General features: G+C 53.8%; 228 protein-coding genes, 4 tRNA genes and 1 riboswitch (2 of these 233 cut by a window edge). Of the genes, 154 read left to right on the forward strand and 78 right to left on the reverse strand.

Annotation, left to right across the window (positions count from 1 at the left end):
- The 6 genes from EQM14_RS16520 to EQM14_RS05745 all read left to right on the forward strand — a co-directional run.
- A protein-coding gene (locus tag EQM14_RS16520; RefSeq protein WP_205703206.1) for a hypothetical protein crosses the window boundary here: on the forward strand, positions 1–305 show its 3' portion. It extends 247 nt beyond the left edge of the window; only the last 305 of its 552 coding nucleotides appear in the window; the start codon falls outside the window, past its left edge; the stop codon is at positions 303–305.
- Positions 306–646: 341 nt separating this feature from the next.
- Positions 647–1,855 (forward strand): ABC transporter substrate-binding protein, encoded by a 1,209-nt coding sequence (locus tag EQM14_RS05725; RefSeq protein WP_128742053.1) that lies wholly within the window; start codon positions 647–649, stop codon positions 1,853–1,855.
- A 116-nt stretch (positions 1,856–1,971) separates the two neighbouring features.
- Complete coding sequence (locus EQM14_RS05730; RefSeq protein ID WP_128744243.1) at positions 1,972–2,847, forward strand: branched-chain amino acid ABC transporter permease; 876 nt, start codon at positions 1,972–1,974, stop codon at positions 2,845–2,847.
- Positions 2,848–3,816 carry a branched-chain amino acid ABC transporter permease gene (locus EQM14_RS05735; protein ID WP_442861478.1) on the forward strand — a complete coding sequence of 323 codons (969 nt, stop codon included), beginning with the start codon at positions 2,848–2,850 and terminating at the stop codon, positions 3,814–3,816.
- Entirely contained in the window at positions 3,803–4,576 is a 774-nt protein-coding gene (locus EQM14_RS05740; RefSeq protein ID WP_128742055.1) for an ABC transporter ATP-binding protein, read from the forward strand. The genes EQM14_RS05735 and EQM14_RS05740 overlap by 14 nt, the downstream gene beginning before the upstream one ends.
- A complete protein-coding gene (locus tag EQM14_RS05745; RefSeq protein ID WP_128742056.1) occupies positions 4,569–5,273 on the forward strand; it encodes an ABC transporter ATP-binding protein in 705 nt (234 codons plus the stop codon). The genes EQM14_RS05740 and EQM14_RS05745 overlap by 8 nt, the downstream gene beginning before the upstream one ends.
- A gap of 6 nt (positions 5,274–5,279) precedes the next feature.
- Here the strand turns inward: EQM14_RS05745 and EQM14_RS05750 are convergent, their stop codons facing one another.
- Together EQM14_RS05750 and EQM14_RS05755 are read right to left on the reverse strand one after the other, a co-directional pair.
- Positions 5,280–5,465 carry a hypothetical protein gene (locus tag EQM14_RS05750; RefSeq protein WP_128742057.1) on the reverse strand — a complete coding sequence of 62 codons (186 nt, stop codon included), beginning with the start codon at positions 5,463–5,465 and terminating at the stop codon, positions 5,280–5,282.
- Positions 5,466–5,552: 87 nt separating this feature from the next.
- A complete protein-coding gene (locus EQM14_RS05755; protein ID WP_128742058.1) occupies positions 5,553–5,984 on the reverse strand; it encodes a DMT family transporter in 432 nt (143 codons plus the stop codon).
- Between the two features lie 326 nt (positions 5,985–6,310).
- Here EQM14_RS05755 and EQM14_RS05760 point away from each other — a divergent pair, with 326 nt between their 5' ends.
- On the forward strand, positions 6,311–6,712 hold the full coding sequence (locus EQM14_RS05760) for a DUF2500 domain-containing protein (RefSeq protein WP_128742059.1): 402 nt from the start codon (positions 6,311–6,313) through the stop codon (positions 6,710–6,712).
- 128 nt (positions 6,713–6,840) lie between these two features.
- Here the strand turns inward: EQM14_RS05760 and EQM14_RS05765 are convergent, their stop codons facing one another.
- Both EQM14_RS05765 and EQM14_RS05770 read right to left on the reverse strand, forming a co-directional pair.
- Positions 6,841–7,956 carry a KamA family radical SAM protein gene (locus EQM14_RS05765; RefSeq protein WP_326975673.1) on the reverse strand — a complete coding sequence of 372 codons (1,116 nt, stop codon included), beginning with the start codon at positions 7,954–7,956 and terminating at the stop codon, positions 6,841–6,843.
- Positions 7,953–8,909, reverse strand: coding sequence for a D-alanine--D-alanine ligase family protein (locus EQM14_RS05770; protein ID WP_243112649.1), 957 nt, complete (start codon positions 8,907–8,909; stop codon positions 7,953–7,955). The genes EQM14_RS05765 and EQM14_RS05770 overlap by 4 nt, the downstream gene beginning before the upstream one ends.
- Positions 8,910–9,941: 1,032 nt before the next feature.
- Here EQM14_RS05770 and larA point away from each other — a divergent pair.
- The 6 genes from larA to EQM14_RS05800 all read left to right on the forward strand — a co-directional run bounded on the left by larA (position 9,942) and on the right by EQM14_RS05800 (position 16,696).
- Positions 9,942–11,216 (forward strand): nickel-dependent lactate racemase, encoded by a 1,275-nt coding sequence (gene larA / locus EQM14_RS05775; protein ID WP_128742062.1) that lies wholly within the window; start codon positions 9,942–9,944, stop codon positions 11,214–11,216.
- Between the two features lie 47 nt (positions 11,217–11,263).
- The gene (locus tag EQM14_RS05780) at positions 11,264–12,685 is read left to right on the forward strand and encodes an FAD-binding oxidoreductase (RefSeq protein ID WP_128742063.1); all 1,422 of its coding nucleotides are present in this window, start codon (positions 11,264–11,266) and stop codon (positions 12,683–12,685) included.
- A 32-nt stretch (positions 12,686–12,717) separates the two neighbouring features.
- On the forward strand, positions 12,718–13,524 hold the full coding sequence (locus EQM14_RS05785; RefSeq protein ID WP_128742064.1) for an electron transfer flavoprotein subunit beta/FixA family protein: 807 nt from the start codon (positions 12,718–12,720) through the stop codon (positions 13,522–13,524).
- A 16-nt stretch (positions 13,525–13,540) separates the two neighbouring features.
- Entirely contained in the window at positions 13,541–14,545 is a 1,005-nt protein-coding gene (locus EQM14_RS05790) for an electron transfer flavoprotein subunit alpha/FixB family protein (RefSeq protein ID WP_128742065.1), read from the forward strand.
- Positions 14,546–14,598: 53 nt separating this feature from the next.
- Positions 14,599–15,741 carry an acyl-CoA dehydrogenase gene (locus EQM14_RS05795; protein ID WP_128742066.1) on the forward strand — a complete coding sequence of 381 codons (1,143 nt, stop codon included), beginning with the start codon at positions 14,599–14,601 and terminating at the stop codon, positions 15,739–15,741.
- 256 nt (positions 15,742–15,997) lie between these two features.
- Positions 15,998–16,696 (forward strand): FadR/GntR family transcriptional regulator, encoded by a 699-nt coding sequence (locus EQM14_RS05800; protein ID WP_128742067.1) that lies wholly within the window; start codon positions 15,998–16,000, stop codon positions 16,694–16,696.
- Positions 16,697–17,344: 648 nt separating this feature from the next.
- Here the strand turns inward: EQM14_RS05800 and EQM14_RS05805 are convergent.
- Positions 17,345–17,420, reverse strand: a tRNA-Thr gene (locus EQM14_RS05805).
- Positions 17,421–17,422: 2 nt separating this feature from the next.
- Positions 17,423–17,499, reverse strand: a tRNA-Asp gene (locus EQM14_RS05810).
- 293 nt (positions 17,500–17,792) lie between these two features.
- Between EQM14_RS05810 and EQM14_RS05815 the strand changes: the two genes are divergently transcribed.
- Both EQM14_RS05815 and sigE read left to right on the forward strand, forming a co-directional pair.
- Complete coding sequence (locus tag EQM14_RS05815) at positions 17,793–18,617, forward strand: sigma-E processing peptidase SpoIIGA (protein WP_128742068.1); 825 nt, start codon at positions 17,793–17,795, stop codon at positions 18,615–18,617.
- Between the two features lie 65 nt (positions 18,618–18,682).
- Positions 18,683–19,405, forward strand: a complete 723-nt coding sequence (sigE, locus tag EQM14_RS05820) for an RNA polymerase sporulation sigma factor SigE (RefSeq protein WP_442861479.1) — start codon at positions 18,683–18,685, stop codon at positions 19,403–19,405.
- On the opposite strand, the gene EQM14_RS05825 is transcribed toward sigE, so the two are convergent.
- Positions 19,365–19,910, reverse strand: coding sequence for a DNA-deoxyinosine glycosylase (locus EQM14_RS05825; protein ID WP_128742070.1), 546 nt, complete (start codon positions 19,908–19,910; stop codon positions 19,365–19,367). The genes sigE and EQM14_RS05825 overlap by 41 nt on opposite strands.
- Positions 19,910–21,250 carry a CCA tRNA nucleotidyltransferase gene (locus tag EQM14_RS05830; protein WP_128742071.1) on the reverse strand — a complete coding sequence of 447 codons (1,341 nt, stop codon included), beginning with the start codon at positions 21,248–21,250 and terminating at the stop codon, positions 19,910–19,912. Before EQM14_RS05830 ends, EQM14_RS05825 begins: the two co-directional genes overlap by 1 nt.
- A gap of 129 nt (positions 21,251–21,379) precedes the next feature.
- On the opposite strand from EQM14_RS05830, the gene sigG reads away from it, so the two are divergent.
- The 7 genes from sigG to EQM14_RS05865 all read left to right on the forward strand — a co-directional run bounded on the left by sigG (position 21,380) and on the right by EQM14_RS05865 (position 26,661).
- Entirely contained in the window at positions 21,380–22,150 is a 771-nt protein-coding gene (sigG, locus tag EQM14_RS05835; protein WP_128742072.1) for an RNA polymerase sporulation sigma factor SigG, read from the forward strand.
- Positions 22,151–22,316: 166 nt separating this feature from the next.
- Complete coding sequence (locus tag EQM14_RS05840) at positions 22,317–22,610, forward strand: YlmC/YmxH family sporulation protein (protein WP_128742073.1); 294 nt, start codon at positions 22,317–22,319, stop codon at positions 22,608–22,610.
- 147 nt (positions 22,611–22,757) lie between these two features.
- Positions 22,758–23,501, forward strand: a complete 744-nt coding sequence (gene rpsB, locus EQM14_RS05845; RefSeq protein WP_128742074.1) for a 30S ribosomal protein S2 — start codon at positions 22,758–22,760, stop codon at positions 23,499–23,501.
- 49 nt (positions 23,502–23,550) lie between these two features.
- Positions 23,551–24,465, forward strand: a complete 915-nt coding sequence (tsf, locus tag EQM14_RS05850) for a translation elongation factor Ts (protein ID WP_128742075.1) — start codon at positions 23,551–23,553, stop codon at positions 24,463–24,465.
- 75 nt (positions 24,466–24,540) lie between these two features.
- Entirely contained in the window at positions 24,541–25,086 is a 546-nt protein-coding gene (locus EQM14_RS05855) for a M48 family metallopeptidase (RefSeq protein WP_128742076.1), read from the forward strand.
- A gap of 251 nt (positions 25,087–25,337) precedes the next feature.
- Positions 25,338–25,886 (forward strand): flavin reductase family protein, encoded by a 549-nt coding sequence (locus EQM14_RS05860; RefSeq protein ID WP_128742077.1) that lies wholly within the window; start codon positions 25,338–25,340, stop codon positions 25,884–25,886.
- A gap of 133 nt (positions 25,887–26,019) precedes the next feature.
- On the forward strand, positions 26,020–26,661 hold the full coding sequence (locus tag EQM14_RS05865) for a helix-turn-helix transcriptional regulator (RefSeq protein ID WP_128742078.1): 642 nt from the start codon (positions 26,020–26,022) through the stop codon (positions 26,659–26,661).
- Positions 26,662–26,816: 155 nt separating this feature from the next.
- Here the strand turns inward: EQM14_RS05865 and EQM14_RS05870 are convergent, their stop codons facing one another.
- Positions 26,817–27,761, reverse strand: a complete 945-nt coding sequence (locus EQM14_RS05870) for a glycosyltransferase family 2 protein (RefSeq protein WP_128742079.1) — start codon at positions 27,759–27,761, stop codon at positions 26,817–26,819.
- 271 nt (positions 27,762–28,032) lie between these two features.
- Here EQM14_RS05870 and EQM14_RS05875 point away from each other — a divergent pair, with 271 nt between their 5' ends.
- Positions 28,033–28,926, forward strand: a complete 894-nt coding sequence (locus tag EQM14_RS05875; protein ID WP_128742080.1) for an SDR family oxidoreductase — start codon at positions 28,033–28,035, stop codon at positions 28,924–28,926.
- A gap of 329 nt (positions 28,927–29,255) precedes the next feature.
- On the opposite strand, the gene EQM14_RS05880 is transcribed toward EQM14_RS05875, so the two are convergent.
- Complete coding sequence (locus tag EQM14_RS05880) at positions 29,256–29,468, reverse strand: cold-shock protein (protein WP_128742081.1); 213 nt, start codon at positions 29,466–29,468, stop codon at positions 29,256–29,258.
- Positions 29,469–29,709: 241 nt separating this feature from the next.
- Between EQM14_RS05880 and EQM14_RS05885 the strand changes: the two genes are divergently transcribed.
- Complete coding sequence (locus tag EQM14_RS05885) at positions 29,710–29,952, forward strand: hypothetical protein (RefSeq protein ID WP_128742082.1); 243 nt, start codon at positions 29,710–29,712, stop codon at positions 29,950–29,952.
- Between the two features lie 235 nt (positions 29,953–30,187).
- Here EQM14_RS05885 and EQM14_RS05890 read toward each other — a convergent pair whose 3' ends face one another.
- Both EQM14_RS05890 and EQM14_RS05895 read right to left on the reverse strand, forming a co-directional pair.
- Positions 30,188–30,382, reverse strand: a complete 195-nt coding sequence (locus tag EQM14_RS05890; protein ID WP_128742083.1) for an alpha/beta-type small acid-soluble spore protein — start codon at positions 30,380–30,382, stop codon at positions 30,188–30,190.
- 101 nt (positions 30,383–30,483) lie between these two features.
- Positions 30,484–31,023 carry a hypothetical protein gene (locus EQM14_RS05895; RefSeq protein ID WP_128742084.1) on the reverse strand — a complete coding sequence of 180 codons (540 nt, stop codon included), beginning with the start codon at positions 31,021–31,023 and terminating at the stop codon, positions 30,484–30,486.
- A 296-nt stretch (positions 31,024–31,319) separates the two neighbouring features.
- Here EQM14_RS05895 and EQM14_RS05900 point away from each other — a divergent pair, with 296 nt between their 5' ends.
- Positions 31,320–32,285 (forward strand): IS30 family transposase, encoded by a 966-nt coding sequence (locus EQM14_RS05900; RefSeq protein WP_128742085.1) that lies wholly within the window; start codon positions 31,320–31,322, stop codon positions 32,283–32,285.
- Positions 32,286–32,307: 22 nt separating this feature from the next.
- On the opposite strand, the gene EQM14_RS05905 is transcribed toward EQM14_RS05900, so the two are convergent.
- Together EQM14_RS05905 and EQM14_RS05910 are read right to left on the reverse strand one after the other, a co-directional pair.
- Entirely contained in the window at positions 32,308–33,084 is a 777-nt protein-coding gene (locus tag EQM14_RS05905; protein ID WP_128742086.1) for a polysaccharide deacetylase family protein, read from the reverse strand.
- 152 nt (positions 33,085–33,236) lie between these two features.
- The gene (locus tag EQM14_RS05910; RefSeq protein WP_128742087.1) at positions 33,237–33,965 is read right to left on the reverse strand and encodes an NAD-dependent protein deacylase; all 729 of its coding nucleotides are present in this window, start codon (positions 33,963–33,965) and stop codon (positions 33,237–33,239) included.
- Positions 33,966–34,655: 690 nt separating this feature from the next.
- Here EQM14_RS05910 and EQM14_RS05915 point away from each other — a divergent pair.
- The 14 genes from EQM14_RS05915 to EQM14_RS05980 all read left to right on the forward strand — a co-directional run bounded on the left by EQM14_RS05915 (position 34,656) and on the right by EQM14_RS05980 (position 46,100).
- The gene (locus EQM14_RS05915) at positions 34,656–35,288 is read left to right on the forward strand and encodes a manganese efflux pump MntP (RefSeq protein ID WP_128742088.1); all 633 of its coding nucleotides are present in this window, start codon (positions 34,656–34,658) and stop codon (positions 35,286–35,288) included.
- A gap of 247 nt (positions 35,289–35,535) precedes the next feature.
- Positions 35,536–35,997 (forward strand): MarR family winged helix-turn-helix transcriptional regulator, encoded by a 462-nt coding sequence (locus tag EQM14_RS05920; protein ID WP_164918981.1) that lies wholly within the window; start codon positions 35,536–35,538, stop codon positions 35,995–35,997.
- Positions 35,998–36,960: a beta-ketoacyl-ACP synthase III gene (locus tag EQM14_RS05925; RefSeq protein WP_128742090.1), complete on the forward strand. Its 963-nt coding sequence runs from the start codon at positions 35,998–36,000 to the stop codon at positions 36,958–36,960.
- 18 nt (positions 36,961–36,978) lie between these two features.
- On the forward strand, positions 36,979–37,200 hold the full coding sequence (locus EQM14_RS05930) for an acyl carrier protein (protein ID WP_128742091.1): 222 nt from the start codon (positions 36,979–36,981) through the stop codon (positions 37,198–37,200).
- Between the two features lie 4 nt (positions 37,201–37,204).
- Positions 37,205–38,152 carry a nitronate monooxygenase gene (locus EQM14_RS05935; RefSeq protein ID WP_128742092.1) on the forward strand — a complete coding sequence of 316 codons (948 nt, stop codon included), beginning with the start codon at positions 37,205–37,207 and terminating at the stop codon, positions 38,150–38,152.
- A complete protein-coding gene (locus EQM14_RS05940; protein ID WP_128742093.1) occupies positions 38,140–39,069 on the forward strand; it encodes an ACP S-malonyltransferase in 930 nt (309 codons plus the stop codon). The genes EQM14_RS05935 and EQM14_RS05940 overlap by 13 nt, the downstream gene beginning before the upstream one ends.
- Positions 39,056–39,796 carry a 3-oxoacyl-[acyl-carrier-protein] reductase gene (gene fabG, locus EQM14_RS05945; RefSeq protein ID WP_128742094.1) on the forward strand — a complete coding sequence of 247 codons (741 nt, stop codon included), beginning with the start codon at positions 39,056–39,058 and terminating at the stop codon, positions 39,794–39,796. Before EQM14_RS05940 ends, fabG begins: the two co-directional genes overlap by 14 nt.
- A gap of 22 nt (positions 39,797–39,818) precedes the next feature.
- Positions 39,819–40,952 carry an NAD(P)H-dependent flavin oxidoreductase gene (locus EQM14_RS05950; protein WP_128742095.1) on the forward strand — a complete coding sequence of 378 codons (1,134 nt, stop codon included), beginning with the start codon at positions 39,819–39,821 and terminating at the stop codon, positions 40,950–40,952.
- Between the two features lie 3 nt (positions 40,953–40,955).
- Positions 40,956–42,197 (forward strand): beta-ketoacyl-ACP synthase II, encoded by a 1,242-nt coding sequence (gene fabF, locus EQM14_RS05955; protein WP_128742096.1) that lies wholly within the window; start codon positions 40,956–40,958, stop codon positions 42,195–42,197.
- Positions 42,194–42,625: an acetyl-CoA carboxylase biotin carboxyl carrier protein gene (gene accB, locus EQM14_RS05960; RefSeq protein ID WP_128742097.1), complete on the forward strand. Its 432-nt coding sequence runs from the start codon at positions 42,194–42,196 to the stop codon at positions 42,623–42,625. The genes fabF and accB overlap by 4 nt, the downstream gene beginning before the upstream one ends.
- Before the next feature lie 62 nt (positions 42,626–42,687).
- Complete coding sequence (locus EQM14_RS05965; protein ID WP_128742098.1) at positions 42,688–43,134, forward strand: 3-hydroxyacyl-ACP dehydratase FabZ family protein; 447 nt, start codon at positions 42,688–42,690, stop codon at positions 43,132–43,134.
- Entirely contained in the window at positions 43,116–44,456 is a 1,341-nt protein-coding gene (gene accC / locus EQM14_RS05970) for an acetyl-CoA carboxylase biotin carboxylase subunit (protein WP_128742099.1), read from the forward strand. The genes EQM14_RS05965 and accC overlap by 19 nt, the downstream gene beginning before the upstream one ends.
- Positions 44,453–45,334 carry an acetyl-CoA carboxylase, carboxyltransferase subunit beta gene (gene accD / locus EQM14_RS05975; RefSeq protein ID WP_128742100.1) on the forward strand — a complete coding sequence of 294 codons (882 nt, stop codon included), beginning with the start codon at positions 44,453–44,455 and terminating at the stop codon, positions 45,332–45,334. The genes accC and accD overlap by 4 nt, the downstream gene beginning before the upstream one ends.
- Positions 45,321–46,100 (forward strand): acetyl-CoA carboxylase carboxyltransferase subunit alpha, encoded by a 780-nt coding sequence (locus EQM14_RS05980; protein ID WP_128742101.1) that lies wholly within the window; start codon positions 45,321–45,323, stop codon positions 46,098–46,100. Before accD ends, EQM14_RS05980 begins: the two co-directional genes overlap by 14 nt.
- Positions 46,101–46,182: 82 nt before the next feature.
- Here EQM14_RS05980 and EQM14_RS05985 read toward each other — a convergent pair whose 3' ends face one another.
- The 5 genes from EQM14_RS05985 to EQM14_RS06005 all read right to left on the reverse strand — a co-directional run bounded on the left by EQM14_RS05985 (position 46,183) and on the right by EQM14_RS06005 (position 52,020).
- Positions 46,183–47,850, reverse strand: coding sequence for a peptide ABC transporter substrate-binding protein (locus EQM14_RS05985; RefSeq protein WP_128742102.1), 1,668 nt, complete (start codon positions 47,848–47,850; stop codon positions 46,183–46,185).
- 189 nt (positions 47,851–48,039) lie between these two features.
- Complete coding sequence (locus EQM14_RS05990; RefSeq protein ID WP_128742103.1) at positions 48,040–49,026, reverse strand: ABC transporter ATP-binding protein; 987 nt, start codon at positions 49,024–49,026, stop codon at positions 48,040–48,042.
- Positions 49,019–50,032: an ABC transporter ATP-binding protein gene (locus EQM14_RS05995; RefSeq protein WP_128742104.1), complete on the reverse strand. Its 1,014-nt coding sequence runs from the start codon at positions 50,030–50,032 to the stop codon at positions 49,019–49,021. Before EQM14_RS05995 ends, EQM14_RS05990 begins: the two co-directional genes overlap by 8 nt.
- Positions 50,029–51,087 (reverse strand): ABC transporter permease, encoded by a 1,059-nt coding sequence (locus EQM14_RS06000; RefSeq protein WP_128742105.1) that lies wholly within the window; start codon positions 51,085–51,087, stop codon positions 50,029–50,031. Before EQM14_RS06000 ends, EQM14_RS05995 begins: the two co-directional genes overlap by 4 nt.
- Positions 51,088–51,102: 15 nt before the next feature.
- Positions 51,103–52,020: an ABC transporter permease gene (locus tag EQM14_RS06005; RefSeq protein ID WP_205703207.1), complete on the reverse strand. Its 918-nt coding sequence runs from the start codon at positions 52,018–52,020 to the stop codon at positions 51,103–51,105.
- A 728-nt stretch (positions 52,021–52,748) separates the two neighbouring features.
- Positions 52,749–52,847: riboswitch (TPP riboswitch) on the forward strand.
- 241 nt (positions 52,848–53,088) lie between these two features.
- Here EQM14_RS06005 and thiD point away from each other — a divergent pair.
- The 4 genes from thiD to thiE are packed head-to-tail and all read left to right on the forward strand — an operon-like array spanning position 53,089 to position 56,640.
- Positions 53,089–53,883, forward strand: coding sequence for a bifunctional hydroxymethylpyrimidine kinase/phosphomethylpyrimidine kinase (gene thiD / locus EQM14_RS06010; protein WP_128744244.1), 795 nt, complete (start codon positions 53,089–53,091; stop codon positions 53,881–53,883).
- Positions 53,880–55,193, forward strand: coding sequence for a phosphomethylpyrimidine synthase ThiC (thiC, locus tag EQM14_RS06015; RefSeq protein WP_128742107.1), 1,314 nt, complete (start codon positions 53,880–53,882; stop codon positions 55,191–55,193). Before thiD ends, thiC begins: the two co-directional genes overlap by 4 nt.
- Positions 55,194–55,205: 12 nt before the next feature.
- Positions 55,206–56,024 (forward strand): hydroxyethylthiazole kinase, encoded by an 819-nt coding sequence (thiM, locus tag EQM14_RS06020; RefSeq protein ID WP_128742108.1) that lies wholly within the window; start codon positions 55,206–55,208, stop codon positions 56,022–56,024.
- Positions 56,014–56,640 (forward strand): thiamine phosphate synthase, encoded by a 627-nt coding sequence (gene thiE, locus EQM14_RS06025; RefSeq protein WP_128742109.1) that lies wholly within the window; start codon positions 56,014–56,016, stop codon positions 56,638–56,640. Before thiM ends, thiE begins: the two co-directional genes overlap by 11 nt.
- A gap of 76 nt (positions 56,641–56,716) precedes the next feature.
- Here thiE and EQM14_RS06030 read toward each other — a convergent pair whose 3' ends face one another.
- Positions 56,717–57,487 (reverse strand): MerR family transcriptional regulator, encoded by a 771-nt coding sequence (locus EQM14_RS06030; RefSeq protein ID WP_128742110.1) that lies wholly within the window; start codon positions 57,485–57,487, stop codon positions 56,717–56,719.
- A 146-nt stretch (positions 57,488–57,633) separates the two neighbouring features.
- Positions 57,634–58,272: a hypothetical protein gene (locus EQM14_RS06035; RefSeq protein ID WP_128742111.1), complete on the reverse strand. Its 639-nt coding sequence runs from the start codon at positions 58,270–58,272 to the stop codon at positions 57,634–57,636.
- 92 nt (positions 58,273–58,364) lie between these two features.
- Here EQM14_RS06035 and EQM14_RS06040 point away from each other — a divergent pair, with 92 nt between their 5' ends.
- From EQM14_RS06040 to EQM14_RS06050, 3 genes are all read left to right on the forward strand, one after another.
- Positions 58,365–59,354 carry a 2-hydroxyacid dehydrogenase gene (locus EQM14_RS06040; protein WP_128742112.1) on the forward strand — a complete coding sequence of 330 codons (990 nt, stop codon included), beginning with the start codon at positions 58,365–58,367 and terminating at the stop codon, positions 59,352–59,354.
- A gap of 123 nt (positions 59,355–59,477) precedes the next feature.
- The gene (locus tag EQM14_RS06045; RefSeq protein ID WP_128742113.1) at positions 59,478–60,170 is read left to right on the forward strand and encodes a DUF3298 and DUF4163 domain-containing protein; all 693 of its coding nucleotides are present in this window, start codon (positions 59,478–59,480) and stop codon (positions 60,168–60,170) included.
- Between the two features lie 155 nt (positions 60,171–60,325).
- The gene (locus EQM14_RS06050; RefSeq protein WP_243112652.1) at positions 60,326–61,687 is read left to right on the forward strand and encodes an MATE family efflux transporter; all 1,362 of its coding nucleotides are present in this window, start codon (positions 60,326–60,328) and stop codon (positions 61,685–61,687) included.
- A gap of 52 nt (positions 61,688–61,739) precedes the next feature.
- Here the strand turns inward: EQM14_RS06050 and EQM14_RS16640 are convergent, their stop codons facing one another.
- A complete protein-coding gene (locus EQM14_RS16640; protein WP_243112654.1) occupies positions 61,740–61,940 on the reverse strand; it encodes a hypothetical protein in 201 nt (66 codons plus the stop codon).
- A 1,443-nt stretch (positions 61,941–63,383) separates the two neighbouring features.
- Complete coding sequence (gene rnhA, locus EQM14_RS06060) at positions 63,384–63,833, reverse strand: ribonuclease HI (protein ID WP_128742114.1); 450 nt, start codon at positions 63,831–63,833, stop codon at positions 63,384–63,386.
- Positions 63,834–64,213: 380 nt separating this feature from the next.
- On the opposite strand from rnhA, the gene EQM14_RS06065 reads away from it, so the two are divergent.
- The 13 genes from EQM14_RS06065 (at position 64,214) to EQM14_RS06125 (ending at position 81,879) form a co-directional block, all read left to right on the forward strand.
- Entirely contained in the window at positions 64,214–66,376 is a 2,163-nt protein-coding gene (locus EQM14_RS06065) for a ribonuclease J (RefSeq protein WP_442861480.1), read from the forward strand.
- A gap of 30 nt (positions 66,377–66,406) precedes the next feature.
- Entirely contained in the window at positions 66,407–68,386 is a 1,980-nt protein-coding gene (locus EQM14_RS06070; protein ID WP_128742115.1) for a DHH family phosphoesterase, read from the forward strand.
- Between the two features lie 11 nt (positions 68,387–68,397).
- Positions 68,398–68,847 carry a 50S ribosomal protein L9 gene (gene rplI / locus EQM14_RS06075; RefSeq protein WP_128742116.1) on the forward strand — a complete coding sequence of 150 codons (450 nt, stop codon included), beginning with the start codon at positions 68,398–68,400 and terminating at the stop codon, positions 68,845–68,847.
- A gap of 38 nt (positions 68,848–68,885) precedes the next feature.
- On the forward strand, positions 68,886–70,250 hold the full coding sequence (dnaB, locus tag EQM14_RS06080) for a replicative DNA helicase (RefSeq protein WP_128742117.1): 1,365 nt from the start codon (positions 68,886–68,888) through the stop codon (positions 70,248–70,250).
- Positions 70,243–71,616, forward strand: a complete 1,374-nt coding sequence (tilS, locus tag EQM14_RS06085; protein ID WP_128742118.1) for a tRNA lysidine(34) synthetase TilS — start codon at positions 70,243–70,245, stop codon at positions 71,614–71,616. The genes dnaB and tilS overlap by 8 nt, the downstream gene beginning before the upstream one ends.
- A gap of 6 nt (positions 71,617–71,622) precedes the next feature.
- Positions 71,623–72,171 carry a hypoxanthine phosphoribosyltransferase gene (gene hpt / locus EQM14_RS06090; RefSeq protein ID WP_128742119.1) on the forward strand — a complete coding sequence of 183 codons (549 nt, stop codon included), beginning with the start codon at positions 71,623–71,625 and terminating at the stop codon, positions 72,169–72,171.
- Positions 72,172–72,216: 45 nt separating this feature from the next.
- A complete protein-coding gene (gene ftsH, locus EQM14_RS06095) occupies positions 72,217–74,130 on the forward strand; it encodes an ATP-dependent zinc metalloprotease FtsH (protein ID WP_128742120.1) in 1,914 nt (637 codons plus the stop codon).
- Positions 74,131–74,223: 93 nt separating this feature from the next.
- Positions 74,224–76,203 carry a DNA gyrase/topoisomerase IV subunit B gene (locus EQM14_RS06100; protein WP_128742121.1) on the forward strand — a complete coding sequence of 660 codons (1,980 nt, stop codon included), beginning with the start codon at positions 74,224–74,226 and terminating at the stop codon, positions 76,201–76,203.
- A gap of 45 nt (positions 76,204–76,248) precedes the next feature.
- Entirely contained in the window at positions 76,249–78,480 is a 2,232-nt protein-coding gene (locus EQM14_RS06105) for a DNA gyrase/topoisomerase IV subunit A (protein WP_128742122.1), read from the forward strand.
- A 235-nt stretch (positions 78,481–78,715) separates the two neighbouring features.
- Positions 78,716–78,964, forward strand: a complete 249-nt coding sequence (gene secG / locus EQM14_RS06110) for a preprotein translocase subunit SecG (protein WP_128742123.1) — start codon at positions 78,716–78,718, stop codon at positions 78,962–78,964.
- A 174-nt stretch (positions 78,965–79,138) separates the two neighbouring features.
- Positions 79,139–81,244, forward strand: coding sequence for a ribonuclease R (rnr, locus tag EQM14_RS06115; protein ID WP_243112656.1), 2,106 nt, complete (start codon positions 79,139–79,141; stop codon positions 81,242–81,244).
- 90 nt (positions 81,245–81,334) lie between these two features.
- Positions 81,335–81,598, forward strand: coding sequence for a DUF2508 family protein (locus EQM14_RS06120; protein WP_164918982.1), 264 nt, complete (start codon positions 81,335–81,337; stop codon positions 81,596–81,598).
- A gap of 17 nt (positions 81,599–81,615) precedes the next feature.
- Positions 81,616–81,879 (forward strand): pro-sigmaK processing inhibitor BofA family protein, encoded by a 264-nt coding sequence (locus EQM14_RS06125; protein ID WP_243112658.1) that lies wholly within the window; start codon positions 81,616–81,618, stop codon positions 81,877–81,879.
- A 58-nt stretch (positions 81,880–81,937) separates the two neighbouring features.
- On the opposite strand, the gene EQM14_RS06130 is transcribed toward EQM14_RS06125, so the two are convergent.
- Positions 81,938–82,525, reverse strand: a complete 588-nt coding sequence (locus EQM14_RS06130) for a DUF4364 family protein (protein ID WP_128742125.1) — start codon at positions 82,523–82,525, stop codon at positions 81,938–81,940.
- Between the two features lie 184 nt (positions 82,526–82,709).
- Positions 82,710–83,114 carry a helix-turn-helix transcriptional regulator gene (locus tag EQM14_RS06135; protein WP_128742126.1) on the reverse strand — a complete coding sequence of 135 codons (405 nt, stop codon included), beginning with the start codon at positions 83,112–83,114 and terminating at the stop codon, positions 82,710–82,712.
- Positions 83,115–83,317: 203 nt separating this feature from the next.
- Here EQM14_RS06135 and EQM14_RS06140 point away from each other — a divergent pair.
- Positions 83,318–83,393: transfer RNA gene (locus tag EQM14_RS06140), tRNA-Thr, on the forward strand.
- A gap of 163 nt (positions 83,394–83,556) precedes the next feature.
- Here the strand turns inward: EQM14_RS06140 and nth are convergent.
- Positions 83,557–84,201, reverse strand: coding sequence for an endonuclease III (nth, locus tag EQM14_RS06145; RefSeq protein WP_128742127.1), 645 nt, complete (start codon positions 84,199–84,201; stop codon positions 83,557–83,559).
- A gap of 172 nt (positions 84,202–84,373) precedes the next feature.
- Here nth and glyA point away from each other — a divergent pair, with 172 nt between their 5' ends.
- The 4 genes from glyA (at position 84,374) to uraA (ending at position 89,039) form a co-directional block, all read left to right on the forward strand.
- On the forward strand, positions 84,374–85,627 hold the full coding sequence (glyA, locus tag EQM14_RS06150; RefSeq protein WP_128742128.1) for a serine hydroxymethyltransferase: 1,254 nt from the start codon (positions 84,374–84,376) through the stop codon (positions 85,625–85,627).
- 24 nt (positions 85,628–85,651) lie between these two features.
- Positions 85,652–86,920, forward strand: coding sequence for a replication-associated recombination protein A (locus tag EQM14_RS06155; protein WP_128742129.1), 1,269 nt, complete (start codon positions 85,652–85,654; stop codon positions 86,918–86,920).
- 65 nt (positions 86,921–86,985) lie between these two features.
- On the forward strand, positions 86,986–87,639 hold the full coding sequence (locus EQM14_RS06160; protein ID WP_205703209.1) for a flavin reductase: 654 nt from the start codon (positions 86,986–86,988) through the stop codon (positions 87,637–87,639).
- Between the two features lie 110 nt (positions 87,640–87,749).
- On the forward strand, positions 87,750–89,039 hold the full coding sequence (gene uraA, locus EQM14_RS06165) for a uracil permease (protein ID WP_128742130.1): 1,290 nt from the start codon (positions 87,750–87,752) through the stop codon (positions 89,037–89,039).
- Positions 89,040–89,042: 3 nt separating this feature from the next.
- On the opposite strand, the gene EQM14_RS06170 is transcribed toward uraA, so the two are convergent.
- Positions 89,043–89,432, reverse strand: a complete 390-nt coding sequence (locus EQM14_RS06170) for a PH domain-containing protein (protein WP_164918983.1) — start codon at positions 89,430–89,432, stop codon at positions 89,043–89,045.
- Positions 89,433–89,612: 180 nt separating this feature from the next.
- Here EQM14_RS06170 and EQM14_RS06175 point away from each other — a divergent pair, with 180 nt between their 5' ends.
- The 3 genes from EQM14_RS06175 to EQM14_RS06185 all read left to right on the forward strand — a co-directional run bounded on the left by EQM14_RS06175 (position 89,613) and on the right by EQM14_RS06185 (position 92,487).
- Positions 89,613–90,458, forward strand: coding sequence for a transketolase (locus EQM14_RS06175; RefSeq protein WP_128742132.1), 846 nt, complete (start codon positions 89,613–89,615; stop codon positions 90,456–90,458).
- Entirely contained in the window at positions 90,459–91,403 is a 945-nt protein-coding gene (locus EQM14_RS06180; protein WP_205703210.1) for a transketolase family protein, read from the forward strand.
- Between the two features lie 82 nt (positions 91,404–91,485).
- Complete coding sequence (locus EQM14_RS06185) at positions 91,486–92,487, forward strand: helix-turn-helix transcriptional regulator (RefSeq protein WP_128742133.1); 1,002 nt, start codon at positions 91,486–91,488, stop codon at positions 92,485–92,487.
- On the opposite strand, the gene EQM14_RS06190 is transcribed toward EQM14_RS06185, so the two are convergent.
- A complete protein-coding gene (locus EQM14_RS06190; protein WP_128742134.1) occupies positions 92,484–93,068 on the reverse strand; it encodes a manganese efflux pump MntP in 585 nt (194 codons plus the stop codon). The genes EQM14_RS06185 and EQM14_RS06190 overlap by 4 nt on opposite strands.
- A gap of 154 nt (positions 93,069–93,222) precedes the next feature.
- Here EQM14_RS06190 and hisH point away from each other — a divergent pair, with 154 nt between their 5' ends.
- The 8 genes from hisH to der all read left to right on the forward strand — a co-directional run bounded on the left by hisH (position 93,223) and on the right by der (position 100,058).
- Entirely contained in the window at positions 93,223–93,843 is a 621-nt protein-coding gene (hisH, locus tag EQM14_RS06195; protein WP_128742135.1) for an imidazole glycerol phosphate synthase subunit HisH, read from the forward strand.
- A gap of 5 nt (positions 93,844–93,848) precedes the next feature.
- On the forward strand, positions 93,849–94,607 hold the full coding sequence (gene hisF / locus EQM14_RS06200; RefSeq protein WP_128742136.1) for an imidazole glycerol phosphate synthase subunit HisF: 759 nt from the start codon (positions 93,849–93,851) through the stop codon (positions 94,605–94,607).
- Positions 94,608–94,708: 101 nt separating this feature from the next.
- Positions 94,709–95,857 (forward strand): D-alanyl-D-alanine carboxypeptidase family protein, encoded by a 1,149-nt coding sequence (locus EQM14_RS06205; RefSeq protein WP_128742137.1) that lies wholly within the window; start codon positions 94,709–94,711, stop codon positions 95,855–95,857.
- 99 nt (positions 95,858–95,956) lie between these two features.
- Positions 95,957–97,291 (forward strand): glucose-6-phosphate isomerase, encoded by a 1,335-nt coding sequence (locus EQM14_RS06210; RefSeq protein ID WP_128742138.1) that lies wholly within the window; start codon positions 95,957–95,959, stop codon positions 97,289–97,291.
- A 53-nt stretch (positions 97,292–97,344) separates the two neighbouring features.
- The gene (locus tag EQM14_RS06215) at positions 97,345–97,761 is read left to right on the forward strand and encodes a hypothetical protein (protein ID WP_128742139.1); all 417 of its coding nucleotides are present in this window, start codon (positions 97,345–97,347) and stop codon (positions 97,759–97,761) included.
- A 136-nt stretch (positions 97,762–97,897) separates the two neighbouring features.
- Positions 97,898–98,395, forward strand: coding sequence for a YceD family protein (locus EQM14_RS06220; RefSeq protein ID WP_128742140.1), 498 nt, complete (start codon positions 97,898–97,900; stop codon positions 98,393–98,395).
- 29 nt (positions 98,396–98,424) lie between these two features.
- Positions 98,425–98,607 carry a 50S ribosomal protein L32 gene (gene rpmF, locus EQM14_RS06225; protein WP_128742141.1) on the forward strand — a complete coding sequence of 61 codons (183 nt, stop codon included), beginning with the start codon at positions 98,425–98,427 and terminating at the stop codon, positions 98,605–98,607.
- Positions 98,608–98,738: 131 nt separating this feature from the next.
- Entirely contained in the window at positions 98,739–100,058 is a 1,320-nt protein-coding gene (gene der, locus EQM14_RS06230) for a ribosome biogenesis GTPase Der (protein WP_128742142.1), read from the forward strand.
- A gap of 81 nt (positions 100,059–100,139) precedes the next feature.
- Here the strand turns inward: der and rpmB are convergent, their stop codons facing one another.
- Positions 100,140–100,328, reverse strand: coding sequence for a 50S ribosomal protein L28 (gene rpmB / locus EQM14_RS06235; protein ID WP_066644078.1), 189 nt, complete (start codon positions 100,326–100,328; stop codon positions 100,140–100,142).
- Between the two features lie 163 nt (positions 100,329–100,491).
- Between rpmB and EQM14_RS06240 the strand changes: the two genes are divergently transcribed.
- The 25 genes from EQM14_RS06240 (at position 100,492) to EQM14_RS16315 (ending at position 122,561) form a co-directional block, all read left to right on the forward strand.
- Complete coding sequence (locus EQM14_RS06240) at positions 100,492–101,184, forward strand: site-2 protease family protein (RefSeq protein ID WP_243112661.1); 693 nt, start codon at positions 100,492–100,494, stop codon at positions 101,182–101,184.
- Between the two features lie 58 nt (positions 101,185–101,242).
- Positions 101,243–101,938 carry a segregation and condensation protein A gene (locus tag EQM14_RS06245; protein WP_243112662.1) on the forward strand — a complete coding sequence of 232 codons (696 nt, stop codon included), beginning with the start codon at positions 101,243–101,245 and terminating at the stop codon, positions 101,936–101,938.
- The gene (gene scpB, locus EQM14_RS06250) at positions 101,907–102,485 is read left to right on the forward strand and encodes an SMC-Scp complex subunit ScpB (RefSeq protein WP_128742143.1); all 579 of its coding nucleotides are present in this window, start codon (positions 101,907–101,909) and stop codon (positions 102,483–102,485) included. The genes EQM14_RS06245 and scpB overlap by 32 nt, the downstream gene beginning before the upstream one ends.
- Positions 102,482–103,123, forward strand: coding sequence for a DUF2953 domain-containing protein (locus EQM14_RS06255; RefSeq protein WP_128742144.1), 642 nt, complete (start codon positions 102,482–102,484; stop codon positions 103,121–103,123). Before scpB ends, EQM14_RS06255 begins: the two co-directional genes overlap by 4 nt.
- Before the next feature lies 1 nt (position 103,124).
- Complete coding sequence (ytfJ, locus tag EQM14_RS06260; protein ID WP_128742145.1) at positions 103,125–103,565, forward strand: GerW family sporulation protein; 441 nt, start codon at positions 103,125–103,127, stop codon at positions 103,563–103,565.
- A 47-nt stretch (positions 103,566–103,612) separates the two neighbouring features.
- On the forward strand, positions 103,613–104,764 hold the full coding sequence (locus EQM14_RS06265) for a D-alanyl-D-alanine carboxypeptidase family protein (RefSeq protein WP_326975610.1): 1,152 nt from the start codon (positions 103,613–103,615) through the stop codon (positions 104,762–104,764).
- A gap of 17 nt (positions 104,765–104,781) precedes the next feature.
- The gene (locus EQM14_RS06270; protein ID WP_128742147.1) at positions 104,782–105,576 is read left to right on the forward strand and encodes a pseudouridine synthase; all 795 of its coding nucleotides are present in this window, start codon (positions 104,782–104,784) and stop codon (positions 105,574–105,576) included.
- Between the two features lie 91 nt (positions 105,577–105,667).
- Positions 105,668–107,026, forward strand: coding sequence for a carboxyl transferase domain-containing protein (locus EQM14_RS06275; protein ID WP_243112664.1), 1,359 nt, complete (start codon positions 105,668–105,670; stop codon positions 107,024–107,026).
- Between the two features lie 25 nt (positions 107,027–107,051).
- Entirely contained in the window at positions 107,052–107,438 is a 387-nt protein-coding gene (locus EQM14_RS06280) for a biotin/lipoyl-containing protein (protein WP_128742149.1), read from the forward strand.
- Between the two features lie 14 nt (positions 107,439–107,452).
- Positions 107,453–108,853 (forward strand): oxaloacetate decarboxylase subunit alpha, encoded by a 1,401-nt coding sequence (locus tag EQM14_RS06285; protein WP_128742150.1) that lies wholly within the window; start codon positions 107,453–107,455, stop codon positions 108,851–108,853.
- 177 nt (positions 108,854–109,030) lie between these two features.
- A complete protein-coding gene (locus EQM14_RS06290) occupies positions 109,031–109,918 on the forward strand; it encodes a YicC/YloC family endoribonuclease (RefSeq protein WP_326975612.1) in 888 nt (295 codons plus the stop codon).
- A 21-nt stretch (positions 109,919–109,939) separates the two neighbouring features.
- Positions 109,940–110,215: an extracellular matrix/biofilm regulator RemA gene (gene remA / locus EQM14_RS06295; RefSeq protein ID WP_128742151.1), complete on the forward strand. Its 276-nt coding sequence runs from the start codon at positions 109,940–109,942 to the stop codon at positions 110,213–110,215.
- Positions 110,205–110,819 (forward strand): guanylate kinase, encoded by a 615-nt coding sequence (gene gmk, locus EQM14_RS06300; RefSeq protein WP_128742152.1) that lies wholly within the window; start codon positions 110,205–110,207, stop codon positions 110,817–110,819. Before remA ends, gmk begins: the two co-directional genes overlap by 11 nt.
- Positions 110,812–111,030 carry a DNA-directed RNA polymerase subunit omega gene (locus EQM14_RS06305; RefSeq protein ID WP_128742153.1) on the forward strand — a complete coding sequence of 73 codons (219 nt, stop codon included), beginning with the start codon at positions 110,812–110,814 and terminating at the stop codon, positions 111,028–111,030. Before gmk ends, EQM14_RS06305 begins: the two co-directional genes overlap by 8 nt.
- 27 nt (positions 111,031–111,057) lie before the next feature.
- Positions 111,058–113,511 carry a replication restart helicase PriA gene (priA, locus tag EQM14_RS06310; RefSeq protein ID WP_243112666.1) on the forward strand — a complete coding sequence of 818 codons (2,454 nt, stop codon included), beginning with the start codon at positions 111,058–111,060 and terminating at the stop codon, positions 113,509–113,511.
- 15 nt (positions 113,512–113,526) lie between these two features.
- Positions 113,527–114,018 (forward strand): peptide deformylase, encoded by a 492-nt coding sequence (gene def, locus EQM14_RS06315; protein WP_128742154.1) that lies wholly within the window; start codon positions 113,527–113,529, stop codon positions 114,016–114,018.
- A 2-nt stretch (positions 114,019–114,020) separates the two neighbouring features.
- Entirely contained in the window at positions 114,021–114,947 is a 927-nt protein-coding gene (fmt, locus tag EQM14_RS06320; RefSeq protein WP_128742155.1) for a methionyl-tRNA formyltransferase, read from the forward strand.
- Positions 114,948–114,962: 15 nt separating this feature from the next.
- Positions 114,963–115,670, forward strand: coding sequence for a zinc metallopeptidase (locus tag EQM14_RS06325; protein ID WP_128742156.1), 708 nt, complete (start codon positions 114,963–114,965; stop codon positions 115,668–115,670).
- The gene (gene rsmB / locus EQM14_RS06330; RefSeq protein ID WP_243112668.1) at positions 115,670–117,004 is read left to right on the forward strand and encodes a 16S rRNA (cytosine(967)-C(5))-methyltransferase RsmB; all 1,335 of its coding nucleotides are present in this window, start codon (positions 115,670–115,672) and stop codon (positions 117,002–117,004) included. Before EQM14_RS06325 ends, rsmB begins: the two co-directional genes overlap by 1 nt.
- Positions 117,005–117,013: 9 nt before the next feature.
- A complete protein-coding gene (gene rlmN, locus EQM14_RS06335; RefSeq protein ID WP_128742158.1) occupies positions 117,014–118,063 on the forward strand; it encodes a 23S rRNA (adenine(2503)-C(2))-methyltransferase RlmN in 1,050 nt (349 codons plus the stop codon).
- Entirely contained in the window at positions 118,044–118,775 is a 732-nt protein-coding gene (locus EQM14_RS06340; protein WP_243112670.1) for a Stp1/IreP family PP2C-type Ser/Thr phosphatase, read from the forward strand. Before rlmN ends, EQM14_RS06340 begins: the two co-directional genes overlap by 20 nt.
- 20 nt (positions 118,776–118,795) lie before the next feature.
- The gene (pknB, locus tag EQM14_RS06345; RefSeq protein ID WP_128742159.1) at positions 118,796–120,817 is read left to right on the forward strand and encodes a Stk1 family PASTA domain-containing Ser/Thr kinase; all 2,022 of its coding nucleotides are present in this window, start codon (positions 118,796–118,798) and stop codon (positions 120,815–120,817) included.
- Positions 120,810–121,703 carry a ribosome small subunit-dependent GTPase A gene (gene rsgA, locus EQM14_RS06350; RefSeq protein WP_243112672.1) on the forward strand — a complete coding sequence of 298 codons (894 nt, stop codon included), beginning with the start codon at positions 120,810–120,812 and terminating at the stop codon, positions 121,701–121,703. The genes pknB and rsgA overlap by 8 nt, the downstream gene beginning before the upstream one ends.
- Complete coding sequence (locus tag EQM14_RS06355; RefSeq protein ID WP_128742160.1) at positions 121,688–122,323, forward strand: thiamine diphosphokinase; 636 nt, start codon at positions 121,688–121,690, stop codon at positions 122,321–122,323. Before rsgA ends, EQM14_RS06355 begins: the two co-directional genes overlap by 16 nt.
- A gap of 76 nt (positions 122,324–122,399) precedes the next feature.
- Entirely contained in the window at positions 122,400–122,561 is a 162-nt protein-coding gene (locus EQM14_RS16315) for a hypothetical protein (RefSeq protein ID WP_164918984.1), read from the forward strand.
- A 417-nt stretch (positions 122,562–122,978) separates the two neighbouring features.
- On the opposite strand, the gene EQM14_RS06360 is transcribed toward EQM14_RS16315, so the two are convergent.
- Positions 122,979–123,194, reverse strand: a complete 216-nt coding sequence (locus EQM14_RS06360) for a hypothetical protein (protein WP_128742161.1) — start codon at positions 123,192–123,194, stop codon at positions 122,979–122,981.
- Positions 123,195–123,752: 558 nt separating this feature from the next.
- Between EQM14_RS06360 and EQM14_RS06365 the strand changes: the two genes are divergently transcribed.
- The 5 genes from EQM14_RS06365 (at position 123,753) to cphA (ending at position 129,088) form a co-directional block, all read left to right on the forward strand.
- Entirely contained in the window at positions 123,753–123,932 is a 180-nt protein-coding gene (locus EQM14_RS06365; protein ID WP_128742162.1) for a hypothetical protein, read from the forward strand.
- 88 nt (positions 123,933–124,020) lie between these two features.
- Positions 124,021–124,341 carry a FlxA-like family protein gene (locus EQM14_RS06370; RefSeq protein WP_164918985.1) on the forward strand — a complete coding sequence of 107 codons (321 nt, stop codon included), beginning with the start codon at positions 124,021–124,023 and terminating at the stop codon, positions 124,339–124,341.
- A 172-nt stretch (positions 124,342–124,513) separates the two neighbouring features.
- Positions 124,514–125,635 (forward strand): beta-aspartyl-peptidase, encoded by a 1,122-nt coding sequence (gene iadA, locus EQM14_RS06375; RefSeq protein ID WP_128742164.1) that lies wholly within the window; start codon positions 124,514–124,516, stop codon positions 125,633–125,635.
- 5 nt (positions 125,636–125,640) lie between these two features.
- Complete coding sequence (locus tag EQM14_RS06380; RefSeq protein ID WP_128742165.1) at positions 125,641–126,459, forward strand: cyanophycinase; 819 nt, start codon at positions 125,641–125,643, stop codon at positions 126,457–126,459.
- A complete protein-coding gene (cphA, locus tag EQM14_RS06385; RefSeq protein WP_243112674.1) occupies positions 126,443–129,088 on the forward strand; it encodes a cyanophycin synthetase in 2,646 nt (881 codons plus the stop codon). The genes EQM14_RS06380 and cphA overlap by 17 nt, the downstream gene beginning before the upstream one ends.
- Positions 129,089–129,132: 44 nt before the next feature.
- Here cphA and EQM14_RS06390 read toward each other — a convergent pair whose 3' ends face one another.
- Genes EQM14_RS06390 through EQM14_RS06400 form a run of 3 tightly spaced genes read right to left on the reverse strand, consistent with a single transcriptional unit; the run spans position 129,133 to position 130,427 of the window.
- Positions 129,133–129,681 carry a hypothetical protein gene (locus tag EQM14_RS06390; RefSeq protein ID WP_128742166.1) on the reverse strand — a complete coding sequence of 183 codons (549 nt, stop codon included), beginning with the start codon at positions 129,679–129,681 and terminating at the stop codon, positions 129,133–129,135.
- Positions 129,657–129,932, reverse strand: coding sequence for a helix-turn-helix domain-containing protein (locus tag EQM14_RS06395; protein ID WP_128742167.1), 276 nt, complete (start codon positions 129,930–129,932; stop codon positions 129,657–129,659). The genes EQM14_RS06390 and EQM14_RS06395 overlap by 25 nt, the downstream gene beginning before the upstream one ends.
- A 9-nt stretch (positions 129,933–129,941) precedes the next feature.
- Positions 129,942–130,427, reverse strand: coding sequence for a DUF2975 domain-containing protein (locus tag EQM14_RS06400; protein ID WP_164918986.1), 486 nt, complete (start codon positions 130,425–130,427; stop codon positions 129,942–129,944).
- Positions 130,428–130,624: 197 nt separating this feature from the next.
- Here EQM14_RS06400 and EQM14_RS06405 point away from each other — a divergent pair, with 197 nt between their 5' ends.
- The 9 genes from EQM14_RS06405 to EQM14_RS06445 all read left to right on the forward strand — a co-directional run bounded on the left by EQM14_RS06405 (position 130,625) and on the right by EQM14_RS06445 (position 139,514).
- Positions 130,625–131,125, forward strand: a complete 501-nt coding sequence (locus EQM14_RS06405) for an NUDIX hydrolase (protein WP_128742169.1) — start codon at positions 130,625–130,627, stop codon at positions 131,123–131,125.
- Positions 131,122–132,315 carry an alanyl-tRNA editing protein gene (locus EQM14_RS06410; RefSeq protein ID WP_164918987.1) on the forward strand — a complete coding sequence of 398 codons (1,194 nt, stop codon included), beginning with the start codon at positions 131,122–131,124 and terminating at the stop codon, positions 132,313–132,315. Before EQM14_RS06405 ends, EQM14_RS06410 begins: the two co-directional genes overlap by 4 nt.
- 101 nt (positions 132,316–132,416) lie before the next feature.
- On the forward strand, positions 132,417–133,055 hold the full coding sequence (locus EQM14_RS06415; protein ID WP_128742171.1) for a phosphoribosyltransferase: 639 nt from the start codon (positions 132,417–132,419) through the stop codon (positions 133,053–133,055).
- Positions 133,056–133,370: 315 nt separating this feature from the next.
- The gene (locus tag EQM14_RS06420; protein ID WP_128742172.1) at positions 133,371–134,555 is read left to right on the forward strand and encodes an acetyl-CoA C-acetyltransferase; all 1,185 of its coding nucleotides are present in this window, start codon (positions 133,371–133,373) and stop codon (positions 134,553–134,555) included.
- Positions 134,556–134,593: 38 nt separating this feature from the next.
- Complete coding sequence (locus tag EQM14_RS06425) at positions 134,594–135,370, forward strand: enoyl-CoA hydratase-related protein (RefSeq protein ID WP_128742173.1); 777 nt, start codon at positions 134,594–134,596, stop codon at positions 135,368–135,370.
- A 34-nt stretch (positions 135,371–135,404) separates the two neighbouring features.
- Complete coding sequence (locus EQM14_RS06430) at positions 135,405–136,244, forward strand: 3-hydroxyacyl-CoA dehydrogenase family protein (RefSeq protein ID WP_128742174.1); 840 nt, start codon at positions 135,405–135,407, stop codon at positions 136,242–136,244.
- A 287-nt stretch (positions 136,245–136,531) separates the two neighbouring features.
- Positions 136,532–137,671: an acyl-CoA dehydrogenase gene (locus tag EQM14_RS06435; RefSeq protein WP_128742175.1), complete on the forward strand. Its 1,140-nt coding sequence runs from the start codon at positions 136,532–136,534 to the stop codon at positions 137,669–137,671.
- A 25-nt stretch (positions 137,672–137,696) separates the two neighbouring features.
- Complete coding sequence (locus EQM14_RS06440) at positions 137,697–138,479, forward strand: electron transfer flavoprotein subunit beta/FixA family protein (RefSeq protein ID WP_128742176.1); 783 nt, start codon at positions 137,697–137,699, stop codon at positions 138,477–138,479.
- An 18-nt stretch (positions 138,480–138,497) separates the two neighbouring features.
- Entirely contained in the window at positions 138,498–139,514 is a 1,017-nt protein-coding gene (locus EQM14_RS06445) for an electron transfer flavoprotein subunit alpha/FixB family protein (protein ID WP_128742177.1), read from the forward strand.
- A 170-nt stretch (positions 139,515–139,684) separates the two neighbouring features.
- Here EQM14_RS06445 and EQM14_RS06450 read toward each other — a convergent pair whose 3' ends face one another.
- Entirely contained in the window at positions 139,685–141,244 is a 1,560-nt protein-coding gene (locus tag EQM14_RS06450) for an acyl CoA:acetate/3-ketoacid CoA transferase (protein ID WP_128742178.1), read from the reverse strand.
- A gap of 271 nt (positions 141,245–141,515) precedes the next feature.
- Here EQM14_RS06450 and EQM14_RS06455 point away from each other — a divergent pair, with 271 nt between their 5' ends.
- A complete protein-coding gene (locus tag EQM14_RS06455) occupies positions 141,516–143,294 on the forward strand; it encodes a GH25 family lysozyme (protein WP_164918988.1) in 1,779 nt (592 codons plus the stop codon).
- Positions 143,295–143,352: 58 nt separating this feature from the next.
- On the opposite strand, the gene EQM14_RS06460 is transcribed toward EQM14_RS06455, so the two are convergent.
- The 5 genes from EQM14_RS06460 to EQM14_RS06480 are packed head-to-tail and all read right to left on the reverse strand — an operon-like array spanning position 143,353 to position 147,884.
- Positions 143,353–144,045 carry a response regulator gene (locus tag EQM14_RS06460; protein ID WP_128742180.1) on the reverse strand — a complete coding sequence of 231 codons (693 nt, stop codon included), beginning with the start codon at positions 144,043–144,045 and terminating at the stop codon, positions 143,353–143,355.
- The gene (locus tag EQM14_RS06465; protein WP_164918989.1) at positions 144,042–145,397 is read right to left on the reverse strand and encodes a sensor histidine kinase; all 1,356 of its coding nucleotides are present in this window, start codon (positions 145,395–145,397) and stop codon (positions 144,042–144,044) included. The genes EQM14_RS06460 and EQM14_RS06465 overlap by 4 nt, the downstream gene beginning before the upstream one ends.
- A gap of 37 nt (positions 145,398–145,434) precedes the next feature.
- Entirely contained in the window at positions 145,435–146,085 is a 651-nt protein-coding gene (locus EQM14_RS06470; RefSeq protein WP_128742182.1) for a potassium channel family protein, read from the reverse strand.
- Positions 146,086–146,115: 30 nt separating this feature from the next.
- The gene (locus EQM14_RS06475; RefSeq protein ID WP_128742183.1) at positions 146,116–147,447 is read right to left on the reverse strand and encodes a TrkH family potassium uptake protein; all 1,332 of its coding nucleotides are present in this window, start codon (positions 147,445–147,447) and stop codon (positions 146,116–146,118) included.
- The gene (locus EQM14_RS06480) at positions 147,444–147,884 is read right to left on the reverse strand and encodes an NAD-binding protein (RefSeq protein WP_128742184.1); all 441 of its coding nucleotides are present in this window, start codon (positions 147,882–147,884) and stop codon (positions 147,444–147,446) included. Before EQM14_RS06480 ends, EQM14_RS06475 begins: the two co-directional genes overlap by 4 nt.
- Before the next feature lie 406 nt (positions 147,885–148,290).
- Here EQM14_RS06480 and EQM14_RS06485 point away from each other — a divergent pair, with 406 nt between their 5' ends.
- The 5 genes from EQM14_RS06485 to EQM14_RS06505 all read left to right on the forward strand — a co-directional run bounded on the left by EQM14_RS06485 (position 148,291) and on the right by EQM14_RS06505 (position 155,056).
- Positions 148,291–149,244, forward strand: coding sequence for a LysR family transcriptional regulator (locus tag EQM14_RS06485; protein WP_243112676.1), 954 nt, complete (start codon positions 148,291–148,293; stop codon positions 149,242–149,244).
- 193 nt (positions 149,245–149,437) lie between these two features.
- Positions 149,438–150,730 carry an aminotransferase class I/II-fold pyridoxal phosphate-dependent enzyme gene (locus EQM14_RS06490; RefSeq protein ID WP_243112677.1) on the forward strand — a complete coding sequence of 431 codons (1,293 nt, stop codon included), beginning with the start codon at positions 149,438–149,440 and terminating at the stop codon, positions 150,728–150,730.
- 7 nt (positions 150,731–150,737) lie between these two features.
- Positions 150,738–152,000 carry a Glu/Leu/Phe/Val family dehydrogenase gene (locus tag EQM14_RS06495; RefSeq protein ID WP_128742186.1) on the forward strand — a complete coding sequence of 421 codons (1,263 nt, stop codon included), beginning with the start codon at positions 150,738–150,740 and terminating at the stop codon, positions 151,998–152,000.
- A gap of 28 nt (positions 152,001–152,028) precedes the next feature.
- A complete protein-coding gene (locus tag EQM14_RS06500) occupies positions 152,029–153,378 on the forward strand; it encodes a citrate/2-methylcitrate synthase (protein ID WP_442861490.1) in 1,350 nt (449 codons plus the stop codon).
- A 427-nt stretch (positions 153,379–153,805) separates the two neighbouring features.
- Entirely contained in the window at positions 153,806–155,056 is a 1,251-nt protein-coding gene (locus EQM14_RS06505) for a dicarboxylate/amino acid:cation symporter (RefSeq protein ID WP_128742188.1), read from the forward strand.
- Between the two features lie 197 nt (positions 155,057–155,253).
- Here EQM14_RS06505 and EQM14_RS06510 read toward each other — a convergent pair whose 3' ends face one another.
- The 10 genes from EQM14_RS06510 to EQM14_RS06555 all read right to left on the reverse strand — a co-directional run bounded on the left by EQM14_RS06510 (position 155,254) and on the right by EQM14_RS06555 (position 166,374).
- On the reverse strand, positions 155,254–155,628 hold the full coding sequence (locus EQM14_RS06510; RefSeq protein WP_164919124.1) for a Rid family detoxifying hydrolase: 375 nt from the start codon (positions 155,626–155,628) through the stop codon (positions 155,254–155,256).
- Between the two features lie 25 nt (positions 155,629–155,653).
- Positions 155,654–156,850, reverse strand: coding sequence for a MalY/PatB family protein (locus EQM14_RS06515; protein ID WP_128742190.1), 1,197 nt, complete (start codon positions 156,848–156,850; stop codon positions 155,654–155,656).
- 37 nt (positions 156,851–156,887) lie between these two features.
- The gene (locus EQM14_RS06520; RefSeq protein WP_128742191.1) at positions 156,888–158,045 is read right to left on the reverse strand and encodes an NAD(P)-dependent malic enzyme; all 1,158 of its coding nucleotides are present in this window, start codon (positions 158,043–158,045) and stop codon (positions 156,888–156,890) included.
- 14 nt (positions 158,046–158,059) lie between these two features.
- Positions 158,060–159,424 carry a class II fumarate hydratase gene (gene fumC, locus EQM14_RS06525; protein ID WP_128742011.1) on the reverse strand — a complete coding sequence of 455 codons (1,365 nt, stop codon included), beginning with the start codon at positions 159,422–159,424 and terminating at the stop codon, positions 158,060–158,062.
- Positions 159,425–159,472: 48 nt separating this feature from the next.
- Entirely contained in the window at positions 159,473–160,063 is a 591-nt protein-coding gene (locus EQM14_RS06530) for a FumA C-terminus/TtdB family hydratase beta subunit (RefSeq protein ID WP_128742192.1), read from the reverse strand.
- A 16-nt stretch (positions 160,064–160,079) separates the two neighbouring features.
- The gene (locus tag EQM14_RS06535) at positions 160,080–160,970 is read right to left on the reverse strand and encodes a fumarate hydratase (RefSeq protein ID WP_128742193.1); all 891 of its coding nucleotides are present in this window, start codon (positions 160,968–160,970) and stop codon (positions 160,080–160,082) included.
- A gap of 11 nt (positions 160,971–160,981) precedes the next feature.
- Entirely contained in the window at positions 160,982–162,334 is a 1,353-nt protein-coding gene (locus tag EQM14_RS06540; protein ID WP_128742194.1) for an MmgE/PrpD family protein, read from the reverse strand.
- Between the two features lies 1 nt (position 162,335).
- Entirely contained in the window at positions 162,336–163,343 is a 1,008-nt protein-coding gene (locus tag EQM14_RS06545) for a M14 family metallopeptidase (protein ID WP_164918990.1), read from the reverse strand.
- Between the two features lie 64 nt (positions 163,344–163,407).
- A complete protein-coding gene (locus EQM14_RS06550) occupies positions 163,408–164,427 on the reverse strand; it encodes a TAXI family TRAP transporter solute-binding subunit (protein WP_128742196.1) in 1,020 nt (339 codons plus the stop codon).
- 60 nt (positions 164,428–164,487) lie between these two features.
- Positions 164,488–166,374: a TRAP transporter permease gene (locus EQM14_RS06555; protein ID WP_243112678.1), complete on the reverse strand. Its 1,887-nt coding sequence runs from the start codon at positions 166,372–166,374 to the stop codon at positions 164,488–164,490.
- Between the two features lie 312 nt (positions 166,375–166,686).
- On the opposite strand from EQM14_RS06555, the gene EQM14_RS06560 reads away from it, so the two are divergent.
- Positions 166,687–167,595 (forward strand): LysR family transcriptional regulator, encoded by a 909-nt coding sequence (locus tag EQM14_RS06560; RefSeq protein WP_164918991.1) that lies wholly within the window; start codon positions 166,687–166,689, stop codon positions 167,593–167,595.
- A gap of 152 nt (positions 167,596–167,747) precedes the next feature.
- On the opposite strand, the gene EQM14_RS06565 is transcribed toward EQM14_RS06560, so the two are convergent.
- The 9 genes from EQM14_RS06565 to EQM14_RS06605 all read right to left on the reverse strand — a co-directional run bounded on the left by EQM14_RS06565 (position 167,748) and on the right by EQM14_RS06605 (position 178,388).
- Positions 167,748–170,234, reverse strand: coding sequence for an ABC transporter permease (locus EQM14_RS06565; protein WP_128742198.1), 2,487 nt, complete (start codon positions 170,232–170,234; stop codon positions 167,748–167,750).
- 12 nt (positions 170,235–170,246) lie between these two features.
- Entirely contained in the window at positions 170,247–170,930 is a 684-nt protein-coding gene (locus EQM14_RS06570; RefSeq protein WP_128742199.1) for an ABC transporter ATP-binding protein, read from the reverse strand.
- A gap of 81 nt (positions 170,931–171,011) precedes the next feature.
- Complete coding sequence (locus EQM14_RS06575) at positions 171,012–172,193, reverse strand: HAMP domain-containing sensor histidine kinase (RefSeq protein ID WP_128742200.1); 1,182 nt, start codon at positions 172,191–172,193, stop codon at positions 171,012–171,014.
- Positions 172,181–172,855: a response regulator transcription factor gene (locus EQM14_RS06580; protein WP_128742201.1), complete on the reverse strand. Its 675-nt coding sequence runs from the start codon at positions 172,853–172,855 to the stop codon at positions 172,181–172,183. The genes EQM14_RS06575 and EQM14_RS06580 overlap by 13 nt, the downstream gene beginning before the upstream one ends.
- A 284-nt stretch (positions 172,856–173,139) precedes the next feature.
- Entirely contained in the window at positions 173,140–173,925 is a 786-nt protein-coding gene (locus EQM14_RS06585; protein WP_128742202.1) for an SDR family oxidoreductase, read from the reverse strand.
- Positions 173,926–173,964: 39 nt separating this feature from the next.
- Positions 173,965–174,933, reverse strand: coding sequence for a transketolase family protein (locus EQM14_RS06590; protein WP_128742203.1), 969 nt, complete (start codon positions 174,931–174,933; stop codon positions 173,965–173,967).
- A gap of 5 nt (positions 174,934–174,938) precedes the next feature.
- Positions 174,939–175,802 (reverse strand): transketolase, encoded by an 864-nt coding sequence (locus EQM14_RS06595; protein ID WP_128742204.1) that lies wholly within the window; start codon positions 175,800–175,802, stop codon positions 174,939–174,941.
- 42 nt (positions 175,803–175,844) lie between these two features.
- Positions 175,845–176,903, reverse strand: a complete 1,059-nt coding sequence (locus EQM14_RS06600; RefSeq protein WP_128742205.1) for an alcohol dehydrogenase catalytic domain-containing protein — start codon at positions 176,901–176,903, stop codon at positions 175,845–175,847.
- 30 nt (positions 176,904–176,933) lie between these two features.
- Positions 176,934–178,388 (reverse strand): MFS transporter, encoded by a 1,455-nt coding sequence (locus EQM14_RS06605; RefSeq protein WP_128742206.1) that lies wholly within the window; start codon positions 178,386–178,388, stop codon positions 176,934–176,936.
- Positions 178,389–178,881: 493 nt separating this feature from the next.
- Here EQM14_RS06605 and EQM14_RS06610 point away from each other — a divergent pair, with 493 nt between their 5' ends.
- From EQM14_RS06610 to EQM14_RS06640, 7 genes are all read left to right on the forward strand, one after another.
- On the forward strand, positions 178,882–179,832 hold the full coding sequence (locus tag EQM14_RS06610) for an AraC family transcriptional regulator (RefSeq protein ID WP_164918992.1): 951 nt from the start codon (positions 178,882–178,884) through the stop codon (positions 179,830–179,832).
- A 224-nt stretch (positions 179,833–180,056) separates the two neighbouring features.
- Positions 180,057–181,481 (forward strand): sigma-54 interaction domain-containing protein, encoded by a 1,425-nt coding sequence (locus EQM14_RS06615; protein ID WP_128742208.1) that lies wholly within the window; start codon positions 180,057–180,059, stop codon positions 181,479–181,481.
- Between the two features lie 431 nt (positions 181,482–181,912).
- A complete protein-coding gene (locus EQM14_RS06620) occupies positions 181,913–183,283 on the forward strand; it encodes a benzoate/H(+) symporter BenE family transporter (RefSeq protein ID WP_128742209.1) in 1,371 nt (456 codons plus the stop codon).
- A 55-nt stretch (positions 183,284–183,338) separates the two neighbouring features.
- Positions 183,339–184,790, forward strand: a complete 1,452-nt coding sequence (locus EQM14_RS06625) for a 4-hydroxyphenylacetate 3-hydroxylase family protein (protein WP_128742210.1) — start codon at positions 183,339–183,341, stop codon at positions 184,788–184,790.
- 30 nt (positions 184,791–184,820) lie between these two features.
- Entirely contained in the window at positions 184,821–185,126 is a 306-nt protein-coding gene (locus EQM14_RS06630; protein ID WP_128742211.1) for a NifU family protein, read from the forward strand.
- The gene (locus EQM14_RS06635) at positions 185,123–185,401 is read left to right on the forward strand and encodes a hypothetical protein (protein ID WP_128742212.1); all 279 of its coding nucleotides are present in this window, start codon (positions 185,123–185,125) and stop codon (positions 185,399–185,401) included. Before EQM14_RS06630 ends, EQM14_RS06635 begins: the two co-directional genes overlap by 4 nt.
- Positions 185,402–185,407: 6 nt before the next feature.
- Positions 185,408–186,706: an acetyl-CoA hydrolase/transferase family protein gene (locus tag EQM14_RS06640; RefSeq protein WP_128742213.1), complete on the forward strand. Its 1,299-nt coding sequence runs from the start codon at positions 185,408–185,410 to the stop codon at positions 186,704–186,706.
- A 121-nt stretch (positions 186,707–186,827) separates the two neighbouring features.
- Here EQM14_RS06640 and EQM14_RS06645 read toward each other — a convergent pair whose 3' ends face one another.
- From EQM14_RS06645 to EQM14_RS06715, 15 genes are all read right to left on the reverse strand, one after another.
- On the reverse strand, positions 186,828–187,961 hold the full coding sequence (locus EQM14_RS06645) for a glycerate kinase family protein (RefSeq protein ID WP_128742214.1): 1,134 nt from the start codon (positions 187,959–187,961) through the stop codon (positions 186,828–186,830).
- A gap of 77 nt (positions 187,962–188,038) precedes the next feature.
- Positions 188,039–189,445 (reverse strand): GntP family permease, encoded by a 1,407-nt coding sequence (locus EQM14_RS06650; RefSeq protein ID WP_128742215.1) that lies wholly within the window; start codon positions 189,443–189,445, stop codon positions 188,039–188,041.
- Positions 189,446–189,628: 183 nt separating this feature from the next.
- The gene (locus EQM14_RS06655; RefSeq protein ID WP_128742216.1) at positions 189,629–190,789 is read right to left on the reverse strand and encodes a CdaR family transcriptional regulator; all 1,161 of its coding nucleotides are present in this window, start codon (positions 190,787–190,789) and stop codon (positions 189,629–189,631) included.
- 323 nt (positions 190,790–191,112) lie between these two features.
- Positions 191,113–192,141 carry a LacI family DNA-binding transcriptional regulator gene (locus tag EQM14_RS06660; protein WP_326975627.1) on the reverse strand — a complete coding sequence of 343 codons (1,029 nt, stop codon included), beginning with the start codon at positions 192,139–192,141 and terminating at the stop codon, positions 191,113–191,115.
- 115 nt (positions 192,142–192,256) lie between these two features.
- A complete protein-coding gene (locus tag EQM14_RS06665; RefSeq protein WP_128742218.1) occupies positions 192,257–193,141 on the reverse strand; it encodes a ribokinase in 885 nt (294 codons plus the stop codon).
- 14 nt (positions 193,142–193,155) lie between these two features.
- Positions 193,156–193,557 carry a D-ribose pyranase gene (gene rbsD, locus EQM14_RS06670; protein WP_128742219.1) on the reverse strand — a complete coding sequence of 134 codons (402 nt, stop codon included), beginning with the start codon at positions 193,555–193,557 and terminating at the stop codon, positions 193,156–193,158.
- Positions 193,558–193,573: 16 nt separating this feature from the next.
- Positions 193,574–194,608, reverse strand: a complete 1,035-nt coding sequence (locus EQM14_RS06675; RefSeq protein WP_128742220.1) for an ABC transporter permease — start codon at positions 194,606–194,608, stop codon at positions 193,574–193,576.
- Between the two features lie 16 nt (positions 194,609–194,624).
- Positions 194,625–196,181 (reverse strand): sugar ABC transporter ATP-binding protein, encoded by a 1,557-nt coding sequence (locus tag EQM14_RS06680; protein ID WP_128742221.1) that lies wholly within the window; start codon positions 196,179–196,181, stop codon positions 194,625–194,627.
- An 11-nt stretch (positions 196,182–196,192) separates the two neighbouring features.
- On the reverse strand, positions 196,193–196,834 hold the full coding sequence (locus tag EQM14_RS06685; RefSeq protein ID WP_128742222.1) for a DUF2291 family protein: 642 nt from the start codon (positions 196,832–196,834) through the stop codon (positions 196,193–196,195).
- A gap of 163 nt (positions 196,835–196,997) precedes the next feature.
- On the reverse strand, positions 196,998–198,038 hold the full coding sequence (locus EQM14_RS06690; RefSeq protein ID WP_128742223.1) for a D-ribose ABC transporter substrate-binding protein: 1,041 nt from the start codon (positions 198,036–198,038) through the stop codon (positions 196,998–197,000).
- 29 nt (positions 198,039–198,067) lie between these two features.
- Complete coding sequence (locus EQM14_RS06695) at positions 198,068–199,573, reverse strand: FGGY-family carbohydrate kinase (protein WP_128742224.1); 1,506 nt, start codon at positions 199,571–199,573, stop codon at positions 198,068–198,070.
- Positions 199,566–200,504 carry a transketolase family protein gene (locus tag EQM14_RS06700; RefSeq protein WP_128742225.1) on the reverse strand — a complete coding sequence of 313 codons (939 nt, stop codon included), beginning with the start codon at positions 200,502–200,504 and terminating at the stop codon, positions 199,566–199,568. The genes EQM14_RS06695 and EQM14_RS06700 overlap by 8 nt, the downstream gene beginning before the upstream one ends.
- A complete protein-coding gene (locus EQM14_RS06705; RefSeq protein WP_128742226.1) occupies positions 200,501–201,325 on the reverse strand; it encodes a transketolase in 825 nt (274 codons plus the stop codon). Before EQM14_RS06705 ends, EQM14_RS06700 begins: the two co-directional genes overlap by 4 nt.
- 5 nt (positions 201,326–201,330) lie before the next feature.
- Positions 201,331–202,731, reverse strand: a complete 1,401-nt coding sequence (locus EQM14_RS06710; RefSeq protein WP_128742227.1) for an L-fucose/L-arabinose isomerase family protein — start codon at positions 202,729–202,731, stop codon at positions 201,331–201,333.
- Between the two features lie 662 nt (positions 202,732–203,393).
- Positions 203,394–203,837, reverse strand: coding sequence for an Lrp/AsnC family transcriptional regulator (locus tag EQM14_RS06715; RefSeq protein WP_128742228.1), 444 nt, complete (start codon positions 203,835–203,837; stop codon positions 203,394–203,396).
- Between the two features lie 139 nt (positions 203,838–203,976).
- Between EQM14_RS06715 and EQM14_RS06720 the strand changes: the two genes are divergently transcribed.
- The gene (locus EQM14_RS06720; protein WP_128742229.1) at positions 203,977–204,393 is read left to right on the forward strand and encodes a carboxymuconolactone decarboxylase family protein; all 417 of its coding nucleotides are present in this window, start codon (positions 203,977–203,979) and stop codon (positions 204,391–204,393) included.
- 553 nt (positions 204,394–204,946) lie between these two features.
- On the opposite strand, the gene EQM14_RS06725 is transcribed toward EQM14_RS06720, so the two are convergent.
- Positions 204,947–205,023: transfer RNA gene (locus EQM14_RS06725), tRNA-Ile, on the reverse strand.
- A gap of 200 nt (positions 205,024–205,223) precedes the next feature.
- Between EQM14_RS06725 and EQM14_RS06730 the strand changes: the two genes are divergently transcribed.
- Entirely contained in the window at positions 205,224–205,493 is a 270-nt protein-coding gene (locus tag EQM14_RS06730; protein ID WP_128742230.1) for a late competence development ComFB family protein, read from the forward strand.
- On the opposite strand, the gene sdaAA is transcribed toward EQM14_RS06730, so the two are convergent.
- The 3 genes from sdaAA to EQM14_RS06745 all read right to left on the reverse strand — a co-directional run bounded on the left by sdaAA (position 205,490) and on the right by EQM14_RS06745 (position 207,373).
- Complete coding sequence (gene sdaAA, locus EQM14_RS06735) at positions 205,490–206,365, reverse strand: L-serine ammonia-lyase, iron-sulfur-dependent, subunit alpha (protein WP_128744260.1); 876 nt, start codon at positions 206,363–206,365, stop codon at positions 205,490–205,492. The two genes, EQM14_RS06730 and sdaAA, sit on opposite strands and share 4 nt — an antisense overlap.
- 11 nt (positions 206,366–206,376) lie before the next feature.
- Positions 206,377–207,039, reverse strand: a complete 663-nt coding sequence (gene sdaAB / locus EQM14_RS06740) for an L-serine ammonia-lyase, iron-sulfur-dependent subunit beta (protein ID WP_128742231.1) — start codon at positions 207,037–207,039, stop codon at positions 206,377–206,379.
- A 133-nt stretch (positions 207,040–207,172) separates the two neighbouring features.
- The gene (locus EQM14_RS06745) at positions 207,173–207,373 is read right to left on the reverse strand and encodes a hypothetical protein (protein ID WP_128742232.1); all 201 of its coding nucleotides are present in this window, start codon (positions 207,371–207,373) and stop codon (positions 207,173–207,175) included.
- Positions 207,374–207,509: 136 nt separating this feature from the next.
- On the opposite strand from EQM14_RS06745, the gene EQM14_RS06750 reads away from it, so the two are divergent.
- From EQM14_RS06750 to EQM14_RS06785, 8 genes are all read left to right on the forward strand, one after another.
- Positions 207,510–207,830, forward strand: a complete 321-nt coding sequence (locus tag EQM14_RS06750; protein WP_128742233.1) for a putative heavy metal-binding protein — start codon at positions 207,510–207,512, stop codon at positions 207,828–207,830.
- Positions 207,831–207,899: 69 nt separating this feature from the next.
- Positions 207,900–208,676, forward strand: a complete 777-nt coding sequence (locus tag EQM14_RS06755; RefSeq protein ID WP_128742234.1) for a M15 family metallopeptidase — start codon at positions 207,900–207,902, stop codon at positions 208,674–208,676.
- A gap of 87 nt (positions 208,677–208,763) precedes the next feature.
- The gene (gltX, locus tag EQM14_RS06760) at positions 208,764–210,233 is read left to right on the forward strand and encodes a glutamate--tRNA ligase (protein WP_128742235.1); all 1,470 of its coding nucleotides are present in this window, start codon (positions 208,764–208,766) and stop codon (positions 210,231–210,233) included.
- The gene (locus EQM14_RS06765) at positions 210,233–211,921 is read left to right on the forward strand and encodes a glutamine--tRNA ligase/YqeY domain fusion protein (RefSeq protein WP_128744261.1); all 1,689 of its coding nucleotides are present in this window, start codon (positions 210,233–210,235) and stop codon (positions 211,919–211,921) included. The genes gltX and EQM14_RS06765 overlap by 1 nt, the downstream gene beginning before the upstream one ends.
- A gap of 76 nt (positions 211,922–211,997) precedes the next feature.
- Complete coding sequence (locus EQM14_RS06770) at positions 211,998–212,273, forward strand: hypothetical protein (protein WP_128742236.1); 276 nt, start codon at positions 211,998–212,000, stop codon at positions 212,271–212,273.
- Positions 212,274–212,480: 207 nt separating this feature from the next.
- Positions 212,481–213,005, forward strand: a complete 525-nt coding sequence (locus tag EQM14_RS06775) for a hypothetical protein (RefSeq protein ID WP_128742237.1) — start codon at positions 212,481–212,483, stop codon at positions 213,003–213,005.
- Positions 213,006–213,084: 79 nt separating this feature from the next.
- Entirely contained in the window at positions 213,085–213,774 is a 690-nt protein-coding gene (locus EQM14_RS06780) for a hypothetical protein (protein ID WP_128742238.1), read from the forward strand.
- A 134-nt stretch (positions 213,775–213,908) separates the two neighbouring features.
- Positions 213,909–214,739, forward strand: coding sequence for a hypothetical protein (locus EQM14_RS06785; RefSeq protein ID WP_128742239.1), 831 nt, complete (start codon positions 213,909–213,911; stop codon positions 214,737–214,739).
- Positions 214,740–214,799: 60 nt separating this feature from the next.
- Here the strand turns inward: EQM14_RS06785 and EQM14_RS06790 are convergent, their stop codons facing one another.
- Positions 214,800–215,786, reverse strand: a complete 987-nt coding sequence (locus EQM14_RS06790) for a biotin--[acetyl-CoA-carboxylase] ligase (protein WP_243112679.1) — start codon at positions 215,784–215,786, stop codon at positions 214,800–214,802.
- A gap of 156 nt (positions 215,787–215,942) precedes the next feature.
- On the opposite strand from EQM14_RS06790, the gene EQM14_RS06795 reads away from it, so the two are divergent.
- The 16 genes from EQM14_RS06795 to EQM14_RS06870 form a co-directional block, all read left to right on the forward strand.
- Complete coding sequence (locus EQM14_RS06795) at positions 215,943–216,140, forward strand: DUF951 domain-containing protein (RefSeq protein ID WP_128742240.1); 198 nt, start codon at positions 215,943–215,945, stop codon at positions 216,138–216,140.
- A gap of 40 nt (positions 216,141–216,180) precedes the next feature.
- Positions 216,181–217,272 carry a peptide chain release factor 1 gene (gene prfA / locus EQM14_RS06800; RefSeq protein WP_128742241.1) on the forward strand — a complete coding sequence of 364 codons (1,092 nt, stop codon included), beginning with the start codon at positions 216,181–216,183 and terminating at the stop codon, positions 217,270–217,272.
- Between the two features lies 1 nt (position 217,273).
- On the forward strand, positions 217,274–218,296 hold the full coding sequence (locus EQM14_RS06805) for an L-threonylcarbamoyladenylate synthase (RefSeq protein ID WP_128742242.1): 1,023 nt from the start codon (positions 217,274–217,276) through the stop codon (positions 218,294–218,296).
- Complete coding sequence (gene coaE, locus EQM14_RS06810) at positions 218,289–218,894, forward strand: dephospho-CoA kinase (protein WP_164918993.1); 606 nt, start codon at positions 218,289–218,291, stop codon at positions 218,892–218,894. The genes EQM14_RS06805 and coaE overlap by 8 nt, the downstream gene beginning before the upstream one ends.
- Positions 218,891–219,457, forward strand: a complete 567-nt coding sequence (locus EQM14_RS06815) for a lytic transglycosylase domain-containing protein (RefSeq protein ID WP_128742244.1) — start codon at positions 218,891–218,893, stop codon at positions 219,455–219,457. The genes coaE and EQM14_RS06815 overlap by 4 nt, the downstream gene beginning before the upstream one ends.
- 14 nt (positions 219,458–219,471) lie before the next feature.
- Complete coding sequence (locus EQM14_RS06820) at positions 219,472–220,884, forward strand: aminopeptidase (RefSeq protein ID WP_128742245.1); 1,413 nt, start codon at positions 219,472–219,474, stop codon at positions 220,882–220,884.
- Positions 220,885–221,159: 275 nt separating this feature from the next.
- Positions 221,160–221,534: a response regulator gene (locus EQM14_RS06825; protein WP_128742246.1), complete on the forward strand. Its 375-nt coding sequence runs from the start codon at positions 221,160–221,162 to the stop codon at positions 221,532–221,534.
- A gap of 74 nt (positions 221,535–221,608) precedes the next feature.
- Complete coding sequence (locus EQM14_RS06830; RefSeq protein WP_243112680.1) at positions 221,609–222,163, forward strand: chemotaxis protein CheC; 555 nt, start codon at positions 221,609–221,611, stop codon at positions 222,161–222,163.
- Entirely contained in the window at positions 222,163–223,110 is a 948-nt protein-coding gene (locus EQM14_RS06835) for a GGDEF domain-containing protein (RefSeq protein WP_128742248.1), read from the forward strand. Before EQM14_RS06830 ends, EQM14_RS06835 begins: the two co-directional genes overlap by 1 nt.
- Before the next feature lie 116 nt (positions 223,111–223,226).
- On the forward strand, positions 223,227–223,433 hold the full coding sequence (locus EQM14_RS06840; protein WP_128742249.1) for a DUF1858 domain-containing protein: 207 nt from the start codon (positions 223,227–223,229) through the stop codon (positions 223,431–223,433).
- Positions 223,408–224,187, forward strand: coding sequence for a tRNA (adenine(22)-N(1))-methyltransferase (locus EQM14_RS06845; protein ID WP_128742250.1), 780 nt, complete (start codon positions 223,408–223,410; stop codon positions 224,185–224,187). Before EQM14_RS06840 ends, EQM14_RS06845 begins: the two co-directional genes overlap by 26 nt.
- An 18-nt stretch (positions 224,188–224,205) precedes the next feature.
- Complete coding sequence (locus tag EQM14_RS06850) at positions 224,206–224,976, forward strand: Nif3-like dinuclear metal center hexameric protein (RefSeq protein ID WP_243112687.1); 771 nt, start codon at positions 224,206–224,208, stop codon at positions 224,974–224,976.
- A gap of 18 nt (positions 224,977–224,994) precedes the next feature.
- Positions 224,995–226,755, forward strand: a complete 1,761-nt coding sequence (locus EQM14_RS06855; RefSeq protein ID WP_128742252.1) for an Rqc2 family fibronectin-binding protein — start codon at positions 224,995–224,997, stop codon at positions 226,753–226,755.
- A gap of 84 nt (positions 226,756–226,839) precedes the next feature.
- Positions 226,840–228,378, forward strand: coding sequence for an O-antigen polysaccharide polymerase Wzy family protein (locus EQM14_RS06860; protein WP_164918994.1), 1,539 nt, complete (start codon positions 226,840–226,842; stop codon positions 228,376–228,378).
- A 5-nt stretch (positions 228,379–228,383) separates the two neighbouring features.
- Positions 228,384–229,625 (forward strand): glycosyltransferase, encoded by a 1,242-nt coding sequence (locus tag EQM14_RS06865; RefSeq protein WP_243112770.1) that lies wholly within the window; start codon positions 228,384–228,386, stop codon positions 229,623–229,625.
- Positions 229,588–230,686, forward strand: partial view of a glycosyltransferase gene (locus EQM14_RS06870; RefSeq protein WP_128742255.1) — the 5' portion only. The gene runs 68 nt beyond the window's last position; 1,099 of the gene's 1,167 nt are visible here — the first part of the coding sequence; it begins with the start codon at positions 229,588–229,590; the stop codon falls past the right edge of the window. The genes EQM14_RS06865 and EQM14_RS06870 overlap by 38 nt, the downstream gene beginning before the upstream one ends.

Below are 230,686 nucleotides of genomic sequence, written 5' to 3' on the forward strand. Positions count from 1 at the left end.
CGGGTCAGACGTCAGCTCCTGCGGCTCAGGGAACTCCGGCTACCGCTCAGCTGATGCCCATCACGGACACGTCGCAGCCCGCGCCGATGACGGCGGACAGCCTTGAATTCCTGAACGGCTTTTTGAGAACGCAAATCGGAAGAAGAGTGCGGGTCGAGTTTCTGATCGGCACAAATACGTTTACCGATAAGTCGGGCTTGCTGATCGGGGTGGGAGCAAACTATATTCTGCTCCGCGAAGCATCGACGGACGATATCCTGACCTGCGATTTCTTTAATATCAAATTTGTGACGATCTTTTATTGACCATTATGAAATCGGGCCTTCCATTCAGAAAGCCCGATTTTTGCTATAGACAAAGAAACGCATTGTATGACTTTGAGAAAATTTGCATAATCAAAAATAAAAAATTCACTTTAATTATTTAACGCAATCAATATAAATACTTAATTATATTAAATTTTTTATCATATGGAATTGACAACTAGAAAAAATCGTGTATGATAAAGAAAAGAGAAGAAGCAAAATTTTCGATGGCTCCTTAAAAAATTAAATAAATTGGCTTTAACAAGGGCGTTTAAACAATGCATTTTCGTGCTGAGTTTTAGACGCCCTTGTTTTATATTCAAAAATCAGGAGGTCGTGTTATGAACAAAAGGCTAATTGCACTTGCATTGAGCGCTGCGATGATCGCTTCCCTGACCGGATGCCAGTCCGGATCGGGCGGCTCCTCCGCGGCGGGCTCGGCGGCGCCGTCCGCCGCCGCGGAATCGTCCGGCACGGGCAGCGCCGCCGCATCCGGCGAAATTAAAATCGGCGTGGTCCTTCCGCTGACCGGCTCCGTTGCGGCATTCGGCCAGTCCGGCCAGAAAGGGCTTCAGCTTCTGGAGGAGCAGGTCAACAGTTCGGGCGGAATCGGCGGGCAGAACGTAAAGTTCATTTTTTCCGACGACGAGGGGAAACCGGCCACCGCAGTAACCGTCGGGCAGAAGCTGATCAACAGCGACAAGGTCGTTGCCATCGTCGGTCCCCTGACCAGCAACTGTTGCTTATCTCTTGCGCCGATCTGCCAGCAGTACAAAGTTCCGATGGCGACCGGCACCGGCACGAATGAGGCGGTGACGCAGGTCGGCGATTTCATTTTCCGCACCTGCTTTATCGATCCGTTCCAGGGCCAGGTTGTCGCGAAACTTGCCAGCACGGACCTGAAAGCGAAAACCGCCGCGATGCTGTACGACAACGGCAACGACTATTCCAAGGGCCTTGCGAAAAATTTCCAGAAAAGCTTTGAAGCGGCCGGCGGCAAGGTCGTCGGTTCTGAAACCTATCTGACCGGCGACAAGGACTTTAATGCCCAGCTGACCAACATCGCGGCGAAAAATCCAGACGTGATGTTCCTGCCGGATTATTACTCCACGGTCGCGGTGATTGCGAAACAGGCTCGCAGCGCGGGCATCAGGGCGACCTTCCTCGGCGGCGACGGCTGGGATTCCGCGGACCTGTTCTCCATCGGCGGCGACGCGGTCGACGGGGCTTATTTCTCCAACCACTATTCTCCGGACGATACGGCGGATGAGGTGGTCCAGTTCATCAAGGAATTCAAGGCAAAGTACAGCAATGAGGTTCCGGACGCCATGGCTGCCCTGAACTACGACGCGGGCAAGGTCCTGATCCAGTCCATCCAAAAGGCCGGCTCCACGGATGCGGCGGCGATCCAGGGAGCGCTCAAAGCCTATGACGGCACCGTCGTTTCCGGCCATATCAAGTTCAATGAAAGCCGCGACGCAGTCAAATCGGCGGTCATCATCAAGACGGACGGCGGCAAGGAAACCTTCTACACCAAGGTTGAGCCTTAACCTTCCGTTGCGGCTGTATCGATCCAGGTCAGAGCATACTCCCCGGAAAGGGGAGTATGCTCCTGATTCTTCAAGAAGCGCATCACTCTAACTAGGGGGGAAAACAATTGACTCTGATTTCGTTTCTGCAGCAACTGATCAACGGCGTATCTTTGGGAAGCGTTTACGCACTGATCGCGCTCGGTTATACAATGGTATACGGAATCATCGGCCTGATCAACTTCGCGCACTGCGATATTTATATGGTAGGGGCATACATAGGATTTTTTGCGGCCACCTATGCGCGTCTTCCGTTTGTTCCGACTTTGCTGATTGCCATGTTCGGTTCGGCGCTTTTGGGCGTTATCATAGAGAGGGTCGCTTACAAGCCTCTGAGAAAAACGACGAATATCAATCTGCTCGTTACGGCGATCGGCGTTTCCCTTTTGCTTGAAAACGGCTTTAACGCCCTGTTCGGCGGAAACCCGAGAACATATCCGGGTTATATTCTGAAGCAGCAAACGGTGATGTTCGGCCCGATCCGCTCGGACGCGCTGCATCTGATCATCCTGGGGATTTCGCTGCTTCTGCTGATTCTTCTGAATCTTTTTGTCAATCGCACGAAGATGGGAAAAGCCATGCGGGCTACCTCTCTGGATAAGGATGCGGCGGCGCTGATGGGGATCAATGTCAACACCACGATTTCCATGACTTTCGCAATCGGCTCGGCGCTTGCCGGCGCGGCGGGAATGCTGGTTGCGATCCTGTATTCCAGTCTTGACCCCTACATGGGAATGATGCCCGGCATCAAGTCGTTTGTCGCTGCGGTGCTCGGCGGAATCGGGCTGATTCCAGGCGCTTTTGTCGGCGGAATCATTCTCGGGGTGGTGGAAACCTTCATGGCGGCGATCAACTCCAAAATTTCCGGCGCCGTTGCGTTCGTGATCCTGATTGTGATCCTCATCATCAAGCCGTCCGGCCTTCTCGGCAAGACGGTAAAAGAGAAAGTGTAGGTGGCCGGTTTGAAACCCTATTTGAAGCGAAGTGCCGTCTTCCTGGCTGCTTCCCTGGTTTTGTTTGGTGTTTTATCCCTTTTAATACGGATGGATGTGATTAACGCTTATTACAAGCAGATTCTGATGATGATCTGCATCAATGTCATTCTGGCTCTGAGCACCAATCTCATCATCGATTACACCGGTCAGCTTACGCTCGGGCATTCCGCCTTTCTTGCAATCGGCGCTTATTCCTCCGCCTTCATCCAGATGAAGACCGGAATGCCGTTTTTCCTCGCCTTGCTCTGCGGAAGCGTGGTCGCAGCGATTTTTGGTTTTCTGATCGGGCTGCCAACCCTCCGGCTGAAAGGGGACTATCTCGCCATTACGACGCTCGGTTTTTGCCAGATCGTAGTCGTAGCGATTCAGAACATCGATGCCTTCGGCGGGGCGCAGGGCCTCGCGGGAATTCCTCCCAAGACGACGTTCGCGTGGGTGTTCTTCTCCATGATAGCAACAATTGCCATCCTTTATAATATCGTTCACGCGAACCAGGGGCGCGCGATGATTTCCGTCAGAGAGGATGAGATTGCGGCTGAGGCCATGGGGATCGACACGACGAAATACAAGATCATGGCGTTCACGGCCGGCGCGTTTTTTGCCGGTTTCGCGGGAGGGCTGTATGCGTTTCTGATGATGTTTATTGATCCAAACAGCTTTAACTTTCTGCGGTCCATCGATTTCGTCATTTATGTTGTCCTCGGAGGAACCGGCGGCTTTGCGGGCTGCATTGTTTCCACAAGCATTCTGACGCTTCTGCCGGAGGTCCTTCGTTTCCTGAGCGATCTCAGAATGGTTATTTATCCGCTGCTGCTGATCGTTATTATGATTTTGAGGGTCAAGAATGTACGCGTTGCGGGGCTATTGCACAGAAAGCCCAGTTCTGACGGGCCGGGGGAGGGGAGCAAAGATCATGCCGCTGCTTGACATTGAAAATATTACGATACAATTCGGGGGGCTTACGGCGGTTTCGGATTTTTCCCTTTCAATGGAGGAAAACGATCTGTTCGGCTTAATCGGCCCTAACGGCGCGGGAAAGACCACCATCTTTAATATGCTGACGGGTGTTTATGCTCCTTCGGCCGGAAAAATTATTTTTAACGGGGAAAGCATTCAAGGGATCCGGCCGCATCAGATCACTAAGAAGAAAATCTCCAGAACGTTTCAGAATATCCGGCTGATGAAGAATCTGAGCGTTCTGGATAACATTAAAATATCTTATGCTTATCAGGCGGATTATTCGCTGCTTTCGTCGATTTTGCGCCTTCCTTCCTTCTTTCGGCAGGAAGAGATCATCGAAAGAAAATCGCTCGACCTTCTGAAAATTTTCGGGCTGCTGGATGTAAAGAACGAAAAGGCCTGCAACCTGCCTTACGGCCAGCAGAGGAGGCTTGAAATTGCCCGCGCGCTCGCGGCTCAGCCGAAGCTGTTGCTGCTGGATGAGCCCGCGGCCGGGATGAATCCGCAGGAGACGCAGAGCCTGATGGAACTGATCCGATGGATCCGCAAGGAGTTCAGAATTGCCATTCTTCTGATCGAGCACGACATGAAACTTGTCATGGGGGTTTGCGAAAATATTGTCGTGCTGGATTACGGGAAAATTATCGCGCAGGGTCCTCCAAATGAAATCAAGACCAATAAAAAAGTGATAGAGGCCTATCTGGGGGAGGAGGTCGCCGATGCTTAGGATTCAGGACCTGAACGTATATTATGATGCGATCCATGCTTTAAGGGATGTCAATATCGAAGTGGATGAGGGGGAAATCGTCACGCTGATCGGCGCCAACGGCGCCGGAAAAACCTCCACCCTCCGCGCCATTTCGGGACTTGTGCCCGTCGCGGGCGGCACGATCACATTTGAAGATAAGGCGCTGAACGGCCGACCGGCCTATCAGATTCCCTATATGGGGATTTCCCACGTGCCGGAAGGCCGCAGGATCTTTTCCAACCTTACGGTGCTGGAAAACCTGCAGCTTGGGGCTTATTGCCGGAAGGACAAGAACGGTATCAAAAAAGACTTTGACATGGTATTCGATAAATTTCCGCGGCTGAAGGAGCGAATGAAACAGCGCGGCGGAACGCTGAGCGGCGGGGAACAGCAGATGCTTGCCATGGGCAGGGCTTTAATGGCCAGGCCCAAAATTCTCCTGATGGACGAACCTTCCATGGGATTGGCGCCGATTATTGTTCAGGAGATTTTCAATATTATCAAAGAGATCAACGGCTCCGGCACTACGATCCTTTTGGTGGAGCAGAATGCGAATATGGCGCTTTCCATTGCAAACCGCGCCTATGTCATCGAGACGGGCAGCATTGTTCTGGAGGGCAGGGCCGCCGACCTGATGCAGGACAGCTCCGTGAAGCAGGCCTATCTGGGAGGCTGAGGGCGGTTATCTTTGCCCGTTTGAAGTAGCTTCGTCGTCATCCGTGGCCGGCCTTTTTCCGCCGTTCAGCCAGTGGGCGCGTTCGGCAGCCTCTTCCGGCGTATACCATACGCTTTCGGACTGCCATTTGCCGTCTTCGGAAAAGCTGCCGACAGACCATTGGCCGGGTTCGGTTTTTTGATAGGAATACATGTAAGGCACCATCCTTTCCATCGATTCTGTTTGCAAAAATGATCTTTGCAGGGAGAATGCATTTATCCGACGGCGAAAACCTGAGCTTCAGTTTTTCCACTTAAACAGCAAAACGCCGCCGATCATCAGGGCAACTCCTGCGAATTTTTGCCAGCAGAACGGGATGCGGTCCGTGTCAAACAGTCCGCAGCCGTCGATCAGAGCGGCGACGACAAGCTGGGAAATCAGGATCACGGAGATCGCGACGGTCGGCCCCAGGCCCTTGATGGCCAGCATGACGGTGACAGTGATGACGATACCCAGAAATCCGCCCAGCAGATAAATCTTATTTACGCCGCCCAGCTCCGCGAAATTTCCCTTGCCGAGGAACAGAAGGGCAAGGATGGACAAAAGAAACGCCACGCCCTGCACGAGAGCGTTGGATTCGTAAAGCCCGATGCGGTCGCTCACGCGGGTGTTCATCACACCCTGCACGCTCATTGCGGCGCCCGCCAGAATGCTGAAAAGAACAGCCAGCAATTGAGAACCTCCTCTGACGATTTTAATGTTATCCTTTCCTGAATCGATCGCGGCATACCCGCTCTCCCGTTGGGAGGGCCGGATTTTATCACGGGAAGAACATCCTTTCTTGTTAAGCATCCGATTATTGAGATTTTTGCGTCTCCGGGGCACGCGGGGGACAGTATCCTCGGTGGCTGCGGCTGCGGGGTTTGACAGCATTGGACGCAAAGAATATAATGTTAAAAAAGCAGCATCTGCCGGCTTGCCGCGGCGTATTGCAGAGAAGCTGGCGGGCGAAGAAAAGATGGTTCGGGAAGCCGGGAAATTCAGGAAGGGGAGCGTAGATGGGATTTTCATCCTTTGATGGCGGAATCAGCGGCATCATGTTCAATATTGTTCCAATCATGGTTGTTGCGGGCTTTGTAATTGTATTTGGGCTGATTATTGTAAAATCGGCGCAGGGAGCGAAGCAGTGGAGAAAAAACAATCAGTCTCCCGTCCTTACGGTTGATGCAGCTGTGGTGACAAAACGTATGGATGTAAGGAATTTTGATCAGTCCGGTGCGAATGACCACCTTCAGCGTATGTCGTCGACCGCTTATTATGTTACGTTTGAAGTCGCCAGCGGAGACCGGATGGAATTCAGAGTGCGGGATGCGGAATATGGGATGCTGGTGGAACAGGATGCTGGAAAGCTGACTTTTCAGGGGACGCGTTATCTGGGGTTCGAGCGCGACAAAACCTAACGGAGCCGTGCCTTTTTGACGGAAAAAATCAAAAAAAGCCCAAAGCGGCAGGCCTGTTTGAGGCGCTCGCTTCGGGCTTTTTCCGGGACGGGCAGAAATTCCGCCGGGACGGGCGGCAAATGCGCGCGTCAGTTCAAGGGATTCGGGTAAGCGTATTGTTTCCCCTCGAAATTCCGCAGGACGGCTCCTCGGTCGTCCATATGAACGATATAATCGAGCGAGGCGGGCGTTTTTCCTCCTCCGCCGGGCAGATCGATGACGAATTCCGGGACCGCGAAGCCGGATATGAAACCGCGGATCTGCTTCATCAGTTCAATGCCTTCCGAAACCGGCGTCCGGAAATGGCTGATGCCGCTTGAAAGATCGCACTGATATAAATAGTAGGGGCGGACGCGGATCTGAACCAGTTCCGTAAACAGCCGGACCAGTGTATCCCGGTCGTTGTTCACACCCCGGAGCAACACGCTCTGATTGCCGAGAGGGATGCCGGCGTCCACGATCTTCGCACAGGCGCGCGCCGAATCGGGAGTGATCTCGTCCGGATGGTTAAAGTGCGTGTTGATCCAGATCGGCTGATATTTTTTCAGCATCTCAAGCAAATGGTCCGTGATGCGCATCGGCAGCACCACGGGCGTCCGCGTGCCGATCCGGATGATTTCCACATGGGGAATGCTCCTCAGCCTTCGGATGACCTTTTCCAGCCGGTCGTCGGGCAGAATGAGGGGATCGCCGCCTGACAGAAGAACATCCCGTACTTCCGTGTGGCGTTCGATGTATCGAAATGCCTGTTCCAGATCCTCCTCCCCAAGCGAAAAGTCTTCGCAGCCGACCATCCTGCGCCGGGTGCAGTGCCGGCAGTACATGGAGCATTTGTGCGTCAGCACGAACAGCACCCGGTCAGGGTATCGGTGCACCAGACCGTTTGCGGGGGAATACTGATCCTCGCACAGCGGGTCAAGCCTGTCGCACGGCTCCACGTGCAGTTCACGGATGGAAGGGACCGACTGCTTTTTTATGGGGCAGTCCGGCTGGTTCGGATCGATCAGGGAAGCGTAATAAGGGGTAATCGCCATGCGGAACCGGCAGAGGCATTTTTCAATTTCCTCCTGTTCCTGCCCGGAAAGCGGGAGAACTTTTGCAAGCTGTTCGGAGGTTGTAATCCGGTTCCGCATCTGCCAGGTCCAATCGTTCCACTGGACAGACGAAATTCCGGCCCCTGGTTTTTCATTGTGATATGTATTTATTGAAGGTCCCCTCGATTCAGTGCGAGGGGCTCCATCCCGTATCGCGTCAGCGCGCAGTTCAGCACGCTCAGGATCAGAGTCCGATAGTCCATTCCGCAGTACTCGGCCAGCATGGGGTAATCACTGTAGCCCGGCGCGAGGCCCGGCAGAGGATTGATCTCGATGAAATAAAGGGTTCCGTCGTCGGAGAGACGGAAATCGATCCGTGAAAAATCCCTGCATTCCAAAGCGTCGTAGATGTCCCTGGCCGTCTGCTTCATCCGTTCGTTCAGCTGTGTGTCCAGATCGGGCGGACAGCGGTACGTAACATACTGCTTATAGTTTACCTTTGCTTTATAACTGTAAATCCGTTCTTTCCCATCCGCATGAAGATAACAGATTTCCATTGGCTCAAATACGGTGGTACTGGCTCCGTTCCCCAGAATGCCCACCGTAAATTCGCGCCCCGGTATGTATTCCTCTAAAAGCATGGGTTCTTCGTAAAGACTGAAATTTTTTGAGAGAACGCAGTTTAGCTGCGATTCGTCATAAACGACCGCAAGATCGGTGATCCCTTTGCCGGAACCCTCCGAATCCGGTTTGACGATCAGCGGGAACCGCAGGGCTTCGTCCCGGTGAAAATTTGGAGTTTTTAAATACTGATAGGCGGGGGTCTTGATCCGGAAGGTCGAAAGGTAGCGTTTGGCGAGCGCTTTGTCCAGAGAAATTGCCAGCGTCGTTTCGTCCGAGCCGGAAAAGGGAATTCCCAGAAAATTCAAAATAGCAGGGACCTGTGCTTCCCTGCCTCTTCCCTGAGTGCCTTCCGCGATGTTAAAAACAAGGTCGACATTGGCCGCTTTCACCTTTTGGACGAAATAGGAGTCGGCTTCTAAAAGCTCCGCGCCGGCGCCCGCAGACTGAAAGACCTTCTGAATGGCTTTGATTGTTTCAAGCGAATCAAATTCCGCCTCCATGTCTTCTGCTCCTGATGCGGAGCCTTTCTTCAGATTATAAGCAATTCCAATTTTCAACGGGGGAGGGAAGCTGTCATTTTCCATTCTAAACACTCTCGTTTCCAGTCGTAAATTTTGACAGAGCCACCGTTCCTTTTGCTTGCTTCATTATAGCAAAATCAATTGAAAATGAAATCGTGAAAAACCGCCGATTTTGCACGGTTGGGACATTATGGAAGCATATTTCCAAATTAGGCGTTTGAGCCTGCCGATTGCGATGAATCGCGAAGCCGATCACCCGAATGGAGCATTCCGACAGGGAGCGGCCGCAGCGTTTGAATTGCATCATGCGGACAATGAACCGGGATCATCCTTCAAATCGTATTTTTTGTTATATTTTTAACATTTTGCCTAATTTTTGGTTGACAAGCACGTGCTAATAGGAGCATAATATTTATGTCTCAGGTAAATCCATTCAGAGCGGACGCATATTATCCGCCGGCAGGAAAGTGCGGCGCTGAGACGGCGGCAGTATGCAGGAGTCCGGGCCAGCCATGAGGCCGGGCGTCTGCCGGCTTGCGATGCGCTGTCACCAGCCGAAAAATCGGCGCTGAAGTCAGACAGGAATGGAATATTACGGAATCCAGTGCCTCTTAACCCCAAAAAATTTTCAGTTCAGGCTACGTTTTCCACAGCTTGTTTTTTTTGGCTCTACCACTTCTGAGAAAACGGCCCGCCAATTTGTGAAATGTAATTGGCTCAAGCTCTCGGTGAGAACAGACGGTTGCCTCTCAAAAAAATGATAGTCTGACAGACCATCATAGTCATAAAGCATAGATATCATTTGGATGAGAATCATATTTTGGTAGGTTTCACAAAATTCAATGCATAATTTTATCAGAAAGGTAGAACCGTTTCCTTTGGCATTGTATTTGAGAAAAATTGTGGTAGGATAGTAAGTAGCTGTGAGTGGACCGACCAATTTTCAAGCAATTTCCATCGTTGATACTGTGCAATTTGGGGACGCAATGAAATTGAAGCGGAGGTGCTATCATGTCTATTACTATTCCTTTTGGCAAATCCGGCATGCCTTTGCACGCAGATCTGAGCGATGCGGAAATTCTGGAATCACATGTAGGGGACCTGAAGGCGACCGATACGGAGGACGGCTTGGTGCTGGCCGCCATGGCTCACCCGATTGATTCCCCCCGGCTGCGGGACCTTGCCGTTGGCAAAAAGACCTGTACGATTATTATCAGCGACCATACGCGCCCTGTTCCAAGCAAGCACATTCTTCCTTTCATGCTGGCGGAGCTTCGTGAGGGCAACCCCAAGATCGCCGTTACGCTGTTGGTGGCTACGGGCTTTCACCGCCCCTCTACGAGGGAAGAGCTGGTGGCCAAGGTTGGCCAGGAAATCGTGGACCGGGAAAAGATCGTGATACATAACAGCCGCGACGCGTCGACCAACGTCCAGGTGGGGGTGCTTCCTTCCGGCGCGGCATGCGTGCTCGACAAGACCGCGGTCGAAGCCGACCTGCTGGTTGCCGAAGGGTTCATTGAACCGCACTTTTTTGCGGGCTTCTCCGGCGGGCGCAAGAGCATTTTGCCGGGCGTCTGCGATCAGGTGACCGTTCTGGGCAACCACTGCTCCAAGTTTATTGATTCTCCTTATGCACGCACCGGCGTGCTGGACGGCAACCCGCTGCATGAAGACATGCTTGCCGCTGCAAAAATGGCACACTTGGCTTATATCGTTAATGTGATTATCGACGAAAACAAAAAAGTTGTGGCTGCTTTTGCGGGCGATCCTGTTACGGCTCATCGGCAGGGCTGCGATTTACTGCTGAAGTATTGTCAGGTGCAGCCAAAACAGCGGGGCGACATTGTTATTTCCAGCAACGGCGGGTATCCTCTGGATCAGAACATTTATCAGAGCGTGAAAGGCCTCACCGCGGCGGAAGCCGCAGCCGCGCCGGGCGCAGTGCTCATCATGGTCAGCTCCTGCAGCGATGGCCATGGCGGCGAAAGCTTTTACCATGCGCTCCGGGACTGCTCGTCTCCGCAGCAGCTGACGGAAGAGATCCTCGCAACTCCGCAGGATAAGACAAAACCCGATCAGTGGGAATTCCAGATTCTGTGCCGCGTTTTGTGCAAACATCACGTCATTTTCGTCACGGATCCTGCCCAGCGCAGGACGATTGAGGAAATGAAGATGGCGTGGGCCCCCGACGTTGACGCCGCTTTGGAAGAAGCCCGCCGCATAAAGGGCGCGGATGCCCATCTGGTTGCAATTCCCAATGGCATTTCTGTTATGGTGCGCGAATAAGTCTGGCAGCTTTTAAAATATTTTAATTAATTTAGGGAGGATTTATCATGGCGAATTATAATCCGGTAACACCCGAAATTATTGCTGAACTGGAGAAGGCGGCGCCTGGTCACGTTGTAACAGGAGCAGATGTCAACCCCGATTACTCTCGCGATGAAATGCCGATTTATGGGACCCATATGCCGGATGTCTCCATTGACGTGCAGAGCACGGAAGAAGTTGCTGCCATCATGAAGATTTGCTATGAGCACAACATTCCCGTCACGACGCGCGGCGCCGGCACCGGCCTGGTAGGCGGCTGCACCCCGGTTTGCGGCGGCGTGGTGATCTGCACCATGCGCATGAACAAGATTTTGTCCTACGACCTGGAGAACTTCGCGGTTACGGTACAGCCCGGCGTACTGCTTCAGCAGCTGGCCGAAGACGCACTGACACACGGCTGTTTGTATCCGCCGGATCCGGGCGAGAAAATGGCAACCCTGGGCGGCAATGTTTCCACCAATGCCGGCGGCATGCGCGCGGTGAAGTACGGCTGTACCCGCGATTATGTCCGCGCCATGACGGTCGTGCTCCCATCCGGAGAAATCGTCCGGTTCGGCGCCACTGTTTCCAAGACGAGCTCCGGCTACAGCTTGAAGGACCTGATGATCGGCTCGGAGGGCACGCTGGGCATTATCACGGAACTCACCTTAAAGCTCGTTCCGGCTCCGCAGGCCACAGTCAGCCTGATGGCTCCGTTTGAGGATCTGAATTCCTGCATTTCCACCGTGCCGAAGTTCTTTATGCAGCATTTCCGCCCGCAGGCTCTGGAGTTCTTTGAGAGAGAAATCCTGATTTCCTCCGAAGAGTATCTGGGCAAGCAGGTCTTCCCCCGCAAGATTGACGGCACGGACGTCGGCGCTTATCTGCTGGTCACCTTTGACGGCGACTCCATGGATGAGCTCAACGATGTTGTGGAACGCGCGTCCGAGATGCTGGTGGAAGAAGGCGCGATGGACGTTCTGGTGGCGGACACGGCGCCGAAGCTGAAGGATATCTGGGCGGCCCGTTCTTCCTTCCTCGAAGGCATCGAAGAGCAGACCAAACTGTTGGACGAGTGCGACGTGGTCGTGCCGGTAAACAAGATCGCCCCTTATGTCGAGTACGTCAACGAGATCAAGCAGAACTACGATTTTGAGGTAAAGTACTTTGGTCACGCCGGCGACGGCAACCTACATATTTATGAATGCTCCGTAGATATGGAGAAAGAAGAATTCGAGAAGCAGGTCGAAGAGTTCCTGAGTGCCATTTACAAGAAAACAATGGAATTCGGCGGCCAGATTTCCGGTGAGCATGGCATTGGCTTTGGCAAAGTCCATTTCCTGGAGCAGGCATTGGGTCCGGTGAACATGGAACTGATGCGTGGTATTAAGAAGGTATTCGATCCGAAACTGATTCTGAACCCCGGCAAGGTTTGCATGAATCTTTAAGGATAGACAAAAGTATGTAAAGGAGTAGAGATATGGATATTCTGGTATGTGTCAAGCAGGTACCGGACACAACTGAAATTAAGATCGATCCGGTTACCAACACCCTGGTACGCGACGGCGTGCCAAGCATTGTTAACCCATTTGACGGCTACGCCCTGGAAGCGGCCGCACGAATTAAGGACGACGCGCCGGACACGAGAATCGTGGTTCTCTCTATGGGTCCGCAGCAGGCGGAAAATGCGCTGCGCGAGTGTCTGGCCATTGCGGCTGACAAAGCCTACTTGGTAACGGATAGGGCATTTGGCGGTTCCGATACGCTTGCTACCAGCTATATCCTGAGCAAGGCAATCGCGAAAGTTGAAGAACTGGAAGGCAAAAAATTCGATGCAATCTTTTGCGGCAAACAGGCTATAGACGGCGATACCGCTCAGGTAGGCCCGGAAATGGCGGAACACTTGGGTTATCCGCAGGTCACGTACGCGCTGGAAGTAAAGTCTGCGGAAGACGGCCTTCATGTATACCGTGAAGCGGAAGACAATAAGGAAGTAATCGGAGTGAAGACACCTTGCGTGATCACTTTTACTAAACCTTCCTTTGATCCCCGTTTTCCCACGATCAAGCGCAAGATGGCGGCACGTAAAGCCGAAATCACTCATCTCACCGCAGCGGAACTGACGAACATCGATTTGGCTCACGCCGGACTGAAAGGTTCGCCGACAAAAGTGAAACGCACCTATGTTCCACCGCGCAAAGAAGCCGGAGTTATGATCAAAGAAGACACCGCCGAAGCGTCTGCTCATAAGCTTTATGAGCTGCTGAACAAAGCGCACGTGATTTGAAAGAGAGGCATCGGAAATGGAAAGTAAGACAAAAGATTTGTGGGTGCTGTGTGAAACAAAGGAAGACGGCACCGCGAAAAATGTTGGCATTGAATTGTTGAATCCCGGCCGCCGCCTGGCTGACAAACAGGGCGGCAGACTGGTATCTGTTGTGATCGGCTATCAGACGGATGCTGCCGTGAAGGATGCGAACGCTCACGGAGCAGATCAGATCATCGTGGTGGACGGCGAGGAATATCAGCGCTACACAACGGACGCCTATGTCAATGCCCTTGCGCACCTGCTTGAAAAATACGCGCCGACGAGCATGCTGATCGGGGCGACCCCGAATGGCCGTGACCTCGGTCCGCGCCTGTCCTGCCGCCTTGGCACCGGCCTGACCGCCGATTGCACGGGACTGGATATTGACGAAGCCAGCGGCAACATTGCCTGGACCCGCCCCGCGTTTGGCGGCAACCTGATGGCCGTTATCCTTTGCCCGGATCACCGCCCGCAGCTCGGCACGGTCCGTCCCGGCGTCTTCAAGAAACCGGATGCCTGCACAGGCAGGGCAGAGGTGATCTCTGAGGATTTCCATGTGCCTGCGGCTCAGATTCGGACCACTTTGCTGAAAACGATACAGGAAGCGGCCGGAGAGATTGTCGATCTTGAGGGCGCGGACATTATCGTTTCCGGCGGCCGCGGTGTCGGCGGTCCGGAAGGGTTTGGCGTTATCCGCGAGCTGGCGGACGTGCTGGGCGCTACGGTCGGTGCGTCCCGTGCCGCAGTGGATGCAGGATGGATCAGCCATTCCCATCAGGTCGGTCAGACCGGCAAAACCGTCGGGCCGAAACTTTACGTTGCGTGTGGTATTTCCGGCGCGATTCAGCATCTGGCCGGCATGAGTTCGTCCGATGTAATCGTCGCGATCAATAAGGATTTCGAGGCCCCGATTTTCGGCGTCGCGGACTATGGTTTTGTGGGCAATCTGTTTGAAGTATTGCCAGCATTGACCGCTGAAATTAAAAAAGCGAAAGCCTGATCTATATACTACATACTACGAAATATGTACGAAAAAGGAGTTGAGTTTTTCACATGAATTTTAAATTTACAGATGAAGAGCAGGATATCCTGAACATGCTGCATGATTTCTGCGTAAAGTCGGTTGCGCCGTTGGCTGCGGAAATTGACGAGCAGGAGCGTTTCCCGGAAGAGACTTGGCATGCGCTGGCCGACATGGGCATGATGGGAATGGCTTATCCGGAAGAAGTCGGCGGTGCAGGCATGAGTTATCTTTCCTACATTGCCGCTGTCGAAGAAATTTCCAAACATTGCGCAACAACGGGGACCATGTTCTCGGCGCATTCCTCTCTGTGCACTTGGCCGATTTCTGCATATGGCACAGATGCCCAGAAGGAAAAATATCTTTCCGTTTTGTGCTCCGGAGAAAGGCTGGGCGCCTTTGCTTTGACTGAACCCGGTGCGGGCACCGATTCAGCTATGCAGCGCACGGTTGCCGAAGATAAAGGCGATCATTGGCTTCTCAACGGTTCCAAGATTTTTATTACCAACGCGGACTATGCGACCATCTATGTTGTGTTCGCCATGACGGATAAGAGCCAGGGCACCCATGGAATTTCCGCCTTTATTGTTGAGAAGGACTTCCCCGGCTTCCGCATCGGCTCACATGAGAAAAAAATGGGCATCCGTGGCTCCAATACCTGCGAGTTGGTTTTTGAGGACTGCATGGTCCCGAAAGAGAACCTCCTGGGCGAAGTGGGCAAGGGCTTCAAAGTTGCTATGACGACGCTGGACGGCGGCCGTATCGGCATTGCCGCACAGGCTGTCGGCATTGCGCAGGGCTGCATTGACCAGACAATTCCTTATATTTCCCAGCGCATCCAGTTTGGCAAACGCATCAGCCAGTTCCAGAATACACAGTTTGAAATGGCCAATATGCAGACGGCGGTTGACGCGGCCCGTATGTTGACTTATCGTGCGGCGCAGGCCAAACAGGATGGGGATCCGTATTCTCATCTTGCCGCAATGGCAAAGCTTTTTGCCGCCGGTACAGCCAGTGACGTGACCCGCCGTTGCCTGCAGTTGGTTGGTGGCTACGGTTACACTCGTGAATATCCGTTTGAGCGTATGATGCGCGACGCCAAGATTACCGAGATTTATGAAGGCACCAGCGAAGTGCAGCGTATGGTTATCTCTGGTTGGATGGGTGTTAAATAAATAGATTACTCCCTTTTTTGTCCATACTAACGATGAACCGCCGTCTGGATTCCAGTCGGCGGTTTATTGTATATCAAAAATGCAGGGGGATATGTGAACCGGTAAGCAGGGAGGTTTCAAAAAGCGGCGACAGCTTGAAAAATATTTTGAAATAATTCCGGAATAGTTATTGTTGAAATTGCAGAATGTTCAGAGCGATTGCAAAGAAATCGATCTAAATAGCAAGCAGAGCAGCTTCCTGTAAGGAGAAATTTTTATGTGCGAAAAACCAGAGAAAAGCACAAAAGCCTATGAACGGGTAGTTAACTATATTCGGCATGAAATCTGGCTCGGAAACCTTAAATGTGGGGAACGTCTGCCATCTGAACGGGATCTGGCTGAAATGCTTGGTGTAAGCCGAAACTCCGTTCGCGAGGCGATACGTACCCTGAACCTGATGGGATTCATCTCCAGCGTACACGGGGTCGGAAATTTTGTTTCATGCGACTTGGAACAAAACTTGAGTGAAACGCTGAGAATGATGCTGATGATGGGCGAAACCAATTATTTGCAGGTCAGCCAATTGCGCAGGGGCATAGAGTCGGAAACGGCTCGCCTGGCTGCCAGCCGTATTCTGCCCCGGCAAATATCCAAGCTTGCGGACTTGGCTCATCGGATTCGCGAGGAACCAAATGCGGAAAAAGGCTCTTTGCTTGACCAGGAATTTCATACGCTTCTCTGCGAAGCGGCTGGCAATAAGTTGATCTATGCTCTCTTCATGGCCATGATTACTACAATCAACAATTTTATCAGCACTATGTACGGCCGTATTGTGCTGAACGAGGAACAGGCGGAGAAATTGTATTCAGCGCATGAAGAATTGGTAAATGCTTTAAGCCACCATGATGAAAAAAACGCGATTCGAGCAATTCAGTACCATTTTGAAATTGTCGACGCGGCGATCGAACGTTCATAGCATCTCATGAGTTGTTTTTTACGAGAGATTGCGCAGTCCGCCAAAGATATTTTAAAAGGGCAGGGGCGCCGGTTTTTAACCAGGCACCCCTGCTTTCGTATCTTAAGAGCGGCAGCTCAGAATCCGGCTAATGAGGTCGCGCAGGATGCACAGATCCTGTGTATTTAAATCGTCAAGACTGTCGATAATGTCCTTCAGCACACAAGCGCTGTTGGAAGAGTTGCAGCTATTGCTGTTACTGTTATTATTGTTATTGGAGCAGCATGACATCTTCTCACCCCCTTCTTCTAAGCTTATAGTATGCAGCTGGGGCGGGGCCTGTCAATATTGGCCCGGGGAATGCGTTCGGTGCAAGTGGAGGCAGTCTTGCTGTGTTTTATTGCAAATTTAGTGTAAAATGCGGCTCCGATCCGAAGGATGGAGCCGCAGTCCGATCTGTCTCGTTGCCGTATTTCACCTCCCAAGCTCATAGCACGCGTCTTATGATAACGGCCTAATATGAATTTCTAAAGAAAAATTCTTGAGAATTGTATGAGAATATCCGTTGCTTCCGAAAGAGAGCGGGGGATGGCGCGTGGTTGTGCAACGGAACTGAAAAAATATAAAAATCCGTGTGCAGGATTACCATCCTGACACACGGATTTTTTATGGAGCTGCTAACGCGATTCGAACGCGTGACCTCTTCCTTACCAAGGAAGTGCTCTGCCAACTGAGCCATAGCAGCATTGGCGACTCGGATCGGGATCGAACCGACGACCTCTAGCGTGACAGGCTAGCGTTCTAACCAGCTGAACTACCGAGCCAAACTGAATGCCGAATCAATGGCAACGTATGTTATTATACTGAAACGTTCGGAAATTGTCAACTCATATTTTTTACATAAAAACAGCAATATGTTGTGCGAATTGAATAGGGAATATCATGATCGATCAATATGTGGATGATTTGTGTGAATCGGGAAATAAAAATTTTGTGCTGCGCATTATGCAGGCCGTAAAAGATAAAATTATAATATCAGAATTCGAAACAAGATTTGACAGAAACGGCGGACAGGGGAGGGCTATAATAAGTTTCAATCCGACAGGGGGAGGAGCCATTGAAGCAGACTGTATACATAGACGTCCTGGTCGGCGTCAACCTGTTCATTAATTATTTGTTGCTGCTCTGTGTTGCAAAGTTCCTTTCCTTGAATGGAAAACCGAAACGGCTGATATTGGCCGCCTTGCTGGGGGCGGTGTATTCCCTGACGATTCTTCTGCCGGAGATTCCTCCGGTTTTATCACTGCTGATGAAGCTTTTCATGTCCCTGACGATTGTAACGGCGGCCTATGGATACAAGGGACTGCGGGAACTGATCCGTGAAACGGCAGCGTTTTATTTGACCAGTTTTGCTTTTGCGGGATTCATGCTTGTGCTTTGGTATTTTTTCGCCCCTCAGGGTTTGATGATCCGCAATTCAGTGGTGTATTTCAATATTTCTCCCCTGGCCCTGATCGTGCTGACCGTTGTGTGTTACGGTGCCATTGTCCTGTTTCAACGTATTACGGGCCGGCAAATGCCGAAGAATTTAAATTGCCGCATTACCATCGAATGCGGCGGAAAGACGAGTGTCTGTACCGCGCGGGTGGATACGGGCAATTCATTGAGAGAGCCGTTTTCGGGCGATCCGGTCGCGGTGGTTTATGAACCGGTGGTCGAGGGGATGATTCCGCCCAAGGACGGCCTGAATTTCCGGCTGATCCCCTTTGATGCGATTTCAGGGGGCGGACTTCTGGAATCCTTTCGTCCGGACCGCATGACGATCTGCATGGGGAAAAAGAAACTGACTACCCAAAAAGTTTTTATCGCGGTTACCAAGAACAGGCTAGGGGAATTCGATGCCTTGCTGAATCCGGACTTGCTGCAAAAAACGTCCGGCTAAATCCGGCCGTAGACGGACGCATGTATAAAGCCGCAGACGGCAGCGGCAAAAGGGAATGAGTGGAAATGAGCATGAATCGGCGAATTAGGGAATGGTACAACAGACTGCTGCTGCTGTTTCACCGGCTGCGGCTGTGCGGACAGGTCCATTACATCAACGGACCGGAAACGCTTCCTCCGCCTTTAACCAAGCAGGAGGAAGAAAAAGTCATGAATAATATCATGAATCATGTTCCTAACGCGCGCGAACCGCTGATTACGCATAATCTGAGGCTGGTCGTCTACATTGCGAAGAAATTTGAGTCCTCGAGTGCAAGCGTGGAGGACCTGATTTCCATTGGAACGATCGGCCTGATTAAAGCGGTCAACACCTTTTGCCCGGAACGAAACATCAAGCTGGCCACCTACGCTTCCCGCTGTATTGAGAATGAAATCCTGATGTATCTGCGGAAAACTTCTCAGCTGAAAAACGAAATTTCCATCGACGATCCTCTCAATGTGGATTGGGACGGCAACGAACTGCTCCTTTCCGACATCCTGGGCAGCGATCAGAACGCGGTCAACATGAACATCGAGGAGGAGGTGGAGCGCGATCTTTTGCGCAGCGCGGTTTCCCGTTTGGCCCCGCGCGAAAAGGAAATCATGCAGCTTCGGTTCGGCCTGAACAACAGCAGGGAGCATACACAGAAGGAAGTAGCCGATACGCTCGGTATTTCACAATCCTACATATCCCGTCTGGAAAAGAGAATCATCGAACGGCTCCGAAAGGACTTGGAGCGGGTGAGTTGAGCGGAACCGGAGAGAGGGCTGCTTCCCGCAGAATCTGGTAAGCCTGAAGCAGCCCCTCGTAGCTGTAAAACCGGCAGTTGGCGGGGCTGGTGGAGGGCAGTTCCACGGCGGGCAGCCCGGTCTTTTTCAGGCAAAGCCGACGGTAAAGGGCGGCGGCCTTTGTTCCGGTTGTAAAGACGGTATGGATATCTGTATGAGCGAGCAGGGCGGCGATGTCGTTCGCAACCGGTTCCCGAATGCTGCCGTCGTCCGCTCCTTCGATCACGCAGCTCTTCAATACATCCCAGAGGGCGATTCTGCTGGAAAGCAGAACCGCCTTTTTTTCGTCGTTCGTTTTTGGGACCGGCAGTCCGTACAGGTCGGCGATGATGCGCCAGAACCGGTTCTGCGGGTGGGAATAATAGAAGCCGGCTTCCCGGGATTTCGGGGAAGGCATTGTGCCCAGCACCAGGACACGGGAGTTTTCGTCGCAGACCGGTTTCAGCGGATGAACGATGCGTTCCATCAGCGGTACTCCTTTCTTTTTTCCCTGGCATATGCCAGAAGTTCTTCCCGCCGGTTTGGGCATGTTCCGTCGATGACCGCGTCCAGCAGCAGCGAAAGCAGGCGGCCCACTTCACGGCCCTGCGGAATCCCGGCTTCCATCAGGTCGCTGCCGTTCACGGCAAGATCAAGCAGGGTAAAACACTGTTTCTCCTGCAGCATGTGTTCGAGCGCTTCTTTCGTCTTGTCAAGCAATGGCAGCCTTTTTTGGTCCTCCGCGCTTTTGGCCCGCGTGTCCGCCGCGCGCACCTCAATCAGCCGCCGAAGATTTTCTTCTCCCAACAGATTCAGCCGGCGGCGGAGCACCTTCTCCCTGTCTGGAAGAGACAGGTCATGCTGCCGGACAAGGAGTGCCACGGTGCCGATCGTTTTCCGGCTGTATCGCAGGCGTTTTAAAATGAGTTCTGCCAGTTCCGCGCTTTTCTCCGGGTGGCCGTAAAAGTGGCCGGTTCCGTTTTGATCCTCCGAATAGCAGAGGGGTTTTCCAAGGTCGTGCAGAAACATGGTCAGGCGCAGTATGGGATCGGGGGGAATGGAAGCCACGCTTTTCAGCGTATGCTCCCACACGTCGTAACAGTGATGCGGATTATTCTGGGAAAAGCCGAAGGAAGCCCGGATTTCGGGAATAAACTGTGCGGCCACTTCCCGGTATTCCCGCAGAACCCGTTCGGCACCCGTTCCGCAGAGGAGCTTTGTGAATTCGGAGGCGATGCGCTCCCGTGCGACACCGTCCAGCATGGCGCGGTTTTCGATAAGGCTGTCGGCCGTCTTTCGGTCGATGGAAAAATCAAGGACCGAGGCGAAACGCAGGGCGCGCAGAATCCGGAGACCATCCTCCCGGAACCTCAGATCCGGGTCCCCAACGCATCGGACCGTTTTCAGCCGCAGGTCGTCCTGCCCGCCGAATTCATCCACCAGTTCACCGGTCCTGCGGCAAGCCATGGCGTTGATGGTGAAATCCCGGCGGGAAAGGTCCTCCTGCAGCCGTCGGGTAAAGGTGACTGCGTCCGGCCTCCTTCCGTCCGTGTAAACCCCGTCAATCCGGTACGTAGTCACTTCAATGGGCATTCCGCTGCTGAGTACTGTCAGCGTGCCGTGTTTGAGCCCTGATTGAATCATGGGAAAACACTCGAGGGTTTTCATAACTTCCTCAGGCAGGGCCGAGGTGGCAACGTCCCAGTCCGAAGGTTCTTTTTGGAGCAGACTGTCTCTCACGCAGCCCCCGACGACGCAGGCGTCGAATCCGTTTTGGGTCATAATTTGCAGGATGGAATCGACAGGAGGCGGTATTTTAACAATCATGCTGATTCCTCGCTTTTCAATCAAATTCTGTCGAAAATCACGAAAAGAATATTTCTGTTATGCCCTGCATGATCCTCCGCATTCATGGTAATAATGACAATGAAATGCGGCGGACGGAGGGAATGTGAAGTGCAGTACAATAAAGTTGAAATCTGCGGGGTCAACACTTCCAAGCTGAAAGTTCTTACCGAAAAGGAGAAAATGGAGCTTCTCCGCCGCGTGAAAGACGGGGATATGAAAGCGCGCGACGAGCTGATCAGCGGGAATCTGAGGCTTGTTTTAAGCGTAATCCAGCGTTTCACCAACCGGGGGGAAAATCTGGACGACCTGTTTCAGGTCGGCTGCATCGGCCTGATCAAGGCGATCGACCACTTCGACATCAGTCAGGGCGTCCGTTTTTCCACTTACGGCGTACCGATGATTATTGGGGAAATCCGGCGGTATCTCCGCGATAACAACAGCATCCGCGTCAGTCGCTCTCTGCGGGACACCGCCTATAAGGCGATGCAGGTCAAGGAGAAAATGATGGCGAAGAACAGCAGGGAGCCGACGGTGGAGGAGATCGCGAAGGAGCTTGAGCTGCCCAGAGAAGAGGTTGTCGTGGCCCTGGAGTCCGTCGTGGAACCTGTTTCCCTGTATGAGCCGGTATTTTCCGACGGCGGGGACACCATCTATGTGATGGATCAGGTCGGCGACAACAATGACGACAACAACTGGCTGGATGAGATCGCACTCAAGGAAGCCATCAAAAATCTGAACGGCCGGGAAAAAAATATTCTTTCGATGCGTTATTTTCAGGGGAAAACGCAGATGGAAGTTGCCTCGGAGATCGGGATCAGCCAGGCGCAGGTTTCGCGATTGGAAAAGGCTGCTCTGGATAAGATAAAAAAAGAGATATAACGATAAAACATTGGGGAAGGCCGGAATCACCGGAGGCCTTTCTCATTTTTGTAATCATGTTTTTCAATAAAAACTAAAAAAATTATAATCCATTGTAACATTTCTTGCCTCCTCAATCAAATAAAACTCTTTTCCGGCATAAAAATAGGATACAGGAGGTGGGAAAATGACTTGCAGGATGGTTGATATGCGCCGGAAAGAGGTCATCAATATTAAGGACGGAATGCGCCTTGGCACTGTGGGAGATATGGAGTTCGACACGGCAAATGCCAGGGTAATTGCAATCGTCATCTACGGACGCCTGCGTTTTTTCGGGTTGTTCGGCCGCGAGGATGACATTGTGATTCGCTGGCAGGATATTCAGGTGATCGGGGATGACACGATCCTGGTATCTTACAACAATTATCTCAAAGTGAAAAATTCCTCGCACAGCCTCGCGACTTTTCTGGGGTTCAAGTGATCCTTTTCAGTGGAAAAGCTTGTATTCAGCCCGTTTGTATGCTATAATGTTCCCGCTAAAACACACGCCGATGCCAGGCCCGGGTGCCCGAAAGGGTGGAGAGCCAAATTTAAGCGCGGCGGAGGAACAACCAAGGAGGATTTAGCTATGGCAGTAGTATCCATGAAACAGCTTTTGGAAGCAGGTGTCCATTTTGGACATCAAACCAGAAGATGGAACCCGAAAATGGCGGAATACATCTTCACGGAACGCAACGGCATTTATATCATCGATCTGCAGAAAACGGTCCGTAAACTGGAGGATGCGTATAATTTTGTGCGCGACCTTTCCACGGATGGAAAATCGGTCCTGTTTGTCGGAACGAAGAAGCAGGCTCAGGAATCCATTAAAAACGAGGCGGAACGCGCCGGCGCCTATTATGTCAACGCGCGCTGGCTGGGCGGCATGCTGACCAACTTCCGCACCATCCGCCGCAGGATTGACCGCCTGAACCAGCTCAAGACGATGGAGGAAGACGGAACGTTCGAGCTGCTTCCTAAAAAAGAAGTCGGTAAATTAAAGCTTGAAATCGAGAAGCTTGAAAAGTTTCTCGGAGGCATTAAGGATATGAAGAGCCTTCCCGGCGCGCTGTTCATTGTAGACCCGCGCAAGGAAAGAATCGCCGTTGCGGAGGCAAGAAAACTGGATATTCCGATTGTGGCGATCGTCGACACGAACTGCGACCCGGATGAAATCGATTACGTTATTCCGGGCAACGACGACGCAATCCGCGCCGTAAAGCTGATTTCCGAAACGATGGCGAACGCCATTATTGAGGGAAGAGAAGGACGGATGGGAGCGGCTGCTGCTGCGGAAAAGGAAGACGAACCGGCAGAAAGCGCTGCGGAATAATTTGTTTTTCTACCAATTAACGTACTGATGAAGCGGAGGAATTTGAAAGATGGCTTTTACTGCGAAAGATGTCGCAGCTCTTCGCGCGAAGACCGGCTGCGGGATGATGGATTGTAAGAAGGCGCTGGATGCTTCCGGCGGCGATATGGATCAGGCAATAGACTTTCTTCGTGAAAAAGGTCTTGCCGCCGCAACCAAAAAGGCTGACCGCGTCGCGGCCGAGGGCATTGCCTTTGTCGACCTGAATGAGGCCGGCAACGTGGGCGTGGTGATTGAAGTGAACGCGGAGACGGACTTTGTCGCCAAAAATGCGGAGTTTCAGAGTTTTGTCAAGACCTGCGCCGACACCGTGATGGAACAGAACCCGGCCGATGTGGAGGCTCTTTTAGCCTGCAAGGCTTCCGGTTCCGATGAAACGGTCGACGCGATCCTGAAGGAAAAAATTCTAAAAATCGGCGAGAATATTAAAATCCGCCGTTTCCAGCGCATGGAAGGAGCTCTCGGCGGCTATATTCATGCGGAAGGAAAAATCGGCGTTCTCGCAAGATTTGATACGGCCGCCGAAGTCGCCGCGAAACCCGAATTTAAGGAATACGCCAAAAACGTGTGCATGCAGATTGCCGCGATTGTGCCGCAGTATCTTAACGAAGAGAGTGTGCCGGCGGATGTGGTCGAGCATGAAAAGGGAATTTTGAAGCAGCAGATTATCGATTCCGGCAAACCGGCTGAGATTGCGGAGAAGATTGTTGTCGGCAGGTTGAAAAAATTCTTTAAGGAAGTTTGCCTGGTCGATCAGCTTTATGTGAAAGATGATAAACTGACTATTCAGGATTACACCGATCAAACGGCGAAACAGCTTGGCGGAACGATTAAGATTGCTGCCTTTGCCCGTTATGAAAAGGGCGAGGGCCTTGAAAAGCGGCAGGACAATTTTGCGGATGAAGTTGCGGGCATGATTAAATAGAAATTGCCCGAATCAACGGATGAAGCAGCGCAGAGAATTCTGCGCTGCTTTTGTCTATTTGCTGGGAGACGGAAAATGAGTCATACGCTGAGGATCGAAAGATCAAAGAGGAGGACTTTGTCCCTCTCGATTACGAGAGATGGGGCTGTCCTGGTCAGAGCCCCTCTATTTCTTGAAAGTGAGGAAATAGAGTCTTTTGTCCGGAGACATGAGGAATGGATTGAAAGACAGCTTTCTCTCTGGAAAGAGCGCGCCGCACGGGAGGCGGCGCTGATGCTGACGCCGGAAAAGACGGCTGCCCTGAAACAGAGGGCTCAGGTTTATCTGAGCGGCCGCGTGCGGCATTACAGTAAAATAATGGGTGTCAGCCCGATCGGGATCAAAATCACATCGGCCAAGACCCGATGGGGCTCCTGCAGCGCAAAAAACAGCCTGTGCTTTTCTTATCGGCTGATCCTTCTGGACCCGGAAGCCGTCGATTATGTTGTTGTGCACGAACTCGCCCATATACGGGTCAAAAACCATGGGCCGGAGTTTTACCGGGAGGTTGAACGGTATCTTCCGGATTTCCGGCGGAGAATCGCCCTCCTCAGGGAAAGCCAGCAGAAAATCGGTTTATGACCCGCGTGATCCTGGCGTCCCTGTGCCGATTCGTTTACCGGGGATCGCTTCACTGAGCACCGGCCGTGAACGGCGTTAAGGTTTAAGGACAAAAGCACAGGTCGCAGAGGTTAAATTCCGTGTTTGCTATTGTTCTGCCGGTATCCAGGTGCTAAAATATGGATAAAGTCAGTAAAATGATCGCCAAAGCGTTTTTCTGATAGTGCATACACATTGGGAGCATCTTAAATGAGGAAGGCGGGGTATTGCCAATGCCGATGACAGAGCTGCCGTTGGAAAAAGCGTTTATGCTGATTGAGCCGGGGCCGGTAATGCTGGTCACAACCAGGGATCACGAGCGGAATAACATCATGACCATCACATGGCACATGGTAATGGATTTTACCCCCAAGATCGCCCTGACGACCGGTCCATGGAATTATTCCTTTCAGGCTTTGACACATACTGGAGAATGCGTCCTGGCGGTTCCTGCAATCGATCTTGCGGAAAAAGCGGTGTCGATCGGGGACTGTTCCGGCTGTGAGGTGGACAAATTCGAAAAATTCGGTCTGACTCCTTTGCCGGCCGCCAGTGTGCATGCTCCTCTGATTTCAGAGTGCCTTGCCTGCGTCGAATGCCGTGTCACGGACTATTTGGAATCTCAAGGTATTTTTGTCCTGCAGGGGGTTAAGGCCTGGATTGACAGGGAACGGAAAGAACGGCGGACTTTTCATGCCAACGGCGACGGCACCTTTGTTGTAGACGGAGAGACCGTCAACCTGCGGGGCCTAATGGAAGACAAACTTCCGCCCGGGGTCTGAAATGCCTGCTGATTTCTGGCAGGGTTGTGATTCGATTTAATTTTTTTGCCGAGTGCTATTATTTTTCTGTGCAATACCGATAAAATATGTTATACTATCAATTAGGTGCAGTGATCTCAGGAGGTTCGCTCATATGACAGACAGTGAATTATTGAACAGCTATTACCCTCTCATTTCCTTTCTCGCGGAGTTGTGCGGTCCGGGCTGCGAAGTACTGCTGAATGACGTTTCAACGCCGGAGAGGGCGGTTGTCGCCATCGCGGGCGGCTGCCATTCCGGCAGGGAGATCGGCAGTCCGATGACTGATTTTGCCAGAGATATCGTCACAAATAAAACTTATCAGGATAGCGATTATATTTCGAATTATACCGGAGCGGGCAAAGGAAAAAATTTTATGTCCAGTACCTTTTTTATCAAAAATGGGGACCGTCTTGTCGGTCTGCTTTGCGTCAACCGGGACATGAGTTTGCTGACTCAGACGGAGAATGCGTTTGAACTGTTGAAGAAGCAGTACAATCTGGTCATGCCTTCGGAAGAAGTTCAGGAAGTGCTGGATGCTCCGGTGTCCATGATCTTACAAAACATGGTGCGTGCGGCAATCAGCGAATCGTGCACGCTGCCTGACCGCCTTAAGAAAAGCGAGAAGGAAGCGATCGTAATCAAGCTGAAGAACCAGGGAGTTTTGCGCATGAAGGGCGCGGTTGCGGAAATCGCGCGTCAGCTGCGTATTTCTGAGCCCACCGTTTACCGCTACATCAATTCCGAGAAAACGTAAGATTTCGCTATCAGCGAGCCGTGCGGTGTAATTGCCCTCTTGCGAAGGGATCCCATCATGTCAAATCAAGAATAAAAATGCGCTTTATTCGGCCGTTAAAACCAAATAAAGCGCATTTTTCTGCCTGTGTTTCGCTGGGAAAGAGAATTATCCGATTAACGGCGCATCCGGCGCATCCGGCGCATCTCGTGGCATTCGTTCAGGCGCAATTCAAAATCCTGCTTGTTTTTTTGTACCAACACGTCGAGGACCAATCCGCAGAAAAACGAAAGGATGGAGCCTAGTGTCAAAAAGCAGCTGACAATCAAGGTGGGGAGGCGGGGGACAAGCCCTGTTCTGAAATATTCAACGAAAACCGGAAGAATCAGAATCACGCCGATCAAGAGCATCAATGCCGCGGCAAATCCGAAAAAGGGAAGAGGACGGCAGTTTTTGTACAGACGAAAAATCGTTCGCAGGACCTTGGCGCCGTCGGAGTAGGTGTTCAGTTTCGATTCGCTGCCGGCGGGCCTGTCCCGGTAGGGGACAACGACGCTTGAGATTCCGAGATTTTTGTCGAGTGCGTGGATTGTCATTTCCGTTTCGATTTCAAATCCTTTCGATAAAACCGGGAATGTTTTGACAAACTCGTAGCTGAAAGCGCGGTAGCCGGTCAGAATATCACTGACATTTGTATGAAAAAGAAAATTGATGGTCTTTTTCACCAGTGTGTTTCCGATGTTGTGAAACGGACGTGGATTTTCCTCAAAATAGGTAGCCGAAAGACGGTCTCCGATCACCATTTCCGCCTGGTTATTCAAAATCAGACCAACCATTTCTTTTGCGCATTCCGCCGGATAAGTGTCGTCTCCGTCGGTCATAAGGTAGCATTCGGCGTCGATGTCGCGAAACATGCTGCGAATCACCTGTCCCTTCCCCTGACGGTATTCGTAGCGGACAACGGCTCCCGCTTCCCTTGCGGCGCGGTCTGTTCCATCGGTCGAATTGTTGTCATAAACATAGATGACAGCTTGTGGCAATTCCCGCTTGAAATCTTCAATGACCTTCGCCACCGTACGCACTTCATTATAGCATGGTATCAATACTGCGATTCTGTCCATGTGCCGCCTCCTGTTCACGATTATTTTTCCCAATGTTTGGGAAAACATTCAAAACTGACTTCAGGCATTCATTCTTTTTTCACAGATTTTTCCATTTTGGATTCGATTCAGCCTGCGGACATATAGGGTCAGAGATCCTGCTCCTTTCGATTCCGTCCCGAAAGGGGCGGCATTTTTTCGTTTAAGGATGATTTCATGGGAAAAGGCAAAGCTATTGAAGAAACAAATTCGATAAATTCTGTAGAAATAAAAAGAGAGGATGGATTCCAAGATGGCAGACGTAAAAAGTCCTTATCAAAACGCTCCGGCGGCGACACCTACAGATTTTCCGGTTCAGCACCAGGAAAGGCAGCCCGGCCGCCAGCAGCAGATGAATCCTCAGCCGGTAACCGACAATCCGGCCGCCCGCGGCAGCGGAAAACTGCAGGGACGCGTCGCGGTTATTACGGGTGGGGACAGCGGAATCGGACAAGCGGTTGCGGATGCTTTCGCAAAAGAAGGCGCGGACATTGTGATTGCTTATCTGGAGGAGCAAGAGGACGCGGACAGGACCTGTGAGATGGTGAAAGCCGCGGGCCGGCGCTGCACGGCGGTCAAATGCGACCTGCGGCAGGAGCTCTGCGCGAAACAGGTCATTGACCAAACGATATCTGACTTCGGCAGGATCGACCTTTTAGTCAACAATATCGCTGTTCAGTTTCCGCAAAACGAGATTGGGCAGATTTCCTCCGAACAACTGAAGAACACATTTGAGACTAACTTTTTCAGCTGCTTTTATATGGTTCAGGCGGCCCTGCCTCACATGGGTCAAGGATGCTCTATCATTAACACCACTTCGATCACTGCGTATCAGGGCAGCCCTACGCTGATCGATTATTCCGCGACCAAGGGGGCCATTGTCTCCTTTACAAGGTCGCTTTCCCAGTCGCTTGCGCCGAAAGGGATCCGGGTCAACGCCGTGGCGCCCGGGCCGGTCTGGACGCCGCTGATTCCCTCCAGTTTCGATGGGCAGAGAGTCTCCGAGTTCGGCAAAAATATGCCGCTTGGCCGTGCAGCGCAGCCGTTTGAAATTGCGCCGGCTTACGTGTACCTCGCTTCCGACGATTCAGCCTGTATGACCGGTCAGGTGCTTCATGTCAACTGCGGCGCGATTACGGAAAGCTGATCTGAAAGGGCGAGCCCGGAAACCGAGGTTAAGAGAAAACCTTCTTTCGTTTGGAATGGAAGCGGGATAGCCGCTTCATTCCGAACAAGAAGGTCTTTTCTTAGAACGTATAAACAAGCTCTCATCCCGACCGGTCTGGCTGGAAATTGGCGGAGAGTCTTGTGCTGGGAAACCAATTTTGTCTCAAGGCAAAAAAAGAAGGCCGCTTTAACGGCGGCCCGTGGAAGAATGCGAATGGAATGCTGATTCAATGTGGTGAAAGCGCGCCAGTATGATTGCCTTTTAAAATTGTGCGGTCATGATCCGCGCAACGCAGGGCTTGGGCTGGTTTACTCGATCACGGTCACATTAGCCGCGCGCAGCTTGCCGTTGCGGGCATCTGTTTCGGTATCATAAGAGACCTTCTGACCTTCGGAAAGAGTCTTATATCCGTCAGACTGAATAGCAGAAAAGTGTACGAACACATCTTCGCCGCCATCGTCGTTGGAAATAAATCCATAACCTTTTTCCGCATTAAACCATTTTACTGTGCCTTTATTCATTAATAAAGCACCTCCGATAGTAGTATGTCCTAATGTGAAACTAAAAACTCACATCCCGAGCAAATCATTAAACGTTCAATGACTTACATAAAGATGTGAGTTCCATTGGCACATTTAGAAGACGTTTATTATCTTAACATAAAATCTATCTTTTGTCAAACTAATTTACGCAGTGCTTTTTCGAAATTTCGTTTATTTGATCCGGATCCGGGAAAACTACCGGAAAAGGAAGGAGGACAAAATGGAACAGAATAAAAAAGAAGAAAGAAAACTGCAATTGAAAGACGATGTCTCTTTTATGGACGAACAGTCTGTCGCTTCCTCCATGGACTGCACCGGTTTGATGCCGTCGCTTCCGGCTACGGAAGATGAGGCGGAATCCTATTCCGATCTATATTCGGTTCCGGCGCCAAGACAGATCGATGATGTTGAAATCCGTAAGAAATCTCTTCGTCATCATAAAGTCGGAGGCAAGAACACCTGAGCGGATATTTGTTTCAGCCCGAATATAAATGCCGGTCCCGCGCGCCGCGGGACCGGCATTTTCTGTAGCTTCAGCGAAAAGTAAACCACCAGCTGGCGGTTTTAATTTATGAAGCAATAATAAAAAGAAACCGCCTCGCAATAGCCTTACGGATATTTTGAGACGGTTCCTTTATTCGACAACGTCAGCCCCAATGGGTGACGCTTAAAATGCGGGAAGATGAGTCGGAGAAAAGTTATTTCATGCTTTCCTCATATTTCTTGATCATGTTTTTAACCATCTGGCCGCCGACAGAACCGGCTTCCTTCGTGGAAAGATCTCCGTTGTAGCCCTGCTTCAGGTTTACGCCGACTTCGGACGCAGCTTCCATCTTAAACTTATCAAGAGCTTCACGGGCTTCCGGCACGACGTGTTTGTTACTACTAGACATAAAAGCAACACTCCTTCATTTAATCTATTTTCATTTCCCTTGCGTTTGCTTTACTATTTTGCGTTGTGGTTTCTTTTTTATGAATGTAAATTTTTTCAACTTCAAATAATATAACCCTTTGATGAATCCACTCCCGAAATCAGCAGAGCGGCGCACACCATAAGGAGCTGATGCGGGCTGCGGGATTCTGAAAATTTCACGGTAAAATCGTGTGGCTCAAGCATGTTCCCGTCAAGGGTCCTCAGTGTGCGCTGCAGACTCAGCGCGGCGGTGCCTTCCTCCAGGCCCGCGATACTGAGCGTTTCCCTTGAGCTTGTGCCGCAAGTGACAGCGGCGGTCCCCGAACCCTTCAAAAGTGCGGCGGCACGGACATTTTTAGACTCAAGAACGCATAAAAAATCCGGTGGGAATGAGATCGGGTCCTGTGGGAGCGTGCTGTTTTTTAAAAGGGCGATTCCCTGCCTTAATTCAATTTTTGGTATTTTTTCATATTCATAGAGGAAATATTCCGGACCGGGACCACGTTCAAAAACGCGATCCGGACCGGAATATCTCACTCCGCCGTACTTTGGCAGGGCGGCAATCAAGGCCTGTGTTGCCGAAGTGTCTTTTGAATCTCCGCATAAAAAAATATTTACCATGAATCCAATGCCTCTGTTATCGATATTTCTGAAAACAGTATTTGCCGTGACATTTTAATTATGTAAGGCAATTACCGCCAGGAGTGTTCCATAACGCCGGTATTTTTGGAAACGTGACATGCGTTTCGAAATATTTAGGATCTATATTTTTTGACCCGCCGACAATGCCGGCGGGTCTTTTCGCACTTAGGTGAATTAAAATAGCAAGTGCAACAGGAGGGTAGAAAGAGTCCACAAAAAGCCAAATCCATGATACAGTAGGAGTTGAAAAGACACCACTGAAGGAGAGGCTTTTTATGGACTACCACCATCTTACACCAAAAGAGCGCGCATTGATAGCCCAATTGTGGAATAACGGGATCAGTATGAGGCAGCTTGCACGCAGGTTGCAAAGGGATCCGGGCACAATCAGCCGGGAGATCAAGAGGAACCGTTCGGGACAAAAATATCTTAGCGTTCCGGCACGGGCCCGGTACCTTGAACGGCGAATGGAATGCCGCCGGAAGAGGCTGTATCAAAACCCACGTCTGACAGCTTACATATCCGAAAAGCTTGAATTGTCATGGTCGCCCGAACAAATTGCCGGAAGAATCCGGTTAGACTATCCGGATGACCGGGACATGAAAATCTCGCACAGCAGCATATATCGGTGGCTACGCGCGGACTTGCTGCCACGTTCCGTACAACTTACGATGAAACTGCGTCACTATGGCCGTCAGCATGGAGAAACTCGTGGGTACAAGGCCGGGGCGCGGGAAATCCGGGAGAGAAGCAAAGAAGCTCTACGCAGAAAGAGACTTGGAGACTGGGAAGCTGACACGATCGTGTTCGGACAAGCAAAACGCGCTTATTTGCTGAATGTGACCGACCGAAAAAGTCGATACTGCTGCCTGGCCGTCCTGCGCAACATCAGACGGGAAGAAGTCATGCGGGGCTTTGAGTTCTTCTTTGAAGGCGGAAAGGTTCCGCTCCGCACGGTAACGTCGGATCGAGGGATCGAATTCAACTGCCACCGTGAATTTGAGAGCCGCTTTGAAGCGTTGTATTATTACACTCGCCCAGCCTCTCCGTGGCAGAAGCCAACCGTGGAAAATACGAACGGATTGATTCGTCAGTTTTTCCCCAGAGGAACCCGTTTTACAGAACTTACCCCAGAAGCCGTGGCATTTGTCATGGAGCGTCTCAACGACCGCCCGCGTAAATGTTTGAATTGGAAAACTCCTGCTGAAGTCATTTCTTCTTATCTGTTGCACTTCACTTGACAATTCACCCTTAAGCGATAAGCTATTTTTTTGCTGAGGGGTTTGAAATTTGCATTCCGGCCTGGTCAATCGTATAATTGCTTTTTAAAATCAATTGGGAAACCGGCACGATCGTGTATCCTTGCGACTGCAGTGTTTTCAGGATGGTCGGAAGGGCCGCCGGTGTATTTTTTGCTCCATTATGAAACAAAACAATGGAACCGGGTTTTACTTTTGTAGTCACGCGGTCGATAATCTGCTGAGGAGTGGGATTCTTCCAGTCTAAACTATCAACATTCCACTGGATCGCATACATGTCAAGATCCTGCGTTGTTTTTATCACGGGGTTGTTGTAATCGCCGTAAGGGGGGCGGAACAGAATCGGGCTGACGCCGGTGACCGCCTTGATTTTGTCGTTGCAGGACGAGATTTGCTTTTTCATGTCATTCTCAGACAGCTTTGGCATGTGCGGGTGGGTATCGGAGTGATTGCATACTTCATGCCCCGCAGCGGCCAGGGCTTTTACGGAATCCGGGTATTTGTCGACCCATGCGCCCACAACGAAAAAGGTTGTTTTTACATTGTATTCCTTTAATATGTCGATCAGTGTTTGTGTTTCTTCATTCCCCCAGGCCGCGTCAAAGGATATCGCGATTTTTTTCTCCTCTGTTTTTACATTATAGATCGGAAGAAGACGCTTGGAAGCCGAAGCCTGAACAGCCTGAATCCCGCGCACGCCTGCTGCTGCGGCCAGTACAATTGCCAGAACACCGAACAGGATGGTCAGCAGCCGCTTGCGGGTTACAGTAATGACATGCATAGTCTATTTCCCCTTTCTGTTCAAAATATATGCGAAAGGAGAAGACATAAAACCGTTTTATCAAAAAAGTGAAATCAAGCGCATGAGCCGCTGACTGACCATGAAATGCCCCGATGTCCGCAAACAAGCGGACATCGGGGCATGATTTTCTGTCAGCCGACGGAAACTTTGATTTGGCCAAGAATTTCGCCGATACTGCCGCGCAGGGCAAGGTCTGCTTTTGCATCCATCGGCGTAGTGGTTTTATTGATCAATACCAGGCGGTGGCCCTTATAATAGTCGATGAGTCCGGCGGCAGGATAAACGGCCAGCGAGGTTCCTCCGATCATCAGCATGTCTGCGCGGCGAATGGCGTCCACAGCACCGTAAAGAGTGTCTTGATCCAGTCCTTCTTCGTAAAGAACGACATCCGGCTTGATCACGCCTCCGCAGGAGCAAGTGGGGATTCCAGAGCTTTGCAGCATGAATTCCGCGTCATAAAGCCTGTGGCAGCGCTGGCAGTAATTGCGGTGAACGGAACCGTGAAGCTCATAGACCGTTTTGCTCCCAGCTTTCTGATGGAGGCCGTCGATGTTCTGCGTCACCACTGCGGAAAGCTTTCCGGCTTGCTCCAGCTCCGCCAGTTTTTTGTGTGCGGGGTTCGGCTGCGCGTCGAGATAAAGCATTTTGTTTCTGTAGAAATCAAAAAACTCCTTCGGATGGGTTTCGTAAAAGCCATGGCTGAGCATCACTTCGGGCGGGTAATTGTAATGCTGGTTGTACAGCCCGTCCACGCTGCGGAAATCGGGAATCCCGCTTTCCGTCGAAACACCCGCACCGCCGAAAAAAACAATACGGCTGCTTGCGTCGATCATCTGCTGAAGTTGTTCCGTGTCCGTCATAAACCATCCCTCCAAAGCATTTGCCGGCTTTTTCTTTTATCTTATTCGCAAATGAGGGAAAAAGCAAGCGGAATCAGCAAGAAAATTCCACCCTGCCGCAGTTCTGTGATCCTGCGTTGGCGAGTTTCGCAATGTCCGTTTTCAGGGGTTCTATCCGCTTCGGAATCCTGGCTTTTCGTTCGTCCTGGCAGCTTAACGCTGTTCCTTTTGCGTTTCCGAGGGTTTCCAATTCCGGGGTTCTCCCGTTACGGCACCTCAAACACGCCGATACAGTTGAAAAAGATCCTGCGCGATTTTGCCGTTTGCCCTTTCGGCATGATGCTTGATGTGATCAATCGGTTTTGCCACCATCCGTTGTGAAAGTTCCCGGGCGTCGGTGCATTTACGGAAAGCGGTGTTCTACTGCCCTGTTTTGGCGTCTTCTCGCTTTGGCTTGACCTTTACAGAAAATCATGATATACTTATTATAAATTGAAAATACCCGTGAGGGAGTAGTTAGCGCAAATGTGCGCGGCAAGTCAACATACTGATCGTCAACGGTCTGGCTTGTCTTAAAAGACGAGACTCATGTATAACTTTTACAGCTATACATGGCCTTTTTTTATTGTGGTTAAAGCCCAAGTATACGCTCGTATGAGTGCTGCTTGGGTTTTTCTTTTGCAAATCACACTTTGTAAGGGAGAATATGTCATGAATCTATTGGAACTATTCCTCATCGCTGTCGGGCTTTCAATGGATGCTTTTGCCGTAGCCGTTTGTTTCGGGCTGACCATGCCTAAGGCAACCGTTAGAAAATCGTTGGTTGTCGGCATGTATTTTGGCTTTTTTCAGGCGATTATGCCGCTTATCGGGTATATGCTTGCCACACAATTTGCCGATAAGATAATCACTTTCGATCATTGGATCGCATTCACCCTGCTCTGTTTTATTGGCGGTAGAATGATTGCGGAAAGCTTTAAAAAAGAAGGATGTGCAGACAGGGAATGTCCTGCTGAAATATGCACGGACAGGGAATGTCCCGGCGGAGAGCGCCCAAATAGGAGGGAAGCCTCCTTGAGACCTGCTGAAATGCTGCCTCTTTCACTTGCCACAAGCATTGACGCGTTGGCGGTAGGCGTATCATTTGCTTTTCTTGATGTTAATATTGCCCCGGCGGTTTTATACATTGGAATCGTCACACTCATTTTGTCTATGATAGGTGTGAAAATCGGCAATATATTCGGCATGAAATTCAAATCGAAAGCCGAGCTTGCCGGCGGCATGATACTGGTTTTAATTGGTTTGAAAATTTTGCTTGAACATATGGGGATCATCAGACTTTAAAATAAAGGGATTCAGCCTTCAGCTAATTCGAACCAGCATTCTTGATATAAAACGGGGCGGGGAACTGAGGCGGTTTGCCGCCGCTCCCGCTCTTTATAGTTCCGCCGCTGCCGTGTCAGACAGGATGGGGCCGAACCATTCCGCTTTCTCTTTGCGGGCATCAAAGAGGAATCAGGGCTTGACAAATTCAGGATGCCGTGATATAAACTTAGATAATCAAACTAATTAGACGGGAGGGGGAACGATCGTGCTGGACTCGTTTGAAAAAGATCTCAACGAACTTCTGGTGGATACGTTCCGCTCTATCCTCAAAGTGGAGGAAGATACGCTCAGAAGCACAAAGATCGACCTTTCCATCAGCGAACTGCATCTTCTGGAAGCCGTCGGGAAAAACCGGGAGCAGGGCAGAACCATCAGTGAACTCGCGCAGGAACTCGACATCACGCTTCCTTCTGTCACCGTGGCGATCAACAAGCTTTTAAAAAAAGGGTATGTCCAAAAGAAAAAAAGCGGCGAGGATGCCCGGATGGTGTATGTTATCCTGACCAAGCAGGGAAGCAAGGTCGATCATGCGCACCGCTATTTTCACCGGCAGATGGTGCGCCAGGTCAGTTCGGGATTTTCCGAAGAGGAAAAGCAGATATTGGCGAGGGGAATTTTCAAATTGGATGCGTTCTTTAAGAGGAAGAGCGCGGAAATGGAGAAATAGATGAGTTTTACAATCGCCGGGACCGGAAGCTGCCTGCCCGCGTTATCCGTCGGCAACGATGCTTTCACCAAATTCGTGGATACGAGCGACGAATGGATTTCCACGCGCACGGGGATCCGCAAGAGACATTTCGTCAAAGGGGAGAGCCAGCGGGGCATTGCGGCACAGGCTTCACGGCTGGCTTTGGAGGACGCGGGCCTTTCTGCCGGCGAGCTGGATCTGATCCTGTGTGCGACGGTGCAGGGAGAGGATATCTCGCCGTCCCTCGCCTGTATGGTGCAGCAGGATCTCGGCGCGGGCTGTCCCTCCTTTGATCTGAACGCCGGCTGCACGGGGTTTCTCTATGCGCTGCACGCCGCCGCCGCTTACTTTCGTTCCGGAATGGCCCGCCGTATTCTGATTGTCTGCGCGGAACAGCTTTCGCGTTTTATCGATTGGGAGGATCGGAGCACCTGTGTGCTGTTCGGAGACGGCGCTGGTGCGGTCGTCCTGTCCGAAGGCGACTCTCTGCTCGGCATACGGGTTGGCGCCCGCGGCCAGAGGGAGAACCTGAACATTCCGGGGGAGGGGATTTCCGGCCCGTTCTGGGACGGGGAGAAGAAAGAACACTGCATCCGCATGAATGGGAGCGAGATTTTTAAATTTGCGGTGACCGCCGTCCAGCATGAGATCGAAGCAGCCGTTCGGGAAGCGGGAATCAGCGCGGACGGCGTGGATTATTTTCTGCTTCACCAGGCAAACGGCCGCATCATCGACTCGGCCCGGACACGGCTGCGTCAGCCAGAGGCAAAATTTCCAGTCAACTACGCGGAGTGCGGCAACACCTCCTCGGCGAGCATCCCGATCCTGCTTGACGGCCTGAACCGGAGCCGCCGCTTGAAAAAAGGGGACACCCTGCTTTTTTGTGCGTTCGGCGCGGGACTGACCTGGGGTTCCTGCATCGTCCGCTGGGATAAAAATTAATTACTGGAGGAAATTCAAATGGTATTTGAAAAAGTGGCACAGATTTTGGCAGAGCACAAGGAAATCGACGTTTCCGCCGTCAAACCGGAAAGCACGCTGGAAGAGCTTGGGCTCGATTCGCTCGACACGGTCGACCTGATCATGCAGTTCGAGGACGAATTCGATGTTTCGCTCGAGATGGATGAAAAGCTCAAGACAGTTGGAGACATCGTGAAACTGATTGAAGAAAAAATGGGGTAATGCCATGATACACACACCGCTTTGCGAACTTTTGGGGATCCGCTACCCCATCCTTCAAGGGGGGATGGCGTGGATCGCGGACGCCTCGCTGGCTTCGGCGGTATCGAACGCCGGCGGCCTCGGGATCATTTCGGCCATGAATGCCAGCGACGAATGGCTCAGGACGGAAATCAGAAAAGCCAGGACCATGACGGACCGGCCGTTCGGCGTCAACATCATGCTGCAAAGCCCGTTTGCGGAGCAGGTTGCCCGCGTTGCGGCGGAGGAAAGGGTCGCCGTCGTGACGACGGGTGCGGGCGACCCCGCCCGCTATATGGAAGAGTGGGGCAAAGCGGGCATCCGCGTGCTTCCGGTCGTCGCTTCCACGGCCGTCGCGCGGCATGTGGAGCGCGCGGGGGCGGCCGCAGTCATCGCGGAGGGAGGAGAATCCGGCGGACACGTCGGGGACCTGACGACAATGGTGCTGGTCCCTCAGGTGTGCGACTGTGTCCATGTTCCGGTTATCGCGGCGGGGGGCATCGCAGACGGCCGCGGCATCGCGGCCTCGATCATGCTCGGCGCGGTCGGCGTGCAGGTTGGCACTCGCTTTTTAGTGGCTAAGGAGTGCACTGTGCACCAAAACTATAAAAACCGCATTTTAAAGGCCAAAGATATCGGCACGGTCACGACGGGCAAACGCCTCGGACACCCGGTGCGCTGCCTGAAAAATGCCTTTTCGCGCGACTTCCTCGCGAAGGAGTACGACCCCGAAACGAACGTGAAGGAGATCGAGGCCCTTGGAGTCGGCGCACTGCGCCTTGCCGCCCGCGAAGGCGATGAGAAAAACGGCTGCTTTATGGCGGGACAGTCGGCGGCCCTGGTGACGAAGGAACAGCCCGCAGAAGAGATCATAACGGAGATGTTCGAGGAAGCGGAAGCAATTCTGCGCGGGGGAACGAGATGGGTCGGCTAGCGGTCATCTTTGCAGGCCAGGGCGCGCAGCGCCCCGGTATGGGAAAAAAGCTTTATGAAACCTCCCCGGCCGCTCGTTCCGTCTTTGAAACGGCGGAACGCGTCCGTCCGGGAACCCTTCGCCAATGCTTTGAAGGGACAAAGCAGGAGCTTTCTCAAACGGAGAACACACAGCCCTGCGTCTTTGCTGTCGACCTGGCCTGTGCCGCGGCGCTGCGGGAATCCGGCGTCGATGCAAGCGGAGCGGCCGGCTTTTCGCTGGGGGAAATCGCGGCCCTCGCCTTCACGGGAATTCTCTCCGATGAAGATGCGTTCCGCCTGGTCTGCAGGCGCGCGGAGCTGATGGGGCAGTGTTCCCGGAAGCGGCCCGGCGCGATGGCGGCGCTTCTGGGGCTGGGGACAACCCGGGCGGAAAGCATCTGCAAAGAGGCCGGCGTCTGGCCGGTAAACTACAACTGCCCGGGCCAGCTTGTGGCGGCCGGGGAGGCGGAAGCGGTTTCCGCGCTTTGCACGTTGGCGGCGCAGACGGGAGGAAAAGCCGTCCGGCTCGCCGTTTCCGGAGCGTTTCATTCCCCGCTGATGTCGGAGGCGTCCGACGGGCTTGCAGAGGAACTGAAGCGGTATTCCCTGAAGAAGCCCGCGATGCCGCTCTATTCCAATGTGACGGCGGAACCTTATGGGTCGGACGCGGCGGATCTGATCGCACGTCAGGTGAAAAGCCCCGTGCTTTGGCAGAAGACAATAGAAAACATGGCTGCGGCCGGTTTTGACACGTTTGTGGAGGCCGGACCCGGGACCACGCTGTGTGGGCTGATCCGCAGAATTCTGCCGCATGGGAACGCTTTCCACGCGGAGGACCCGGAAAGCCTTGAGCAGACGGTCCGGCAGATCATGGAGGAAAATCATGTTAAAGAATAAAACAGCGGTGATTACCGGTGCTTCCGGAGGGATTGGTGGGGAAATCGCCCTTCGGTTCGCGGAGCAGGGAGCCGATATCGCAGCGATTTATTCCGGAAACCGCGAAGCGGCGGAAGAACTCTGCGAACGGATCCGCGCGCTGGGACGGAAGGCGTCTTCTTTCCGCTGCGACGTTTCCTGTTCCGACGATGTAAAAGATACGGTCAAACGGATTCAGTGCGATTTCGGCGGAATCGATATTTTGGTCAACAACGCCGGAATTACCAGGGACCTTCTGGTTCCGCAGATGAAGGACGAGGATTTCGATCGCGTACTGGATGTGAATCTGAAGGGCGCGTTTCATATGATCCGCCAGACGTATATGATCTTTGCCCGGAGACGGGCGGGCAGGATCATTAACATTTCATCGGCTTCCGGGCTGACCGGAAGCGTTGGGCAGGCGAATTATTCCTCCGCCAAGGCCGGGCTGATCGGGCTGACCAAATCGGTTGCCCGGGAACTTGCCGGACGGAACGTGACCTGTAACGCGATCGCACCCGGACTGATCGATACCTCGATGACCCGAGAGATGAACCGGGAGGCAAAAGAGAATATTCTGAAAGCCATTCCGATGAGGCGGATCGGGGAGGCGGGCGATGTCGCGAATCTCGCGCTTTTCCTTGCTTCGGACCTCGCGGGGTACATCACCGGCGAGGTGATTCGGGTGGACGGCGGCCTCTGCATGTGAGGCCGCCGGGAAAGGAGCATTCATGGCGGATTGGACGGGAACCGGTTTTCATATCGGGGAACTGAAGATAAAGGCGCCTGTGGTCCAGGGCGGAATGGGAATCGGGATTTCCATGAGCGGCCTTGCTTCCGCAGTGGCAAACGAAGGCGGCGTCGGGGTGATTTCAGCGGCCGGCGTCGGGGTAATGGCCGGCGGCAGCGGAAAGCTGTCGGAAGACCGCGCCGGGCTCCGGGCGGAAATCGCCAGGGCACGGTCTGGAACAAAGGGCGTTCTCGGCGTCAACATCATGGTCGCGCTGACCAACTTTGAGGAAATGGCGCGCACGGCGATGGAAGAAAAAATCGACCTGATCTTCGCGGGCGCGGGCCTGCCTCTGAGGCTCCCCGAATTCCGCCCGGAAGGATGCGGAACAAAGCTGGTGCCGATCGTGTCCTCCGCCCGGGCGGCGGACCAGATCTCCAGGTGGTGGTTCAAACGTTACCGGTATCTCCCGGATGCCTTTGTGGTGGAAGGTCCCAAAGCGGGAGGACACCTCGGCTTTCATCCGGAGCAGATCGACGACCCGGATTACCGGCTGGAAAAAATCATCCCGGAGGTCGTGGCCGCGGTAAGGCCTTATGAGAGGACCGCGGGCCGGAATATTCCGGTCATTGCAGCCGGAGGAATTTTTACCGGCGAAGATATTTATCGTTTTTTAGAGTTGGGCGCTTCCGCGGTACAGATGGCGACGCGGTTCGTCGTTACGGAGGAATGCGACGCCGATCCGCGGTTCAAGGAAGCCTTTGTCAACTGCCGTGAAGAAGACATTGAAATCATCAAGAGCCCGGTCGGAATGCCGGGAAGAGCCATCAAAAATGATTTTCTGGCAAGCGCGGCGGCGGGAGGCAAAAGGCCGAAGTTCTGCCCTTATCACTGCATTACCTCCTGCCGCCAGGAAAAGGGAGCCTACTGCATTACCGACGCGCTGGTGAACGCCTGCAGGGGAAACCTGGAGAGCGGGTTTGTCTTTATCGGGGCGAACGGAGGCAGAGTCCACGAGATCACAACGGTGCATGGGCTGATGGAGGAGCTTGCCGAAGAGTATCAGAAGGCGGTTCTCCGTGGACAGGAGTTGAACACAAAATCAGAGGTTCCGCTTGCCGGAAAAGGAGTCTGAACGATGAGAAGAGTAGCCGTAACGGGGCTCGGCGTGGTTTCCCCGGTCGGGAACAGCGTGAAAGAGTTCTGGAATAGCCTGACCGCCGGAAGATGCGGAGTCGGGTTCATTACAAAGTTTGACACGACGGATTATAAGGTAAAAGTTGCCGCGGAAGTCAAGAATTTTGACCCCGCCTGCTGCATGTCGAAAAGCGAGGTCCGGAAAACGGACCTGTTTTCTCAGTACGCCCTGGCGGCGGCGGACCAGGCGATGAGCGACAGCGGCCTGACCGGAATCGATCCGCGCAGGCTGGGCGTCTATGTCGGCTCCGGCATCGGCGGCATCCATACCATTGAAGAAGAGACGGAAAAGCTTTTCAGCAAGGGCCCGTCGAGGATCTCGCCTTATTTTATTCCGAAAATGATCGGCAACATGGCGGCGGGCAATATCGCCATCCGGTATAACGCGCAGGGACCCTGCCTGCCGGTTGTCACGGCGTGCGCAACGTCCTCGCACACGGTCGGGGAAGCATTCCGCGCGATCCGGTACGGATATGCGGACGCGATTCTCGCCGGAGGAGCGGAGGCTTCCGTCCTGCCGCTCGCGGTAGCCGGGTTTATCAACTGCATGGCCCTTTCAACGAAAAACGACCCTTTGAACAGCTCCTTGCCGTTCGATAAACGGAGGGACGGTTTTGTCATCGGGGAAGGCGCGGGCATTCTGGTCCTTGAGGAGTACGAACACGCGGTTTCCCGCGGTGCGAAGATTTATGCGGAAGTCACCGGCTACGGCAACACCTGCGACGCATATCATCCGACGGCGCCCCATCCGGAAGCCCGAGGCGGTGCGGAAGCGATCCGGCTGGCGGCGGAGGAATCCGGCATCGGGGAGACGGACGTCCTTTACATCAACGCCCACGGTACCGGAACGCCGCTCAACGACAAAACGGAGACGCTCGCGATCAAGAAGGCCCTGCCCGATCTGGCGCGGAAGGCGTACATCAGTTCCACCAAGTCGATGACGGGGCATATGCTCGGGGCGGCCGGCGCGGTTGAAGCGATTGCCTCCGTTCTGGCGCTTTCCACCGGTACGGTTCCGCCGACGATCGGGTACCGGGACCCGGACCCGGACTGCGACCTGAATTATGTTCCGAATCAGGCAGTACAGGCGCATCCGAATTGTGCCGTCTCCATCTCTCTCGGGTTCGGCGGGCACAACGCCTGCGTCGCGTTTCGAAAAGAAGGAAAGGTGGGTCCGGCATGATGGAATTGGAACAGGTTCGCGCGCTGGCGGGAATCCTGAAAGAAAACGGCCTGAGCGCCCTTGAACTGAGCTGCGGCGAGGATCATATCAGGCTGGAAAAGCAGCCGGCCTCGATTTCTCAGGCTTCTGCGGCGGCGATTCCGACCGTGCAGTCCGCACCTGCCGGAGGCAGAGAGAGGGCGGCGGATCAAAATTGCCAGGAGATCAAGTCGCCGATGGTCGGTGTGTTTTACGCCGCGCCGTCGCCGGACGCGGAGCCGTTTGTAAAGGCCGGGAGCCGTGTAAAAAAAGGCGACGTTCTCTGCGTCATTGAGGCGATGAAGCTGATGAACGAGGTCAACGCGGAACAGGACGGGACAATTCTTGAAATCTGCGTAAAGAACGGCGATGTTGTCGAGTACGGGCAGACGCTCTTCCAATTTGCATAACCGGCGGGTTGGAAAAAATTTCACAGGAGAAAATTCAGCCGCGAGGCGGAACGGAGGATCCTATGAATCGTGATGAATTGATGAAGATAATGCCGCACAGACCGCCGATGCTCCTGATTGACGAAGCGGAAAAGGGTGCGGACGGCAAGGCGCACGGGGTCTATACGGTTCGGGGAGACGAGTGGTTCTTGCAGGGGCATTTCCCGGGAATGCCGATCGTTCCCGGCGTGATCCAGTGTGAGATGCTGGCGCAGACCTGCTGTGTTCTGATTGACGATTCGTCCGGGCCAGTGACCCCGATGTTTGCGGGAATCGACAAAGCCCGGTTCAGAGGCAGTATCCTGCCGGGGGACCGGATTGAAATGGTCTGTGAAATTGTCAGGAAAAAGGGCCCGTTCTTTTTTGCGAAAGGGTCCGGCTTCGTAAACGGAAAGCTCTGCGTCAGCGGGGAATTCTCGTTTGCCTTGGTCAGGACGGGGGGAGAGTCATCTTGTTTTCCAAAATCCTGATTGCGAACCGCGGCGAGATCGCCGTTCGGGTAATCCGTGCCTGCCGGGAGATGGGGATCTCCACCGTTGCGGTTTATTCGGAAGCCGACCGGGATGCGCTGCACGTCAGTCTTGCGGATGAATGCTACTGCATCGGCCCGGCGCGCGCGAAAGACAGCTATCTGAACATGAGCGCCATCCTGTCCGCCGCCGCCGTAAGCGGGGCGCAGGCGATCCATCCGGGCTACGGGCTTTTGTCGGAAAACGCGGAGTTTGCGCGGCTGTGCGCAAAATGCGGCGTTTCGTTCATCGGTCCCTCTCCGGAAGTCCTTTCTAAAATGGGCGACAAGGATGAGGCAAAACGCACCATGAAAGCCGCGTCGGTTCCCGTGATCCCAGGCTCCGGGCTGGTGGAAAATCCGGACGGCGCGAAACTGGCCGCCGCTGAGATCGGATATCCCTTGCTTGTGAAGGCACGCGCCGGGGGCGGCGGGCGCGGGATCCGGCTGATCCGGGCTGAAAAGGAACTCGACCGCGCTTTGTCCCAGGCCTCTGAAGAGGCGGAAAGCGCGTTCGGGGACGGCGGGATGTATCTGGAAAAATACATGACCGGCGTCAAACATATTGAAATGCAGGTCCTGTGCGATACGCTCGGAAATATTGTCTGCCTTGGGGAACGGGACTGCTCCATGCAGAGAAAAAACCAGAAGGTACTGGAGGAAAGCCCGTCTCCGGCGGTTTCATCGCAGCAAAGGGAGGAGCTTTCCAAGCTGTGCGAACGCGCCATGCGCGCGGTCGGCTACACCGGCGCAGGAACGGTTGAATTCCTGATGGACCGGGACGGCCGCTTTTATTTTATGGAGATGAACACGCGCCTTCAGGTGGAACACCCTGTTACCGAAATGGTGACGGGAATCGATCTGGTCAAATGGCAGATCCGGATTGCCTCCGGACTCCCTCTGGATTTTACGTCCAAGGATATCCCGCTGTGCGGCCACGCGATCGAGTGCCGGATCAACGCGGAAAATCCCAAAGAGAATTTCCGCCCCGGGTGTGGAAAAATCACGCTGCTTCACATTCCGGGAGGTCCGTCTGTCCGGTTTGACACCGCTCTGTATCCGGACTATGTGGTCACGCCTTTTTATGATTCCATGATCGGCAAGCTGATTGTCCAGGCGAAGACGCGGGAAGAGGCCGTGCGCAAGATGCAGGCCGCCCTGTGCGAACTGGTGGTCGAAGGGGTGGACCAGAACGTGGAATTCCTTCTGGAGCTGTTGCAGGAGGACGCCTTTCAGTCCGGACGATACACCACATCCACTCTGACCGAACGGGGGAGACTATGATTCACAGAGGAATTTTCAAGCGTCCGAGAAACGGGCTGGAGGGAGAGATCGAACGGGACAGAACCCCGGGACCGTCCGTCCCGGAAAATATGTGCGTGACCTGCCCGTCCTGCCGGAAGCTTCTGTTTCGGGACGCGCTTGCGGAGAACAGCTATGTTTGCCCGCGCTGCGGCTGGCACTTTCGGATCGTTGCGCGCCGGCGGATTGCCCTGATTTCAGACGAGGGCACATTCTGTGAGCAAAACGCTGATGTTGCCTCCCAAAATCCACTGGGCTTTCCGGGATACGACGAAAAATTGGAACAGGCGCGTCACCCGGAGGCGAACAAAGATGAGGTTGTCTGCGGCACCTGCCGGATCGGCGGATTCCCCTGCTGCGTTTTTGCGATGGAGCCTTCCTTTATGATGGGAAGCATGGGGACGGCGGTTGGTGAAAAGATCACCCGGCTGTTCGAGTATGCGCTGAAGCGCCGGCTTCCCGTCGTCGGTTTCACCGTTTCCGGAGGAGCCCGGATGCAGGAAGGGATTCTTGCTTTGATGCAGATGGCGAAGACCAGCGGGGCGGTTCGGCGGCATAGCGACGCCGGACTTCTTTATATTGCGGTTTTGACCAATCCGACAACGGGCGGCGTGACCGCCAGCTTCGCGATGGAGGCCGATATTATTCTGGCGGAACCCGGAGCACTGATCGGTTTCGCCGGGCCGCGCGTGATCGAGCAGACGATTCGGCAGAAGCTGCCGCAGGGATTCCAGCGCGCGGAGTTTCTGCTGGAAAAGGGCTTTGTCGATCAGATATCCAATCGCAAGACGCAAAAACGGCTGCTTGCCAGGCTGCTGGAATTCCACGCGGGAGGCGCGAATACGGATGAATGCCTATGAAAAATTGCTTGCGGCCAGAGCGGACGGCCGCGCGACCGCCAAGGATTACATTGGGAGGTTGTTTTATAATTTCACCGAGATGCATGGCGACCGGCGGTTCGGGGATGATCCCGCGGTGATCGCCGGGATCGGAATGCTCGGAAGAATTCCGGTTACGGTGATCGGCATTGAAAAAGGGCACGGCACGAAGGAAAGGGTCGCCCGGAATTTTGGCTCGGCGCATCCGGAAGGGTATCGGAAGGCTTTGCGCCAGATGCGGCTTGCGGAAAAGTTCGGACGCCCCGTCGTCTGTTTTGTGGATACCTCCGGGGCATACTGCGGGATCGGCGCGGAGGAACGAGGCCAGGGCCAGGCGATTGCGGAGAATCTGACGGAACTGATGGGCCTTAGGGTCCCCGTGATTTCCATCCTGATCGGAGAGGGAGGCAGCGGAGGTGCCCTGGCCCTGGCGGTTGCCGATGAGGTCTGGATGCTGGAAAACGCCGTGTATTCGGTGATTTCACCGGAAGGGTGCGCGAGCATTTTATGGAAGGATCCCGCACGGGTGAGGGACGCGGCGGAATATCTGAAAATAACGGCCCAGGATTTGCTGGCTCTGCATGTGATCGACCGGATCGTACCGGAGGGACTTGGTTTTTCCAAGACCTGTGCCTTTTTAAAAATACAGCTGATTCGGACTCTGACTCACAGCCGGGAACTTGGCGCGGAAGAGCTTCTGAATCTCAGATATGAAAGATTTCGAAAAATCGGAAACTTTGAAAATTAAATTGAGACCGGCGTGGCAAGGCCGAAAAAAGGCCCCGAAGATCATCTCGATCGTTCGGGGCCTTTTTTATATCGATGTTATTTCAGCTTTTCGCGGCAACTTTCGCGTATGCGAAAATTTTGTCGCCGAGCGGTGTGACCACTACGTTTGAAATATTTGTATTCAACAGATACGGATCGGTGTAGAAATAGATCGGGCATGCCGGCATGTCGTCCATCAGAATTTTTTCCGCGTCGTGCATCGACTGCATGCGGACCGTCTGGTCGCCGGTGGCTTTCGCTTTGGCAATCAGAGCGTCATAATCCTTGTTGGACCAGTGTGGATCATTGTTGCCGGAGTTTGTCATAAACAGGTCCAAATAGGAAATCGGGTCGTTGTAATCTGCAATCCATCCGTCGCGGGCAACGTCGTAATTGCCCTTCTGGCGGTTATCGATGAAAACTGCAAATTCCTGGGATGCGAGGGTGCAGTTGATGCCCAGCTCTTCTTTCCACATATTCTGAAGTGCTTCGGCGATGGCCTTATGGCCGCTGTTGGTGTTGAAAGAATATTCGAAAGTCGGGAACCCCTTGCCGTCCGGATATCCGGCTTCGGAAAGGAGCTGTTTGGCTTCCGCGACATTTTTATCGTAATCGTCGTCCTTTACGGAGTAATAGCTGCCCCCCACGTCGCGGAACTGTTTGGTTGTATCGGCATCGCTGACGCCGGTAGAGACAAACGCGTCCGCCGGGATCTGGCCGGCCTTTGTAATATTTTTTATAATATAATTGCGGTCGACTACAAGTGTGAGCGCTTTGCGGACCTTCGGATTGTCGAACGGAGCTTTCTTGCAGTTAAAGGCGACATAGTAGGTTGCAAGCTGATCGATGCTGTGATAATCTTTCGTGGCGGCCCATTTATCCTGCTCTTCCACAGGGTAAGAGTCGGCGAATTGCAGCTCGCCGTTCTGGTAAGCGGCCTGAATCGCGGAGTCGTCGTCCATCAGCATGAATTTGATCTGATTGACCGTTACGGCGTCCTTGTTGTAATAAGTGTCGCTTTTCTGGTCGATGATGCTTTCCTTGTGGTTCCAGGCCGTCATCTTATAGGGGCCGTTGCCGATATAAGTTTTGGGGTCCTGTGTCCACTTGTCGTTCCCATCGACAACATCTTTGCGGAGCGGGTAGAACATCGGGCGTGACAGCAGCTGCAGGAAATAGGCACAGGGAGCGTTCAGCTTGATCACGAGGGTCTTGTCATCTTTCGCGGTGACGCCAAGGCTGGTGACATCCTTGTTCTTGCTCGTGTAAATATCAGTGGCGTTCACAACCGGGTCCATCATATAGCTGTATTCGGAAGCGGTCTTGGGGTCGACCAGACGCTGCCATGCATAAACAAAGTCCTGGGCGGTGACGGCCTTGCCGTCAGACCATTTAATGTCGTCTCGCAGCGTGGCGGTGTAGGTCAGACCGTCGTCGCTCGCTTTGATGTCCTTTGCCTGGCCGTTGACGATTTTTCCGCTTTCATCCAGTTTAGTCAGACCTTCAAAAACGTGCTGAATGTAAATACCGCCGTCAACCGCGGTATTCAGCGCGGGATCCATGGAATCCGGCTCCGAGCCTACATGGACGCTCAGGGATGTGTTAGACTGTGCGGCCGAACCTGCGCCGGACGATGCCTGTGACGACGTCGATGCGGAACCGCCGCATCCGGTGAATGCCGTTGCGATCATGGCTGCGGCAAGCACCGAAGACAATAACTTTTTTGTCATAAACTTTCCCTCCAAATGAAAATATTTGCATTTATTCGAGGCCTTGGTCTGCTGACTGACGCAATTCCGAAGTAAAATCACGCATTGCAGAAACACAAAATGACCATGTCTGCTGTATTCCGAACCTTATTTTACGCTGCAAAGCACAATTTTAGCCGAAATGCGCAATGTTTTTCATGGAATCAAGGCCTAATGCACTTCAACTTTTCTAATTTCCTCAATTCTGTGACAAGCGGCAAAATGCCCCGGTTCATATTCCCGCATCTCAGGAACCTCTTCGGCACATTTCGGCACCGCATAGGGGCACCGGGTGCGAAAACGGCAGCCTGTGGGCGGATGAAGAGGACTGGGCACATCGCCCTCCAGAACAATTCTTTTTTTCTTCCGGCTGGCTTTTGGGTCCGGGACCGGAATTGCGGAAAGCAGGCTCTGTGTATAAGGATGAAGCGGCCTTGCGTACAGCGTTTCACTGTTTGCAAGCTCGACCAGTTTGCCAAGATACATCACGCCGATCCGGTTGCTGATATGTTTGACTACGGCAAGATCGTGCGCGATGAAAAGATAAGTCAGACCCAGCTCCTGCTGAAGGTCTTCAAACATATTGATCACCTGCGCCTGAATCGAAACGTCCAAAGCGGAAATCGGTTCGTCGCAGACAATAAATTCCGGGTTGACGGCAAGCGCGCGCGCAATGCCGATCCTTTGGCGCTGCCCGCCGGAAAATTCGTGCGGATAGCGGTTCGCATGCTCGCTGTTCAGTCCAACCCGATTTAAAAGAGAAAGAATTTTGTCCTTGCGCTCCGCCTTTGACGAGGCAAGCCCGTGAATGTCGATCGCCTCTCCGACGATGTCGCCCACCGTCATTCTGGAATCGAGAGACGCGTAGGGGTCCTGAAAAACAATCTGCATTTTTTTGCGGTAAGGTTTAAAATCGACTTTTGTCACATCGGCGCCGTCATAAAAGATCTTTCCGCCGGTCGGCTCATAAAGCCTAAGAATCGTACGGCCGGTCGTGGTTTTTCCGCATCCGCTTTCCCCCACCAGCCCGAAGGTCTCGCCGCGATTGATATAAAAGCTGACATCGTCGACCGCCTGGACAAAACCTTTTTTAAACATGCCTGTTTTCACCGGAAAATACTGTTTGAGGTGCTGGACCTCCAATAATTTTTCACTCATTGACGGCCGCTCCTTCCTGCTTTTCAAACTGTTCCTTTTGGTTCAGCCAACAGGCGCTTTTATGTGTTTCGGAGATCTGCGTGAATTCCGGCATCCTTTTTAGGCATATTTTCATGCAGGATTCGCACCTTGGCGCGAACGGGCATCCTGCCGGGGGATTCAGAAGATCGACCGGAGTGCCCTCGATCGGGACCAGGCGCTCATGGGAGGATTCGTTGATTTTAGGAATGGAACGAAGCAGCCCTTTTGTGTAGCAGTGCTTTGGATTATAAAAAATTTCATCCGTCGTGCCGATTTCGACGATCTTTCCGGCGTACATCACCGCGATGCGGTCGCAGACATCGGAAACGACGCCAAGGTCATGCGTGATCAGCATGACGGACATATTGATTTTTTGTTTTAATTCCACCATCAGTTCCATAATCTGGGCCTGAATGGTCACGTCGAGCGCCGTGGTCGGTTCGTCGGCGATCAGCAGCTTCGGTTCGCAGGCCAGGGCCATCGCAATCATGACGCGCTGGCGCATTCCGCCGGAAAACTCATGCGGATACTGCGTCAGACGTTTTTCGGGTTCGTTCACGCCGACCAGATTCAGCAGTTCAATCGCCCTTTGCTTACGTTCTTCGCGATTTTTATCGGTGTGAAGTTTGAGCATTTCGGTCAGCTGATTCCCGATGGTGAAAACGGGATTCAGGGAAGTCATGGGATCCTGAAAGATAATGCTGACTTCTTTTCCCCGGATTTTCCGGAATTCCTTTTCGGAGAGCTTCTCGATCTGATGGCCGTTGAAATTCACGGTTCCGCCGACAATTTTGCCCGGCCGGTCGACCAGTCCCGTCAGGGTATAGGCGGAAACGCTTTTTCCGCTTCCGGATTCCCCGACAATGCCGAGGACCTCCCCGTAATCCAGCGTGTAAGAAACGCCGTTGACCGCCTTCACTTCTCCGGCAGGGGTAAAAAAGGACACTCTCAAATCGTTGATGTCAAGCAAATGTTTCTGGTTCATTTTTTATTCTCCTTCAGCTTTGGATCAAACGCATCCCGTAAACCGTCTCCAAACAGATTGAAGGAGAGAATGATAATGCTGATGGCAACGGATGGAGCGACGAGCAGATAAGTATAGGATTCGATTCCGCCCAGCGCGTCGGAGGCGAGGGAACCAAGGCTGGCCATCGGCGACATCACGCCAAGGCCGAGAAAGCTCAGAAACGCTTCCGTGAAAATCGCCCTCGGAATTTCCAGCGTGGTGGTGACGATCAGGACGCTGATGCAGTTCGGAATCAGGTGCTTTGAAATAATCCGTTTGCTGGAAGCGCCGAGTGCGCGCGCGGCCGTGACAAATTCCTGTCCTTTGAGCGACATGACCTGTCCGCGGACAATTCTTGCCATGTTGACCCAGTACAGCAGACTGAATGTGATAAAAATGCTGACCATCGGGACACCGAGGCTTTGCAGCCAGGACAGCGATGGATGCGTGTCGAAAAGTTTTGTCAGGGGTTCCTTCAGGGTGACCTGAAGCAGAATGATCGTCAGCATATCCGGGATGGAATAGATGATGTCCACGATCCTCATCATGACGAGGTCGACCACGCCGCCGAAATATCCGGAGATCGCGCCGTAAATCGTTCCGATCAAAAGGACCAGAATGCTGGCGATGATGCCGACCAGAAGGGAAACCCTGGTCCCCATCATCAGACGGATCACCATGTCGCGTCCGTGCATGTCCGTGCCGAGAATGTGGGGGAAGACACTGCCGCCGGCCTGTATGGTTTTCATTTCTTTCTGAGAATACTGCATCGGGTGCAGAAATTCACTGCCGCGAATCTGCTGGTCATAAGTATATGGATAAAAATTAGGCATGACAAAGGCAAAGACCATGACTAAGACGATCACGACAAAAGCCGTCATTGCTATTTTGTTGTGAAGAAGCCGACTGAGAGCGTCCCTCCAAAAGGTGGTGCTTTCCCTCATGACGACAAGCTGCTGCTTTTCCTCCTCGTCCGCGGGCAGAAAATCGTCCGTTCTTAATTGAAGAGTAAACGGGTTCTTGAATGCTTCCATTTCCATTATCCTCCCTTACTGCAATGAGATCCGCGGATCGATCAGTTTATAACAGAGATCAACAACCAGGTTCATCACTACAATCAGGACGGCTAGGAATATGGTTGTGCTCATAACCAAAGGATAATCGCGCGCCGTGATGCACAGGATAAACTCACGGCCGAGGCCCGGAATGTTAAAGATGCTTTCAACCACGAAGCTTCCGGTGACTGTGTAGGCAAGCAAAGGCCCAAGGTAGGTAATGACGGGTAAAATGGCGTTGCGCAGAGCGTGCTTATACAGCAGCACAAGCCTTCCGACCCCCTTGGATTTGGCTGTCCGGATGTAATCCTGATCAAGGGCGTCGAGCATGCCGGAACGCATCAGCCGGGTGATGTAGGACATCGGGTAGAAAGCCAGCGTGACGCACGGCAGAATGTAGGCGGAGAAGGAGCGCAGCCCGAACGTAGGCAGCCATTTCAGCTTCACGCCGAATATGATCATTAAAAATGTCGCCATCACAAAGCTTGGGACCGCGATTCCCAGGGTTGAAACAACCATTAGGGCGCGGTCTGTAAAGCGTCCCCGGTTCAAGGCGGAAACGGACCCCATGATGACTCCCAGAATCAATGCAAGCAAAATGGAGATTCCGCCAAGCCTGGCGGACACCGGAAATGCCGTGAGAATAATGTCGTTGGCGGAGCGGCCTTTCTGTTTCAAGGAATCCCCAAGGTCGCCCTTCAGCAGATTTCCCATATAGGTCAGATATTGCTGCGGCAACGGTTTGTCGAGGCCGTATTTCGCATTTAATGCGGTTAAAGTCTCTTTCGGTATATTCTTTTCGCTTAAGAACGGGCCGCCGGGAATCAGATTCATCAGCGTAAAAGTGATGATGGATATGAAGAAAATTGTCAGTATGGCATAACCGGTTCTTTTTATGGCAAATGCTCCCAAAAAAATATCCCCCTTTTTCCTTCTATTTATTAGAAACGGCAGGTACATTCCTCGTTGAATGCGCCTGCCGCTCAATAAATCTTCATGCTAGAATATTACTGTATGACTTATAAATATTCATTGCTGGAATTTTTATAATTTTGCACCGAAAAACCCGCTACGTGAATTAACCGAGCGTTTCACATGCATTATGTAATTGCCAATCACTCCGTTTATCATGGGAACTGGCGCATTAAGTCACGATAGGCAAGGCATCTTATTTTTATCTTCGATCAATGTATGGAAACGCCGATCTGCTGAAACCCATACCGCTATGCTTCTTTACGGAGAGATAAATTCCTCCCCGGAACCTTTACCACTTCCCATGGCTTATTTCAGTTCGTCTTTTTGCTGGTATCGTCCGAAAGCATGATGAAAGTTAAAAAATAACTGATGCTGAACTCTCACATGAATTTAAATAAAAGTATAGTTGAACATTTTATAATTGTCAAGGCCAAATTTGTGCCCGCGCCATGCCCCTTCCGGCTGTGCTTTGAATAATTTTAATGGAAATGGAAGAATATTCATTGGATTGTAGACACCTCAATAAATTCCGGCGGATGGGCTGTTGCCATGGGGGGTGGTGAAAGCGGGAAATGGCCGAGGAATTCTGTTCAATGGCGGGGATTTGCAGTTGCATAATTTTTAATCCGGCATGATTGACAGAAAACCTGAAAAAAGATATAATAACAGAAAACGGGGGGAACTCGCTCGAGTTGAGAAGGTAAAACCTGACCCTTTGAACCTGTCGGTTAATACCGAAGTAGGGAACGTGCATTGAGTTTTCGATTGGCGTTCGCCTGTTTTTGGCGGACGCCTTTTTAACTGAATATCGCGGGGGGACTCAAATCGAGTTGAGAAGGTAAAACCTGACCCTTTGAACCTGTCAGTCAACGCTGTCGTAGGGAGCAAAGATGAATCAGCCCGCCGCATGTCCGGCGGGTATTTTTTTGCCGTTTGAAACCCCGTTTTTATGGAGAAAGGAGAGTTTGGATTCAGCGCATTATATATAGAAAGAGGGGACGATATATCAAAAATCTTCTGACGATCGCGGGTTCCGACTGCAGCGGCGGGGCAGGGATTCAGGCGGACCTGAAAACCTTTGCCGCGCACGGCGCTTACGGCATGAGCGTGATCGTTTCCGTTGTGGCGGAAAACACCTCCCGCGTCCTTTCCGTCTGCGATCTCGAACCGTCCGTGATCGGGGACCAGCTCGACGCCGTGTTTGAGGATATCCGGGTGGACGGCGTAAAGATCGGAATGCTGTCCGGTTCGGCGCAGATGCGGGCGGTTGCGCGAAAGCTCCGGCAGTACGGGCCGCCCGGCGTGGTGCTTGACCCCGTGATGGTGGCCAAGGGAGGCTGTGCCCTGATGCATCCGAATGCGCTGCAGACATTGAGGGAAGAACTGCTTCCTCTCTCGTATGTTCTGACGCCGAATCTGCCGGAAGCGGAAGCGTTGACGGGAATCAAAATCGAGACTTTGGACGGCCGGAAGCGGGCTGCCGAGAGGCTGCGCCGGATGGGAGCCGAAAACGTCCTGCTCAAGGGCGGGCATCTCTCCGGCGACGCGGAAGACCTGCTGTTTGACGGAAACGAGTTTACCATATTTACTCACGAGAGAATCGAAACGGATAATACACACGGGACAGGATGCACGCTTTCCTCCGCCATTGCCGCGAACCTTGCGGAAGGGATGTCCGTGCCCGAAGCGGCGCGCGCCGCGAAGGAGTATGTGACCGCGGCGATTGAACATGCTCTGCCGGTGGGGAAGGGGCACGGCCCGACCAATCACTTTTATTTTATGAAAGGAATCAGACGATGAAGAATGTTCAGACTCAGATGGAAGCCGCGAAAAAGGGCGTTGTTACAAAAGAGCTGAGAGCGGTCGCCGCCAAAGAGGGGATGGAGCCGGAAAAGCTCCTTGCGCTGGTCGCGGCGGGCCACGCGGTGATCCCGGCGAACGCCGGCCACACGGCGCTTTCCCCGGAAGGGGTCGGCGAGGGCCTCGCGACGAAGATCAATGTGAACCTCGGCGTTTCCGGCGACTGCAAAGATTATGGGACAGAGCTTCAAAAAGCGGAGCTTGCGGCCCGGTTCGGCGCGCACGCGATCATGGATCTGAGCAATTATGGCAAAACCCGTGAGTTTCGGCAGAGGCTGATCGCCGAGTCTCCCGCGATGATCGGAACGGTCCCCGTGTACGACGCGGTCGGTTATCTGGAAAAGGACCTGCTGGAGATCACCGCCCGGGATTTTCTGAAAGTTGTTGAGGCGCACGCCAGAGAGGGCGTGGATTTTATGACGGTCCACGCCGGGATGAACCGCCGGGCGGTCGAAGCGTTCCGCCGGCAGGGGAGGAAAATGAACATCGTGTCCCGCGGCGGCTCGCTGCTGTTCGCGTGGATGGAGATGACCGGGAATGAAAATCCGTTTTTCGAACATTACGACGAACTGCTTGACATTCTGCGCGAATACGACGTGACAATCTCTCTCGGCGACGCCCTCAGGCCCGGCTGCCTGGACGACAGCACCGACGCCGGCCAGATCGCCGAGCTGATCGAGATCGGGGATCTGACCGAGCGCGCCTGGAAGAAGGACGTCCAGGTTCTGGTGGAGGGACCGGGACATATGGCGATGAATGAAATTGCTGCCAACATGGCGCTGGAGAAGCGCCTGTGCCACGGCGCGCCGTTTTACGTTTTGGGCCCTCTGGTGACGGACATTGCCCCCGGCTACGACCACATCACCGCGGCCGTCGGCGGAGCGATCGCAGCGGCGTCGGGCGCGGATTTCCTGTGCTATGTCACTCCGGCGGAGCACCTTCGCCTGCCGGACCTGGACGACGTGAAGGAGGGGATCGTCGCAAGCCTGATCGCGGCGCACGCGGCGGACCTTGCGAAAGGGATCCCGCACGCGCGTGAGCGCGACAGCAGGATGGCGCAGGCCCGCAGGAACATGGACTGGGACGAGATCTTCCGGCTCGCGATCGACGGAGAAAAGGCGCGGCGGTATTTTGAAAGCACGCCGCCCGCCGACCGCCACACCTGCTCCATGTGCGGAAAAATGTGCGCCGTCCGGACGACCAACCTGATCCTCGAAGGGAAAAAGGTTACGTTCTGTTCTGAAAAGTAAGGAGGAAAAGCATTGAATCAAATCACAAAGGATGCGGCGGAGGTCCTCTCGGAGGTCCGCCGGAAGTCCCCGCTGGTCCACAATATTACCAACTATGTCACGGTGAACGACTGCGCCAACGCGCTGCTGGCATTTGGGGCTTCTCCGATCATGGCGGACGACATCGGGGAGGCGGCGGACATCGCTTCCATTTCATCGGCTTTGGTGCTCAACATCGGCACGCTGAACCGGCGCACCGTTGAATCCATGCTTGCCGCCGGCGCGAAAGCGAATGAGCTCGGAATTCCCGTCGTGCTCGATCCGGTCGGGGCCGGCGCCTCCGCTCTGAGAAACCGGGCCGTGCGGGAGCTTCTGAAACGGATTCGGATGACCGTCCTGCGGGGCAACCTCTCCGAACTGTCCTTCCTCGCGGGGATCCGGTCCGCGACCAAGGGCGTGGACGCGTCCGAGGCCGACAGCGGGAACGACGCCGTCTCGGTCGCCGTTTCGGTTGCGGAGCAATACGGCTGCGCCGCGGCGGTCACCGGGGCGGTGGACGTCCTGTCCGACGGAGAGCGGACGGTAAAGATCCGCAATGGACACCCGATGCTTTCCAGCGTAACGGGAACCGGCTGCATGACCTCCGCCCTGGCGGGAGCCTGCGCCGCCGTGAGCCACGACCCGCTTGCCGCGGCGGCGGCCGCGGTCGCCGCCATGGGCATTGCCGGGGAGCTCGCCTATGAAGCCGCCGGAAGCGCCGGGACGGGCGGCTTCCACATCGCGGTGATCGACGCTCTGAGCCGTCTGGACCCGGCGCTGTTTGAAAAGAGGGCGAAGCTCGATGAAGCCTGAGATCGACTATACCCTGTACTTATGCACGGACCGACGCCTCATGAGCGCCGATACGCTGGAGGAGGCGGTGGAACAGGCGATCCGGGGAGGCTGCACGCTGGTCCAGCTTCGGGAGAAAGACTGCTCCTCCCTTGATTTTTATCGCACGGCGCTCGGCGTCAAACGGATCACGGACCGCTGCGGAATCCCGCTCATCATCAACGACCGGGCGGATATCGCGCTCGCCGTTGGAGCGGCCGGCGTCCACGCGGGCCAGAGCGATCTGCCCTGCGCGGCGCTCCGTGCCATGCTGGGAGACGACAGGGTGATCGGGATTTCAGCCGCGACCGTGGAGGAAGCCGTCCGGGCGCAGCGGGACGGCGCGGACTACATTGGCGTGGGGGCAATGTTCGCGACGGGAACAAAGACGGACGCCGGGCTGGTGTCGATGGAAACGCTCGCGGAAATCCGTCGCGCCGCCGCGATCCCGATCGTGGTGATCGGCGGGATCGGCCCGCAGAACGCCGGGCGGTTCCGCGGCACGGGAATCGACGGCCTCGCGGTGATTTCCGCGATCCTGACGAAACCCGACATTGCCGCCGCCGCGAGGGAACTGCGCGCGCAGTTCCGTCCCTGAAATCATTTTTGGCGGTGTTGCGCTTTGAAAAAATTAGGAGCTTCCTCCCGCATCATGCGCGAGAAAGCTCCTTTTGTCAGTTGTTCTTTTGGCGGTCCGTGTAAATCTTTACCGTGTCCCGCAGAAATTTTGCCAGCCCCGGCCGCATCCGGTCGTAATAAGCGGTGAACCGGGGATCGTCCACATACATCTGCGCCAGCGCCGCGTGGGCTTCCGGCGTGTAGGTCTCCCAGGTGAAGGAAAGCCATTCGCGGTGCAGGGCGGCGGCCTTCTGGGCAGTCTCTCCGGCCGGGTCGCCCGTCTGAAACGCTTCGAGAAGCGTTTCGTTAAGCGACCGCTCAATGTCCTGGAACCGTCCGTATTCCTGTTGGGTCATTCCGAGAAGTTTGCGGCTGCTCCGTTCGACGGCCTTGGTGCCGTACTTTTTGCGGATTTCCTTACCGTAGCGCCGTTCGTTCTGTTTTACCAGATTTTCTTTGAATCCTTCGAATTTTTCGCTGTCGGTCATGGATGATTCTCCTTTCTCGCAGGCGAGCGTTTTTTCCACATTGCGGATCAAAAGATCGAGGCGGGCCCGCTGCCGAAGGAGAAGCTCGCGATGGCGGCGGAGCGCTTCGGCGGCGCTGAATCCGGGTGAATCGAGAATTTTCCCGATTTCCTTCAGGCCGACGCCCAGTTCCCGGTAGAAAAGGATCTGCTGCAGACGGCCCACTTGGGCGCCGCCGTAGATCCGGTATCCGGAAGGACTCAGCCGTGCCGGTTTCAGCAGGCCGGTTTCGTCGTAATACCGGAGAGTGCGCGTGCTGATGCCGGAGAGTTTCGCCAGCTTTTGGATCGTATATTCCATCCTCGCTTCCTCCTTTCAAACAGATCCTATCGCTTGACGCCGCGTGAATGTCAATCCCCTTTTTGAAAAATTTTAAATAATTCGAGTCGATTTCTAATACGAAATATTTGCCGGACTTGTCAAACCGTGTCGTTTCGGGTATAGTATTAGCATGACAGATGAAAACGGACCAGTCCGCCGCCTTTTGCGGTCGTCCGGAACCATTTGTTCAAGTCGATTTCCTTTTTCATCCCCTCGTCCAGGATCTCAGCGATAGCGGCGTTCCCGTCGGCTTCGTATTCCAGGGAGACCACGGTGACCCAGTGCCATGAATCCAAAATTTTTTCCTCTCCACAGTCCAGGTTCAAAAAGGCGACTGGCGTGTCGGCGGACAGCGCCGAATGCAGAAACAGGAGAAGCTGCCCAAAGTCCGGGCGGGAGCAGCGGAAACCCGGGATTTCAAACGGTTCCGTGCCGATGCGGAGCGACTTTGCTTTTGCGTAGGACTGCACGCCCTTGCATAACAGTTCCGTATTCGGGATCCCCATTGCGGTCGGCTTTACGTGCCGCCAGATGTCCTCCATGAAATCCGGGCTTTCTTTCCGGCTGACCGGCCGGTCCAGCCCAGGTATGGAGCGGGATCTTCCGAGGTAATACAGAATGTTGGAAACAGCCGTCGGCCCGCAGCCGGAGAGGCGCTGCCATCGGGTCCGGAACCACTCCTGGTCAAACCCGTAATAGTTTTGCCCCTCTGCTTCACCGTCAATTAAAAAATAGCCGATCTTTTTTAACGCGATCGATATCATGGAATTTCCTTTCCTTGTCCCTTGTTTTTTTCATCATATCACCGCGCGCGGGAATGCGCCAGCGCGTATTTTTATGAAATGAGAGATTTACGATGAAAGTGCTGATTCTTACTTCAAAAAGACGAATTGAAAAGTATACGGATTTTTCAAAGATCCCCGGCGATTGGAAACTGGTTTTTCTCGACAGCGTCTATGAGGAAGAGGAAGCGATCCAAAAGGGAGGGGATGCGGATTTTATCGTCGTGGACGCAGTCAGCCCCGTGTCACGCCGCCTCATCGGGCAGATGCCGAAGCTGCGCCTGATCCATTCGGAGGGCGCCGGGTTTGAGCGGATCGACCTGCAGGCCGCGCGGGAGGCGGGCGTTTATGTCTGCAACAACGCATCCCTCAACAGCGGGGCCGTGGCGGAGCAGGCGATTCTGCTGATGCTTGCCCTCCTTCGCCGCTTTCAGGAGGGGGACAATTTGGTCCGGCGGGGAAAACAGGGACAGGCGAAAAGCTCCTTTATTCTGGACGGGATTACGGAGCTCGAATCCTGCCATGTGGGAATCGTCGGTTTCGGCAGTATTGGGAAAGCCACGGCGAAACGCCTTTTGGCCTTTGGCTCCAAAGTGAGTTACTACGGCAGGCACCGGTTGGGCGCGGAGGAAGAAAAGAAGTTCGGCGTCAGCTACCTTCCGCTTTCGGAGCTGGCTGCCTCGTGCGATATTGTCAGCCTGCACCTGCCGGTGACGCCGGAGACGACCGGCCTGATCGACCGCGAGTTTTTGAGGCGGATGAAACCTTCCGCGGTTCTGGTCAATACCGCAAGGGGGGAGATTGTGGACCAGGCCGCCCTGGCGGATGCGCTGGAAAGCGGGACCATCGCCGGGGCCGGGCTGGATACGCTGTCCCCTGAACCGGCGACGCTGGAAAATCCGCTTCTGCGTCTGAGTGAAAACTGCCGTTACCGCGTCATCTTTTCACCTCATATCGGCGGAACGACAAATGGTGTTTTTTACCGGCTGCACAGAAATATTTGGAATAATCTTTTTCTGTCGGCGGAGGGAAAGCGCCCGAACAATGTCGTCAACGGGCTTTGACGGCGTTTTGGGAAGGCTTGTCCGTGCTCGTTGAATCCGGAAGTTAAAATTTTCTCTCTCTCCCGCTCAAACTCTTTTCTGAAATGGGTTGGCGATACATAGAATGAACCGGGAGGGATTAATATGAATTTACCCAACAGCAGCGCCGAGGTAACCTTTCAGGAAAATCACCGGGAATTTATCTACCGCGGCACGGCAGTTCTGACTCTGTCCGTTCAATTCCCTGTCGTCAAACTGAGCGGGAATCCTCAGGCACAGGCCAGGATCAATTCAAGGTTCCGGGCGCAGGCGGCCGATTTTTCAAGATATGCGGCGGGAACGCTGTATCGCCAGGCCGTTCGGGACTATCACAGCGCGCAGGAGCACGATTATCCGTTCCGGGCGTATGATGCCGTCATGAAATACGAGGTCACGATGAATCAGGAGTGCTATTTCAGCACCTACCGCGATCGGTATGAGTTTACGGGCGGCGCGCACGGAACCACCGTCAGAGCTTCGGACACGTTCAGCCTGCAAAGCGGAAGAAGGTTCGCCTTGTCCCACTTTTTCGCACCTGGTGTAAATTACCGGCGGATCGTGGTTTCGGAAATCCTGAAACAGGCGGAACGGAATATGCAGCAGAATCCGGGAATCTATTTTGACGACTACAAACATTTGATTTTAAAATATTTTCGTCCGGAAAATTACTACTTAACCCAGGAGGGAGTGGCGATTTACTATCAGCAATATGATATCGCCCCTTATGCGACCGGTATTGTAACCTTTATTATTCCCTATGATTTTCTCGGGATTACACTTTCCTGCTCCGGCAGATAGTTTACCGCAAAGAGTGATCGGGCGGCCAAAAGGGCCGCCTGCCGATTTTTCGGAAATCCGGCCCCTTCTTGATATTCCGGGCGGCAGATTTCGCGTAAGCAGCCGATTGAAGGATTTTCATATATTAAAGTATATTGACGGAAAGAGGAGCATCCTTGAAACTTGAGTTTTTGCATCAGGGGACCGAGCAGCGCAGAGAACTGATTCTTCACGGAAGTATCCTGCAGACTCTCCTGATGCTGTCTTTGCCGACCCTCATGATGAGCGTGATCCAGGCGCTGCTGCCGCTGTCCGACGGTCTGTTTATCAACAATGCGGCGGGAACGCTTGTTGCCAGCGCGGTGACCTACAGCGAGCCGGTCATCAATATGATGATTTCGCTTGCGCAGGGGATCAGTGTGGCTGCCATGGCGATCATCGGGCAGGCCAATGGCCAGGGTGATTTTGAGCGGGTCAGGCACATTTCCGCGCAGATTGTTATTTTCGCCTCCGCCGTGGGCCTTTGCGCCGCGCCCCTGTCCGCGCTGGCGGCTTTCCCCGTGTCGGCGAACGTGGACCCGGAAATTTCACACAATGTGTTTCTTTACATCAGCCTTTATTCGTTTGTTCTTCCGTTTTCTTTTTTAGAGAGCATTTACAACGCGATTAAAAACGCCACGGGAAAACCGGAGGCGACCTTTGTCCGGATGCTTCTTCTGCTCGCGCTGAAAATCCTGTTCAACCTGCTGTTCATCGTTCTGCTCCGCTTGGAAATCGTGGGCTGCGTCCTTTCTTCCCTGTGCTCCAATGTTCTAATCTGCGTCTGGATGTTTTACGAGCTGTTTGTGGGAAAGGGAGAGGACAAGCTGTCTTTGCACGGCTTTCATTTTGACTATGATTTGATCCGGCAGCTCATCCGGGTTGGCATTCCCGCCATGCTTGCGAGCCTTATGTTGAACCTGGGTTTCTTTCTGATCAACAACGAAACCCAGAAATACGGCGCGGTCGTCCTTAACGGACAGGGCATCGCGAATAATATTACCGCCGTATGCTTCAATCTTCCCGCGGCGTTCGGCTCCGCGGTGACGACGATGGTCAGCATCAATATCGGCGCCGGCCAGGTTTCCAATGCGAAGCGCTCCTGCTGGGTAGGCTGTGTGGCAAGCGTGGTGACGGCGCTTGCGATTATCGCGGTGATCGTGCCTCTTTCTCCCTATCTGACAGTGCTGTTTACCCAAAAAGCCGATGTCCTTGACATTGCAAACCGGGCGCTGCATATCTATACCTACTCCGTCGTGGGGTTCGGTGTCTGCATGGCGGTGCAGGGCGCCTTTATCGGGCTCGGAAAAACGACGGTCCCCCTGTTCCTCGGGGTGCTGCGCATCTGGCTCTTGAGGTATCTCTTTATTCTGGCAACCGAACAGACGCTTCAGTATTACTCGGTTTTCTGGGGCAATCTGTTTTCCAATTACATGGCGGCGGTGATCGCCGTTCTGATGATTCTGCGGGTGCGGTGGGTTTCGACGCTCGATAAATAAAAATCGGAGCCGGAACCCGAGGATTCCGGCCCCTGAAATGGGGAAATGAAGATCATACGATGTGTGAAATGACGATGTTTGCCTGTACGGGAACAGCGGCGTACAGAACGGTGGCTCCGGTTGTGTTGACCAGTGCGAAAGTGGCGGGTGTCGCTCCGACGGTAATAAGGGCGCTGCCGAAAAGCTCTCCGGTAACCGATGGCATGGTGCTGGCGATATCGGTGGTACCGTTTAAACGCAGCGAGAATTCCACGGAGGTCGGCCCGGTATCTCCAGTCGGCCCGGTATCTCCGGTGGGTCCGGTGAAACCAGTCGGTCCGGTGAAACCAGTCGGTCCGGTGTCTCCAGTCGGTCCAGTGAATCCGGTCGGCCCAGTGTCTCCGGTCGGCCCGGTATTTCCGGTCGGTCCAGTAAAGCCTGTGGGTCCGGTATCTCCGGTCGGCCCGGTATCTCCGGTCGGCCCGGTATCTCCGGTCGGCCCGGTATCTCCAGTCGGCCCGGTATCTCCGGTGGGTCCGGTGAAACCAGTCGGCCCGGTGAAACCTGTCGGCCCGGTATCTCCAGTTGGCCCAGTAAATCCGGTTGGCCCGGTATTTCCGGTCGGTCCAGTAAAGCCTGTGGGTCCGGTGTCGCCCGTTGGCCCGGTGAAGCCTGTTGGCCCGGTATCGCCCGTTGGCCCGGTATCGCCCGTTGGCCCGGTGAAGCCTGTTGGCCCGGTATCGCCCGTTGGTTCGGTGAAGCCTGTCGGCCCGGTGAAACCCGTTGGTCCGGTGTCGCCTGTCGGTCCGGTATCGCCTGTCGGTCCGGTAGCTCCTGTGGGTCCGGGGTCACCCGTGGGTCCAGTAAAGCCCGTAGGTCCGGTAAAGCCAGTCGGTCCCGTAACACCTCCGGAGGTACCGGTCGGTCCGGTTGGCCCTGTTGGTCCGGTCGGGCCGATGCAGCAGAAAGGCCTGTTACGGTCACAATTTTGGAAACAGCCGCTGTGAGGGAAACAGTGTTTTTGGAAGCTTGTATAAAAATCCGAATTAAATCCGGTGTACATGATTCATCATCCAATCGTTGGGTAAATTAAATTCCGGTTCATTATATGAGCGCGTCGGTTCTGCCGTTCCGGCGAAATTGACGGGAGAACGGCAGAAGAAGGACTCCGATGGCACCCGAAAGATAAAAATAGGGAGCGTACCCCATTGTACGCTCCCCGGGAGGATCCGGAACAGACGTTCCTCACCCCGCACTTGTTAGTATGAATCTTTGAAATTTAATTTAGACATACACGAAAAAAATTTTTTAAGATTTTTTCTTTCCCTGGAATGACCTGCCTGACTGCATTTTTCCAGCCGGTCCGACGGTTTTTGCGAACCGGTTCGGTGAGGTCTGGACAGCTTTTGGACGGTTCGTAGGATGGATCGCTGACGCCTTTGGCATGGGGTTGGCGGAGCGGTTTCCATACGGCCGGTTCTGCGCCGGAGAATGGGATACCGCGGCAGAATGCTGAGGCGCCGGGGACTTTATGGGCCTGGAGGGACCGGGACTTTTTTGCTGTCTGCCAGATGGCGCATATACACAAAATGGAAAGGGAACTCCCATTGACATTTCTAATCAACTCCTTTTCCATATCATATGCAGTTTTCCGGTTCTGTGGTCTGCGGCGAGCATTAACCGACGACAATCCGTTGATTTAACGAGTGGGCCCAGCCTAAAAGCTGCCGGCTTTCCATTTTCCTGATTCCGCGACAGCCATGCGGTCACAGATTTCATTTTCCGGATGCCCCGCGTGCCCTCTCACCCAGTTTACCGTTACGTGGTGCGTTGCCAAAAGCTCAAGAAGGGTCTCCCATAAATCGCTGTTGAGGGCCGGCTTTTTGTCGGCTTTCATCCAGCCGCGTTTCCGCCAGCCTTCGGCCCAGCCTTTGGAAATCGCATCGCATACATAGCGGGAATCGCTGGTCAAGATCACATCGCAGGGCTCTCTGAGCTGTCGCAGAGCTTCAATCACGCCGGTCAGCTCCATCCGGTTGTTGGTTGTGACAGCTTCCCCGCCGCTCAGCCTTTTTTCCCGGCCGCCATAGCGCAGGATTGCGCCCCAGCCGCCGGGTCCCGGATTTCCGCTGCACGCCCCGTCCGTAAAGATCTCGACCCGCTTCATAACATCACCGTTCGTCTTTATAGATTTTTATAGCGAATTTATTATATCACAAAGGCCCGCAGCTTACAAATTTCAGAATCTGCGGTCTCAATCCGAAGATTTTTATGGCCCCCTTCGTTTAGACGACTCTTAACTGGCCATAATAAAATCTGTTGACAGCTTTTGGGAATCAAGGTACAATATATAGGATATTTGTGTTCGGATTTCGGCAATTCGCGGGTTCAACCCGCTTTTCAGACATAAAAAAAGCAGTTCAATTACATTTTTGCGCGGGCTCGGTGCAGCGTAAAAGGGTAAATTAATAAAGGAGAGCCAGATCCGTTTGGTCCGATTGCCGACGGATTCTAATGGCTGTACCCAAAAACGATGGAGGTTATTTTGTGGCAGAAAAACAATTAAATATGGATTCGGCTGAGCGTAAGGGCGAGGAGAATCAAAAAGTCGGAACGTTTCAGGAAAAGCGTCCCGAGCTTTATCAGAAGATTACTCCGCCCCGAAATTCTGCTCAGAAGCAGACGCACCCGGCTGCGCGGCAGGGCAGGCGCCCCGGCGTAAAAAAGAATGCGGGCGGGCAGGATGCCGCTGCGCATCGGGACTTGGCACGTCAGCCTCAGCCGGAGCACCAGCCTGTTCAGTCGAAGGGGACGGACGGGAAGCAGAATGCGGAGCCCCCGCAGCAAACCGGGACTAAGACGCAGAAGAATCCCCGTCCGAAAAACGGCGTAAAGCCGCGCGGCGGCAGACAGAAAAGCGCCGTAAAAGAACCGCTGACCGCAATTCAGAAAACCGTTCAGCAGTACATGACGGAACAGTCCGCAAAGGAGAAAAAAGAGGCGGCCGCCCAAAAGGGCAAGCGGAGCCGCAGGGGGCGGCAGAGTCAGCAGAAACCGTCAATTCGGGCCTATTTTCTGGGGGGCCTGAACGAGGTCGGAAAAAACTTTACGCTGTTTGAATGCGAGAACGACATGATCATCGTCGACTGCGGCATGGCGTTCCCGGACGGCGACATGCTGGGTGTGGACCTTGTCATTCCGGACTTCACGTTTGTGGAACGGAACGCCGAGAATATCCGCGGAATCGTACTGACGCACGGTCATGAGGACCATATCGGGGCCCTGCCGTACCTGCTCAAAAAGGTGAACGTCCCGATTTACGGAACCACGTTTACGCTTGCGCTGGTTAACAGCAAGCTGAAGGAACACGGCCTTCAGAATTCCGTGAAGGCCGTTGTCATGCAGCCCGGCGACCATGCCCAACTCGGGTGCATGGACGTCGAATTCATCCATGTCAACCACTCTGTCCCCGACGCCGTCGCGATCGCCATCCATTCCCCGGCGGGCGTTGTCATCCATACGGGAGACTTTAAAATCGACTGCACCCCGGCGCAGGGTAAAATGATCGATCTGGGCCGTCTGGCTCAGCTTGGCAACGAGGGCGTCCTCGCCCTGTTTTCGGATTCTACCAACGCGGAGCGCGAGGGCTACACCAAATCGGAGCGCAAAGTCGACAGTTCGTTCGACATGCTGTTCAAACGGGCGCAGGACAGCCGCATCATCATCGCGACTTTTGCCTCCAATGTCAGCCGCGTGCAGCAGATCATCAACTGCGCAGTGAAATACGGGCGGAAGGTTGCCCTTTCCGGCAGAAGCATGGTCAATGTCATGACGATCGGCGTGGAGCTTGGCTATCTGGACGTCCCGCAGGGAACACTGATCGATATCGATATGATCAACCGCTACCCCAAAGAGCAGATTGTGCTTGTCACGACAGGCAGCCAGGGAGAGCCGATGAGCGCCCTGACGAGAATGGCCTTTGCGGACCATCGGAAGGTGGAGGTCGGCCCGGGCGATTTCATTATTATTTCGGCGCGGCCGATTCCGGGCAATGAGAAGACCATTGGAAACGTGATCGACGAGCTGATGAAACGCGGCTGCCGCGTCGTTTACGAATCCATGTACGAGGTCCATGTTTCAGGACACGCCTGTCAGGAAGAGCTCAAACTGATGCAGGGCATTGTGAGGCCAAAATATTTCATTCCCGTCCACGGAGAGCAGAAGATGCTGCGCAAAAACGCCGAACTTTCCTACTCGATGGGCAGGGACCCGAGGAATGTGTTCATCGGGGATATCGGAGACGTCGTGGAAATCAATGAGGATTATATGAAACGTCTTCCCCCGGTCCCCGCCGGAAGCGTCATGGTGGACGGCCTCGGCGTCGGGGACGTCGGCAGCGTCGTCCTGAGGGACCGCAAGCATCTTGCCGAAGACGGGCTGATCGTGGTCGTGTGCACCATTTCCTGCACGGACGGGCACATCATATCAGGTCCGGACGTCGTGTCCCGCGGCTTTGTCTATGTGAGGGAATCCGAGCCGCTGATCGATGAGGTGCGCGACCTGGTCGCTTCCGTTCTGCAGGATTGCGCGGAAAACAGAATCCACGACTGGGGAACCCTCAAAACCCGCATCAAAGACGAACTGTCCCGGCTGCTTTACAACCGCACGCGCCGCAGCCCGATGGTTCTGCCGATTATCATGGAAGTGTAATCCACCCGGACAGCCTAAGGGGTAATCAGTTTGAAAAAGAAAGTATGGGCATCTTCTCCTGTCTTTTTTGTCATTTCGGCCGTTCTGCTGCTGACGGCGGGCATCAGTTGGTTCTGGAATACCGCTGTTTTCGCCGCGGAGATTTCCATTGCGGCTGTGTCCGTTGCGGCTGTTCTGCTTGCAAACCGGCATTTTAAAGCGCATATTTCCTATGCTGTTAAAAGCGCGGAGGAAGTCCTGACCGGGGACCGGTACCGCTCTTTGAAACAGTTTGCGCTGCCGGCTGCCGTCGTAGGAACGGAAGGAGACATAATCTGGGTGAACGATGCGTTCGCGGAGCAGGTCAGCACAAACCGGGACTGCCGCGGCGACCATATCATGAAGTTCATCTATCCATTTACAATGGAACAGATTCTCGCCTCCGCGGGGACTGACGTTTCGCTCGGCTCCAGGCAGTACACGGTGTTCGGAATCCGGACGGACGCGGGGAGCGTTCTGTATTTTCTCGATGATACGGCCTTTCGGGAAATCAGCCGGAATTATGAGGAAAGCCGGCCCGTCGTCATGCTGGCCAGCTTTGACAACAGGGAGGAACTGACGAGGGATTCCAGCTCCGGTGAGGAAATCAGAATCGCTTCCGAGGTGGAGGACGTTCTGAACCGCTGGGCGCAGGATCTGGGAGGCTTCTTCAAACGTTTAAGCAACAGCCGCTACCTGATTCTGACCGACGAGGCTCATCTGCGCGATGAAATGAAAAAGCGTTTTCCGGTTCTTGAAGCCGTTCGCGGCATCAAGGCCGGGGACCGCCTGAGCGCCACCGTTTCCGTGGGCGTCGCCCGAGGCGCGAAAAGCCTGCAGGAGGCGGACGACTGGGCCAGAAACGCCCTGAATATGGCACTGGGACGCGGCGGCGACCAGATCGCTGTCAAGCAGGCGAACGATACATATGAATTTTTCGGCGGGCTTTCGGGCGGGATGGAAAGAAGGGACTCCGTCCGCACGCGCGTCTTTGCGGCGTCCATTTCGGACGACATCAAGGAAAGCGACGTCGTATTCGTCATGGGGCATAAATATTCCGACCTTGACTGTGTCGGCGCGGCGATCGGCATGTGGGACGTCTCCTGCAAGGCGCTCTGCCGCCCTTCCTATATCGTTTTGAATCTGGCGCAGAGCCTTGCTTCACCGCAGATCACGGCGCTTCAGAATGCGTATCCGGGGGAAAAGATATTCATGTCCCCTCAGGAGGCCCAGGCGCTGGTCACACCGCGGAGCCTGCTGGTGGTTGTCGACACGCATTCCCAGGATTTTGTGGAGAGCGCCGAGCTGCTGCAGGCCGCTTCGCGTGTGGTGGTGATCGATCATCACCGCATGATGGTCCGGCATATTGAAAACGCGCTGGTGTTTTTTCACGAACCGTACGCCAGTTCCACCTGTGAGATGGTGACGGAACTCCTGCAGTATATCGGCGACGGGCGCCTGACGCAAACGGAGGCGGAGGCGCTGCTTTCCGGTATCATGCTGGATACCAAGAACTTTGTGCTGAAAACGGGCGCGCGCACCTTTGAGGCGGCAGCCTATCTGCGCCGCAGGGGCGCGGACACCGTCAGCGTCAAACGAATGTTTTCCGATTCCATCGACGCCTATAAGGCAAAATATAAAATCGTTTCCAACGCGGAAATCTTTGACCGGTTTGCCGTGGCTTCCACGGAGAAGGAGTTTCCGGATATCCGGATCGCGTCCGCGCAGGCGGCCGACGAGCTGCTCTCCATCCAGGGGATCGACGCTTCCTTCGTTTTGTTTCCCGCGGGCGGAGTCATCAACATTTCCGCGCGTTCCCTCGGAGACGTCAATGTTCAGCTGATTATGGAAACCCTGGGCGGGGGAGGGCACCTGACGATGGCGGGCGCGCAGCTGAACGGCATGACGGCTGCTGAGGCGAGGGAACGCCTGATCGAGGCAATCCGCGAATTTACGGAAAAAACGTCCAACCGCACGAACGAAAAGTCATAAGGAGGTACCCGATGAAAGTAGTACTGCTTCAGGATGTGAAAGGCACCGGCAAAAAGGGGGAACTGGTCCAGGTCAGCGACGGTTACGCCAGGAACTTTCTTTTGCCGCGCAAGCTGGCCAAGGAAGCGAATTCGCAGGTCATGAGCGAGCTGAAGAGCGCCGAGTCCGCCAAAGCGTGGCGCATTCAAAAGGAAACGGAGGAGGCCCGCGCAGCCGCCGCTTCCATCGAGGGAAAGACGGTCCGGCTCTTTGCAAAGGCGGGGCAGGGCGGGAGGCTGTTCGGTTCCGTGACGGCAAAGGAAGTGGCCGAGGAATTGAAGAAGAGCTTTCATGTCGATGTGGATAAGCGCAAGATTGACCTGGACGGCGACATCCGCGCCTTCGGAACCTATGAGTGCGAGGTAAAGCTGTACACCGGCGTTTCCGCCAAAATTTATGTTCTGGTAGGAGAACAGGCATAGGATCACGGCTCTTTGAATTTCGTAAAGGGGGAATCTGAATGGAGCCGATGGAGACGGGCGCGTATGCCGGACTGAATCTGCCGTTCAGCCCGGAGGCGGAGCAGTCCGTGCTCGGCGCGGTTCTGTTGGATTCTTCCTGCCTGGACCGCGTGGCGGAAATCCTGCCCCGGCCGGAATATTTTTACCAGACCAACAACAGCCTGATCTACTCTTCGATGCTGGAACTGTTCACCCAGGGACGGCCGGTGGATTTTGTCACGCTGCTGGAGAAGCTGAGGCAGACGGAGGGATTTGAGGAAAACGGCGGAAAGGCTTATCTTCTTCAGCTGGCGCAGATGGTTCCCTCCATCTCCAACGTGGAGATCTATGCCAGAATCGTCCGCGACAAGTACGACGTCCGCACGCTGATCACCACCGCGCGGGACATCGTCGAAGAGGCTTCCTCCGGAGCGGCCGATTCCGCGACCCTGCTGGACAGCGCCGAACAGCGCATTTTTGATATCCGGCGCGGAAAAAATATGCAGGGCCTCAAACGGATCGACGAAATCATCGTCGACGAGTTCGACCGGCTGGACCTCCTCAACTCTCCGGACGCGGACCAGTACAAGGGCGTGCCGACCGGCATCAGGGAACTCGACGAAACCATTACGGGCCTCAACCGCTCCGATTTTATTCTGCTTGGGGCACGACCGGGCATGGGGAAGACAAGCTTTGCGCTGAACATTGCGCGAAACGCGGCGGTCAAGGCGAAGAAAAAGGTCGCCTTCTTTTCTCTCGAAATGAGCAACGAGCAGCTGGTCTCCCGGCTCTTGTCCACCGAGGCGCTGGTGGAGGGGACAAAGCTGCGCACTGGGAAACTGAACGAGGACGAGTGGGTGCGCCTGATCGAGGCCGGGGACATCCTTTCCAAATCCCAGCTGTATTTCGACGACAACCCCGGCATCACCGTGCCGGAGATCAAGGCGAAACTCCGCCGGCTGCGCGACGTCGATCTGGTCGTGATCGATTATCTCCAGCTGATGACCGCATCCATGCGGATTGAGAACCGGGTTCAGGAAATTTCGCAGATTACGAGAAACCTGAAAATCATGGCAAAGGAGCTCAACGTGCCGGTGCTGACCCTTTCCCAGCTGGCCCGTGACAGCGAAAAGAGGACCAACCACCGCCCGGTCCTTTCCGATCTGCGCGATTCCGGCTCCATTGAACAGGACGCGGATATCGTGCTTTTTCTGTACCGGGAAGAGTATTATCAGGATATGGGGGAACCGTCGGAGAACGCGGACCGCAACCAGAGCGAATGCATTATCGCGAAGAACCGCCACGGACAGACCAAAACGGTGCCTCTGCACTGGCAGGGAGAATATATGCGCTTTACCGCGCAGGAGGTTGTTCACAGTGAATGACCGGATTGCGGAGATAGAGAAGAAAATCGAAGATACCATCCGGGAGGAACGGATGCTTCCCGACGGCTGCCGGGTTGTGGCCGCTTTGTCCGGCGGAGCCGATTCCATGGCGATGCTCCATTTTCTCATCGGCTACGCAAAGAGGCATGGAATCGTTCTGACGGCGGCTCACGTCAATCACGGGCTTCGCGGGGAGGAAGCAGACGCGGACGAGGCGTTTGCCGCCGCGTGGTGCTCTGAAAATCATGTGGATTTTCAGGCCTTTCACGCCGATGTTCCGACGCTTGCCAGGAAAAATTCACAGGGTCTGGAAGAATGCGGGCGGAATGTCCGCTATTCTTTTTTCCGCAGTCTCTGCGGGCCGGGCGGCCGGATTGCCACCGCCCATACCCTGACGGACAGCGCCGAAACCGTGCTGATGAATCTCGCGAAGGGGGCCGGGCCGCGCGGGCTTTCCGGGATTCCGTCCGTCCGGGACGAAATCGTGCGCCCTTTGATCCGCGTGACGAGGGAGGAAGTGGAGGCGTACTGCCTCCATTACGGACTTCGCTTTGTGACGGACAGCACGAATCTCGCCGACGAATATGCGCGCAATCGCATCCGCCACAGCGTATCGCCCGTTCTGCGCGGCATCAATCCCGGCTTTGAACGGGCAATTTTCAGGACGACGCGCCTGCTGCGGCAGGACGAGGAGTTCTTCCGGAAGCTCGCGCGGGAAGAGCTGGATCAGGCCGCCACAGCGGACGGCGGCTTTTCCCTTCGGTCTCTGGACAGCCAGCCGGACTGCGTATTGTCCCGCATGATTGCCCTCGCGGTTCAGAGGGAAACGAGTGTTCGTCTGGATTGCGGCCACATTGAGGCCGTGATTAAAATGATTCGTTCCGGCTTGGGAAATATCACTCTCCCCGGCGGAATACAATGCTGCGCAAACGGCAATACTCTTTTTATTCATTCTGAAAGCGGGCGGACCGCCCGATGGAAAACGCCTCTCCGGCTTCCGGAGACCCTTCTTCCGGACGGAAGGGTCTTCTGCGTTCAGGCGGAATCTTCCGAAATAAAAAATCGTGAGAAAATTAATAATTTGTTATTTAATAATCGAATCAACTATGATACAATAATGGATACTAATAGCTTTGTTCGCAGCAGGCTTCCCGGCGACCGGTTTGTCCCGGCGGGCCGGGGAGTCACCAAAACGCTGAAAAAATTATTCAATGAGCAGAAGATTCCTCCGTTCCGCCGGGACAGGCTTGCCGTTCTGGAGTGCGGGGGGGAGATTCTGTGGATCGAAGGTATCGGCCCGTCTCAAAAAGCAGCGGCTGCGGAAGACACCAGGCGGGCGGCCGAAATCATCATCAAGGAGTGCTGAAAACCTGTGCACCAGTTAACCGACGATATTCAGGAAGTCTTGTTCAGCGAGGAGCGGCTCGCTGAGATCGTTTCAAAGATGGGAGAGAAAATCAGCCAGGATTATCGGGGCAAGAATCTTTTGCTTGTCAGCATTTTGAAGGGCTCCGTAGTCTTTATGTCCGATCTGATGCGTTCCGTCACAATCCCGTGCAGCATCGATTTCATGGCGGTTTCCAGCTATGGCTCCGGCGTGAAGACGTCCGGGGTCGTTAAGATCATAAAGGATCTCGACATCAATTTGAAAGGATACGATGTTCTGGTTGTGGAAGATATATTGGACAGCGGCCTTACTCTGAGCTACATACTGGAACTTTTGCAGGCGCGCCTGCCAAAGAGCATCCGCCTCTGCACTTTGTTTGACAAACCGGACCGCAGAACCGTCGGCATCAAGGCCGACTATGTGGGCACCGTAGTTCCGGATGAATTCATTGTCGGGTATGGCCTTGATTATAATGAAAAATACAGGAACCTTCCGTTTGTCGGCATCCTGAAGCCGGAGGTTTACGGGGGCTGAACCACGACATGGGAGGGGCCGATTCCTATAAGGAGTGAAATTTGTTTGGACAATAGAAAGACCGTAAAAAATATTGCCATGTTTTTGGGCATACCGATTCTGCTTCTGATTTTGCTTGCGATGGTGCTGAACAACCATTCCGATAAGACGTTTAACTATTCTGAAATTCTTTACTATTTTGAGGATCAGAAGGTTACGGATTATTCCCTGGATCTCGGCAGCGGCGAGATGATCATCAAGCTGAAGGACAACACTCAGATTTCCTATGTAGCTCCAAGCACGACGCAGCTGATCGAAGATATCCGGCCCTATGTGGAAGAGTATAACCGCGATCATCCGAATGCCCGGATGACCTTTAACTGGAAGAGGCCGGCGGAGACGACATGGCTTTCCAGCCTGCTGCCGATGCTTTTGACACTCGCCGTCATGCTGCTGTTCTGGTGGTTCATGATGAAGCGCCTGAACACCTCCATGGGTGATGCCGGGAAACAGATGAATTTCGGCAAGGCGAAGATCAAACAGATGGCGGACGAGAAACGCAAGACCACGTTTGCGGACGTGGCCGGAGCGGACGAGGAAAAGGAAGAACTGCAGGAGATTGTGGAATTCCTGAAAAATCCCCGCAAGTACAACGAGCTGGGCGCGCGCATCCCGAAGGGCGTGCTGCTGGTGGGCCCTCCGGGCACGGGTAAAACCCTGCTGGCCCGCGCGGTCGCGGGAGAGGCGGGCGTTCCGTTCTTCTCCATTTCCGGCTCCGATTTTGTCGAGATGTTCGTCGGCGTCGGCGCGTCCCGTGTGCGCGACCTGTTCGATCAGGCAAAGAAAAATTCGCCCTGCATCATCTTCATCGATGAAATCGACGCCGTGGGGCGCCAGCGCGGCGCCGGCCTCGGCGGCGGGCACGACGAGCGCGAACAGACTCTGAACCAATTGCTGGTCGAGATGGACGGTTTCGGCGCGAACGAAGGCGTTATCATGATCGCTGCGACGAACCGTCCGGACATCCTTGACCCGGCTCTGATGCGTCCCGGCCGTTTTGACCGCCAGATCATGGTCGGCTATCCGGATATCAAGGGACGCGAGGAGATTCTGAAAGTCCATGCCCGCGGCAAGCCGGTTGCCCCGGATGTCGACCTGAAGACCATCGCGAAATCCACCGCCGGTTTTACCGGCGCGGACCTGGAGAATCTGCTCAACGAATCCGCGTTGCTCGCGGCGAGGAAGAGCCTGAAGGCCATCACCATGGACGAGATCGAGGAAGCCACGATCAAGGTCGTGGTCGGAACCGAAAAGAAGAGCCATGTGATGACCGATAAGGAAAAGAAAATCACGGCCTATCATGAGGCCGGGCACGCGGTGGCGACGTTTTACTGTCCGATGCAGGACCCCGTTCACCAGATTTCGATTATCCCGCGCGGGATGGCGGGCGGCTATACGATGCAGATTCCGACGGAAGACCGTGCCTACCGTTCCCGCAGGGAGATGGAAGAGAGCCTTGTCGTCATGCTGGGAGGCCGTGTTTCGGAGGCGCTTACGCTGGATGATATCTCGACCGGCGCTTCCAACGACATTGAGCGCGCAACAAAGCTTGCGCGCAGCATGGTGACAAAATACGGAATGTCGGACGAACTCGGCCCCATTACTTACGGGCAGGATGAAGGGGAACCGTTCCTGGGCCGCGACATGGGGCATATCCGGAATTATTCTGAGGCGACCTCTTCTACGATCGACCGCGAGATCAAACGCCTGATGACCAATGCCTACGCCAAGACCGAGACCATTCTCAAGTCTCATATGGAAAAGCTGCATCAGGTTGCGAAATACTTGTTCGACAATGAAAAGATGAGCGGAGAGGAATTCGCGAAAATAATGAGAGACGGCGGCCCGGAGCCGGCGTCTCCAGAGGACGACGTGAGGCCGGGTGCTCCATCGGGGCATATGGTGGGGGAAGCCGGCTGAAAAGATCAATAGAGTTTCGGGGGAATGTTGCCGCATTCCCCTTTTGGTTGTTCTTTTGGACCCGGGGGAAATACAATCTAGGGAGGTCCCTGAATGGCGAGAAAACAGACATACGGCAATGAGAGCATTTCCGCCCTGAAAGGCGCCGACCGCGTCAGGCGCCGTCCGGCCGTTATTTTCGGCTCGGACGGAATCGAGGGCTGCGAACACTCCATTTTCGAGATCCTGTCCAACGCGATCGACGAGGCGCGGGAGGGCTATGGAAAGCAAATCACGGTGACGCGGTATCTGGACCATTCCGTGGAAGTGGAGGATCACGGCCGGGGGTGTCCGGTCGACTACAACCCAAATGAAAAACGATATAATTGGGAACTGGCTTTCTGCGAGCTTTACGCGGGAGGAAAATACAACAACAGCGCCGATGAGAGCTATGAATATTCACTGGGGCTCAACGGGCTGGGCCTCTGCGCGACGCAGTACGCCTCCGAATTTATGGATGCGGATATCCGCAGGGACGGGTACCGTTATACCCTGCGTTTCGAACACGGGGAAAATGTCGGAGGGCTGAAAAAAGAAGAATATAAGGGCAGGGACACCGGCTCCCGCTTTCGCTGGAAGCCGGACCTTCAGGTCTTTACGGATATCGACGTTCCTATTGAATATTATCTGGATATGCTGAAACGCCAGGCGATCGTCAACGAGGGGATCACGTTCCTGTTCCGGAATCAGGCCGGGGCGGGATTCGAAACCACGACGTTTCTCTATGCGAACGGGATCGCGGATTACGCGGAGGAAATCGCGGGGGAAGACGCGCTGACTCCGGTCCAGTTCTGGCGGGCGGAGCGCATGGTGCGCGACCGGGCGGACAAGCCCGAATACAAAGTGAAGGTCAACGTCGCCGCCGCTTTCTCCAATCGGAACCGGCTGATCGAATATTACCACAATTCCAGCTGGCTGGAGCACGGCGGTTCTCCCGACAAGGCCGCCCGGAACGCATTCGTTTATCAGATTGACTCATATCTGAAACAGAACAACAAGTACAATAAAAATGAGAGCAAAATCAACTTTGCGGACGTCGAGGACTGCCTCATCCTGGTTATTTCCTCTTTCTCCAACCGCACGTCGTATGAAAACCAGACGAAGAAAGCAATTACCAACAAAGGAATCCAGGAAGCCATGACGGAGATGCTCCGACACCAGCTTGAGGTTTATTTTATTGAAAATCCGGCCGATGCGGAGAAAATCGCGGCGCAGGTTCTCATCAACAAACGCAGCCGGGAGGACGCGGAAAAAACGCGCCTGAACCTGAAAAAGAAGCTGACGACCAATCTGGACCTGACCAACCGCGTGGCCAAATTCGTCGACTGCCGGAGCCGGGACGCCGGAGAGCGGGAAATCTTCATCGTGGAGGGCGATTCGGCGCTCGGTGCGTGCAAACAGGCGCGCGACCCGAATTTTCAGGCGATTATGCCGATCCGCGGCAAAATTTTGAACTGCCTGAAGGCGGACTACGATAAAATATTCAAAAGCGATATCATCACCGACCTGATCAAGGTGCTGGGCTGCGGGGTGCAGGTCAGGTCGAAGGCCAGCCGGGAGCTTTCCTCCTTTAACATCGATCTTCTGCGCTGGAATAAGATCATTCTGTGCACCGATGCCGACGTGGACGGATACCAGATCCGGACGCTTCTGCTGACCATGCTTTACCGGCTGACGCCGACGCTGATTGAGGAAGGTAAGGTGTTTATCGCGGAATCCCCGCTTTATGAGATCCAGGCGAAGGACAAGACCTATTTCGCCTTTACGGAACGGGAAAAAGAAGAATTTTCCGAACAGCTGAGAGGGCAGAAGGTAACGGTTCAGCGCTCCAAGGGGCTGGGCGAGAACGAGCCGGACATGATGAACCTGACAACCATGAATCCGGCGACACGGCGCCTGATCCGCGTCCTTCCGGATGAAGCGGAACAGACCAGCCGGATGTTCGACCTCCTTCTCGGCGATGACCTGGATGGGAGAAAGGACTTTATCGCCCGGAACGGGCCCAGGTACATTGATGCCTCCGATTTGAGCTGAATGCTTTTTTGAATCTTTGATCGAAATGGTGGTGCGGCAGAATTCATGCCCAAAAAGAAGAAAGAATCAGCCCCCCAAAGTGCCGGCGCGCACGGCGTCATCAACGGCGCAGGTGAGGTTGTTGAAGAAAAAATAACGGATACGCTTGAAAAAAACTATATGCCCTATGCGATGAGCGTGATCCTTTCCAGAGCAATTCCGGAGATAGACGGGTTTAAGCCCTCCCATCGGAAGCTGCTCTATACCATGTATAAAATGGGCCTGCTGGGGCCGGCCCGGACCAAGAGCGCCAATATTGTCGGTCAGACCATGCGGCTGAATCCCCATGGCGACGCGGCCATTTACGACACCATGGTGCGGCTGAGCCGCGGGTACGAGGCGCTGCTTCATCCCTATGTGGACTCCAAGGGAAATTTCGGCAAATTCTATTCCCGCGACATGGCCTATGCCGCCTCCCGCTACACGGAGGCGCGGCTCGACAATATCTGTGAAGAGCTGTTTCGCGACATTGACCGGGACACCGTCGATTTTGTAGACAATTATGACAACACCGTGAAAGAGCCCACTCTGCTGCCGGCGACTTTTCCGACCGTGCTGGTCAATGCGAACACGGGCATCGCCGTCGGCATGGCAAGCTCGATTTGTCCGTTCAACCTGGCGGAGGTCTGTAAAACGACCGTGAGCCTGCTGAAAGACCAGCAGCATGAGATCGATTCGACCCTTTTGGCGCCTGATTTTCCGGGCGGCGGGCAGATCCTGATGGATCGGGACGCCTTGCGTAAAATATATGAGACGGGGCGCGGTTCCATCCGGATCCGCTCCCGGTTCCGTTACGACCCGGACGCGAACTGCGTCGATGTGGTGGAAATTCCGCCGACCACGACGGTGGAGGTTATTGTCGAGAAGGTTGTGGAATTAGTCCGTCAGGGAAAAATCAGGGAAATTTCGGATATCCGCGACGAAACCGGCCTCGACGGACTGAAAATCACGATAGACCTGAAACGGGGAACAGACCCGGACAAGCTGATGCTGCGCCTGTTCAAGATGACGCCCCTGGAGGACAGCTTTTCCTGCAATTTTAATGTACTGGTGAACGGCACGCCGCGCGTCATGGGAGTCAGGGAACTGCTGAACGAATGGACGGCGTTCCGGGTAAAATGTGTTCGCCGCCGAACGGAATTCGACCTGAAAAAAAAGCAGGAAAAACTGCACCTGCTCAAAGGCCTGCAGGCGATTCTGCTGGATATCGACAAAGCGGTTGCCATCGTGCGCTCGACCGAGGAGGAGGAAGAGGTTGTTCCGAACCTCATGATCGGGTTTGGCATCGACCGGATTCAGGCTGATTACGTCGCCGAAATCAAGCTGCGCCATCTGAACCGCGAGTATATTCTGAAACGCACGGAGGAAACGGAGCAGCTGGAACAGGAAATCGGCCGTCTTCAAAGAATTCTTGAAAACGATTTGGAGATTCGGAAGATCATCGTCGGAGAACTCAACGAAGTGGCTGGAAAATATGGGAAGCCACGGCGCACCGAATTGATTTACCCTGGCGAGATCGAGGAATACACAGAAGAGGAAATTCCGGATTATCCGGTCAACCTGTTTCTGACAAAGGACGGATATTTTAAGAAAATCACGCCGCTTTCGCTGCGGATGGGCGGCGACCAGAAATTGAAGGAAGGGGACGAAGTCAGCCAGCATCTGGAAAGTACGAATTCCGCCGAGCTGCTGTTCTTTACGGACCGCTGTTCTGTTTATAAGGCGAAGGCCTCGGATTTTCCGGATACCAAGGCCAGCGTTCTGGGGGAATATATTCCCGCGAAGCTCGGCATGGAGGAGGGGGAGACGCCGGTTTATCTGGCGGTCACGACGGACTATTCCGGCTTTATGATGTTCTTTTTTGAGAACGGCAAAGCGGCCAAGGTCGATTTGAATTCCTATGAGACAAAGACGAACCGCCGCAGGCTCGTCAATGCCTACAGTGATAAAAGCCCGCTGGCGTCCTGTTTCCAGATTGCGGAAGACGGGGAATTTCTGTTGACTTCCTCCCAGGGAAGGATTCTTCTGCTGCACACCGGCGCCGTTCAGAGCAAGACCACACGCTCTACCCAGGGCGTCGCGGTGATGACGCTCCGGCGCGGGGCAAGACTGCTTCGTGTTGAAAAATATGAGGAAGGGACCCTGAAAAAACCGGACCGCTACCGGAAAACCATTCCGGCGGTCGGGGCCATGCCCGCTGCGGAGGATACTCAGGGCGAGCAGCTCACTCTTTCATGAACATAAAAATCACCGCTGAAAAACCAATAGCTTTCCAGCGGTGGGACAGTTCAAGCGGCAAACGCAGTCAAACGTAATCGCTTTTCTTTGTCCATGCATTAGAGTTTCCTGGCGGTTTGGCCATTATTCACTTTTCGTCCCATTTTTAGAAATATATCCGGCGATCCTCTTGCAAACAGGCTTCGTTTGTGATACCATCATAAAAGAGGATTCGGAAAGATTTTGGAGGTAGATTATGTCAGTCGCTGAGATTGTGTTGGGAGTCGTACTGATTTTATTTTCCATCGCGATTACGATTGTGGTTTTGATGCAGGAGGGCCACGAACAGAATGTCGGTGTGGTCACGGGCGGCGCGGATACATTCCTGACGAAAAACAAGGCGCGTTCCGTGGATGCTTTTTTAGCCCGCTGGACGAAAATTATTGCGATCGGTTTCTTTCTGCTTGTGATTATTATTAACGCTTATTTGTTTTTTGGAGCCTGAACACAGAATACTGTTTCGCCCCGCTTGGCAAGAGCGGGGCGTTTCTTATATGGCCGCGTAATTTGGACGCCTGGGCGGAAAGCGGAAGGGAATCGCGCTGTCTAAAATTTGCAGTTTAGGGAATTCTATCATGAGCCTTGAGGAGAACAGCAGACCGTGATTGGAGGGAAGAATTTGGGAGAAACAAAAGAAATTATTATGTCATACCTCAATAAGATACCGCAGGGCATTTCGTCGCGCGATTTAATCAAACGGCTCAGACTGAGCCGGAAGGATTACAATAAGGCGTTGGATGAACTGCAGAAAGAGGGCAAAGTCTCGGTCAGCAGAAGCCGCAGAATCCGCAGGGTAAAAGAGAAATCCACGGTTGACGCCACGATCGTTTCTCTTTCCAGAGGATTTGCTTTTGCCCGTCCGGACGGCGGCGGAGATGACATTTTCATTCATGCCGACCACCTGAAAAATGCCTTTATTAAAGACAGGGTAAAGCTGCACCGCGTCAGGCAGAGTCCCAAGGGACCCAGCGCGGAGGTGGATTCCATCTCTGAGAAAAGCAGCCGTGTAATCACCGGAACTCTGAACAAAGCAAAAGATCGATGTGAAATGGCCCCGGACGACGCGATCCGATATCCGATCCGGGTTGTGAAGAACCTGCCGCGCGGGATAAAAAGCGGGGACAAGATCCAGGCGAAAATCAGCAGACAGAAAAATTCAGACGAGCTTCAGGCGGAAATCGTTAAAGTCTATGGAAAATCGAACAGCGCCAAAGTCTGCGCCGACGCGATCCTCGATCAATATGGAATCCGGACCCGCTTTGAAAAGGAAGCGGCGGAAGAGGCGAAACGCGTTTCCTCGTCCGCAATTTCGGAAGCGGACCTGACAGGAAGGCTGGACCTTCGGAAGCTTGCCATTTGCACGATCGACGGCGCGGGTGCGAAAGACCTTGACGACGCCGTTTCCGTCAGCAAAACGAAGAAGGGGTTCCGGCTGGGAGTCCATATCGCGGACGTGTCGCATTATGTGAAGGAAGACGGGGCGCTGGACCGGGAGGCGTTTGCACGGGGGACCTCCGTTTACTTTGCCGACCGCGTCGTTCCCATGCTTCCGGAGGAACTTTCCAACGGCGCGTGCTCTTTAAACGCCGGCGCGGACAAGCTGGCGTTTTCCGCAATGATCGAATTGAGTCTCGATGGAGAGATTCTGTCCTACCGTTTCCGGAAAAGCGTGATCCGTTCCCGGGTCCGCGGCGTTTACTCGGAGGTGAATCAGATTTTTTCCGGAAAAGCGGACCGTGAACTGAAGAAAAAATACTATCCGGTGATTCGATCTCTGAATGCGGCGCGGGAGCTTGCGAAAATCCTCAAAAAGCGTTCGGGGGAGAACGGCTCCTTCGATATTGAGAGCACGGAATCCGAATTTACGCTGAACGAGCGGGGGGTCTGTGTGGATGTCCGTCCGCGCTCGAGCGGAGAAGCGGAAGAGATGATCGAACAGCTGATGATCACGGCGAACCAGGCCGCGGCAAAGCTGGCGAAAACGAAGGGGATCCCCTTCGTTTACAGAGTCCATGAACAGCCCGACCCGGAGCGGGTCAAGACGCTGATTCAGCTGGTGGACGCGGTCGGGCTGAATTCCCGCACGCTGAAGAAGAAGGGGGAGCTTTCCGCCGCCGATTTCGGTGCGGTATTGGATCAGGCGCAGGGCACGCCGATTCAGAAGGTGATATCGCACCAGCTGCTGCGGACCATGGCGAAGGCCCGCTACGACTCCAAGCCGATCGGGCATTTCGGGCTTGCGCTGGAGGACTACTGCCACTTTACCTCTCCGATCCGCAGATACCCCGACCTTGCGATTCACCGCATCCTGACGGCGCTGCTGACGGAAAAGGACCAGGGCAGGATCAACCGTTTTCAGGGTTTTGCCGTCGGCGCCGCAAAATCCTCCTCCAATGCCGAGGTGCGCGCCATGGGGGCGGAACGCGATGCGGAGGATTGCTATATGGCCGAATACATCGGCCGGCACATCGGTGAAGTTTTCGACGGGGTCGTCAGCGGAGTGACGCAGCGCGGCATTTTTGTGGAGCTTGCCAACACGGTGGAGGGATTTGTGCCGATCGACAGTTTTCAGGACGCAAACTACCAGTTTGACGGCATGATTACCCAGGTTGACCGCAACTCGGGCAAAAAGCTGACCATCGGACAGCCGATGCGCATTCAGGTGGTTTCCGCCGACGTGGCGGGCGGCCGCATCGATTTCGCGCCTGCCGGCGACCCGGATTAATTTTTTACTTTTTCCATTCGTTGCATAAAAACTGGAATAAAAGCCCATCCTACTGGCATAAGAATGAAACCGGAAGGCGGAATTGTCAGTATGGAATCTGTATTAAAACTCTTGCAGCGCACCACTACCGACTGCGAGGAGGCAAAAGACAGCCTCGACCGGCAGCAGATCGTAGATGCAATCCGGGACGTATCGCGCCAGCTTGCCTATAACGAATGCTGGTTTCAGCTTGAATCCGATGAAAACCTGATCGATGCCTGCATCTATCAGCGGGAAGAACTGAAATCGCGTTATCGCTATTTTCTGAAACTGGCAAAGCAGAAGGGTGTTAACTGCGCTTCCTTCCAAGAATAAGGAGCGGAGGTGTAAAATTGCAGAAGCTGACGGCCATCGTGTGTGCGCTGGGTGTTTTTGCCTTGCTGGTACTGATCCAGGTCATCGTAAAAGCGGAACATCCGGTCCGAAGGGCCATCGGGGGAATTTTAACCGGACTTTGCGCGCTTGTGGTTGTAAATCTGACAGGATGTTTCACCGGGGTTACTCTTCCAATCAGCCCGCTGACGCTCGGCGTTTCGGGTGCGGCAGGAATATCGGGGGTTACAATGCTGCTTTTGCTGGATCTTATTTTAAAATAGGCTGCGGGGGATCGTTCCCTGCAGCCTATTTTAAAATGCAAAAGTTGCCGGTTGCCCGCTATGATTCTTTCGGAAGGAAACCAGCCGCCATGTCGTTTCGACCCGTGACAAGGGCCAGCAGCATCCGGTAAACGGCTTCGGGAGAACGGTGGAAATTTTCTTTCACCATATTGGCCTGGTAAAGGTCGGGGACGTAGAGAGTGATGCTCATCAAATCCATATCCCCGCCTGAAATGTGACAAATCACATGATATCCCTTGTCCAACTTGACAAACTCAACGCGGTTTTCCCGTTCGCGCCTTGCTTCGGCCAACAGCCGGATCGCTGCGCCGACGGCTTTGTCGCGGACAGAGGGAGGTAAAGCCGTGTCCAGCTGCTTTGCTATCATCTTTCCGCTGTCGCTCAGGGAAAAGGTATCCGGGCTGTCCCTGTCCGGGATGAGAATTCCCTTTTCGGACATTTCCGCAATGGCGTCCGCCAGTTCAAAATAATTTGCAAGCCCGTTGTTCTGTATCATCTCTATCATGTCATCTTTTGCAAGCGGAACGCCGACACTGTCCAGCAGGTAACAGATTAAAATTCTGATTTCATTTTTCGTCCTCAGTCCCCCGGGGTCAATTCCGGCTGAAAAAGCGTCAAAGGCCATTTCGAATCGCCTCCCTGATCCTTTTTGATTATTTTACCACAGATTGAAGATCATGGAAAGTGGGGAAAGGGTGGCGATAACGGCGGTGAATAAAAAAATCGCTGATCCTGTGAAGCACGGTCCGGCTGGGTTTAAATTCCCGTTTCAGAGCGTGTTTCCCAGGATCAGCACCATGGCGAATCAGCTAATTTCTGGTATCTTTAGAAGCTTTCTCCATGCTGTCTTTCAGGGCAGAAAACAATTTCTCTTTTTGGCTGTCGGGACAGGCCCGGAAAAGCCCGACCAGTTCTTTTTCCAAAGGGGTTAATTCGTAAATATGGCTTGAATTTTTCTTTCCGTGTATATAGACCGATTTGCTTCCGCTGTCCGCGACGGAAGGTGGGCTGGGTTCATCCGCCAATAGCTCGTTGATGGAGATATTAAATACTCTGGCCAAGATGATGAGGGCGGAAACATCCGGCATGGTCTTTCCAATTTCGTAATAAGAATAAGTGGAACGGTCAATATTCAATATTTTGGCAATTTGATTCTGCGTATAGCCGCTTTTGATGCGCAATTCGCGCAGTCTTTCGTTAATGCGAATTTTCATCAACTTGCAATTCCGCCTCTTTTTACATTATATGCCAGAAAAGTATATATTTATTGCTGTTGATTCGATTATATCTTCATTCCTGAATGAAACATAAATTTGGTGATTATTATTCACTGCTTTGCGGAAATTAACGGACTCCGCCGAAAAAAGTACTTGACGGGCAAAGAATTGTTTAGTATAATAATTTGGTCGGTAAAAGTGCTACTGTGGCTCAGTTGGTAGAGCAGCGCATTCGTAATGCGCAGGTCGTCAGTTCGAGTCTGACCAGTAGCTCCAGAAAAAAGCCAGGAATCGTAAAAGGTTCCTGGCTTTTTTCTGGTTTGGTCTATTTTGTTTTTCAGGACGGGATCCCTTAAAAAAACGGACGGGCTTGTCATGCCTGTCCGTTTTCTCCAAACCCGCCGGAAAGGATGATTTTGTCGATCCCGGGAGAAAGAAATCAGATGTTTGTTTGTTTTTCGACCGGATTTTTGCAGAATTCCCTCATGGAGCAATTTCCGCAGTCCGGGTTTCTGGCTGTACAGACGGCCCGGCCGTGGAGAACCAGCCGGTGGCAGAAATCATTGGATTCCTCCGGCGGCAGGATCTTTCTCAGTTGCGTTTCCACTTTGAGAGGATCCTTGCCTTCGCTCAGCCCCAGGCGGCCGCAGATGCGGATGCAGTGAGTGTCCGTGACGACGGCCGGTTTGCCGTAGATATCCCCGACGATGAGGTTTGCCGTTTTCCTGCCGACTCCCGGCAGCTTTGTCAGCTCTTCAATGGTGTCCGGAACCCTTCCCTCATAATCCGATTTCAATTTCCGGCACATGGCGAGGATATCGCGGGCTTTGGTCTTATACAGCCCGCAGGAATGAATGATCGGCTCAATGTCTTCCGCGGACGCTCCGCAAAATGCGTCGATCGTGGGGAAAAGCCTGAACAGTTCAGGCGTGACCTGATTCACCCGCGCGTCGGTGCATTGGGCGGAAAGCCGGGTGGCGATCAAAAGCTGGAGCGGCTCGGTGTAGGTCAGGGAGCAGATCGCATCCGGATATTCTTTTTTCAAAGCCTGGATCGCAAGCGAGGCACGCTGCTTTTTGGTCATTTTGATCCTCCGTTTCAGTATGATTTTTTTCATTATAAACTTTTCTGTTGTGAATGGCAATGGATGTGCGGACCGGAAATCCGAGGAGCGCTTTTTGCAGGGCCGCCGTTGCGTTTTTGCATGTTACAGGTTATAATAGGGATAAATTTGTTCGGGAAAGGGTTTGAATACGATGTACAGTGATATGATGAATACCATCGGCCTTGTTTCCGGGGCCGACCCGGAGGTCGGCGCCGCGATGGCCCGGGAACTGGGCCGGCAGAGGGACAATCTGGAACTGATCGCATCCGAAAATCTCGTTTCGCCCGCCGTAATGGCGGCGATGGGAAGCGTTTTGACCAACAAATACGCGGAAGGATATCCGGGAAAACGCTACTACGGCGGGTGCCAGTATGTTGACATTGTGGAGGACCTGGCTCGTCAGCGTGCCTGCAGGCTGTTCGGCGCGGAACATGCCAATGTGCAGCCTCATTCCGGCGCTCAGGCGAACCTGGCGGTGTATTTTGCCCTTTTAAAGCCCGGCGACACGGTGATGGGAATGAATCTTTCGGAAGGCGGGCATCTGACCCATGGATCGCCAGTCAATCTGTCCGGAAGCTACTACCATTTCGTCTCTTACGGCGTCAGCCCGGAGACAGGCCGGATCGACTACGACGCGGTTTATGAAACGGCGATGAAAGTAAAGCCGAAACTGATCGTGGCGGGCGCCAGCGCCTATCCGCGTGTGATCGATTTCAAACGCTTCCGCGAGATCAGCGATGCCTGCGGGGCGCTGCTGATGGTCGACATGGCGCATATCGCGGGCCTTGTCGCGGCCGGAGAGCACCCGAATCCGGTCGAGTGGGCGCAGATCGTCACGACGACGACGCATAAAACCCTGCGGGGCCCGCGCGGCGGCCTGATCCTCTGCAAGGAAGAATACGCGAAGGCCATCGACAAGGCGATTTTCCCCGGAACACAGGGCGGCCCGCTGATGCACATCATCGCGGGAAAGGCCGTTTGCCTGGGCGAGGCGCTGAAGCCGGAGTTCAAGCAATACGCGCACCGGATTGTTGTCAATGCGAAAGCGCTGGGTGACGGCCTGATGAAACGCAACGTCAAGCTTGTCTCCGGAGGCACGGACAATCACCTGATGATGGTGGACCTTTCCGGACTGGAGCTGACGGGCAAGGAACTGGAGCAGCGCCTTGATTCCGTCAATATCACGGCAAACAAAAATACCGTCCCGAACGAGCAGCGCAGCCCGTTTATCACGAGCGGCCTGAGACTGGGCACGCCGGCCGTCACCACGCGCGGCCTGGACGCGGCGGATATGGACCGCATTGCGGACTGCATCAGCCTTGCCGTTTTCGACTTTGAGCCGAACCGCGAAAAGATCCGCACGGCGGTGCATGAAATCTGTGCCCGTCACCCGCTTTACGAATAATTCACCAAGGAAGGGATGGTGCCGATGTCGGCTCCTCTTGCGGACCGGATCCGCCCCCGCGAACTGAGCGAGATTGTCGGGCAGCATCATCTGCTCGACCCCGGCAGGCCGCTGCGGCGCATTATAGAGTCGGGGGAAATCCCGAACATGGTCTTTTACGGACCGTCGGGGATCGGCAAGACAACGCTTGCATCCATTATCGCGGCGAGAACCAGCCGCAAGCTGGTCAGGATGAACGGCACCACCGCCACTACGGCGGACATCCGCGACGTTGTGAACCAGTTGGATACGCTGGAAGCCCCGAACGGAATCCTTCTCTATCTGGACGAGATCCAGTATTTCAATAAAAAGCAGCAGCAGACGCTGCTGGAATTCATTGAGAACGGTTCGATTACACTGATTGCGTCGACGACGGAAAATCCCTATTTTTATGTTTACGGCGCGATTCTGAGCCGGTCGACGGTGTTTGAGTTCAAACCGGTGGAGAAAGAAGACGTTCGCGAGGCGGCAAAGCGGGCGTTCGGCATTCTGGAGGAGGAGCAGCACCGCGGCATCCGGGTGGAACCCGGCGCTTTGGACGTGATTGCTTCCGCCTGCGGCGGCGATGTCCGCAAGGCGATGAACGCGGTGGAGCTCTGCGTTGTGTCCGGTGAGGAAAAAGACGGCGCCTGTCTCGTGACGGAACAGCTTGCCAGGGACCTGACGCAGCGCAGCGCGATGAAATATGACCGCGCGGGAGATGAGCATTACGACATCCTTTCCGCGTTCCAGAAATCCATGCGCGGCTCCGATCCGGACGCCGCAGTCCATTATCTGGCCCGTCTGCTGGAGGCCGGGGACCTTCCCTCCGCGTGCCGCAGGCTGATGGTCTGCGCCTGCGAAGACGTGGGGCTCGCTTATCCGCTGATTATTCCGATCGTCAAGGCAGCCGTGGACGCGGCGCTTCAGGTCGGTCTGCCGGAGGCGCGGATCCCGCTGGCCGATGCAGTGGTGCTGGTGGCCTGTTCGCCAAAGTCGAATTCGGCCTACTGCGCGGTGGATGCGGCGGTCGCCGACCTGCGGGCCGGCAAAACGGGGCCGATTCCCCGCAGACTTCAGAATAAGCACTACGACGGGGAGGACAATCCGAGAAAGGGCCAGTTCTATCAGTATGCCCACGATTTTCCGCACCACTGGGTCCGGCAGCAATACCTTCCGGACGTATTGAAGGATACGGTTTACTATCGGTGGGGGGACAATAAGACAGAACAGGCATTTCGGAAATATTGGGAAGAAATCAAAAAAGAAAAGTAATTTTATGTTGATTATCAGCCGAATATGAGATATACTAGTAAAAATGCGTTTTGGAGGAAGCCGACTTGAACGATTTGATTTTGAACAGCCTGTCTTACGGGATGTATGCAATCGGCGTGAAAGACGGGGAAAAAGTTTCCGCTTGTATTGTCAATACGGCCGTGCAGGTTGCCCGCAATCCAAACACAATTGCCGTCAGTCTGAATCATGAAAATTACAGTTGTGAGTGCATTCAGAAAAACGGCCTTTTCAGCGTTTCCGTCCTTTCAGAGGATACCTCCGGCACGGTAATCGGCGCTTTGGGCTTTTCATCCGGACGCGACACGGATAAGCTCAAAAACGTCAGGCACCGCATCCTTGCGGAGGGCGTTCCGATTATTAAGGAGAATACATGCTGCTGGTTTCTTTGCAAGGTCCTCTCTTCGTCCGAAACGGCGACCCACACGATTTTTATTGCCGAAGTGATTGCGGGCAGTGAAAAATCGGTGGGCAAGCCGATGACTTATGAATATTACCACAGAGTCATTAAGGGCAGGGCACCGAAAAACGCGCCGACCTACAGGGAAGAGAAGCAGACGGAACAGAGCGGAGAAAGCTGGATCTGCACTGTTTGCGGTTATATTTACAATGATCCCTTCGTTCCCTTTGAGGAATTGCCGGACGATTGGGTCTGCCCCATTTGCGGGGCGCCGAAGTCGGCATTCAAACGACAGCAGTAAGATGACAGAAAAGCTCACACCGATGTATTCCATACACCGGGCGGGCTTTTTTTTTGAGTAAAAAAGCGCAGCTTTTTACTGAATATATAAAGATTGAGGAGTGTTTATCTATGACAAAGCAAATCATCCAGGTTGAGGAAAAGCCGCCTGTGCCCAAGGCGATCCCGCTTTCGGTGCAGCATCTTTTCGCCATGTTCAGCGCTTCGGTGCTGGTTCCGGTCCTGCTGGGGATCAGTCCTTCCGTGGTCCTGTTCATGAACGGGATCGGCACGCTGCTCTACATATTGATTACGGGAGGCAAGGCCCCGGCTTTCCTGGGTTCCAGCTTCGCCTTTATTGCCCCCGCGGGAATCATCATCGGAACCAAGGGACTGGGATATCCGTATGCGCTTGGCGGGTTTGTGGTTTCCGGTGCGGTGTTTTGCTTTGTTGCGGTCATTATCCGTTTCTGCGGCACGAGATGGATCGACGTGATTCTTCCGCCCGCGGCCATGGGTTCCGTCGTGGCGCTGATCGGTCTGGAGCTTTCCGGAACGGCGGCCAACATGGGCGGGCTGATTTTAAGCGATACCTATACGCAGATCGACCCAAAAAAAATCACGGTGTTTCTGATTACGCTGGGGGTCGCCGTGTTCGGCAGCGTGCTGTTCCGCAAATTTCTGGCGGTTATTCCGATTTTAATTGCGATTGTGATCGGCTATTGCGTCGCGTGGGGGATGGGAATGATCGATTTCTCGGCGGTCGCCGCCGCTCCGGCCTTTGCGGTTCCGAATTTCCAGCCGGCCAAATTCGACTGGAATGCGATCTCCATTATTCTGCCGGCGACGCTGGTTGTGGTTTCGGAGCACATCGGTCATCAGATCGTGACCGGCAAAATCGTCGGGCGCGACCTGCTGCGGAATCCGGGCCTGCACCGCACCATGCTCGGCGACGGCCTTTCGACCATGCTCTCCGGGCTCTGCGGCTCCGTGCCCACGACGACTTACGGCGAAAATATCGGCGTCATGGCGATGACCGGCGTATACAGCGTCTGGGTGATTGGCGGCGCGGCCGTTCTGTCCATCGCGATTTCTTTCCTCGGCAAGGTCTCCGCGGTGATCCAGTCGATCCCGGGTCCCGTCATGGGCGGCGTCAGCTTCCTGCTCTACGGAATGATCGCCTCCTCCGGCGTGAGGCTTCTGGTTGACCAGAAAGTGGATTACAGCCGTTCCCGCAATCTCGCCATGACCAGTATCGTTCTGGTGACGGGCCTTTCCGGCGCGTTCGTCCAGCTTTGGAAGGTCAAGCTGACCGGAATGTCCCTCGGCGCCGTGGTAGCCATGCTGCTCGGTCTTATTTTCTGGATCATTGACCGGTTCCATGCGGCAAACGACTATGAAGAGGAGCCGGTACAGGAATAGGGATCAAATGCTCATCAGCTCAAGGCGCCACCGTTCGGTTTCTTCCGGAGTCTGACCGCCTAAAAGGATCGTCCCGGCGTAACATCGAATGAGCAGCACGGGCTGGTTTTTCGCGCAAGCATACACCTGACAGGGACCGATTCCCTCGAGCACAAAATGTCCGGCCATTCTGCCCATGCTCAGACCGTTTGTCCGGATTCCGGCGGGGACGGAAGGCAAAACCTGTATTCCCGAAATGGAATCGAGCGGGAATGAGCAGGAATATAGCGGAGCAGAGATCAATCCCGTACCGTTTTTAATCTGAAAACGGATCGGTGCGAAATTTGTTACATATAAGGCTCCGGCGATCAGTGAAAAGAGAACGGCCGTTGTAATAATTGCTGGCAGATACATGAAATCAAGACCTTTTTGTTGACAAGTTTTGCTTTTTCTTTCATTTATTATAAACATTGTGTGAGACAAAATGCAAGCGGTTGGGGAGGTGCCTAATTTCCTTGCCGTTCTATTGAATCTTGGCGCCTTTCATACTATAATAGAAAAGAATGGAAACGGATTTTATTTAGGAGGGCAGCAATGAAGACAGAATTGAAAAGGAAATTGGAAATTGCCGCGTGCAAGATCCGCATGGGTGCTGTGGAGGGCGTTTACCGCGCAAAATCGGGGCATCCGGGCGGATCCCTTTCCGCGGCGGAGCTTTTTGCGTACCTCTATTTCAAGGAGCTCAGAGTCGACCCGAACCATCCGAAAGAACCTGGCCGCGACCGTTTCGTCCTTTCCAAAGGGCACACCTGTCCCGGACTTTACGCGGCTCTGGCTCTCAAAGGCTATTTCCCTGAGACAGAGCTGAAAAAACTGAGACAGATCGGCGCGATGCTCCAAGGTCATCCGGACATGAAGGGGACGCCCGGCGTTGATATGAGCACGGGTTCGCTCGGACAGGGAGTTTCCGCGGCCTGCGGCATGGCGCTCGCCGGGAAAATGGACGGGAAAGACTACCGCGTTTACGCCCTGTTGGGCGACGGCGAGCTAGAAGAAGGTCAGGTGTGGGAGGCTTCGATGTTTGCCGGGCATCATGAGCTGGACAATCTGTGCCTGGTGATCGACATCAACGGGCTTCAGATCGACGGTCCTACGGCCGAGGTCGGAGGTCCGGAACCGGTCGACGAAAAGTTCCGCGCGTTCGGATTCGATGTCCAGGTCATTGACGGGCACAGCTTTGATGAGATTGAAAAGGCATTTGAACACGCCAAAACCGTGAAAGGGAAGCCATCCGCCATTCTTGCAAAAACGATCAAGGGCAGAGGCGTTTCCTATATGGAAAATGTGGCGGGCTGGCACGGCAAGGCGCCCAGTGACGAAGAATATGAAATTGCCATGCGCGAGCTGAAACAAACCCTGGCTGGATTGGAGGCGGAATAAATGGCGGAGATGATGAAAAAGGCAACCCGGGAGAGCTATGGAATGGCGCTGTCCCAGCTTGGGGAGGAATTTCCGCAGATCGTTGTGCTGGATGCCGACCTGGCCGAGGCGACCAAAACCGGCATCTTCAAAAAGAAATACCCGAAGCGATTTGTTGACTGTGGCATTGCGGAAGGCAATATGATGGGCGTCGCGGCGGGCCTCGCGACCTGCGGCAAAATTCCGTTTGCGACTTCATTTGCGATGTTTGCGACCGGCCGCGCCTTCGAGCAGGTCCGCAATTCCATTTGCTACCCGCACCTGAACGTCAAGGTTGTCGGGACCCACGCGGGCATCTCCGTCGGCGAGGACGGCGCGACCCACCAATGCCTGGAAGATATCGCCCTGATGCGTTCGCTGCCGGGAATGACGGTGATCAGTCCTTCGGATCACTATGAGACCGTCGCGGCGGTCCGCGCGGCCGTGGAGCACGAAGGGCCGGTTTATCTGCGCCTTTCCCGCCTTGCGGTGGAAAGTTTCAACAATTCCGACGACTATCGGTTCGAGCTCGGCAGGGGCGTTACCCTGCGTGACGGAAAAGATGTGACGATCATCGCGACGGGTTTGATGGTTTCCCGCGCGCTGGAAGCGGTCAAACTGCTGGAGCAAAAGGGAATTGACGCAAGACTCGTCAATATTCACACCATTAAGCCGATCGACCGGGAGCTGATCCTGAAAGCGGCGGGGGAGACCGGAAAACTCATTACCGTAGAGGAGCATAACGTCATCGGCGGGCTCGGCGACGCGGTCGCGGCAGTGCTGAGCGAGGAACTGCCGACTCCGCTGCGCAAGATCGGCGTGAATGATCAGTTCGGGCATTCCGGCCCCGCTGCGGCTTTGCTGGAACAGTTCGGGCTTTGTGCTTCAAATATTGCGGAAGTGACGGAAGAATTTTTGAAAAAATGAGTTCCTTTTAAGAAAACTGAAGGCCGTGGGAGAATTTCCCGCGGCCTGTTTTTCTTTCAATTGTCCGGAAGGAGGAACCGTGATGAATAAAAAGCCTGCTGAAAAAATTCGAATTCTGGCTTTGCTGGAGATCCTGGAAGAATGGACCGACGAGGATCACCCGCTTGCTTCGCAAGAGCTGCTTGCCCTCTTGGACAAGCAGGGAATCGCCGCGGGCCGGAAGACCATTTACCGGGATATCTCCGCCCTGCGCGCGCATGGGATCGACATCCTGTTCACCCGGAGGCCAAAGGCGGGATTTTTTCTCGCCGCGCGGCGCTTTGAGCCGCCTGAGGTCCGCCTGCTCATGGATGCGGTACAGGCCGCGCCGTTCCTCACTGAGAAGAAGACGGAGGAACTGATGCGAAAACTGAGCGGTTTAATGAGCGCCGGTCAGGCGGAAGCAGCCGAGGGAAAAACACACATCAATCTTCGCCCCAAATTTGAAAACGAAGAAATTTATTATACCATTGACGCGGTGAACCGCGCGATTTCACAAAAGAAGAAAATCTCCTTCCTGTACCGCCATCACGTCATCCGGGGAAACCGGATTACGCAGGACGAAGGGAGAAGATTTCTGATCAGTCCGTATGCGCTGATCTGGGACAGCGACAAATACTACCTTGCCGGGAATTATGAGAAGTATGACGATGTCAGCGTTTACCGCATGGACAGAATGAAACGGGCCGAACTTTCCATGCAGGACGTCCGGCCTTTCACGGAGGTAAGCGAATACAGGGAACGTTTCGATGCTGCGGATTACGCGGCGAAAACGTTCCATTTGTATCACGGCGATCTGCAGACTGTTTCGCTTCACTGTTCCGAAGATGCTCTGGAGCCGCTGCTGGATAAATTCGGAGACGGCCTGAGCATTTTCAGCAGGAGAGACGGATTTTTCAATGTCAGGGTCAGAGTATTTGTGGGAGAGGGATTGGTGGAATGGCTGCTGCAGTACGGTGACCGCATCACCGTTTTGGCGCCAAAGGCGCTTCGGGAGCAGGTGACCGAGCGCGTCCGGCGGATTGGAGAAGCCTATGGGTTCTAAAAAAACATGTGGTCGATGAAGATTTTAACGCCGATTCCGATGAGGACGAGGCCGCCGAAGGTTTCCGCGCGGCAGGAGCAGAAAGAGCCGAACCGTTTGCCGATATAGACACCGATGAGGCAGACGACAAACGTGATCGCGCCGATGACGGAAACAGATAATCCCATCAAAAAGACAGTGGAGGCGCCTACGGCTGAGGGAAGAATGATCCCGGTTGCGAGCGCGTCGATGCTGGTGGCCACGGCGAGCGCGATTAGCGTTTTGAGTTTGATGCCGTCCTGCCTGCGGTCCCGGATTCCGCAGTTTTTCTTACGGCGCGCTTCCCGGATCATTCCGATCCCGAGATAGCTGAGAAGAATGAGCGCGATCCAGTGGTCCACGGCGCTGATGATGCTTTCCCCCGCTTTTCCGATCAGCCACCCCAAAAGAGGCATGACGGACTGAAAAAGGGCGAAGCAAAGCGCGAGCTTTATCGCGAACCAGAACGTAACCCTTCGTGTGATGGCGCCGTTTGTGATGCAGACGGCAAACGCGTCCATCGCCAGGCCAAGCCCGATGCCGCACAGAGAAAAATAGTCCATTGCTGTCCTCCGAGTTTTTTTTGCATTAAAAAATATGATACCCTGATTCCGGCCTAATGTCAATTCATTCTCTTAACAGGATTTGCGGGGAGTCGTTTGCATTTCATTTACTTTCGTGATATAATGAATTACCATACGAAAGCGGAGGGATCCCATGATAGCGGTCATAGATTACGGCGCCGGAAATCTGCAGAGCGTCGCCAAGGCATTCCGACATATCGGATGTGACGTTTCCGTCACGGCCGTTCCAGGGGAACTGGCGCGCGCGGACGCCGCGGTCCTGCCGGGAGTCGGGGCGTTCGGGGATTCGATGCGCTGCCTGAGAAATTCCGGAATGGTGGAGCCCACCCTGGAATTCATCCGCTCCGGCAAGCCGTTTCTCGGCATTTGCCTGGGCCTTCAGCTCTTGTTTGAAGAAAGCGGGGAATCACCCGGCATCAAGGGCCTTGGAGTGCTTCCTGGAAGCATTTACCGGATTCCCGGTTCGCCTGGGCTGAAAATTCCCCATGTCGGGTGGAACAGCCTGAACATCAGGCAAGGCGGCGGACTGTTTACCGGCGTGAGCGAAAGCCCCTATGTTTATTTTGTCCATTCCTATTATTTGAAATCGGACGACCGGAGCATTGTGACGGCGACGGCGGACTACGGAGTCGAGATGGATGTGTCGGTGCGGAGCGGAAATATTTTCGCCACACAGTTCCACCCGGAAAAAAGCGGCGGGGCCGGCCTTCGGATGCTCCGGAATTTTGCCTCGGTGATAGAAGCGGGGGATTGAATGTTATGTATGCGAAACGAATCATTCCCTGCCTGGACGTCAAGGACGGCCGGGTCGTCAAGGGAACGGAATTTGTTCGGCTGAGGGACGCGGGGGACCCTGTGAAAGCGGCCGCGGAATACGGCCGGCAGGGCGCGGACGAACTCGCGTTCCTGGATATCACCGCTTCCTCGGATGCCAGAGATATTATGATCGGCCTGGTCGGGCAGGTGGCGGACAGCATCTTTATCCCGTTTACCGTGGGAGGGGGAATCCGTTCGGTGGAGGACTTCAACGCGCTGCTCCGCGCCGGGGCGGACAAGGTTTCCGTCAACTCGGCGGCGATTCTGAATCCCGGCTTGATTTCCGCGGCCTCCGAAAAGTTCGGGAGTCAGTGCGTGGTCTGCGCGGTCGACGCGAGACGCCGCGCGGAGGGCGGCTGGACGGTTTACCGCAACGGCGGGCGCGTCGACACGGGATTGGACGCCGTCCGGTGGGCGCAGAAAGCGGCCCGGCTCGGCGCGGGCGAAATCCTTTTGACCAGCATGGATTGTGACGGGGTGAAAAACGGGTATGACCTTGAGCTGACTGCCGCCGTCTCCGAGCGGGTCCCGATTCCGGTGATCGCCTCCGGCGGGGCCGGGAAGCCGGAGCATTTTTACGATGCTTTTACGAAAGGGAAAGCCGACGCCGTGCTGGCGGCGTCCCTGTTCCACTTCGGTGAAGTCGCGATTCCAGACCTGAAGGAGTATCTCGCAGGGCGCGGAATTCCAGTGCGAAAATAAATTGATAGAAAAAGACATGGGAGCCGCCGAGGTTCTCATTTTTTATGGATAGAATTTCCATGCGCGGCATAAGAATTAGTATGAAATTGGAGGTGCTGAAAATGAAGTTGAAAAAAATGTCGGCCTGCCTGCTTGCGGTGCTCGCCGTGATTTTCAGCTTGCCGCTGGGGGCTTCGGCGCTGTCGGAAGAGGAAGTCAAGGCGCCTTCCGCCGTGCTGATGGAGGCTCAGACCGGCAAAGTCCTTTATGAGAAAGACGACCATGAACAGCGCGCGTGCGCGTCCATCACCAAGGTGATGACGCTGCTGCTGGTCATGGAGGCGCTCGACAGCGGCAAAATCGGTCTGAACGATACCGTCACGGCAAGCGAGCACGCGGCCTCGATGGGGGGATCCGACATCTGGCTGGAGCCCGGCGAAAGCATGACGGTGGACGACATGCTGAAGGCGACGGTTATTTCCAGCGCCAACGACGCGGCGGTGGCGCTGGCGGAATATGTCGCCGGAAGCGAGGATGAGTTTGTCGCTCAGATGAATCAGAGGGCCAAGGAGCTCGGCATGAAGGACACCGTCTTTAAAAACGTCAACGGCCTCGACGAGGACGGCCATGTCACCTCGGCCTATGACGTGGCGCTGATGTCGAAGGAACTGATCAAGCATCAGAAAATTTATGATTACACCAAAACCTGGATGGACAATGTCAGGGGCGGAAAAACACAGTTGGTCAATACCAACAAGCTGCTGAAGAGCTACAAGGGGATTACCGGCCTGAAAACGGGAACGACCGGCAAGGCGGGCAGCTGCATTTCCGCCACGGCCCAGCGGGACGGGGTCAGCCTGGTCGCGGTGGTCCTTGGAAGCTCTTCGACGACGGACCGCTTCAACGCCGCCGCGACCCTGATGGACTACGGATTTGCCAACTGGTCGGTCGTCAATCCGAAGATTCCGTCGGAAGCGAACGTGCCGGTCCCCGTTGAAAACGGAATGGAGGAAAACGTGGAACCCAGCGTCAACGGCGAAGAAAGCCTTCTGGTGCCGAAGGGAAAAGCGGGAGACGTCACGTCCAAGGTTTTAATGAACAACGAGGTCCGCGCGCCCGTGGAAGAAGGGCAGACGCTTGGGAAGATCACCTATTCGCTGAACGGGGAGGTCCTGAAGGAGACGAAGATCACAGCCAAGAAAGCGGTGGAGCCCATCACGTTTTCCTCCGCGTTCCGCCTCCTTATGCGAATGGTGATGATGGATCCGTAATTTTTAATTTTTCCTGAATAATAGGAATCCTCCTTGCAATCAAAGCCCGCCTATTGTAAAATAGAGGTGCAGGAAATACAGTAGGCAGGGGGAAAGAAAATGTCTGTTAAAATTGACTTGCATCACCTTGCAGGTTTTATCGACGATAGCGAGTTTTCTGCCATCGTCCCTCAGGTACGTCTTGCATATGAAACGCTTTTAAGCGGCACGGGCGCCGGAAGCGATTTCCTGGGCTGGCTGGATCTTCCCGAGAAATATGACAGGGAAGAATTTACCCGCATTTGTGCAGCGGCGGAGAAAATCCGTTCCGATTCGGAAATTTTTGTTGTGATCGGAATCGGAGGCTCCTATCTGGGAGCGCGCGCCGCCATTGAGTTTTTGCAGTCCCAAAATTACAACGCCCTGAAAAAAGCCGGACCTCAGATCTATTTTGCCGGCAACAGTTTGAGTCCTTCCGCCCTTTCTGAAATCATGGAGCTTTGTGGGGAGAAGGACTTTTCTATTAATGTCATCTCCAAATCCGGAACGACAACGGAACCTGCGGTGGCTTTCCGTGTTTTCAGAGGGCTGCTGGAAAAGAAATACGGAAAGCAGGGCGCGGCAAGGCGGATCTACTGCACGACGGACCGTGCCCGCGGGACTTTGAAGCAGCTTGCCGACAGGGAGGGCTTTGAGACATTTGTCGTCCCAGACAATGTGGGGGGCCGCTATTCGGTTCTGACCGCCGTCGGCCTTCTCCCGATTGCGGTGGCCGGCGCGGATATCGGCGCTCTGATGACAGGCGCGGAGGAAGAACGGGCCGGGCTTACCGGCGACGCAGCGTCCGACGCTTCCTGCCTGTATGCGGCGGCAAGGAATATTCTGTACCGCAAAGGAAAGGAAACCGAGATCCTTGTCAGCTATGAACCGCGTTTTCAGATGATGTGCGAATGGTGGAAACAGCTCTGCGGGGAAAGCGAGGGAAAAAGCGGCAAGGGGCTTTTCCCGGCATCCGTCATTTTCTCGACCGATCTGCACTCCATGGGGCAGTATATCCAGCAGGGACGGCGGAATCTGTTTGAAACGGTAATGCTGATCGACAGCCCCGCGGCGGATCTGAAAATTGAAGAGGACCCTGACAACGCGGACGGCCTGAATTTTCTTGCGGGGCGGACCATGTCTTATGTGAACCGCAAGGCCTTCGAGGGAACCGTATTGGCCCATACGGACGGCGGCGTTCCCAACATCATTCTCAGCGTGCCGGACTTTTCGGAAAAATCCCTCGGCTGCCTGATCTACTTTTTTGAACGCTCCATTGCGGTTTCAGGCTATCTTCTGGGAGTCAATCCGTTCGACCAGCCCGGTGTGGAAAGCTACAAAAAAAATATGTTCGCCCTATTGGGCAAGCCGGGTTATGAAAGCGAGAAGTCCATACTGGAGTCCCGACTGAAATAGACCCCGGTTCTTTTCACCGGCGACGGTAAAAATTATATAGGAGGAGCACTTTTATGATTAATGTGATTGTTGGAAAAAAAGGATCCGGAAAGACCAAAAAGCTGATTGAGCGCGCAAACGAAGCGGTTTCTAAATCAAGCGGGAATGTGGTGGTGATTGAAAAGGGAAATACGCTGACTTACGATATTTCCCACGATGCCCGTCTGATCGACATTGACGAATACGGCATTCAGGGTGCGGACTCGCTGGGCGGCTTTATCTGCGGCATCTGCGCCGGAAACTACGACGTTACGGATATCTTCGTGGACTCCACTCTCAAAATTATCGGCCAGGATATGAGCGGCCTCACTTCCTTCGCTGAAAAGATGGAAGCTCTCTCCTCCCTTTCCGACATCAAAATAACACTGCTGATTTCCGCGAACGAAAGCGTGCTTCCGCCGGAAATCAAGGCGGTTTCCGCTGTTGTCTGATCTACTGCGGGTAAAATGGTGCCGGAGCCGGGCGCTCCGGCACATTTTTTGAGGGAAAAGTTCTTGACCCATAAATTTTTATTGACAAAAGAGGGAAAAATCTCTATAATTAAAAAATGTAGCGCCGAGGTGGAGTATGCTGCTGGATTTAAAAAAAATATTCTCTCAGGAAAGCGAAAGCTGCTCATTTGATTACAGCATGGACCTGTCGTCGACCGGAGTGAACGGTGTGTTTCCGTTTGTTTCCCCGGTGAAGGTAAAGGGTACTGTAACGGGCTGCGACGGTTCCGCAAGACTGAAAGCGAATGTTTCGTTCGACTTTTCGATTCCATGCGACCGCTGCGCGGAACAGACCGACAGGCACTATGATTTTGCTTTTTCCCATATCCTTGTTCGTTCTCTCGAAAAGAACGAGGACGACGACCGGTTCATCGAGGTCCGCGAGGAACAGTTGGATCTGGACGAGCTGATGCGGGAAGATATTCTGCTGGAACTTCCGACCAAGTTTCTATGCAGAGAGGACTGCAGGGGGCTGTGCCCGGTGTGCGGGAAAAATCTGAACAAGGGACCCTGCGGCTGCGGTGAACATTCCACGGATCCCCGGCTGGAAGTTTTGGAAAAATTGATTCATTAACGGAAAAGACCGGTAAGGAGGTGCTGAGGATGGCGGTACCAAAAAGAAAACAGTCGAGCGCCAGGCAGAACAAACGGCGTTCCAATGTCTGGAAGATGAGTGCGCCCGCTCTGGTAAAATGCCCGAAATGCGGAGAACTGACAGCTCCCCATAAAGTATGCGGCAATTGCGGCTACTACAATGGCAGGGAAGTAATTAAAAAGGAAGCGTAATTCGTTTCCGTTTTCCGAAAGTCAGAGAAGGAGCAATCCTTCTCTTCTTTTTTGCCCGCGAAACCGCCTGAAACAACAGGCTTTGGGTAAAATAGGGAAGGAATAGGAAAAAGATCAGGGAGGGATCGAGTATGGCATTGCCGGTAGTCGCGATTGTCGGCCGGCCTAACGTCGGCAAATCGACGCTTTTCAATAAATTAGCCGGAAAACGCCTGTCCATAGTGGACGATACGCCGGGGGTGACGCGGGACCGCGTTTACGCGGAATGCGAATGGGAATCGCGCCGGTTCTCCATTGTGGATACGGGAGGTATCGAGCCGGGCGGGGATGTGATCCTGGCGCAGACCAGGGCGCAGGCGCGCCTTGCGGTGGAAGCGGCCGATGTGATCGTCTTTGTCACGGACGTGCGCACCGGGCCGGTTGCCGCCGACCATGAAATTGCCGCCATGCTGATGAAGAGCGGAAAACCCGTTGTGCTGTGCGTCAACAAATGCGACAGCATCGGTGAGCCGCCGCCTGAATTTTATGAGTTTTACAACTTGGGGCTGGGCGATCCCATCGGTGTTTCTTCCGTTCACGGGCACGGAACCGGAGATCTCCTCGACAGCGTGATTTCGCATTTTCCAGAAGAAAGCGGAGATGCCGATTCGGAGGAACTCATCCGGGTCGCGGTGATTGGCAAGCCGAATGCCGGAAAATCCTCGCTGGTCAATTGGATCGCCGGAGAGGAACGCTGCATTGTCTCCGATGTGGCCGGGACGACGCGGGACGCGGTGGATATCGCCGTGGAAAACGAGTACGGACGCTTCCTTTTGATCGATACCGCTGGTCTGCGGCGGAAAAGCAGGGTGGACGGCAGCATCGAACGGTACAGCATGCTCCGGGCGCAGATGGCGGTGGAGCGTTCAGATGTCTGTGTGGTGATGATCGACGGCACCGTCGGCTTCACCGAGCAGGACTCCAAGGTCGCGGGCATGGCGCATGAAGCGGGCAAGGCCTGCGTCATCGCGGTCAACAAGTGGGATGCGGTCGAAAAGGACGGCTACACGCTGGACGCGTACGAGAAAAAACTGCGCGACGACTTTTCTTTCATGCCGTATGCCAAAATTCTGTTTATTTCGGCAAAGACGGGCCAGCGCGTCGACCGCCTGTTCCAGGCGGTCCGGGACGCGGCGGCCTCCGGCGCCCGCCGTATTGCGACCGGGATGCTGAACGATGTTCTCGCGCAGGCGACCGCGCGGGTTCAGCCGCCCACCGACAAGGGACGCAGGCTGAAAATCTATTACATGACCCAGGTTTCCGTCCAACCGCCCGCTTTTGTCTTCTTTGTCAATTCCCAGAAGCTGTTCCATTTTTCCTATCAGCGTTTTCTGGAGAATATGATTCGCGACACGTTCGGCTTTGAGGGAACTCCGATCCGGTTTCTGATCCGCGAGCGCGGAGAGAAATAGGAATGGCGGAAAAGAAAAAAGGAACCGGGATCCGGTTCCTTTTACTTTTCTCTTATTATATTAGAAAACGAGGCCAGGCAATCAGACGGCGCGGGTCACTTTGCCGGAACGCAGGCAGCGGGTGCAGGCGTAAATACGTTTGGGAGAACCGTTCACGATCGCCTTTACACGCATGACGTTGGGCTTCCAGGTACGGTTGGAACGCCTGTGAGAATGGGATACCTTGATGCCGAAAGCAATGTCCTTGCCGCAGATTTCACATTTTGCCATAGGTCTGCACCTCCTTTAAAGGGCTTTTTATCGCAACAGTATTATGTTATCAGATTTGTCCTGCAAATGCAAGCTTTTTTTCTCTTTTTCCGGAAATCCACGCTCCGCTTGCCTTTTACTCTTCCCCGTATTATAATCATAAACATAGTAAGGAGAATTCAATATGCTGATTGATATGTTAAGAGGCCTCTTTTCCGGCGGGTCCGTGGACATGGCGTCCGTGATTTCCCAGATTCTTGCAACGCTGTTCATTATTTTCTGCATTCTTCCGCTGCATGAATTCGCGCACGGCTGGGCCGCTGAAAAACTGGGCGACCACACCGCGAAATACAGCGGGCGGCTGACGATGAATCCTCTTGCGAGCTTTGACCCGGTCGGTTCGCTTTTCCTGCTTTTGTTCGGCTTCGGGTGGGCCAAGCCTGTGCCGATCGATTCGCGTTACTTTAAGAATCCGAAGCGCGACACGGCGCTGACCGCCGTGGCCGGCCCGCTCTCCAATTTTCTGGCGGCATGGGTCGGCGGCATTATTTACTTCGGCTTGATTCTGGCGGCCCGGCTGTCTCTTCCCGGGTTTGTCCAGAGCTTTTTCCTCGCTTATATTACCATCAATGTCGCTCTGGCGGTTTTCAACCTCCTTCCCATCCCGCCGCTGGACGGCTCGAAAATTCTTGGAGCGTTCCTTTCCAACCGGACTTTGTACAATTATTACCGCTATCAGAATGTGATCGTTATGGTGGCTTTTCTGGTTCTGTTCAGCGGGATGCTGGACCAGCCGATCTGGTGGCTGGAAAATCTTTGCCTGGGCGGGGTACAATGGCTCGCGCTTTTGCCGTACCGTTTCTTTGGGCTTGTATAAATAATCCTGTATGATGATGGATAAAATATGTTATAAACTGGAAACATTCGAAGGCCCTTTGGATCTGCTGCTGGCGCTGCTTGCGAAAAACAAGCTGAATATTTTCGATATTCAGATCACCGAGCTGGTCGACCAGTACCTGGAGCAGATCGAGGCGATGCGCGGGCGGGAGATGGATGTGTCCAGCGAATTCCTGGAGATGGCCGCAAAACTGATTTATCTGAAAACCGTTTCCCTTCTGCCGAAGCGTGAAGAAGCCGAGCAGCTCAGACGCGAGCTCAGCGGGCAGCTGATTGAATACCGGGACTGCAAACGCGCCGCCGCCCTGCTGGGCGGGCGATTCAGCTTTGACTCCTTCACCAGAGGACCAGAGAAGCTGGAGCCGGACCGCAGATATCGGGGGCATCATGCGCCGGAGGAGCTTTATGCGGCATATCTGAGCGCCGCGGGGCGCGGCAAACGATTTCTTCCCCCTCCCAAAGAGTCGTTTTCCGCGATTGTGTCCCACAGGATCGTCTCCGTGTCCTCCCGCATTGTCTATATTCTCCGGCGCCTGAGAGTGAAAAGCGGACAAAGTTACGAGGCCCTGTTCGACGGGATCGGGGACCATTCCGAACGGGTGGCGACCTTTCTCGCCGTGCTGGAGCTGATCAAGGGCAAACGGATTTTTCTGGATGGGAAACACAACCCCGAAGTGAAATTGTTGAACGGCGGTGGAAGACATGGAGATAAAAAAGCTGCAGGGAGCGATTGAGGCAATTCTGTTCGCGAGCGGAGACGCCGTCTCCGTGGACCGGATTGCGGAAGCGCTTGAGATTGACCTGACGACGGCGGGCAAAATGCTGGAGAATCTTGCGGACCGGTACCGCGAGGAGCGCGGAGGGATTCGGATTGTCCGCCTGGAGGACGGCTACCAGATGTGCACAGACCCCGAATATGCGGGCGCGGTGCGTTCCGCATTGGAAATCCGCCGCAATATGCCCCTGACCCAGGCTGCGCTGGAAGTACTTGCCGTCGTCGCCTACAATCAGCCGGTCTCCAAGGCGTTTGTCGAGCAGGTGCGCGGCGTGGACTGTTCCGCGGTCATCGGCGGGCTTGTTTCAAAAGGATTGCTGGAAGAGCGCGGCAGATTGGAACTGCCCGGCCGCCCGCTTCTTTATGGAACCACTTCGGATTTCCTGCGGTGCCTGGGAATCTCTGCCCTTTCCGAATTGCCGCAGCCTCGGAAAGGACAGACGCCTGAGGAAGCGGAAGGCGAAACGGAAGGAATTCCGACGCAGAGGGAAGAGGAAGCCGGATGAGTGGTTGGATCATAGCGGGCTTCCTCGTCCTTTTGCTTGCGCTTCTGCTTTTCTGCTCCGTTTCCATTGAGGCCGCTTTTGCGGAAGAGTTCTCCGCCAGGGCGGGATTCCTCTTTTTTCATTACCGCATCTGGCCCAGGCCGGAAAAAAAGCAGGCGCCTGCAAGAAAAGAAGAGCCCGCAGCGAAAAAAAAGCCCTCAAAAATAAAGGAGCTCCTTCGGAAGAGAGGAGTCTCAGGCTTCTTGGAGCTGCTCCGGGCGTTTTCCCGCGCCGCGTATGGAAGCGCCAAAAAGCTCCTCTCCCACACGGTGATCCGGCTTCTTCATCTGAATCTGACCGTGGGCGGGGAAGACGCGGCGCAGACCGCGGTCGATTACGGCAAGGCGTGCGGCCTGGTGTCTACGGCGCTTACGGCTTTGCTCTCGGCGGCGAAATACAGGGAGCGGCATGTGAATGTAAGGGTGACCCCGGATTTTCAGAATGGCAGCGGCAGCGTGCAGTTCCATGTCCTTCTGAAAATCAAGCTGTTTTTTCTTCTTTCCGCCGTGCTGTCGGCGTTGATTGACATGATAAAAATCTATTTGAAATTCAGAAAAGAGTCCGGGCGTCCGGATCAGAAAGAAAAGGCGGTGCTTTAATATGGCTGACCATCCGATTGAAGGCATGATGGATACAACGCTTGAAAAGATCAAGCAGATGGTGGATGTGAACTCCGTTGTGGGCGATCCGATCACTTCGCCGGACGGAACGGTGATTGTCCCCATTTCAAAAATCAGCTACGGGTTTGCTTCCGGCGGTTCCGATTTTTCGGGGAAAATACCGGAAAAGCAGTTGTTTGGCGGCGGTACGGGAGCGGGAGTCACCATCAATCCGGTGGCTTTCCTGACGATTTCGGAAGGGAGCGTCAAGCTGCTGCGGGTCGATCCCGGCAACACTTCGGTCGACCGGATCATCGATCTGGCCCCGGAACTGATCGAAAAAGTTTCCTCGGCTGTCAGCTCGGCGTTTCACAGGGACGGGAAGAAGGAGAAATCCTCTTCCGCTCCCGCAGAGGAAGCGGCGGGAGACCCTCAAATTTAAAATCGAATCGTATCGCTTCAACCGCCTGCATATAAATAAACCGGCAGGTGGTTGATTTGTTAAAAAAAGCGATTTCCATCCTTCTGGCCGCTTTGGCGGCGGCTTTGTTTCCCTGTGCGGCGCGGGCCCAGGGGACGGCGCCCTCCGTGTCGGCCCGGTCCGCCGTGGTGATTGGCGCGGCGGATGGGCGCGTCCTCTACGAAAAAAACAGTCATGAGAAACTTCCGATTGCGAGCACGACCAAAATCATGACGGCGCTGCTGACGCTGGAAGCCGCTGCCCGCGGCGACGAAACGGTGCTGATCACGCCGGAAATGGTCCGTGTGGAGGGTTCTTCCATGGGGCTGAAAGCCGGCGACAAGCTGACTTTGACCGCCCTCGCGGAAGGAATGCTGTCGGTTTCCGGCAACGACGCGGCAAATTCCGCGGCCATTGCCGTCGGCGGCTCCATCCAGAAATTCGCTGCTCTGATGAACCAGAAAGCGGCGCAGCTCGGCCTGTCCGACACGCATTATGTCACCCCGTCCGGATTGGATGACGAAGAGCATTATTCCTCGGCCGGTGATTTGGCGAAGCTGACCGCTGCGGCGCTGGAAGATCCGGAATTTGCGAGGATCGTCGCCCAGCCTAAAATCAAGGTCCGGTTTTCGGATCCGGACCGGACGGTAACCTATACAAACCACAATAAGCTTTTAAGCATGTATGACGGCTGCACCGGCGTCAAAACCGGGTTCACCAAGAAGTCCGGCCGGTGTCTCGTTTCGGCCGCGGAGCGGAACGGCGTGCAGTTGGTCGCCGTGACCCTCAGCGATCCGAACGACTGGGAGGATCACGAAAGGCTCCTGGATTACGGCTTTTCCAGGCTGACAAGATATCAGGCGGACGATTCGGGGTTCCATTTGAGCCTTCCCGTGGTCGGCGGGGCGGAGCGCAGCGTCTTGGTGGCGGGGTCCGCGGGCACGGCCGCGTTGCTGCCGGCCGACGAGGTGAAGGACCTGCGCCGTACGGTCGAACTGCCGCAGTTTGTGTATGCGCCCGTGACAAAAGGGCAGGTCCTTGGCCTTGTCCGGTATTCCAACAGCGACGGAACGGCCGCGACAACAAAATTGACGGCGGGCGCGGCCGTTCCGCGCCAGGCCGATCACAGAAACATGATTAAAAAATTATGGGACCGGATCCGCCAGCTGCTTTCGGTCTGAAGGATGTGTGAAATCAGTTGGGCGAAAAAATCAGGCTGCAGAAGCTGCTTTCGGAAGCCGGCGTGGCTTCCCGCAGAAAAGCGGAGGAATTGATTCTGGCGGGGAGAGTCCGCGTAAACGGAGCCGCCGCAGAGATCGGCGGCAAGGCCGATCCGGACAGGGACCGGATCACCGTCGACGGAAGGCCGCTTGAGGCGAAAGAGAAAAAAGTATATCTTATGCTTCATAAACCGAGGGGATACATCACTACCATGAGCGACGAAATGGAACGCAAATGCGTGGCGGAGCTTGTGCGCGACGTGCCCGAGCGCGTTTTTCCCGTCGGAAGGCTGGACCGGGAATCGGAGGGCCTTCTCCTGATGACGAACGACGGCGAGTTTGCGAACGCGATGACCCATCCGTCCCGCCATGTCCCGAAGATATACCGCGTGACCGTGCGCCCCAAAGTCACGGAGGAACAGCTGATTCAATTTTCGACCGGGATGACGATCGAAGGGAGAAAGACGGCGCCCGCCGTGGTGCGCGTCCTTTCGGAGGAGCCGGGACGCGCCGTGCTGGAGATCGTCCTGCGGGAGGGGCGGAACCGGCAGATCCGAAAAATGTGCGAACAGCTGGGGCTGGAGGTCGCGCGCCTGCGCCGCACTGCGGTTGGATTTTTAAAGCTTGGGATGCTGCCCGCCGGAAAGTGGCGCCCGCTGACTGCGGAGGAAGTCCGCCGCTTGTCGGGAGCGGCATCCTCCGGTCCTGATCCGCGAATTTCCTCGAAAACGAAGCGAAGAAAAACGGCGAATCATGCCGAATTCCGGCGCTGACAATAATTACTTGCCATTTGGACGCGAATCGCTTATAATAAAATATGATTATTTTTTCATCATATTGGTAGAAAATCTTGTAAACGGAGGAATGAAAATGAAGAATGGCGGTCATGCCGAAACAACGCAGGACGGGTTGAAAATCACACAGACAACGGGCTATCTGCGCCTTGTTTCGCTGCTTGACGATGGAAGCTTTCATGAGATAGACGGCCTGGCGAGGTCTCACGAGGGTTATGCGGAAGCGGTCGCTGGTTATGGCACGGTGGAAGGGTGTCCGGTTTACGCTTTTTCACAGAACAGCGATGTCGGTGGTGGTGCTATGTCGAAAGCTCAGGCCTCTAAAATCAAGAAAATCTATCAGTTGGCGGTTAAAACAGGGATGCCGGTCATTGGGATTTTTGACTCCAAGGGCGGGCGTCTGAACGAGGCTGGAGATGTTCTGGGAGCGTACGGTGAAATTCTTCTGCAGGCTAACAACCTTTCCGGTGTGGTTCCGCAGATTTCCCTGGTGCTGGGACCGTGCGCCGGCACGTCCGCGATGATCGCGGCGGGAGCGGATTTTGTCGTGATGTCCGACAAGGGGGAACTGACCATCGCGACAAACGGCGAGGGCGGTTCGGCGGAGGAAGCGGCAGAAACGGGCCTTTGCCATATCTCCGCGGCGAACGAGTCCGATGCGATCGGCGCCGTCCGCAGGCTTTTGTCCCTTCTGCCCTCCAACAACCTGTCGTCTCCGATGCTTTGTGAAGCCGTTTCGCCGTCCGGGACGCTGTCCGCAGGGGAAACGGATGCCGGAAAAATCATTGCCTCCCTCTGCGACAGCGGTGAGTTTTTGGAATTAAGCCCGAAATTCGGCGCGTCGGCCGTCACGGGCTTTGCCCGCATTGGCGGAATGACGGCGGGACTGGCTGCTTTTTCGGGAGTGATTGATTCCGGCTCCTGCTCGAAGGCGGCGCGCTTTCTCCGCTTCTGCGATTCTTTCTCCATTCCGGTCGTCACGCTGGTGGATGCGGAAAAGTTTGAATCGCTCCGCGAGGCTTCCAAACTTTCCAGCGCTTATTCGGAAGCCACGACGGCAAAGATCACGGTGATTACCGGTTCGGCGTACGGGCCCGTTTATATTGCGATTGCGGGAAGAGGAGCCAATTCAGACCTTACCATGGCCTGGCCGGATGCGGCCGTTTCCGCGGTGGCGCCCGAAACGGGAGCGATTTTCCTTTGGAACGACCGGCTTGCCGGGTCGGCGGATCCAGTGGCGGACAGGCAAAAGCTGATTGAGGAATACAAAAAAAACGAAGCCTCGGCGCAGAGAGCCGCGGAGGAAGGAATCATTGAAGCGGTCGTCGCTCCGGAAGAGACCCGTGCGCAAATTCTTGCGGGTTTGGACATGCTCAGCGGGAAACGGGTTTCCACCCTGCCGAAAAAGCATGCCGATATCCAGCTTTGATGAAATAGGACAGGGGGATAACATCATGACAAAAAATCTCAGAATTACAGTAAACGGCACGGCTTACGATGTACAGGTGGAAGACCTCGGCGCCGCTTCGGCGCCGGTCCAGGCTTCGCCGGCTCCTGCGGTTCCCGCTACCAGGGCGGCTTCGCCCGCGCCGGCCGCGCCCGCGGCGAAGCCCGCAGCTCCCGCCGGAGGAGAGACGATCTCCAGCCCGATGCCGGGGACCATTGTATCCGCCAATGTAAAACCGGGGCAGAGCGTCAAGAAGGGCGATGTTCTTGTTGTGCTGGAAGCCATGAAGATGGAAAATGAAATTATGGCTCCCCACGACGCGCAGGTTGCGGCTGTTTTGGTGAATAAAGGGGACAGCGTCGAAAGCGGAACTCCCCTTGTTACCCTCCAGTAAGGGGGCACTGGGAAATGAATAAAAAAATTGGAATTACGGAAGTGGTTCTGCGCGACGCGCACCAGTCGCTGCTTGCGACGCGCATGCCTCTCTCCGATATGCTGCCGATCCTCGGCAAGCTGGACCAGGTCGGCTTTTATTCGCTGGAGTGCTGGGGCGGCGCCACGTTCGACGCCTGTCTGCGTTTTCTGGACGAGGACCCGTGGGAGCGTCTGAGGGTGCTCCGTAAAAATTGTCCCAACACCAAGCTGCAAATGCTGTTCCGCGGGCAGAACATGCTGGGGTACCGGCATTACGCGGACGATGTCCTGGAGTATTTTGTACAGCGGTCCGTGGCGAACGGAATCGACATTATCCGAATTTTCGACGCGCTCAACGACATTAAAAACCTCAACGTCGCCATCAGGGCCGCAAAGAAGGAAGGGGCCCACGCTCAGGTTGCCATTTCCTATACGACCGGCCCCGTGTTTACCGATCAGTACTATGTGGATTATGCGAAACGGATCGAAGACGCGGGTGCGGATTCCATCTGCATCAAGGACATGGCCGCGCTGCTGACGCCCTATAAGACCTACGATCTGGTCAAGGCGATCAAATCGGCGGTCAAAATCCCGGTCCAGCTTCACACGCACTATACGTCCGGCCTCGCTTCCATGTGCGAGCTGAAGGCCGTGGAAGCGGGGGTGGATCTTCTGGATACCGCGATGTCCCCGCTCGCGCTCGGCACTTCCCATGTTCCGACGGAGTCCATGGTGGCTGCGCTGAAGGACACGCCTTACGACACGGGTCTAGATCTGATTCTGCTCAACGAGATCCGCGAATATTTCATGACGCTTCGCGACAAATATATCAAGAGCGGACTTCTCGACCCGAAAATGCTTGCGACCAACACCAAAGCGCTGGTCTATCAGGTCCCGGGCGGCATGCTGTCGAACCTGCTGTCTCAACTGAAGCAGGCGGGCAAGGAGGATCAGTTCGAGGCCGTGCTGGAGGAAGTGCCGCGCGTGCGGAAAGATGCCGGCTATCCGCCGCTGGTGACGCCGACCTCCCAGATCGTCGGAACACAGGCCGTGTTCAACATTATCACCGGGGAACGTTACAAGATGTGCACGAACGAATTCAAAGACCTGGTGGCCGGAAAATACGGCACGACCCCTGTCCCGGTTGACGACGCTTTCGTGAAAAAGATCATCGGAGACGCGCCGCGCATTACCTGCCGCCCGGCGGACCTTTTGAAACCGGAGCTGGAAGACCTGAGAAAGGAATGCGCCGAATGGACCGAGCAGGAGGAAGACGTCCTTTCCTACGCGCAGTTCCCGAAGGTGGCGACGGATTTCTTTAAGAAGCGTGCGGAAAAAAAGTACGGAATCGATGGCAGGCACGCCGATCGGAAAGAAATGGTCCATCCCGTTTGACCGTAATTATCAGCTCCGTGTCTGTTTTGCACGGAGCTGTTTTTGTTTCCGGGTTTTTTGAACCGCAGTTGACAATTGGGACGGAAAGCTGATAAAATAAATAGGATTATGATTTATTTTTGAATAAGTCATTTCTATTTTCGCTATGATTCAAGATAGGAAGACTACAGAGATGAGATGATAAGAGTGATCAAGAGCATGACCGGGTTCGGCAGAAGCGAGAAAATCGCCGGAGGGCGGGATATCGCGGTGGAGATCCGGTCCGTCAATCACCGTTATTTTGATTATTCCTCCCGCATCAGCCGCGGGTATGGTTTTCTGGATACAAAGCTGAAGTCCTTTCTTCAGGACCGGATCGCAAGGGGCAAGATAGACTTGTATGTTTCCGTGGAAACATTGGAAAGCGCGGATACGGAGGTGACAGTGAACCACTCCCTGGCTTCGGGATACATCGCCGCCCTGCGCGATCTCCAGGAGTGCTACGGGCTGAAGGACGACATCTCCGTTATGGCGGTGGCGCGTTATACGGATCTTTTCACGGTACATCAGGCGCCGGAGGACGAGGGGGCTGTCTGGGAAGACGTCCGGCAGGTCGTTGAGGAGGCGTTTCAGTCTTTTTCGGCGATGAGACAAGCGGAGGGAAGCCATTTGAGGGACGATTTTCTGGCGCGGACGGAAACGGTCCTGGAACTTGTTTCCGGCGTGGAGAAACGTTCGCCGGAGACGGTGACGGAATACCGGGAAAAGCTGCTTGCCCGCCTGCATGAGATGCTGGCCGACGCGAATATCGACGAGCAGAGGGTCGTGACGGAAGCGGCGGTTTTTGCAGACAAAGTCTCCGTCGCGGAAGAGACGGTCCGGCTTCGCAGCCATGTGAGCCAGTTTCTCTCCCTGATGGAGTCCGGCGAGGCGGTCGGCCGCAGGCTTGACTTTCTGGTCCAGGAGATGAACCGCGAGGCGAACACCATCGGTTCCAAATGTGTTGACGCCGAAATTGCCCATCTGGTTGTGGACATGAAGGCTGAGATAGAAAAAATCCGAGAACAGGTCCAAAATGTTGAATAGGATTGCAAAAAGGGGATTTTTATGAAGTTAATCAACATCGGCTTTGGCAATATGGTTTCCGCAAACCGCCTTGTTGCGATTGTCAGCCCGGAATCGGCCCCGATCAAACGCATTATCCAGGATGCCAAGGAGCGCGGCGCGCTGATTGACGCAACGTATGGCCGCAGGACCCGGGCGGTGATCATTACGGACAGCGACCATGTGATCCTCTCCGCCGTACAGCCGGAAACGGTGGCAAACCGCCTGAACGACCGCGACGAACTTTCGGACGAGGAGCTCGACGACGATGGCGAATGACGGCCTCCTGCTGATCCTTTCCGGACCTTCCGGCACGGGAAAGGGGACTGTGGTCAAGAGCCTCGTGGATGGCGAACCCGGTGTCCGTCTGTCTGTTTCCGCCACAACGCGGGCGCCTCGGCCCGGTGAAACGGAGGGAAAGGAGTATTTTTTTCTGACGCCGGATCGATTCCGTGAAATGGCCGGCGCGGGGAAAATGCTGGAAAGCGCGGAGTACTGCGGCAATTGCTACGGCACGCCGCTTGGGCCCATTCTGGACTGGACTTCCCGGGGGCTGGACGTTGTTTTGGAGATCGAGGTCCAGGGGGGCGCGCAGGTGAGAAGAAAGCGGCCGGACGCGGTGGGTATTTTTATTCTGCCCCCCTCTCTGAAAGAGCTGGAACACCGGCTGCGGCAGCGTGGCACGGAGACGGACGAAGTGATCCGGGGCCGGCTGCAGAAGGCGAAAAAGGAAATTCCTGAGGCGATCCACTACGATTATATCGTCATCAACGATACCGTGGAATCCGCGGTCGCGCAGATCCGCGCGATCATTGCCGCGGAAAAGAAACGTTCGAGCAGAAACCGAGAACTGATTGAAAGGATACTGACAGATCATGATTAAACCGATTGCCGATCTCATTCTTACTCCGCACCAGAGCCGCTATTCCCTGGTGGTTGCCATTTCGAAGCGCGCGCGGGAAATTGCGGAAAACGCGGAAAAAAGCCGGACGGTTCTGGAGGAAAAGCCGGTGGAGCTGGCGGTTCAGGAATATGTCAGCCATGAATTCACCATGATAGAAAAACCTACGCCGAACGATGACACGGACGAGTGAAAACAGCGCTGAAAGGTGAGGATCCCGGTGGCCGTTGCAAAAGTCGCAGTGGAGAATACGGTCTATCATTTTGACAAAGCGTTCGATTACCGTATCCCGGATTCGCTGCTCTCGGAAGCAAAGGAAGGCTGCCGCGTTCTCGTCCCCTTTGGCACCGCGAACACAAAGCGGCAGGGCATCATACTGGAGCGGCCCGAGCCGGGGGATGAACCCGGTCAGAAGCTGAAATCGATTGAATCCGTCCTGGACCGGGAACCGCTTTTAACGCAGGAAGCGCTCCGGATGATCCCGTGGATCGGGGAGCATACGTTTTGTACGCTTTTTGATGCGGCGAGGCTTTTTCTGCCGGCAGGCGTTCTTTTTCAGATCAGCACGGAATATCTTCTGGCCGGCCCCGCCGATGAGATCGCGGCGAAAGCGGGGGACGGGGAGGAAGCGAGAGTCGTCGCTTATCTGTCGCACCGCAGAGCCGTAAAGCGCGAAAAGCTGCTGCGCGATCTCGGGCTTGCCCCGGACAGCGGCATTCCGGAGCGGATGCTTCGCAACGGGCTGCTCCGAAAAAACAGCGGCGCGTTCCGGCGGGTTGGGGACGCGGTCCAGAAAATGGTCCGTTTCACCGAACCGCAGGAGCTGCCGAAGCTGACGGCAAGACAAAAATGCGCCCTGGAGGTCCTTCGCAGCGCGGGCTGCGCTTCTCTCAAGGAAATCTGTTATTTTGCCGGCGTCACTCCGGCGGTGGTCGACGCCCTGGTCAAAAAGGACGTGGCTCAGTATTACGATGCGGAGGTATACCGCAATCCCTATGGATCCGTTTCGGGGCCGGCGGACTCCTCTCCGCCGGCGGTCAAGCTGACCGCCGAGCAGGAGCGGGCTTACCGGAACCTGTATGGGCAGTACCGCGAGGGAAAGGGCGGCGTTTCCCTTCTGTTCGGCATTACGGGCAGCGGGAAAACGCAGGTTTTCATGAAGCTGATCGACCGGGTTCTGGAAGACGGGCGCGGCGTGATCGTCATGGTCCCTGAAATTTCTCTGACGCCGCAGACCGTTTCCCTGTTCCATGCGCGCTACGGAGCGGGAGTGGCTGTCTTTCACAGCGGACTTTCCCTCGGAGAGCGGCTGGACGAATGGAAGCGCGTCCGGAACGGAGATGCTTCCGTCGTCGTCGGCACGCGCTCCGCGGTGTTCGCCCCTTTTCGAGATCTGGGATTGATCATCATGGACGAGGAACAGGAAAGCACCTACAAATCCGAATCCTCTCCCCGCTACCATGCCCGCGAGGCCGCGAAATACCGGTGCGCGTATCATAAGTGCCTTCTGGTGCTGTCTTCGGCAACGCCGTCCGTCGAAAGCTGCTATCACGCACTCTCGGGGAAATACACCCTGAATGTGCTTTCCGAACGCTACGGCCCGGCCCGGCTGCCGGAAGTCGATATTGTAGACATGAACGGGGAGATCGAAAAAGGGAACGCCGGCATCCTCAGCGGGGAGCTCGCGCAGGCGCTGCGGGAGAATCTCCAGGACGGAATGCAGTCGATCCTCCTGCTGAACCGCCGCGGTTACAATACCTTTGCCTCCTGCCGGGCGTGCGGGCATGTCGCCGCGTGCCCGAACTGCAGCATCTCCCTGACCTATCATGCCGCGAACAACCGGCTGATGTGCCATTACTGCGGGTATTCGGTTCCGTTCACGCGGGAATGCCCGAACTGCCATGAGGAGCAGATGCGCTACACTGGTTTTGGGACCCAGCGCGCGGAACAGCAGCTGGAGGAATTGCTGCCGGGCGCGCGGATATTAAGGCTGGACGCGGATTCGACCATGACCCGGTTCGCCTATGACAAAAAACTGAAACAGTTCTCCGAAGGTGCATATGATATCATTGTCGGAACGCAGATGGTCGCGAAGGGGCTCGACTTTGAAAACGTCACCCTCGTCGGGGTCCTTTCCGCGGACCAGGCGCTTTACGGCGACGACTTCCGCAGCTATGAGCGCGCGTTTGACCTGCTGACGCAGGTGGTCGGCCGTTCCGGACGGGGCAAATATGCCGGGAAGGCGGTTATTCAGACCTATACTCCGGAAAACGATATCATCCGCCTTGCGGCGGAACAGAATTATGACGGGTTTTACCGCAGTGAGATTTCATTGAGAAAATCGCTTCTGTATCCTCCGTTTTCCGATCTCTGCGTGTTTGGATTCGTCGGCAGGGAGGAAACGCGGGTCCGTGCGGCCAGCGGGGATTTTTTCCAGCTTCTCTGCCGGACGGCGCGGGAGAAATACGCGGATCAGCCGCTGCGTGTGCTGAGCCCGTCCCCCGCGCTGATCGGGCGCGTGAGCAACCGGTACCGTTACAAACTGATTGTGAAATGCCGCGACAATAAACGCATCCGGCAGATGGTTTCGGAACTGCTGGTCCAATTTTCGTCCGACAGGAAATATTCGGATATCACGGTGTTTCCGGATATGAATCCGGAAACAATTTTATAAAATGGGGGAATAACATTGGCGATCAGGAACATCATAACGGAAGAAGATCCGTTTCTTCATAAAAAATGCCGGCCGGTGGAAAAGTTCGACCGCCGGCTCTGGACCCTGCTGGACGACATGGCGGACACGCTCCGCGAGGCAAATGGCGTCGGGCTGGCGGCGATCCAGGTCGGCGTTCTCCGCAGAGTCGTGGTGATCGATGTCGGGGACGGCAAGGGCGTGCGCGAACTGGTGAATCCCGTGATCCTGGAGAAATCCGGTGCGCAGGAGTCCATGGAAGGCTGCCTTTCCATCCCCGGAAAGTGGGGAATTACCAAACGTCCCAAGCATGTGAAAGTGCGCGCGCAGGACCGCAGCGGGAGGTTCTTTGAATACGAAGGGGAGGACCTTCTCGCAACGGCTTCCTGCCATGAGATCGACCATCTGAACGGAATTTTATTCCTGACTCATGTGGTCCGGATGCTGACGAGGGAAGAACTGGAGCGCATGCGTTCGTCGGAGGACTGAAGTTGAAAATTATTTTTATGGGGACCCCGGAGTTTGCCGTTCCTTCGCTGGCGGCGTTGATCGAGGCGGGGCACGAAATCGCGGCGGTTTTCACGCGCAGGGACAGACCGGTCGGAAGAAAACAGATTCTCACGGCGCCGCCCGTCAAAGTCCTGGCGCTGGAAAAGGAAATTCCGGTATTTCAGCCGGATTCGCTGCGCGGAACCGAAGCGGAAGGAATCATCTCCCGAATCCGGCCGGACGTGATCGTCGTGGCGGCTTACGGGAAAATTCTTCCGAAAAATATTCTGAATCTGCCGCGTTTCGGCTGTGTGAACGTGCATGCATCCCTCTTGCCGAAATACCGCGGCGCGGCCCCGATTCAGCAGGCCGTGCTGGACGGCGAAACCGTGACGGGCGTGACCGCGATGCAGATGGCCGAGGGGCTGGATACGGGGGACATCCTTCTGAGCGACCGGACGGAAATCGGCACGGAGGAAACCTCCGGCGAGCTGACCGCCCGGCTTGCAGGGATCGGCGCGAAGCTGGTTGTCCGTACTTTGTCTGAATTGGAGCACGGAACCGTCACTCCGGTTCCGCAGGATGACGCGAAGTCAAGTTATGCATCCATGCTGACCAAAGAGCGTTCGCCGATCGACTGGACCCGCGCGGCGGATCAGATTCACAACCAGGTGAGAGGCCTCTCTCCGTGGCCGGGCGCCTCCACGGTTTTTGAGGGCAAAAAGCTGAAGGTTCACCGCACCCGCCCGGCGGGGACCGGAAACGGGATTCCGGGGCAGATCCTTCCGGGCGGCCAGCTAAAAGTCGTCTGCGGCGGCGGAACCGTTCTGGAACTGCTGGAAGTTCAGCCGGAGGGCGGCAAAAAAATGCCGGGATCGGATTTTCTGCGCGGGCATCCCGCGCAGGGAGCTACTTTGGGAAACAGTTAAAGGAGGTTCGAAAAGATGTACGGATTCTATTACTTTAATTATACATATTTCTGGATCATGGTGCCCGCGCTGATCGTCACCCTGATCGCGCAGTCCCGGGTCAATTCGACATTCGCCAGGTATTCCAGGGTCCGCACGATGAACCAGATCACCGGAGCGGAGGCGGCGGAGCGCGTCGCGCGCTTCGGCGGCGTGAACCGCCTGTTTCTCAAACGCGTGGCGGGAAATCTCACGGACAACTTCGATCCGCGCAACGACACCATCAGTCTTTCGGAATCCGTCTATTCCTCCGTTTCCATTGCGGCCGTCGGCGTGGCGGCGCACGAGGCCGGCCACGCGATCCAGAACGCCGAGGGCTACTTCCCGAATAAAATCCGCACCGCTCTGGTGCCCGTTACCAATTTCGGGTCCGGCCTTTCGATGCCGCTGATTATCATCGGCCTGATTCTGCCCGTGCAGTATGATTTTATCGTTTACACCGGCATTATCCTGTACAGCCTGGTCGTCCTGTTTCAGCTTGTGACCCTTCCGGTTGAGTTCAACGCGAGTTCGCGCGCCATCCGCGCTCTGAACGATGCGGGAATTCTCTATCCGGATGAGCTGGAAGGGGCGAAAAAAGTTTTGCGGGCGGCGGCGATGACTTATCTCGCGGCCAGTTTTACAGCGCTGCTGACGCTGCTCCGCTTTCTTTTGATGGCAAACGACAGAAGGGGACGCCGCTGATGACGGGTGCGCGCGAGGCGGCGCTTCAGGCCCTCCTTCGGGTCGATTCCCAGGGCGCCTATTCCAATTTGGTTCTGGACCATCTGCTCTCAGGCGCCGCGATGGAGCCGCGCGACCGGTCGCTGGCGACAACAATTTTTTATGGAGTTCTGGAGCGCAGGATCACGCTGGATTACGTGATCGGGCGCTTTTCCAGTATCCCGCTGGAGAAAATATCACCGGTCGCTCTTGAGCTTCTGCGGATGGGCGCGTATCAGATCTTATACCTGGATAAGATCCCCGCTTCCGCGGCGGTCAACGAGTCGGTCAGCCTGGCGAAAACCTGCGGGGCCAAACGCGCGTCCGGCTTTGTCAACGCGGTTCTCCGGAATTTTGTCCGGAGCGGCGGGAAACTGCCCGCGTTCAGGCCGGAAACGGGACCGCTCCGGCGGATCAGCGTGGAATACTCCTGCCCGGAATGGATCGTTTCGCTCTGGAACGGGGCCTATGGGGAACAAATGGCTTTGCGGCTGCTGGAAAGCATGACGAAGAAGCCCGATCTTTACGCGCGCGTGAATAATACGCGCATCGGGGAGGAACAATTAATCGAAAGGCTTCGGGGCGAAGGAATTGACGCCGTTCCGGTTCCGTGGCCCGGGCAAGCGATCCGGCTGGAAAAGGGAATGGAATTCGCGGACAGCGGCTGTTACCGGGACGGACTGCTTCATATCCAGGACCTTTCCTCCCAGATTCTTTGCGCCCTCGTTGATCCTCGGCCCGGGGAAACGGTCGTGGACGTCTGTTCCGCGCCGGGCGGCAAAGCCTTTACGCTTGCGGAGCGGATGGGAGACCGCGGAAGGATTTTTGCTTATGACAAATATCCGAAGAAGGCCGGTCTGATCCGCGAGGGAGCGCGCCGACTGTGCCTTTCCTGTGTGGAGGCCGGCGTCCGCGATGCGGCGGACCCAAAAGAGGGCCCCGAACCGGCGGACCGCGTCCTGTGCGACGTCCCCTGTTCCGGGCTGGGCGTTTTAAGGCGCAAGCCTGAGATTCGCTTTAAATCGCCGGGGCCTATTGACAGTCTGCCTGATTTGCAGTACCTTATTCTGTGTAAGTCGTCCGGATTGGTGCGAAAGGGCGGGGTCCTTTTCTACAGCACGTGCACTTTAAACCCCGCGGAAAACGGAGCGGTGGCGGACCGCTTTCTGGCAGGTCACGCGGAGTTCGAGCCTCTTCCGCTTTCTTTGCCGCAGACGTTCCGGCGCGAGGTGGAGGAACCTGAAAATCAAATGACGTTTCTGCCGTATCTTCACGGCACGGATGGTTTTTTTGTCGCTGCGTTCCGCAGAAATTAGGAGGATAATTTGAACCGTACGGACCTGAAATCGATGACACTTGGGGAAATGAAAGCGGCTTTTGCCGGTCAGCCTGCTTTTCGCTCGTTGCAGGTGTACCGCTGGCTACACAGAGGCGTTTTCGATTTCGAGGAAATGACAGACCTTCCACAGATATTTCGCGCCCGGCTGGCGGACGAATATTACATAGCCGCCGCCCGGATCGAGCGAAAATATTGTTCAAAGCTGGATGATACGGTCAAGTATCTGTTTCGTTTCAACGATGGGGAAATGGTCGAAGGCGTGCTGATGAGCTATCATCACGGGCGGACGATCTGTATTTCCACGCAGGTCGGCTGCAAAATGGGCTGTGCGTTCTGCGCAACCGGGAAAAGCGGTTTTTCCCGCAATCTGACGGCTTCTGAAATGCTTTCCCAGGTTCAGGCGGCTCAGCGGGACGCGGGGGAACGGATCTCCAATATTGTTCTGATGGGCATGGGCGAGCCTCTGGATAATTACGAAGCGGTGCTCCGCTTTTTGGATCTGGTTTCCTCGGAAGAGGGAATGAAGATCGGGATGCGTCACATTTCCCTGTCCACCTGCGGACTTGTGGACAAAATCTATGATCTTGCCGAAAAGAGATATCAGCTGACTCTCTCGGTTTCTCTGCATGCGCCGAACGACGCGATCCGTTCCCGGATCATGCCGGTGGGCCACCGGTGGAATCTGGAGGAGCTGCTTCGGGCGTGCCGGTATTATGCCGAGTTGACGGGGCGCCGCATTTCTTTTGAATACGCCATGATCGGAGGGGTCAACGACAGCGCGGAATGCGCCGCGGAGCTTGCCCGCAGGCTGCGCGGAATTCTGTGTCATGTGAATTTGATTCCGGTCAACACGGTGAGCGGATCTGCGTTCCGCAAAAGTTCACAGGAGCGTCTGCACGCATTTGAAGCGGCGTTGTCAAATCATGGAATTACCGCCACGGTGCGCAGGACGCTGGGCGCGGATATCGAGGCTTCCTGCGGCCAGCTGAAACGCAGATTCAAAGAGGAGGTGGCCAATGTTGAGAATTTTCAGTAAAAGTGATGTTGGCCTTGTCAGAAAATCAAATGAGGATGCCTGTAACAGCGGAATCCTTCCGGACGGAGCCGCCTGGGCGGTTGTCTGCGACGGGATGGGGGGCGCGAACGGGGGCGGCGTTGCCAGCGGCATTGCCGTGGACCGCATTTCCGAGCGGATTCTGACCGGCTATTCCGCGGAGATCGGTGAAGTCGAAATCCAAAGCCTGATTTCGGATGCGGTTCTGAACGCGAATGATGCGGTTCACGCCCGCGCCGGCGCCGACGAGACGCTGAGCGGAATGGGAACGACCGTGGTGGTCGCCGTGGTATCCCGGGGCGTAGCGCACATCGTCCACGCGGGCGACAGCCGGGCTTACCTGATTACCCCGGATGAGATCCGGCAGCTGACCACCGACCATTCCATGGTTCAGGAGATGGTGGATAAGGGGGACCTGACCGCTCAGGAGGCAAAGAAGCACCCGCAGAAGAATATCATTACCCGGGCGCTGGGCGTGGACCCTTTTCTTCAGGCGGATTACTGCGAGGTTCCGTTTTCGGCCGGCAGCCGCCTCCTGATCTGTACGGACGGACTGACGAATTATCTTGATGAGGAACAGATTTTTCTCCTTGCGAAAGAATCGGACGCTGATGATCTGACCGCGCGGCTGGTTGCTCTTGCCAAACAGGCGGGTGGAAGTGACAATATCACGGTAACCGTCATTGAAAACTGAGCCGTTAAGGAGTTGATTGCATGGATAAATACACCGGCAAGCGGCTTGACGGCCGCTACGAGATACATGAACTTGTCGGCGTCGGAGGCATGGCGGTCGTATACCGTGCCTACGATACGATCGACGACCGCGCTGTGGCTGTCAAAATACTGAAGGATGAGTTTCTTGGCAACGAAGATTTCATCCGGCGCTTTAAGAACGAGTCGAAAGCGATCGCCGTCCTGTCCCATCCCAATATTGTGAAAGTGTTCGACGTCAGTTTCGGCGACAGAATTCAATATATTGTTGAGGAATATATCGACGGAATCACTCTCAAGGAATATCTGGACCAGCAGAAGCGGATTAAATGGAAGGAAGCCATCCATTTTACCGTTCAGATTCTGCGTGCCCTTCAGCACGCGCATGAGAAAGGGATCGTCCACCGCGACATCAAGCCGCAGAACATCATGCTGCTTCAGGACGGAACCATTAAGGTGACCGATTTCGGAATCGCGCGTTTTTCCCGCAGCGAGACCCGCACCATGACGGACAAGGCGATCGGCTCCGTCCACTATATCGCGCCCGAGCAGGCGAGGGGAGACCTGACCGACGAGAAGACGGATATCTACTCCGTCGGCGTCATGCTGTATGAGATGCTGACCGGCCAGCTTCCCTTTGAGGCGGATAACGCCGTTTCCGTCGCCATCATGCAGCTTCAGACCGACCCGAAGCCGCTGCGGGAGCTGAACCCGTCCATTCCGGAAGGGCTGGAGGAAATCACGCTGAAGGCGATGCAGAAGAATCCGGAGCGCCGCTATCAGTCCGCCGCGGAGATGCTGCGGGACATCGAGGTGTTCCGGCGGAATCCGAGCACGAGGTTCCAGTATAAGTATTTTATCGATGAGAAGCCGACCAAATATATCGATGCGATCAATTCCGTGAAAAACACCGAACAGCCCGGATACAACGACAATTACGACTATGAGGAAGAACTGGAAGAACCCGTAAGGAGGAAGAAGAGGCCGGTTGCCGTTTTGGTCATTGCCGGAATCGCCGCCGCGTTTCTGATCGTGACCATCAGCTTCGGCGTAGCGGCTTTGGTGCACAGCCTGAACTCCGGCCCGAAGGACGTCAAGCTTCCGGATTATAAGGGCCAGAACATCGACGACGTGCTGAACTCGGTCAGCAGCGGCTCGACCTATCATTTCCAGTTCAAGCAGGAGCAGAAAAGCGACCCGGACGCGGAAGCGGGCAAGATCCTTGACCAATCCCCGCCGGCCGGAACGACGGTGAAGGAAAACGCGACCGTTACGCTGACCGTGAGCAGCGGAGGACAGACGCTGACGCTGGACGATTACTCCGGCAACGCCCAGGCGGACGCCGAGGCCGCCCTCACAAAGCTGGGGCTGGACTATAAAGTTCAGACGGTTGCGAGCGATACGGTCGATAAAGGAACCGTCGTCCGTACGGATCCGCCGGCTAAGACGGAGGTCACGGTGGGGAAAGACGTGATCTATGTTTACGTCAGTTCCGGAAAGGAAATTCAAAAGGTCGCCGTTCCGAATGTGGCGGGCCGCACGCTGGAGGACGCCAAAACAATGATTACGGACGCGGGCCTGACGGTTGGCACGGTAAAGCAGCAGGCGAGCGACCAGACGGCCGGGACCGTGATTGAGACCGACCCGCTCAACGGAGTGAAGGTAGACGAGGGCAGCACGGTCAACCTCTTCGTCAGTTCCGGACCGGCGCAAAAAAAGGTTACCATTTACGTTCAGCTTCCGAAAAACGTGACGCATGACATTGTTTTGAAGGCTTATCTTGGCAATGACCTGAATGTGACCAAAACGGTCAATCCATCCTATAACGATGTGTGTCAGCTTGATTTTACCGGAGCCAGCGGCGTTCAGACCTTGACGATCACGCTGGACGGAAGCAAGTACAACATTTATTCCCTGAATTTTGACACGGGAGAGGGCAAAAGAGAGTGGTCCACGGATTATGTGGACCCCAATACTTCATCCGGCGGGGCGGCTTCCGGCGGAAGCGTTTCACCAAATGACTGACCGGATGATGCAGGGACTGATTTTACAGGGAATCGGCGGTTTCTATTCAGTGGAAGCCGCCGGTCGGATTTATGAGTGCCGGGCGCGGGGGATCTTCCGCAAAAACGGCGTGACGCCGCTTGCTGGGGATCTTGCCGCCATCTCCGCAGAGCCGGACGGCACGGGAACCGTGAACGAGATTCTGCCGCGCCGGAACTTTCTGCTCCGGCCTCCGGTCGCGAATCTGGACCAGCTGGTCGTTGTCGTCTCGGCCTGCGAGCCGTCGCCGAACCTGCTGAACACGGACCGGGCGATTGCCGCCGCCCTGGATAAGGGGATCGAACCGGCGCTTGTGTTTTCCAAGACCGACCTGATGCCGGTGGAATCGCTTGAAGAGATTTATTCCAACACAGGGATCCGCCGGTTCAGCGTCTCCTGCCAGACGGGAGAGGGGCTGCAGGACGTGCTGCGGATCCTCGCGGGAAAGACGACGGCCTTTACCGGGAATTCCGGGGTTGGGAAGTCCACGCTGTTAAACAGCCTGTTTCAAGGTTTGAATCTCCAGACCGGCGAAATCAGCCGCAAACTTGGGCGGGGCCGGCACACGACCCGGAAGGTCCAGCTTCTGAAGCTGGACGGCGGAGGCTATGTGGCCGACACACCCGGTTTTTCTTCCATCACGCTGGAAAAAAGCGACCGCATTGCCAAGGGAAACCTGCCGCTTTGCTTTCCGGAGTTTGCCCCTTATCTCAAGCAATGCCGTTTTTCCTCCTGCTCCCATACCCGTGAGAAGGGCTGCGCCGTATTGCAGGCGGTCGAAGACGGCAAAATCAGCAAGTCGAGACACGAAAGCTATACGGCAATGTATCGGGAAATGGACGGAATCAAGGAATGGAACAAAAAGTGATCTGTATGGTGATCGGTTCGGTGCCGATGGAAAGAAAGGAAATTTTTGAAGAATATCATCCGGGGGATTGTTATGTGATCTGTGCCGACGGCGGACTTGAAAACGCCAACCGCTTTCATATCAGGCCGGACCTGATCATCGGCGATTTCGACTCCTACCGGGGAGCACTTCCGGAAGGAGTGCAGACCATCCGGCTGAAAGTTGAAAAGGACGAAACCGATACTCTCGCGGCTGTAAAGGAGGGAATCCGCCGCGGATTCCGGCAGTTCGTACTGCTTGGCGGGCTGGGCGGCGAGCGTTTTGACCATTCCTTCGCGAATCTTTGCGTCCTTCAATATCTGTGCCATCAGGGCTGCAAGGCTGTCCTGGTTGGAGAAAACAGTAAACTTTTTTTAATTACGGAGGGAAGGCTGACCCTAGACGGGATGAAAGGCGCCACTGTTTCGGTCTTTCCATTTGGCTGTCCCGCCTGCCGGGTCAGCTATATCGGAATGAAATATCCGCTGACAAAGGCGGTTCTTCATTCGGACGACCCTCTCGGTGTCAGCAACCGGATCGAAGCGGAGGAGGCGCGCATTTCCGTGCATGGCGGTGATGCCCTGATTCTGGTCCAGTCCTAAATTCTCTTTAGCACACATTTCCCGCCGCTGTATATACTGTTATTAGAACTTAAAACTGCGCCGGGGCGGTGAGCATATGGGAGGCAGGCACAAGATCGATACAAAAAGCTGGGCGCACTATATTGTGGCGTTTGGCTTGGGATTACTCCTTTCCTGCTTTTGCCCTATGGGACTGATCATGCTTTTAGCGTCCATTATCATCATCACGTTGGGCATCGCACTTTTCAAAGGGTGCTGAACATATTTCCGGGAGGGATACATTCATGAAGGTTGTCGTCGTACGGAGTTCGAAATTCTGGAGCTTTTTGCTGCGCAGGATGTTTAACATCAAAAGAGAGCAATAGACTGCTGAGCTTCGGAAAGCCGGAGGCCGGCCTGTTGGGAAAAATAAGTCCTTGGAACCCGTCTCCCGCATCATGCGGGAGACGGGTTCCTTTTTGCAGCAGGCGGTGTTTTGTGCCCTCCGTTTGAACCGGCGCGGCGGCTGGGGGCGAACCGAGAGGCCCGGAACAAAAAACGGCTGATACCGATTTCGTATCAACCGTTTGCGTCGTTCTTTATTGCTGCCTTATGCATTTCTTAACGCTGTTCCGTACACGGCTTGATCAGCGGTACAGGTGCTGAACGGAGATCTTTGGCACCCGAAACCAGAAGTTCATAACGGCTTTACAAGCTTCAGTTTCCTGTATTCGTAAATGCTTTCCAGATCTTCATAGGTCCCGTCGTTATGTACAGCGCCGAGGTGCAGAAAGGCCGGACTGAAATTGCCGGAATCGAACTGAGAAGGGACGATACAGAACTCAATCAAATTGCCGTTTCGGGCCTGTAACAGCTTTTTTTCCACTTCATTTTTTGGTACAAGAATTTTCATGTACGACATCCTTTCTCCAATCATTTTCACCTTTCTTTCCTGTGTCCCGACTATAGTATAATAAAAAAAAATATAGTCTTCAAGGGTGGAAATTGTCGCCGGCTGTCGATTACAAAGAAAAATTAGTGCGGCACGGCGCCCGGCCGGCGGGACACCGTGCCGCTCAGTCAATTAAAATCTGCGGCATCCACAACGGCATCTGCAGCGGCAACCACAGCGGCAGCCACAGCCGCCAAAAGCCAGCAGAGGAATCAGCCAGCAGCACATCTCAAAAATCCCTTCTTTCCTAGAGGACTGCTCTATCATATGTTTTTGCCGCGAAGCTTGTCAATATTGCACTGCGGAATGCGAAATTGTAATTTGAGAGAGGAATTCCGATGCATTTCAGTGTCTTTTAACTTTTATCGAGTGTTTTGTCCCACTGCTTTTATGAAATTTTCATCATTTGGATATAGTGCATTCATTTTTTTACCATAGAATTATTCATAATCTTTTTCTATATTAAAGGAGTTGAAATAAAGTGCCGTCTAGAATTAAAAACGAATGGGAATGAGTGACATGATGAGCGAAGCAAGAATAAAAGCCAATCGAAAATATCTGAAAAAAATGGACGATGTCATCTTCAGGGTAAAAAAAGGACGGAAAGCTCAAATCAAAGCGCGGGCGGAGTCGCTGGGCATGAGCCTGAATGCGTATATGAATTCTTTGATTGACAGGGATATGGAAACTCACCTGTAATCTCATCATGCTCTCATTGTTTTCATATAATGTTTTCTCGTCCGGTGCCGATAATACTAATAAGAACAGCAGGAAGGGATGAATCGTTTTGGCCATATCATCAATTTCAGGAACATCCGGCTATTATGCCGCCGGTACGAGCGGCAGCTCAAACAGTCAAACGGAAATTTCACAGTTGGAAAAACAGGAGAAGAAACTGCAGGAAAAACTGGAAGACCTGGAGAAAAATTCATCAGACGAAAACTCCGAGCTGGTCCAGATGTACCAGCAGCAGATCTCGGCGATTGAAAGACAGATTCAGCAGATTGAAAACCAGCAAAGATCAGCTTCCGCACAGGAACAGAAGAACGCGACATCTGCGGAGGCGCAAAATTCGACGGAAACGAGTGTTCTTGATACGATTGTATAATCGCGGCAAAAAACCCCCGGCTGCTGGAAAAGCGGCCGGGGTTTTTTGCAGTCCGGGAAATCCGCCGATAACGGCTGCGGCGATTGAAAACATCCAAAGGCAAAGCTTTTTAAGTATAAAAACCGTTCGTTCGCAAAAACTATCCTGCGAATAACAAGGACGGAAGGTTGCCATGATTGCGCTTCTGAAAGACGCTGAGTGTTATTGCCCGCAGTACAGCGGGAAAAAGGATATATTAATCGCGGAAGACAAAATAGAAAGTATCGATCCGGTTGGAAGGTGGGGAAACTGCCCGTTTCTTGACCGGATTATTGATTGTGGAGGGCTAAAAGCATTTCCCGGCTTGATCGACCAGCACGTCCATATTGTGGGGGGCGGAGGCGAACAGGGGTTTGCCAGCAGGATCGGGGACATTGCTGCCGACGATGTTTTTTTGTCGGGCGTGACCACTTTGGTCGGCCTTCTTGGCTTTGACAGCTGTACCAAAGATCCCGCAAATCTTTTTGCGAAGGCAAAAAGCCTTCAAAAAGCGGGACTGACCGCTTATATCTATTCCGGCGGTTATACTTTTCCCATGGCTTCTCTGACCCAGAACATCCTTCATGACCTGATCATGGTGAATGAGGTGATCGGCGTCGGGGAGGTCGCGATTGCCGATCACCGCTCCTCCCAGCCGAGCGTATCGGAACTGGCGGAACTTGCCTCGGCCGTCCACGCCGGCGGGATGATCGCCGGAAAGGCGGGCGTCGTCCATATCCATCTCGGAGAGGGAAAACGAGGGCTGGGTCTGCTTCGGGATATTCTGGACCAGACGGATCTGCCGATGGAAATGTTTGTTCCGACGCATGTCAACCGTCAGCGGGAGTTGTTCACACAGGCAATGGAATACTGTAAAGCGGGAGGAAATATTGACCTGACGGCCGGGGAGACGCATGGGATCCCCGTTCCGGACGCAATCGAAATATTGGTAAAAAGCGGGATGGACCTTTCCAGGGTCACCGTCAGTTCCGACTCGAACGGAAGCGTCCCGACAGGAGGAGTGGGGAAGATTCAGGAGCTGTTTGACGATATCCGCGGCTGTATCCTCGAGAAGGGGGTCCTGCCGGAAACCGCGTTCCGTTTTGTGACGGAAAATGTCGCGAAAATACTGAAGTTATATCCGCGAAAAGGAACGCTCCGGGCAGGCGCGGATGCCGATATCGCGGTTTTGGACTGCGGTTACAATCTGAGGAAGCTGTTCTGCCGGGGCAGACAGACCGTGGAGGACGGGCGTGCTGTCCGTCCGGAGGAGTGAATGATATGGAGGATCTCCCGAAGGGTTATTTGATCATTATTGGGGGTGCGGAGGACAAAACAGGGGAGAGCGTCATTTTAAGACAGGCTCCGGAAATGCTTTCCGGCTCGGACTGTCTGACCGTACTGACCACGGCGACGGAGCAGCCGCAGGCGGCAGGGCGGAAATATCGGGAGGCTTTTACCGGCCTCGGAATGAAAAACGTGATTGTTCTGGACATCAGCAGCCGTGAACAGGCGGAAGACCCGGAAAACGGGGCGGCGATTGCAAAATCGAAATGTGTCTTTTTTACGGGCGGAGACCAGCTCAGAATCACCAGCATCCTGGGCGGAACCAGAGTGAACGCGGAACTGAAAAATCTCTACCGCAGCGGAGGCGTCATCATGGGGACCAGCGCCGGGGCGTCGGCCATGACTTCCACAATGGTCGTCCAGGGAAACGACAATGAGCCGGCCCGCAAATGCACGCTGAAAATGGCGCCCGGCCTCGGGCTGCTGAGCGGAGTGATGATCGACCAGCACTTTGATCAGCGGGGCCGCTTTGGAAGGCTGCTGTGCGGCATTGCCGAAAACCCGGACGTGCTCGGGGTCGGGATCGATGAAGATACGGCGATCAAACTTTACCCGGACCAGCATTTTGAAGTGATCGGCTCCAATGCCGTGACCATTCTGGACGGGAAAACCATTCAGAGTTCAAACGTTTCCGAATTGAATCCAGACGAGCTGCTGATGATTACGGGTGTCACGGTGCACACTCTTCCGAAGGGCTACGGCTTTGAACTGAAAAATAGAAAGGTTTTGCGACTGAATGATGGAAAGCGATAGGATTCAGATCCTCGACCACCGATATTATCGGGGAAGGAATATTTACAGTCATAAACCGGTGATGAAAATGGTTGTGGATATCGGAAAATACGGTGCGATTCCGACGAAGGATATCCCCGGCTTCAACGAAAAGCTTCTTTCCGCTTTTCCCGGGCTCAAAAAGAATTTCTGCAGCCTTGGGTACGAAGGGGGATTCCTGAAGCGTTTGGAGGAGGGCACTTACCTGGCCCACGTTCTGGAGCATACAATCCTTGAGATGCAGGCGATGCTCGGTTATGACGTCAGCTTCGGAAAGACCAGGACCATAGAAGAACCGTCAAAATACTATCTGGTTTATCAGTATATCAACGAGGTCTGCGGCCTGGAATGCGGGAAAGCCGCCGTTTTCATTTTGAACCGCTTCCTCGGGAACCAGGAAGTGGACACCGGAGAGTTTCTGGACTATCTGGGTGGAATTTCCCTGAATGCGGAGCTGGGGCCCAGCACTTCCGCAATTGTGGAAGAAGCAAAAAAACGGGGGATCCCGGTTACAAGGATCGGGCATGAAAGCCTGGTCCGGCTCGGATATGGGAAATACAGCCATCTGGTTGAGTCCACCCTGACCGATATGACCCCCTGTATTTCCGCGGATCTTTCTTCCAACAAGCAGTTGACGAAATCCATTCTGAACAAAAATAAAATCCCGGTTCCCTACGGGAAAACAGTCTACTCGGAGCTTTCCGCCGAAATGGCGGCGATGCAGATCGGCCTGCCGGCCGTTGTCAAACCGATCGACGGGAATCAGGGCAAGGGCGTTTCCCTGAATCTGAGCGGCAAAGAGGAAATCCGGGCCGCCTATCGGAACGCGGCGAAATTCAGCACCGGGGCCGTCGTGGAGCAGTATGTGAAAGGAAAGGATTTCCGCGTGCTGGTTGTCGGAGACCGGGTCCGTGCCGTCGCGGAGCGTCGGCCCGCCTGTGTGACAGGGGACGGACGCCATACGATCCGAGAGCTGATCGAACGGAAAAACAGCGATCCGGAGCGCGGAGAGGCGCATGAAAAACCGCTCACCAAAATCCGCCTGGACGAGGTGGCTCTGGAGGAGCTGAAAAAACAAAAGAAGACGCCGGAGGATATCCCGGAACAGGGAGAGACTGTTTTGCTGAGAAAAAACGGCAACCTCAGCACCGGAGGAACCGCGACCGACTGCACGGACATCATCCACCCGGAAAACGCGGAATTTGCCGTCCGCGCCGCGCAGGTGATCGGTCTCGACGTCGCGGGGGTAGACTTTGTCACGGAGGATATCGCGCAGTCCATTCGGGAAACGGGCGGAGTCATCGTGGAAGTCAACACTGCCCCGGGAATCCGGATGCACCTGTATCCGAGCGAAGGGGCGCCGAGAAACGTTGCAAAGGATATTGTGGACCAACTCTTTCCGCAGGAATACCGCTTTCCCATCGTATCGGTGACCGGGACAAACGGAAAGACCACGACCGTGCGCCTGATCCATCACGTGCTTTCCATGACGGGGCTCAACGTCGGCATGACGAGCACCAGCGGGACCTTTATCGGGGAGCGATGCGTCTGCGCGGGAGACAATTCCGGCCCGCGAAGCGCCGAGTCCCTGTTGTCCGATAAGACGGTGGAAGCCGCGGTTCTGGAGACGGCCCGCGGCGGAATCGTGCGGGAGGGGCTTGGATACGATCTTGCCGACGTCGGCGTGATCACCAATATCGCCGACGACCATCTGGGGCTGAACGGCATTGAAACGCTGGAGGACCTGGCTTTTGTCAAATCTCTGGTCGTCGAAGCCGTCAGGAAGGACGGCTGCGCTGTCCTGAACGCGGCCGATCCGATGACGCCGACGATTTTAAAACGGGTGCGTTCCAGAGTGATTCTGTTTTCCGGCAATCCCAAGACGGATGTCTTTGTGCCAAAAAACTGTGTCCGGGTTTATGAAGAGAATGGGAGAATTTTGATCCAAACGGACGGGGAAAAGCGGGAGCTGATTCGGATTTCAGATATCCCGGTGACCGGAGGCGGCCTGATCCGCTGCAATGTGGAAAACAGCCTGGCAGCCGTTTCGGCGCTCATCGCGTTGGATATTCCACCGAAAACCATTGCGGAGGGGCTGAAGAGCTTTCGGATGAATACCGGGCGGTTCGACCTGTACCGCCTTGGCGGTTTTTTCGTGATGCTGGATTACGGGCACAACCGGCCCGGATATGAGACCGTCATCCGGACCTGCGAAAGAATGGAGCACCGTCGTTTGGTCGGCGTCATCGGCATGCCGGGCGACCGGAGCGACGCGGCGATTCGGGATACCGCACAGCTTTGCGCAAAATCGTTTGATCAAATTTATGTAAAAGAGGACGAAGACCTGCGGGGGAGACAAAAAGGCGAAGTAGCTGGGCTGTTTTACCGAACGATCACGGAAAACAGTTTTCCCGAAAAACGGATTTCAGTCTGCGAGAAAGAGCTGGAAGCGCTGAAAGCCGCCGTTTCCAACGCAAAAAACGGTGATCTGATTGTCGTTTTCTACGAAAAGCTGGGGCCGCTGAAACAGTATCTGGATTCCGTGGGAGCGGAAAAAGTAGACCTTTGTCCGCCGGAGGTGCCGCGTCGGGAGAAAGTGCAGATATCATAAGAAAAGCCCCGCCGTTGCGGGGCTTTTCTTTCTGCCTGGGAGTATTAAGAGTCATATTTGTAAAAATAAATAATTTTTGCGCTTGAGTCGTACAGTGCGAAGGTGAAATCCTGAGAGTAGCGGTTTTGCAGCGGACTGATTTTTTCGCGGAGATCCGTTTCGTTTCGGTCCAGAAAGAAATAGGCGCCGGTTTGGACGCTTTTTGTTTTTTTGATCCAATCGTTTCCCAGCCCGCCGTATTGAATGGTCGTTCCCTCGTCCCCTCCGTAAATCAGCATGGTAAGATCCTTTGGCATCGGCAGGGGATGCCAGGCGTTTTGACCGGTGACTCCCATCTCTTTTTCGTCCGAGTCCAAAGGCAATGCGACCTCGATATCAACTTCGCCGTCGCCGAACCAACCGGTGGAATCGCTGTATTCGATCACGGAAGAATTACGGGGAACGGCAATCTTCAAGTTTTTTTCAACCTGTGATATTTCTTGAGTCTGCGGGTCAAAGACACGGAAAATGAGCAAATAGAGAATCGTCAGTCCGGCCAATGCCGTACCCAGCCCGATCAATACTGCCCTCAGGACCGGTTTTCGCCGGCGCATGAAAAACGCCTCCTTGATTCATCCGGTCCGGAACCGGACTTTGTATCGTCGCTTACAGATTCCAGCAGATCGCCGGGCTGGCATTTCAGCACGGTGCAAATTCGGTCCAGGGTGGAAAAGCGGATCGCTTTGGCCTTTCCGTTTTTTAAAATCGACAGATTGGCCATAGTAATCCCGACTTTTTCGGATAGCTCCGTCACGCTCATTTTTCGTTTCGCCAGCATCACGTCTAAATTTACTCTGATTGGCATTTTGGCTCCTCATATCGTCAGATCGTTTTCCTGCTTCAAATCGCAAGCCTTTTCAACAAGATGCGAAAGGGCCGCGCATACGACCGCCGCCGCTGTTCCGGCGAAGATGATAAACAAAATCAGAAGAAGGACACCCGGATGAAGCAGTTTCAGAATCAGCAGGATGACGGCGGCCGCGAAATAAAGCAGGCTTTCCGAGACGGCCAGCGCGCCGATGTCCCGAAGACGTTTTCCGTTTTCTCTGCAAAAAGAGTTGTCTTTTGCGATTTCCCGGCAGATTTGCCATGATTTCCAAAGTGCAAAATAGAAGGGAACAGCGGTGATCCAGACAAAAGTCAGACAAGGCCGGAACAGACCGCTCAGTCCCGGATTTTCCCGCGCGGTTTCTTTTCCCAATGCCGGCACGATCCAAAAACACAGGGCGGCTCCGATGAGTCCGGCAAATACGATGATGCCTTTCAGCCATTTCGATAATTCCGTCTGTTTCAGTTCCATCATCTCCTTACTGTGGTATTATAAAACAGTATATTCCGAAAATCAATATAAATTTATCGAATAACGATATAATAATCTTGAAAAACGGTGCGACAGATGACTTGCCCGGCCGGAAAAAGCGATTCCGCCGCATTCGGTTGCCTCTATGCCGGAGCCGGAGTATAATAGAAAAAACAATCGGGGAAAGAGGAATCTGCTTGCCGGAGCTTTGCGACGTTTATGACAAGGACAGAAACAAAACAGGGCGGGTCTGGCCGCGCGGCGTCCCGATGCGGCCGGATGATTTCCGACTGGTCGTTTACGCCTGGAGCCTTGGCCCGGATGGCCGCGTTTTAATGACAAAACGCCATCCGGGCAAGGTCTGGGGCGGCTGCTGGGAATGCACGGGCGGAGGCGCGCAGGCGGGGGAAACCAGTCTGCAGGCTGTGCTGCGTGAACTTCGGGAGGAAATCGGGGTGTCCTATTCGGAGCGGGACGCCTCTCTTCTGCACAGCGGCCTTGACGGAAACACATGGATCGACGTATGGCTGTTTCGGGAAAACCCGGCGCTGAATTCGCTCTGCCTTCAGCCCCGGGAAGTGACGCAGGCCAGATGGGTGAGCCGCACGGAATATGAAGGCATGTGCCGTCGGGGGATTGTGGTTCCGGCCTGCACCCGGTTTTACGAATGGCTGGAAGAAAAGGAGAAAAAAGAATGAACCGTGAAACGGAGAAGCTTTATGATTTAAATCCGAAAGTCAGGACGTTCCAGGCACATGTGCTGGAGTGCATCCCGAAGGAGGAGCGGTATTTGCTGATTCTTGACCGCACCGCCTTTTATCCGGAGGGAGGAGGGCAGCCTTCCGACCGGGGCGTTCTGAACTTTGCCAATATCCTGGACGTGCAGGAGAAAGACGGCGTGATTGTCCATACGTCGGACAGGCCCATTTCGCCGGGCGCCCTGGTGTCGGGCGGGATCGACTGGCCGCGCCGGTTTGCCCTGATGCAGCAGCATACCGGGGAACACATCGTCTCCGGATTGGCGCACCGTCTGTACGGATTGGACAATGTCGGCTTTCATATGAGCGATGCGACGCTGACGGTCGACCTGAATGGGGAACTGTCTTCAGAACAGCTCGCGCTGATTGAGCGGCTGGCAAACGAGGCGGTATGGCGGGACCTTGCGATAAAAGTGATGTATCCCTCCGGGGAGGAACTGGAAAAAATCCCTTACCGCAGCAAAAAGGAACTGACCGGAAAAGTACGCATTGTGGAAATTCCGGGTTTCGATGTTTGCGCCTGCTGCGGGACTCACGTGACCCGGACGGGGGAAATCGGGGCGATCAAGCTGCTGTTCTCCCAGCATTACAAGGGGGGGACCAGGCTGACCATGGCATGCGGCGGACAGGCTTTGCGGGACTACGGCGAACGGCTGGAGGGTGTTTCTGCGGTTTCCGTGCTGCTTTCGGCCAAACCCGCGGACATTGAGCAAGCCGCCCGGCATTTGCTGCAGGAAAATTCGGATCTGAAACGAAGGCTTTCCGTCCTTCAGACGGAACTTTTTCAGTTAAGGGCGAACACCTTTCCTTCGGGCTGCGGGAGCATACTGGCCTTTGAAGACGATCTGGCTCCGGATGAGATCCGCCGGTTTTCCCTGGCCCTCTCAAAGCGATGTTCGGCAACCGCGGCCGTTTTTTCCGGCAGTGACGCGCAGGGGTACCGCTACGCCGTTTCGGATGCCGTGCGCGACGTGAGGCCGTACGCGACGGAATTGTCCTCCGCTTTTTCCGGCAGGGGGGGCGGCCCGAAGGAATTGGTGCAGGGTTCTGTCCGTGGAATGCAAAAGGATATTATTTCATTTTTTGAGAAAAAGGATTTTCATTGTACGGAATTCGAAGCGGCAAGGTAAAACCATACAAAATATTCTGAGGCAAGCTGCAAAAATATTGCATGATGGGAAAAGAAATGCTATAATGAATAAAATATTTATTGAAAAAGTGGTGTGCCGCAATGGAAAGCAGGACCATTCAGGTTCATTGTATTCACAATCGGGAAATCGTTTTGAATCTGATCCCGGGACATTTTGCAACTTCGCATTCTCATGTCAACTATTATATTGATATGACGGGAATCAAGCACAAACACAAAATCGCAAAGCTGGCGGCGGAGGTCATGGCTCAGAAGTACGTTAATACGGTCGCGGTGGATACCATTGTCTGCATGGACGGCTGCGAGGTGATCGGGGCTTTTCTGGCAGAGGAACTTTCCAAATCGGGAATGTCCTCCATGAATGTCGGAACGGATCTCAATGTGATTACCCCTGAATTTCCAAACGGGCAGCTCCTGTTTCGCGACAATGTGCAGGATATGGTATGGAATAAGAATATTCTCCTTCTTGTCGCTTCCGCAACCACGGGCAAGACGATCAACCGGTCGTTGGAATGCATCCGGTATTACGGAGGCAAAATCGTCGGGACTTCCGCGATTTTCAGTGCGATTTCGGAGATCAGCGGAGTACAGGTCAACTCCGTTTTTACCAGCGGAGATCTGCCGAATTACTGCACTTATCCTGTCCTTGACTGTCCATATTGCAAAAACGGCCAGAAAATTGATGCAATCGTCAATAGCTACGGCTATTCAAAAGTGTGAGGAGGGCGGACGCGGAAACTGTGTCCCGCCTGGGTTTAGCCCGCCGGTTTGCAGCCTGGTGCGCAACCGCAAAATTGCTCCGAGATTTTGCGGTTGCGTTGCTTTGTTCATGCCTGGGGCGGCTTGTAAATTATGGAATCAATTTTACAATATTGGCAGGTTTGTTGACTTTATATCCAAATTTTATTTTAAAATTTTAAATTCATCTTGCAACTTGAAACATATTGTGATATATTTAACATAGTTCGTGGAATCGACAGCAAGATCGGCATTATTTTATTTTTTATAAGGATTAAAAGAATGGAGGAACAATTTATGTCAAGGAAAATTGTGTTAGCAGGCGCATGCCGTACGGCAATCGGAAAATTCGGTGGCACTCTGTCCAACGTACCGGTAGTTAACATCGGAACCACAGTGGTCAAAGAGGCGATGAAGCGTGCGGGCATTCAGCCGGACCAGGTGGATGAGGTCATCCTCGGCTGCGTGTATCAGGCCGGTGTCGGGCAGAACATTGCCCGTCAGGTGTCCGTCTACTCTGGAATCCCGATTCCGGTACCTGCTTTTACGCTGAACAATATGTGCGGTTCCGGCCTGAAAAGCATCAATGTCGCCGCAGATATGATCCTGGCAGGCGAAGCGGATGTCATCGTCGCGGGCGGAATTGAAAACATGAACGGCACGCCTTATCTGCTTAAGAACGCGCGTTTCGGCTACCGTATGCGCGACGGTAAGTTAATTGACTCCCTGATTTATGACGGCCTGGAAGATACGTTCAATCATTATCATATGGGCGTCACGGCCGAAAACGTTGCCGCGAAATACGGAATTACCCGCGAAATGCAGGACCAGTTCGGCGTCCTGAGCCAGAATCGTGCGGAAAAAGCCACGAAGGAAGGCAAGTTCAAGGAAGAAATCATTCCGATGGAAATCAAAATGAAGAAACAGACTGTTCTGTTTGAAACCGATGAGGATATCCGTCCCGGAACAACCATGGAGACTCTTGGAAAACTGAAACCGGCCTTCAAACCGGACGGAACGGTCACGGCCGGCAACGCTTCCGGTATTGACGACGGCGGCTGCGCTATCGTTCTGATGTCCGAGGAAAAAGCGAAGGAACTCGGCGTAAAGCCTTTGGCTACTTGGGTCGGCGGCGACTGGGCAGGCGTTGACCCGGCTTACATGGGAATCGGGCCGGTCGCGGCCACGAACAAGCTGATGAAGAAGATCGGCATGAAGGTTTCCGACATGGATCTGGTGGAGGCGAACGAGGCTTTTGCGGCTCAGACCCTGGCGGTTGCCCATGACCTGAACTTTGATATGGATAAGACGAATGTCAACGGCGGCGCGATCGCCCTCGGCCATCCGGTCGGATGCTCCGGCGCGCGTATCCTCACCACCCTGATTTATGAAATGAGAAGAAGACAGAGCGAGCTGGGGCTTGCCACGCTTTGCGTCGGCGGCGGCATGGGCGTTGCGACTGTTGTTAAGGTGGAAGGCTGATTCGTTCGCCCAACATTTTATGAAAGAAGGCATTGAACATGGGGTATGTGAAATATGAACAGCAGGACCTGGTCGGGATTGTCACGATTGACCGCGAAAAAGCCCTGAATGCCCTGAACGACGAGGTCCTTGCAGATCTGGAAGCGGCAATCGATTCCATCGACATGGATAAGACCCGCTGCGTTATTATCACGGGCGCCGGGCAGAAGTCTTTTGTCGCCGGCGCGGACATCGCCGCGATGAGCACGATGACGAAAGAGCAGGGCCGGGCGTTTAGCAAACGCGGGAACGACGTATTCCGCAAAATCGAAAAACTTCCGATCCCTGTCATTGCGGCCGTCAACGGCTTTGCTCTCGGCGGCGGATGCGAGCTGTCGCTGAGCTGCGATATTCGCATCGCTTCGGAAAACGCTCTGTTCGGTCAGCCGGAAGCCGGGCTCGGCATCACGCCGGGCTTCGGCGGGACGCAGCGCCTTGCGCGCACGATCGGCGTCGGGAAAGCCAAGGAACTGATTTATACCTGCGGCAAGGTGAAAGCCGACGAGGCGCTGAAGCTCGGCCTGGTCAATGCGGTTTATCCGGCGGATCAGCTGATGGACGAATGCCTGAAGCTTGCGGGCAAGATCGCGCGCAACGCCCCGATTGCGGTGCGGCAGTGCAAAAAGGCGATGAACCTCGGCCTGCAGATGGATATTGACACGGCCGTTTCTCTGGAAGCGGAACTGTTTGGATTCTGCCTGGACACGAAGGACCAGAAGAATGCGATGACAGCTTTCTGCGAGAAGAGAAAACCGGATCCTTTCATTAACGAATAAAAAATTATAAATCAAGTCGAAGGGGGCTTTTATCATGATCGTTGGCGTTATTGGCGCGGGAACTATGGGCTCCGGAATTGCACAGGCGTTTGCTCAGACGGAGGGTTATTCTGTTAAACTCTGTGATATCAACACGGAACTGGCAGCCGGCGGCAAAAAGAAAATCGAAAAAAATCTGACCAAGCTTGTTTCCAAAGGAAAAATGGATCAGGCCAAGGCGGATGCGATCCTCGCGAAAATCACAACCGGCACGAAGGAAATTACCTCCGACTGTGACCTGGTGGTGGAAGCGGCTCTGGAGCGGATGGACATTAAGAAGGCTTTGTTCAAGGAACTGGAAGGTATCTGCAAGAAGGACTGCCTCTTTGCGACAAATACTTCTTCTCTATCCATTACAGAGATTTCCAGCGGCCTTGACCGGCCTGTCTGCGGAATGCATTTCTTTAATCCCGCTCCCGTCATGAAGCTCGTCGAAGTGATCGCCGGCATCACCACTCCCGATTCCACTGTGGAAAAAATAAAAGCGATTGCCGCGGAGATCGGCAAAACGCCGGTCCAGGTCAAAGAGGCCGCCGGATTTGTCGTAAACCGCATTCTGGTTCCGATGATCAACGAGGCGGTCGGCATTTACGCCGACGGCACGGCTTCCGCGTCAGATATTGACACCGCCATGAAGCTTGGCGCGAATCATCCGATGGGCCCTCTGGCTCTCGGTGATCTGATTGGCCTGGACATTGTTCTTGCAGTTATGGAAGTTCTTCAGAATGAGACGGGAGATCCGAAATACCGTCCCCATCCGCTGCTCAAAAAGATGGTGCGCGGCGGCCTGCTTGGAATGAAGACCGGCAAGGGCTTTTACGATTACAGCAAGTAAGACCGGATTTCGCGCTCTTTGTCCATGGACTGTTTTTAGCGCCGGAACAGACGGACGTGAAAATCTGCTGAAAATCCGGAATGGTTCTTGAATTTGTTAGAAGCAGGTACAGCGATGTGCCTGCTTTTCTTCGTATGGATGAACTGCAGAATTTAAATATGTTGAATTGCACCCCGGAAGAGATTGTGATATATTTGAATAATCCGCAGGACAAGGTGTCTGCACAATATGCAGTGGCCTCTGGAGCAGAAACAGTGTCAGGCCGGCATGAGTTTGGAGGAATGGATATGGATTTTCAGCTGAGCAAGGAACATCAGATGGCTCGTGTTCTTTTCAGGGATTTCGCTGAAAAGGAAGTGAAGCCGTATGCGCGGGATGTGGACGAAAAGGAACGCTTTCCGGAAGAGGCGTATGAAAAGTTCTGCAAATATGGCTTTATGGGGATTCCCTATCCAAAAGAGCTGGGCGGTCAGGGCTGTGACACGCTGACTTATGCAATCTGTGTGGAGGAAGTGGCAAAGGCGTGCTGTACGTCGAGCACCCTCCTTTCCATTCACACTTCCCTTTGTACCTGGCCGATTTACAAATACGGTACGGAGGAACAGAAAAAAAAATACATGCCGAAGCTGACCTCCGGAGAATATCTGGGCGCCTTCGGCCTGACCGAACCGGACGCGGGGACCGATTCTTCCGCCCAGCGGACCCAGGCGGTCCCGGAGGGCGATCATTATGTTTTAAACGGAAGTAAGGTCTTCATTACAAACGCCGGCTGTGCCGATGTTTACGTGATCTTCGCCATGACCGACCGGAGCCTTGGCAACCACGGAATTTCCGCGTTTATCGTCGAAAAGGGATTCCAGGGCTTCTCCGTTGGAAGGGAAGAGAAAAAGATGGGAATCCGCGGCTCCTCTACCTGCGAACTGATTTTTCAAAACTGCATTGTTCCGAAGGAAAATCTGCTTGGGCAGGAAGGAAGAGGCTTTATCATCGCCATGACGACGCTGGACGGAGGGCGCATCGGGATCGCGGCGCAGGCCCTCGGCCTTTCGGAAGGCGCGCTGGACGAGACGATCAAATTTGTCAAGGAGAGAAAGCAGTTCGGCCGTCCTTTGGCGAAATTCCAAAACACTCAATTTGAAATTGCCGAAATGCTCACGAAAACGCAGGCCGCACAGTTGCTTCTCTACAAGGCAGCCATTGCAAAAGATAACCAGAAAAGTGTTTCGCTGGAAGCGGCCGAGGCCAAGCTTTTCTGTGCGGCCGTCGCGATGGAAGTGACGACCCGCTGTGTGCAGCTGCACGGGGGCTACGGCTATATGCGCGAATACCCGGTGGAGCGCATGATGCGTGACGCGAAGATCACCGAAATCTATGAAGGAACCAGCGAGGTTCAGAAAATGGTCATCTCCAAATACGCTCTGAAGTGAGACGTCATGGAAGGAGGGAAACCCGTTGAATATTGTTGTTTGTATAAAACAGGTGCCGAACACCGATGAAATCAGATTGGATCCCAAAACCGGGACACTGATTCGCGAAGGTGTGCCGTCCGTGATCAACCCTGACGACAAAGCGGGGCTGGAAGCCGCTCTCCGGCTGAAAGATTCCATGGGAGCGCACGTTTCGGTCCTTACTTTGGGACCGCCGCAGGCGGAGGACGTCCTTCGGGAAGCGCTCGCCATGGGTGCGGATGAGGCAGTGCTGGTGACCGACCGCGCGTTCAGCGGAGGAGACACCTTGGCAACGGCTTATGTAATCGCAGCCGCTCTAAAGACCATGGAGTATGATTTGATCGTCACCGGGCGTCAGGCAATCGACGGCGACACAGCCCAAGTCGGGCCGCAGATTGCCGAACAGCTGAATATTCCAAACATCAGTTATGCGGAAGACATCAGGGTCGAGGACAGCTCAGTCATTGTCAACAGTCAGCTCGGAGACCGCTGCTACGTTGTCAAAGCGAAGATCCCATGCCTGATTACCGTGCTGAGCGAACTGAACAAACCGCGCTATATGACTCCGGGAGGGATTTTTGACGCTTATCGAAAGGGGATCAAAAAGATTACCCGAAGGAATCTTGACGTGGATGACAGGTACCTGGGGCTGAAAGGGTCGCCTACCCGTGTCGTAAAAACATTTACAAAGACAGTTAAGACGGCTGGAACCGTTATTGATCCTTCCGACCCTCAGGAAGCGGCAAGATGCATGCTTGAAAAGCTCAGGGAAAAATTTATTCTGTAGCAGGAGGAGGGGAATCGGTTGAAAAATCGGGAATATAAAGGAGTTTATGTGTTCATTCAGCAGACGGACGGCAAGGTGGCCGGCGTTTCGCATGAGCTTCTCGGCAAGGCGAAAGAACTTGCGGATGTTCTGAAAACAAACGTAACCGCGATTCTGCTGGGATACCACATTTCGGCTCTTTGCGGGGAACTGGCAAGTTACGGCGCGGATAGGGTCCTGTTGATGGACAACAGGGACTTGGAGCTTTATTCGACAGGGCCGTACACATACTGTATCTGCCGGATCATCGAAAAATTCAAACCTGCCGTCGTGCTTTACGGCGCTACCGCAATCGGGCGCGACCTGGCTCCGCGGGTGGCGGCCAGAATCCACACCGGACTGGCGGCGGACTGCACGGAGCTTGAGATTGCGGATGATGGCACCCAAAACCTTCAAATGACGCGGCCGGCCTTTGGCGGAAATCTTATGGCGACGATCGTTTGCCCGGATTGCCGCCCTCAGATGGCGACGGTCCGCCCGGGCGTTATGCGGAAACGAAAACCGGTTGAAAATGCCTCCGCTCCGGCGGACAGGCTGGAGATTGAGATTCCCCCTTCGGAAAAAAGCGTTGAGATTTTGCAGGTTGTTAAGAAGAATCCCAAAAAGATGGATATTCAGGACGCGAAAATCCTGGTTTCCGGCGGCCGAGGGATGGGGTGCCCGGAAAACTTCAAGATGCTTGAGGAACTGGCCGGCGCGCTCGGCGGCGCCGTCAGCTCCAGCAGAGCCTGTGTTGACGCCGGTTGGGTGGAGAAGGACCTTCAAGTTGGCCAGACAGGCAAGACGGTCCGTCCGGACCTCTATCTCGCCTGTGGCATTTCCGGCGCGATTCAGCATTTGGCCGGAATGGAAGGGTCCGGTTTTATTATGGCAGTTAATCCGGATGAAAGCGCGCCGATTTTTAAAGTCGCCGAATTCGGAATTGTCGGCGATGCGCTCAAGATCATCCCTTTATTGACGGAGGAAGTGAAAAAAGCGATTGCGGACCGCGGATGAATTTTAATTCCCGAACCGATGGAATGAAAAAACCGGGCGGCTGGGAGCCTCCACCCCGCCGGCGGCGGGTTGAGAGAAAGAAAAGCCGGAATTCTGCCAATCGGGCGGCAGATTCCGGCTTTCTCATATGTTTTGTCAGGGGGATGGATTGCGGCCCATAACAGAGGGGTCTACATGTGAAGGCCCATTTTTTCGTCCCTGAAAATCCGCTCATCCATCAAGTGAAAATCCTGGGCGATCTTTGGACGCACCGGCATATAGGCCAGAATATCCTTTTCCACATCGATTCCCGGCGCGGCCTCGCAAAGCAACAGCCCGTCCTTTGTCAGGCGGAAGACGGCCCGCTCGGTAATATACATGACAGGCTGGTTGTTTTTAATCGCCGTTTTTGCGCTGAAGGTAATTTGCTCCACGTGCTCCAGAAATTTCATTGATTTTCCTTCAGAGACGATCTTTAATTTTCCGCCACCGATTTCCGCTGCCAGGCCCGCAGCCGAAAAGGTTCCGCAAAAATAAAGTTTTTTCGCATTTTGCGTGATGTCGATGAAACCGCCGCAGCCCGGAAATCTTGTACTGAATTTGGAAACATTGACATTGCCTTCGCCGTCTCCCTGCGCAAAGCCCACAAATGCCTGATCCAATCCGCCTCCGTCGTAAAAGTCAAACATGGAAGGCATCGCGATGATACACTCGGGGTTCAGGCTCTCGCCGAAATCAAGTCCGCTCTGGGGGCTTCCGCCGATCGGCCCGGATTCCACCGTCAGGGTGAATTTATTGTTGATCCCCTCTTCCACCGCGACGGAAGAGATAAATTCCGGGATTCCGATGCCGAGATTTACGGTGCCGTCGTCTTCCAGCTCCATTGCGGCACGGCGCGCAATCACCTTTTTTGCATTGAGCGGGGCGGGTGTGAATTCGGCGAGGCCTATCTGATGCTCGCCGGAAAATCCGGGATTATAATCGGTCCCAAAGTTCTGCATACAATATTTCAAATCACTTGCAACGACAACGTAATCGACCAGGATTCCCGGAATCTCCACCTTCAGAGGGTCGAGCGAACCAGCCTTCACGACGCGCTGGACCTGGGCGAATACTTTGCCCCCGGAATTCTTGCAGGCCTGTGCCATAGCGAGGGCTTCCGCCTTGGAGCCCTCTTTTTCAAAGGAAATGTTCCCTTTTTCGTCCGCGTAGGTCCCTCCGATGATGGTATAATCCAGGGGAATGCTTTTATAGAACAGAAATTCCTCGCCGTTGATTTGTACCAGTTGGACCAGGTCCTCTTCTTTTTGCGTCAACTCGTTCATTTTTCCGCCGGAAAGCCGCGGGTCCACAAAAGTTCCCAAACCAACCCGCGTCAGTTCGCCGGGCTGATGGGCCGCGGTGGTGCGGAGCAGATGGCACATGACTCCCTGCGGAAAATCATAGGCAATCACCTTGTTTTTTACAACAAGCTCCCCTAATTTGCGGGCCATGCCGTAGTGTGCGCCGATGATACGCCGAACTAACCCTTCGTGAGCCAGATGCTGGAGGCCGCGCTTGTCGTTGTCGCCCTGGGCGGCGCAAAAAACAAGCGACAGGTTGTTTGGTTCTCCGGTTTCCAGAAATCTTTTCTCCAACTCTGCTGCGATTTCTTCTGCGAAGGTAGTTCCCATAAAACCGTTGGAAGCGAAGGTTACGCCGTTTGGAATCATGGACGCGGCTTCTTTTGCTGTTATGAATTTTACAGCCATATTGACAAATTCCCTCCAAATCCTCATTTCGGTACAATTGTTAATATTATATCATACGCGGCCCCGTCAGTTCAAGATATTCCGGCAAAAATATGGCTGGTATTTAAGAACAGGCCGGATTCTTCCATAAACAGGAAACCGCTTTTTCCATTCTTTACTTGACATGCAACTGGCAAAAAAATATAATAAATTATGTAACAGTTTCGACGTTAAATTGGTTTTAGAAGCAATTTTAAACATATCAATCAAAAAAAGAAATGGAGGAACCGTGTTGAAAAAAAGAATTCTTGCCCTGATCTTAGCCGCAGTTGCATCGGGCATAATGTGTCTGCCCCTTCCCGCCCATGCGGCAAATGCCAGTACCGGCGGGTTCCAGCTCAGCGAATCTTCGATCGGGGTGGGGGTGGGCGATTACACAAAGCTGTATGCCTACTTTGGCTCGTCGGTTGATTCAAACGTGACATGGTCTTCGGCGGACGGAACGATTGCTGCCGTGGACAGTGGGGGAACAGTGACCGGAAAAAAAATCGGGCAGACCGTCGTAACGGCCCGGGACGGTGCGTACAGCTCTTCCTGCGTTGTCAATGTCGCTTATAAAGGGATTGACGTTTCCCGTTATCAGGGAACGATTGATTGGTCCGCCGTGAAAAATTACGGCATTGATTTTGCCATGATCCGGACCGGCTATGGGAGCGAGAACTGGTCGGTTCAGACGGATCCGTATTTTCAAACATACTACAACAGCGCAAAAGCCGTTGGCCTTAAAGTCGGAGCTTATCATTACAGCTATGCCACCAGCGTGGCAATGGCGCAGGCCGAGGCCGACTTCTGCCTCAATATTCTGAACGGCCAAAAGCTGGATTATCCGGTTGCCTATGATGTGGAGGACAAAAGTCAGTGGGGGTTGTCCACAGACACGCTTGGACAGATCGTGCAGGCGTTCTGCAGCAAGCTGCAGGCGGCCGGATACAAAACGGTGGTATACAGCTACTACAGCTTTTACAACGCCCACCTGACCAGCTCTCTGGTTGCACAGTACGACACATGGATTGCCCACAGCACGGACAGAACGGATTTCAGCCCTTATACCATGTGGCAGTATGGCCAGCGCACCATTCCGGGTGTCTCAGGTTCATGTGATGTCGATTACAGCTTTTATGATTATTCGGGCAGCGGCAACGGAAGCGGCGGAATCACCACTCCGACGGTGCCGGATTCCTCTGAACAGGTTTTCACCTGCGATACGACCAATACCTATACGTTTAGTTCAAATAAGACTTACAATTATAAAATTACAACCAATGATACGTTTACTCCTTCCGTTTCTTCTTCCAACCCGGGTGCCGTCAGCGTATCTTATCTCCGGAGGCTTACCGATGGTTTTCTGTTCCAGCTGACCAATAAGGGGACCGGAGAAGCGGTGATTACGACGACCGCCGGCAACGGAACCAGCGTTTCCTTTACTGCGGTCGGTTCCGGCACCGACACTACGGTGACGACGCAGCCGGCTAACGGCGGGACGCTGAGATGCGATACAACGCTCCCTTACACATTTGGATCGAACAGTTCCTATGTTTATAAGGTGTATTCTAACAGTTCGGCCGTTCCGACCGCGGTTTCTTCCAATCCTTCCGCAGTGGCGGTTTCCTATTCTGGGAAAACTTCGGACGGATACCTGTTTCGCATTACAAATGCCGGAACGGGCGCGGCGGTTATTACAACCGCCGACGCGAGCGGGGTCTCCGTCTCTTTTACGGCGAACGGGACACTCTCCAGCCAGGCGCCTTCGGGCATCCAATCCGATACGCCCTATCAGTTTTCGATGACGAAGGGGAAGACCTACATGTTCAAATTCACCCCGGCTTCCGGAACTCCTGCACTGCGCTTCACCACCGGCAACAGCGCAGTGATTCAGACGGTTTCCGCCGTGCAGTCGGGCGGCAGCTATTTCTACAAAATCAAAGCGGTCGCCGCAGGCCAGGCAGGCGTGTATGCAACCGAATCCGGAAAATCATCACCCCAGCGCTTAAGCATTGTCACTGTGTCTTGAAGAACAATGAAAAGGGACCCTCTCAGGGGGCCCTTTTTTTGTCTGCGGAACCCCTTGGCTATTCGTCCGCAAAACGATAACCCACGCCTACTTCAGTCAGGATAAAGCGGGGGTGCGCGGTGTCCTTTTCCAGCTTGCGGCGAAGGTTTGCCATAAAAACCCTTACGCTCTTGCTGTCTCCGCCCTCGTAGCCCCAAATCTGGCGGATAATATAATTGTGCGTCAGAACCTTGCCCTTATTGGCGATCAGCAGCAACAGCGTTTTGTATTCCGTAGGCGTAAGATGAATTTCATTGCCCGATACATAGACTTTGCGCTTCTCATAATCCACTGTCAGCCAATCGCAGGAAAATTGGGAATCCCTTGGTTCAAATTCGGTGTTTTGCAGGGAACGCTCCGACACTCGGATTCGAGCCATCAGCTCTCCCATATAAAAGGGTTTGGTAATGTAATCGTTGGCCCCGAGATCGAGCGCGACAATTTTTTCTTTTTCCTGTCCGCGAGCCGAAACGACCAGAATCGGCACATCGGAAAAGGCGCGCAGGTCCCTCAGCAGATCAATCCCGTCTCTGTCCGGCAGCCCGAGATCCAGTAAGACGATGTCGGGACGGTGGGAGGAAAACAAAAACATTCCTTCTTCAGCCGTTTCCGCCACAAGGACGCGGTACCCCTCTTTGGACAGCGAAATATCGATAAAGTGCGAAATATATTTGTCGTCTTCGATAACAAGGATTGTCCGCTTTTCATTCATATGCGATCCTCCATCGGCAGCGTAAAAATAAATATCGAGCCCTTCGGAACGTTGTCCTCCACATGGATTTCCCCACCGTGCGCGTTTACGATGGCCCTGCAGATTGCAAGACCGAGGCCCAGGCCCCGGCGCCCGTCGACGACCCTTTCGTCCTGCGTCACGAAACGTTCGAAAAGATGACTGCGGATGGCCTCCGGCACACCGTTGCCGGTATCCGCCACAGACACCTCCAGCAGATTCCCGCTGGTTTTCACCGCAAGGGAAATCTCGCTGTCCGGAGGCGTGTGGCGGGCTGCGTTTTCCAGAAGGTTGATGATCACCTGAGAAATCAGCTTGCCGTCCATCGGCACGGTCACGACCTCTTCCGGAAGTTTTACCTGAAAGTTCCGGTCGCGGAGCAGACGCTCCGTGTGCTTGACGGCTTCGCCGATCACGTCGTCGATCACTTCGTCCTGCTTGTGAAGCACGATTTTCTGTTCGCTGATGCGGGTCATGTTGAGGATGTTTTCAACGAGGTCGGTAAGCCACACGATTTCTTCGCTGACGTCGGAAGCCAGCTTTCTGCGTTCGCAGTCGGTGAGCGCGTCGTAGTTGTCCGAAAGAAGATTCCCCGCCCCGGAAAGAGCGGTAAGAGGGCTTCGCAGGTCGTGCGCGACAGAGCGAAGGAACATTCCCCGCTGCTGCTCGCGTTCCATCGCAAGCTGTATTTTTTCACGATCCGCCACAAGGTTCTCCCGTTCAAGCGCGATGCCGAGCTGTGTGCAGACGGCCTGAACGATCAGCAGCTGCTGCTGATTTTCCGGCTCGCCGTGTAAAAGAACGAGCTTTCCCAGAATCCCGGAGGTGCTTTTGATATCATACCCTTTTTCGTTGTCAGCCTGGTCAAAGTCGACCCTGCAGTCCAGTCCCGCATATTGCCTGACGAGATCTTCCGCCTTTTTCACGACGCTCTCTCTGCTGCTGACGGAGAGGAAACCGGATGCGATCCGGTACATTGTCCTTGCGGTGCGTTCATTTTGGCTGGCCAGTTCCATTTCTCTCTGCAAGCGGGAAGTCACTGTCCCGGACACAGTGCCGGTTACCAGGAAGAAAGCAAGCAGCATCAGGTCGTTCGTGCTGTAAATGAAGAAAGTGTAGCGCGGCTCCGTGAAAAGAAAGTTAAAGAGCACTGCGGACAGAAGCGCAGCCCCGATAGCCCAGCCCCGGCTGCTGGTCAGTACTGCCGTAAACAGCACGCTGAGCAGAAAGACCATGATGATGCTTTCATTGTCGACGCCGAAAAGGTCGATCAGCAAGGAGAAACCTGTGGCGGAAGCCATGGCCAGGATCGTTTTGATCGTGTTTTTTCTCATAGTAGAGACCATCTCCTGATCTCATTATACCAACAGATTATTTTTTATTCATTATTTTAAGGATATTCTTTTGTTCTCCCGCCACAATGATATGCTCCTGCTCATTGAAAACATGGTCCGCGCTGATCAGAGGGAGAATATGCTTCCCCGAACGTATGCCGATGACGTTGATCCTGTGCTTTGTCCTGACGTTTAATTCACCGATATTCCGTCCGATCCAGTCAGCAGGCGGCGTGATTTCCATGATGACGTATTCCGGCGACAATTCGATATAGTCGAAAGCTCCGCGCGCGGAGTAACGGACCGCCGTGCGTTGGGCCATATCCCGCTCAGGGTATATTACGTCGTCGGCGCCGATCTTTTTGAGCAGGTCCGCCTGGATTTCCCGGTCGGATTTTGCAACCACATACGGTGCGCCCAGCTCTTTCAGCAGCGAGGTGATTTCCATTGAAGACTGGAAATTGTCGCTGATACAGACAAAGCACACGTCGAAGTCGCGGACTCCCAGGGCGGAGAGAACGTCCCTGTCCATGCAATCGCCGATTTGTACCCTTGTGACATACGGAGCAAGTTTATGTACCGCGTCTTCGTCCACATCCACGGCCATTACTTCGTTGCCAAGCTCCGTGAGTTTCACAGCTAGATTTGTGCCGAAATGCCCTGCCCCGATCACAAGCATCAGTCTCATATTATGACCTATCCTTTCCATTACCCCAAATTATCCCACAATGATTTTGCCAAATGGATTTTTTAATTTTCCGCTTCCGTTTGACCTGGAAACAGCCAAAAAGACGGTCAGACTTCCGACCCGCCCCGCGTACATCAACAGAATGAGGGCGGCCCGTGACAAGGATGGAAGCGCCGCGGTGTCGATGGTCGAAAGTCCGACAGTTCCAATGGCGGACAGGCATTCGAAAGCGGAGTCGGCGAGCGTCCCGCCCTGGGCGCAGAGCACCAGGGTCCCGCCGAATGTCAGCGCCGCGTAAACCGCGACGCCGCAAAAGGAACGCCGCAGGGTTTCGGAATCCAGCCGAAAATGCCAGACAGAGACGTCCTCGCGGCTGTAAAGCGAAGAGTTCACGGCTGCAATCATGACGACAAGTGTCGTAACTTTGATCCCTCCGCCGGTGCCGCCGGGTGCGGCCCCGATAAACATCAGAAGCATTGTAACCAGTTTTCCCCCGTCGGAAAGCGATGCGATGTCCACTGTGTTGAAGCCGGCTGTCCTCGGTGTGACCGATTGAAAGAATGCGGCCAGAAACCGGTCCTCGCCATTCATTTTGGAAAGCACCCCGCCCTGTTCGAGAAACAAAAAAAGAAGAGTCCCCGCCAGGATCAGCGTCAGCGTAGAGATCAAAACGGCGCGCGTGTGCAGGTTGAATTTTTCCGGACGGAAACGGCTGTCGATCAGGTCATTCCACACGACGAAACCAATGCCGCCAGTGATAATGAGCGCGGAGATGGTAAAAACCACCAGAGGATCGCCAAAGAAGTGCGTCAGGGAAGAAAAAGGTCCCTGCATTCCCATCAGGTCAAATCCGGCGTTGCAAAACGCGGAGACGGAATGAAAGACGGCAAACCAGATTCCGCGTCCTAAGCCGAACCGCGGAATAAAACGCACCGCCAGAAGAACGGCCCCTGCGCCTTCGAAAACGGCGGTGCCGATCAGCGTCCGCCGCACCAGGCGCACAACTCCGCCGAGTTGAGCGGCACTGACGGATTCCGCCAGCAAGGAACGTTCGCGCAGTCCGATGCGCCTTCCGACCGCGAGGGAGAACAAGATGGCGACGGTCATAAATCCCAGTCCTCCGATTTGGATGAGAAGCAAAATGACAGCCTGTCCAAACAAGGAGAATTGCGTCCATGTATCACAGACCACGAGTCCTGTCACGCAGGTGGCGGAGGCGGAGGTGAACATCGCGTTCAGGAATGAAATTCCGGCGCCGTCGCGGCTGGCAATCGGCAGGCTGAGCAGCAGTCCTCCCATGAGGATCATAAAGGCGAACCCGACCGCAAGGATCCGCTTCGTACTCCATTGTTTCATATTCATTTACAAATCCCCCGCAGTTCTGCCAGCAGAGAATCAACCGATTCATCCAACCGCAGCAAACGGTTTGCCCCGGCAACTTCAAAAATTTCACTCAGCTCAGGGTCGTTACATCGCGCAATGACAAAGATCCCGGGATCAAAATCCTTTGCCGCGCGGCAAAGGACTAAGTTTATCTGGTCGTCTCCGGATAAAATGAAAAAGACCGAGTAAAGGCCGTCTTTCGGGAAAATCGGATCCGTAAGGGTTCGGCAGTTCATGCCGGCTTTTTGAATTCTTGAAACGGCCTCCGGCGCTCCATAAACCAGCACACCCTGATTCTCGCGTCCCTGCGGACTATCAACGATACCGCCTTTTTCAATAAAATGGTCGATCCGGGACATGATGACATAGCCGAGGAGAATAATTCCCAGCATTGAAATGATCAGCAGCTCTGTCATGCCACATCACCTGTCTTTCCGCTCATCATGATAGCAGATAACGTATAGTGACGGTGTCCTGATTGCAGACGCCGTGTTATTTTTTTATAAAGATCTGCATTTGGAACTGGTGGCCGGAACCTATCCATTTCAAAAATCCCGCTCACAGTCTGATGATGTGAGCGGGATTTTTTATAGCCTTAAAAGTCGGGGAAAGCTGTATCCAGGCCGGGTTTTAAGGTGATTCTCGATCGGAAAAAAGGCATCTCAAAATAAAACGTATCCAAATAATGGTTATTTATGATATAATCTTAATAAAGCATGCCGTTATGCAATGCTTTTGGTTGAGTTTAAAATGTTTGTTATGAATTTTCCACTTTTCTGTGACGGCATATGTCGCATGTAGAGTGAAAAAGGGGAGAGTTAAGTGTTTGACAACATTTTTGACAATAAAGAACAGATATATGAAGTTTATAAGGAACAGAGTTTTTCCAAGGCCGCGAAAAACATGTATATTTCCCAGCCTTCCCTCAGCGCCATGGTGAAGCGCGCGGAGAAAAGCATCGGCAGCGAAATATTTGACAGAAGCAGCAGCCCGATCCGTTTGACAGAGTGCGGAAAGCAATATATCCAATGTATTGAGCAAATCATGGAGCTGGAACATAATTTCACAAACTACATGATGGACATGAAAAACTTAAAGACGGGCAGTTTCTCCATTGGCGGCAGCAATTTGTTTGCCTCCTACATTTTGCCGCCGCTGATTATGGCCTTCAACCAGAAGTACCCTTATATCAAAATCGAGCTGGTGGAGGACCGCACCCCCTGGCTGATCGACCAGTTGTCCGTGGGTGCGCTGGATTTTATTATCGAAAATTATGAGCTGGATGAAAAAATTTACGAAAGAAATTTCTATCAGACGGAACATCTCCTGCTTGCGGTCCCAAAGTCGTTTCCTGTCAATCGAAAATTGAATTCTTATCAGTTGAGTCTGAAATCAATTCAGGACGGCACCTATTTATCCTCGGACGTGCCCTCCGTCCCATTGGGACAGCTTTCGCAGGAGCCTTTTATTCTTCTGAAAAGCAATAACGACACATCACAGAGGAGTTTGAAATTATGCAAGCAAAGCGGATTTGCGCCTAAAGTTCTGCTGTATCTGGATCAACAGGTAACCGCATACAATATTGCCTGCTTGGGGATGGGCTGCTGTTTTGTCAGCGACACGCTGATTCGCTTCCGCCCCGCCCATGATCATGTGGCGTATTACAAATTACAGGGAAATGACGCAGAGCGAAATATCTATTTTTACTATAAACACAATAAGTACCTGACCTTTGCCATGAAAGAATTTTTACAGGTAATCGAGCGCCACGCTTAATTTGATAAAACATAAAGCAATCTGTACGAATTTTTATTAAGTTTTCTCATTGTTTAACAAAAAAATATATATTATAGAATTTATATTATAAGTTTTATACATTTATAAGTATTGGACAGATCCGGATGGCCGGAAGTATACTGACAGAAGTTGGAAGCGCTCTCAACGGAATCAATGGATGGGAGGATTTTATTTGAAGAATTCCATTACCTCTCTGACCCCAAATGCATTAACTGCGTTGAAAACAGAATTGGAGCGGGAATATCAGGATTATGTCCGGCGGGACCTCAAACTGGACATGTCGCGCGGAAAACCTGCCCCAAAGCAGCTGGACCTGTGCAACGGCATGCTTTCCATGGACCTGAAATACCGGACAGAAAACGGAACAGACGCCAGAAATTACGGAGTTATGGACGGTCTGCCGGAATGCAAGGCGTTTTTTGCGGAGCTGCTTGACCTGGACCCAAAGCAAATTGTGATTGGCGGGAATTCGAGCCTCGCCATGATGTACGATCAGGTCAGCCGGCTCATGCTGTTTGGGACCGGCGTGGAGCCGGCGTGGAAAACCTGCCAGGATGCGGGGCGCAAAATTAAGTTCCTATGCCCTGTCCCCGGATATGACCGGCATTTTAAAATCTGTGAAGCGATGAACATTGAAATGATCCCCGTTCCGCTCCATGAAGACGGGCCGGATATGGAGCTGATTTCCGGTCTGGTCCGTGCGGACGAAATGATAAAGGGCATCTGGTGCGTCCCGCTGTATTCCAATCCGCAGGGGGTCTGTTACAGCGATCAGGTCGTCGGTCAGCTGGCAAACCTTGAGACGGCTGCAAAAGATTTCAGGATTTTTTGGGATAACGCTTACGCGATCCACCCGATCTATCAGGCGGTTCCTCTGGCGTCTATTTTCAAAGCGGTAAATCGCAGCGGCGGTGAAAACCGGATCTATTACTTCTTTTCCACGTCGAAAATTTCATTCCCCGGCGCCGGCGTCGCCATGATGGCTTCCGGAGCAAAGAGCATTGCGGAAATTAAAAAGCATATGTCGGCACAGACCATAAGCTACGATAAGCTGAACCAGCTCAGGCACCTCCAATATTTTCAAAGCGCGGACGGCATGAAGGGGCATATGCGGGAGCTCGCCGATTTGCTGCGGCCCAAATTCGACATGGTTCTCTCTAAGCTTCAGGACCAGCTGGGGGGAACGGGTCTGGCCAAATGGAGCACCCCAAGGGGCGGGTATTTTATCTCTTTGGATACCTATCCCGGCTGCGCAAAAGAAGTCGTGTCCCTGGCCGGTCAGGCGGGTGTCAAGCTGACGGAGGCGGGTGCAACCTATCCATACGGATTGGATGAGAACGACAGCAATATCCGAATCGCGCCGTCTTATCCGGAGCTGGAAGAACTGGACACGGCCATGGATTTGCTGTGCATTTGTGTTAAACTGGCGGGCGTGGACAAATTGCTGAGAATTCAGGAAGGATGAAGTCAGTATGAATCAGACATATAATCCCTATGACAATGTACTTGCGGTCGTAAAGCGGGCCGCTGCCATATTAGGTTACAAGGAAAGCGATTACGAGGCCGTCAATTATCCGGAAAGGGAGTTGAAAGTTGCGGTTCCGGTCGTGATGGACGACGGGACGGTCAAAGTGTTTGAAGGGTTCCGTGTGCAGCACTCCACCTCCAGAGGGCCGGCGAAAGGCGGTGTGCGGTTTCATCCCAATGTCAATCTGGACGAAGTCAAGGCGTTGGCCGCGTGGATGACCTTTAAATGCGCGGTGGTCAATATTCCCTACGGCGGAGCCAAGGGCGGCGTCATCTGCGACCCTTCCGAATTGTCCGACCGTGAAATCCGCGCGATCACCAGAAGATATACGGCGGCCATTGCTCCGCTCATCGGGCCGGAGCAGGACATTCCCGCCCCGGATGTCGGGACAAACGCGGACGTTATGGGATGGATGATGGACACCTACAGCATGCTGAAAGGCCACTGCGTGCAGAGCGTCGTGACCGGAAAACCGCTCGAACTGGGCGGGGCGCTGGGAAGACATGAGGCTACGGGGCGCGGCGTCATGTTTACGGTTAAAAACATTCTAAGCAAATTGAATCTTCCGGTGAAGGGGACGACGGTGGCCGTTCAGGGCATGGGCAATGTGGGAAGCGTCACCGCCAAGCTGTTGGACCGGGAAGGGATGAAAATTCTGGCGGTCAGCGATGTGTCCGGCGGAATCTATCGGGAAGACGGCCTGAATATTCCGGAAATCGAGGATTATCTGGCGAAGGATCGGAAAAATCTGTTGAAAGACTATCAGGGCGAAGGGGTAAGGCATATTGGAAACGATGAGTTGCTGACGTCCAAAGTGACATTGCTGATCCCCGCGGCTTTGGAGAATCAGATCAACGAATCGAACGTGGACCGCATCCAGGCCAGGGTGATCGTCGAAGCGGCCAACGGGCCCACGACGGCGGAAGCGGATAAGGTCCTGAACCAAAAGGGAGTTGTCCTGGTCCCGGATATTCTGGCCAACGCCGGCGGCGTGGTTGTATCGTATTTTGAATGGGTGCAGAATATTCAGTCGGTCAGTTGGACGGAAGAAGTTGTAAATGTAAAATTAAAAGCGATTATGGATACCGCATTCCAGGCGGTTTGGGATATCAAGCAGGAAAAGAATACAGATACCCGCACGGCGGCTTATCTAATCGCCGTCAAGCGGGTTGTGGAAGCCAAGAAAGCCAGGGGAATCTGGCCGTAAAAGTGACCGCGGAGAAAAAGGATGTGCCATAGTGGAAAGACTGGAAGAATCTCATGCCGCGCACTTTCGGCAGCTGCTGCAGTACTGCGTTCAGTCACATAAAATAGATCCTGATTTATATACGGAATACGATGTAAAAAGGGGGCTTCGCGATTCAAACGGGAATGGTGTTCTGACCGGCCTCACCAAAATTTCCGACGTAGTCGGGTACGATGTTGAAGACGGGAAAAAAGTCCCGGCCGCGGGCCGTTTGTACTATCAGGGATATGATATTCGCAATCTGGTGGAAGGCTTTATCGGACATCGTTTTTCCTTTGAAACATCTGTTTATCTTCTGCTTTTCGGAATTCTTCCAACGAAGGATCAGCTGCGGCCATTTGTCGCTATGCTCGCTGAGATGCACAGCATTTCCGGAAGCTTTTTGCGGGATGTCATTCTGAAGGCTTCCAATTCCAACATCATGAACGCCTTACAGAGATGTGTCCTGACTCTATATACCTATGATCGGGAGGCGGAGGACGTTTCGGTTTCCAACGTTTTGCGGCAGTCTTTGCAGCTGATCGCAAAGCTGCCCGCGATTGCCGTTTATTCCTACTATGCATACAAGCACTTTCGGAAGGACAACACGCTGCTGATACGGAATCCCAAAAAAGATTTTTCCATTGCTGAAAATATTTTGTGGATGCTCCGGGAAGACGGATGCTTTACACCTTTGGAGGCGGAGGCTTTGGACATCGCGCTGGTCCTGCACGCCGAACACGGGGGAGGGAACAATTCCACTTTCACCGATCATGTTGTCACTTCCTCCGGTACCGACACTTATTCCGCGATTGCGGCTTCCATCGGGTCGCTGAAAGGTCCGAAGCACGGCGGGGCAAATCTGAAAGTACAGGATATGTTTGAAGACATTATGGAAAATTGCGGCGATTGGGAAAATGAAGAAGAATTATCCGCTTATTTGACAAAAATACTGAATCAACAGGCATTTGACCGGAAAGGGCTGATTTACGGAATAGGGCACGCGGTTTATACGGAATCGGATCCGAGGGCCGTCATCCTGAAGGACCTGGCTGAAAAGCTGGCACGGGAAAAAGGGCTGCAGGAGGAATTCAAACTTTATGACCGGGTGGAAAGACTCTCGAAACCTCTGGTCGCGCAGCACCGTCGTTTGTTTAAACCGATCTGCGCGAACGTCGATTTTTACAGCGGATTGATTTACCGTATGCTGGGGATCCCCAAAGAGTTGTTCACTTCCATATTTGCCATTTCAAGACTTGCCGGATGGAGCGCGCACCGGCTGGAGGAATTGGTGAATCAGGGAAAGATTATACGCCCTGCGTATCAATACGTAGGATCACATAAAAACCTCGTTCGTTAAAGCAAAAAACATGGTGCGAATAAGCAGGAGCAACGCAGGCTCCTGCTTATTCGCGAACATTTTTGCTTTTATTCAAAATATTGATAGAACCCGTCTCAAAGGCAGCCTTTTCTTTTTGTTTTTACGGGGAAGCTTCATAAACGATTGTATTGATCAGCGCTTCTTCGCTCAATTATCATTTAATTGGAACGGATGCGGGAACGGTCCGTTTATCTGCCTGTCATAAATAATGTTTGCTGAACAGTCCTGGGAGCCTTGCTTGATTTTAAAAACTAAGCGAAGGAAAATGATTAAAGTTTGAATCAACCTGCGCTTATGAGGGGAGGTACTTTCAAACGAATCGAAGGCATTGCATGGGATTAAAAATGCTCGTTTAGCGAGTGGTATGTTCAGCAGGCGTTAAATATTAAGAAAAGGTGTGTGAAGAATGAAAAAGAAGCAACTGTCACTTCCTGCCTGGATTGGAATCGCAATGGGCGCGGGAATTATTTTGGGAGGAATTCTTTGGGCGGCCATGGGCGTTAAGGCCGCGGAAGCATTTACCACAAGCTACATAAAACCCTTCGGCACAATTTTTATCAATCTGCTGAAATTTGTCGTTGTTCCAATTGTCCTGCTGTCCATCATCGATGGGATTGTCTCCATGAAGGACATCAAGAAAGTGGGGTCCATCGGCTGGAAAACCATGGCTTATTTTCTGGCCACCACGGCGATTGCCTGCGTGATCGGGCTGGTAATCGCAAGCTTTTTCGAAGGCTTTTTCCCGGTTCTGAAGATGTCTGAGACCCAGGCATTCCATGCCGGAGATAAGACTTCCATTATGGATACGATTGTTGACATCTTCCCCAGTAATCTGTGGTTGTCTTTGTCCAGCGCCTCCATGCTGCAAGTCATTGTAATTGCCATTCTGTTCGGGGCGGGCATTCTGATGGTCGGTGAAAAGGGAAAGCTGGCAACGGATGTTGTTTCGTCCTTTTACGCGGTTATGATGAAAGTGATGATGTTCATCATCAGCATATCGCCCATCGGTGTTTTCTGCCTGATGACCTGGGTCGTTGCGAGCCAGGGCCCTCAGATTTTGGGGAGCCTTACCATCGTGCTTGCCGCAGCCTATCTCGGTTATATCCTGCACGCCGTCATTGTATACAGCATGTCGGTCAAGGCATTTGCCGGCATGAGTCCGATGAGATTCTTCCGAAGCATTATTCCGGCTGTTGTTTTCGCGTTCTCTTCATCCTCATCCATTGCGACACTGCCCATTTCAAAGCAATGCTGTGACAAGATGGACGTGGATCCGGAAATCTCATCGTTCGTCCTGCCTTTAGGCGCAACAATCAATATGGACGGCACTGCGATTTATCAATGCGTTGCCACCGTCTTTATCGCTTGCTGCGTGGGGGTCCATCTCTCCATGAGCCAAATGGTTCTGATTGTGGTCACCGCAACCCTGGCGTCCATCGGGACGGCCGGCACCACCGGCGCCGGCGTTATCATGCTGACCATGGTTCTGCAAGCGATCGGGATTGATCCCACCTACATTGGCCTGATCTTCGGCATTGACCGTCTGTTTGACATGGGCCGCACCACTGTGAATATTGTAGGGGATATTTCCTGCTCTGTCTGCGTGCACCACTGGGAGTCCGGCAAACTTGCCAGTAAGAAAGCCGCCGTTCAATAAAAATTCCGAATGGTGCGATGGAATGCCGGGAGCCTTGCTTTATCAATTCCGTAAAACAACAACGGCGGGAAGACCCTCTTTCCCGCCGCTATCCTATATTTATATCTTTTTTATCTCATGGGTTTGATCAGTAGCCGGATTAACTCTTTATTGACGCCATGAGTTCTGTTCGCTGCATGGCTCAGGGATACCCTATGTCAAATGACAGCGATCGCCTCTACTTCACATAGAGCGCCGAGCGGGATCTCCTTCACCGCAACGCAGGAACGCGCCGGCTTTTCGGTAAAATATTTCCCGTAGACCCTGTTAAAAGCCGCAAAATTTTTCATATCGGAGAGAAAGCAAGTCGTTTTAACAACATTTCCGTAATCCATCCCTTGGCTGGCAAGGATTGCACCGATGTTTTTCATGACCTGTTCTGCCTGTTGTTCAACGCTGTCCGCGTCGATTTTCCCGGATGCCGGATTCACCGGCGTCTGCCCGGAAATGTACAGGGATTTTTCCGTTTTAATTGCCTGAGAGTAAGGGCCGATTGCGCCCGGAGCCTGACTTGTACTGACCTTCGCAAACATCATTTATTCCACCAATCCTATCATTTTATTTTTGACTTGTAATATATGTTTCCAGTCCTCGAATGAGACGTTCTGAAACTTTTTTAATATTTTCCCTTGGGGTGGCCAGATTGATCCGGATGTGAGTGTCCTCCGTGCCCTCCTGATAAAACCAGTCTCCAAAATCGGGGGCAAGGTGACATTTGTCCATAACGAAATCCTTCAGTTCGGAATGGGGGACATAGCCGCCCAGATCGATCCAGCTCAGGTAAGTCCCCTCCAGAGGAGAGAACACAACTCTTGGGAATTTCTCCGTCACGGTCTCGCGCAGAAAATCGTAATTCCCTTCAATTTCTTCCAGAACCGCGGCCAGCCAGGCTCCTCCTCCTGCGTAAGCGGCCTCGGCCGCCGCATAACCGCAGCTGTTGCCATTTTTAATTCTCAGATAGAGCAGATAGTCGTCAAACCTTTCGCGTATTTCCCCGCTTGGAATGATAACGTAGGAATTCTGCAGGCCAGCCAGATTGAACGTCTTGCTCGGCGCGGTCAGTGTGACAAGCATATCGTCGTAACTTCCGACCGTTGCCGCTGGAATATGGATCGAACCATGAAACAGCAGGTCGTGATGGATTTCATCGGAAATGACGAAGACATGGTGCTTTCTGCAGATATCCAGGATCCTTTTCAGTTCTTCCGGCTTCCATACCCTGCATACCGGGTTATGAGGGCTGCAGAGTAAAAATATTCTTGCTCCGTTCTTGACGATATCTTTTTCAAACCGGTCGAAATCCGGCGTGTAATATCCGTTCTGATTGACGAGAGGCGTCGTTACCAATTTGCGCCCGGTATCGGTAGCCGCGTGCATAAAGGGATAATAGACCGGCGAAAACATGATGACCGCGTCACCGGGATTCGACATGATTTCCACGAACCAGTGAAGCCCGCAGACAACGCCGGGGGAGAAGCGGATCCACTCCTTTTTGATATCGTAATGATGACGATTTTTTTCCCATTGAATGAAGTTCGTGTAATAGGCTTCCGGAACCTTAAAATAGCCGAATGACCCCTGATCGACCAGACGATGCAGCGCGTCTTGGACGCAGGCCGGCGCTTTGAAATCCATGTCGGCGACCCAGAGCGGCAGCAGGTCGTCCCTGCCGAATTTTGAAATCATATCGTCCCATTTGCGGCTATGAGTGCCGCGACGGTCGGGGAAGCATCTGTCTTGGTATTCTTTACGCATTCCAATTCCTTCTTTTTTTGATTCATCCGTCTGTTTTTCACCGCCGGGCTGACCACTCCCGCACGACGGCATCCGCAACGGCATCCGCGACGGTTTTGTCAAAGGCGGAAGGGATAATGTATTCAGGGCTGAGCTTGTCCTCGGGGATCAGGCCCGCAATCGCCTTCGCGGCGCAGTGTTTCATGGACTCCGTGATTTCCGCCGCGCGGGCTTCCAGCGCGCCCTTGAAGATGCCGGGAAAGACGAGGACGTTGTTGATCTGATTCGGGAAGTCGGAGCGGCCGGTGCCGATGACAAGGGCACCGCCCTTTTTGGCTTCGTCCGGCATGATCTCCGGCGTGGGGTTCGCCAGGGCGAAGACGATCGGTTTGTTCATGGTTGAAACCATCTCCGCCGTGACCAGATCGGGGCGGGAGACCCCGATGAAGACGTCCGCGCCGCGCAGGGCGTCTGCAAGGCTACCGGTGCATTTTTTGCGGTTCGTTACGGCGGCCATCTCTTGCTTGGTCGGATTTAGGTCTGCGCGGCCCTCGTAGATTGCGCCTTTGTGGTCGCACAGAATGACGTTGCCGAATCCCATGTCCAGCAGAAGGCTGCCGATCGCGATGCCGGCGGCGCCGGCGCCGTTGATGACGATCTTTGCTTCGCCCATTTTCTTGCCGGTCACCTTGAAGGCGTTGATCAGGGCGGCGGCGACGACAATGGCGGTGCCGTGCTGGTCGTCGTGGAAGACCGGAATATCACAGAGCTGTTTCAGCCTTTTTTCCACCTCAAAGCACCGGGGAGCGGCGATATCCTCCAGATTGATCCCGCCGAAGCTCTTGGAGATCAGGTGAATGGTATCGACCAGCTTGTCCGTGTCCTGCGTGTCGACGCAGATCGGGAAGGCGTCCACGTCCCCGAACTCCTTGAACAGGGCGCATTTTCCCTCCATGACCGGCATCGCCGCGGCTGGGCCGATGTTTCCCAGCCCGAGCACCGCCGAGCCGTCCGTAACGACGGCGATCAGGTTCCCCCTGCGCGTCAGATCCCACGATCTGCCGTAGTTCTTCGCAATTTCCCGGCACGGCTCCGCCACTCCCGGCGTATAGGCGAGGGAGAGGTCCTCCCGCGTCCGGATCGGGCAGCGGGACATCACCTCGATCTTTCCATTCCATTTTTCGTGCGCTTTTAAGGATTCGTCGTATATGTTCATTGTTTTAATTCCTTTCAGGTCATATCTTCGGGATGAAAGACTTCGTCAAACTTTTCTGCGGTGATGAATCCCAGCGAGACGGCCGCTTCCTTTAGCGACAGATTTTCCTGGAACGCTTTCTTCACCGTTTTCGCCGCGTTGTCGTAGCCGATATAGGGGTTCAGCGCGGTCGCCAGCATGAGAGAATGAGTGAGATTGTACCTCATTTTTTCTTTGTTCGCAGCGATGCCGCAGACGCAGTTTTTGCGGAAGGAGCGGATGCAGTCGCCGAGCAGGCGCACCGACTGCAGAAAATTGTAGATGCACACCGGCATGAACACGTTGAGCTGGAAATTGCCCTGGGAGGCTGCCATGGCGACCGCCGCGTCGTTGGCCATGACCTGGACCGCGACCATCGTCACCGCCTCGCACTGCGTCGGGTTGACCTTGCCGGGCATGATGGAGCTTCCCGGCTCATTCGCGGGAATCGAGATTTCGCCGAGCCCGCAGCGGGGCCCGCTCGCCAGCCAGCGCACGTCATTGGCGATTTTCATCAGGTCGGCCGCGAGCGCCTTCAATGCCCCGTGAGCAAAGACGAGCTCGTCTTTGGCCGTCAGCGAGTGGAACTTGTTTTCCGCCGTGACGAATTCTTTTCCGGTCAGGCCGCTGACCTGCCGGGCAACCTCTTCGGCGAAGCCCTCGGGCGCGTTCAGGCCGGTCCCGACCGCCGTGCCGCCCAGGGCCAGCTCCTTCACCTGCGGGAGGGCGGCTTCGATCATCGAGAGAGATTTTTCCATCATGCCGCGCCATCCGCTGATTTCCTGCGAGAACCGGATCGGCGTCGCGTCCTGCAGGTGGGTTCTCCCCGTCGTGGCGACCCCCTCGTTTTCCCGCTCCAGCCGCCGGAATTCCGCGGTCAGCGCATGGATCTCCGGAATCAGCCGGTCCTCTATGGCGAGCGCCGCCGCGATGTGCATGGCGGTCGGGAAGGTGTCGTTGGAGCTCTGCGACATGTTTACATGGTCGTTGGGGTGAAGCAGCCTTTTGCCCGCCATTTGATTTCCGCAGTTTGCAATGACTTCGTTGACATTCATGTTCGACTGCGTGCCGCTGCCGGTCTGCCAGACGACCAGCGGGAATTCTTCGCTCAGCTCTCCCGCGGCGATCCGGTCGCAGACCCGGCAGATCAAATCGCACCGCTCGCCGTCCAGCTTGCCAAGCTGGCGGTTGGCAAGCGCCGCCGCTTTTTTCAGGATCCCGAACGCGCGGATGATCTCGTCCGGCATCCGCTCCGTCCCGATCCGGAAGTTCTGGAAGCTCCGCTGCGTCTGGGCTCCCCACAGACGGTCCGCGGGAACCTGTATTTCTCCCATCGAATCGTGTTCCGTCCTGTATTCCATGTTACATGAACCTCACTTTTTATTTCTTTTCACAAAATCTGTCCCGTACTAAGCGGGATAAAGGACGTCGATTCGGTTGAGCGCAGATGTTCTGAGGTCTTTGTAGATGCTGTTGCCTTTTGTGTCCATCCCGACGACCAGCGGACCGAATCGGCTCGACTGCAGGTCCCACATGGCTTCCGGCATTCCAAGCTCAAACCACGTTACATCGTTGATCCGTTCAATCCCCTGCGCCAGCTTTGCGGCGCATCCCGGTGCCGCCTGCAGATAGACATACCCGTATTTCCGGCAGGCTTCCAGCGTGTCTTCGCCCATTCCGCCTTTTCCGATGACGGCCCTGACACCGATGGAACCGACCATCTCGGCATACGGTTCCATCCGGATGCTGGTGGTGGGCCCGATCACATTCAGTTTCCAGGTTCCATCTTTATTCTTTAAAACCACAGGACCTGCGTGAAAAAGCGCCGCACCCTCAAACGGTTTCGGGAGAGGCTTATTTTCTTTCAGCAGCCGTTTCATTCTCAGATGAGCCATGTCCCGCGCCGTGAAGATGTGCCCGGAGAGATAGACGACATCGCCTGTTTCCAATTTTCTCATATCAGCTTCGGACAACGGAGTCGTAAACGTATAGCTTTTCATTGATGCGGACCCTCCTTTACAAAATTTTTTCTGTTCTGCCGTCGTCGTAAATCCGAATTCCCGCCCGGCGCGCAACCCAGCAGTGGAAATTAATTGCGACCGGCGCGATCGCGGTGTGAGTATGCGCCCGTTCGATTTTGACCGCAAGGCAGCTGGTATCTCCGCCGATTCCCGCCGCGCCCAGTTTCAAGCTGTTGATCGCATCTTTCAGTTCCGCCTCCAGAGCGGCCAGTTCCGGATCGGGATTGACGTCATCCCAGCGGCGCACGCTGATCGCTTTGCGGCTCAGCTTGGCCGCGACGTCCATCTGGCCCCCGATTCCGATCCCGATCCCGTAAGGCGGGCAAGGCTTCCCCCCCGCGTTCAGGGCGGTTTCCAGAATAAAGCGCTTCAGTCCCGCAAGGTTTTCTCCGAGTTTGGCCGGCGTCATGATCTGCATCGCGTTGCCGAGCTCCGCGCCGCAGCCCTTAAAGCTCACGATAACGTCTATGTATTTTTGTTCCGGCACGTATTCATACTCAATATTCGGAACTCCTTTCCCCGTGTTGTCGCCGGAGTTCTTCCGGGTCAAAGGATCCACCATGCTGGGGCGAAGGTACCCTTTTGCCGTTGCATCCGCAATTGCTTCGGCAACTGCGCTTTTAATTGCCGGAGAGATATTTTCCTCTCCAAATGAAACATAAACCGTTGGGTAACCCGGCGACTGACACACGGCTTTGTCCATTTCTTTCGCAATTTTCAAGTTTTCCAGCATAGAACCCAACATACTTTTTGCCGTTTCGCTGTGCTCTTTTTCCAGCGCCGATTCCAACAGACCTTTTACATCTTCCGAGATTTCAGTGACGGCCCGAATAACCGTATGATAAATCTGTTGCCGGATCAAATTTTTATGTTCATCGATGGACATGAGCAGTCCCCCTATTCAAATAATTCGTTGATATCATTGAGACGGTCGAGATTCCGGATTTTCTCAAGTGATTTCACCGACTGTTCGTGCGACAAAATTCCATCTGTCAGGGAAGAAAACTTGCTTTCCGCCATATGCCAGTCGAACGGATTATTGAAATCTCCAATCGGATAGATAATCTCTTCGGCACATGTTGTCCCATCCTTCAGAGTGATTTCCAGCCTGTGTCCCCATTGGTTTCCGTCGTGTTCATATTTCGATTCCATCGTCGGATCCTCAACGACTTCAATGCTGTCCATGAGCTTCCTGATTTCCGGTTGATTGATTTTTTCTTCGCTGAAAACGGACTGACTGACGGTGTGGTATAAAATGGCGGCGGCAATGCAGTACTGAATGCTGAACTTGCAGGCATAGGCCGAGGCGGGGTGGGGGCGGTCGGCAGTCAATTTGGCGACGGAGTATGTTTTGTCCGTTATGTGTAAGATATTCTGCGGCGAAAGCTGATATAGCTTAGACAGCTTTTGAATACCGTAAATGGCCGAATGGATATGCCGGCAGCAGGCATATGGTTTTAACGAATTCGACAGGATCTTGTAATGCCCATCGCCCAGTCCGCGGACCAAAGTGTCCATGTCGTGCCGTGGGGCAATCGCGCGGATCAGCCCTCTTTCTCCTTCCAGTATTCTGGAAGCTCCCGTGATTCCGAGTTTTGCCAGCTCCGCCGAACGTATGCCGCAAAGCGCGGCGTTTGCCGTGTGAAGCGCCTTGCTCATTGCGCCGTCCTCAAGAAATTCCCACAATCCGGCGGATTGCGTTCCGGCGCTGCCAAACGAATTCAGAAATTCTGTGTGAGTCAGTCCCAGTAATTTCGCTGCGGCGGTACAGGATGAAAACGTGCCGACAACTGCGGTTGTATGCCAAAAGCGATAGGATGAGGGGTTGATTGCTTCTCCAATCCGAGCCCCGACCTCGTAACCGGCGGCAATGGCGGCAAGCACATCCTTTCCGGAGCTCTTTTCACGCTGGCCTATGGCAATGGCGGTCGGGATGGTCACCACGCCCAAATGAGTAATGGAGGAAGTGTGTACGTCATCCAGATCCAACAAATGTCCATGCGCCGCATTCAGGGCCGCCGCATCGTCACAGGAGAGCTTTTTCAAGTGTTTGTCCCAGACAGTCGCTTCTTTTCCGGAAGAGTTCCGTGTGAAATATTCCGTCCATTTCTTCCCTTGCTGTGTAACGCTGCCCGCAACTGCTACTCCCAAAATGTCCAGCAGGCACATTTTCGCCGCATCGACCGCTTCGTCAGGCAGGTCCTGATATGATAGGTCACAAGCGAAATCAGCTAATGCTTTTGTTGACATATTAATTGCAATAATCCTCCCATTTCAGTCCCAGAAAGGCGACCCGGTCTCCGGTGTTGATCGCGGGGTATGTGCGCACCGCGATGACATAGGCGTCGCAGGGAGCCGGGTATGGGACCGGACGGTCGTTGAAATAATGCAGTTCTCCAAGGGAATCGCCTTTATGGACAATGTCTCCCGGTTTCACATTCATGTCAAGGACACCGCCGTCGTCGATCCGAACGAATTTGCGCCGAAGGATTTTATATTGCCTTGACGTTTGCAGAACAGGCGAACCGTCCAGCATCCCAAGCGTTTTCATGACGTTTTTGATTCCCTGGACCGCGATACGGATCATCGCAGGATCCGCGATGCCGCCGTGGCCGATTTCGCCCATGAATGCCGGAATTCCGTCTTTGATGCAGGTGATGTCCAACGCCCCGCTGGTAACTCCGGGCAGTTCGCCGGACGCGTCCGAAAGATTTACGATACAGTTGGCCTGTACCCCGAACGCTTTTGCCAGTTCCACCGCCGTTCGATTCACTGTTGCGTCGGCGTCCGGCACCAGCTTGGCTACTGTGTAGGGGTGAGCGTCGTACATTTTTGAAATTGTATGAAAACTGATCAGATGGGTGGCCGCTTCCCTAACGCCGTCATAGATGATTTTCGCAAGCCGCTGGGTGATCATTCCTTCGGCATCTCCCGGGAACTGAGTGTCCATGTCCAAATCATCCAGAAATGAGACCTTGCGCTGATCTAAAAATGCCGCGAGATTGGCTACCGGGGTCGCAATGACGTTTCCTCTGACTTCCCGGGGGTTTAAATCCCGGATCAGCTGCCACGATGCGTAGGAGCCATTGATTTCATCGCCGTGAACTGCTCCGTTCAGCCAGAGGGTGGGTCCCTCCGCGCCTCCGCAAAGGACGATGACAGGCAGTTTGACAGACGCACGGTTGCAGAGAGTGGGGCCGTCGAGAGTGAAATAGGATTTCTCGCCCGGATGAAATTGTCTACCGAAAACTTTTAGCAAAACGATTCCTCCTATAAATAAATGGTGGGAGGAAGGCGGATAGTCAATCTCCCTCCCGTTGAAATTATGAAATTATGCCTTTCTCTTTATAATATTTTGTCGCGCCGGGGTGCATGGGAATCAGCTTGGAATCCAGTAAAGCGTTTTCTTTATTGAACTCTGCGGCGGACACGCTGACCAGCTTCAGATCATCCTGACTGCTTAAAACGACATCGAGAAAATCATATACAACCTGCGGGTCCAAGTCCGGACTCGCAACAATCGTATTCCGCGTGCCCAGCGTCACCACGTCGGAGTCTAGATTATAGGAATCTTTCGAAATCGTTGCCTCGTTAAAATAGGGGTATTTTTCGATAATGCTTTTTCGGACATCCTCGTCAAATCCCAGCATTCTGATTCCTTTTGTCAGGGCGAGATTTGAAATATCGGAATTCGGAACCGAAGTCACAAAGACTCCATAATCAAGTGTTCCGTCCGATACTTCGTCCGCAATATCCGAAAGGGACAGGGAAACCGTTTTTACGTCGTCTTCCGACATGCCGTTCATCTCCAACAGCATGGGCCAGTAAAACTGTTCCATGGTCCCTTTGCCAACTCCGCATTTTTTCCCTTTTAGATCCTTAAAATTTTTTATCTGCGAGTTTTTCAGGACGAACTGGTTGAACACTGTTTCATAGCCGCTCATCACAAAATTGATTTTTCCTTTTGTGTTCTTGTCAAATTCCCTTTCCCCGTTGTATGCGGCGTAAGCGGCGTCCGCCATGCAAACGCCCATCTGGCAGGTTTTCTGTACGATCATCTGCACATTCTGCGCGCTGCCGGTGGAAATTTCCGGACTGAAGATATAATTGGGATAACGTTTTTGAATGAGGCTGCCCATGCTGGAAATAACCGCGTAATTTGTGGAACCGCTGGGGCCTGTCCCAACGGAAAGGGCCATCTGGGGATGGTTTGTCTGGCTTCCGGCCTGTGCTGAAGCGTTTCCGGCGCTGGCTGACGAAACGGAAGGAGAAGAGCCGCTCCCGCAGGCCGTCGAGGACACAAGCAGTGCTAGGATTGCCGCAATTGCCACAAGTTTTTTCATTTTTTAATACATCCCTTTCTTATGAAAATGGTCATGGACTTTTCTTTTGGGGTGAGAATATCACTCTTTCACAGGAGCTGGCCTTGACTTTTGAGAGAGGAAAACGCGAAATACAATCAATAAGGCCAACAGGCCGAAGCCTAACAAATCCGTTAAAAGTCCGGAATCAATCAGCAAAAATGCCACGGCTATATATAGAAGACGTTCGACCCAGGAAATTTTCCATTTGACCGCGAATCCTTCCATGGCCGCCGACAGGCAGTAAACGCCGATCAGCGCCGTAAAAAGGCTGCGCAGAATGTTATACCATGCCCCGTACAGCATCAGGCTCGGATTATACACAAACATGAACGGGAGAATGAAACCGGAAATCGCGAGATGAAATGCGGTAAAGCCGCATTTATTGGGATTGCAGTGAGCAATGCCCGCCGCCGCATAGGCTGCCAGAGCCACGGGAGGCGTAATATTAGATATGATGCCGAAATAAAAGATAAAAAGATGTGCCGCCATCGGAAGGACCTGGAGCTTGATGAGCGCGGGGGCTACCAGGACGGCAAGCACCAGATAGGCCGCAGTGGTTGGAACCCCCATTCCCAGAATAATGGAAACCAGCATGGTGAGCACAAGCAGCAACAACTTTTGCCCATGAGCCAAATCAACCAAAATGCCGGAAAGGCGGAATCCCAACCCGGTTCCCATCACGACGCCGATCACGATCCCCACCGCCGCGCAGGCCACGGCGACCGGGATGGAACCGGATACCGAGTTTTTGACAATTCTCACCAGCTTTTCTTTTGTAAGGCGGGTGTCTGAGCTGAGAAGCGAGAGAAAAATGGTGAAAATCAAAGTGTAAATGCCTGCTTTGGTGATTGTAAAATTGAAAACGCCCAGAATGACCACCAAAAAGACAAGCGGCAGGAAAAGATACGATTTTTTCAGCATGCTGCTAAGTTTGGGTACGTCGGAAACATCCATCGACTTTAAATCTTTTCTTCTGGCATGAATATCCACCGTCATCAAAATCCCGCCGAAATAGAGAATTGCAGGGACTAGTGCCGCTTTTACAACGTCAAAGTAGGGAACATTCAGCATCTGAGCTACCAGGAACGCCGTGGTTCCCATAATGGGGGGCATGATTTGTCCTCCTGTGGAAGAAGCAGCTTCGACTGCTCCAGCATATTCCGGTTCAAAACCATTCTTTTTCATCAGCGGAATGGTAAAGGTGCCGGTCCCTACTACATTTGCAATCGCACTTCCATTGACGGAGCCAAACAAGCCGCTTGCGATTACCGCAATTTTTGCAGGGCCTCCTTTGAATCTTCCAAAAGCCGTTGTCGCCAAACCCGTGAAATAATCCCCGACGCCTGTTTCACCGAAAACGGCGCCAAGAATAATGAACAGCACGATATAGACGGCGGAGGCGTAAAGCGGGGAGCCAAAAATGCCATCCGTGCTTAGAACGATAAGATTGATGAAACGTCCCCCGGACATACCGGCATGGGCCAGGAACGCTGGAAAGTATCGGCCCCCAAACGCATAAACGACAAAGAGCAGGATAATAACCAGCAGGGATGGTCCCACAACCTTGCGGGAGGCCTCCAGCAAAACAACGATCAGCATGATCCCAAAAACAATGTCGGCCGGGAGGGTAATACCGGCCCGCAGATCGATTGTTTTGTCAATAAACAGTATGTAAGCAATGGAGGCGATCGACATGACGAGCAGCAGCAGGTTGAGCAAAGTGAGCCAAATACCCCGGCTTTTACTCATATTTCCCAGAAATAAAAGGGTTAAAATCAGTCCGAGATGAATCGCTTTTTGCCCGACCCCGGGAATCACACCAAACAACGCGGTGTATACTTGGAAACATACAAATACAGTGCCAAGCAGAAAGTAAAGTTTGTCGATAAAAATTTTGCTGGGGTTGCCGTTTCCATTAACTTCCAAATGGGCCCATCTCCTTTTCTGAATTTAAATTGATTATGCTTCGAAAGTCAGTCCCGTTTAGGATCAGACGTTCCAACTTTATTTAAAAATGCTATGATCTTATTCCATTAGTTTTTGGTTTTATCGTTTTTTTCTTATACGAATGAAAAAAGATTCTAGCAATATTATAAATAATCACTAAATTCATTTACTTTTCAATAAAATTATAGTATGATATCTCTTGATTTACAAATATCAAATAGCTATTCTCTGTATAGCATTGTGCTATAATATTTTGTTTGATTATATTTGAACGTTGAAGGATGTGAAGATGTGCTGAGAGAGCTTGAATATGTGATCGCTGTTGTGGAAAACGGCAGTGTTTCAAAGGCTGCGGAATCCCTTTTCATCTCACAGCCCTCTTTAAGCCGATACCTGAAAGACCTTGAAGACAATATTGGAGTACAGCTTTTCCGCCGGGTTCACAATCGCCTTGTGCTCACCTATGCGGGTGAGCGCTATGTCGCCGTTGGAAAAAACATCCTTCGGCTTTATAATGAACTGGAAACCGAGTTACAGAATATCAACGAAGCGGTGACCGGACGGCTGCGCATTGGAATCGCTTCTTTGCGAATGTCTTATATTATGCCGGGAATCCTGAAGAACTACATTACCAAGTATCCTCTGGTGGAGGTACAAATGTTTGAGAACCCGACAAAAGAACTGGAAGAAATGTTGATTTCCGACAAGATTGACATTGCCATTATCAATGGAAACGAATGTAATGCTCAAATCACATATCAGCCATTTTTTACGGAGGAAATTTTACTTGCTGTGCCTTACAACCATCCGCTGGCCCAAAAGGGGGCTTCAAAAGATTCATGCCAATATCCCTGGATGGATTTAAGACTTACTCAGTATCAGCCATTTATCATCCTTAGTGACCATCAACGCCTGTACGATATTTCCATGCAGATTTTTGAAAAATATAATATACATCCCAAAACCGCCCTGTGCACAAAGAGTGCAGAATCGGCTTTCCGTTTGGTGGAAGCAGGGATAGGCCTTACTTTTGTTCCGGAGACTTTCACCCGTTTCAGCCTCACGGATAAACCGCCGGCACTGTTTTCCATCGGGGAACCCTGTATCCAATGGAAACTCTGCGCCGCATGGAAAACAGAGGGACTCCTTACCCCGACAGCTAAAAAGCTGATTCAGATTATAAAAAATATGTATTTATAGCGATTTCAAATAAAAGTTGGATGACAGAATATAATCTCCCCCGCCGAGGGCAGGAGAGATCACGAAATCCGTTTCACATTTTATTGAACCATGATGTTGTGAAAGTCAGATGCTTTTATCCAAATGAATTGGGATGAGACGCCGCTTTCTCCTCAATCCGTTTCGCGGAGCCTGTCAATAAGGCTGTCGCGGCTGAGAGACCGATAAACCAGCCCCGGTGTTATTGCGCACACGGTTAATACTACCGCGATGGCGGCGAGCATCTGAACGGTGGGAAAGGTAAAAACGGCGTAATCCGCCTGCTGCCGGAACAGCGTAAAAATCCAACAGGTAAAGGCACTGCCCAAGGTGCCGACCGACAGCACCGTTAACGCGCCATACGCCAGTCCCTCCGTCATCAGCATCCGCCGCATCTGCCGCTTGGTCATGCCGATGCTTTCCAGCATGGCAAGTTCCCTCTTTCGGGTCATAACGCCTGTAACCATTACATTGATAAAATTCAAAATGCCGATGAGAGCCAGAATGAGGGCGATCCCGCCTCCCAGGATATACAGCATCAGCTTGGCGTCCGTCATCGCTTCCTGCTGTTCCAGCTTGGATATCCTGGTGATCTCATGGTCGCCGCCGGTCAGGGATTTGATCTTTTCAAGCGCCTGTTCTTCCATCCCATCCTCGGTATCCAGATTCACTTTATAGATTTTAGGATCGGACGCAAGAGAACGAAGCGCTTCCTCGGACACATAAATATTGGGGGCCATGCCGCCGCCTGCGTACTGGAATCCAAGCGGAACAAAGCCGCCGAGGGTAAAACGCTTTCCGGTGCCGGAAGATTGGACGGACACGTCCATCGTATCCACATCGCGGTAAAGCTCCGGGCTGTCTGTTCCGATCAGGGCGATGTCGCCGCGCTCAAAGGCGTCGATATCAATCGCCGTATCGCCGCTTTGATTGAATTCCTCTATATAGCGGTTGTCCAGGCCGATGATATATCCCCAGAAGTTATCTTTTATCTGCTGATCCGTCAGTTTTTCCTCCACGCCGAATTTCTTGCAGAACCAGTCCATGTGCTTTGAGAATTCCGCCGGGTCATAGGCCATGCTCATCTTTTCCATGCTGGTGGTGCGCAAATTGGTGATTCCGTCTATTTTTTCCAGGTCCGCAAGGAATGCGGCGTCAAATTTCTGTTTCGCAGCGTTCCCGGAGGCCACCGCCACAGCGTCCAGCGTGTCGTTCTCCAGAACGAAATCATTTTGAACGTATGACGCGACATAATGGTCCGTATCCATGCTGGAAATCAGGGTTGTGACCGTCATGAACGCAGTGATTCCCCAAAAGAGGGACAGGAGTACGATTGCCGCGCGTTTGCGGTCGCGGAATAGGTTGCGCCACGCCATCCGGGAGGGGTTTCCGCCGCCCGTTCCGCGCTTTCGTTTCCTGCCGGCACGCGCGCCCGTGTAGCGCAGAGCCTCCGCCGGAGAGATTTTCGCCGCGGTTCCGGCCGGTTTGGCCGCCCCCAGCAGTGTCGTAACCAGCGCAAAGAATGCCGCGCCGATAAAGATGATGGGATGGAAGGAAACTGTGGCGCCCGTTTCAAGGTTGGACAGACTCAGCGCCATGGGGACGGCGGCGAAAGATAGGAATGCTCCCAGGGCAAGCCCGATGGGAATTCCGATTGCAGCCAGTAAAAGCGCCTGTTTGGATACAATTTTCCGCAGCTGTCGCGGAGAGGTGCCGATTGTTTTCAGAAGCCCATAGAACCGGATATCCTTTGAAACGGAAATATAGAAGACGTTGTAGATCAGCAGGTAGCCGGTGAACATTAAAAACAGAATCACCGCCGCGAAGGCAAATGTTGTTGTGGACCCGTCCGTGCCGGTGGATTCGTACATCGGAACGGTTTTTATCTTTTGATTTCCCGTAAGAGATAAATCCTGTTTTAGCCGCCCGTTGCACTGGTCGATGTTCTTGCCGTCCCGGTAAGCGATCGAAACGGCTCCGTCCTTTTCGACGGTGTGCCCGCTCTGCTCCGCGAATTCCTTTGAAACGAAGATAGAGCCAATGTTCCCCGTGCGGATATAAGAATAGTCCTGGCAATAGCCCGACAGCACAAAGGTTTCCGTTTGGGAGACGCTTCTTTCATCCCCGAAATAGAATGTAAGTGGAATCTCCATCCCGATCTGCGGATTGTCAATCCCCATATTCCGGAGAATCCACATCGGAACCATGATCCCATTCGCCTTCTCCGGATAGCTTCCCACAACGCCGGCGCAGGCGGGCCTGCGGAACGCTTCCCATTCCGCCTGATCGTACCAATGCAGGGAGACGGTCATATCTTTCATTTCAGATGCTATTTTTAGCTCTCCGACATTATATTGAAGTCCAACGGCTTTGACGTAAGGCAGTTCCCTCAGTTTTTCCACCTGGTCCTCCGTCGGATAGGTAACCGCAACCTGCGCCGTCGTGCCCATTAAGCGTATCTGCTGCATTTTCATGGATTTCAGATAGCTTATACCGATGCTGAATACGGAAGAAATCAGCAGGGTGGTCAGCGCAATGGCCGCTATGACGGTTCCGTTTCGGGAGCGGTTGGCTGCCAGCGTGCGCCGGGTGAGATTTTTCACCGCGTTGTTTTTCTTCATCGAAATTGCCTCCTACGCCACAATTCTGCCGTCTTCGATACGGATGATCCGGCCCGCAAGCCGGGCAATCTCCTGATTATGGGTGATCATCACGATGGTCTGGCCGAATTTTTCACTGGTGGATTTCAGGAGTGCCATGACGTCCCGGCTGGTCCCGCTGTCCAGATTTCCGGTGGGTTCGTCGGCCAGAATGACGGCGGGTTTGGCCGCCAGCGCCCTGGCGATTGCAACGCGCTGCTGCTGGCCGCCTGACAAATTGCTGGGAAGATTCTCAAGCTTTTCTGAAAGGCCGAGCATCCTTACGGCCTCGGTTATAAATTCCCGATCCGGGGTTTTGCCGTCCAGCTCGACCGGCAGCGTGATATTTTCGTAGACATTGAGCACGGGAATCAGATTGTAGTTCTGAAAAATAAAGCCGACGTTTCTGCGCCGAAATACGGCAAGCGCCTCGTCGTTCATTTTTGACAGCTCGCTGCCGCCCACCTCCACGCTGCCGGCGGTTGGAGTATCGAGGCCGCCAAGCAGATGCAGCAGCGTCGATTTTCCGCTGCCGGAGGTCCCCACGACCGCCACAAATTCACCGCTTGAGACAGAGAGGTCAATCCCGTCCAAAGCCTTTACAAGATTCGGCTCGGCCCCGTAGTATTTTCTCAGGCCGCTTGCCCGCACGATGACCTTGTTTTTCTCAGATAACATAAAAAAACACTCTCCTTATTTTTTGTACAAGGAGAGTGTAGAACATAAATTTCTACTTTTTTTCAACTTTTACCTGAAATTTTATTTTGCCAAAAAACCGGCTGTCGCCACAGCGCCGCCGTTTCGCGAATTGCGGATCGCGACCGCTCCTCCGTGTTTTTCGCACAGCGTCTTACAGATATACAGGCCGAGCCCGAAGTGGAGCTGGTCGGCATCGGATTTTCGTTTGTAATAGGGCCTCAGGGCCATTTGCAAATCTTCTTCTGAAAAACCCTGCCCGTCGTCGGCAATACCGACGCAAAACGTTTCCCCCTCGCACTGAAGGCGAACGCGAACGGTGTCTCTGGCGTACCTTATGGCGTTGGAAATCAAATTTTCGTAAACGCGCATCACGATAGAAGGATCCAGCGTCATGTGCGATTGCTTGATTTCATTGGTGAAATCAAGCGTCAGTCCGGAATCTTTCACCAACAGTGCCGCGGCGGACTGAAGCTGTTCGGCCAAAGCGCCGATTTCCACATCCTGCAAATGGGCCGTGACATCTTCCAGCTTTTGGATTTCTCCCATCTGGCGGACATAGTTTTCCAGACGGGCGATATGCCCGGACATAGTGGATATTGTGGACAGCAGTTTCTCTTCGGTGACCTTTCCTTGGGGAAGATAATTTTTCAAAAAGTCGGTGTACCCGCGCAATACCGTAAGCGGCGTCCTCAGGTCATGGGAAAAGGCGGCGTTGAGCCGTTTTCGCTCCTCCACGGCGCGCCACATCGCGAGATTGTTTTCCCTCAGCGCCTCCCGCATGGTTTCGAAAGAGGTGCAAAGCTGTCCCATTTCATCCCTGCTGTCATAGGACAGATGAAAATCCAAGTCGTTGGAGGCGATTTTGCCGGAGGCTTTATCCAACAGCTCAATAGGCTTTTTTAATTTGTTACGATAAAAAAACAACGCCGCCATAACGATGCAGAATCCGAAAAATAAAGGAACTGAGCCGATTTGGACGGCATTACAGACCGTGATGATCTCCTGATCTTTCGGCGTGTATTCGGGAGGAGGTGAAAAAATCACGACGCTGCCCGTCCTGTTGCTCACCGTATATTTGTTATCTGTATCTGCGTACGAAAAATTGATTCGGTTCTTTACAGAGTCCGCCAAGTTAATGCTGACTGAACTCAGCGCTGTAGCCAGCAATAAAAAAAGAAGCATGTACAGCATAAAGGACTTTTTGAGCGACAGATTGTAAAACGCTTTTTTTAATCGATCCATTTGTAACCGATGCCCCAAACCGTTTCAATATATTTTTTATCGCTGACTGCCGACAGCTTTGCCCGGATTCTCCGGACATGCTCTGCGACAACGCTGCTGTCGCCCTTGCTGTCCCAGCCCCAAACCCGTTCGTAGATGCGTTCTTTATCAAAGACCTGACCGCTGTTCAAAGAAAAAAGTTCAATCATATCAAATTCCTTTTTGGCAAACGGAACCTGCTCGTTTCGGCAATATACGGCCCTCGAACCGTAATCGATCACAAGATCCCCTGCGAATTTCTTTTTGGAAGCCCCGCGCATCCTTTTCTCGCGGCGGAGGTGGGCCGATACCCGCGCGCCGAGTTCGTCGATGGAAAACGGCTTCACGATATAATCGTCGCCCCCCGCGCCAAAGCCGCTGACCTTGTCGGCGTCCTCAATTTTGGCAGTCAGGAACAGGATAGGGCAGGAAACGAAGCTTCGTATTTTCGTACAGACCTGTAGTCCGTCTATATCCGGCAGGTTGATATCAAGCAAAATCAGATCGGGAAGTTTTTCGACTTGCTTTAACGCTTCCGAACCGTTGTAGGCCGTAAGGACTTCATAGCCGTTGATTTCAAAATAATCTCTGAGCAGTTCAACGATGTCTGTCTCATCGTCGACGACTAATATCTTGCAGGGCATCAGAAACACCTCCGTTCTAAATATTATATCGCATAATTTTCTACTTTTTATCAACTCTTGAAAGGTGCGGTCAAAATTTCGCATTTTCCGCATTCCGGGCCCCAGGTCCCGCACGGCCGGAAACTGCCCGGTCGCGGTGCGGAAATCTGCCCCCGCACTGAAAAGGGAATCCATCCGGCGTGTTGAGCGCCGGATGGATTCCTTGACAATTCGATTTTCCGCCGTAAGAGCGGGGAATCGTTTAAGGTCTCAGCCGGCCGCCGCTCCTTCCCTTGGCCCGCCGGTTACAGGACGGTAAAGAACCCGCCGTCGATGTTGAGATCCACGCCGTTGATGTAATCCGAAGCCCTGGAAGCCAGAAATACCATGGCGCCCATCAAGTCGTCAAGCTCCCCCCATCGCCCGGCGGCGATCCGGTTCGTGATTTTGTTGTAGAACGCGGGGTCCTTGCGAAGCTCCGCATTGACTTCGGTCGCGAGAAAGCCAGGACAAATCGCGTTGGTCTGGATGTTGTAAGGCCCCAGCTCGTTGGCAAAATTGCGCGTGATGCCGAGCACCCCGGTTTTTGCGGCCGTGTACGGCGGGCATTTCCGGTCGGAGGTATAGGACAGGGCGGAGCCGATGTTGATGATTTTGCCGCCTCCCTGTGCCTTCATGACTTTGGCCGCTTCCTTGGACAGGAAATACACCGCGTTGAAATCGAGGTCGATGCACCTGTTCCAGTATTCCTCGGGATAGTCGTCAAAATTGGCGAAAAAGCTGACGCCGGCGTTGTTTACCAGAATATCCAAACGGCCGTACTCCCGGACGCATTCGTCCACGCAGGCCTTTCGATAGTTCCGGTCCGTCAGGTCGCCGCGCAGAAAATGGATTTTGTGTCCTTCTTTCTCGACTAGCTGTTGGATTTCCCCGATCTCCTCCGTGAAATGGGGGATGAACAGATCCGCGCCGGCCTTGGCAAATGCAACGGCATAGCCCATCCCAAGTCCCTGGTTGGCGCCGGTAACCATCGCGACCCTGCCCTTGAGGCTGAACCAGTCCATGCTAAAACGCTCAAAAGGAACAGACATGACAGATTCCCCTTTCCAGATTCCGTTTTGTCCGCAGGATTACCTGCCCAGCATTTTTTTCAAAACAGCGGATATTCCGTCGCGGTCCATGCCGTAATGATGGTAGATCGCGTCCACGGAGCCCAGCACGGCGAATTCGTCCGGCATGCCGATGCGTTTAAACTTACCCCGGTAGCCGGTTTCACACAGCACTTCCGCAACGGCGCCGCCCAACCCGCCATTGATGGAGTGATCCTCCACCGTGACAATATTGCCGGTTTTTTCGGCCGCTCTCACGACGGCGTCGGCGTCCAGAGGCTTGACGGTATGCATATCCAGCACGCCGATGCTCAGCCCGCATTCCTTTTCCAGTGCCCTGGACGCCATCAGGCATTCATAGAGGTTCGAGCCGCAGGAGATGATGTAGGCGTCCGTCCCTTCCAGCGTTTCGATTGCTTTGCCGATCTCCAGCTCGTAGTCCCCGGCGTAAACATCCGGCGAACCGGCGCGGTCGATGCGGATGACCATGGGGCCGACGAAATCCATCGATTTGCGCACGAATTTGCAGCACTGATTGGCATCGGCGGGCACCACGACGGTAAGGTGGGGGATGGCGCGGTAAAGAGCCAGGTCGGCAATATCGTTGTGGGTCGGCCCTCCGCCGGCGGTGACGCCGGAATGGGTGCCGATCAGGCGGACGTTCACGTCGTTATAAGCAATGTCCGTGTGGATCTGGTCCGCTGCGCGCAGGGGCAGAAACGGACCGAACACCTGCGAAAACACAACGCAGCCCGAAAGGGCCAGACCGGCGGAGGCCCCCACCTGATCCGCCTCGGCAATGCCGAAATTGAAGCACCGTTCGGGGAATTCTTTCAGCAGCTTGCCCGCGGAGGAGGAGGGAGCCACGTTGTCGCTGTAAGTAAACACGAAATCCTTGCCTTCCTTAGCCATTTTGTACAATTCCTCGCCGTAGGCCTCGCGGGCGTTGGAAAGCATCATGTCAAAGTCATAGGTAGTCTTTGTCGCCATTTCGATCACGCCTTTCTCATTTTCGCCACATCGGCGAGCGCGATTTTCAGGTCTTCCTTGCCGATGCCGCCGCCGTGCCATTTGTGGTTGCCTTCCATAAAGCTGACGCCTTTGCCCTTGACGGTGTTGCTGATGATAAAGGTCGGTTTTTCACGCGTGCGGCAATCGCGTTCCGGCAATTGGTCCAGCGCGGCGCATACCTGCGCCATATTGTTTCCGTCTTCGATTTCGATCACATTCCAGCCGAACGCCCGGACTTTGTCGGCTACGGGGTCGATGTTCATGATCTCGCGGGTCTTGCCGGTCATCTGGAGCTGGTTTTTGTCCAGAATGCAGGTCAGATTGTTCAGCCTGTAATGGGCGCCGGACATGAGCGCTTCCCAGTTCGTTCCTTCGTCGAATTCACCGTCGCCGATCATGCAGATCACGCGGTAGTTTTCCCCGCGGTAGCGCGCGCCCAGCGCGTAGCCGACGGAAACAGGCAGCCCATGGCCGAGAGAACCCGCGGAAACCTCGATCTGCGGGCATCTTTTCCGGTTGGAATGCATGCCGAACAGGTAGGTCTCCAAGCTCTCGAAATGCTCCACCATAAAATCCTGGGTATAAGCGCCCTGATCGGAAAAAATGGTGTACAGGGTCTCGGAGCAGTGGCCTTTGGAAAGAATAAAGCGGTCGCGCCCCTCCTTATGCGGGTCCATCACGTCGAAGTTCAGGTATTTGTAATACAGGGCGACCGCCATCTCCACGATGGAAAGTTCGCCGCCAAGGTGTCCCATGCCGATCCGGTAGATAAAATTCAGCAGATTGGAACGAATGTCTACGCACTTGTCTTCCAGCTCCGCAATTGTCGTAAGTTTCGGTTCATTCATCGATTACGTCATCCTTTCCTGTTCAGCCTTCACAGGCGCTGATTATTCGCCCTCGATTTTGTTGCATCGGATCAGAATCTTGGGATATTTGCCGGAAACCTGCGCGTCGAAAGCCGCGACGGAATCGTCGATATCATATACGGTGCGGGTCAGATCGTCCAGATCGAAACGGGACAAAATCTGCGCCGCGCGCGGAAAGCAATACGGCGCGACATAGTAGCCGGAGATCGTCAGTTCATTGTAATAGCAGTATTTGTACAGATTCAGCGGCATCTCGAAATCGTTCGGATACATGGCCCCGTAAAGCAGAGTGCCTCCGCGTGCCACCAGAGGAGGAAGATCGTGGACCGCGCCCACAAAGCCGGAGCAGTCCACCACCGCGTCAAAGCCGCGGCCGCCCGTGATTCTTTTGGCGGCTTCCCCGATGTCTTCCCGGGTGGGGTCAATCACATGTTCGGCCCCGTATTTTTTGGCCAGTTCCCGGCGGCTTGCGATGGGCTCGAACAGCGTCAGGTCGGTCGCGCCCATCATGCGGAATGCCTGAATTCCGAGCAGGCCGATCGGTCCGCCGCCGTTAATGGCGATTCTCATGCCGATCTTCGGCTGCACCTTATCCATCATGCGAACGGCGATGGAGACGGGCTCCAGCATACAGCCGGTTCTCAGCGGAACATGGTCTGGCAGCCGATATACCTGGGACTCGTGCCAGACGATGGTTTCGCTCATCCCGGCCCGGTTGAACTCGTCGGCGTGCTCGCAGAACTGCTGCTGCCCGTTCTGACAGTAATAACAGGTTCCACAAAATTTGAGGAAATTTCCGGCGACGCGGTCGCCGATCTTCAGGCCCTTCTTCGTGGCCTTTTCGCCCACGTCCACAATGATGCCGGAAACTTCGTGCCCAATGCCGAACGGCGGCTTCCAGCCGAAAATTCCCTCCACCAAATGGGGGTCGGAGCCGCAGATAGCGCAGTAGGCGACCTTGATCCTCACGTCTTCCGGTCCCATTTCGTACTCGGGTACTTCCAGAGTGGCGACGGCGCCCTTTTTCTCCGGGTCCTTTTCCCTCAGACTGCCGGTTTTTACGACATTGATCTGTTTCATGATTATGTATCCCCCTTTAGATTTGTTGGGTCATACGGCCGGGCAGGGATCCTTCTGCGTCTGATCCGCATTTGTCCCGGCCGCGTTGCGTTCGGCGATTTCCTTCTGCATCTGAGCGATCTTTTCCTCATTCAGGTGGTAGAACAGCCCGTAAACCACCATTGCCATAATTACGGCCGACAGTGGCAGAAGCGCGGTAAGGCTCCGGATGGCCGAGAGGCACTGGGCCGTCTGCTGCTGATTTGCCACGTAGCCGACGGAGGAGAGTACCATGTTGGGAACGGAACCGCCGATGACCATCGAAAATTTAATTCCAAGTCCGACCAGCGTCATCACGATGGCCGTATACCGTTTCCCGGTCTTCCAGTCGCAGTACTCCACCGGATCGGTGATGACGGACCAGAGGGCGCCCATCAGGACGCCGTAACCGTAGCCGGTGACGGCGCGCGCCGCCATCATGCCGCCGACGGAGGCGGGGGACATCAGATACAGCAGGATGCAGCCCGCTCCGGCCACTCCCAGGCCGAACATCACGGTGCCCTTTTTATGCAGCCGTTTGATCAGGAACGGCACGCAGGGGACGCCGGCGACGGAAAACAGCATCATGATCATCGAAAACCACGCCAGCATGTCTTCACGCCCGGCGTAATATTTTATGTAATAGGCCCCCATCGTGGATTGAATCTGACTCATGGTATAAACGCCAAGAAACAGGAGAAAGGTCACGAAGACCGGGCTCATCCGGAACAACAGATAAAACACGTCCTTGATATTCGCCTTTTTGCCGGGGTCGATCGGCTGCGGCGGGATCCGCTCCACAATCTGATGCGAGGCCCAAAGCAGGATGCAGACCATAAAGAACGCCATAATCATGGTCGTTACCATATACCCCTGCGCCAGCGTCATGTATCTGCTCAGAAAGCCCGAGACCTCGGGCAGCATGATGGCGCAGACAACACCGCCGGTCTGTGCCAGCGTCATGCGGACGGACTGCAGACGGGTTCGCTCGCTCTGGTCGTTTGTCATCAGCGTGGCGGCCGAAATGTAAGGCTGGATGATAAAGGTGTAAAGCATGTTCAGCAGGTTGTAGGTGACGGCGGCCCAGACCACCTTGCCGGCATAACTGAAATTGGGAGTCGAGTAGGTCAGAACGGCCGCAATTCCAAACGGAACTGCACCCCACATGATATAGACCCAGTATTTTCCTTTTCTGGGCTGGACCCTCTCGCAGATCGTGCCCATCATCGGGTCGTTGACGGCGTCCCAGATTCGGGACAATGCAAAAAGGACCGCAACATGCGCTGGCTTCAGGCCAAAGATGTCGGTGTAAAAGTAGCTGATGTACAATGCAATGCACTGAAACACAAGGTTCATTGCAAAGTCAACGGACGAATAACCGATTACCTCCCGTGTGCCAAGCTTGTAATAGCCAAACTGTGCCGAAGTTTTCTTCCAGTTTTTTGAATCTTTGAAATCGCGGCTCACGAAAAAATCCCCTCCCTTACCTGTACAGTCGTTTTTTCCTATCAAAGCCGGTCTGTTGCGAGTTCCAGCCTTTCATCCGGCGGAACGAGCCCAACAAAGTTATTGTACCGGGAGGTACATCCCTTTTCAATCGTCCAAACAGACACATTTTTCAATAATTGAGTCCCAAAAGAATAAAATCTGTTAATTTTGCCGAACCGAAACCGACGCTTTTGATTTATTACATAAATGCATTCCCATAAAATAAAAAAAAGTTAGGGATTCATGCAAAAAGCTCATATTTCAAGTCCTAAAACGGACATGTTTTGTGGAAACATTGTCTCATTTCATGTATTTTCTTTCCAGAAAGCCCTTTTTTTTCCTTAGCTTGGCTTTATAATGAAATCAAAAAAGAGACCGAAGGGGAATTTCCCTTACGGCTGTCGGTCCAGGGTATTGTTTTTCAGACCAAAGAATGCGGCGCTGCTGCATTCTCGGTGGGAAGGAGAAGATCATGTTGTATCAGCAGAAGCAATATCCCTTTTACAACCCGGTCTTAGTCCGAATTTCCATGGGAGGCGGCCTCACGGTCAATTATGTGGAGTCTCTGGACCAAAGCTGCGTGGAATTTCCGCATGTTCATGAATGCTATGAGATTTATTACTGCTTGAGCGGGGAACAGCATCTTTATATCGACGGGGCCATGAACACCCTTTTCAGCGGGCACTTCGCCGTAATCCGTCCGGGGATTCATCACTATACCAATTATGAACCCAACATGCCGAAAAGATATCTGGTCTTTGTGTTCGCTCCTCCCACGGCGGCCGCGTCAAAATCCAAAGGAGATCAGGCCGAAGAGAATTTTCTGAGCAGGATTCTGAAATATTTTGAAAAGAATCCGTATTATGTCACGAAAGATCGCTTCGGCTGTGACTCGATCATCTATAAAATGGAAACTGAGATCGAGGAGAGTTATCCGGGGCGTGAGCAGATGATCTGTGCCCTGTATCAAGAATATCTGATTTCCATTTTCCGAAATCTCGATCCGGTCGAGCGGGAGAAAAACACTCCCTCCAATACAAATCTGGCTATTCAAATCACAAAGTATATGCACGCCAATTACAATAAAAACTTGACGATTCAGGACATTGCCGACTTTTTTTACATTTCTTCCCGGCATGTGAATCGGATCTTCGAGGAATATTTCGGCCAAAGCCTGAAACGGACCTTGAACATCTACCGCCTGAATTATGCAAAAAATTATTTGATCGATACGGCGTACTCAGTGGAAAAAATCGCGTCGCTTGTGGGTTTTTCCTCCCAGAAGATGCTTTATCGCCTTTTTAAGGAAATGGAGGGGATTACCGTATCGGAGTACCGCGCCATGCATCGAACCGGAAGCTCCGCCGTGAAATGCTCCGGGGCGGAGGCGCCGGAGAGCAAAAAAAACGAAAAGATCGAATAGGAGGTTTTCTTTTTCCGGATGCGTTTGGAGCATTTTCATGCAATGGCACAGGCAGATCCGCCGCGGCCGTATCCTCCGTCGGCATGGGCGAGGCGATATTTTTGATGAGACGACAAAGATAATCCCCGGCATGGGGGAAAAACAATTGACAATAAGAATCAAATATTCCATTATAAGATAATAGGAGGCTAAACAAGACGGAAAAAAACAGGGGAGGGCTGTGAATGAAAAGAGAGCGCGTTTATTTGAATGACGAAGACGGTCCCGGAATCTTCCGCGACTTGAAAGATGCCCAAAAAAAGCTGATGGCCATTATAGAAAGCTCCTATGACGGGATTTACATCACGGACGGAAATGCAAAAACCATCATGGTCAATCGCTCCTACGAAGTCATCACGGGGCTGAACCGGGAAGAAATGCTGGGAAAATACATGCAGGATCTCGAACGGGAAAGGGTAATTTCCCGTTCAGCCTCTCTGATCGTTCTCAAAAAAAAGGAACCGGTCACCATTGACCAAAAATTTAAAACCGGCAGGAACGCGATTGTCACCAGCACGCCTCTCTTTGACAAAAACAACGAGATCGCCATGATCGTGACGAACGTGCGGGACGTTTCGGAACTGTACGACCTGAAAGAACAGCTCGCAAAAAATCATGAGCTGAACCGGCATTACCAGGCGGAGATCGAGACGATCAAAAAACAGATCGGCGGTTACGGGGACCTGGTCGTGAGGGACCAGAAAATGCTGGAGCTTCTGGGCATGGCGAGGAAAGTGGCCGGGCTGGACACAACGGTGCTTCTGCTGGGTGAAACCGGCGTGGGAAAAGAAGTCGTCGCCAATTACATCTTCCGGAACAGCCGGCGCAGCAAGGGGAATTTCATAAGGGTAAACTGCGCGGCCATTACGCCTAGCCTTGTGGAGAGCGAACTTTTCGGTTATGTGCCCGGCGCTTTTACAGGGGCCAGCCCGAACGGCAAAATCGGCCTGTTTGAAATCGCGGACAAGGGAACCATCTTTCTCGACGAGATCGGGGAACTGTCCATGAACATACAGGCGAAGCTGCTCCGGGTCCTTCAGGAACAGGAGATCCTGCGCATCGGCTCCGACCGGCCTGTCAGGATCGACGTCCGGGTTATCGCGGCCACAAACCGGCATCTGAAAGAAATGGTCGGAAACAAAAGCTTTCGAGAAGACCTCTATTACAGGCTCAGCGCGTTTCCGATTCTGATTCCCCCTTTAAGGGAAAGGAAAGAAGACATTTCCGTCCTGGCGGAATACATGCTCGAAACGCTCAACGGCAAATACAGCATGCATAAAGTTTTCGCGCCGGATGTCCTGGAATGGCTTTTGGCATATGAGTGGCCCGGAAATGTGCGGGAGCTCAGAAACGCCGTGGAGAGGGCCTTCATCGTCAGCGGGGATCGGAGAATCCTCCCGGAGGATCTGCCGATCGATCCTTACAACAAGGCGGTGGTCAGCACGGAGAAAAGCGACACCGTGCTGAAGGAAATCATCGACGGGGTGGAAAAAAATTATATTTTTAACGCCTACGAGAAATATCATAATGTGCGCGACGCCGCGAAAAGCCTGCATATGAGCGCGGCTACCTATGAGCGCAGACGAAAAAAGTATCTGAATTCTGTGTAGAATGCCTATTTGGCATAAAATTTCGGGCCGCGTTCCGTTTTATGATTGGACGAGCCGAATTCTGTATCGGTATTGAATATTTGTATCAAAACTGAAACATCGCGGGAATCCATTTGGAGAATGTGATTTCCGCGATGTTTTGTTTCATATTCAAGACGCAAGCTCCATAAAAAATTATGCAAATCATCTAAAATCGCAGAGAAATGGCCAAATTTTTAGCTATTCCGATCTTGGCATCCTAGTTGCTTGTATCTTTTTGGAAGGCAAAGCAAAGCCTGTGGGCCGGGGACCGGACGGATGCGGTCATTGCGATCCGACGGCCGATTCCATGATGCGGAAAATGCGGCTCCTATTTTAAAACGTAAGGAGGCAGAAATCAAGATGCTCAGGACAGCAAAAGAAATTGTAAGGGGAAGAAGGAGTGGGTGCGTATGGCGATGAAAAGAACATATGGCGCGGAGCAGCCTTACATTCCGGCGGGCATTTTCAAGATCAGGGTGCCGTTCATCCATTACCGGTGGGAGTGGCCCGAGTTTTTTCAGGCGCTGTTGATGTGCTCGACCTGCCTGGGGGCAATTCCCGTTCTGCAGCAAGTGCTCGGGGTTTCGTTCGAGATCGCGTGGTCGATGGTCATTATCAACGGATTTCTTTACTGCCTGCACGTCCTTCTGGGCGATCCGGTGGTCCCCGGGTGGATCACTCCGGCCATCCCGCTTGTGGTCGCGTTTTTGGGAAAGTATCAACTGGGAGTGGTCCGGTATCAGGAACTGATCGCCCTTCAGCTGATCGTGGGCGTCATCTTCCTGCTGATGGGGGTTACCGGCGCGGCGGGAAAGCTGATGAAAGTCGTCCCGAACTCCATCAAGGCGGGGGTCCTGCTCGGAGCCGGGACCGCGGCGATCATCGGTGAGTTCAACACCGGAGGCCGGTTCTCGAAATATCCGGTATCCATCACGGCCGGGTGTCTGATCGCGTTCTTTTGCCTGTTTTCCTCCCAGTTTATGAAAATGCGGGCGAACAACCGTTTCTGGAATACCATCGGCAAGGTCGGTATGCTTCCGGCGATCATCATTGCCGTATTTCTCGCCCCGATGGCGGGCGAGCTGCCGTGGTTCCACATTGAGATCGGCACCTTCTTTAAGGTGGCGGATTTCGCGGGCATCTGGAACACGCTGAGCCCGTTTTCCATAGGTTTCCCCGCCGTTTCCATGTTCCTGTCGGCGCTGCCGCTGGCAATCGTGGTCTACATTATCGCGTTCGGGGACTTCATCACTTCCGAGGCGCTGATTCATGAAGCCGATGAGGTCCGCAAGGATGAAAAGATCGATTTCAACGCCAACCGCTCCAATCTGATCAGCGCGATCCGCAATATCGTGATGGCCCTCATCTGCCCCTACACCCAGCTCTGCGGCCCGCTCTGGGCGGCCGTCACCGCGTCTGTCGCCCAGCGGTACAAGGAGGGGCCGGAGGCAATGGAGTCCATCCACAGCGGCGCCGGGACTTTCCGCTGGAGCACGTTCCTCGGAGTGTCGTGCATTCCGATCGTTTCCCTGCTTCAGCCGGTGCTCCCCGTGGCGCTGTCGCTGACCCTGCTCGTTCAGGGCTATATCTGCACCCGGCTCGCGATGGATATGTGCGAAACCGATACCGACAGGGGAATCGCGGGCTGCATGGGCGCCGTCCTGGCGATCCAGGGAGCCGCGTGGGGATTGGCCGTCGGCGTTCTGCTCTATTTCGCGCTGAAAAGCTACTCGAAAAAGAAAGACGCCGATCCAATCCCGGAGGCTGCGGAAATCAAATAAACCGTCCCGTGATCAGCAAACAAAACCGATCTTAATTTGAAAGGGAGAAAAAATCATGGCGCTTATGACAGGCGAACAGTACATTGAAAGTATCCGTAAGATCAACATGCAGGTTTATATGTTCGGCAAAAAAATCGAAAACCGGGTGGATGACCCGATCCTGAGACCGTCCCTCAATTCCGTACGCATGACCTACGACCTCGCGCAGATGCCGGAGTACGAGGACCTGATGACGGCGGTCGCTCCGGAAACCGGGAAACGGATCAACCGTTTCACCCACATCCACCGCAGCACGGAGGACCTTGTAAAAAAGGTGAAAATGCAGCGGCTTTGCGGGCAGAAAACCGCGGCCTGCTTCCAGCGCTGCGTGGGCATGGACGCGTTTAACGCCGAGTACAGCACAACTTATGAGATCGATCAGAAATACGGCACCCACTATTTTGACAATTTCAAGAAGTTCATGCTTGACGTGCAGGAAAAGGATTTGACGGTCGACGGGGCGATGACCGACCCCAAGGGAGACCGTTCGCTGGCCCCGCATGAGCAGAAGGACCCGGACCTGTTCCTGCACGTGGTGGAACGCAGGCCGGACGGAATTGTGGTCCGCGGAGCGAAGGCGCATCAGACCGGCGCGCTGAACTCGCATGTGATGATCGTGATGCCCACCCAGTCCATGAAGCCCGAGGATAAGGACTACGCCGTTTCCTTCGCCGTCCCGATGGACGCGGAGGGCATCTTCATGGTGATCGGCCGCCAAAGCTGCGACACCCGCAAGCGGGAAGGCTCCGAAATGGATGTGGGGAACCCGGAGTTCGGCGGTGTGGAGGCGCTGGTCGTTTTCGACAACGTCTTTATCCCCAACGATATGATTTTCATGAACGGTGAGTCGGAGTTTGCCAATTTGCTTGTGGAACGTTTCGCGGGCTATCACCGCCAGAGCTACGGCGGCTGCAAGGTCGGCGTGGGCGACGTCCTGATCGGCGCGGCCGCGGTCGCGGCGGACTACAACGGAGTGCCGAAAGCCACCCATATCAAGGATAAGCTGATTGAGATGACGCATTTAAATGAAACGCTTTACTGCTGCGGCATCGCCTGTTCCTCCGAAGGCAGCCCGACGGAGTCCGGCAACTACCTCATCAATCTGCTTCTGGCCAACGTCTGCAAGCAGAATGTCACCCGCTTCCCTTATGAAATCGTCCGCCTCGCGGAGGATATCGCCGGTGGTCTGATGGTTACCGCGCCCTCTGAAAAGGATCTGCGCGATCCAAAGGTGGGACCGTATGTGGAAAAATACTTTAAGGGCGTCGGCGGCGTTTCCACCGAAAACCGCCTCAGGATCCTGCGCCTCATTGAAAACCTCGCGCTGGGGACGGCGGCGGTCGGCTACCGCACCGAATCGATGCACGGCGCGGGCTCTCCGCAGGCGCAGCGCATCATGATCGCGCGCCAGGGCAACCTCGCGATGAAGAAGGAACTCGCAAAGGCGATTGCTCACATTAAGGAATAACCGTCTCTCGGAAATAAGGGGGAACTGCCGTTGCGGGAGAACATACTGGACCGAATCGAAAGCGTTCTGGACAGCCGCGTCAGGCCTGCGCTGAGCGAGCATTGCGGCGGAGTCGAAATACTTGAGTATCAAGACGGGATTCTGAAGATCCGCATGCTGGGGCAATGCAGCGACTGCCCCAGCGCGGCGATCACGAACGAAGAGCTGATTGAAAAGGAAGTCCGGGAAGCTCTCCCGGAAGTGCGGCGCGTCTGCCTTGTAACCGGCGTGAGCGAAAACCTGCTGAGCACGGCCCGCTTTCTGCTTTCTCATCGGGACCGCCGGAACGCAGGATGAAAATCGGAGTCAAATATTGCGGCGGATGCAATCCGAGGTACGACAGAACCCGGATTGTGTCCAGGCTGAGGGAGGAATTCCGCGGCCTGGACATTGTCCGCGCGGATGCGCAGGGTGGGGCAGATCTCGTTGCGGTCATCTGCGGCTGTCCCGTTCAGTGCGCGGAACATGCGGACCTGAATGGATGCCTTGGAAAAGTCGTATTGACGCGGGAAGAGGATTACGAGAAACTCCGCGCGTTGATTTTACAAAATTACACTGAATTTAGGGAGTGATGACGAATGAGTTGGCAGGAACTGTACAGGCAGAAATTAACTACGGCCGATCAGGCCGTCAGGCACATCAAATCCGGGGACAAGGTCGTGGTCGCCCACGCGACCGGGGAACCGACCGCACTGCTTGACGCGATGGTCAGAAACGCCGATCAGTATGAAAACGTGGAAATCGTACACATGGTGGCAATGGGCCAGGCCGAGTACTGCAAGCCGGAAATGGAAAAGCACTTCCGCCACAACAGCCTGTTTGTGGGGGGTACCACGCGCAAGGCCGTCGCGGATGGGCGCGCGGATTTTACTCCGGTGTTTTTTTTCGAGATCCCGGATTATATCCGGAACACCTTGAAGCCCGACGTCGCGCTGGTCCACCTTTCCCAGCCGGATGAACACGGGTACTGCAGCTTCGGCATTTCCGTCGACTACACCAAACCGGCCGCGGAATGCGCCAGAACCGTGATTGCGCAGATCAATAAGAATATGCCGCGCACATTGGGGGACAGTTTCATTCATGTCAGCGACCTTGACTATATTGTGGAAGACGATTCGCCGCTGATTGAGCTTGCGCCGCCGAAGATCGGGGAGGTGGAACGTGCGATCGGCGAAAACTGCGCGTCCCTGATTCACGACGGAGACACGCTCCAGCTCGGGATCGGAGCGATTCCGGACGCCGTGCTGCTGTTTCTGAAGGACAAAAAAGACCTTGGAATCCATTCCGAAATGTTCTCCGACGGGGTTGTCGAGCTGGTGGAAGCCGGCGTGGTCACCAACAAGTGCAAGAGCATCAATCAGGGAAAGAACGTCGCGGCGTTCCTTATGGGAACCAGGCGCCTGTACGATTATGTGGACAACAACCCGGAGGTGGCCATGTACCCGGTCGATTACGTGAATGATCCGCGCGTGATCGCCCGGCACGACAATCTGGTCTCCATCAACTCCTGCGTGCAGGTGGACCTGATGGGCCAGGTGTGCTCAACGTCGGTCGGCCTGACGCAGATCAGCGGCGTGGGCGGACAGGTCGATTTTGTCCGCGGTGCAAACATGAGCCGCGGGGGAAAAAGCATCATGGCGATCCCGTCCACCGCGGGGCATGGGAAAATTTCCAAGATCGTTCCATTCCTCGATCAGGGCGCCGAGGTGACGACTTCCCGAAACGATGTCAACTATGTGGTAACCGAATTCGGGATTGCGCAGCTCCGCGGAAAAAAACTGTGCGAACGGGCGCGCGCGCTGATTGAAGTCGCGCATCCGGATTTTCGCCCCGGGCTGATCCGGGAATATGAGTCGCGGTTCCATGAAAAATATTGAGAATGAGGGCCCGAAAAGGGGGGATTGCATTCAAAAAAACTCCAGCCCTGCCCAAAGGCAGAAGCTGGAGCGCATAGCCGTTCCCGTATTCCAATTATTTAGGAAAACCGGAGCCGGAAAATTACAGATGCATGGTTGTAAAAAAGCGCATCAAATTATCCATGGTGAGCGCCAGGTCCTCCCGGCAGCGGAGCTTCGCTTCTGAGAACGGGACCGCTGCGCGGTTGATGCTGAAAATCGCACTGACACCTTCGTCGTAGGCTCCTGCGATCCGGTCCCCGATGTCTCCGACCACGGCGATCAGCGGCACCCCGTGCTTCCTGGTCCGCCGCGCCACACCGATGACGACTTTGCCGCTCAGCGACTGGGAGTCCAGTTTGCCCTCTCCGCTGAAGACGAGGTCGGCCCCCCGGAGCTGCTCGTCAAAATGCACCGTGTCAAGTACGGTCTCGATCCCCATCTGCAGCCGGCTGCCGAAAAATGCCGCCATGCCGCCGCCCATGCCGCCGGCGGCACCGGCTCCGGGCAGTGAGAGAATATCCTTTCCGAGATCCCTCCGGATCACATGAGCCAGATGCTCCAGATTCCGGTCGAGCCGCCGGACTTCTTCTTCGGTTGCGCCCTTCTGAGGGCCGAAGACGGCCGCCGCGCCGCGAGGACCGCATAATGGATTGTCAATGTCGCACATAGTCACCAGGTCGACGCTCCGCAGGGCCGGATTCAAGCCGTTCACATCGATTGACGCGATCTTTCCGAGCGTTTCCCCGACCGGGACGAATTCCTTTCCGTCCTTGTCGCGGAAACGAACGCCCAAAGCGGCGGCGGCACCCGTGCCGCCGTCGTTTGTCGCGCTTCCGCCCAGTCCGACGATCATTTTGCGGCATCCGGACTCCGCGGCGCGCGCAATCAGCTGCCCCACGCCGAAAGTGGTGGTTTTTCCCGCCGAGCGGTTTTCGCCGACAAGCGGCAATCCGGCCGCCGCGGCCATTTCCACAACGGCGGTCCCGTCCGGAAGCACGCCGTAAAACGCCGGGATTTCCTCAAAGTACGGACCCTTCACCGCAAGAGAAATTTTCTGTCCCCCGGCGGCGGCCAGAAAAGCGTCCACGCTGCCCTCTCCGCCGTCGGCGACCGGAATGCTGAGGACGCTGGCACGCGGGAAATATTTCACAATCGCGTCCCGCATGATTCCGCAGATCTCGGCCGACGACATCGTACCTTTAAAAGAATCCGGAATGAGCAATATTTTTTCCATAAGAGAAGTCTCCCAAATAATCCGCAAAATCCAACTGGGCTGCAAGCACGGACCAAAAATATTGACAGATAAAAGAATCAGCGCAGGATCAGGGACAGGATAAATACCCCGGCCATGGAGGCGAGACCTTCCACCAGAGTGACCACCGTTTGTGTTTTATAGCCCTGCTCCGGTGTCATCGCGCCGAAATTTGTTACGACCCAGAAATAAGAATCGTTCGCGTGAGATACCGTCATCGCTCCCGCGCCGATCGCCATCACGGTCAAGGCGCTCATCACGGGGGCCTGAAGGCCGAGGACCCCCATCAGCGGGGCCATAATGCCGGCTGTTGTCGTTATGGCCACCGTCGAAGAGCCCTGAGCGGTCTTCAGAATCGCCGCCAGCAGGAAGGGGAAGAAAATTCCCACGCTCTGCAGCAGCGCGGCATTGGACGTAATGTATTCCACCATTCCGGAAACGGCGATCACTTTGCCCAGAACGCCGCCGGCCGCGGTGATGAACAGGATGGGTCCGACCGTTTTCAGCGTTTCATTCGTCACGTCGTAGAAACGGCCCATCTTTTTCATATCCGCCAGCAGCCATACTCCGAACAGCGTGCCTACGGCCAGCGCAATGATCGGCGTGCCGAGGAAAGAGCAGAGCTGTGCGCCGAACCCGGACCAGTGAGCCATGGATGAAATGGAGCCCAGCGCCATGAGAAGGATCGGAACGATAATCGGGCTGAGCGCCAGCGCCCCGTTCGGCAGACGGCCGTATTCGGCTAAAATTTCTTCGTATGTTTTCACGATTTCGCCGTCCGCCGGCTTTGCGTCGGCCTCATCGGCGGATTTTACCCTTTTGCAGATATATTTCGAATAGAAGTAAGCGGCGATCAGTGCCGGGATCGAAACCAGTGCGCCCAATCCCATGACCAACAGCAGGTTTTCTCCGATTCCCAACGTATTCGCCGCGGCGATCGGGCCCGGCGTAGGCGGAATGAACACGTGAGAGGCATACAGGCCGGCGGCGAGGCAAACCGTCAGCGAGACGCTGCTTTTGCGGGTGCGCTGCACCAGCGCCTTGCGGATCGGGTTCAGGATGACGAATCCGCTGTCGCAGAATACGGGAATGGATACAACCCATCCCATAATCAGCATGGCTAAATCCGGGTGGTCCGGCCCAACCACGTGAATGACCATATCCGCCAGCTTAAAAGCGGCTCCCGTCGCCTCCAGAATCGTGCCGACCAGCGCGCCCAGAATGATGACGATGCCGATGCTGGTGAACGTGCCGCTGAAACCCGCCCCGATCACATTGGCAAGCCCCTGCACTGCAACGGTTCCATCCGCGTTTTTCTGGTCCACCAGCGGAATGCCCGCCACCAGGCCGAGTAAAAGAGATATGGCCATGATGGCCAAAAAAGGATGAATTTTAAGTTTGGAAATTGCGAGGATCATTACAATGACCGCTATGACGAATGCGATGATTAATCCAAATCCGGACATTTTGACTACCTCCTCAAAAAATTTCCGCAGTTGGCAGGATGCACAAAATATTATATCCCTGCCATTCCACTTTATTTATGATATCCTTCCCGAAAGGCCACGTCTATGGTATGAAAAACATATTTTTGTATTAGATTATGTTACATGAGACAATATTATCAAGGAATACAAAGAGTATTTGTTTTAATTGCCAAATCCTCCGAGACTCTTTTGAAGATCGCGGAAAATTTGGATGGCAATATAGTAAATCGCGCAGCCTCTTGGGAGGCGGACATCGTGCCCTGTCACGGCGGCCAGCTTTTTCAGCTTGTACTGCAATGTGTTTTTGTGCATGAACAGTTTTTCGGAAGCGCGTTCGATGGAGCCGTCCGCCTCAAAATATACCTCCAGAAGACGAATCCAGTGCCGGATTTCCTCGAAGCTGCAGCCTTGAAAAATTCTTTGCAGGTATTCCCTTTTGACGGCGGGAGGAATATCCTCCAGAAAGATTTCCGTCGTCATCTGGCTGTACAGAGTAACCTGAAACGGAGCCCTGCAGGCGTGAGAAGCCTTGTTGGCTCTGGTATAAGCGCTTTTTACATCCAGAGTTCCGTTGGGATTGTCGTCGATGCCGGCCAAAAGTTCAATATTGTGGGCCGTGCGGATCCGATGGATCAGCGACTGGGCCAGCTGCTCCATCTGCTGGTCGTCCCGTGGGGTCACAAGACAGATTTGCTTGGTGGTCATGCGAAGGAACACATTGTTTGGATCCTTGCAGATCAATTGCCGGATAGATTTTTCCACTTCCTCGATCTGTTTCTGGCCTTCGTTTGTTCCTGAAAGGCTTTGAAAATTTTCCAGACGCAGAACCATCGCGCGCCGCGGACGCAGAATGTCAATGTGCAGAGCAATCCCTCTTTCGGCAAAGGAATGCCCTTTTTCCAGACCGTCTCCCAAAATCCAATTTTCCAGAAAGCGGCTTTCGATTTTTTTATCCAGCCGCTCCTGTTCCTGCGCATAGCTTTCACGGACCAGGATTTCGGTCATTTTCTTAACGATCTGACCATAATTGAAAACCTGTTCGTAAGGACCGGTGATGCCGACAACGCCGATGATTTTTCCTTCAATGGTGATGGGAAGGTTCAGCCCGGCGCGGGTAGTCTGTGTTTCGTCTTCCTTTTTCACATAAAATTCGGGAAGCTGTTCGTCGATAATTTTTTTTGCCCCGGCGTGGAAATTGCCGATCCGCTTGGGATCCGTGCTTGCGATGATATAGCCGTTTTCGTCCATCAGATTGACGTGCTGCTTCACGATGGAACTGATTTCAAGGGCAATCTGCCGTGCACTTTGAACAGAAAGGAACATAACGGTTTCCCCTCTCCGGTTCGCCTGTTTTTCAAAAATGAGAGCTTTTATCGCTTCTGTGTGGCGGTATTTCTTTTTTGTCTTTTTATTATATCACGGAATCCGGAAAGGGCGGGGCATATATCTCGCTCTGCTGTTCCATCAAAAACAGACGTCCGTGCTGATGCAGTAAAACAGGCCGCCGATCGGCGGCCTGTTTTACTGCACAAAAAAGTAACGCCAATGTGCGGTCGGCGTTACTTTTTTAGCACCTTTCAGTGCCGTTGGAAAAGAGGACCAGAGGATTGGGGTGAGGCACAGAAATCGTTCCGGCCGTTTCCTGGCTATAGGACCGCGACGCTGTCGCGTTTTATCAGCATATTGCAGATTTCGATCTTCAGATGGATATCCGGATTCCCGCTGTTGATCCGTTCCACAAGACGCCGCACGGCAACCCGGCCCATTTCTTCCTTGTCAACGCGGATCGAGGTGAGCATCGGGGTAGAGATCCTGCAGAAGGGCAGGTCGTCGAAGCCGATGACCGAGATGTCTTGCGGTATGGTCACGCCGTGCTCATTCAGGGCCTTGATGGCCCCGAATGCAATAATATCGTTGTCTGCGAAAAAGGCCGTAGGCAGGGGCGGATCACTTTCCAGCAGCTTGCTCATATCCTGGTGGGCCCCCTCCACCGTCGGTGTCAGGGGAAAGGTATAGTTCGGGTCGGGTGCGATCCCGGCATCCTGCAGCGCCAGCATCCATCCCAATTCGCGATAGCTGAAATTTCGGATCCGTATTCTGCTTTTCAGGTAGCCGATCTTCTTGTGCCCGCATGCGATCAGATACTGGGTGGCTTCTTTTACAGAATCCAGATTATTGATGAAGACGCTGTCGAAAACGGTCTTTTCAAACCACGCGTCCAGAAGGACCAATGGTGCCGCCGCTCTTGCAAAAGGCACGATGTCTTCCTCCGTCAATTCCGTTGCCAACAGCAAAATGGCATAGGAAGGGTCGGACAGCAGTACCTGAAGCTGCTGCTGATAGTCCGGCTGCCCGGTGTCAAGATTGAGCAGGGTGATTTCATAACCGGCTTCCCGGCTTTCATTTTCCACTCCTTCGATCAATGCCGAAAAAAAGGGTGTGTCGGCAACAACCTGGCCGCCATTTTTTATGATCACAAATCGGATCCCGTCGATCTTGCGTGAACCCTGATATCCGCAGGCACGCGCCGCCTCCAGAATCTGACGGGCCGTTTCGGGACTGACGCCTTTTTTATTATTCAAGGCATTGGAAACCGTCGCCTGAGAAAATCCCGTCATTTCACTGATTTGTCGAATGCTTACCTTCATATGTGTCCGCACCTCTTCTGAAAACACCTCTCCGTAATTTATTATTATATTCTTGTTTGTTTACTTGCACAAGGCATTCCTGCAACTGATCATCCGGAAAGCGTCAAGGTCCATGCGGCATATCGATCCGGCAATGGAAAAATCAGGGGAACCGGGACTGAACTTCTGCCAGTGTCGGTATGCTGGCGGCGGCACCCTTGTGGGAAACTGCGATCGCCGATGCCTGTGAAGCAAGCTTCATAGCGTCTCTTAAGCCGCCCTGGCGAAGAATTTCTGAAAGGAAAAAACCGGTGAACGTGTCGCCGGCTCCGGTCGTATCCACCCTCGGCGAAGGGAAAATCGGCTGGTGGAACCGGTCGCCGCGGTCCAGGCAGACTGCGCCGTCACGGCCCAGCGTAAGCACACACACCGCCCCGGGAAACCTGGCCTGCATCCGATCCAGAATCCGGTCGGGCTCCCGTTCGCCCGTCAGTTCAGACCCTTCCACTTCGTTCAGGAAAAACATCGACACTCTGGAAAGATCGCAGGCAAGGATATTCTTGTCAAACGGCGACGGATTCAGAACGATACGCATTTTTTTACGATAGGCAAGGTCAAGGATGATAGGAATGTCGTTGATCTCGTTTTGGAGCAGAAGGACGTCGCCTTCAGAGAACCCGGACAGAGCACTCTCTGCATAATCCAATGAAATGCGGCGGTTGCTTCCGCCGTAAAGCAGAATGCAGTTTTGCCCGGAGCGGTCTACTTGGATGATGGTGTGGCCGCTTTTTCCGGGCACTGTACGCACCAAAGAAACATCCACCCCGCTGCTGCGGCAGATCTCCAGCAGGCGTCCGCCGTCCTCGCCGACCATCCCCGCGTGGCAGACCGGCGCTCCTGCGCGTGCCAGCGCCAGAGACTGGTTGAGCCCTTTTCCGCCGCAGAAGACTTCCATGCTCAGCGAGGCCGTTGTTTCCCCCTCCCTGACAATATGGTCGACCGTATAGACATAGTCATAGTTCAGCGAGCCGAAATTCAAAATCTTCATTTCTGCAGATCCCTTCATGCGGGGAAGGCAACCCCTGCCCTGCAGATGATATTGGGGAAGGGGGTGAATTCCCCCGTGCGCACGGCGAACTTCACGTTTGCCGACATTTCCTTGAGCCTGATGTGCGGAATTTTATCACAGGTGGCTTCCGGCAGCTTTCCCTGTATATAGGCAAGAAGCTCCGGGTTTTTCTCGGTGATCTCTTCCGCAAGGGTATAATGCTCCACCACTGTTTCCGACAGGATCGCGTCCAGCACCTGACGGAACGTCGGCACACCCCCGCACACTGCCAGATCCACAACCGGCACCCCTTTCGGGATGGGCATGCCGGCATCCCCTACCATAAACAGATCCTTGTGACCCAGCGCCGCGATGTATCCGGCAAGCTGGGCGTTCAGCACTCCGCTTTTCTTCATTACAAGATGACTCCTTTTATGTATTGCGCGCCTGCAAGGCGATCTTTGCCTCCATTTTACGCTGGAACTGATCGATGATAACGGCGAGGACAATGACCAAACCTTTAATGACCTTCTGCCAGAATTCAGAAACGCCGCACATCACCATGCCGTCGTTGATTACGCCGATGACGAACGCACCGAGGATGGTGCCGCCGATGGTCCCGACACCGCCCGCCATGGAGGTGCCGCCCAGAACAGCCGCTGCGATTGCGTTCATTTCCCACGAATCACCGGTGTCAGGATGCGCCGCAACCAGTTGAGCGGACGTGATAATGCCGACGATAGCCGCGCAGATGCCGGAAACGACATAAACAATGATTGTGACTTTGTTGACCTTTACGCCGGAGAGCCTTGCGGCCCTCTGGTTGCCGCCGACCGCAAGGATGTGCCAGCCGAAGGATGTTTTCTTCAGGATTACCGCCGCGATCGCGGCAATGACAACAAAGATGATCGCCCCATTGGGGATGCCGAGCGTATTGCTGCCAAACAGGATAAACCCGGTGTTGCCGAGACCCGCCTTGCCGGTGATGTCGGAGAAGGTCGCGCCGTTGCTGCGCAGGTTGGCAAAGCCGCGCGCAATATACATCATGCCGAGCGTGGCGATAAAAGGCGCCACGTTGAATTTCGTGATTACAATCCCGTTGACCCATCCGATCAGCGCGCCGACCAGTACGGTAATCAAAAATATGGACGGGACGTTAAAATACAGGGTCACGCCGAACAGGTTGAGCGTAAGCCCTTCCTGGATCAGCCCGCCCGCGATCATGCCGCCCAGTCCGACGATGGACCCGACCGAGAGGTCGATGCCTCCGGTAATGATGACGTAGGTCATGCCCACCGCAAGAATGCCATAGAGCGCAACGTGTTTCGCGATCAGGAGAAGCGTCTCTCCAGCGAGAAAATTCGGGGCCGCGATGCTGAAAAAGGCAACCAGCAAAATCAAAACGATCAGTGTACGTCCTTTCAGCAACAGCATGACGAGAGATGAATTCGACTGCTTCTTTTTCATATAACCAGTTTCTCCTTTACTCTTCAGACGATTTGGTGTGGTGGCCCTTGTAAGAGGCGAGGACCAAATCGTTTTCATTGATTGAGTCGCCGCTCAATTCACCTGTCAAAATGCCGTTGGAAAGAACGAGAATGCGGTTTGCAATTGCGATAATCTCTTTGAGCTCGGAGGAAATGACGATGATGGAAAGGCCGCGTTCCGCATACTGGCGGATGATATCGAAGACCTCCGTCTTTGCGCCGATGTCGATTCCGCGGCTCGGTTCGTCAAGCAGCAGGATCCTCGGTTCGGTCAGAATGCCCTTGCCGATAACCACCTTCTGCTGGTTGCCGCCGGAGAGCGAAAGGATAGGCAGGTTTTTGTCGGCCACCTTGATATGGATGTCCTTAATCTGTTCGTCGACATTTTTATCTTCCTCTTTCGGGTCCAGAAAAATGCCTTTTACATATCGCTTTAAGCTGGAAAGCGAGATATTCTTTTCGATGTCCAGCGTCTGCACCAGGCCTTCCCTCTGCCTGTCCTCTGGCACCATGGCAAAGCCGCGTTCGATCTGCTCCGCGACGCCGTGGATCTTGATCGGCTTTCCTTCCAGGGACACTTCGCCCGTGCTTTCGGGGTGCAGCCCCATGAGGCATTCGAAAAGCTCCGTGCGGCCGGCGCCCAGCAGGCCGTAAATGCCGAGGACCTCGCCCTTTTTCAGATCGAAGCTGACGTGGTTGACCGTGTACCCGCCGCCGTTTTTCGGCAGGCAGAGATCCTTGACCTGCAGGACGGTCTCGCGCTTGCTCCAGTCGATATCGCGGTCCAGCTTTGGGTAGGATTTGTCGCTGCCCACCATCTGCTTGACAATCCAGCCGATATTGATATCCCCGACCTCGGCGTCGGCAACATACTTCCCGTCGCGCAGGATAGTGACATGGTCGCCGATTTCCATGATCTCTTCCAGCCGGTGGGAAATATAGACAATGGAGATCCCCGCGGCCGTCAGCTCGCGGATGACCTTGAACAGGACTTCCACCTCCTGTTCGCTCAGGGAGGAAGTCGGTTCGTCCATGATGAGGATTTTCAGATTTTCCTGGACCAGGTTGCGGGCGATTTCGATCATCTGCTGCTGCCCCACGCGCAGGTCTCCGACCAGCGTATACGGGTTCAGCGGGTGTTCCAGCCGCGCCAGGACTTTTTTCGTCTCTTCAATGTGCTTTTTATTGTCCAGTTCAAAACCGTTTTTCGTTTTCTCGCGGGCCATGAATATGTTCTGGTAAACCGAAAGGTTAGGGAAGAGGCTCAGTTCCTGATGAATAATGCCGATGCCGCATTTGCGCGCGTCGTCCGTATTCCGGAAGCTGACTTCCCCGCCGTCCATGAAAATCTGTCCCGCGCTGGGCTGCTCAATGCCCGCGATAATTTTCATCAGCGTCGATTTGCCCGCTCCGTTTTCCCCGACCAGCACGTTCACTTTTCCTGTTCTGACATGGAACGAAACCTGATCGAGCGCCTTGGTGCCGGGGTAAATTTTATCGATATGGTCGGCAAACAGGCACACATTCCCGCTGCCCTTCTCGATCGTCTCCATCTGCGCGCCCCCTATTTCGCCTTAATCTGAACCGGCGTAATCCGAATCTCCGTATCGTCGCCGGCTGTAAAGCATCCGGTGAATTCAATCGTTTTGCCCGTCAGTGAAGCGACGTTTGCGGGGTCGACCGCTTCTTTCTGCACGGTCTTATTGATGCTCTGCGAGATCTGCGCCCACTGCACCTGGTTCTTGTAGTCTTCATATTTGATAAAACTCAGGCTGTCGCGCACGGAAGTCCCCATATAAACCGGACCGATCTGGATCTTGATGGCCTGTTTCCCGCTGTAGCCGTCGAGAGACAGCTGCATGGTGCCGGCCTTTTTCTGCTGATCCACCGAAGTCACTTTTCCGGTTCCCTTGACAATAAAATTCACTTCTCCGCTGGTGCCGGAAGAAAATTTGCCGTATTTTTTCGCGACCGACTGAAGGCTGCCGTTTGCTTCGGTCAGCAGAGTATTCAGGTCGACCGCCTCTTTAGTCAGTTCCGGAACCGCTTTGGACGCCCATATCTGATCGACGCTGTCTCCTGCGTTGAACGTGGTTTCGCCTGTCAGTTTGCCTTCTTCACCAATTTTAACGACCTTGGCGCATCCTGCGAAAGAAGAAACAACAAGCGCAAACGCAAGCAGTGAAGCCGCTATTTTCATTTTCATGTCTTAATTCCCCGTTTCTGGAAAACTCAAACTCTCTGATGCCCGTCTTCATGAACGAGCCAATGGCAGTGATTAGGAATATAGGGGGCGGGGGAGGTTCCCGGTCGGGACCTCTCCCGCCCCAATAAAGAATCAGGAAGAAAAGAACATCTTGCTGTCAGGGTCAGTCGGAGTATACGAAGGTATGCAGCTTGTCAACATTGTCTTTTGTGATGATTACACAGTCAATGAGCTGTTTCTCATCCTTGCCGGTAGAGCCCGTTTTCAGGTACTGGTCGGCCTGCTCCACTGCGGTTGTGGCGATAACGGCGAACTGCTGCAGGGCCGTACCGACCATGTTTCCCGACTTGATCTGGGCCGCGGCCTCGTCGGAACCGTCGACGCCGACAATCTTGATGTCTTTCTTGCCGGATTCCTTGACGGCAGCGGCGGCGCCGACCGCCATGGTGTCATTGCCGCAGACGATTCCCTTTATGTTCGGGTGGGACTGCAGAATGGTTTCGGTCTTGTCGTAAGCCTGAGTCTGCTCCCAGTTGGCCGTCTGAGTCTCAACGCATTTCATGTCGGTGTACTGGTCGATGACCTCATGGAACGCGCTGGAGCGTACGCCTGCGTTCGTGTCGGAGTCCTTGCCTTTCAACTCGGCGTATTCGCCTTTTTCGCCCATGGCTTCGACAAATTTTTCGGCGATGCCTTTCGCGCCCTGATAGTTGTTCGCGACGATCTGGGCGATGGCGACGCCGGACTGGTTGATTTCACGGTCGATCAGGAAAGTCGGAATATTGGCGTCGGCCGCTTTCTTGACGGCGGCCACAGTGGCGTCGGCGCCCGCGTTGTCACAGATAATGGCGGCCGCTTTATCTGCAATGGCATTGTCGAACAACTCGCTTTGTTTGTTGGCGTCATCGTCATGCGAAACGGCTTTGACCTCGTAACCCAGGGCCTTTGCCTTTGTGGATGCGTTGTCGGCCTCGGCCTTAAACGCGGGGTTTGAGATCGACGGAGTGATGATATAGATGATTTTGGAACTGCCGCCTGTCAGACGTTTTTGTGTGGCGGCGGACGACGATGCCTGTGAGGAAGTTTCCTCCGGCTGTGCCGCCGCGGAAGACGCTGCGGACGACCCGTTGGAACTGCAGCCTGTGAAAATTGCGCCGGTCATAATAGCCGACATAAAGATCGCTGTGGTTCTTCTGAGTTTCATACAAATTCCCCCTAAAAAATTTTTAAAACTTAACAGGGTATTGCCCTGTGTTTTACTTCATGATGCAGCGCCAGCGCCACCGCCTGCTTCCATCCGGAGAGAAGTCTCTCCCGCTCCGCCGCAGGCATCTTGCTTCTGTATTCCGTAAGATAGGCCCGATCGAAAATCTTCTCGCCGTCATACAGCCCGGCCGAAATGCCCGCTGTAAACGCCGCGCCCATGCCCGAAAGCTCCTGCAGACCGGGAATGCGGACCGGCAGCCCGATCAGGTCGCTCTGAAACTGCATCAGGTATCCGTCTCCGGTCGGGCCTCCGTCGGCGCGCAGCTCCGTAATGGGAAGACCGGACTGCCCGCGCATGCTTTCCACGATGTCCGTGATCTGGTACGCAATGCAATTCTCTGCGGCCCGCACGACTTCCGCTTTTCCTGTCGTACGGGTCATGCCCGTCATCACGGCAGTCGCCGCGCTGTCCCAGTAGGGCGCTCCCAGCCCCGTGAAAGCCGGCACCAGATAGGTGCGGTCATCCGGGTTCGCTTTTTCCGCCAGGGACTGCGCTTCCGCGGCCGACTGAATCAGGTGAAGGTCGTTCTTCAGCCAGGAAATCACGGCGCCGGTGTAGTTGATGTTTCCTTCAAGAACATAATCGACTTTGCCATCCATTCCCCAGGCCAGCGAGGTGACGACATCTTTGCCGAAAACCGGCCGGCTGCCGATATTCATCATCACGGAAGAACCCGTGCCATAGGTAGCCTTCACCATGCCGGGACGCAGACAGCCCTGGCCGAACAGGGCGCCGTGACTGTCGCCGAGTACGCCGCAGATCGGAACGGGCCTTGGCAGAAAGCCTTCAAAATCCGTTTCGCCGAAGACGCTGTCGGAGCCGCAGACCTGTGCGAGACAATGTTTCGGAATTCCAAACGCCCTGCATAGTTCCTCATCCCATCGAAGAGAAGAAATATTGAAAAGCTGCGTCCGCGATGCGTTTGAATAATCGGTTTTAAAAGCGCGGCCTCCGGTCAGGCGGTAGACAAGCCAACTGTCAACCGTTCCCATGCAGAGGGATCCCTCTGCGGCCTTTCGCTTGGCGTCCTGCACATTTTCCAGAATCCAGGCCAGCTTTGCCGCCGAAAAATACGGTGAAAGAGGAAGGCCGGTTGCCTGTTTCACCCGCTGCGCGAAATCCCCCGTGTCCAGCCGGCGGCAGATCCCGGCGCCGCGCGCACACTGCCAGACAATGGCGTTATAAACCGGTTTTCCGGACGCGCGGTCCCACGCGAGAGCCGTTTCCCGCTGGTTGCTGATGCCGACCGCCAGAATCTGCTCTTTCGCGATGCCGGCCTTTTCCGCAACATCACGCACGGCCGCCAGGGTATTGACGTAAATCTCTTCCGGGTCATGCTCTACCCAGCCGCGGTCGTTAACAATCTGCGCGTGCGCGCGGTCGCAGCGGGCAATCAGATGTCCGTCCCCGTCAAACAGCAGCCCTTTCGTCCCCTGTGTGCTTTGGTCCACCGCCAGAATGTACTTATCCATGAGGCATGACCCCTTCGGCCGCTTCCGCAATTCCCGCGGCGTTCAGGCCGTAATAGTCGAAAACCTCTTTCGACGTGCCCGTGACCACCGGGGAATCCGGCAGGGTCAGGCTCCTGACGCGGGCGGGATGTTCGGCCGCGACGATCTGGCTGACCATGGAGCCCATGCCCCCGAAGGCAGTATGCTCTTCGACCGTGACGATGCCGCGTGTTTCGGAAGCGGCCTTCAGCACGGCTTCCCGGTCGATGGGTTTCACGCAGTACATGTCCAGCACGCGTGCGGAAACGCCCTTTTCCGCCAGAAGCGCCGCCGCGTCTTTCGCGGGCCTGACCATTTCGCCGTAGGCGATGAGCGTCACGTCGTCGCCGCCGCGCACCAGCGTGGCACGATCCATTTCAAACGGGACATTGCCCTCTTCATAAACATCCTCCACGGCATTGCGTCCCACACGCACATAGGCCGGTTCCCCGCCCCTCAGCAGCGCCCGAATCAGGCACTCCGTCTGGAAGCGGTCGCTCGGCAGGTAGACGCGGAGTCCCGGGATGGAAGCCATGGTTGCGATATCGTTGGTCGAATGGTGCGTCATGCCGAGCGCGCCGTAGCTGATGCCTCCGCTGATGCCGACGAGCGTGACATTGGTGTGGGAGTAGGCGACGTCCACCTTCACCTGTTCCATGCTGCGCGTGGAAAGGAAACTCGCCGGGGAGACGGCAAAGCATTTTTTACCGCAGCGGGCAAGACCGGCGCTGACGGAAACCAGGCTCTGCTCGGCGATGCCGACTTCCACGAACTGTTCCGGGAACGCCTCCGCGAAGCCGGTCATGGAGCCGGAGCCGCGCGAGTCGCTGCACAGCACGACGATATTTCTGTCCCTGCCCGCCTCGTCCATCAGGACGCTGCAGATGACCTGCTTGTTTGCAACCTTATTCATAGCGCGGATTTCCTCTTTTCTTCCAGTTCCCTCATGGCCTGGGCGTATTCCTCCTGTGTGGGCAGGCGGTGGTGCCATCCGGCCTTGTTTTCCATGAACGACACGCCGCAGCCCTTGGTCGTGTTCGCGATGATGACCGTTGGCTTCCCTTTCGCGGCTTTCGCAAGCTCCACGGCGTTGCAGACCGCCGTCACGTCGTTTCCGGGAATGGAGAGCGTGTTCCAGCCGAACGCCGCCCAGCGTTCCTCCTGGCTGTCCTGCTTCATGACCTCTTCCGTACCGCCGGAAATCTGGAGGCGGTTGCGGTCCACGAGCGCGGTGAGATTGTCGAGCCCATAATTTGCGCCGGCCATGACGCCCTCCCAGACGGAGCCTTCGGCAAGCTCGCCGTCGCCCAGCACGGTGTAAACGCGGTACGGCGCACCGTCCATGCGGGCGGCCAGCGCCATGCCCACCGCCAGGGAAAGGCCGTGGCCCAGCGAACCGGAATTCATTTCCACACCCGGGACCTTGTTGTTCGGGTGTCCGATAAATTTCGACAGATACCTGGAATATGTATCAAACAGCTCCTGCTTCGGGAAATATCCCTTGTCTGCCAGAATGCAGTACAGAGCCTCCACGGAGTGTCCCTTGCTGAGAATGAAGCGGTCGCGGAGCGGGTCGTTTACGTTTTCCGGCGTACAGTTCATCTCCCGGTAATAGAGCGCCACCAGGATATCCGTTTCGCTCAGATCCCCGCCGATGTGCCCGCCGCCGGCCTTGCGGATCAGGGTGACGACGTCCTCTCGGATTTGCCAGGCTTTTTCTTTCAGATTCACCATGCCGATCATTCCCCCCTGAGGTAAGCTTTTACCTTTTCTTCAATCGGGTCGTAGAAATCCGGTTTGACCCCGATATATTTGCAGGCCTCGTACAAGACCGGCACGATGTTTTTGTGAATGCCGACGCAGTGATGGATGTACGGCCCGCACACGATTTTTTCTTCCAGGCGCTTGATGTTCTCAACCTCAATCCACAGGTAAGTTCCCATGCAGACCGGGCCGTCCACGCCTTTCGCGTTTCCCATCAAAAGGGAATACTCCCCTTCGTCCCCGTCGAAACGGCACAGGGTGATATCGCCGTGTTTGGCTTCCGCCGTCAGGCTGCCCGGACAGTCGAACGCCAGAGGATAGCCGACCTTCGGCTTTTCCCTCGCCACGGAAATCGGCCACGGGCCGCAGTGCTGCAGAAGCTCGCCGTTGGGGATGTCCGGGTGGCGGATGGTCCAGTCGGCAAAGAATGTGCGCACTTCGCCCATCCCGGCGGCTTCCGCCATCAGCGCGGTGACCGCGCCGTGGATATCCGTTTCGCAGACGACCGGGATGCCCTCCTCGTTCAGAAGGGCGTTCGCCGCGCAGGGCATGATGCCAAGCTCGCCCTGAAGGGCGTTCCAGCACTGGATGGCCGCCGCGTTGCACCCGTATTTTTCAATCAGGCGGCTCATAGCCACTTTCAGCGCGGCGACGGTTTCCAGCTCGCCGTCCTTGATGCGGACATCCATGTTTTTGCGTATGTAGTCCTCTACCTCAACGGCTTCCTCACCCTCCTGTTTGGCCTTTTTCACTTCGGCGGTCAGCTCCGGCAGAGAAATGGGCGCGAGCTGGATATTGAATTTTTCAAGAAGCTCGCCCTCGTTGCACATGGTGCTCCAGAAATCGAACGGGCGGGGGCCTATCTGGAGGATTCGGATATTGCGGAACGTGCGGACGACGTTGCACACAGCGAGAAAGTCCCGCACTCCGCGTTCAAATACAGGGTCGCTCAAACGGCAGTTGGTCAGATATGTAAACGGAACGTGAAATCTGCGAAGGACCTTGCCGGTCGCGAACAGGCCGCACTGCGTGTCGCGCAGCCGTACGCCGTTCGAATCCGGCCGCTCGTCAAGCGGACCCCACAGCAGCACCGGAACATTCAGCGCTTTGGCAAGACGCGCGCATTCATATTCGGTCCCAAAATTGCAGTGAGCCAACAGAATGCCGTCAACCTTTTCCCTCTTGAATTTCTCTTCTATTCTGGCAAGGCCGGCGTCATCGTACAGAAGCCCTTCCTCATTACAGTCTTTGATATCAACGAAATTCACTCCGAGCTCCCGAAGACGATCCGCAGTGAGGTCCCGGTACCTGCGTGCATCCGGAGCGCTGAAAATGCTGCGTCGTGTGGGCGCATAACCCAGCTTTACTGAATTCATAATCTGTTCCTCCACAGCCTCTGGAAAATTATCAGTCAGTCCGTCGCTGCGCGGCCGGTCCCGCTTCGCGGGTCAGGTTCTCTGCTGCAACTTCAGCTGATGATATCATAGTAAATCTTTTTATAAATATTTAGTAATATATTTAGAATTATAGACTAAAAATTTTTAAATTGATAGGATTTTATAGCGCATTCAGACCATTTCTTTTTAAAACGATGAAGATAACTTAATTAAATCCGTTGCTTCGACTACAAATCAATCAATACGTCCAATTTATTTCAATTTTCCAATTTTAATTATTTATATAAATTTTTACAACAAAAACATTCTTTTTCCTTGTTTTCTTTCCGCCGGCTCCATCAAGCGCGGCACCCTCCATACAACGGCGTCGGCCAATGATAGGACGGCGATATTCCCGACGGTGCAGCGTCCGAAAGCGGGGCAGTCGCGTCCTGAAGTAAGGGCGCTGTGGAAAGCTCTCCCGGATTTTAGGGACAGTTGTAAAGCCAATTCAGATATGACGAAGGCTCTCGGAGAAATCCGGGAGCCTTATTTTTTCTGTTTATCCGGATAACTAACAGAGCGCATCAAGAAGCAAGCAAAGAAAGCAAATACAGCTGGATAGAGAGCCACCAGACGCAATCCTGAAAATATGGCCGATTTTATAAGAACTTGTTTATACTATTATTGACTTCCACTTTTGAGAAAACGATGGATGTCTCTGTTAATGCATATGAGGATATGGCATTTATGAACTGTTCAATATCCTCTAAAGAGGGGACCGACAGTTTAACAATAAAACACGCAGCGCCCGCAATTCTGTAGCACCATTCACTGTGCTTATAATCCTTAATGAAATTTTTAAATTTCTCGTATTGCCCATCCTTCATGGTAACTTCAACAATACAATCGATTGCGAAACCAAGCTTCTTTTTGTTTAAACGGATCGTATATTCTTCAATAATGTTATTGTCCTCAAGCCTTCTTACTCTCTCGGTCACAGAAGGCGGCGAAAGATTTACTCGCTTAGATAATTCCCTTATGGAGATACGGCTGTCTGTCTGCAACTCATGCAAAATCCGCACATCTATTTCGTCTATTTTCATTTGAAACACCTTTTCCTGATAAAAATATCGATAGCCATACTGATACAAATAATATCATATCATATGGAATACAATTTTTATTATATCCCTGCTATAATTGCTTTGTCAACGGAACGTATCATTTAAGGAGGAAAAATCTATGGCGATCATTTCTTTTTCACAGAACGGGCTTACACCATTTCAACAACTATTAGGACATAATAAAAATATATTGGAGAAATGGGCTTCGCTGGAAGAATCTATTTTTTCGAGCGATACATTTCCCGCGGAATTAAAGGAGGAGGTCCGGCGCACTCTGGCATTTAATAACGGCTGCGAATACTGTAAGGCTAAGGGGGTTCCATCAAAAACCGGACTGGATGCACGGACGCAATTGGCTGTCCATATAGCGGATCGATCCAGCAAAACAATACACATCAGCGACGACGAATTTGGCATACTGAAAAAAACGTTTACCGACAGCGAGATTTCGGAACTTCTGGCACTTATTTGCTTTGTAACGGCTTGCCAAAGATTTGGGGCCTTATTGGACTTAGCTCCAAGCTGTCAAATTTGAGTGATTCACACAGATAGCACAAATAGTTAAGATTGCTGCCAGGTATGGTAGAAGGGACTGTCGCAGGCGGCGGATGCCCTCGGGGAAATGCTGAATGATTTACATCACGGTATTGACAAACGGATAGAAAGAATAAAAGGTATACCGAGCGAATTAGTTTCCTGTTTGTGAGGCTTTTTTATATTTTCTCTTGACAATTTTCCACATTCGGATTACAGTATAGATGTTGTGTATGGAGGCTCTATTCTCCGGATGCAGGGGCAGGGGTTCTTGCACTTCTCCTGTCTTCTGCTGGGTCCATCGGGATTTATTTCCGATGGACTTTTATTTTTTCTTGAAATTCACTAAATTCTCGGTTATAATAATCATATTAGAGCTTTTATAGTACAAAATTAGGGCTGTGCACGGCTTTAATAGGGGAATAAGGGCTCTTTTTATATAGCCCTCTCTGTTGCTTCGGCGGCAATGGGAGGGCTTATTTTTAATGCTGATGTTAGGAAATAAAATCCGCATCAGACAGCCAGAAAACGGCTGTCTGATGCGGATTTTTATTTGGTGGGCCATCAAGGACTCGAACCTTGGACCGACCGGTTATGAGCCGGTTGCTCTAACCAACTGAGCTAATGGCCCGTCCAATTCATCTGACGAGCGACAGAATTTCCTATGCGCATCAGAAACTAGATTATTATATCATAGCCGGTACGGCAATGCAATAAATCTGCATCAAATAAATAAAAATACAATTGGGCATTTACATTTACATAAAGAAAATGGTATAGTAAATTCGTACAAGATCGTCTTATAAGGGATATGACGTTGAGAGGTGCTTCATGAAAATTGTCAATGTTACGGAAAATCTGGTGGAGCAGAAACTGGATGAAATAATTGACACGCTTGATTGCTGTAAATGCGATCAGTGTAGGGCGGACATGATTTCCTATGCGCTGAACAGGCTGTCTCCCAAGTATGCGAATTCGGACCTCGGCAGGGCGTATATGAAGCTGGATGCCACATCGACTCAGTTTGAAATCGACCTGCTGACCGCCTTGTTTGAAGCAGCCGAAAAAGTGAAAGAGAATCCGCGGCACCGTCCCGTTTAAAGGATGCCGTGGATTTTTTTTGCCGCGGCGGCTCCGGTCGGCGTTGCGGCCAGGCCGCCTGTTCCCGTTTCTCTTAAGCAAGCCGGCATCATGTCTCCGACCGACCGCATTGAGTCGATCACTTCGTCAGGCGGAATGGCGCTGCCTATTCCCGCCAAGGCCATATCCGCGCAGCTGATCGCATTGACCGCACCGATCACATTCCTTTTTACGCACGGAATTTCCACCAGCCCGGCAACCGGGTCGCACACCAGGCCGAGCAGGTTCATCAGAGCCATGGAACAGGCGCAGGCGCTCATCTCCGGAGTCCCGTTTTTCAGGCAGACAAGCGCCGCCGCGGCCATGGCGGAAGCGGATCCGATTTCTGCCTGACAGCCTCCTTCCGCGCCTGAAATCGACGCGCGCGATGCGATGATCTGCCCGAATCCCGCCGCGACGAACAGCGCCGAGGTGATTTCCCGGTCGCCGGTTTTATTTGCCCTCGCGAATGGGATCAGGACGGCGGGCAGAACGCCGCAGGAACCCGCGGTTGGTGCGGCGACGATCCGTTTCATGCACGCATTGCTTTCCCCCATGCGCAGCGCTTCCGCAATCACTCCGGACAGATAAGCGCCCGCAATGCCGTTTCCTGTAAGGGCATAGCGGCGCATTTTTTCTCCGTCCCCGCCGACCAGCCCGCTTTTGGAGCGCGCCGCGGCGCTGTATCCTTCGCTGGCGGATTTCATCGCGGCCCAAAGCGCGTTCATCTGTCTGAAAGAATCTTCCCGGACAACACCGCGGTCCTTGACGTCCTCGTTTAAGATCACTTCCCAGAGCGGAAGGCCCTGCTCTTCCACTGCTGCCAAAAGCTGTTTTACCGATACAAATGCCATCATTGCCTCCGCTATTCGTCCAGATTTAAATAGGTCACCTTGATAATGCCGTCTTCCTTCTCAAGCGACGCGAGCGGCTCGGCGGGAATCGGCTGGTCGCATTCCAGCACCATGACCGCGTACCCTCCCCTCACGTTCCGGTAAAGCTGCATGGCGGCGATGTTCACCGAGTATTGATATAAAAGCGTCGTTACCTGCGCCACATGCCCCGGCCGGTCCAGGTTGTGGACGACCAGCGTTGGGCAGTCGCCGGAAAAATTCGTCTCGATTCCGTCAATGCGGCAGATGCGGATTCTGCCTCCGCCGAGCGAGGAGGCGACAACCTCCAGATCTTTTCCGCTTTTTCCCTTCACGCGCAGCATTGCGGTGTTTGGGTGAACATTCCGCAGCGTCACTGTTCCCGAATGAAATTTCATCCCTTCTTCTTCTGCAATCGCGAAACTGGAAGGAATCCTTTCGTCATCAGGCTTCATTCCAAGGAGTCCGGCGACCAATGCGCGGTCCGTGCCGTGTCCCTCTCCGGTTGCGGCAAAAGATCCGTGCAGCAGCATTTCTGCTTCCGCGACAGGTTCCCCCAGCAGCTTCCTGGTTACCAGTCCGATGCGGACTGCGCCCGCAGTGTGCGAGCTGGACGGCCCGACCATGATCGGGCCCATGATGTCAAAAAGGTTCATTCGGCTTCCTGCCTTTCCAGGATGCAGCGGACTGTTTCGATTTGCCTGAAAACGATTCCTCTGAGTCCCGCCTCTTATCATACCATGTCCGGCGGATAAATCAATACGGGCAAATAACCTCTTGGGCTGATCTTTAGGAGTCCGCTTTCTGATTTCCGTTGCCGGAGGACGACCCGGACACTTCCGCTGCCGCCATCAGGGAGAGCTGGTCGCCGACAACGTTGAAAAAGGCGCCGAGCACGTTCATTTCATTGGCACTCAGCCCCTGGGAAATATCAAGAGCAAATGCCGTTGCCGCGAGAATCAGTTTTGTTCCGTAGTCGTTCCGACTCAATATCATCATCCCCAGAAAACCGGATCATAACAGCATATGGCTGCAAATTTTTTGTTAGAAGCATTATATTGCGGCCTTTAAAAAAATACAATAAAGAAATCGGCTTTTATCACAATCCTAAAAGGAGGAACTGCTCATGATCTGTACGACGACCCCCGCGATTGACGGCAGAAGAATACTGGAATATAAAGGGATTGTATTCGGAGAAGTGATCTCCGGTGTTGATTTTATCAAGGATTTCGCCGCGGGACTGTCGAATTTTTTCGGCGGACGTTCAGGCACCTATGAAGAGGAGCTGATCCGGGCGAGGGAAAACGCGATTTCCGAAATGGAGCGGAGAGCCGAAAATCTCGGAGCGAATGCCGTGGTCGGCGTCAAGCTGGATTATGAAGTGCTCGGCGCCAACAACGGCATGCTGATGGTAACGGCTTCCGGCACAGCCGTGAGGCTGGAATAAGGCCGGAAAACACGAATTTTTTTCTGCATTTTTCCCATACTAGTTTTAGTCTTCAGGGGGGAATGCGGAATGGGAAATCGAAGGAAAAGACTGAAGAATTTCCTTTTTGTTTTTGCGGCTGTGGTTTCGATTTTCGTTTTTTTTGCGTCTTGTGTTATTACGTTTTTGGAGGTTTATTCTTACCGTGACAGCAGGGAGGAGACGGCGAATGTCAGCGCGGTTTCCTCTGCTGCTGCTTCACCGTCATCCTCGCCGCCTTCCGGAAAGGTTTCCTCCGCTGCGGCGGGAACTGCGGTGACGGATGAAAATCTGCTTCTGGTCAATTACGACCATAAGCTTCCGGACGGCTACCAGCCGGACCTGATCTCGGTCTACGGAGTGCAGATCAACCGCCGGGCTGCCGCGGCGTATGAGAAAATGAATGCCGCCGCGGCCTCGGCCGGGGTATCCCTTTGGATTTCCTCCGCATACCGCAGCAGCGAAAAGCAGGAAGAATTGTTTCAGGAGGAAATCGATGGCTACTCAAAATCCTATTCTTCGGTTGGGGAAGCGGAGGCTTATGCGGAAAAGTCGGTCGCCCGGCCAGGGTACAGCGAGCACGCCACGGGCCTGGCGATGGATTTGAACGGCGTAAGGGATGATTTCGACACCACGCCGGCTTTTCAGTGGCTTTCGGAGCATGCGCAGGATTACGGCTTTGTCCTGCGTTATCCAAAGGATAAACAGGAGATCACAAAAATAAAATACGAGCCGTGGCATTACCGCTATGTGGGGGTCGAAAACGCGCAGGTGATGAAGAAAAAGAACCTCTGTCTGGAGGAATACCTCGATTTCCTGCAAAAATAGGGGAGCGTTGATTGATTATCCCTCCGGAATTTGGTATAATCTACAATCAGAACTTAAAAAAGCGGAAATACGGCAGGAGGGTATTTGATGCGGCAAAAAGTCAGGACGAGGTTTGCCCCCAGCCCGACCGGCATCATGCATGTCGGCAATCTGAGGACGGCGCTGTTTGAATATTTAATTGCAAAATCCGGCGGCGGGGATTTTATCCTCCGCATTGAGGACACGGACCGCGAACGCTATGTGGAAGGCGCGCTGGACGTAATTTACCATACGCTCGACCAGGTCGGCCTGAAGCACGACGAGGGTCCGGATGTCGGCGGCGGCTACGGCCCCTATGTGCAGAGCGAGCGGAAGGAACTGTACCGGAAGTATGCGGAGCGGCTTGTGTCCGAGGGAAAGGCTTACCGTTGCTTCTGTTCCAAGGAACGCCTGGAGTCCCTGCACGAATCCAAGGAGGAAAACGGCGGCGGCTATGACCGGCACTGCAGAAATCTTCCGGAGGAGGAGGTACAGCGGCTTCTTGCCGCCGGCACGCCCTATGTCATCCGGCAGAAAATGCCGTTCGAAGGCTCCACCACCTTCCATGATGTGGTTTACGGTCCGATCACGATCGAAAACGAGGAGCTGGAGGATCAGATCCTCTTAAAATCCGACGGTTACCCGACCTATAATTTTGCGAACGTCGTCGACGATCACCTCATGGAAATCACCCACGTCGTGCGCGGAAGCGAATATCTCTCATCCACGCCGAAATATAATCTCCTTTACGAGGCGTTTGGCTGGGAGGTGCCGACTTATGTGCATCTGCCGCTGATTATGGGCAAAAACGCGGACGGAAGCGTGTCCAAGCTCTCGAAGCGGCACGGTTCCACGGGCTTTCAGGATCTGGTTGAGGAAGGCTATCTTCCCAGGGCGATTGTCAACTACATAGCCCTGCTCGGCTGGTGCCCGAAAGATAACCGGGAACTGTTCACGCTGGAGGAACTGGCAGAAAATTTCTCGATCGACGGGATCAGCAAATCGCCGGCCGTGTTCGATTACGATAAGCTGTTGTGGTTTAACGGGGAAATCATCCGCGCCATGCCGCAGGAGGAATTCCTCGAAAACGCGATGCCGTATTTCCGCAGTCTGTTCCCGCAGGGAGATTACCGTTGGGACGTTTTGGCGGGCGTGCTGCAGCCCCGCGTGACAAAGTTCAGCGAGATTCCCGGAATGATCGGTTTTTTAAAGGAACAGCCGGATTATCCGGCAGATTATTTTATCAATAAGAAAAGCAAAACCAACCTGGAAAACTCGGCGGAGATGCTGACAGCCGCCGTCCGGACGCTGGAGTCGCTGGACGGATGGTCGGCCGAGGCGATTCACGACGCGCTGATCGGGCTTGCGCAGCAGCTTGGAGTGAAAAACGGCACGCTGCTTTGGCCCGTGCGCATCGCGGCGGCCGGAGCCCTGGTGACCCCGGGCGGAGCGATCGAGATCCTGTGCTTCCTCGGCAGGGAAGAGTCGCTGCGCCGCCTGGACGCGGGTCTGGAAAAACTGAACAAGGAGTCGGCATGATGAGCGAAGAAGTTAAAAGCGCGGAGGAAAACGAAAGCGCGGGCAATTTTATTCACACCTTCGTCAAAGAGGACCTTGCGCCGGGCGGGCGATTCGAGGGCAAGACGGTTCACACGAGGTTCCCGCCCGAGCCGAACGGTTATCTTCACATCGGGCACGCGAAAGCCATCTGCATCGACTTTGGAACGGCGGAAAAATTCGGCGGCATGTGCAATCTGCGCATGGATGACACGAACCCTACGAAAGAGGACGTGGAGTATGTCGACGCGATCCGTGAGGATATCCGCTGGCTCGGCTTCTCCTGGGACGACCGCTTTTTTTACGCCTCCGACTATTTTTCCAAAATGTATGAGCTGGCGGAAAAACTGATCCGGGAGGGGTTCGCCTATGTCTGCGAGCTGACGCAGGAACAGTTCCGGGAATACCGCGGGGACCTGACGCACCCGGCCCGCAGCCCCTATCGGGACCGCCCGGCGGAAGAGAGTCTCGATTTGTTCCGCCGCATGAGGGACGGAGAATTCGAGGACGGCAGAATGACGCTCCGCGCGAAGATCGACCTTGCCTCCGGCAACTTCAATCTGCGCGACCCGGTACTTTACCGCATCAACCACATGGCGCACCACCGCACGAAAAATGAGTGGTGCATCTACCCGATGTACGATTTTGCGCACCCGATCGAGGATGCGATCGAGGGGATTACCCACTCGCTGTGTTCACTGGAGTTTGAGGACCACCGCCCTCTGTACGACTGGGTGATCGAGCATATCGGCCTTCCCGCGAAACCCCGGCAGATCGAGTTCGCGCGCCTCGGCATCAACAATACGGTCATGAGCAAGCGCAAGCTGCGGCTGTTGGTTGAAAACGGTTCTGTGTCCGGATGGGACGATCCGCGCATGCCGACCCTCTGCGGCTTAAGGCGCAGGGGTTACACGCCGGCCTCCATCCGCAATTTCTGCGAGCGTATCGGAGTCGCGAAGGTGAATTCCACGGTGGACTACGGCTTTCTGGAACACTGCCTGCGCGAAGACCTGAACGAAAATGCCGGCCGCGCGATGGCGGTTCTGGACCCGGTCAAGCTGGTTCTGACCAATTACCCGAAGGACGAAACGGAAACCTTCGACGTGGAGAATAATCCGGAACGCCCGGAAAGCGGCACCCGGCCGGTCAGTTTCTCCCGGGAACTGTGGATCGAGCGCGAGGATTTCATGGAGGTGCCGGAAAAGAAATATTTCCGCCTTTTCCCGGGGAATGAGGTGCGGCTCAAGACCGCCTATGTCGTCAAATGCACCGGATGCGAGAAGGATGAAAACGGAAACGTAACCGCGGTTACCGCCGAGTACGACCCGGCGACGCGCGGAGGCAATACGCCGGACGGGCGGAAAGTGAAAAGCACCATTCACTGGGTGGACGCAAAGACCGCGAAGGACGCCGAGGTCCGTTTGTACGACAGCCTGTTTACCGTCCCCGACCCGGAGGCCGGCGATTTTCTCGAGGAACTGAGTCCCGATTCGCTGAAAGTTCTGACCGGCTGCAAAGTGGAGCCGCTGTTGGCGGAGGCGGAGGCGCCGGCGTCGTTCCAGTTCCTGCGTCAGGGGTATTTCTGCGTGGACAGCCGCGACAGCAAGCCAGGACACCCGGTGTTCAATCGCTCCGTATCGCTCAAGGACGGCTTCAAAAGGAAAAGGTAATAGAAATATGAGAGTTGCCCGGTGCGGTTTTAATTGCGCCGGGCATTTTTCCATTTATGAAAGGAGTCACAAACGAATGAATCCGATTTTAAAGATCGTCAGCAGACTGATCGGCCTGGTGCTGCTGTTCCTGAACTTTTTGTATTGTTCGTTCCTTGTTCAGGAGGCAAAAATCGCCCAATGCCTTGAGATCAAGTGCCTGGGAAGCGGATATACAAATGATACGGCTTATATTCATCCGGTCTCCTATCTCGCCGTTATCGCAAATTTTATCATTGTGGGGTACCTTCTCTATCTGTCTTTCACTATAAAACTTGCGCGTTTTTATAAATTTTTTTCAAAAAAAGTGTAACAAATCGGGGGCCTCACACGGTATATCAGTAGAGGAAAAAATTACAGGTTCAATAATAGTCCGATTTCAATGCAGCGCGCGCATATGAAATAAGAAAACGAGGGAAGAGGATGACGCCGATGGGCCGTTTAGAGGGGGAACGCCGTTCCCCTTTACAAAAACCTTTTCGTACGCCTGTCAACCGAAACAAAACACAGAGGTAGAAAAATGTTAAGGACTTGGAAAAAAGCAATCAGCCTGGTTCTGGTTTTCGCCCTGTCTATGATGGTTTGCGTGCCCGCGTTCGCGGCGACATCAAATCCTAGCGAAACTATCGCTATCTCAAATAACAAGGCGACTCTTTCTGTTAATGATTTGCAAGACGGGGTAACAGTAAAAGCGAATACAATAACTGGTCAACAGGTAGTCTTTAGTCTAAAATTACGAGGTAATGTTGCAGGCATTAGAGAACTGCGTTGGACAGCTCATATGCCCTCAGGCTGGAGTAACCTGACAAATGTTAAAGGAAGAATATATGTTAAATCTACAAGTGCTTTATCAGATACATATTATTACGATGATTATATTGACTGCCCACATTTAAATGGTACTACAAGGACCGCAACTAATGTGACCAGTGACTTTTTTGTTCCTTCATCTGGAATTGTCACTGTTGGCTGGACAAACCTGTATCTTGTAGGGATAAGTGATACTTTTTCAGTCGGAAGCGCAGCGTCAGCAGTACGGCTTTAACTTTCTTTACCAGTGGTAATCTATACTTATCTCGGTACTTTGATACCGAGATAAGTATTAAAAAAGGAGGGAACGATTTATGTTTGTTAAAATAGAATTAGAAAAGATAAAAAATCATAACGAACCCTTAGATAGAACAAATAATTGTAAAATTGCCATTAGCCCGGCAACATATAGCCCGGATCAAATAGAATCATATTTACTTGATGATTTATTTTTACAATTTACTGTTGCTGATTTTTACTATTTTTATATAAATTGTAATGTCGATATTGCAATAACATTACCGATGACTTCTCTTAAACTAAAGGACCAAATTGGAATTTTATCAACTATCTTTAAAAGAATTTTAGTAAATTATGATTCTGTTAATAATATTTTAAGTTATCAATTAGAAGGAATTTCTACAGGATGCAAAAAAGCATATGAGAATATGATTCGGAAAAATAAAATCGATAAATTGATAAAGATTCTCTTTAACAAAGATGCGATTCAAAATGAGATTTGCCAATTTGGGTATTATGAATATATCAATTCGTCTGATATGTTCTTTCCTTGCAAAGAAATAAATACCATTGAGCAGCTGTTTGAAAACGAATTCTTTAAAACAAATGGTTCACTCAATCTAAGTTCTTTTACATTTCAAGAAATTGATAATTGCGGTCTCGTTAAGTATATAAAAACGAAGGTCAATAATGTTTACCTGTATATCTATGGCCTTGAATTTAATAAAAAAACTTACTATGTAAAATATTTACACTGGTATTGATTTCTCTCTCCAGGAGTGGCTAAATAAAAAGTGGATTTATTTCTGCAATTTCACAGATTCGTTGTTGGTTAAAAATCGATACTGGTGATCATTTGCCTTAGGTGCGTCGAAGAACTAAAGGAGGAAGCGCAGCTTTGCGAAGAAAGATATGGATTATTTATTCCGCTTTTGCAGTGCTGCTGTGGCTTGTAAGTCTGGCCAAGATGCTCTGTTATTCGCAGGAATTCCGGGCCGCGACAGGGGAGGCGGCCAAACCGCTGAATTTGGCCTTCCGGCTGAGCGAAACGGGATTCAACATGCTTTTCATTTTGTTCCTGCTTTTCCTGGGCTGGTTCCTGGCGTATGGCTTTGCAAAACTGCGCTTCGTCCTGCCCGCCGCCCTGGCGGTTTTGCTGATTTCCGCGCTGATCGAATTTGCCTTCACGCCGCAGAGTCGTGCCCCGTGGATCTTTGGAGGGCTGAAAGTTGTCAACGCGTTTCTCTGGTGCGGAGCTGTCCGGCTCGCTTTTTGGGCCGCCAAAAAGCACGGGGAAGTCCTTCAAAAGAAAAAGGTGGAAATCACCGTTTTTTCAGCTGTCGGCATTCTGCTGGCCCTGAATGGCTACGTCATTCAAACTGCGTCAATGAAAGAGATCACTCTTTTTCAGGAATTAAAAACTGAGATTAAAATGCCGCCCATTCCGCTGCTGAGTTATCATCTTCTTTATCTTTTTCTGCTCTTTCTCGCCGGTTGGTATACGGCTTACGGTTTTCTGCGCCTGCGCATCGTTTTCCCCGTAACGCTTGGAATTCTCCTGATTCCGGCGTTGACGGAATTTGCCTTTCATCCGCTCTTTGGCCCACTCAGCATTTTTGACGGAGTTTTGTTTTCTGCGGGCTGGATCGGAATCACGGGACTATACCGTTACGTTTTTCGAAAAGTTTCGACACCGGAGCATTTTTGCACTCCGGATGAAATGAGTTAACATCGCAGCATCTTTCATAGCAGCGCCCGGCGCAAAAACGCGTCGGGCGCTGCCGCTTATCTATTCCGCTTTCTGCCCGTAAATGCCCTGTACGCTGACTTCGCCCGCGGTGACGGTTTCCTTTGCCCCGTCGGGCAGCTCGACGATCAGTTCCCCCCGGGGAGAAACGTCCACGGCGGTTCCCGTCACGGCCGCCCCGCGGCGGGCGAATTTTACCTGCCGGCCAATCGAAACGCAGGCCCTTTTGTACTCCTCCCAGAACGCGGGGTCGGAATCCGCGTTCTGTTTCAGCAGAGTTTCAAACTGGATCAGAATTTCCTGCAACAGCGCGACGCGCCGTAAAGGTTTTCCACTTTCCATACGGATGGAAGTCGCTTTATCACGGATGGCCTCCGGAAATGCCGTGTTGTTTACATTGACTCCGATTCCAACCGCAACGAATTCGATGCGGTCAATTTCCGCCGTCATTTCCGTCAGAATCCCACAGACCTTTTTACTGCCGATCACGATGTCATTCGGCCATTTGATTTTGGCGTCACAGCCGGATAAGGAACGGACGGCGCGGGCCACGGCAAGGCCCGACAGCAGCGTTGTGACCGAAACGCGCAGGGGCAGGATCCCGGGCCGGAGCAGAACGGTAAACCACAGCCCCGTCCCGGTTGGAGAGGTCCAGCTGCGCCCCAAACGGCCTTTTCCCCCGGTCTGCTGTTCCGCGACGAACAGGCTGCCGTTCGGCGCTCCGGCGAGCGCCTGCCTTTTTGCTTCCTCGTTGGTGGAGTCGACGCTGTCGTGACAGAAAACGCTCCGGCCAAGAAACTCCGTTTCCAGCCCCGCGCCGATTTCCGCCGCAGAGTACCGGTCCGGACAGCTTTCGAGCCGATACCCTCGGTTCGTCGCGGACTCGATTTCATATCCCTCTTCCCGCAGGGAACGGATGGACTTCCATACCGCCGTCCTCGAAATATGAAGCTGTTCGCTGAGCTCCTCTCCGGAGACGAATTCTCCGTTTTCCCGGAGGCGGTTGAGAATTTGCTCTTTGGTTCCCATTTTGATCCCAGCCTTGCTCATTAGAATGCTTTTATTATATTCCGGCACGGGACAAACCGCAAGCATCCGAAAAAAAACGGCCCGCATATTGCCGTTCAGCGAATTTTGGTCTATACTAAAATAGTATGTTGCTTTGAAAAGAAAAGAGGTGCGTTCATGGACGTCAGACCGGGAGACGTGCTTCAAATGAGGAAGCCGCATCCCTGCGGGTGCAATCTGTTTCTGGTGCTGCGCTCCGGCATGGATTTTAAGATCCGGTGTCAAAAATGCGGCCATGAAGTGATGGTTCCGCGTTTGAAGTGTGAAAAAAATATTAAGAAAATAATAAGGAAAACCAGCCAGGATGAATTGTAGCTTCCTTTGTTTCCCTTAATAAAACAAAGGAGTAGTGTTTATGTTTGAAAATTTGGCGGTTTTTGAAAAGAGATATGAGGAGCTGAACCGGAAACTCTGCGATCCCACGGTCGCGTGCGATCCGGAGCAGTCAAGGGAACTGATGAAAGAGGTTCGTTCCATCGAACCGATTGTCGAAAAATACCGGGAATACGGGGAAACGGTGCGGACGGAGGACGGCGCCCGGCAGATCCTGGAGGAAGAGTCCGACCGGGAGCTTCACCGCATGGCCGAGGACGAGATTAGCGAGGCGCGTGCAAACCGGGAACGGATTGCCGAGGAGCTGAAAATTCTGCTGCTGCCGCGCGACCCGAATGATGAGAAGAACGTGATTGTCGAAATCCGCGGCGGAGCGGGCGGCGAGGAAGCCGCCCTGTTTTCCGGCGTTCTGTTCCGCATGTACAGCATGTACGCGCAGTCAAGGGGCTGGCAGACGGAAATCATGAACGCGAACGAAACGGAACTGGGCGGCTTTAAGGAAATCAGTTTTATGATTGCCGGGGACGGCGCCTATTCCAGGCTGAAATATGAAAGCGGCGTGCATCGCGTGCAGCGCGTGCCGGAGACGGAACAGCAGGGACGCATCCACACCTCGACGGCGACGGTTGCCGTTTTGCCGGAGGTAGAGGAAGTGGAGTTCGAACTGGACCCGAACGATCTGAAAATCGACACGTTCCGTTCCAGCGGCGCCGGCGGGCAGCACATCAACAAAACGTCGTCCGCCATCCGCGTCACCCACCTGCCGACCGGCATGGTCGTCGAGTGCCAGGACGAGCGCAGCCAGTACAAAAACAAGGACAGGGCGCTGAAAATCCTTCGCAGCCGGCTGTACGAACAGAAACAAAAGGAACAGGATGACAAGGTGGCTGCGGAACGCCGTTCCCAGGTGGGCACCGGCGACCGCTCGGAGCGCATCCGGACTTATAATTATCCGCAGGGCCGCGTGACGGATCACCGCATCGGGCTTACGCTTTACCGGCTGGACGCGGTTTTGAACGGGGACCTTGACGAAATATTCGACGCGCTGGTTGCGGCGGACCGCGCTCAAAAACTGAAAAATTCAGCGGAAAACGGAACGGATACGGGAGAATAAAATGAAAACGTTGTTGCTTGACGCGGCAAAGAGCGAATCGATCGAAGCCGCGGCCCATATAATAAGAAACGGCGGCCTTGTGGGCATGCCGACAGAGACCGTTTATGGCCTTGCGGCGAATGCATTTGACGGCACGGCGGTCAGAAAAATCTTTGAGGCGAAGGGAAGGCCGCAGGACAATCCGCTGATCGTTCACATCTCAAACCTGGATCAAATCGAAAAACTGGCTGTCCGGTTGCCGGAGTCCGCGAAAAAACTGGCAAAGACCTGCTGGCCCGGTCCGCTCACCATGGTGCTTGAAAAATCGGACTTGATCCCGTTTGAAGTCAGCGCGGGTCTGCCCACCGTTGGAATCCGGTTTCCGTCCCATCCCGTGGCGCAGGCGCTGATCTCGGCGGCCGGCGTTCCGATTGCCGCGCCGTCGGCCAATCGGTCCGGCTTTCCCAGCACCACGACGGCGGAACATGTGATGCGCGATATGGACGGAAAAATCGACGCCGTTCTGGACGGCGGTCCCTGCGGGGTTGGGGTGGAATCGACCATCGTCACGCTGGCTTCCGACCCGCCGCGGCTTCTGCGTCCCGGCGGCATTACGCTGGAACAGCTTCGCTCCGTACTGGGGCGTGTGGATGTCGACCCTGCTGTGATGAATCCGCTGCCGAAAGGGGCGCGGCCGCTTTCCCCCGGGATGAAATATAAGCACTATTCCCCAAAAGCGAATGTAGTGATCCTGAGCGGCGGGGAAAGAGCCTATGCCGATTATGTCAATTCCCATGCGGAGCCGGGCGTCGCGGCGCTCTGCTATGACGGGGAGGACCGCCTGCTGAGGGTTCCGGCGGTCTGTTACGGCGCGGAACGCGACACGGGCGCGCAGGCGCGGGAACTGTTTGAATCCCTCCGCCGCCTGGATGACATCGGTGCGAAAACGGTTTACGCGCGCTGCCCGGCTCCGGACGGGGTCGGCCTTGCGGTCTATAACCGTCTGATGCGTGCCGCCGGATTTGAGGTGCTTTCCCTTGAATAAGCCGGTGATCGGCCTGACCGGTCCGACCGGATCGGGCAAATCCACGGTGGCGGCCGCTTTCCGGGAGCTGGGGTGCGCCGTGATCGACGCGGATATTCTCGCCCGGAGAGCCGTTCAGCGCCCGGATTGCATCGCGGCGCTCAGCCGTGAATTCGGCGCGGACATTGTATCGGCGGACGGTTCTTTGGACCGCCGTCTGCTTGCAAAGCGGGCGTTTTCCAGTCCGGGACGGACGGAACGGCTCAATCAGATTACACATCCGGCCATTAAGGAGGAGACGGTCCGCCGCATCGGAGAGCTGCGCGGCAGCGGGGCAAAAGCCATTGTCCTCGACGCGGCTCTATTGTTTGAAAGCGGCGCGGATTCCCTCTGCGATACGGCGGTCGCGGTGACGGCGCCGCCTGAAATCCGGCTGAAAAGAATTATGAAACGGGACGGAATTGCGGAGGAGGCGGCAAAAGAACGCATGAACGCGCAAAATCCAAACGGGTACTATGAAAAACGGGCCAAATATGTTTTTGACGGGTGCACGGATTTTTGTGCGGTGCGTGACGGCGCGGCCCGTCTGCTGAAGCAGATTCTGGAGGAGGAGAATTGAAGTTCTCTAAGAGATTTTTCAGGTCCTATACGCTGCTGGCGATTCTGCTGGTCGGAGCCGTCCTGCTTCTCCGTGCGGGATATGACCGGTTTCAGAAATCTTTTTATCCGCTCCGCTATACGGAATACGTTGAGAAATATGCCCAGGAATATCATTTGGAGCCCGCGCTGGTCTATGCGGTCATCCGATCGGAAAGCAACTTCGACGCGGATGCCCGGTCCCGGTCCGGTGCCTGCGGCCTGATGCAGCTGATGCCGGACACGTTTGACTGGCTTCAGGAGAGCCAGAAGGACACCTATTCCGAAGAGGATCTTTTCCGCCCGGAGGTCAATATCCGGTATGGGTGCAGATATTTGTCGATGATGGCGGAAAGATACGGTTCTCTGCGCACAGCCCTGTGCGCCTACAACGCCGGCTCCGGCACGGTGGACGGATGGCTGAAGGATTCCAGATATTCTGCGGACGGGAAAAACCTGAAGCGGATTCCCTATGAGGAAACGCAGAATTATGCGGATTCCGTTCTGCAAAGTTATGACAAATATAAAAAACTTTATCAGTTGTGAAGGAGAGACAGACCATGGAGAAAAAAGAAGAAGCATCCCAGGTCAAGGAGTTAACGAAAAAGCTTTTGATTGACAGGAAAAGCGGCTATTTCAAAGTGCCGGAAAGTCAGGTGGAAAAAGCCGACCGCTTCTGCGACGGCTATATGAAGTTTATCGGCGCGGCGAAAACGGAACGGGAGGTAACGCGCTATGCGGTCGAGGCGGCCGAAAAGGCGGGGTTTGCTCCCTATGAAGAGGGAAAACGCTATCAGCCGGGCGACCGCGTTTATTACAACAACCGGGGCAAAGCGGCAATTTTCGCCGTGATTGGGGAGGAGGGCTGCCGGGATGGCGTCCGGATTGCCGCCGCCCACATTGATTCTCCCCGTCTGGATTTAAAACCCCATCCTCTTTACGAAAAAGATGGACTGGCCTTATTTAAAACGCACTACTACGGCGGAATCAAGAAATACCAGTGGACGACGATCCCGCTGTCCCTGCACGGCCGCGTTGTTCTGAAGGACGGCACACACGTAGACCTCCGCATCGGAGAAAAGCCCGGCGACCCGCAGTTTACCATAACGGACCTTCTGATCCATCTTGCGACCGAGCAGATGCAGAAGACGCTGTCCAAGGGGGTCGAGGGGGAAAACCTGAATATTCTCGCCGGCAGCCGCCCGATCCGCTCGGAAGACGGCGAGAATCTTTTCAAGCTCAACCTGATGAAGATCCTGAATGAAAAATACGGTATGACCGAAGAGGATTTTGTCTCCGCGGACCTGGAGCTCGTCCCGGCGTTCAGTGCGGTGGATATTGGGTTTGACCGCAGCATGATCGGCGCTTACGGACATGACGACCGAGTCTGCGCCTATCCGGCCCTGATGGCAGCGCTTCATGCCAAGACTCCGAAAAACACCGTATTGACGGTTCTCGCGGATAAGGAAGAGATCGGAAGCGACGGAAACACGGGCCTGAACAGCCAGTTTATGCGCTATTTTATCGCCGACCTGGCGGAAGCCGAGGGCCTTGCGGTTCGCCATGTTCTCAGCCGTTCCAAATGCCTGTCCGCGGATGTGACGGCGGCTTATGATCCTACCTATCCGGATGTGTATGAGGCGGCGAATTCCTGCTTCCTGAACAGCGGAGTGGGGATGGCAAAGTATACGGGCGCGCGCGGGAAGAGCGGTTCCAGCGAGGCTTCCGCCGAGTTTGTATCCGAAATTCGCCGGCTGTTTGAGAAAAACGGCGTTTTGTGGCAGATCGGCGAGCTTGGGAAAGTGGATGCCGGCGGCGGCGGAACGGTTGCCATGTATATCGCCAACCTGAATGTCGACGTTCTCGATATCGGAGTTCCGGTCCTGTCCATGCATTCGCCTTTTGAAGTTGTTTCCAAGCTGGATGTTTATATGACCTATGAGGGAATCAAAGCGTTCTTTGAGGCGCGTTGATTTTCAGGCCTTGCAGGGAAAAGAGAACCCGTTCTCTTTTCCCTGCTCCGTATTTTCCCGCTTTTTGCGCCGGGAACCCTTTGCCAATCGATTCGGCCTACCGGTTACCAGGCGTTTATTTTTATTGCCGCGATGACCAAACGGCTGGCGGGCGAATTGATTGACATTACTTTTTTTCCATGCTATGATAATGAAAATCGTCAGACCCTATTACTTTTTCCCAAGTTCTTCCATGTTTTGCAATAATATGCGCTTTTGGAGGCTGAACAACGACTATGATTTGTGTTCTCATAGTTGATGATTCTGTGTTTTCACAAAAAGTAACTGCTAATTTATTAAAAAAAGCAATGCCCGGCAAGGATATCGCAATCAGCTTCGCTTCTGACGGGGAAGAGGGACTGAAGAAATTCCGGGCACTGAAACCGGATTATATGTTCGTCGATCTTTTAATGCCGAAGCTGGGCGGGGCGGAACTGATCCGTGCCGTTCAAAAAGAAGGCGGCACCGGCGTCATCGTTGTGACCGCCGATATTCAGAAGTGTGTTCGTGAGGAAATCGAAGCGCTGGGTGTACTGGCTTTCGTTAATAAGCCTCTGAATGACGAAAAAATGCGGTTGTTATGCGACCGGATAGATGGTAAGGAACGATAAAAGTGGATCGAGAGTGCTTTCGTTGTGATATTTTAAGTGAATTGTTCAATATCGGGGTGGGAAGAGCGGCGGATATGCTCTCAGAGATTGTCCATCGGAAAATCAGTCTGCAAATTCCCAAAATCAGGATTCCTGAAGATGAGGACAGAGAACTTAAACTCAGCGAAGAGTTCTCAGGTTTGTTCGACGGCGCGTTGATGGTATCGACGATTTCTTTTACAAACAGTTTGAAAGGGAGGGCGAACCTGGTTTTTCCGGCGGACAAAATTAAAAAATTTGTCACTCTCTGTTCCGGCGACGGCTCCGTTCCTCCGGAAGATACTGTTTTTACCGATGTGGATTTTGACGTGATCCGCGAAATCGGCAATATCCTGCTGAACTGTATTCTCGGCGAACTTGGAAATCTGATTAATGTGCAGTTGGCTTATGATCTCCCCCATGTGGCGGTTTACGACCGAATCAATTTCAGCAAAGATATCGACAGTGAGAAAAACCATTCTTTCATAATTTTATTTGTCACGTTCCTGATCGACAGCACGGAAATAGAGGGTGCGGTCATCATCGATCTGATGGTGGAATCTTACCGTGAATTGTTTCGTTTGCTGGACGGAATTGAGGCGGGGCTTTGATGGACGGGGTTTCACATGAGGTGCTGGATCGGCTGAATCTGGGAATCCTGATTGTGGATGAGAAATTAAAAATACTGTTTCAGAACCGCTTTATGCAGAGATTTGACAAAGGGCGTGCGGATGCGGGGGAGTGCGGAAGTCTGCCTGGACTGATCCCCGGATTCAACAGCCCTTATTTTCAAATGTCCCTGATGGATGCTCTGGAACAGGGACATAATCTTTTTTTTTCCGCGGCCATGCACGAAATGCTGATGGGCTGCCGCGAAAAGTACAATATCAGGGTAACCAGGTTTATGGAAAACGGCCAAAAGCGCCTGCTGCTCGAATTCACCGAGGTGACGGATTCCTTTGAACGGATCCGCCAGCTTCGCGAAAGCATCAGTGAACTTCGCCTGCTGAATCAGGAACTGAAACAGAAGGAACAGGCCATTCAGCGCCTCGCTTATTATGACCAGTTGACCGGCGTTGCAAACAGGACGCTTTTTTACGAAATGGCGGAAAAATTCCTGCGCGCGGCGGAACGCAACCGGGAAGTCTTGGGCCTTATGTTTATTGACGTGGACAACTTCAAACAGATCAACGACACCTACGGGCATGAAGCCGGGGATAAGGTGCTGATTCAGGTGGCGGAGATTCTGACCGCGGCGACGCGCAGAAACGATATCGTCGCCCGTTACGGAGGAGATGAATTCCTGATTCTGCTCCCGCAGATCAACGAACCGGACAACTATAAAATCGTTGTTTCCAAAATTCTCCGGGCAAAACGGGACGCCATGTTGAGCAACGGCGTTTCCGTGCGAATTTGTCTGAGTGTAGGGGTGAGCTTTTATCCGCAGGACGGGGATTCGGTGGACCAACTGATCGTCAAGGCGGACCGTGCGATGTATATTGCCAAAAAGCGCGAAGGTGACAACTGGTATTACCCCGCAGAAAACGGCGAAAACTGATTCCCAATGGAACCGCACGGTGCCGGTCCTTAGAAATGTATTGCAAAGATTTTGCCTGGGTATTATAATAAGCATGTCTCATATTATGAATTTTACCTTTTTTGGAGGATACAGTTATGGTAGCGATTACCAAACAGTCTTTAATCGGAGATATTCTTGATCTTGACACCAGCACGGCTCCTTTTTTCATGGAAATGGGCATGCACTGCCTGGGATGCCCCGCTTCCCGCGGCGAATCACTGGAGGAAGCCTGTGTCGTTCACGGTGTGGATGTGGAGGAAATGGTTCAGAAGCTCAATGAACACCTCGCATCCCGCCAGTAAAAACAAGCGGCCGTCCGACAGAAGCTTTGCCGGACGGCCGTCCGGCGTGTCCCGCCGGGCATGCGCTCTGTTTTCCCTTGGAGACAGGCTTTCCCTCTGCGCTTCCATGGTGCGGGCGGGAACGGCGCTTGCGGATGTGGGAACCGACCACGCCTATCTGCCGGTCTGGCTTGCAAAACGGGGAATGATCCGAAGCGCCGTAGCCGCCGACGTCAGGCCGGGTCCTTTGGCGCGTGCGCGTGCAAATATTGACCGCTTCGGGGTATCGAATCTGGTGTCGGCGCGTCTTTCGGACGGTTTGGACCGGATAGAGCCATCGGAAGCGGAGGATCTCGTGATTGCCGGCATGGGCGGGCTGATGATGGTCCGTATTCTTGAGCGCGCGCCTTGGCTAAAGGAAACGGGCCGCCGCCTGATCCTTCAACCCATGACGAAGGCGGAGGAACTGCGCGGATTTCTTGTGCGGCAAGGGTTCCTGATCGAGCGGGAACAGGCCGCCGAAGAGGACGGCCATGTCTATTCGGTGATGCAGGTCTCCTTTTGCCCCCAGGGACGGCAGGAAGAAGAGCTGTTTTACTACATCGGCAGAATGACAGCGGATACGGTGCAGGGAAGAAAGTACCTCGAAATACAGAAGCGGCGTTTGGAAAAGCGGGCGAACGGTCTCCTCAGGTCAGGAAACGCCCGGGATGCCGGCCGCTTTTATTTCCTTGTATCCGAAATTGAAAAATTGCTGTCATCCAGACCGGCTTAATCGAAAGAGGAGCTGCTTATGACGACGACTGGCGACATTTTTCAGTTTATCGACGGATTTGCGCCGTTTCGCACGGCGATGGGTTTTGACAACCCCGGACTGCTGGTTGGCGACGAGGGCATGAACGTGACAAAATCCATCCTGTCCCTGGACATCACGCCTGAGGTGGTGCGGGAAGCGTCCGAATTGGGCGCACAGCTGATTGTCAGCCATCATCCGGTGATTTTTCATCCGCTCAAAAGACTGGACACGGCTTCGGTGCCGTATTTGCTGGCAAGCCGCTCCATCGCGGCAATCTGTGCCCATACGAATCTTGACATGGCGCCGGGCGGGGTCAACGACTGTCTTGCCGGCCGGCTCAGACTGAAAAATGTCAGAATGCTGTGTGAAAATTCGGATTCCGGCCTTCCGGAGGCGCTTTGCGGGGAAACGGACCGAGAATACAGCCCGCGCGAGTTCGCTCAATTTGTCAAGAACGCGCTGGGGTGCGAAGGACTTTGCTACGTCGACGGCGGAAGGCGCGTCAATTCGGCCGGACTCTGCGGCGGAGGCGGAGCCGACTATCTGTATGATGCGGCCCAGGCCGGCTGCCAGGCGTTTGTGACGGGAGAATGCAAGCACAATATCTTGCTGGATGCGGAGAGCCTGGGCGTCACACTGGTCGCTGCCGGACATTTTGAAACCGAGGACCCGGTGATCCCGGCGCTGATGCAAAAGCTCGCGGAACGGTTTCAGGACGTGTCTTTTGTCCGGTCACGCGCAGCGCACGGGCCGGTGCATTATCTGTAACGATTCGGAGGGAACAAAATGGCACTGGACGGAGCGTTTTTGCGCCATCTGAAGCGCGAAATTGAAGAGACTGCGGCCGGCGCCAGAGTGGACCGGATTTATCAGCCGAACCGGGATGAAATCCTTTTTTTGCTGCGGTCGAGGGACGGCGCGTTCCGCTTGCTTCTTTCGGCACGGGCGAACAGCGCGCGCGTCCATTTCACCCGCTATGCGCCGGAAAATCCAAAGGAGCCCCCCATGCTTTGCATGCTTTTGCGGAAAAAACTCTCGGGGGCGCGCCTTGCCGGCGTTCGGCAGCCGGAACTGGAACGCCTTCTTTTTTTGGATTTTGACTCGGTGAACGAGCTTGGCGACCAAGTGCGCCTGACCGTTGCCGTGGAGGTGATGGGCCGTTACAGCAATATCATTCTGATCGACAGAGACGGCAACATTGTCGACGCGCTGAAGCGCGTCGACGCGGGAATGACCTCCGGGCGGCTGGTTTTGCCGGGACTGAGGTACCGTCTGCCCCCGCCGCAGGACAAGCTGTGCCTGCTTTCATCCGGCCGGGAAGAAATCATTGAGCGTCTGCGCGCGATTCCGGGTGATATGGAGCTGTCCAAAGCGTTGCTTTCTTCTCTTCAGGGCCTTTCTCCCGTGGTCTGCAGGGAACTGGCATTCCTGACGGGGAGAGGAAGAGAACTGACCCTGCGGGGAATGGTGCAGGAGCAGTGGGGCCGGCTGTCCTTTTTTCTGGGATCGGTTTCGGACACGATCCGCAATGCCTCCGGAGACCCCTGGACCGCCTGTACCACCGACGGAAAACCGCTGGATTTTTCGTTCTTGCGAATCGGTCAGTATGGAAGCGCGGCGGTCGTCAGACAGGAAAAGAGTTTTTCCGGTCTTTTGGACGATTTTTACGAGGAGCGGGACCGGATCGCCCGCATGAAAGCGCGTTCGCAGGATCTCCTGCGGGTTCTTACGAATGCTTCTGACCGGCTGAACAGGAAAATCAACGCGCAGCGCGCGGAATTGGAGCAGTGTTCGAAACGGGACAATCTTCGGGTGTTCGGCGACTTGGTGAACGCGAACCTTTACCGGCTGGAAAAGGGACAAAGCTCCGCCGTCCTCGAAAATTTCTATGCGGAGGGACAGCCAGGCGTCGCCGTCCCGCTGGATCCCGCTCTTTCGCCCGTTCAGAATGCGCAGAAATATTATAAGGAATACCGCAAGCAGCGCACGGCGGAAGAAATCCTCACGGTTCAGATTCAACGTGCGGAACAGGAGCTGGCTTATCTGGATACGGTGTTTGAGGAACTCAGCCGCGCCGCCGATGAGAAGGATCTGAATGAGATCCGCGGGGAACTGGAGGGAGAGGGATATTTCCGCACGCAGAGAAAATCCAAACGCCGGGCTGCCGTTCAGGGTCCGATGCAGTTCGAATCTTCCGATGGGTTCCGGATCCTTGTGGGGAGGAACAACAGCCAGAACGATCTGCTGACGCTTCGTCAGGCCGGGAAAAACGACCTTTGGTTCCACACGAAAAATATTCCGGGTTCTCACGTCGTGCTGTTTACCCAGGGCAGAGAGGCGACTTCGGCCGCCGTAGCTGAGGCGGCCCTCCTTTCGGCCTGTTATAGCCGCGGGAGGGATTCATCCAATGTTGCGGTGGACTATACCCTGGTCAGGAATGTCTCGAAACCGCAGGGAGCAAAACCGGGAATGGTCATCTATGTCAGGAATAAAACTGTTTTTGCGGAACCGGACAGAAAAACGGCGGAGAAAATGAGAGTCAAATGAATTTTCCGGCGAACGCTGGCAATATTTCGTATGAATGGTATAATCGGTTTAGTATTATTTTCCAGATTCGGTTGGAGGAATAACATGACGGGTTTTTCGGTAAAAAACAGCTTCAGGAACACCGTTCTGTTCGGAACGGTTTTGCTGCTGATGCTTACTGCAAACTTTTTGACAGCGTTCGGCGGCTTTTTTTATGAAATGGCCGCAAACCTGATGTTTGCGGCGAATATCGTCCTGAATCTGGCTGTTGCCTGCGACCTGATCCCCCATGTCCGGCGCGACTTTCCGTTCCTCGTATTCGTGGGAACCTATAATATTCTGCTGCTTGGCCGCGTCTATGTGTCGTTTCTGGCGCATTACCCCGAGATCCTGTACTATCTTGAGGCGAAGGATTTTTACAGCCTTTTTACCGGGCTTCAGGTCGTCACGCTGTCCCTTCTGTGCATCTATGCCGGCTATCAGCTGGTCGGACCATTTTTCGCAAACCGGGAAAGGACGATCCGGGAAAAAGGCTGGGCGGCGGTTTCACAGAACCCGATTCTGCCGATCATCCGCCAGATCAGCACAGCCGTCCTGCTGATCAGTTCCCTGGCCTCGTTTTACACCCTGATGGAATCCATTCTGAACGTTCTCAGAAGCGGCTATCTGGGTTCGTTCACACAGGTCTCCGCCTCGAGCATTCCCTCCGCCATCAGCCGCCTGTCCATGTTCTTTGTTCCGTCCTTTGCCGTTTTTCTTGCGACTATGCCGGACCGCAGGCAGCTCAGGCTGCCGATGACGGTTTACGGCGTCTATCTGCTCGCCACTCTTTTTACCGGGCGCAGGAACACCTTTGTCTGCGAAGCGATCACCATTCTGATTTATTTTGTTCTCCGGGATTCTCTGAACGAAAAGGGAAAGCGCGTTTTTAAAAAGAGAACGGTGGTCGGCGGCGGGATCCTGGCGGTTGTCGCCATGTATCTGCTTCAGCTTCTGGCGGAAATCCGGGCATACGGACTGCTTTCTCACCGGAGCTTTCTCGATACCGTGGTCAATTTCCTTTATTCGCAGGGAGCGAGCTTCCGCGTGGTGATCCAGACGGTCAACAGCTGGGACCTGTTCGATCACGGCATGACATGGAAATACCTCTTTTACCCGTTTGAGCTTTTTGTCCACAATAATCTGATTACAAGGTCCCTGTTCGGGCTGTCGCCGATCATTGAAGTGCAGACCACGGCCTTTGTGGCTTCCACCCACAATTACGCCCATGCCCTCACTTATCTCGTGGATCCCCTGCGCTACCTGTCCGGCGGAGGCTTTGGAACATCCTTTGTGGCGGAATCCTATGTTGCGTTCGGCTTTGTCGGGGTCGTCATCGTCAGCGCCGGCGTGGGGCTGATCCTTCGCTTTTTCGCTTCGATGCTGACCCGTTCCTGGGTGGTGACGGCATCCTGTCTGCTTGCAATCAGGGATTTCGTCTATATCCCGCGCAGCTTTGCGTTTCTCTGGGTAACGAATGTCTTCAATTTCACCTATCTGAGCTTTTACATTGCCATCTATTTTGCCGCTCTTCTGGTTCTTCGGCTGGGAACTCATGTGCGCCCCGCGGCTCGAAGAGCAGAACTGGGGGAGGAGGGCCCGTGAAGCTGATGCTTCTTCTCACCTCGTCGTTTCCGTTTGACAGTGGTGAGGAGTTTCTTGGAAACGAGCTGCAATTTGCCCGCGGCTTTGACCGGATCATTGTCTGTCCCTGCGGGCTGAAGGAAAACAGCGTGCGTTCCCGGACGCTGCCGGAGGGCGTGGAGTGTATCCGCATACGGCGCTCTTCTGGCGGGCGGGGGGAATACGGCGCTCTTCTTCGGCTGCCGCACGTCCGCGGCGAATTGCTGAAGCTTGCGCGCACCGGGAGATTTTCCCTGGCGCGGGCGCATGAAACACTCTTTTTCATGAAGAACGCGGTGAGTATTTTCCGGGCTCTGAAACAGGAAAAAGTTATTTTATCCGCCGATGACGTCACGATTTACAGCTATTGGTTTTACGACACCGCGGCAGCGGGAGCGCTACTCGCGGAATTTCTCCGGTCAATGGGAAAAAGGGCAAAGCTGGTTTCCCGCGCGCATGGTTTCGACGTTCATGAGGACCGGAGCTCTCTGAAGTATCTGCCCATGCGGGACTATCTAATGGAAAGCGCCGCGGCGGTTTTTCCCTGTTCGGAGGAAGGAGCGGAAATCCTGAGAAAACGCTGTCCGCAGTTTGCCGGAAAGGTGCGCGTTTCACACCTCGGCACGTGCGACCGGGGCTGTCGCGGCGGAAACACGGCCGGGTTTCGCATCGTTTCCTGTTCTTATATGGTTCCGGTCAAGCGCCTGCATTTGATCGCGGGAGCGCTCAGGCAGGCTGATTTTCCGGTCCGGTGGACGCATATCGGTTCCGGTCCGCTGGAATCGGAACTGAAAGAACTTGCAAAGATGTTTCCCTCTTGTGTCCGCGCGGAATTTCCGGGAGCGATGAGCAATGCGGATGTCTTGAATTTCTATCAAAGCGGTGAAACGGCTGTTTTTGTCAACGTCAGCTCCAGCGAGGGAATCCCGGTTTCCATTATGGAAGCCTGTTCGTTCGGAATTCCGGTGGTCGCGACGGACGTGGGGGGAACCTCGGAAATCGTGAAGGATGGGGAAAACGGATTCCTGCTTCGGGCGGATTTCGCGCCCGAAGAGCTGCTTCGGGCGCTGAGCCGCATCCGTTCCATGAGCGGGGATGAGTATGAGAAGCTTTGCGAAAATTCCCGTTCCGTGTGGGAAGATTCCTTCAGCGCAGAGCAGAATTATCCTGAATTTTATGAGGTGCTGGCTGATGAAACTGATTTACCTGACCTTTCAGGAGGACGCTGAGCTTTATCTGGGCGTGATCCGAAAAATAAAATGGCAGGTGCGGGCCTTTCAGGAACTTGGATATGACGTTACCCACACGCTGTGGAAAGACGAGTGCTTTATTTTTTACAGGGGGGCCGAAACGCTCAGCATGCCGGTTACAAAAGGGTATCGCCGGATGCACCGCTTTTCGCTGGCGGTATTGGATTATCTGAGCGGCCATCGGTTCGACGTGGCGTATCTCCGGCTGGACCGGATCAGCTTCGATGTGATCCGCATCTGCCGCGCATTGAAAGAAAACGGGACGCGCCGCATTCTGATCGAAATTCCGAATTACCCTTACCTTGGCGATTATCTTCGCAGCGCAAAGGGCGTCCGTCCGCTGACGCGGCAGGCCGTCACGCTGCTAAAGGTTTTTTGCACCGCGGCGGCGGACAGGTTTTCCGGCAAAAAGCTCCGCGGATGCGCCGATGCGGCTGTGCTGGTCGGGGACCGTTCCGACTGCTTTTTCGGATTGCCGGCCGTCAACATCACAAACGGGGTGGACGTTGACGAGTTCTCTTTTGTCCGCCATCCGGGGGACAGTGGAGAAGTCGTCCTCGTCGGGGTTGCCGGAACCCTCTGGTGGCAGGCGTACGACCGCGTGCTGGAGGGGATGCGGATTTATCGGGACCGGAAAAAGCCGGAGGATCCGCGCGTCCGTTTTATACTGGCCGGAGGAGACCCGAAAGAGATGCCCGCATTTTTGGAAGATGTCAGAAAGAGAGGGCTTCAGGAGGATGTGGAGTGCCGCGGTTTTTTACAGGGCGAGGAATTGATGCGCATTTACGCGTCGGCCGACCTCGGCGTTTCGACGCTCGGATGCTACCGCCGCGGCCTGACGCACTGTTCCTCGCTCAAAGCGAGGGAATACTGCGCGGCCGGCCTGCCTTTTCTTTATGCCTATGAAGATGATGCGATGGAGGGAAATCCTCCGTTCGCACTGAAGCTGCCGAACGACCCTTCTCCGGTCGACATCGGCCTGGCGGTCGAATTCGCTCTGCGCTGCCGCAGCGATCCGTCCATTTCGGAGCAAGAGAGGG

This window comes from Caproiciproducens sp. NJN-50, assembly GCF_004103755.1.
GTDB lineage: Bacteria > Bacillota > Clostridia > Oscillospirales > Acutalibacteraceae > Caproicibacter.

Bases quoted from the DNA above. Each gene is read 5' to 3' on its own strand.
- EQM14_RS16315 (WP_164918984.1), top strand. From the start codon at position 122,400: ATGGGAGGCAGGCACAAGATCGATACAAAAAGCTGGGCGCACTATATT.
- EQM14_RS06615 (WP_128742208.1), top strand. From the start codon at position 180,057: ATGAAAAGAGAGCGCGTTTATTTGAATGACGAAGACGGTCCCGGAATC.
- EQM14_RS06430 (WP_128742174.1), top strand. From the start codon at position 135,405: ATGATCGTTGGCGTTATTGGCGCGGGAACTATGGGCTCCGGAATTGCA.
- EQM14_RS05935 (WP_128742092.1), top strand. From the start codon at position 37,205: ATGATACACACACCGCTTTGCGAACTTTTGGGGATCCGCTACCCCATC.
- EQM14_RS05910 (WP_128742087.1), bottom strand. From the start codon at position 33,965: ATGACGGACACGGAACAACTTCAGCAGATGATCGACGCAAGCAGCCGT.
- rnhA (WP_128742114.1), bottom strand. From the start codon at position 63,833: ATGAAGCGGGTCGAGATCTTTACGGACGGGGCGTGCAGCGGAAATCCG.
- EQM14_RS06805 (WP_128742242.1), top strand. From the start codon at position 217,274: ATGAAAACGTTGTTGCTTGACGCGGCAAAGAGCGAATCGATCGAAGCC.
- EQM14_RS06505 (WP_128742188.1), top strand. From the start codon at position 153,806: ATGAAAAAGAAGCAACTGTCACTTCCTGCCTGGATTGGAATCGCAATG.
- EQM14_RS05915 (WP_128742088.1), top strand. From the start codon at position 34,656: ATGAATCTATTGGAACTATTCCTCATCGCTGTCGGGCTTTCAATGGAT.
- EQM14_RS06515 (WP_128742190.1), bottom strand. From the start codon at position 156,850: ATGCGTAAAGAATACCAAGACAGATGCTTCCCCGACCGTCGCGGCACT.
- EQM14_RS06120 (WP_164918982.1), top strand. From the start codon at position 81,335: ATGGAATCTGTATTAAAACTCTTGCAGCGCACCACTACCGACTGCGAG.
- EQM14_RS06170 (WP_164918983.1), bottom strand. From the start codon at position 89,432: ATGTATCTGCCAGCAATTATTACAACGGCCGTTCTCTTTTCACTGATC.
- EQM14_RS06795 (WP_128742240.1), top strand. From the start codon at position 215,943: ATGGACGTCAGACCGGGAGACGTGCTTCAAATGAGGAAGCCGCATCCC.
- fabG (WP_128742094.1), top strand. From the start codon at position 39,056: ATGTTAAAGAATAAAACAGCGGTGATTACCGGTGCTTCCGGAGGGATT.
- EQM14_RS06105 (WP_128742122.1), top strand. From the start codon at position 76,249: ATGCCCAAAAAGAAGAAAGAATCAGCCCCCCAAAGTGCCGGCGCGCAC.
- EQM14_RS06175 (WP_128742132.1), top strand. From the start codon at position 89,613: ATGAAGACAGAATTGAAAAGGAAATTGGAAATTGCCGCGTGCAAGATC.
- EQM14_RS06155 (WP_128742129.1), top strand. From the start codon at position 85,652: ATGTCGGCTCCTCTTGCGGACCGGATCCGCCCCCGCGAACTGAGCGAG.
- EQM14_RS06480 (WP_128742184.1), bottom strand. From the start codon at position 147,884: ATGACAGAGCTGCTGATCATTTCAATGCTGGGAATTATTCTCCTCGGC.
- fabF (WP_128742096.1), top strand. From the start codon at position 40,956: ATGAGAAGAGTAGCCGTAACGGGGCTCGGCGTGGTTTCCCCGGTCGGG.
- EQM14_RS06585 (WP_128742202.1), bottom strand. From the start codon at position 173,925: ATGTCTGTTCCTTTTGAGCGTTTTAGCATGGACTGGTTCAGCCTCAAG.
- EQM14_RS05830 (WP_128742071.1), bottom strand. From the start codon at position 21,250: ATGATTGTTAAAATACCGCCTCCTGTCGATTCCATCCTGCAAATTATG.
- EQM14_RS06770 (WP_128742236.1), top strand. From the start codon at position 211,998: ATGAATCCGATTTTAAAGATCGTCAGCAGACTGATCGGCCTGGTGCTG.
- EQM14_RS06645 (WP_128742214.1), bottom strand. From the start codon at position 187,961: ATGGAAAAAATATTGCTCATTCCGGATTCTTTTAAAGGTACGATGTCG.
- EQM14_RS06045 (WP_128742113.1), top strand. From the start codon at position 59,478: ATGAATTTACCCAACAGCAGCGCCGAGGTAACCTTTCAGGAAAATCAC.
- EQM14_RS05930 (WP_128742091.1), top strand. From the start codon at position 36,979: ATGGTATTTGAAAAAGTGGCACAGATTTTGGCAGAGCACAAGGAAATC.
- EQM14_RS06395 (WP_128742167.1), bottom strand. From the start codon at position 129,932: ATGCCAATCAGAGTAAATTTAGACGTGATGCTGGCGAAACGAAAAATG.
- EQM14_RS06590 (WP_128742203.1), bottom strand. From the start codon at position 174,933: ATGGCGACAAAGACTACCTATGACTTTGACATGATGCTTTCCAACGCC.
- EQM14_RS05740 (WP_128742055.1), top strand. From the start codon at position 3,803: ATGCCGCTGCTTGACATTGAAAATATTACGATACAATTCGGGGGGCTT.
- rsmB (WP_243112668.1), top strand. From the start codon at position 115,670: ATGACGGGTGCGCGCGAGGCGGCGCTTCAGGCCCTCCTTCGGGTCGAT.
- EQM14_RS06185 (WP_128742133.1), top strand. From the start codon at position 91,486: ATGAATAAAAAGCCTGCTGAAAAAATTCGAATTCTGGCTTTGCTGGAG.
- sdaAB (WP_128742231.1), bottom strand. From the start codon at position 207,039: ATGAACCTTTTTGACATCATGGGCCCGATCATGGTCGGGCCGTCCAGC.
- EQM14_RS06680 (WP_128742221.1), bottom strand. From the start codon at position 196,181: ATGGAGACGATCGAGAAGGGCAGCGGGAATGTGTGCCTGTTTGCCGAC.
- EQM14_RS06595 (WP_128742204.1), bottom strand. From the start codon at position 175,802: ATGAATGAACCGAAACTTACGACAATTGCGGAGCTGGAAGACAAGTGC.
- EQM14_RS05885 (WP_128742082.1), top strand. From the start codon at position 29,710: ATGGAACAGAATAAAAAAGAAGAAAGAAAACTGCAATTGAAAGACGAT.
- tsf (WP_128742075.1), top strand. From the start codon at position 23,551: ATGGCTTTTACTGCGAAAGATGTCGCAGCTCTTCGCGCGAAGACCGGC.
- EQM14_RS05890 (WP_128742083.1), bottom strand. From the start codon at position 30,382: ATGTCTAGTAGTAACAAACACGTCGTGCCGGAAGCCCGTGAAGCTCTT.
- EQM14_RS05985 (WP_128742102.1), bottom strand. From the start codon at position 47,850: ATGACAAAAAAGTTATTGTCTTCGGTGCTTGCCGCAGCCATGATCGCA.
- EQM14_RS05990 (WP_128742103.1), bottom strand. From the start codon at position 49,026: ATGAGTGAAAAATTATTGGAGGTCCAGCACCTCAAACAGTATTTTCCG.
- EQM14_RS05870 (WP_128742079.1), bottom strand. From the start codon at position 27,761: ATGGACAGAATCGCAGTATTGATACCATGCTATAATGAAGTGCGTACG.
- EQM14_RS06650 (WP_128742215.1), bottom strand. From the start codon at position 189,445: ATGTCCGGATTTGGATTAATCATCGCATTCGTCATAGCGGTCATTGTA.
- EQM14_RS05785 (WP_128742064.1), top strand. From the start codon at position 12,718: ATGGATATTCTGGTATGTGTCAAGCAGGTACCGGACACAACTGAAATT.
- EQM14_RS06040 (WP_128742112.1), top strand. From the start codon at position 58,365: ATGAAAGTGCTGATTCTTACTTCAAAAAGACGAATTGAAAAGTATACG.
- fumC (WP_128742011.1), bottom strand. From the start codon at position 159,424: ATGGAATACAGGACGGAACACGATTCGATGGGAGAAATACAGGTTCCC.
- thiC (WP_128742107.1), top strand. From the start codon at position 53,880: ATGAAGAATGTTCAGACTCAGATGGAAGCCGCGAAAAAGGGCGTTGTT.
- EQM14_RS06780 (WP_128742238.1), top strand. From the start codon at position 213,085: ATGTTTGTTAAAATAGAATTAGAAAAGATAAAAAATCATAACGAACCC.
- EQM14_RS06360 (WP_128742161.1), bottom strand. From the start codon at position 123,194: ATGAAAATTCTTGTACCAAAAAATGAAGTGGAAAAAAAGCTGTTACAG.
- rplI (WP_128742116.1), top strand. From the start codon at position 68,398: ATGAAAGTAGTACTGCTTCAGGATGTGAAAGGCACCGGCAAAAAGGGG.
- thiE (WP_128742109.1), top strand. From the start codon at position 56,014: ATGAAGCCTGAGATCGACTATACCCTGTACTTATGCACGGACCGACGC.
- EQM14_RS06285 (WP_128742150.1), top strand. From the start codon at position 107,453: ATGAATAAAAAAATTGGAATTACGGAAGTGGTTCTGCGCGACGCGCAC.
- EQM14_RS05925 (WP_128742090.1), top strand. From the start codon at position 35,998: ATGAGTTTTACAATCGCCGGGACCGGAAGCTGCCTGCCCGCGTTATCC.
- EQM14_RS05790 (WP_128742065.1), top strand. From the start codon at position 13,541: ATGGAAAGTAAGACAAAAGATTTGTGGGTGCTGTGTGAAACAAAGGAA.
- sigE (WP_442861479.1), top strand. From the start codon at position 18,683: ATGAGCATGAATCGGCGAATTAGGGAATGGTACAACAGACTGCTGCTG.
- gmk (WP_128742152.1), top strand. From the start codon at position 110,205: ATGGCGAATGACGGCCTCCTGCTGATCCTTTCCGGACCTTCCGGCACG.
- EQM14_RS06535 (WP_128742193.1), bottom strand. From the start codon at position 160,970: ATGTCCATCGATGAACATAAAAATTTGATCCGGCAACAGATTTATCAT.
- EQM14_RS06205 (WP_128742137.1), top strand. From the start codon at position 94,709: ATGAAGTTGAAAAAAATGTCGGCCTGCCTGCTTGCGGTGCTCGCCGTG.
- EQM14_RS06390 (WP_128742166.1), bottom strand. From the start codon at position 129,681: ATGCGCCGGCGAAAACCGGTCCTGAGGGCAGTATTGATCGGGCTGGGT.
- EQM14_RS06255 (WP_128742144.1), top strand. From the start codon at position 102,482: ATGAGTGGTTGGATCATAGCGGGCTTCCTCGTCCTTTTGCTTGCGCTT.
- EQM14_RS06450 (WP_128742178.1), bottom strand. From the start codon at position 141,244: ATGGCTGTAAAATTCATAACAGCAAAAGAAGCCGCGTCCATGATTCCA.
- hisF (WP_128742136.1), top strand. From the start codon at position 93,849: ATGTATGCGAAACGAATCATTCCCTGCCTGGACGTCAAGGACGGCCGG.
- EQM14_RS06100 (WP_128742121.1), top strand. From the start codon at position 74,224: ATGGCGAGAAAACAGACATACGGCAATGAGAGCATTTCCGCCCTGAAA.
- der (WP_128742142.1), top strand. From the start codon at position 98,739: ATGGCATTGCCGGTAGTCGCGATTGTCGGCCGGCCTAACGTCGGCAAA.
- EQM14_RS06435 (WP_128742175.1), top strand. From the start codon at position 136,532: ATGGATTTTCAGCTGAGCAAGGAACATCAGATGGCTCGTGTTCTTTTC.
- EQM14_RS06465 (WP_164918989.1), bottom strand. From the start codon at position 145,397: ATGAGAAAAAACACGATCAAAACGATCCTGGCCATGGCTTCCGCCACA.
- EQM14_RS06655 (WP_128742216.1), bottom strand. From the start codon at position 190,789: ATGTTCCTTTCTGTTCAAAGTGCACGGCAGATTGCCCTTGAAATCAGT.
- EQM14_RS06750 (WP_128742233.1), top strand. From the start codon at position 207,510: ATGATCTGTACGACGACCCCCGCGATTGACGGCAGAAGAATACTGGAA.
- EQM14_RS06280 (WP_128742149.1), top strand. From the start codon at position 107,052: ATGACAAAAAATCTCAGAATTACAGTAAACGGCACGGCTTACGATGTA.
- EQM14_RS06470 (WP_128742182.1), bottom strand. From the start codon at position 146,085: ATGAGACTGATGCTTGTGATCGGGGCAGGGCATTTCGGCACAAATCTA.
- EQM14_RS06695 (WP_128742224.1), bottom strand. From the start codon at position 199,573: ATGGATAAGTACATTCTGGCGGTGGACCAAAGCACACAGGGGACGAAA.
- EQM14_RS06520 (WP_128742191.1), bottom strand. From the start codon at position 158,045: ATGAACATATACGACGAATCCTTAAAAGCGCACGAAAAATGGAATGGA.
- scpB (WP_128742143.1), top strand. From the start codon at position 101,907: ATGGAGATAAAAAAGCTGCAGGGAGCGATTGAGGCAATTCTGTTCGCG.
- EQM14_RS06690 (WP_128742223.1), bottom strand. From the start codon at position 198,038: ATGAAACTCAGAAGAACCACAGCGATCTTTATGTCGGCTATTATGACC.
- EQM14_RS06400 (WP_164918986.1), bottom strand. From the start codon at position 130,427: ATGGAACTGAAACAGACGGAATTATCGAAATGGCTGAAAGGCATCATC.
- rpsB (WP_128742074.1), top strand. From the start codon at position 22,758: ATGGCAGTAGTATCCATGAAACAGCTTTTGGAAGCAGGTGTCCATTTT.
- EQM14_RS06865 (WP_243112770.1), top strand. From the start codon at position 228,384: ATGCTTCTTCTCACCTCGTCGTTTCCGTTTGACAGTGGTGAGGAGTTT.
- EQM14_RS06790 (WP_243112679.1), bottom strand. From the start codon at position 215,786: ATGGGAACCAAAGAGCAAATTCTCAACCGCCTCCGGGAAAACGGAGAA.
- EQM14_RS06325 (WP_128742156.1), top strand. From the start codon at position 114,963: ATGTACGGATTCTATTACTTTAATTATACATATTTCTGGATCATGGTG.
- EQM14_RS06305 (WP_128742153.1), top strand. From the start codon at position 110,812: ATGATTAAACCGATTGCCGATCTCATTCTTACTCCGCACCAGAGCCGC.
- rpmF (WP_128742141.1), top strand. From the start codon at position 98,425: ATGGCGGTACCAAAAAGAAAACAGTCGAGCGCCAGGCAGAACAAACGG.
- EQM14_RS06620 (WP_128742209.1), top strand. From the start codon at position 181,913: ATGGCGATGAAAAGAACATATGGCGCGGAGCAGCCTTACATTCCGGCG.
- EQM14_RS06190 (WP_128742134.1), bottom strand. From the start codon at position 93,068: ATGGACTATTTTTCTCTGTGCGGCATCGGGCTTGGCCTGGCGATGGAC.
- EQM14_RS06640 (WP_128742213.1), top strand. From the start codon at position 185,408: ATGAGTTGGCAGGAACTGTACAGGCAGAAATTAACTACGGCCGATCAG.
- EQM14_RS06410 (WP_164918987.1), top strand. From the start codon at position 131,122: ATGAACCGTGAAACGGAGAAGCTTTATGATTTAAATCCGAAAGTCAGG.
- EQM14_RS06030 (WP_128742110.1), bottom strand. From the start codon at position 57,487: ATGGAATATACGATCCAAAAGCTGGCGAAACTCTCCGGCATCAGCACG.
- EQM14_RS05965 (WP_128742098.1), top strand. From the start codon at position 42,688: ATGAATCGTGATGAATTGATGAAGATAATGCCGCACAGACCGCCGATG.
- EQM14_RS06610 (WP_164918992.1), top strand. From the start codon at position 178,882: ATGTTGTATCAGCAGAAGCAATATCCCTTTTACAACCCGGTCTTAGTC.
- EQM14_RS06825 (WP_128742246.1), top strand. From the start codon at position 221,160: ATGATTTGTGTTCTCATAGTTGATGATTCTGTGTTTTCACAAAAAGTA.
- accB (WP_128742097.1), top strand. From the start codon at position 42,194: ATGATGGAATTGGAACAGGTTCGCGCGCTGGCGGGAATCCTGAAAGAA.
- EQM14_RS06715 (WP_128742228.1), bottom strand. From the start codon at position 203,837: ATGAAAATAGACGAAATAGATGTGCGGATTTTGCATGAGTTGCAGACA.
- EQM14_RS05950 (WP_128742095.1), top strand. From the start codon at position 39,819: ATGGCGGATTGGACGGGAACCGGTTTTCATATCGGGGAACTGAAGATA.
- EQM14_RS06000 (WP_128742105.1), bottom strand. From the start codon at position 51,087: ATGGAAGCATTCAAGAACCCGTTTACTCTTCAATTAAGAACGGACGAT.
- EQM14_RS05795 (WP_128742066.1), top strand. From the start codon at position 14,599: ATGAATTTTAAATTTACAGATGAAGAGCAGGATATCCTGAACATGCTG.
- EQM14_RS06720 (WP_128742229.1), top strand. From the start codon at position 203,977: ATGGCGATCATTTCTTTTTCACAGAACGGGCTTACACCATTTCAACAA.
- accD (WP_128742100.1), top strand. From the start codon at position 44,453: ATGATTCACAGAGGAATTTTCAAGCGTCCGAGAAACGGGCTGGAGGGA.
- EQM14_RS06425 (WP_128742173.1), top strand. From the start codon at position 134,594: ATGGGGTATGTGAAATATGAACAGCAGGACCTGGTCGGGATTGTCACG.
- ytfJ (WP_128742145.1), top strand. From the start codon at position 103,125: ATGGCTGACCATCCGATTGAAGGCATGATGGATACAACGCTTGAAAAG.
- EQM14_RS05880 (WP_128742081.1), bottom strand. From the start codon at position 29,468: ATGAATAAAGGCACAGTAAAATGGTTTAATGCGGAAAAAGGTTATGGA.
- EQM14_RS05855 (WP_128742076.1), top strand. From the start codon at position 24,541: ATGAGTCATACGCTGAGGATCGAAAGATCAAAGAGGAGGACTTTGTCC.
- EQM14_RS06855 (WP_128742252.1), top strand. From the start codon at position 224,995: ATGGCACTGGACGGAGCGTTTTTGCGCCATCTGAAGCGCGAAATTGAA.
- EQM14_RS06830 (WP_243112680.1), top strand. From the start codon at position 221,609: ATGCTCTCAGAGATTGTCCATCGGAAAATCAGTCTGCAAATTCCCAAA.
- EQM14_RS06850 (WP_243112687.1), top strand. From the start codon at position 224,206: ATGACGACGACTGGCGACATTTTTCAGTTTATCGACGGATTTGCGCCG.
- EQM14_RS06460 (WP_128742180.1), bottom strand. From the start codon at position 144,045: ATGAATGAAAAGCGGACAATCCTTGTTATCGAAGACGACAAATATATT.
- EQM14_RS06565 (WP_128742198.1), bottom strand. From the start codon at position 170,234: ATGAAGAAAAACAACGCGGTGAAAAATCTCACCCGGCGCACGCTGGCA.
- rsgA (WP_243112672.1), top strand. From the start codon at position 120,810: ATGACTGACCGGATGATGCAGGGACTGATTTTACAGGGAATCGGCGGT.
- EQM14_RS05825 (WP_128742070.1), bottom strand. From the start codon at position 19,910: ATGGAACGCATCGTTCATCCGCTGAAACCGGTCTGCGACGAAAACTCC.
- EQM14_RS05760 (WP_128742059.1), top strand. From the start codon at position 6,311: ATGGGATTTTCATCCTTTGATGGCGGAATCAGCGGCATCATGTTCAAT.
- nth (WP_128742127.1), bottom strand. From the start codon at position 84,201: ATGACCAAAAAGCAGCGTGCCTCGCTTGCGATCCAGGCTTTGAAAAAA.
- EQM14_RS06340 (WP_243112670.1), top strand. From the start codon at position 118,044: ATGTTGAGAATTTTCAGTAAAAGTGATGTTGGCCTTGTCAGAAAATCA.
- secG (WP_128742123.1), top strand. From the start codon at position 78,716: ATGTCAGTCGCTGAGATTGTGTTGGGAGTCGTACTGATTTTATTTTCC.
- remA (WP_128742151.1), top strand. From the start codon at position 109,940: ATGAAGTTAATCAACATCGGCTTTGGCAATATGGTTTCCGCAAACCGC.
- EQM14_RS06130 (WP_128742125.1), bottom strand. From the start codon at position 82,525: ATGGCCTTTGACGCTTTTTCAGCCGGAATTGACCCCGGGGGACTGAGG.
- EQM14_RS06290 (WP_326975612.1), top strand. From the start codon at position 109,031: ATGATAAGAGTGATCAAGAGCATGACCGGGTTCGGCAGAAGCGAGAAA.
- EQM14_RS06215 (WP_128742139.1), top strand. From the start codon at position 97,345: ATGATTAATGTGATTGTTGGAAAAAAAGGATCCGGAAAGACCAAAAAG.
- EQM14_RS05940 (WP_128742093.1), top strand. From the start codon at position 38,140: ATGGGTCGGCTAGCGGTCATCTTTGCAGGCCAGGGCGCGCAGCGCCCC.
- EQM14_RS05875 (WP_128742080.1), top strand. From the start codon at position 28,033: ATGGCAGACGTAAAAAGTCCTTATCAAAACGCTCCGGCGGCGACACCT.
- EQM14_RS06180 (WP_205703210.1), top strand. From the start codon at position 90,459: ATGGCGGAGATGATGAAAAAGGCAACCCGGGAGAGCTATGGAATGGCG.
- EQM14_RS06845 (WP_128742250.1), top strand. From the start codon at position 223,408: ATGAACACCTCGCATCCCGCCAGTAAAAACAAGCGGCCGTCCGACAGA.
- hisH (WP_128742135.1), top strand. From the start codon at position 93,223: ATGATAGCGGTCATAGATTACGGCGCCGGAAATCTGCAGAGCGTCGCC.
- gltX (WP_128742235.1), top strand. From the start codon at position 208,764: ATGCGGCAAAAAGTCAGGACGAGGTTTGCCCCCAGCCCGACCGGCATC.
- EQM14_RS05750 (WP_128742057.1), bottom strand. From the start codon at position 5,465: ATGTATTCCTATCAAAAAACCGAACCCGGCCAATGGTCTGTCGGCAGC.
- iadA (WP_128742164.1), top strand. From the start codon at position 124,514: ATGATTGCGCTTCTGAAAGACGCTGAGTGTTATTGCCCGCAGTACAGC.
- EQM14_RS05770 (WP_243112649.1), bottom strand. From the start codon at position 8,909: ATGGAGGCGGAATTTGATTCGCTTGAAACAATCAAAGCCATTCAGAAG.
- EQM14_RS05860 (WP_128742077.1), top strand. From the start codon at position 25,338: ATGCCGATGACAGAGCTGCCGTTGGAAAAAGCGTTTATGCTGATTGAG.
- EQM14_RS05725 (WP_128742053.1), top strand. From the start codon at position 647: ATGAACAAAAGGCTAATTGCACTTGCATTGAGCGCTGCGATGATCGCT.
- EQM14_RS06220 (WP_128742140.1), top strand. From the start codon at position 97,898: ATGCTGCTGGATTTAAAAAAAATATTCTCTCAGGAAAGCGAAAGCTGC.
- EQM14_RS06365 (WP_128742162.1), top strand. From the start codon at position 123,753: ATGATGAGCGAAGCAAGAATAAAAGCCAATCGAAAATATCTGAAAAAA.
- EQM14_RS06705 (WP_128742226.1), bottom strand. From the start codon at position 201,325: ATGGTGAATCTGAAAGAAAAAGCCTGGCAAATCCGAGAGGACGTCGTC.
- pknB (WP_128742159.1), top strand. From the start codon at position 118,796: ATGGATAAATACACCGGCAAGCGGCTTGACGGCCGCTACGAGATACAT.
- uraA (WP_128742130.1), top strand. From the start codon at position 87,750: ATGACAAAGCAAATCATCCAGGTTGAGGAAAAGCCGCCTGTGCCCAAG.
- EQM14_RS06665 (WP_128742218.1), bottom strand. From the start codon at position 193,141: ATGAAGATTTTGAATTTCGGCTCGCTGAACTATGACTATGTCTATACG.
- sdaAA (WP_128744260.1), bottom strand. From the start codon at position 206,365: ATGGCATTTGTATCGGTAAAACAGCTTTTGGCAGCAGTGGAAGAGCAG.
- EQM14_RS06600 (WP_128742205.1), bottom strand. From the start codon at position 176,903: ATGAAACAGATCAATGTCGTAAAAACCGGCAGTCTGAGGGAAAAGGAC.
- rbsD (WP_128742219.1), bottom strand. From the start codon at position 193,557: ATGAAGAAAAGCGGAGTGCTGAACGCCCAGCTTGCCGGATACATCGCG.
- glyA (WP_128742128.1), top strand. From the start codon at position 84,374: ATGTACAGTGATATGATGAATACCATCGGCCTTGTTTCCGGGGCCGAC.
- EQM14_RS06755 (WP_128742234.1), top strand. From the start codon at position 207,900: ATGGGAAATCGAAGGAAAAGACTGAAGAATTTCCTTTTTGTTTTTGCG.
- EQM14_RS06675 (WP_128742220.1), bottom strand. From the start codon at position 194,608: ATGAAAAAGAAGCAGTCGAATTCATCTCTCGTCATGCTGTTGCTGAAA.
- EQM14_RS05905 (WP_128742086.1), bottom strand. From the start codon at position 33,084: ATGCATGTCATTACTGTAACCCGCAAGCGGCTGCTGACCATCCTGTTC.
- EQM14_RS05745 (WP_128742056.1), top strand. From the start codon at position 4,569: ATGCTTAGGATTCAGGACCTGAACGTATATTATGATGCGATCCATGCT.
- EQM14_RS06530 (WP_128742192.1), bottom strand. From the start codon at position 160,063: ATGAAAAGCTATACGTTTACGACTCCGTTGTCCGAAGCTGATATGAGA.
- EQM14_RS06625 (WP_128742210.1), top strand. From the start codon at position 183,339: ATGGCGCTTATGACAGGCGAACAGTACATTGAAAGTATCCGTAAGATC.
- EQM14_RS06495 (WP_128742186.1), top strand. From the start codon at position 150,738: ATGAATCAGACATATAATCCCTATGACAATGTACTTGCGGTCGTAAAG.
- EQM14_RS06765 (WP_128744261.1), top strand. From the start codon at position 210,233: ATGAGCGAAGAAGTTAAAAGCGCGGAGGAAAACGAAAGCGCGGGCAAT.
- EQM14_RS06860 (WP_164918994.1), top strand. From the start codon at position 226,840: ATGACGGGTTTTTCGGTAAAAAACAGCTTCAGGAACACCGTTCTGTTC.
- EQM14_RS06475 (WP_128742183.1), bottom strand. From the start codon at position 147,447: ATGAATATGAAACAATGGAGTACGAAGCGGATCCTTGCGGTCGGGTTC.
- EQM14_RS06710 (WP_128742227.1), bottom strand. From the start codon at position 202,731: ATGAATTCAGTAAAGCTGGGTTATGCGCCCACACGACGCAGCATTTTC.
- EQM14_RS05980 (WP_128742101.1), top strand. From the start codon at position 45,321: ATGAATGCCTATGAAAAATTGCTTGCGGCCAGAGCGGACGGCCGCGCG.
- EQM14_RS06570 (WP_128742199.1), bottom strand. From the start codon at position 170,930: ATGTTATCTGAGAAAAACAAGGTCATCGTGCGGGCAAGCGGCCTGAGA.
- EQM14_RS06415 (WP_128742171.1), top strand. From the start codon at position 132,417: ATGGAAAGCAGGACCATTCAGGTTCATTGTATTCACAATCGGGAAATC.
- EQM14_RS06210 (WP_128742138.1), top strand. From the start codon at position 95,957: ATGTCTGTTAAAATTGACTTGCATCACCTTGCAGGTTTTATCGACGAT.
- EQM14_RS06550 (WP_128742196.1), bottom strand. From the start codon at position 164,427: ATGAAAAAACTTGTGGCAATTGCGGCAATCCTAGCACTGCTTGTGTCC.
- EQM14_RS05995 (WP_128742104.1), bottom strand. From the start codon at position 50,032: ATGAACCAGAAACATTTGCTTGACATCAACGATTTGAGAGTGTCCTTT.
- EQM14_RS05800 (WP_128742067.1), top strand. From the start codon at position 15,998: ATGTGCGAAAAACCAGAGAAAAGCACAAAAGCCTATGAACGGGTAGTT.
- EQM14_RS06835 (WP_128742248.1), top strand. From the start codon at position 222,163: ATGGACGGGGTTTCACATGAGGTGCTGGATCGGCTGAATCTGGGAATC.
- larA (WP_128742062.1), top strand. From the start codon at position 9,942: ATGTCTATTACTATTCCTTTTGGCAAATCCGGCATGCCTTTGCACGCA.
- EQM14_RS06580 (WP_128742201.1), bottom strand. From the start codon at position 172,855: ATGCCCTGCAAGATATTAGTCGTCGACGATGAGACAGACATCGTTGAA.
- EQM14_RS05900 (WP_128742085.1), top strand. From the start codon at position 31,320: ATGGACTACCACCATCTTACACCAAAAGAGCGCGCATTGATAGCCCAA.
- EQM14_RS06685 (WP_128742222.1), bottom strand. From the start codon at position 196,834: ATGAAAATGAAAATAGCGGCTTCACTGCTTGCGTTTGCGCTTGTTGTT.
- EQM14_RS05780 (WP_128742063.1), top strand. From the start codon at position 11,264: ATGGCGAATTATAATCCGGTAACACCCGAAATTATTGCTGAACTGGAG.
- EQM14_RS06510 (WP_164919124.1), bottom strand. From the start codon at position 155,628: ATGTTTGCGAAGGTCAGTACAAGTCAGGCTCCGGGCGCAATCGGCCCT.
- dnaB (WP_128742117.1), top strand. From the start codon at position 68,886: ATGGAGCCGATGGAGACGGGCGCGTATGCCGGACTGAATCTGCCGTTC.
- EQM14_RS06540 (WP_128742194.1), bottom strand. From the start codon at position 162,334: ATGTCAACAAAAGCATTAGCTGATTTCGCTTGTGACCTATCATATCAG.
- EQM14_RS06730 (WP_128742230.1), top strand. From the start codon at position 205,224: ATGAAAATTGTCAATGTTACGGAAAATCTGGTGGAGCAGAAACTGGAT.
- EQM14_RS05840 (WP_128742073.1), top strand. From the start codon at position 22,317: ATGACTTGCAGGATGGTTGATATGCGCCGGAAAGAGGTCATCAATATT.
- prfA (WP_128742241.1), top strand. From the start codon at position 216,181: ATGTTTGAAAATTTGGCGGTTTTTGAAAAGAGATATGAGGAGCTGAAC.
- EQM14_RS06635 (WP_128742212.1), top strand. From the start codon at position 185,123: ATGAAAATCGGAGTCAAATATTGCGGCGGATGCAATCCGAGGTACGAC.
- EQM14_RS06035 (WP_128742111.1), bottom strand. From the start codon at position 58,272: ATGATATCGATCGCGTTAAAAAAGATCGGCTATTTTTTAATTGACGGT.
- EQM14_RS05865 (WP_128742078.1), top strand. From the start codon at position 26,020: ATGACAGACAGTGAATTATTGAACAGCTATTACCCTCTCATTTCCTTT.
- EQM14_RS06820 (WP_128742245.1), top strand. From the start codon at position 219,472: ATGGAGAAAAAAGAAGAAGCATCCCAGGTCAAGGAGTTAACGAAAAAG.
- rpmB (WP_066644078.1), bottom strand. From the start codon at position 100,328: ATGGCAAAATGTGAAATCTGCGGCAAGGACATTGCTTTCGGCATCAAG.
- EQM14_RS06240 (WP_243112661.1), top strand. From the start codon at position 100,492: ATGCTGATTGATATGTTAAGAGGCCTCTTTTCCGGCGGGTCCGTGGAC.
- EQM14_RS06355 (WP_128742160.1), top strand. From the start codon at position 121,688: ATGGAACAAAAAGTGATCTGTATGGTGATCGGTTCGGTGCCGATGGAA.
- EQM14_RS06775 (WP_128742237.1), top strand. From the start codon at position 212,481: ATGTTAAGGACTTGGAAAAAAGCAATCAGCCTGGTTCTGGTTTTCGCC.
- EQM14_RS06420 (WP_128742172.1), top strand. From the start codon at position 133,371: ATGTCAAGGAAAATTGTGTTAGCAGGCGCATGCCGTACGGCAATCGGA.
- EQM14_RS06575 (WP_128742200.1), bottom strand. From the start codon at position 172,193: ATGGATCGATTAAAAAAAGCGTTTTACAATCTGTCGCTCAAAAAGTCC.
- EQM14_RS06135 (WP_128742126.1), bottom strand. From the start codon at position 83,114: ATGAAAATTCGCATTAACGAAAGACTGCGCGAATTGCGCATCAAAAGC.
- EQM14_RS06840 (WP_128742249.1), top strand. From the start codon at position 223,227: ATGGTAGCGATTACCAAACAGTCTTTAATCGGAGATATTCTTGATCTT.
- EQM14_RS06275 (WP_243112664.1), top strand. From the start codon at position 105,668: ATGAAAATGAAGAATGGCGGTCATGCCGAAACAACGCAGGACGGGTTG.
- EQM14_RS05895 (WP_128742084.1), bottom strand. From the start codon at position 31,023: ATGGTAAATATTTTTTTATGCGGAGATTCAAAAGACACTTCGGCAACA.
- EQM14_RS06700 (WP_128742225.1), bottom strand. From the start codon at position 200,504: ATGAATAAGGTTGCAAACAAGCAGGTCATCTGCAGCGTCCTGATGGAC.
- cphA (WP_243112674.1), top strand. From the start codon at position 126,443: ATGATGGAAAGCGATAGGATTCAGATCCTCGACCACCGATATTATCGG.
- EQM14_RS06380 (WP_128742165.1), top strand. From the start codon at position 125,641: ATGGAGGATCTCCCGAAGGGTTATTTGATCATTATTGGGGGTGCGGAG.